Source organism: Xanthobacter lutulentifluminis, assembly GCF_043194675.2.
Taxonomy (GTDB): domain Bacteria; phylum Pseudomonadota; class Alphaproteobacteria; order Rhizobiales; family Xanthobacteraceae; genus Xanthobacter.
This window is the reverse complement of record NZ_CM195525.1, coordinates 3,746,911-3,967,641: the sequence shown is the minus strand read 5'-3', so window position 1 is coordinate 3,967,641 and position 220,731 is coordinate 3,746,911. Positions and strand designations below refer to the sequence as shown.

At 68.1% G+C, this 220,731-nt stretch carries 225 protein-coding genes and 2 tRNA genes (1 of these 227 only partly in view); 98 read left to right on the top strand and 129 right to left on the bottom strand.

All coding sequences use genetic code 11. From position 1 onward, the window contains the following. Positions 1-56: 56 nt before the first annotated feature. From V5F49_RS18355 to V5F49_RS18235, 25 genes are all read right to left on the bottom strand, one after another. The gene (locus tag V5F49_RS18355) at positions 57-761 is read right to left on the bottom strand and encodes a DUF2612 domain-containing protein (RefSeq protein WP_394118314.1); all 705 of its coding nucleotides are present in this window, start codon (positions 759-761) and stop codon (positions 57-59) included. After that, complete coding sequence (locus tag V5F49_RS18350; RefSeq protein ID WP_394118313.1) at positions 761-1,927, bottom strand: baseplate J/gp47 family protein; 1,167 nt, start codon at positions 1,925-1,927, stop codon at positions 761-763. Before V5F49_RS18350 ends, V5F49_RS18355 begins: the two co-directional genes overlap by 1 nt. Next, entirely contained in the window at positions 1,927-2,397 is a 471-nt protein-coding gene (locus tag V5F49_RS18345) for a contractile injection system sheath initiator (protein WP_394118312.1), read from the bottom strand. The genes V5F49_RS18350 and V5F49_RS18345 overlap by 1 nt, the downstream gene beginning before the upstream one ends. 3 nt (positions 2,398-2,400) lie before the next feature. Continuing rightward, entirely contained in the window at positions 2,401-3,039 is a 639-nt protein-coding gene (locus V5F49_RS18340) for a hypothetical protein (protein ID WP_394118311.1), read from the bottom strand. Further along, positions 3,032-3,607: a Gp138 family membrane-puncturing spike protein gene (locus tag V5F49_RS18335; RefSeq protein WP_394118310.1), complete on the bottom strand. Its 576-nt coding sequence runs from the start codon at positions 3,605-3,607 to the stop codon at positions 3,032-3,034. Before V5F49_RS18335 ends, V5F49_RS18340 begins: the two co-directional genes overlap by 8 nt. A 1-nt stretch (position 3,608) precedes the next feature. Further along, on the bottom strand, positions 3,609-4,577 hold the full coding sequence (locus tag V5F49_RS18330) for a phage protein (protein ID WP_394118309.1): 969 nt from the start codon (positions 4,575-4,577) through the stop codon (positions 3,609-3,611). Next, entirely contained in the window at positions 4,574-4,957 is a 384-nt protein-coding gene (locus tag V5F49_RS18325) for a phage baseplate plug family protein (RefSeq protein WP_394118308.1), read from the bottom strand. Before V5F49_RS18325 ends, V5F49_RS18330 begins: the two co-directional genes overlap by 4 nt. 89 nt (positions 4,958-5,046) lie before the next feature. Further along, positions 5,047-5,739 (bottom strand): phage antirepressor KilAC domain-containing protein, encoded by a 693-nt coding sequence (locus V5F49_RS18320; protein ID WP_394118307.1) that lies wholly within the window; start codon positions 5,737-5,739, stop codon positions 5,047-5,049. A gap of 312 nt (positions 5,740-6,051) precedes the next feature. Beyond that, positions 6,052-6,693, bottom strand: coding sequence for a hypothetical protein (locus tag V5F49_RS18315; RefSeq protein ID WP_394118306.1), 642 nt, complete (start codon positions 6,691-6,693; stop codon positions 6,052-6,054). Continuing rightward, positions 6,693-6,878 carry a hypothetical protein gene (locus V5F49_RS18310; RefSeq protein ID WP_394118305.1) on the bottom strand — a complete coding sequence of 62 codons (186 nt, stop codon included), beginning with the start codon at positions 6,876-6,878 and terminating at the stop codon, positions 6,693-6,695. The genes V5F49_RS18315 and V5F49_RS18310 overlap by 1 nt, the downstream gene beginning before the upstream one ends. A gap of 863 nt (positions 6,879-7,741) precedes the next feature. Continuing rightward, positions 7,742-8,299 (bottom strand): phage baseplate protein, encoded by a 558-nt coding sequence (locus V5F49_RS18305; protein WP_394118304.1) that lies wholly within the window; start codon positions 8,297-8,299, stop codon positions 7,742-7,744. Beyond that, positions 8,299-10,230: a hypothetical protein gene (locus V5F49_RS18300; RefSeq protein ID WP_394118303.1), complete on the bottom strand. Its 1,932-nt coding sequence runs from the start codon at positions 10,228-10,230 to the stop codon at positions 8,299-8,301. Before V5F49_RS18300 ends, V5F49_RS18305 begins: the two co-directional genes overlap by 1 nt. Further along, entirely contained in the window at positions 10,230-12,026 is a 1,797-nt protein-coding gene (locus tag V5F49_RS18295; RefSeq protein ID WP_394118302.1) for a M15 family metallopeptidase, read from the bottom strand. Before V5F49_RS18295 ends, V5F49_RS18300 begins: the two co-directional genes overlap by 1 nt. 1 nt (position 12,027) lies before the next feature. Further along, on the bottom strand, positions 12,028-12,174 hold the full coding sequence (locus tag V5F49_RS18290) for a DUF6889 family protein (RefSeq protein WP_394118301.1): 147 nt from the start codon (positions 12,172-12,174) through the stop codon (positions 12,028-12,030). A 35-nt stretch (positions 12,175-12,209) separates the two neighbouring features. Then, on the bottom strand, positions 12,210-12,680 hold the full coding sequence (locus V5F49_RS18285; protein ID WP_394118300.1) for a phage tail assembly chaperone: 471 nt from the start codon (positions 12,678-12,680) through the stop codon (positions 12,210-12,212). A 5-nt stretch (positions 12,681-12,685) separates the two neighbouring features. Then, complete coding sequence (locus V5F49_RS18280; protein WP_394118299.1) at positions 12,686-13,126, bottom strand: phage structural protein; 441 nt, start codon at positions 13,124-13,126, stop codon at positions 12,686-12,688. Between the two features lie 14 nt (positions 13,127-13,140). Beyond that, positions 13,141-14,616 (bottom strand): DUF3383 domain-containing protein, encoded by a 1,476-nt coding sequence (locus V5F49_RS18275; RefSeq protein ID WP_394118298.1) that lies wholly within the window; start codon positions 14,614-14,616, stop codon positions 13,141-13,143. Beyond that, positions 14,616-15,197, bottom strand: a complete 582-nt coding sequence (locus V5F49_RS18270) for a phage neck terminator protein (RefSeq protein ID WP_394118297.1) — start codon at positions 15,195-15,197, stop codon at positions 14,616-14,618. Before V5F49_RS18270 ends, V5F49_RS18275 begins: the two co-directional genes overlap by 1 nt. Further along, a complete protein-coding gene (locus V5F49_RS18265) occupies positions 15,194-15,568 on the bottom strand; it encodes a hypothetical protein (RefSeq protein WP_394118296.1) in 375 nt (124 codons plus the stop codon). The genes V5F49_RS18270 and V5F49_RS18265 overlap by 4 nt, the downstream gene beginning before the upstream one ends. Then, the gene (locus V5F49_RS18260) at positions 15,568-16,089 is read right to left on the bottom strand and encodes a hypothetical protein (RefSeq protein ID WP_394118295.1); all 522 of its coding nucleotides are present in this window, start codon (positions 16,087-16,089) and stop codon (positions 15,568-15,570) included. Before V5F49_RS18260 ends, V5F49_RS18265 begins: the two co-directional genes overlap by 1 nt. Continuing rightward, the gene (locus tag V5F49_RS18255) at positions 16,089-16,478 is read right to left on the bottom strand and encodes a DUF4054 domain-containing protein (RefSeq protein WP_394118294.1); all 390 of its coding nucleotides are present in this window, start codon (positions 16,476-16,478) and stop codon (positions 16,089-16,091) included. The genes V5F49_RS18260 and V5F49_RS18255 overlap by 1 nt, the downstream gene beginning before the upstream one ends. Then, positions 16,475-16,831: a hypothetical protein gene (locus V5F49_RS18250; protein WP_394118293.1), complete on the bottom strand. Its 357-nt coding sequence runs from the start codon at positions 16,829-16,831 to the stop codon at positions 16,475-16,477. The genes V5F49_RS18255 and V5F49_RS18250 overlap by 4 nt, the downstream gene beginning before the upstream one ends. An 88-nt stretch (positions 16,832-16,919) precedes the next feature. Then, the gene (locus V5F49_RS18245; RefSeq protein ID WP_394118292.1) at positions 16,920-17,987 is read right to left on the bottom strand and encodes a DUF2184 domain-containing protein; all 1,068 of its coding nucleotides are present in this window, start codon (positions 17,985-17,987) and stop codon (positions 16,920-16,922) included. A gap of 71 nt (positions 17,988-18,058) precedes the next feature. After that, complete coding sequence (locus V5F49_RS18240) at positions 18,059-18,553, bottom strand: structural cement protein Gp24 (RefSeq protein ID WP_394118291.1); 495 nt, start codon at positions 18,551-18,553, stop codon at positions 18,059-18,061. Positions 18,554-18,586: 33 nt separating this feature from the next. Further along, positions 18,587-19,912 carry a DUF2213 domain-containing protein gene (locus tag V5F49_RS18235; protein ID WP_394118290.1) on the bottom strand — a complete coding sequence of 442 codons (1,326 nt, stop codon included), beginning with the start codon at positions 19,910-19,912 and terminating at the stop codon, positions 18,587-18,589. A 24-nt stretch (positions 19,913-19,936) separates the two neighbouring features. On the opposite strand from V5F49_RS18235, the gene V5F49_RS18230 reads away from it, so the two are divergent. Next, positions 19,937-20,140, top strand: coding sequence for a hypothetical protein (locus V5F49_RS18230; protein WP_394118289.1), 204 nt, complete (start codon positions 19,937-19,939; stop codon positions 20,138-20,140). A 306-nt stretch (positions 20,141-20,446) separates the two neighbouring features. Here V5F49_RS18230 and V5F49_RS18225 read toward each other — a convergent pair whose 3' ends face one another. From V5F49_RS18225 to V5F49_RS18120, 22 genes are all read right to left on the bottom strand, one after another. Beyond that, positions 20,447-21,208 carry a phage head morphogenesis protein gene (locus V5F49_RS18225; RefSeq protein ID WP_394118288.1) on the bottom strand — a complete coding sequence of 254 codons (762 nt, stop codon included), beginning with the start codon at positions 21,206-21,208 and terminating at the stop codon, positions 20,447-20,449. Then, complete coding sequence (locus tag V5F49_RS18220; RefSeq protein WP_394118287.1) at positions 21,205-22,605, bottom strand: DUF1073 domain-containing protein; 1,401 nt, start codon at positions 22,603-22,605, stop codon at positions 21,205-21,207. The genes V5F49_RS18225 and V5F49_RS18220 overlap by 4 nt, the downstream gene beginning before the upstream one ends. A 41-nt stretch (positions 22,606-22,646) precedes the next feature. Further along, positions 22,647-23,942, bottom strand: coding sequence for a phage terminase large subunit (locus V5F49_RS18215; protein WP_394118286.1), 1,296 nt, complete (start codon positions 23,940-23,942; stop codon positions 22,647-22,649). Beyond that, complete coding sequence (locus V5F49_RS18210) at positions 23,929-24,117, bottom strand: hypothetical protein (RefSeq protein WP_394118285.1); 189 nt, start codon at positions 24,115-24,117, stop codon at positions 23,929-23,931. Before V5F49_RS18210 ends, V5F49_RS18215 begins: the two co-directional genes overlap by 14 nt. A 109-nt stretch (positions 24,118-24,226) precedes the next feature. Next, complete coding sequence (locus tag V5F49_RS18205) at positions 24,227-24,445, bottom strand: hypothetical protein (protein ID WP_394118284.1); 219 nt, start codon at positions 24,443-24,445, stop codon at positions 24,227-24,229. 939 nt (positions 24,446-25,384) lie between these two features. Continuing rightward, a tRNA-Ile gene (locus V5F49_RS18200) sits at positions 25,385-25,460 on the bottom strand. 7 nt (positions 25,461-25,467) lie between these two features. Beyond that, a tRNA-Leu gene (locus V5F49_RS18195) sits at positions 25,468-25,552 on the bottom strand. 44 nt (positions 25,553-25,596) lie between these two features. Next, positions 25,597-26,169, bottom strand: a complete 573-nt coding sequence (locus V5F49_RS18190; RefSeq protein WP_394118283.1) for a hypothetical protein — start codon at positions 26,167-26,169, stop codon at positions 25,597-25,599. Positions 26,170-26,527: 358 nt separating this feature from the next. Then, on the bottom strand, positions 26,528-26,806 hold the full coding sequence (locus V5F49_RS18185; RefSeq protein ID WP_394118282.1) for a hypothetical protein: 279 nt from the start codon (positions 26,804-26,806) through the stop codon (positions 26,528-26,530). A gap of 13 nt (positions 26,807-26,819) precedes the next feature. After that, on the bottom strand, positions 26,820-27,335 hold the full coding sequence (gene ssb / locus V5F49_RS18180; protein ID WP_394118281.1) for a single-stranded DNA-binding protein: 516 nt from the start codon (positions 27,333-27,335) through the stop codon (positions 26,820-26,822). Between the two features lie 3 nt (positions 27,336-27,338). Further along, the gene (locus tag V5F49_RS18175; protein ID WP_394118280.1) at positions 27,339-27,731 is read right to left on the bottom strand and encodes a hypothetical protein; all 393 of its coding nucleotides are present in this window, start codon (positions 27,729-27,731) and stop codon (positions 27,339-27,341) included. A gap of 145 nt (positions 27,732-27,876) precedes the next feature. Further along, complete coding sequence (locus tag V5F49_RS18170) at positions 27,877-28,695, bottom strand: LvrA C-terminal domain-related protein (protein ID WP_394118279.1); 819 nt, start codon at positions 28,693-28,695, stop codon at positions 27,877-27,879. After that, complete coding sequence (locus V5F49_RS18165) at positions 28,695-30,041, bottom strand: DUF4942 domain-containing protein (protein WP_394118278.1); 1,347 nt, start codon at positions 30,039-30,041, stop codon at positions 28,695-28,697. The genes V5F49_RS18170 and V5F49_RS18165 overlap by 1 nt, the downstream gene beginning before the upstream one ends. Next, positions 30,038-30,223, bottom strand: coding sequence for a hypothetical protein (locus tag V5F49_RS18160; RefSeq protein WP_394118277.1), 186 nt, complete (start codon positions 30,221-30,223; stop codon positions 30,038-30,040). Before V5F49_RS18160 ends, V5F49_RS18165 begins: the two co-directional genes overlap by 4 nt. 100 nt (positions 30,224-30,323) lie before the next feature. After that, positions 30,324-30,635 carry an HNH endonuclease gene (locus V5F49_RS18155; protein ID WP_509210712.1) on the bottom strand — a complete coding sequence of 104 codons (312 nt, stop codon included), beginning with the start codon at positions 30,633-30,635 and terminating at the stop codon, positions 30,324-30,326. Between the two features lie 203 nt (positions 30,636-30,838). Next, positions 30,839-31,423, bottom strand: a complete 585-nt coding sequence (locus V5F49_RS18150) for a helix-turn-helix domain-containing protein (RefSeq protein WP_394118275.1) — start codon at positions 31,421-31,423, stop codon at positions 30,839-30,841. Then, entirely contained in the window at positions 31,420-31,806 is a 387-nt protein-coding gene (locus V5F49_RS18145) for a hypothetical protein (protein ID WP_394118274.1), read from the bottom strand. Before V5F49_RS18145 ends, V5F49_RS18150 begins: the two co-directional genes overlap by 4 nt. After that, positions 31,803-32,000, bottom strand: a complete 198-nt coding sequence (locus V5F49_RS18140; protein WP_394118273.1) for a hypothetical protein — start codon at positions 31,998-32,000, stop codon at positions 31,803-31,805. Before V5F49_RS18140 ends, V5F49_RS18145 begins: the two co-directional genes overlap by 4 nt. Beyond that, positions 31,997-32,413: a RusA family crossover junction endodeoxyribonuclease gene (locus V5F49_RS18135; protein ID WP_394118272.1), complete on the bottom strand. Its 417-nt coding sequence runs from the start codon at positions 32,411-32,413 to the stop codon at positions 31,997-31,999. Before V5F49_RS18135 ends, V5F49_RS18140 begins: the two co-directional genes overlap by 4 nt. A gap of 10 nt (positions 32,414-32,423) precedes the next feature. Next, positions 32,424-32,714 carry a DUF2312 domain-containing protein gene (locus tag V5F49_RS18130; RefSeq protein ID WP_394118271.1) on the bottom strand — a complete coding sequence of 97 codons (291 nt, stop codon included), beginning with the start codon at positions 32,712-32,714 and terminating at the stop codon, positions 32,424-32,426. Between the two features lie 26 nt (positions 32,715-32,740). Then, positions 32,741-33,376, bottom strand: a complete 636-nt coding sequence (locus tag V5F49_RS18125; protein WP_394118270.1) for a GIY-YIG nuclease family protein — start codon at positions 33,374-33,376, stop codon at positions 32,741-32,743. 51 nt (positions 33,377-33,427) lie between these two features. Next, on the bottom strand, positions 33,428-33,748 hold the full coding sequence (locus tag V5F49_RS18120) for a major capsid protein (protein ID WP_394118269.1): 321 nt from the start codon (positions 33,746-33,748) through the stop codon (positions 33,428-33,430). Positions 33,749-33,825: 77 nt separating this feature from the next. Between V5F49_RS18120 and V5F49_RS18115 the strand changes: the two genes are divergently transcribed. Next, on the top strand, positions 33,826-34,311 hold the full coding sequence (locus tag V5F49_RS18115; RefSeq protein ID WP_394118268.1) for a hypothetical protein: 486 nt from the start codon (positions 33,826-33,828) through the stop codon (positions 34,309-34,311). A gap of 6 nt (positions 34,312-34,317) precedes the next feature. Further along, entirely contained in the window at positions 34,318-34,527 is a 210-nt protein-coding gene (locus V5F49_RS18110) for a hypothetical protein (protein ID WP_394118267.1), read from the top strand. Between the two features lie 5 nt (positions 34,528-34,532). Here V5F49_RS18110 and V5F49_RS18105 read toward each other — a convergent pair whose 3' ends face one another. The 3 genes from V5F49_RS18105 to V5F49_RS18095 are packed head-to-tail and all read right to left on the bottom strand — an operon-like array spanning position 34,533 to position 36,015. Further along, positions 34,533-34,712, bottom strand: a complete 180-nt coding sequence (locus tag V5F49_RS18105) for a hypothetical protein (protein ID WP_394118266.1) — start codon at positions 34,710-34,712, stop codon at positions 34,533-34,535. Next, positions 34,712-35,770 carry a DNA cytosine methyltransferase gene (locus tag V5F49_RS18100; protein WP_394118265.1) on the bottom strand — a complete coding sequence of 353 codons (1,059 nt, stop codon included), beginning with the start codon at positions 35,768-35,770 and terminating at the stop codon, positions 34,712-34,714. The genes V5F49_RS18105 and V5F49_RS18100 overlap by 1 nt, the downstream gene beginning before the upstream one ends. Further along, positions 35,770-36,015, bottom strand: coding sequence for a helix-turn-helix domain-containing protein (locus tag V5F49_RS18095; RefSeq protein ID WP_394118264.1), 246 nt, complete (start codon positions 36,013-36,015; stop codon positions 35,770-35,772). The genes V5F49_RS18100 and V5F49_RS18095 overlap by 1 nt, the downstream gene beginning before the upstream one ends. 126 nt (positions 36,016-36,141) lie before the next feature. Between V5F49_RS18095 and V5F49_RS18090 the strand changes: the two genes are divergently transcribed. From V5F49_RS18090 to V5F49_RS18010, 17 genes are all read left to right on the top strand, one after another. Further along, a complete protein-coding gene (locus V5F49_RS18090; RefSeq protein WP_509210711.1) occupies positions 36,142-36,696 on the top strand; it encodes a helix-turn-helix domain-containing protein in 555 nt (184 codons plus the stop codon). Positions 36,697-36,707: 11 nt separating this feature from the next. Then, positions 36,708-37,073 (top strand): hypothetical protein, encoded by a 366-nt coding sequence (locus V5F49_RS18085; protein WP_394118262.1) that lies wholly within the window; start codon positions 36,708-36,710, stop codon positions 37,071-37,073. 481 nt (positions 37,074-37,554) lie between these two features. Next, complete coding sequence (locus tag V5F49_RS18080; RefSeq protein ID WP_394118261.1) at positions 37,555-37,800, top strand: hypothetical protein; 246 nt, start codon at positions 37,555-37,557, stop codon at positions 37,798-37,800. A 230-nt stretch (positions 37,801-38,030) separates the two neighbouring features. Next, on the top strand, positions 38,031-38,342 hold the full coding sequence (locus V5F49_RS18075) for an XkdD/Y8K6 family phage-associated protein (RefSeq protein ID WP_394118260.1): 312 nt from the start codon (positions 38,031-38,033) through the stop codon (positions 38,340-38,342). Between the two features lies 1 nt (position 38,343). Further along, positions 38,344-38,541, top strand: coding sequence for a hypothetical protein (locus tag V5F49_RS18070; RefSeq protein WP_394118259.1), 198 nt, complete (start codon positions 38,344-38,346; stop codon positions 38,539-38,541). A 1-nt stretch (position 38,542) separates the two neighbouring features. Further along, positions 38,543-38,833: a hypothetical protein gene (locus V5F49_RS18065; protein ID WP_394118258.1), complete on the top strand. Its 291-nt coding sequence runs from the start codon at positions 38,543-38,545 to the stop codon at positions 38,831-38,833. Continuing rightward, a complete protein-coding gene (locus V5F49_RS18060; protein ID WP_394118257.1) occupies positions 38,830-39,048 on the top strand; it encodes a hypothetical protein in 219 nt (72 codons plus the stop codon). The genes V5F49_RS18065 and V5F49_RS18060 overlap by 4 nt, the downstream gene beginning before the upstream one ends. Further along, entirely contained in the window at positions 39,045-39,557 is a 513-nt protein-coding gene (locus V5F49_RS18055) for a hypothetical protein (RefSeq protein WP_394118256.1), read from the top strand. Before V5F49_RS18060 ends, V5F49_RS18055 begins: the two co-directional genes overlap by 4 nt. Before the next feature lie 2 nt (positions 39,558-39,559). Next, positions 39,560-40,516 (top strand): radical SAM protein, encoded by a 957-nt coding sequence (locus tag V5F49_RS18050; RefSeq protein WP_394118255.1) that lies wholly within the window; start codon positions 39,560-39,562, stop codon positions 40,514-40,516. A 183-nt stretch (positions 40,517-40,699) separates the two neighbouring features. Further along, positions 40,700-40,894, top strand: a complete 195-nt coding sequence (locus V5F49_RS18045) for a hypothetical protein (protein WP_394118254.1) — start codon at positions 40,700-40,702, stop codon at positions 40,892-40,894. Between the two features lie 2 nt (positions 40,895-40,896). After that, complete coding sequence (locus V5F49_RS18040; RefSeq protein WP_394118253.1) at positions 40,897-41,196, top strand: hypothetical protein; 300 nt, start codon at positions 40,897-40,899, stop codon at positions 41,194-41,196. Further along, positions 41,183-41,440, top strand: a complete 258-nt coding sequence (locus V5F49_RS18035) for a hypothetical protein (protein WP_394118252.1) — start codon at positions 41,183-41,185, stop codon at positions 41,438-41,440. Before V5F49_RS18040 ends, V5F49_RS18035 begins: the two co-directional genes overlap by 14 nt. Continuing rightward, on the top strand, positions 41,437-42,180 hold the full coding sequence (locus tag V5F49_RS18030; RefSeq protein ID WP_394118251.1) for a PD-(D/E)XK nuclease family protein: 744 nt from the start codon (positions 41,437-41,439) through the stop codon (positions 42,178-42,180). The genes V5F49_RS18035 and V5F49_RS18030 overlap by 4 nt, the downstream gene beginning before the upstream one ends. A 1-nt stretch (position 42,181) precedes the next feature. Continuing rightward, positions 42,182-42,877, top strand: coding sequence for a Rad52/Rad22 family DNA repair protein (locus V5F49_RS18025; RefSeq protein WP_394118250.1), 696 nt, complete (start codon positions 42,182-42,184; stop codon positions 42,875-42,877). Beyond that, complete coding sequence (locus V5F49_RS18020) at positions 42,874-43,284, top strand: recombination protein NinB (RefSeq protein ID WP_394118249.1); 411 nt, start codon at positions 42,874-42,876, stop codon at positions 43,282-43,284. The genes V5F49_RS18025 and V5F49_RS18020 overlap by 4 nt, the downstream gene beginning before the upstream one ends. Continuing rightward, positions 43,281-43,631 carry a hypothetical protein gene (locus V5F49_RS18015; protein ID WP_394118248.1) on the top strand — a complete coding sequence of 117 codons (351 nt, stop codon included), beginning with the start codon at positions 43,281-43,283 and terminating at the stop codon, positions 43,629-43,631. Before V5F49_RS18020 ends, V5F49_RS18015 begins: the two co-directional genes overlap by 4 nt. Beyond that, the gene (locus V5F49_RS18010; RefSeq protein ID WP_394118247.1) at positions 43,615-43,983 is read left to right on the top strand and encodes an HNH endonuclease; all 369 of its coding nucleotides are present in this window, start codon (positions 43,615-43,617) and stop codon (positions 43,981-43,983) included. The genes V5F49_RS18015 and V5F49_RS18010 overlap by 17 nt, the downstream gene beginning before the upstream one ends. Position 43,984: 1 nt before the next feature. Here the strand turns inward: V5F49_RS18010 and V5F49_RS18005 are convergent, their stop codons facing one another. Then, a complete protein-coding gene (locus V5F49_RS18005) occupies positions 43,985-44,494 on the bottom strand; it encodes a GIY-YIG nuclease family protein (protein WP_394118246.1) in 510 nt (169 codons plus the stop codon). Further along, positions 44,495-44,698, bottom strand: coding sequence for a ribbon-helix-helix domain-containing protein (locus V5F49_RS18000; protein WP_394118245.1), 204 nt, complete (start codon positions 44,696-44,698; stop codon positions 44,495-44,497). Positions 44,699-44,785: 87 nt separating this feature from the next. On the opposite strand from V5F49_RS18000, the gene V5F49_RS17995 reads away from it, so the two are divergent. The 11 genes from V5F49_RS17995 to V5F49_RS17945 all read left to right on the top strand — a co-directional run bounded on the left by V5F49_RS17995 (position 44,786) and on the right by V5F49_RS17945 (position 51,433). Beyond that, on the top strand, positions 44,786-45,205 hold the full coding sequence (locus V5F49_RS17995) for a hypothetical protein (RefSeq protein WP_394118244.1): 420 nt from the start codon (positions 44,786-44,788) through the stop codon (positions 45,203-45,205). A 189-nt stretch (positions 45,206-45,394) separates the two neighbouring features. After that, entirely contained in the window at positions 45,395-45,622 is a 228-nt protein-coding gene (locus tag V5F49_RS17990) for a hypothetical protein (RefSeq protein ID WP_394118243.1), read from the top strand. Next, entirely contained in the window at positions 45,612-45,785 is a 174-nt protein-coding gene (locus V5F49_RS17985) for a hypothetical protein (protein ID WP_394118242.1), read from the top strand. Before V5F49_RS17990 ends, V5F49_RS17985 begins: the two co-directional genes overlap by 11 nt. Further along, positions 45,782-45,991 carry a hypothetical protein gene (locus V5F49_RS17980; RefSeq protein WP_394118241.1) on the top strand — a complete coding sequence of 70 codons (210 nt, stop codon included), beginning with the start codon at positions 45,782-45,784 and terminating at the stop codon, positions 45,989-45,991. Before V5F49_RS17985 ends, V5F49_RS17980 begins: the two co-directional genes overlap by 4 nt. Further along, positions 45,984-46,259, top strand: coding sequence for a hypothetical protein (locus V5F49_RS17975; RefSeq protein ID WP_394118240.1), 276 nt, complete (start codon positions 45,984-45,986; stop codon positions 46,257-46,259). The genes V5F49_RS17980 and V5F49_RS17975 overlap by 8 nt, the downstream gene beginning before the upstream one ends. Beyond that, entirely contained in the window at positions 46,252-46,989 is a 738-nt protein-coding gene (locus tag V5F49_RS17970) for a hypothetical protein (protein ID WP_394118239.1), read from the top strand. Before V5F49_RS17975 ends, V5F49_RS17970 begins: the two co-directional genes overlap by 8 nt. Further along, entirely contained in the window at positions 46,976-48,493 is a 1,518-nt protein-coding gene (locus tag V5F49_RS17965) for a hypothetical protein (RefSeq protein ID WP_394118238.1), read from the top strand. The genes V5F49_RS17970 and V5F49_RS17965 overlap by 14 nt, the downstream gene beginning before the upstream one ends. After that, the gene (locus tag V5F49_RS17960; RefSeq protein WP_394118237.1) at positions 48,493-48,720 is read left to right on the top strand and encodes a winged helix-turn-helix domain-containing protein; all 228 of its coding nucleotides are present in this window, start codon (positions 48,493-48,495) and stop codon (positions 48,718-48,720) included. The genes V5F49_RS17965 and V5F49_RS17960 overlap by 1 nt, the downstream gene beginning before the upstream one ends. A 516-nt stretch (positions 48,721-49,236) precedes the next feature. Then, a complete protein-coding gene (locus V5F49_RS17955; RefSeq protein ID WP_394118235.1) occupies positions 49,237-49,863 on the top strand; it encodes a hypothetical protein in 627 nt (208 codons plus the stop codon). Continuing rightward, a complete protein-coding gene (locus V5F49_RS17950; protein ID WP_394118234.1) occupies positions 49,856-50,155 on the top strand; it encodes a hypothetical protein in 300 nt (99 codons plus the stop codon). Before V5F49_RS17955 ends, V5F49_RS17950 begins: the two co-directional genes overlap by 8 nt. A gap of 261 nt (positions 50,156-50,416) precedes the next feature. Further along, positions 50,417-51,433: a site-specific integrase gene (locus tag V5F49_RS17945; RefSeq protein ID WP_394118233.1), complete on the top strand. Its 1,017-nt coding sequence runs from the start codon at positions 50,417-50,419 to the stop codon at positions 51,431-51,433. Positions 51,434-51,446: 13 nt separating this feature from the next. On the opposite strand, the gene V5F49_RS17940 is transcribed toward V5F49_RS17945, so the two are convergent. Next, positions 51,447-52,736 (bottom strand): DNA-packaging protein, encoded by a 1,290-nt coding sequence (locus V5F49_RS17940; RefSeq protein WP_394118232.1) that lies wholly within the window; start codon positions 52,734-52,736, stop codon positions 51,447-51,449. Further along, a complete protein-coding gene (locus V5F49_RS17935; RefSeq protein ID WP_394118231.1) occupies positions 52,639-53,196 on the bottom strand; it encodes a terminase gpP N-terminus-related DNA-binding protein in 558 nt (185 codons plus the stop codon). The genes V5F49_RS17940 and V5F49_RS17935 overlap by 98 nt, the downstream gene beginning before the upstream one ends. Positions 53,197-53,474: 278 nt before the next feature. On the opposite strand from V5F49_RS17935, the gene V5F49_RS17930 reads away from it, so the two are divergent. After that, positions 53,475-54,155 (top strand): hypothetical protein, encoded by a 681-nt coding sequence (locus V5F49_RS17930; protein WP_394118230.1) that lies wholly within the window; start codon positions 53,475-53,477, stop codon positions 54,153-54,155. Positions 54,156-55,509: 1,354 nt separating this feature from the next. Here V5F49_RS17930 and V5F49_RS17925 read toward each other — a convergent pair. Then, positions 55,510-57,792, bottom strand: coding sequence for an NADP-dependent malic enzyme (locus V5F49_RS17925; protein WP_394116900.1), 2,283 nt, complete (start codon positions 57,790-57,792; stop codon positions 55,510-55,512). Between the two features lie 150 nt (positions 57,793-57,942). On the opposite strand from V5F49_RS17925, the gene V5F49_RS17920 reads away from it, so the two are divergent. After that, positions 57,943-60,000, top strand: coding sequence for an aq_1923 C-terminal domain (locus V5F49_RS17920; RefSeq protein WP_394116899.1), 2,058 nt, complete (start codon positions 57,943-57,945; stop codon positions 59,998-60,000). A 60-nt stretch (positions 60,001-60,060) separates the two neighbouring features. On the opposite strand, the gene V5F49_RS17915 is transcribed toward V5F49_RS17920, so the two are convergent. Then, entirely contained in the window at positions 60,061-60,480 is a 420-nt protein-coding gene (locus tag V5F49_RS17915; protein WP_394116898.1) for a DUF2059 domain-containing protein, read from the bottom strand. Between the two features lie 75 nt (positions 60,481-60,555). Next, the gene (gene aspS / locus V5F49_RS17910) at positions 60,556-62,433 is read right to left on the bottom strand and encodes an aspartate--tRNA ligase (protein WP_394116897.1); all 1,878 of its coding nucleotides are present in this window, start codon (positions 62,431-62,433) and stop codon (positions 60,556-60,558) included. Positions 62,434-62,724: 291 nt separating this feature from the next. Between aspS and V5F49_RS17905 the strand changes: the two genes are divergently transcribed. Genes V5F49_RS17905 through V5F49_RS17895 form a run of 3 tightly spaced genes read left to right on the top strand, consistent with a single transcriptional unit; the run spans position 62,725 to position 66,686 of the window. Further along, complete coding sequence (locus V5F49_RS17905; protein ID WP_394116896.1) at positions 62,725-65,037, top strand: putative bifunctional diguanylate cyclase/phosphodiesterase; 2,313 nt, start codon at positions 62,725-62,727, stop codon at positions 65,035-65,037. A gap of 55 nt (positions 65,038-65,092) precedes the next feature. Further along, positions 65,093-66,241, top strand: a complete 1,149-nt coding sequence (gene rnd / locus V5F49_RS17900; RefSeq protein ID WP_394116895.1) for a ribonuclease D — start codon at positions 65,093-65,095, stop codon at positions 66,239-66,241. Positions 66,242-66,296: 55 nt separating this feature from the next. Next, positions 66,297-66,686, top strand: a complete 390-nt coding sequence (locus V5F49_RS17895; protein WP_394116894.1) for a GFA family protein — start codon at positions 66,297-66,299, stop codon at positions 66,684-66,686. Positions 66,687-66,755: 69 nt separating this feature from the next. On the opposite strand, the gene gmk is transcribed toward V5F49_RS17895, so the two are convergent. The 5 genes from gmk to V5F49_RS17870 all read right to left on the bottom strand — a co-directional run bounded on the left by gmk (position 66,756) and on the right by V5F49_RS17870 (position 72,028). After that, positions 66,756-67,451 (bottom strand): guanylate kinase, encoded by a 696-nt coding sequence (gene gmk / locus V5F49_RS17890; RefSeq protein ID WP_394116912.1) that lies wholly within the window; start codon positions 67,449-67,451, stop codon positions 66,756-66,758. An 11-nt stretch (positions 67,452-67,462) separates the two neighbouring features. Continuing rightward, on the bottom strand, positions 67,463-68,389 hold the full coding sequence (locus tag V5F49_RS17885) for a YicC/YloC family endoribonuclease (RefSeq protein ID WP_394116893.1): 927 nt from the start codon (positions 68,387-68,389) through the stop codon (positions 67,463-67,465). A 256-nt stretch (positions 68,390-68,645) separates the two neighbouring features. Beyond that, a complete protein-coding gene (gene mltG / locus V5F49_RS17880) occupies positions 68,646-70,145 on the bottom strand; it encodes an endolytic transglycosylase MltG (RefSeq protein ID WP_394116892.1) in 1,500 nt (499 codons plus the stop codon). 273 nt (positions 70,146-70,418) lie between these two features. Then, positions 70,419-71,681 (bottom strand): beta-ketoacyl-ACP synthase II, encoded by a 1,263-nt coding sequence (fabF, locus tag V5F49_RS17875; protein WP_394116891.1) that lies wholly within the window; start codon positions 71,679-71,681, stop codon positions 70,419-70,421. Between the two features lie 110 nt (positions 71,682-71,791). Then, positions 71,792-72,028 carry an acyl carrier protein gene (locus V5F49_RS17870; protein WP_393982473.1) on the bottom strand — a complete coding sequence of 79 codons (237 nt, stop codon included), beginning with the start codon at positions 72,026-72,028 and terminating at the stop codon, positions 71,792-71,794. Between the two features lie 277 nt (positions 72,029-72,305). On the opposite strand from V5F49_RS17870, the gene V5F49_RS17865 reads away from it, so the two are divergent. The 9 genes from V5F49_RS17865 (at position 72,306) to V5F49_RS17825 (ending at position 81,269) form a co-directional block, all read left to right on the top strand. Beyond that, positions 72,306-72,566 (top strand): hypothetical protein, encoded by a 261-nt coding sequence (locus tag V5F49_RS17865; RefSeq protein WP_394116890.1) that lies wholly within the window; start codon positions 72,306-72,308, stop codon positions 72,564-72,566. 67 nt (positions 72,567-72,633) lie between these two features. Further along, a complete protein-coding gene (murA, locus tag V5F49_RS17860) occupies positions 72,634-73,923 on the top strand; it encodes a UDP-N-acetylglucosamine 1-carboxyvinyltransferase (protein WP_394116889.1) in 1,290 nt (429 codons plus the stop codon). A 46-nt stretch (positions 73,924-73,969) separates the two neighbouring features. Beyond that, a complete protein-coding gene (locus V5F49_RS17855; RefSeq protein ID WP_394116888.1) occupies positions 73,970-74,500 on the top strand; it encodes a CDP-alcohol phosphatidyltransferase family protein in 531 nt (176 codons plus the stop codon). Between the two features lie 149 nt (positions 74,501-74,649). Continuing rightward, positions 74,650-75,741: an AI-2E family transporter gene (locus V5F49_RS17850; RefSeq protein ID WP_394116887.1), complete on the top strand. Its 1,092-nt coding sequence runs from the start codon at positions 74,650-74,652 to the stop codon at positions 75,739-75,741. Between the two features lie 3 nt (positions 75,742-75,744). Continuing rightward, positions 75,745-76,458 carry an HdaA/DnaA family protein gene (locus V5F49_RS17845; protein WP_394116886.1) on the top strand — a complete coding sequence of 238 codons (714 nt, stop codon included), beginning with the start codon at positions 75,745-75,747 and terminating at the stop codon, positions 76,456-76,458. Positions 76,459-76,527: 69 nt separating this feature from the next. Next, positions 76,528-78,714 carry an RNA degradosome polyphosphate kinase gene (locus tag V5F49_RS17840; protein ID WP_394116885.1) on the top strand — a complete coding sequence of 729 codons (2,187 nt, stop codon included), beginning with the start codon at positions 76,528-76,530 and terminating at the stop codon, positions 78,712-78,714. Further along, entirely contained in the window at positions 78,701-80,239 is a 1,539-nt protein-coding gene (gene ppx, locus V5F49_RS17835) for an exopolyphosphatase (RefSeq protein ID WP_394116884.1), read from the top strand. Before V5F49_RS17840 ends, ppx begins: the two co-directional genes overlap by 14 nt. A 177-nt stretch (positions 80,240-80,416) precedes the next feature. After that, positions 80,417-80,728, top strand: a complete 312-nt coding sequence (locus V5F49_RS17830; protein ID WP_394116883.1) for a hypothetical protein — start codon at positions 80,417-80,419, stop codon at positions 80,726-80,728. Between the two features lie 91 nt (positions 80,729-80,819). Further along, a complete protein-coding gene (locus tag V5F49_RS17825; protein WP_394116882.1) occupies positions 80,820-81,269 on the top strand; it encodes an ion channel in 450 nt (149 codons plus the stop codon). 246 nt (positions 81,270-81,515) lie between these two features. On the opposite strand, the gene guaB is transcribed toward V5F49_RS17825, so the two are convergent. Continuing rightward, on the bottom strand, positions 81,516-83,048 hold the full coding sequence (guaB, locus tag V5F49_RS17820) for an IMP dehydrogenase (protein ID WP_394116881.1): 1,533 nt from the start codon (positions 83,046-83,048) through the stop codon (positions 81,516-81,518). A 188-nt stretch (positions 83,049-83,236) separates the two neighbouring features. Beyond that, the gene (locus V5F49_RS17815; RefSeq protein WP_394116880.1) at positions 83,237-83,725 is read right to left on the bottom strand and encodes a L,D-transpeptidase; all 489 of its coding nucleotides are present in this window, start codon (positions 83,723-83,725) and stop codon (positions 83,237-83,239) included. 223 nt (positions 83,726-83,948) lie between these two features. Between V5F49_RS17815 and V5F49_RS17810 the strand changes: the two genes are divergently transcribed. The 4 genes from V5F49_RS17810 to V5F49_RS17795 all read left to right on the top strand — a co-directional run bounded on the left by V5F49_RS17810 (position 83,949) and on the right by V5F49_RS17795 (position 87,480). Beyond that, positions 83,949-84,515, top strand: a complete 567-nt coding sequence (locus tag V5F49_RS17810; protein WP_394116879.1) for an NnrU family protein — start codon at positions 83,949-83,951, stop codon at positions 84,513-84,515. 43 nt (positions 84,516-84,558) lie between these two features. Further along, positions 84,559-85,401, top strand: a complete 843-nt coding sequence (gene panB, locus V5F49_RS17805; protein ID WP_394116878.1) for a 3-methyl-2-oxobutanoate hydroxymethyltransferase — start codon at positions 84,559-84,561, stop codon at positions 85,399-85,401. Continuing rightward, positions 85,401-86,270: a penicillin-binding transpeptidase domain-containing protein gene (locus tag V5F49_RS17800; RefSeq protein ID WP_509210710.1), complete on the top strand. Its 870-nt coding sequence runs from the start codon at positions 85,401-85,403 to the stop codon at positions 86,268-86,270. Before panB ends, V5F49_RS17800 begins: the two co-directional genes overlap by 1 nt. 64 nt (positions 86,271-86,334) lie before the next feature. Then, entirely contained in the window at positions 86,335-87,480 is a 1,146-nt protein-coding gene (locus V5F49_RS17795; protein ID WP_394116911.1) for a benzoate/H(+) symporter BenE family transporter, read from the top strand. Between the two features lie 95 nt (positions 87,481-87,575). Here the strand turns inward: V5F49_RS17795 and V5F49_RS17790 are convergent, their stop codons facing one another. The 7 genes from V5F49_RS17790 to V5F49_RS17760 form a co-directional block, all read right to left on the bottom strand. After that, complete coding sequence (locus V5F49_RS17790; protein WP_394116876.1) at positions 87,576-88,568, bottom strand: branched-chain amino acid ABC transporter permease; 993 nt, start codon at positions 88,566-88,568, stop codon at positions 87,576-87,578. A 19-nt stretch (positions 88,569-88,587) separates the two neighbouring features. Then, complete coding sequence (locus tag V5F49_RS17785) at positions 88,588-89,469, bottom strand: branched-chain amino acid ABC transporter permease (RefSeq protein WP_394116875.1); 882 nt, start codon at positions 89,467-89,469, stop codon at positions 88,588-88,590. A 66-nt stretch (positions 89,470-89,535) separates the two neighbouring features. Continuing rightward, the gene (locus V5F49_RS17780) at positions 89,536-90,741 is read right to left on the bottom strand and encodes an ABC transporter substrate-binding protein (RefSeq protein ID WP_394116874.1); all 1,206 of its coding nucleotides are present in this window, start codon (positions 90,739-90,741) and stop codon (positions 89,536-89,538) included. Between the two features lie 52 nt (positions 90,742-90,793). Continuing rightward, positions 90,794-91,510 (bottom strand): ABC transporter ATP-binding protein, encoded by a 717-nt coding sequence (locus V5F49_RS17775; RefSeq protein WP_394116873.1) that lies wholly within the window; start codon positions 91,508-91,510, stop codon positions 90,794-90,796. 1 nt (position 91,511) lies between these two features. Beyond that, positions 91,512-92,285 (bottom strand): ABC transporter ATP-binding protein, encoded by a 774-nt coding sequence (locus tag V5F49_RS17770; RefSeq protein WP_394116872.1) that lies wholly within the window; start codon positions 92,283-92,285, stop codon positions 91,512-91,514. Positions 92,286-92,578: 293 nt separating this feature from the next. After that, positions 92,579-93,145 (bottom strand): hypothetical protein, encoded by a 567-nt coding sequence (locus V5F49_RS17765; RefSeq protein WP_394116871.1) that lies wholly within the window; start codon positions 93,143-93,145, stop codon positions 92,579-92,581. 88 nt (positions 93,146-93,233) lie between these two features. After that, entirely contained in the window at positions 93,234-93,833 is a 600-nt protein-coding gene (locus V5F49_RS17760) for a peroxidase-related enzyme (protein ID WP_394116910.1), read from the bottom strand. A gap of 305 nt (positions 93,834-94,138) precedes the next feature. Between V5F49_RS17760 and V5F49_RS17755 the strand changes: the two genes are divergently transcribed. Both V5F49_RS17755 and V5F49_RS17750 read left to right on the top strand, forming a co-directional pair. Continuing rightward, complete coding sequence (locus V5F49_RS17755) at positions 94,139-98,983, top strand: NAD-glutamate dehydrogenase (RefSeq protein WP_394116870.1); 4,845 nt, start codon at positions 94,139-94,141, stop codon at positions 98,981-98,983. Positions 98,984-99,233: 250 nt separating this feature from the next. Continuing rightward, complete coding sequence (locus V5F49_RS17750) at positions 99,234-99,983, top strand: YebC/PmpR family DNA-binding transcriptional regulator (protein ID WP_394116869.1); 750 nt, start codon at positions 99,234-99,236, stop codon at positions 99,981-99,983. A 99-nt stretch (positions 99,984-100,082) separates the two neighbouring features. Here the strand turns inward: V5F49_RS17750 and V5F49_RS17745 are convergent, their stop codons facing one another. Next, positions 100,083-100,517 carry a MerR family transcriptional regulator gene (locus V5F49_RS17745; protein WP_394116868.1) on the bottom strand — a complete coding sequence of 145 codons (435 nt, stop codon included), beginning with the start codon at positions 100,515-100,517 and terminating at the stop codon, positions 100,083-100,085. Between the two features lie 450 nt (positions 100,518-100,967). Between V5F49_RS17745 and V5F49_RS17740 the strand changes: the two genes are divergently transcribed. The 4 genes from V5F49_RS17740 to ruvA all read left to right on the top strand — a co-directional run bounded on the left by V5F49_RS17740 (position 100,968) and on the right by ruvA (position 105,323). Continuing rightward, complete coding sequence (locus tag V5F49_RS17740) at positions 100,968-103,439, top strand: hypothetical protein (RefSeq protein ID WP_394116867.1); 2,472 nt, start codon at positions 100,968-100,970, stop codon at positions 103,437-103,439. A 202-nt stretch (positions 103,440-103,641) separates the two neighbouring features. Beyond that, on the top strand, positions 103,642-104,151 hold the full coding sequence (ruvC, locus tag V5F49_RS17735; RefSeq protein ID WP_394116866.1) for a crossover junction endodeoxyribonuclease RuvC: 510 nt from the start codon (positions 103,642-103,644) through the stop codon (positions 104,149-104,151). Positions 104,152-104,248: 97 nt separating this feature from the next. Then, positions 104,249-104,680: an anthrone oxygenase family protein gene (locus V5F49_RS17730; RefSeq protein ID WP_394116865.1), complete on the top strand. Its 432-nt coding sequence runs from the start codon at positions 104,249-104,251 to the stop codon at positions 104,678-104,680. Between the two features lie 22 nt (positions 104,681-104,702). Then, a complete protein-coding gene (ruvA, locus tag V5F49_RS17725) occupies positions 104,703-105,323 on the top strand; it encodes a Holliday junction branch migration protein RuvA (protein ID WP_394116864.1) in 621 nt (206 codons plus the stop codon). Positions 105,324-105,332: 9 nt separating this feature from the next. Here the strand turns inward: ruvA and V5F49_RS17720 are convergent, their stop codons facing one another. Together V5F49_RS17720 and V5F49_RS17715 are read right to left on the bottom strand one after the other, a co-directional pair. Then, the gene (locus V5F49_RS17720; protein ID WP_394116863.1) at positions 105,333-106,127 is read right to left on the bottom strand and encodes a hypothetical protein; all 795 of its coding nucleotides are present in this window, start codon (positions 106,125-106,127) and stop codon (positions 105,333-105,335) included. Positions 106,128-106,239: 112 nt separating this feature from the next. Then, positions 106,240-106,770 (bottom strand): flavin reductase family protein, encoded by a 531-nt coding sequence (locus tag V5F49_RS17715; RefSeq protein ID WP_394116862.1) that lies wholly within the window; start codon positions 106,768-106,770, stop codon positions 106,240-106,242. Between the two features lie 197 nt (positions 106,771-106,967). On the opposite strand from V5F49_RS17715, the gene ruvB reads away from it, so the two are divergent. The 9 genes from ruvB to V5F49_RS17670 all read left to right on the top strand — a co-directional run bounded on the left by ruvB (position 106,968) and on the right by V5F49_RS17670 (position 114,952). Continuing rightward, positions 106,968-108,008, top strand: a complete 1,041-nt coding sequence (ruvB, locus tag V5F49_RS17710; protein ID WP_394116861.1) for a Holliday junction branch migration DNA helicase RuvB — start codon at positions 106,968-106,970, stop codon at positions 108,006-108,008. Positions 108,009-108,075: 67 nt separating this feature from the next. Further along, complete coding sequence (locus tag V5F49_RS17705; protein WP_394116860.1) at positions 108,076-108,708, top strand: TetR/AcrR family transcriptional regulator; 633 nt, start codon at positions 108,076-108,078, stop codon at positions 108,706-108,708. An 83-nt stretch (positions 108,709-108,791) separates the two neighbouring features. Then, positions 108,792-109,199: a DUF2852 domain-containing protein gene (locus V5F49_RS17700; protein WP_394116859.1), complete on the top strand. Its 408-nt coding sequence runs from the start codon at positions 108,792-108,794 to the stop codon at positions 109,197-109,199. Between the two features lie 221 nt (positions 109,200-109,420). Beyond that, on the top strand, positions 109,421-109,930 hold the full coding sequence (gene ybgC, locus V5F49_RS17695; RefSeq protein ID WP_394116858.1) for a tol-pal system-associated acyl-CoA thioesterase: 510 nt from the start codon (positions 109,421-109,423) through the stop codon (positions 109,928-109,930). Between the two features lie 352 nt (positions 109,931-110,282). Next, positions 110,283-111,029 carry a protein TolQ gene (gene tolQ / locus V5F49_RS17690; protein ID WP_394116909.1) on the top strand — a complete coding sequence of 249 codons (747 nt, stop codon included), beginning with the start codon at positions 110,283-110,285 and terminating at the stop codon, positions 111,027-111,029. Between the two features lie 3 nt (positions 111,030-111,032). Continuing rightward, positions 111,033-111,491 carry a protein TolR gene (gene tolR, locus V5F49_RS17685; RefSeq protein ID WP_394116857.1) on the top strand — a complete coding sequence of 153 codons (459 nt, stop codon included), beginning with the start codon at positions 111,033-111,035 and terminating at the stop codon, positions 111,489-111,491. A gap of 12 nt (positions 111,492-111,503) precedes the next feature. Next, the gene (gene tolA / locus V5F49_RS17680; RefSeq protein WP_394116856.1) at positions 111,504-112,457 is read left to right on the top strand and encodes a cell envelope integrity protein TolA; all 954 of its coding nucleotides are present in this window, start codon (positions 111,504-111,506) and stop codon (positions 112,455-112,457) included. Positions 112,458-112,536: 79 nt separating this feature from the next. Continuing rightward, positions 112,537-113,910, top strand: a complete 1,374-nt coding sequence (tolB, locus tag V5F49_RS17675; protein ID WP_394116855.1) for a Tol-Pal system beta propeller repeat protein TolB — start codon at positions 112,537-112,539, stop codon at positions 113,908-113,910. Positions 113,911-114,163: 253 nt separating this feature from the next. Then, the gene (locus tag V5F49_RS17670; RefSeq protein ID WP_394116854.1) at positions 114,164-114,952 is read left to right on the top strand and encodes an inositol monophosphatase family protein; all 789 of its coding nucleotides are present in this window, start codon (positions 114,164-114,166) and stop codon (positions 114,950-114,952) included. Positions 114,953-115,229: 277 nt separating this feature from the next. Here V5F49_RS17670 and mutL read toward each other — a convergent pair whose 3' ends face one another. Next, positions 115,230-117,137: a DNA mismatch repair endonuclease MutL gene (gene mutL, locus V5F49_RS17665; protein ID WP_394116853.1), complete on the bottom strand. Its 1,908-nt coding sequence runs from the start codon at positions 117,135-117,137 to the stop codon at positions 115,230-115,232. 196 nt (positions 117,138-117,333) lie between these two features. Here mutL and map point away from each other — a divergent pair, with 196 nt between their 5' ends. Continuing rightward, positions 117,334-118,161 carry a type I methionyl aminopeptidase gene (map, locus tag V5F49_RS17660; protein ID WP_394116852.1) on the top strand — a complete coding sequence of 276 codons (828 nt, stop codon included), beginning with the start codon at positions 117,334-117,336 and terminating at the stop codon, positions 118,159-118,161. 17 nt (positions 118,162-118,178) lie between these two features. Beyond that, positions 118,179-118,883: a RadC family protein gene (radC, locus tag V5F49_RS17655; protein WP_394116851.1), complete on the top strand. Its 705-nt coding sequence runs from the start codon at positions 118,179-118,181 to the stop codon at positions 118,881-118,883. A 132-nt stretch (positions 118,884-119,015) separates the two neighbouring features. Here radC and V5F49_RS17650 read toward each other — a convergent pair whose 3' ends face one another. Beyond that, entirely contained in the window at positions 119,016-119,753 is a 738-nt protein-coding gene (locus V5F49_RS17650) for a FadR/GntR family transcriptional regulator (protein WP_394116850.1), read from the bottom strand. 179 nt (positions 119,754-119,932) lie between these two features. On the opposite strand from V5F49_RS17650, the gene V5F49_RS17645 reads away from it, so the two are divergent. The 6 genes from V5F49_RS17645 (at position 119,933) to V5F49_RS17620 (ending at position 129,050) form a co-directional block, all read left to right on the top strand. Continuing rightward, positions 119,933-121,114 (top strand): acetyl-CoA C-acyltransferase family protein, encoded by a 1,182-nt coding sequence (locus V5F49_RS17645; RefSeq protein ID WP_394116849.1) that lies wholly within the window; start codon positions 119,933-119,935, stop codon positions 121,112-121,114. 90 nt (positions 121,115-121,204) lie between these two features. Further along, positions 121,205-122,851 (top strand): long-chain fatty acid--CoA ligase, encoded by a 1,647-nt coding sequence (locus tag V5F49_RS17640; protein WP_394116848.1) that lies wholly within the window; start codon positions 121,205-121,207, stop codon positions 122,849-122,851. Positions 122,852-122,963: 112 nt separating this feature from the next. Beyond that, positions 122,964-125,060, top strand: a complete 2,097-nt coding sequence (locus tag V5F49_RS17635) for a 3-hydroxyacyl-CoA dehydrogenase NAD-binding domain-containing protein (RefSeq protein ID WP_394116847.1) — start codon at positions 122,964-122,966, stop codon at positions 125,058-125,060. After that, positions 125,057-125,839 (top strand): SDR family oxidoreductase, encoded by a 783-nt coding sequence (locus V5F49_RS17630; protein ID WP_394116846.1) that lies wholly within the window; start codon positions 125,057-125,059, stop codon positions 125,837-125,839. The genes V5F49_RS17635 and V5F49_RS17630 overlap by 4 nt, the downstream gene beginning before the upstream one ends. A gap of 39 nt (positions 125,840-125,878) precedes the next feature. Continuing rightward, positions 125,879-127,699 carry an acyl-CoA dehydrogenase gene (locus V5F49_RS17625; RefSeq protein ID WP_394116845.1) on the top strand — a complete coding sequence of 607 codons (1,821 nt, stop codon included), beginning with the start codon at positions 125,879-125,881 and terminating at the stop codon, positions 127,697-127,699. A gap of 145 nt (positions 127,700-127,844) precedes the next feature. Then, on the top strand, positions 127,845-129,050 hold the full coding sequence (locus V5F49_RS17620; RefSeq protein ID WP_509210709.1) for an ABC transporter substrate-binding protein: 1,206 nt from the start codon (positions 127,845-127,847) through the stop codon (positions 129,048-129,050). A 143-nt stretch (positions 129,051-129,193) separates the two neighbouring features. On the opposite strand, the gene V5F49_RS17615 is transcribed toward V5F49_RS17620, so the two are convergent. From V5F49_RS17615 to petA, 4 genes are all read right to left on the bottom strand, one after another. Then, positions 129,194-129,730, bottom strand: coding sequence for an adenine phosphoribosyltransferase (locus V5F49_RS17615; RefSeq protein WP_394116843.1), 537 nt, complete (start codon positions 129,728-129,730; stop codon positions 129,194-129,196). A 221-nt stretch (positions 129,731-129,951) separates the two neighbouring features. Then, on the bottom strand, positions 129,952-130,800 hold the full coding sequence (locus V5F49_RS17610; protein ID WP_394116842.1) for a cytochrome c1: 849 nt from the start codon (positions 130,798-130,800) through the stop codon (positions 129,952-129,954). 20 nt (positions 130,801-130,820) lie between these two features. Then, the gene (locus tag V5F49_RS17605) at positions 130,821-132,095 is read right to left on the bottom strand and encodes a cytochrome b (RefSeq protein ID WP_394116841.1); all 1,275 of its coding nucleotides are present in this window, start codon (positions 132,093-132,095) and stop codon (positions 130,821-130,823) included. Positions 132,096-132,132: 37 nt separating this feature from the next. After that, a complete protein-coding gene (gene petA / locus V5F49_RS17600; protein WP_394116840.1) occupies positions 132,133-132,660 on the bottom strand; it encodes a ubiquinol-cytochrome c reductase iron-sulfur subunit in 528 nt (175 codons plus the stop codon). 253 nt (positions 132,661-132,913) lie between these two features. Between petA and V5F49_RS17595 the strand changes: the two genes are divergently transcribed. The 3 genes from V5F49_RS17595 to V5F49_RS17585 all read left to right on the top strand — a co-directional run bounded on the left by V5F49_RS17595 (position 132,914) and on the right by V5F49_RS17585 (position 134,668). Then, positions 132,914-133,402, top strand: coding sequence for a tRNA (cytidine(34)-2'-O)-methyltransferase (locus tag V5F49_RS17595; protein WP_394116839.1), 489 nt, complete (start codon positions 132,914-132,916; stop codon positions 133,400-133,402). A gap of 40 nt (positions 133,403-133,442) precedes the next feature. Beyond that, positions 133,443-134,372, top strand: coding sequence for an oxygen-dependent coproporphyrinogen oxidase (gene hemF, locus V5F49_RS17590; RefSeq protein ID WP_394116838.1), 930 nt, complete (start codon positions 133,443-133,445; stop codon positions 134,370-134,372). A 71-nt stretch (positions 134,373-134,443) separates the two neighbouring features. Continuing rightward, positions 134,444-134,668: a YodC family protein gene (locus V5F49_RS17585; RefSeq protein ID WP_394116837.1), complete on the top strand. Its 225-nt coding sequence runs from the start codon at positions 134,444-134,446 to the stop codon at positions 134,666-134,668. Between the two features lie 15 nt (positions 134,669-134,683). Here the strand turns inward: V5F49_RS17585 and V5F49_RS17580 are convergent, their stop codons facing one another. From V5F49_RS17580 to V5F49_RS17565, 4 genes are read right to left on the bottom strand one after another with little or no spacing between them, the layout of a single operon-like run. Then, on the bottom strand, positions 134,684-136,090 hold the full coding sequence (locus tag V5F49_RS17580; protein WP_394116836.1) for a CCA tRNA nucleotidyltransferase: 1,407 nt from the start codon (positions 136,088-136,090) through the stop codon (positions 134,684-134,686). After that, positions 136,087-136,347: a DUF6111 family protein gene (locus tag V5F49_RS17575; RefSeq protein ID WP_394116835.1), complete on the bottom strand. Its 261-nt coding sequence runs from the start codon at positions 136,345-136,347 to the stop codon at positions 136,087-136,089. Before V5F49_RS17575 ends, V5F49_RS17580 begins: the two co-directional genes overlap by 4 nt. Further along, positions 136,347-137,021 (bottom strand): CoA pyrophosphatase, encoded by a 675-nt coding sequence (locus V5F49_RS17570; protein ID WP_394116834.1) that lies wholly within the window; start codon positions 137,019-137,021, stop codon positions 136,347-136,349. Before V5F49_RS17570 ends, V5F49_RS17575 begins: the two co-directional genes overlap by 1 nt. After that, positions 137,018-137,647, bottom strand: coding sequence for a DUF1285 domain-containing protein (locus tag V5F49_RS17565; protein WP_394116833.1), 630 nt, complete (start codon positions 137,645-137,647; stop codon positions 137,018-137,020). The genes V5F49_RS17570 and V5F49_RS17565 overlap by 4 nt, the downstream gene beginning before the upstream one ends. Before the next feature lie 291 nt (positions 137,648-137,938). Here V5F49_RS17565 and V5F49_RS17560 point away from each other — a divergent pair, with 291 nt between their 5' ends. The 4 genes from V5F49_RS17560 (at position 137,939) to V5F49_RS17545 (ending at position 145,287) form a co-directional block, all read left to right on the top strand. Next, positions 137,939-138,940 (top strand): AAA family ATPase, encoded by a 1,002-nt coding sequence (locus tag V5F49_RS17560; RefSeq protein ID WP_394116832.1) that lies wholly within the window; start codon positions 137,939-137,941, stop codon positions 138,938-138,940. A gap of 14 nt (positions 138,941-138,954) precedes the next feature. Continuing rightward, a complete protein-coding gene (locus tag V5F49_RS17555) occupies positions 138,955-139,890 on the top strand; it encodes a DUF58 domain-containing protein (RefSeq protein ID WP_394116831.1) in 936 nt (311 codons plus the stop codon). Beyond that, on the top strand, positions 139,890-142,760 hold the full coding sequence (locus tag V5F49_RS17550; protein ID WP_394116830.1) for a DUF4159 domain-containing protein: 2,871 nt from the start codon (positions 139,890-139,892) through the stop codon (positions 142,758-142,760). Before V5F49_RS17555 ends, V5F49_RS17550 begins: the two co-directional genes overlap by 1 nt. Positions 142,761-143,220: 460 nt before the next feature. After that, on the top strand, positions 143,221-145,287 hold the full coding sequence (locus tag V5F49_RS17545; protein ID WP_394116829.1) for a hypothetical protein: 2,067 nt from the start codon (positions 143,221-143,223) through the stop codon (positions 145,285-145,287). 354 nt (positions 145,288-145,641) lie between these two features. On the opposite strand, the gene V5F49_RS17540 is transcribed toward V5F49_RS17545, so the two are convergent. From V5F49_RS17540 to V5F49_RS17520, 5 genes are all read right to left on the bottom strand, one after another. Further along, positions 145,642-147,579, bottom strand: coding sequence for an acyltransferase family protein (locus V5F49_RS17540; protein ID WP_394116828.1), 1,938 nt, complete (start codon positions 147,577-147,579; stop codon positions 145,642-145,644). A 311-nt stretch (positions 147,580-147,890) separates the two neighbouring features. Further along, positions 147,891-148,709: an ABC transporter permease gene (locus V5F49_RS17535; protein WP_394116827.1), complete on the bottom strand. Its 819-nt coding sequence runs from the start codon at positions 148,707-148,709 to the stop codon at positions 147,891-147,893. After that, on the bottom strand, positions 148,706-149,623 hold the full coding sequence (locus V5F49_RS17530) for an ABC transporter permease (RefSeq protein ID WP_394116826.1): 918 nt from the start codon (positions 149,621-149,623) through the stop codon (positions 148,706-148,708). Before V5F49_RS17530 ends, V5F49_RS17535 begins: the two co-directional genes overlap by 4 nt. Positions 149,624-149,633: 10 nt before the next feature. Next, positions 149,634-150,800 (bottom strand): ABC transporter ATP-binding protein, encoded by a 1,167-nt coding sequence (locus V5F49_RS17525; protein ID WP_394116825.1) that lies wholly within the window; start codon positions 150,798-150,800, stop codon positions 149,634-149,636. Between the two features lie 332 nt (positions 150,801-151,132). Next, a complete protein-coding gene (locus tag V5F49_RS17520) occupies positions 151,133-151,891 on the bottom strand; it encodes an SDR family oxidoreductase (protein ID WP_394116824.1) in 759 nt (252 codons plus the stop codon). Positions 151,892-152,580: 689 nt separating this feature from the next. Here V5F49_RS17520 and ppk2 point away from each other — a divergent pair. Together ppk2 and V5F49_RS17510 are read left to right on the top strand one after the other, a co-directional pair. Next, positions 152,581-153,495: a polyphosphate kinase 2 gene (gene ppk2, locus V5F49_RS17515; RefSeq protein WP_394116823.1), complete on the top strand. Its 915-nt coding sequence runs from the start codon at positions 152,581-152,583 to the stop codon at positions 153,493-153,495. Between the two features lie 155 nt (positions 153,496-153,650). After that, entirely contained in the window at positions 153,651-154,529 is an 879-nt protein-coding gene (locus V5F49_RS17510) for an alpha/beta fold hydrolase (protein WP_394116822.1), read from the top strand. 48 nt (positions 154,530-154,577) lie between these two features. Here V5F49_RS17510 and V5F49_RS17505 read toward each other — a convergent pair whose 3' ends face one another. The 18 genes from V5F49_RS17505 to V5F49_RS17420 all read right to left on the bottom strand — a co-directional run bounded on the left by V5F49_RS17505 (position 154,578) and on the right by V5F49_RS17420 (position 172,950). Continuing rightward, entirely contained in the window at positions 154,578-154,898 is a 321-nt protein-coding gene (locus tag V5F49_RS17505; RefSeq protein ID WP_394116821.1) for an NIPSNAP family protein, read from the bottom strand. Between the two features lie 81 nt (positions 154,899-154,979). After that, on the bottom strand, positions 154,980-156,197 hold the full coding sequence (locus tag V5F49_RS17500; protein ID WP_394116820.1) for an ABC transporter substrate-binding protein: 1,218 nt from the start codon (positions 156,195-156,197) through the stop codon (positions 154,980-154,982). Between the two features lie 72 nt (positions 156,198-156,269). Next, positions 156,270-157,523: a 3-hydroxybenzoate 6-monooxygenase gene (locus V5F49_RS17495; protein ID WP_394116819.1), complete on the bottom strand. Its 1,254-nt coding sequence runs from the start codon at positions 157,521-157,523 to the stop codon at positions 156,270-156,272. A gap of 54 nt (positions 157,524-157,577) precedes the next feature. Further along, a complete protein-coding gene (maiA, locus tag V5F49_RS17490; protein ID WP_394116818.1) occupies positions 157,578-158,219 on the bottom strand; it encodes a maleylacetoacetate isomerase in 642 nt (213 codons plus the stop codon). Further along, a complete protein-coding gene (locus V5F49_RS17485; protein ID WP_394116817.1) occupies positions 158,216-158,935 on the bottom strand; it encodes a fumarylacetoacetate hydrolase family protein in 720 nt (239 codons plus the stop codon). Before V5F49_RS17485 ends, maiA begins: the two co-directional genes overlap by 4 nt. 60 nt (positions 158,936-158,995) lie before the next feature. Next, complete coding sequence (locus V5F49_RS17480; RefSeq protein ID WP_394116816.1) at positions 158,996-159,769, bottom strand: maleylpyruvate isomerase family mycothiol-dependent enzyme; 774 nt, start codon at positions 159,767-159,769, stop codon at positions 158,996-158,998. Then, on the bottom strand, positions 159,766-160,869 hold the full coding sequence (locus V5F49_RS17475; protein WP_394116815.1) for a cupin domain-containing protein: 1,104 nt from the start codon (positions 160,867-160,869) through the stop codon (positions 159,766-159,768). Before V5F49_RS17475 ends, V5F49_RS17480 begins: the two co-directional genes overlap by 4 nt. Before the next feature lie 312 nt (positions 160,870-161,181). Then, positions 161,182-161,910, bottom strand: a complete 729-nt coding sequence (locus tag V5F49_RS17470) for an SDR family oxidoreductase (protein ID WP_394116814.1) — start codon at positions 161,908-161,910, stop codon at positions 161,182-161,184. 70 nt (positions 161,911-161,980) lie between these two features. Next, positions 161,981-163,174 carry an ABC transporter substrate-binding protein gene (locus V5F49_RS17465; RefSeq protein ID WP_394116813.1) on the bottom strand — a complete coding sequence of 398 codons (1,194 nt, stop codon included), beginning with the start codon at positions 163,172-163,174 and terminating at the stop codon, positions 161,981-161,983. A 70-nt stretch (positions 163,175-163,244) separates the two neighbouring features. Then, entirely contained in the window at positions 163,245-163,940 is a 696-nt protein-coding gene (locus V5F49_RS17460) for an ABC transporter ATP-binding protein (RefSeq protein WP_394116812.1), read from the bottom strand. Continuing rightward, positions 163,937-164,656, bottom strand: a complete 720-nt coding sequence (locus V5F49_RS17455; protein WP_394116811.1) for an ABC transporter ATP-binding protein — start codon at positions 164,654-164,656, stop codon at positions 163,937-163,939. The genes V5F49_RS17460 and V5F49_RS17455 overlap by 4 nt, the downstream gene beginning before the upstream one ends. Continuing rightward, positions 164,649-165,662, bottom strand: coding sequence for a branched-chain amino acid ABC transporter permease (locus V5F49_RS17450; RefSeq protein ID WP_394116810.1), 1,014 nt, complete (start codon positions 165,660-165,662; stop codon positions 164,649-164,651). Before V5F49_RS17450 ends, V5F49_RS17455 begins: the two co-directional genes overlap by 8 nt. A 3-nt stretch (positions 165,663-165,665) precedes the next feature. Further along, positions 165,666-166,508 carry a branched-chain amino acid ABC transporter permease gene (locus V5F49_RS17445; RefSeq protein WP_394116809.1) on the bottom strand — a complete coding sequence of 281 codons (843 nt, stop codon included), beginning with the start codon at positions 166,506-166,508 and terminating at the stop codon, positions 165,666-165,668. 76 nt (positions 166,509-166,584) lie between these two features. Then, the gene (locus tag V5F49_RS17440; protein ID WP_394116808.1) at positions 166,585-168,339 is read right to left on the bottom strand and encodes an FAD-dependent oxidoreductase; all 1,755 of its coding nucleotides are present in this window, start codon (positions 168,337-168,339) and stop codon (positions 166,585-166,587) included. A 35-nt stretch (positions 168,340-168,374) separates the two neighbouring features. Then, positions 168,375-169,787 (bottom strand): FAD-dependent oxidoreductase, encoded by a 1,413-nt coding sequence (locus tag V5F49_RS17435; RefSeq protein ID WP_394116807.1) that lies wholly within the window; start codon positions 169,785-169,787, stop codon positions 168,375-168,377. A gap of 70 nt (positions 169,788-169,857) precedes the next feature. Beyond that, positions 169,858-170,064 carry a hypothetical protein gene (locus tag V5F49_RS17430; protein WP_509210708.1) on the bottom strand — a complete coding sequence of 69 codons (207 nt, stop codon included), beginning with the start codon at positions 170,062-170,064 and terminating at the stop codon, positions 169,858-169,860. Between the two features lie 278 nt (positions 170,065-170,342). Next, the gene (locus tag V5F49_RS17425) at positions 170,343-171,839 is read right to left on the bottom strand and encodes an FAD-dependent oxidoreductase (protein ID WP_394116805.1); all 1,497 of its coding nucleotides are present in this window, start codon (positions 171,837-171,839) and stop codon (positions 170,343-170,345) included. Positions 171,840-172,161: 322 nt separating this feature from the next. Beyond that, entirely contained in the window at positions 172,162-172,950 is a 789-nt protein-coding gene (locus V5F49_RS17420) for an SDR family NAD(P)-dependent oxidoreductase (protein ID WP_394116804.1), read from the bottom strand. Between the two features lie 187 nt (positions 172,951-173,137). On the opposite strand from V5F49_RS17420, the gene V5F49_RS17415 reads away from it, so the two are divergent. From V5F49_RS17415 to V5F49_RS17390, 6 genes are all read left to right on the top strand, one after another. Then, on the top strand, positions 173,138-173,641 hold the full coding sequence (locus V5F49_RS17415; protein ID WP_394116803.1) for a MarR family winged helix-turn-helix transcriptional regulator: 504 nt from the start codon (positions 173,138-173,140) through the stop codon (positions 173,639-173,641). Between the two features lie 179 nt (positions 173,642-173,820). Further along, the gene (locus V5F49_RS17410; protein ID WP_394116802.1) at positions 173,821-174,516 is read left to right on the top strand and encodes a TetR/AcrR family transcriptional regulator; all 696 of its coding nucleotides are present in this window, start codon (positions 173,821-173,823) and stop codon (positions 174,514-174,516) included. Between the two features lie 198 nt (positions 174,517-174,714). Next, positions 174,715-175,992: an FAD binding domain-containing protein gene (locus V5F49_RS17405; RefSeq protein WP_394116801.1), complete on the top strand. Its 1,278-nt coding sequence runs from the start codon at positions 174,715-174,717 to the stop codon at positions 175,990-175,992. Continuing rightward, the gene (locus tag V5F49_RS17400) at positions 175,989-176,345 is read left to right on the top strand and encodes a DUF485 domain-containing protein (protein WP_394116800.1); all 357 of its coding nucleotides are present in this window, start codon (positions 175,989-175,991) and stop codon (positions 176,343-176,345) included. Before V5F49_RS17405 ends, V5F49_RS17400 begins: the two co-directional genes overlap by 4 nt. Beyond that, on the top strand, positions 176,342-178,024 hold the full coding sequence (gene actP / locus V5F49_RS17395) for a cation/acetate symporter ActP (protein ID WP_394116799.1): 1,683 nt from the start codon (positions 176,342-176,344) through the stop codon (positions 178,022-178,024). Before V5F49_RS17400 ends, actP begins: the two co-directional genes overlap by 4 nt. Positions 178,025-178,051: 27 nt before the next feature. Continuing rightward, positions 178,052-178,459 carry a cupin domain-containing protein gene (locus tag V5F49_RS17390; protein ID WP_394116798.1) on the top strand — a complete coding sequence of 136 codons (408 nt, stop codon included), beginning with the start codon at positions 178,052-178,054 and terminating at the stop codon, positions 178,457-178,459. Between the two features lie 65 nt (positions 178,460-178,524). Here V5F49_RS17390 and V5F49_RS17385 read toward each other — a convergent pair whose 3' ends face one another. Continuing rightward, the gene (locus V5F49_RS17385) at positions 178,525-179,856 is read right to left on the bottom strand and encodes an ATP-binding protein (protein WP_394116797.1); all 1,332 of its coding nucleotides are present in this window, start codon (positions 179,854-179,856) and stop codon (positions 178,525-178,527) included. Continuing rightward, the gene (locus V5F49_RS17380) at positions 179,853-180,518 is read right to left on the bottom strand and encodes a response regulator (RefSeq protein ID WP_394116796.1); all 666 of its coding nucleotides are present in this window, start codon (positions 180,516-180,518) and stop codon (positions 179,853-179,855) included. Before V5F49_RS17380 ends, V5F49_RS17385 begins: the two co-directional genes overlap by 4 nt. A 75-nt stretch (positions 180,519-180,593) precedes the next feature. On the opposite strand from V5F49_RS17380, the gene dsbD reads away from it, so the two are divergent. Genes dsbD through V5F49_RS17365 form a run of 3 tightly spaced genes read left to right on the top strand, consistent with a single transcriptional unit; the run spans position 180,594 to position 183,788 of the window. Continuing rightward, entirely contained in the window at positions 180,594-182,444 is a 1,851-nt protein-coding gene (gene dsbD, locus V5F49_RS17375; RefSeq protein ID WP_394116795.1) for a protein-disulfide reductase DsbD, read from the top strand. A gap of 22 nt (positions 182,445-182,466) precedes the next feature. Beyond that, entirely contained in the window at positions 182,467-183,099 is a 633-nt protein-coding gene (locus V5F49_RS17370) for a DsbA family protein (protein ID WP_394116794.1), read from the top strand. Continuing rightward, positions 183,099-183,788 (top strand): L,D-transpeptidase, encoded by a 690-nt coding sequence (locus tag V5F49_RS17365; protein ID WP_394116793.1) that lies wholly within the window; start codon positions 183,099-183,101, stop codon positions 183,786-183,788. The genes V5F49_RS17370 and V5F49_RS17365 overlap by 1 nt, the downstream gene beginning before the upstream one ends. 117 nt (positions 183,789-183,905) lie before the next feature. Here V5F49_RS17365 and V5F49_RS17360 read toward each other — a convergent pair whose 3' ends face one another. The 9 genes from V5F49_RS17360 to V5F49_RS17320 all read right to left on the bottom strand — a co-directional run bounded on the left by V5F49_RS17360 (position 183,906) and on the right by V5F49_RS17320 (position 197,518). Then, positions 183,906-185,996 (bottom strand): c-type cytochrome, encoded by a 2,091-nt coding sequence (locus V5F49_RS17360; RefSeq protein ID WP_394116792.1) that lies wholly within the window; start codon positions 185,994-185,996, stop codon positions 183,906-183,908. Positions 185,997-186,404: 408 nt separating this feature from the next. After that, a complete protein-coding gene (locus V5F49_RS17355; protein ID WP_509210707.1) occupies positions 186,405-186,824 on the bottom strand; it encodes a recombinase family protein in 420 nt (139 codons plus the stop codon). Positions 186,825-187,218: 394 nt separating this feature from the next. Further along, positions 187,219-188,445, bottom strand: a complete 1,227-nt coding sequence (locus V5F49_RS17350; protein ID WP_394116791.1) for an MFS transporter — start codon at positions 188,443-188,445, stop codon at positions 187,219-187,221. 214 nt (positions 188,446-188,659) lie between these two features. Beyond that, a complete protein-coding gene (locus V5F49_RS17345; RefSeq protein ID WP_394116790.1) occupies positions 188,660-190,165 on the bottom strand; it encodes a multicopper oxidase family protein in 1,506 nt (501 codons plus the stop codon). Between the two features lie 70 nt (positions 190,166-190,235). Beyond that, the gene (locus V5F49_RS17340; RefSeq protein WP_394116789.1) at positions 190,236-190,610 is read right to left on the bottom strand and encodes a hypothetical protein; all 375 of its coding nucleotides are present in this window, start codon (positions 190,608-190,610) and stop codon (positions 190,236-190,238) included. 11 nt (positions 190,611-190,621) lie between these two features. Continuing rightward, entirely contained in the window at positions 190,622-193,753 is a 3,132-nt protein-coding gene (locus V5F49_RS17335) for an efflux RND transporter permease subunit (protein WP_394116788.1), read from the bottom strand. Between the two features lie 10 nt (positions 193,754-193,763). Then, a complete protein-coding gene (locus V5F49_RS17330) occupies positions 193,764-195,407 on the bottom strand; it encodes an efflux RND transporter periplasmic adaptor subunit (protein ID WP_394116787.1) in 1,644 nt (547 codons plus the stop codon). A 78-nt stretch (positions 195,408-195,485) separates the two neighbouring features. Next, the gene (locus V5F49_RS17325) at positions 195,486-196,808 is read right to left on the bottom strand and encodes an ATP-binding protein (protein WP_394116786.1); all 1,323 of its coding nucleotides are present in this window, start codon (positions 196,806-196,808) and stop codon (positions 195,486-195,488) included. Next, entirely contained in the window at positions 196,805-197,518 is a 714-nt protein-coding gene (locus tag V5F49_RS17320; RefSeq protein ID WP_394116785.1) for a response regulator, read from the bottom strand. The genes V5F49_RS17325 and V5F49_RS17320 overlap by 4 nt, the downstream gene beginning before the upstream one ends. Before the next feature lie 172 nt (positions 197,519-197,690). Here V5F49_RS17320 and V5F49_RS17315 point away from each other — a divergent pair, with 172 nt between their 5' ends. From V5F49_RS17315 to chrA, 3 genes are all read left to right on the top strand, one after another. Beyond that, on the top strand, positions 197,691-198,743 hold the full coding sequence (locus V5F49_RS17315; RefSeq protein ID WP_394116784.1) for a DMT family transporter: 1,053 nt from the start codon (positions 197,691-197,693) through the stop codon (positions 198,741-198,743). Between the two features lie 135 nt (positions 198,744-198,878). Beyond that, positions 198,879-199,700 (top strand): chromate resistance protein ChrB domain-containing protein, encoded by an 822-nt coding sequence (locus V5F49_RS17310; protein WP_394116908.1) that lies wholly within the window; start codon positions 198,879-198,881, stop codon positions 199,698-199,700. A 9-nt stretch (positions 199,701-199,709) separates the two neighbouring features. Beyond that, positions 199,710-201,098 carry a chromate efflux transporter gene (chrA, locus tag V5F49_RS17305; RefSeq protein ID WP_394116783.1) on the top strand — a complete coding sequence of 463 codons (1,389 nt, stop codon included), beginning with the start codon at positions 199,710-199,712 and terminating at the stop codon, positions 201,096-201,098. Here the strand turns inward: chrA and V5F49_RS17300 are convergent, their stop codons facing one another. The 10 genes from V5F49_RS17300 to V5F49_RS17255 form a co-directional block, all read right to left on the bottom strand. Then, on the bottom strand, positions 201,099-201,530 hold the full coding sequence (locus V5F49_RS17300) for an Arm DNA-binding domain-containing protein (RefSeq protein WP_394116907.1): 432 nt from the start codon (positions 201,528-201,530) through the stop codon (positions 201,099-201,101). 329 nt (positions 201,531-201,859) lie between these two features. Then, a complete protein-coding gene (locus tag V5F49_RS17295) occupies positions 201,860-202,951 on the bottom strand; it encodes a DUF8606 domain-containing protein (RefSeq protein ID WP_394116782.1) in 1,092 nt (363 codons plus the stop codon). 11 nt (positions 202,952-202,962) lie between these two features. After that, positions 202,963-204,027, bottom strand: a complete 1,065-nt coding sequence (locus V5F49_RS17290) for a restriction endonuclease subunit S (RefSeq protein WP_394116781.1) — start codon at positions 204,025-204,027, stop codon at positions 202,963-202,965. A gap of 95 nt (positions 204,028-204,122) precedes the next feature. Then, the gene (locus V5F49_RS17285) at positions 204,123-205,748 is read right to left on the bottom strand and encodes an HsdM family class I SAM-dependent methyltransferase (RefSeq protein WP_394116780.1); all 1,626 of its coding nucleotides are present in this window, start codon (positions 205,746-205,748) and stop codon (positions 204,123-204,125) included. A gap of 9 nt (positions 205,749-205,757) precedes the next feature. Further along, positions 205,758-207,905: a DEAD/DEAH box helicase family protein gene (locus tag V5F49_RS17280; RefSeq protein ID WP_394116779.1), complete on the bottom strand. Its 2,148-nt coding sequence runs from the start codon at positions 207,903-207,905 to the stop codon at positions 205,758-205,760. 91 nt (positions 207,906-207,996) lie between these two features. Continuing rightward, positions 207,997-209,103 carry a tyrosine-type recombinase/integrase gene (locus V5F49_RS17275; RefSeq protein ID WP_394116778.1) on the bottom strand — a complete coding sequence of 369 codons (1,107 nt, stop codon included), beginning with the start codon at positions 209,101-209,103 and terminating at the stop codon, positions 207,997-207,999. Between the two features lie 4 nt (positions 209,104-209,107). Further along, entirely contained in the window at positions 209,108-209,590 is a 483-nt protein-coding gene (locus V5F49_RS17270) for a helix-turn-helix domain-containing protein (protein WP_394116906.1), read from the bottom strand. A gap of 5 nt (positions 209,591-209,595) precedes the next feature. Further along, complete coding sequence (locus V5F49_RS17265; RefSeq protein ID WP_394116777.1) at positions 209,596-209,808, bottom strand: helix-turn-helix transcriptional regulator; 213 nt, start codon at positions 209,806-209,808, stop codon at positions 209,596-209,598. A 132-nt stretch (positions 209,809-209,940) separates the two neighbouring features. Next, positions 209,941-210,636, bottom strand: a complete 696-nt coding sequence (locus tag V5F49_RS17260) for a hypothetical protein (protein WP_394116776.1) — start codon at positions 210,634-210,636, stop codon at positions 209,941-209,943. Positions 210,637-210,713: 77 nt separating this feature from the next. Continuing rightward, complete coding sequence (locus tag V5F49_RS17255) at positions 210,714-211,949, bottom strand: tyrosine-type recombinase/integrase (RefSeq protein WP_394116905.1); 1,236 nt, start codon at positions 211,947-211,949, stop codon at positions 210,714-210,716. A gap of 432 nt (positions 211,950-212,381) precedes the next feature. Here V5F49_RS17255 and V5F49_RS17250 point away from each other — a divergent pair, with 432 nt between their 5' ends. The 4 genes from V5F49_RS17250 to V5F49_RS17235 are packed head-to-tail and all read left to right on the top strand — an operon-like array spanning position 212,382 to position 219,046. After that, positions 212,382-214,124, top strand: coding sequence for an N-6 DNA methylase (locus tag V5F49_RS17250; RefSeq protein ID WP_509210706.1), 1,743 nt, complete (start codon positions 212,382-212,384; stop codon positions 214,122-214,124). Next, positions 214,121-214,507 carry a hypothetical protein gene (locus tag V5F49_RS17245; RefSeq protein WP_394116774.1) on the top strand — a complete coding sequence of 129 codons (387 nt, stop codon included), beginning with the start codon at positions 214,121-214,123 and terminating at the stop codon, positions 214,505-214,507. The genes V5F49_RS17250 and V5F49_RS17245 overlap by 4 nt, the downstream gene beginning before the upstream one ends. After that, the gene (locus V5F49_RS17240; protein ID WP_394116773.1) at positions 214,504-215,883 is read left to right on the top strand and encodes a restriction endonuclease subunit S; all 1,380 of its coding nucleotides are present in this window, start codon (positions 214,504-214,506) and stop codon (positions 215,881-215,883) included. Before V5F49_RS17245 ends, V5F49_RS17240 begins: the two co-directional genes overlap by 4 nt. A gap of 19 nt (positions 215,884-215,902) precedes the next feature. Continuing rightward, positions 215,903-219,046: a type I restriction endonuclease subunit R gene (locus V5F49_RS17235; protein ID WP_394116772.1), complete on the top strand. Its 3,144-nt coding sequence runs from the start codon at positions 215,903-215,905 to the stop codon at positions 219,044-219,046. A 293-nt stretch (positions 219,047-219,339) separates the two neighbouring features. Here the strand turns inward: V5F49_RS17235 and V5F49_RS17230 are convergent, their stop codons facing one another. Then, positions 219,340-220,125 (bottom strand): LEM-3-like GIY-YIG domain-containing protein, encoded by a 786-nt coding sequence (locus tag V5F49_RS17230; RefSeq protein ID WP_394116771.1) that lies wholly within the window; start codon positions 220,123-220,125, stop codon positions 219,340-219,342. 364 nt (positions 220,126-220,489) lie between these two features. On the opposite strand from V5F49_RS17230, the gene V5F49_RS17225 reads away from it, so the two are divergent. Then, positions 220,490-220,731, top strand: the 5' portion of a protein-coding gene (locus tag V5F49_RS17225) for a recombinase family protein (protein ID WP_394116770.1). It continues 334 nt past the right edge of the window; only the first 242 of its 576 coding nucleotides appear in the window; it begins with the start codon at positions 220,490-220,492; the stop codon falls past the right edge of the window.

Sequence of the window (220,731 nt, the reverse complement as noted above, 5' to 3'; positions counted from 1 at the left end):
GAAGCCTCCGCCCGCTTTCGCGTGCGCGTGATCTTCGATAGAATGTGGTGTGTCGGTTAGACCGAAAGCTCTTCGATCATCGCTTCTTCAGCGTCCCGGACCCATGAGCCAGACCCCCAGCCGGAGATGTACTCATTACTGACACCAAAGCCGAAGGCCGGTGTATTGGGCACAGATGGGACAACATTTTGAAGCCGCACGGCCGCCGGCTTGAACTCCACATACCGGCCGCCGAAGATGGCGAAGAGAAAGGACGGAGGACGGGCGCCGGAGATGCACACCGTCATGGTCATGTTCTGGTTGTCGAGGATGAAGGGGTAGCACCCCTCGGAAGCGTAGAAGGCTTCTATCGCTTCCGAAGCCGTCTCCCGAAGGCCATCCCAATTGTTGACCTTGATCTTCAGCCGGATCAGGCTCCGATAGGTGTCGTCGTCCAGTTCATAGATGCCGGTTTCCGGGTCGTATGGGCCTTTCCAGATGCCCTGCCCCCAGCCTCTCCCGGCGATGCCCCATGAGAACCAGACGTTGATGAGCGGGATGGAGATGACCCGCGAGATTCCAGCCCACGCGCCTACGGCATCAAGCTGGACACCGATGGCCGTATCGAGGTCGAACACCTCGGGAAGGTCGGCGAGAAACGCCTGTTCATCAGATACGGGCGTCGCAGTGACGGAGACCGTCTCGACAAAGCGCGCTTTGGCCCTGTGCTCCGACGTGATGAGCGACAGATAGTCATTCGGGGAGAATGGGGCTTCTGCCATCAGGTCACCGTGATCGCGATGTCATCCACCGAACAGGCCGGGGCCTCATGATAGGCGAACAACAGATTGGCAGATCCAAGCGAGCCGAGCCCCTTGGCAATCTGGAGATTGGTGATGTCGAAAGTCGCGCCATCCGACCCAGAGAGGTTGGCCGGGCTGAACAGTCGCGTCAGATACACTTCATCGCCGACGTTCAAGGCGTTGATGTAATCTACCACGGCGGACTTGATCTTGGCGCCGATGTTGGTGGTATAGCCGGTCAGGGCCTTCAGTGTGATCGCGACCTTCACGGACACATTCGTCGGCCGCATGAAGCGGATCGTGTGGGGGACGCCGTAGCTGTCCACAACGACTTCAGAGGTCGTGCCGAACGTGCCCGCCCCCGGCCCCTTCTTCACATAGACCGTCTGGGCAATGGTCTGCGCGTCTCCCCCCTCAATCACGAGGGAGAAGCTATGACCGGGTATGCCGTTTTCGTCCGTGGCATCCCCGTCATTGTCAACGCCGCCGAAGCGCGTCACGCCGGGGATTGCAGCAACAGCCCCCACGAGCCCCTCAAAGAGGGTCTGGGAGGGAATTTCAGTGGAGACCGCCTGACGCCTGCGAAGCGCCACATCCGTCTCCACAGGATCGCCCTCGACCGCCGCGAGGATGTTGGTCACCGTCTGCCAGCCCCGCGTTGGGGTGCCGATGATCGAGATGGCGCCCGGCGCAGCGGAGACGGCGCCGGGCGTGGATGCGGTCGCCGTGACAGTGATCTGACCGGCCATGCCGATCACCACTTCCTCCGGCAGCATCCACTTGTTGCCCTCGCTGTCCGTCGCATACCCATTGGTGATGACGGTCCCGACCGTTCCGCCCAAGAGCAGGTCTGCCGTGGACTTGGACGCGATATGCCGGGCGATGCCGTTGATCTTGACCATCCGGGACAGGCCCTCGCCCTGCGCCGTGGCCGGAGAGAACGCGTTGTAGACGGAGACCGCCATGGCATTGCAGTCGTGGATGGCCGTCGCGAGGATGCCGATCCACTGCCCATCTTGGCTGTCCGGCTCCAAGTATACGTCGGTGCCGTAGATGGCCTGAAACTGCGTCACGAGCTGCGCGCGGATCTCCTCCAATGTCGGAGAGGAAATGCCATAGCGGTCAACAGTGCAGGTGTAGGCCATCAGGTGATAAGCCCCGACTGGTACGGGTTCGAGAAGTCGAGCTGCCCATAGACGGCATCGATCACGTTCTGAGCGATCTGCTGTTCAGCCGCTTGCTGGTCCGCCGTCTTTGGCGTCCCGCTGGTATAGGTCACGGACACAGGGCCATATGCGGTCGTCACAGTGGCCGAGACCGAGAAGAACCGCAGATTTGGATCGAAGGAGGAAGAGAAGGCATCAAGCGAGATGATGCCCTGCGTACCCTCGATCCGCTCCCGAATAGCCGCATCGCGGGTGTTCTGCGTGTGGGTGCCAAGGATTTCCGTGTCGTATGGGGTCCCGTCCGTCACGTCGAGAAACCACTCTCCCAACCGAAGGGCGAGGCGGGTCTTGACCGCCTGCGCTGGCGCCTCGGGAACGTCACGGTAATAGTCCGCCTGCCCCCGGCCGAACATCATGTCGCCGCTGGCATCGAGCTTCCGATAGCGCATGGCTCAGGTTCCGATTTTCAGGGAGCGCGTGACCCCCTGCACAAGGTTCTTTTGAGCCGACAGGAAGGTCGTGAACGTGCTGATCGTGTTGGTGAGCGTCGCGATCTGGTTGCGAAGGTCCGCCACCGTGTTGATGATGGGGTTTGCGCTGGTGATGCTCGCGACCTGGGCCTGCAAGTTGGTGATCTGCGCCGCGATTTCCGGCGTCGAGGGCAGGCTCTGAAGGTGCGCGATGTTGCCGTTCAACCCGTCCACGATGGAGATGATCGGGTTGGCCACGATGTGCGAGATGATCTGGTTGGCGATGCTCTGAAGCTGGCTTTCCAGAAGCGCACCGGCTGCGTCCGTAATCATGTCCAACGTCGGCGCGGTGAACTTGGAAAGCGTCTGGTTCAGGATCTTCTCCACGTAATCGTGGAGCTGGCCTTCGACGTTCGCCGCGACCTGATCGAGGCCGGCGGGCAACCCATTGAGGAGAGGCTGAACCGCCGAGACGGCAGGGATCGCGGTCTGCACGATTTCCCGGAACTGCGACGTTGCCTTGTGGAGGCCGGAGATCAGATGCTCCGCCTGCATCAGGCGCGCATTGATCCCCTGAAGCTGGCGGTTCAGTTCGCCCGGCACGTTCAGATTGTCAGGCAACGTAGGGGTCTCCCGACACCAGGAGCACGCTCGTTGCGGTCACCTTGACCTTCGTCCCCTCGGCGGTGACGGTCGTTCCAGTGAGCGGGTTGTGGTCTACGACATGGGTGGCAGCGTCATTTCGGATCTGGCCAGAAATGGTCGATACCGCAGGCAACGCTTTCGGGTCGGACTTGAAACCAGGGATGCAGAAGGCGTTCGACAGGTCGTGCAGCCGAGTATCAATAATCTGCTGGTCGCCCCCGCTTTGCTGCCACACATCAGGCGAGCGAGACGCCATCACGAGTAGCACCTCATCGCCTTCGACAAGCGGATGGGTGAATGTTACCCCACCGCCAGACGGGTAGTGGACTTTAACGTCCGGCACCTGGGGCATCTGCACCCACTCTTTTGTGCCGTCAGGCTTTCGGAGCAAGGCCTTGCTGGTCGGCTGCCCCACCATCGTTTGCTTCTGCGGGTCCCATGACGCGACGTTCGAATGTTCCGCAGTCCGAAGCTCGACCAATCGGGCCTCCACCACGGTTTCCATCGCTTCGCGAAAATCCTCGTACCGGGTGCGGTAGTCCATTTTAATTGCCTCCGCTCGTGTCTCCAAGGCCGCGCGCAGACGCAGCAATCGACACCCCATTGTTGTATGACGCGCACAGCATATCCGTGTAGAACTCAGTTCCTCGCGTGTCCCCAATGTGCGTAAGCTGCAACACTTTGTATATGCCGTCAGCGTCAATATTGCGGTCTAGCAATGACTTTTGAGTACTTTGCCCGCCAGCCGCTGCGGCCGCATTGTCAACCGTGATTTTCGACATTTGTATGCTTGCCTCATCGATTTTGATGAGGCCGTTCACTTTGATTTTTGGGTTTAGAAGACAGCGCGCCTCGACGCCCTCGATAGTCTGGGCGGGCATGCCGATCATGCCAGTATCTGAATTGATGACGATTACCCCCCCGGGAAGGGCGTCCTTATACTTTACGATGTTCAGCTTATTGCCATCGATGAAGCACGCGGCCCCGACAGACATGCAGATCGCCCGGAGATGATTGCGAGCCATGCCGAACATCGCCCGGCCGCGCGGCATCTTCACATTGCCTAGATCAGCGATATGACCAGCGACAACGCCGTACGGTTTGAGGGCTTCAAGGCAGGCATCCACCTGATCCTTAAACGTGTGCCCCTTGGCCAGCGTCTTATTCACAACCGCATAAGCATGCGCATCCGGAGAGGCCGCCGCTTGGATATTGAGGTAGGTGTCGGTCGGGTTCTCTCTCCCCGGCCCGCGCACCTGCACCACTTTCCCGCGGAAGATCTCTTCCGAGCCCCCATCCTCATAGCCAGCCTCAAGGTATACTTCCTCGTACTCCTTCTTGCGGATCTTGGTCGCCGTCGCATTCGACAAATTCGTGATTGTGATATCAGCCTGCCACGGGGTTTGGGTGTCTTGCGTCCGGACCATGAACCGGATGCGCAAATCCGACAGGTCGATACCCTGAGACCCGTTCCCGACGACAAGGCGGACCTTGCGAATCCACTGCCGCGTCATGCCGTGACCCAATAGAGGTGGGCGGTTTCGCCCAGGTTCAGAAAGCTCGGGGGCGTCTCGGGTTCGCCGTCCGTGACGACATAGAGGCCGCCGGGGATCTCAAGGTGCTTGAACGGGGCGAGGATGTCGCCGCCGGGGAGGAGCGGAACGCCGTTCACCATCTGGTTGCCGTCCGCGTCGGCGATATCGATGGTCCATCCTCCGTCCACAGCGTTCCGCCAAAAGAGGGATAAGCGGTAGATGGTCCCGCCAAGGTCAGTCGAGAACGTCTGGTTGCCGCCGCCGGGCGTGACGGGGATTTCATAGATTGTCGGCAAATCGTGCCCCAACGAAAAAGGCCGCCCCGATGGAGCGGCCTGTGCGAAGACACCGACAAGCATGGCGGCAAACGCCCACCATGAATTTCGGAACATTTATAACTTGCCGGGGCGCCGCCGTCTAGCGGCGCCCTCTTTTTCTACAGCGTTTTCTAATGCGGCTTCTCGTTGAGAAGCGCAGAGAGCTTCACAAGCCCCTTGCCGGTCACCTTCACCTGCGTGGAAACGCGCTCGCGCCCTTCCTTGTCAATGTAGAGGTGATCGTCATGCTCCAGAAGTCCGCCCGCGATCTTGTCGTGGTAGCCGATCCAGCTGCGGTTCTGGGGGCGCTTGTAGATCCAGCGCCGGCTGTCCATGAAGCGGATGAGGTCGATGGGGCGCACCTTGAGCGTCTTCGCCGCGTCCGTCAGGCACATGGACCCGTCCGCGCCCTCGATGCGCTCCAGCGTCGCCACCTTGACGCTCTGTTCCTCGACGCGGGCTTCCAGCGCGAGCACCTTCTCGGAATAGGTGAGAAGCAGGCCGCGCATGGCCGCAGGGTCGTTGAGCACCTGCATGGGGTCAAGATGGTTGGCGACCACAGTCTCCAGCTCCATCCACCTGTCGATGATCCGGGCGCGCATCTCGACGCTATAGCCGGAGACGAGAATCAGCGTCTCGCGCTTGGGGAGGTGGTAGCACTTCGACCGGATCGAGGCGCCACCACTCGGATTGGGGCGCTCCACCGTCCCCTCAAAACTGAGGAGACGGTCTACCCCATGCAGTTCGGTCAGCATCGCCTTGGCATCGCGCATCACATTGTCATGGCGCTTGCCAGTCAGCTCGGCGATTTCGAGGCTGGACATGGTGAGCGTTTGGCCATTGCCTTCAGTGGCAAAAGGCACGATATCAGTTGCAATCATCTGGGCACTCCTAATGCCTTGGTGATGAGGGCACCGCGCAGAGAACGCGGTGGTCGAAATGACGGCGGGGCTGTTGGCCTAGAGAACCTTGCCCCGCCGTCGCCGGCTGCCAGAGCCGAACTTGGACGCCCTTACGTCCGTGGAAGTCCACAGTTGATGATGAATTCGCGGAATCAAGCAAGGGGCGGGGCGCCCCCATGCCCGGCATTCTCGTTATCCACAAATTGTCCACAGGGGACGCGGGGCGGGGGAAGATCAATGGGCCGGAACGACCTTTCGGGCCGCCGACAGGTTGACGTTCTCGACGCCCTTGATCCGATCCCAATTATAGTCGCCGAAATACTTGCCGCTGGGCTTCCCGCCGCTCGCCTTTGTCACGAGGTCGGCAAACACGCTTTCCAGCGCCTTGCCGAAATTCGGCTCCTGCCCCTCCTCTACCCGCAGGTTTGCGCTCATAACCGTGGTGTAGAGGTCGCGGAGGAAGTCCGATCCCGGCTGAAAATGGAGCGGCACAGATCCGGTCTTGGGGTTGGGCAGGGTCCGCCGATGCGGGCGCACCTTTACCGGCTTGCGCTGTTCGTCCAGATAGGCCCGGAACACCCGGACCATTTCCACCGTGATCTCCGCCGCCTTCGGGGTGTCCGATTTGGCGGTGATGAAGATGGCCTGTTCTTCGTTGAGGTAGAAGACCGTTGAAGGGCGCCCGCCCTTGGCGCCGGGTTTCCGTTGGATAACGGAAACCGTGCCAAACTGTTGCAGCGCCTCAATATGCCGCTTGATGAGCGTGCGGATCATGTGGATGTCGGAGAACCCGAGGGCTTTCGCCAGTCTCAGGTCTTCAACCCGCGCAACGCCATCGCGCACTTCCAGATCGGAAACCGTGATGAGGGCGCCCATCACGCGATTTCCTTCACCGCCTTGGCCGCGCCATCGGTGAGAACCGGCCGCCGGGGATCGGCCGTCACGAGCGCGGGCTCGTCGCCGGGACCGAGAATGGCGGCCTTCAGAAGCATGAGGGTAAGCGTCGCGGCGTCTTCGGCGCGCCGGGAAACTGTGATAACAGTACGGGTAGCCTTGGGCATGGCTGCATTCCTTGCCTGGGTTAGAGCCGGGCGGGAAGTTGCCGCTTCCCCTCGGCTCGACAGAAACCACGGTACCGCAGTTCTACACGCCATGCAAGAAACTTCGCATCCCAAAAAACGCCGAGGCCCCAAGCCCACAGGATGGGGCACGCCCGTGCAAGTTCGGCTGCACTCCGATGTTCTTTCTGCGTTGGACGCGTGGATCGCCGAGCAACCAGAGCCGAAACCTACCCGGCCTGCGGCCATCAGGGGGTTCGTAGAAGCCGGCCTGCACATTCCCAGCAAGGGGCGCGCGACATGAATAGAATGCGAAAGGTCGCCGCGCGCATGCTCTTGGCTGCCAGCGCTTTAATCCCCTGCCTTCCGGCTTTGGCTCAGTCCAGCCAGCAGCCTTCATGCCGAGGCGCGGACCTTGACGACTCTTCTGATCCAGTTTGCGGCAGGAAGGAAGCGAGCATCAACAATAATGTTGCATATTCTTATATTGAAAGTATGGACCAAGCCTCTAGGAATGAAGCCGAGTTATTCTATCTAGTTCAGGCTCAGAGATGTACAGCCAGAGCAATCTGGGTTGATTATCATGGCGTTTCAGGGGCAGAAGCGTTTTTCTCTGAAATATCTCAGAAACAGTGCGCCAATGAATTTATAAGATTCCTAAGGCTTTGCCTGTTTAACAACACCGGAAAAGTCCCGGTTAAAGGCCCGGCGTATATGAAAGAGTTCGAGATTTGCTGGAACCCATTTTTCCGTGGGTCTTGGGAGTTCGCGTCCGGCCGGTCTCCACTGCCGTCCGGCCCAGACGATATCAGATACTGGTATCGTAATGAGATGATATACGCCGGCCGGCCCCGGAACTGAACCCGTCAAGCCACAGTAGGCCCCGGCGCGTATCCCGTCTCAAGGTTCTTCGGCACCGGCTGGCGCTGCCCTCCGTCAGTGGTCCCACCCGTCCGTGCAGGGTCCGCCCGCGTGCCGGCGGATGATCCCGTCGATACAGTGCTGGTGCTGACGATAATCACCTCCCTCAGCAACACGCGCACGAACAGCGCATATTCCGTCGCGGCTGAGGTGGTGATCTCTATGCCGGCAATGAGCATGTTCCTGTAGGTGCGCTTGCCGGTGGTGACCGTGAACGGCTGGCGCTTGGACTGAAGCGACTGGAGCGCCGAATAGATCGCGCGGGAATACCCCTGATAGTTCCCGCTGTCCGACCATGCGCACCGCATCTCGCACTCGGCGGGAAGCTTGAACGCATGATCCGAGATGGCGGCACCCTTCTCCACCGGATGGTTGGTGATGAAGAGGCTATCGCGCGCCGTCTCTTCAACCACCACCTGGGGGCGGATGCCGCCGATGGAACGGCCCGAGCCCACGAGGATCTGGGACACGGTGCCGGTGACGGCTTCCACGATATCGACCATTACGCCACCTTGGATGCCTGAGCGACAAAATCCGTGTTCACGCGGGACTGCGCCGCGCCGACCTCAGAGGCCGTGCGCACGGGGTCCGGGTCGCCATGGACGACAATCTCCGTCTCCTGATCTGCGGACAGGGATGCGCGCTGATCCGACCCGCCGAGGGGTGGAGCATCAAAGAACTGGTTCGGGTCCACGTTGAAGTTGGCGCTTCCATCCCATGCAGGCGGAGCCGCCCGGTCCTTCTTGTCCAACTCCATCATGCGACGCGCCCACGCAGAGTCAGGACCTTCGATGCCGAAACGCTCGCCGCCATAGGCCGCCGTCTGCGGCCCTCCAGCGAACATGACGTCCTCCGAGGCGTTGCCCGTAGCGTATCCCGAGATGTTCGACCCTTCTATGGCCGCCCGGAACAGATCCTGGTACTTCCCCAACACCCGCTTGTCGTTCTGGTACCGCCGGGCTTTCTGGTGCGTTCCATTGGGGAAGTACGGTCCATCCAGTGTTTCACGCAGGCTCTTCCCCCGTGCCGCAGCCCGGTTGAAGATGGATTCGACGAAAGCCTGCTGCGCCTTGGCGCCCTGCCCTCCGACCTCCGCCTCGACATAGGCCGCGAACCGGGCCGCAACCTCCGGGTCTTCAAGCTCCTTCTTGAACCGCTCGCGAGCACCCGCAAGGGCAGAGGAGTTCTCGGAAGATGGAGCGGGGACAGCCCCCTCCCACTTCCCGCTCCCACGCGAGCCGCCGGACCCACCGGAACCACCGCCCGATCCACCCGCCCCGGCCCCGCCGGCCGCACGAGACCGTCCGCCGCCGAAGAGGCCCCCGAACCAAGAGCCGGATGCACCACGGGAGGAGGAGCCCCACGAGCCAGAGGCCCCGTGTGACCCGCCAGCGCCGCCGCCCGGCGCCTGACCGGATGGCTTCGCTTCGCCCGCCTGCGCCTTGCTGGGTGTGAGCATGGCGACCAGCGCCACTATCCCAGCGATGACGACGCCGAGCGGCCCAACGACCCCCGCCACAGCCCCCGCAACCGACAGGGCGACGAAGGCTTCTACCGCGCGGATGATGCCGTTCGACCCGGCCGCCCATTCGATGAAGTCCAACAGGCCATCGTCCGAGCCGAACAATATCCGGGCGAGCGCCCCGAGCCATTCCACCAGCTTGGCGCCGGCCGCGACCACGGCCTCGCACGCCGAAACGATCCCGTCCTGATGGCGTTGGAGCCATGCTCCGATCTCGCCCAAGAGAGGGGTAATGGACGGGCCGATGGAAACGGCAATCTTCGCAAGCATCGCGTCCAGCGTCATCAACGCTTCGCGCCACGCAATCCCAAGCAGGGCAGAGTTTTGCCCCGCTTGATTGGCATCGATCCCGAACCGGGCGAAAATGTCCTTCTGTTCCTGCGCCAGCCGGTCGATATTGTCCACGTTCTTCCGCAGGACGTTGTAGTCGTCCTCGGAGATGCCCAGCGCTTCAGCGAACCGCGCCGCCAGCGGGTAGCTCAGCTTGTTGAGCGCCTGAATGGTCTCGCGGAACACGACGGTCTGGTCGCGCGCCTGCCCGTTCCGCGTGGCCTGCACCCCGAGGCCGGACAGGAGCGAAGCCATCGCAGGGAAGCGCCGGAGACGCTCGGCGAAGCTGCCGATGACATCTTCTGCGCGCCGCCCGCCAAGGCCCACCTGCTGCATCGCGTAGGTGAGCGCCCGAAGCTCATCAACCGATGTGCCCGCGCGCTGTGCCGCGAAATTCAGCCGCTCCAGATCATCCGTCGCAGAGGCGAACAGAGCCTTCGCCTTGCGCTCGAACTGGTCGAGTGCCACGCCGAGCTTGGCGACCCACCCGTCAACCTTCTTGAGCGTGGTTTCCCAGGATGCAACCTCGTTCTCGCGAACCGAGTACCCGATGGAGACCAAGAACTCTTCGATGGTCGCCATTAGACAAACGCCGATTGAGCATTCCGAATAAGATCAGAGGCAAGGCGGTTCTGAGCACCCGAGAGGTTGGCCCCGGTGCCGGCCGGATCGGACGACCCATAGATGGTGATGTTCGTCCGGTTGGAGAGCGACGCCATGCGGGTGCCGCCAGCCCCCAATGGGGTGCCGCCGAACAACTCGGACTGCTTGTCCTTCAGGCGTTCGCGCTGCTCTTCCTGGAGCGCCTTTAGCTTATCGGGGTCCATAAGCCCCCCGCCCTCCCCAGGGCGCAGCGAAAAGTGGCCCCAGTCCTTGCGAGAGGACCAATTCCCCCCCCATCCGAGCCCCCACTTCTTGGCTAGCTCGGCAGTTTCAGGAATCATTGGCCGCGTGACATCGAAGGGGTTCGACGGGGCCGGATTGATATCAATGGCACCCTCTCGCCCATGGGCTGACTTCACCCCGGGCATTCCCCGGATATCCCGGTCATTGAAGCCCTGCAAGTCGTCGATATTGCCCCCGGCGGCCTCATAGTCATTCAGGAATCCCTGGAACTGCGCGGCCCCAGCGGTTGGGACCCACGCGGTTTTCCCGGATTTTGTCGTGACCTTTGTCAGGCCCGGAGGTGGTGCCGATCCCGATCCACCACCACCACCTCCTCCAGACGCGCGCGGCTGGCCTTTGTTATCCACCTCAGGCATGCCGAAGGTGCGGCGAACGGCATTCTGGCTCCGCGTCCACCAATTGTCCGGGTCGCTTGCCTTGCCGTTTATGGCATCGTTCACCTTGCCGCCAATTTCCAACTTCTCCTGATCCGTCGCGAAGAACATATCCCAACCCATAGCGGTGAGAACCGCGATGAGCGGGGCGTACTTCGCGAGCATCCCGAAAAAGATGGCCCACTTCGCAACGAACGCCGCAAGGGCACCGGCCGTGACAACAAGAAGGGCGGCTTCAAGCCCATTCTTCCCTGTCAACGCCTCGACCATCTCGACAAACTTCTCGACGACCGGCTGAAGAGCCCGGCCAAGCGCGATGATATCCGACACCAGCCCCTGAACCGCCGCGAGGATCTGGTCCAGGATGCGGACGATCTGGTCCTGATGGCGCTGAAACCAGTCGCCGATGTCCTTCAGGATCTGCGTGAGCTGCGGCTGAAGCGCGACGACGATCTTGGTCAGGAGCGCGTCCACGTTCGCCATAAGGCCCCGGAACGCGGTCATCAGCTCGTTCGAGCTTTTCGCTGCCCTGTCGGGGTCTACGCCGAACTTGCGCTGGGTCTCCTCATACTCCTTGACGAACTTCTTGACCTGATCCCACTGCTGAGAGGCCTTATTGAAGGTGTCTTCGGAGATGCCGGCAAGCTGCGCAAACTGCGCCCCGATATAATACGGTTTCTTCTTGAACTGCTCAAAGATGTCGCCGAGGACTTCCTCGGTCTTGCGCCCCTCGGTCGCGATGCCCTGTGAATTGAGCCACTTCCCGATGCCGGGATTGGTCCGCATCGCCTTCGCCAGCCCCTCAAGGGCGGACTGCGCCTCATTGCCCGACGAACCGATTTGCCCGAATGCATAGGACAGGGCCTTGATGCCGGCGACCGTAGAACCCGTCCGCTGGGCAGCAAAATACAGGTTGTCGAAGCTCTTCGAAACCGCGACGACCGTTGCCTGAATAGCCGTAGCAGCGGCCGCAAGCCCGGCCGCCATGGCAGTCAGGGTCTTGCTGAGGTTGTTCAGCGAGGAGTTGAAGCGCTGCTCTTGGGCCTTGTCAACATGAAGCCCAAGCTTGACGAGGTAGTCGCCTATGGTTTCTGCCATATCACTGCCTCTTCATCGCGTCCTGAATGCGCCGTGTATTCAGGTCGCGCACAGCAATGGCCTCGTTCATCAATGCGATGTCCCAGAGATCGAGCGTCCCATCCTTCAGGCTTTCGTATTTGCAGAGCCCCTGCATGACCGGCTGCATGAGCCAGTCCAGACCATCGGGGAGGCTGACCAGCTCTACGTCTGGAAGAGCCCCGCTCCCACGGTCGAGCCGGAGAGAAGGGCGCCGGTAAAATTTCCCAGATCTTTCTTGACCACATGCACCACCAGCGTGAGCATGGTCATGAGGTCCATGTCGAACATGGGTCGTCCCGCATCCACAGACCAGACGTTCGCCCACGACGTGCCGGCGGGACTGACGGACCCGCGCTGCACATGGGCGAGGCACCGGGCGATCAGCGCGTTGGTGTCCTCTTCCGGCAGGCTGGCGATGCCCTGTGCGAGCGGGGCGAGCTGCGCTACGTCGAGCGACATGATCGCCGTTGCGACCGTTCCGCCGCTCTGCACCTGCCGGGCCGCAGCCTGAATCAGGGGCACGAAGGTCCCCACAATGGGGGTCAGCTTCCGGGCGACAAAAAGCTGGTCCATCGCCGCCATCTTGCGGGCGCGGTACTTCACGCCGTCAAGATCAAATTCCTCGAATTCCATGCGCCTCACCCGTTGCCGAGATTGGAGTCGATGACGCCCACGTCGAACACCCATTCCATGACGCCGCCGGTCTTGGAAAAGGCATTGTCCGGCAGCTTGCGGAAAGCCGCGCTGGAGCCGACGATGATGTCGCCCCGCACGCTGTCCACGATGCGGATCACGTTCTTCCCGTGGTTCGCCGGGCTGGAGGTCTGGAACCGGTACGCATCATTGAGCTGCTTGTTCACCGGGCTGGTCTTGAGCAGACGAACAGTGATGGTGCCGGAGCGGCCGGCGTGCATGGAGTGCATCACACCCCCATCCGCGCCGACCGTCATGGTGTTCTTGTCCTCGGTCATGGCAACCGAAATGCCCTCTTCTGCATTGTCCGAGCCATAGCCCAGATAGAATGCAGCGCCCGGCCCCGTGATCGAGGCCGAGACATTCACAAACGAGTAAGTGCCCACGGATATCTCCTAGATCACCGGTTGACGTTCACGTCGATGCGCACAGAGTGGACCGCACCAGCGAGCTTCACGGCGATCTGGAAGGACACGGACTTGCGCGCCTCGCGATCAGCCTGCGACTGGAGGGAAATGTCGGGGTGGTAGACGTAGTATCCACGCTCCAGATAATCGCCGTTCTCCAGCGTGCCGAAGCCGTCAGCGTTCCACTGCCCCGGCGCGATCAGGCCATTGATGACGCCCTGTTCGATGCAGCCCACGATCTTGTTTGCGATCAGGTCCATGCCGGCATTGGTCTGCGGCACCTTGGTCTTGCTGGTGTAGAGCAGGTTCCACACCTCGGTCTGGATGTAGTTTTCCAGCCAGTCGAGACCATGCACCTCATCAAAGAAGTAGCCATTGGACATGACTCCTTCCTGGATGATCGCCGTCGAATTGTCGTAGTTTACGAAGACGTTGCAGTTCTTCGTCTTGAGCGTGGTCGCCTGCGTCTCCGTCAGGGTTTCAGCCACAACCCCCGGCTCGGTCTTGAACTTCATCGTCAGCGTGGTCTTGCTGCCCGTGAAATCCACCGTGGACGCCCGGCCAAAGAAAGAGGCGATGGCGTAGCTGGACGCCGAATACTGAAGGAAGGTCCGCTTCAGATTGTTGGCCTTGCAGACCGAGGCGAGGTCCGTGGTGACCGTATTGTCCAGCACCGTGGACGACGTGAGCGTGGTCCCGATGATGCGCTTTTTGCCGAGGGCTTCCACATACTGAGACGCCGCCAGCATCACGTCATTCGCAACGGTCGGTAGCACGACTGCGGCATACCAGTCGCCGGAGGTGTCCACAAAGGCCTGCACAGCCTGCGTCAGCGTCTCCGCCGCGATGCCCGGCACAGGGGTGCCAGCGAGGCCCGTGGTGAGCTTCAACTGAGCCGAGATGTCGGTTCCCGAGACGGGGGCGACGGCATAGGCCACCGTGGACGATGTGCCCGTGCTGTCCGACTTGACGACAAAGCGCCCGGAATTGGCATCCCAAGCCACAGACGCGCCAGTCAGCCCCGCATCGATGATCGCGGCCACGGCCGGAAGGTTGGCCGCCGTCGAGAAATTGAGGCCGGACACCGACTTGGTGGTGCCGTCAATGTCGATCCGGAAGGCGCCAGCGGTGATACCAGTCCATGCGGACATGAGCTGCTGTGCGGCCGTCAGCACGCCACCCCGAAGGGTGCCATGGGTCGCAGTCTGCGCCCAGCGGCCAATGTAGAGCAAGGCCGGCTGCGGCGACTGAGAGAAGAAGCGGGTAGCCGCGATATACTCGGGATCGGTCGTCCCGAAATCACCCCCGACGCCAGTCATGTTCGAATAGGCGCGGATGCGTTCCCCCACATCGATCACATCGGTTGAACCGATGAGAAGGCCGGCGCCAAAATTGCGGGTGGCGGCGGCAATCGGGGAGATGCTGACGGTGACGTTGACAACATCACTTACGGCAAGTCCTTGGGCCATTAGGTGTTCTCCGTATCCCAATTGTTGGTGTCGCCGTTTTCAGCGGTGATGGAGCCTTCGGCCGACAGGAGGTTGCGGATCTGATAGGTGCGCGAGGTCGCGCGGCGCAGGCGGACAATGGTGTCCTGACGCTGCACCCATTGATTATTCACGTATTCGGGGGCCGCCCGCGTGGCGCTGGTCTCAAGAAAGCGGATGCCCTGAGCCTGAAGCGCTTCCATGTTCTGAGGGATCAACATCCCATCACGAAGCACGGCAGCATAAGCACTGGCGTTCGGCCCGTAGAAGCTCACCAGAGCCTCAATCGTCTCGTGGCGGATCAGTTCGTCGGTCCCCTGCCCTTCCGGGTGGTGGACGATGGCGCCTGTCCAATTTGGCGTGATCGACGCGACACGATAGGCGCACCAATCAACGGTGAGGTCTTCCTTGGGCGGCGGATTGGGCTGCCACGCGGGGCGGACCATCTTGCCCTGAAGGCCGGTGATGCCGACGATTGCCGCCTGGATCTGATCTTCTAGGGATGTATCCTGTGCAACGACGCCGGACGGGGCGAGATACCCGCCCGTTGAGCTATCCGTCATGGGGGAGACATGCCCTTGAGCGACGCCGACGCCTCAACGAACCCAGCCCCATATCGGGAGCAATCGCCAACGGCCACGACCACATATCGCTTGCCGTTCCACAGGATCTCATCGGCGTCATAGCCATCCGTGGAAGAGGTCAACCGAAACTGCGTGATGACGGTGATCGTCTCGGATGCGTTCGAGCCCTCGGCCGCGCGCTGAAGCGTGGACCACATGTCCGGGGTGATGACCGCGACGACATTGGGGAACGTCGTCTGCGTGCGCACCGCGCGGCCTTGGTCGGAAAGGCTTTCGGCCTGACGATAGACGGTGATGGTGTCTGCGAAATCTGGGTCCAAGAGAATGTCCGACACGTCAAGCAAAGGCATCAGTCTTCACCCTTCGGACGGACCACATAGGTTTGCGCGTTTCGATAAGCGCCGGTGTCTATGAGCGGCTTGGTCCCTGTCCTGCCTCGCGCCTTACGCTTGGCGATGGTCATAGGCGCGAGCGGCACAAATGGCCCCTCGGTGATCTTATTGCGCACCGCGTTCTGCCCGATCAGCCCAGCGGTGTGCAGCGCCTTGTCGGCCGCGTCCTTGTCGCCCTGAAGAGTGCCCCTCACGCCGCGCCCCAGCGCCTTCGCCAGATTATCCCGAGCATCTTCGATGCCGGGGATCAGATGAGGACGCGGGGGAATGGCGAATGCCTGCCCATTCGGCCCTTCGATGGTCGAGCCGAACTCCTGCACGTAGCCGATCTCGGCATTGTTCAGGGGGCGCTCTTCCCCCGGCTCGGGTTCGCGTCCGGCATTCTCCGCCGGCACTCCGACCAGCACCTCGTTGCGGGTCAATCCTCGCAACGCAACCATCATGTCGGGGTTAGGCTTCTTGCGGATTTCGACTGGCATCAGAGCTGAACGCCGCCAGCCCCGATCATGCTCGCGAGCTGGATGTACCGGGTGCCGTAGGTGGTGAGGTTCCACTGCCCCGCCCCCGCAATCGTCACGGCGCCCGTGTCGTAGGATGCGGACACCTTGTCCACGGCCTTGGCGGAGAGAAGGCCTGAAGCCGAGCCCCCTACCCCTCCGACCGAAGCTGCCTTGGCATCGCGCGCTGCAATGGACAGGTTGTGAGCCATGAACAGCTCGACGCCATAATCCAGAAGGTCGCCCCACCTGTCCGCCGAGTGCAGCTTCCCCGCCAGCCCAAGCCAGAACGCAACCTGCGTATCGGGATAGGTGACGAGGCTTGCGAACTCGGGGAAGTCCGCTCGGAACGACGATACTGTGACCGTCATCCGGCGACCTTGGCGATTTCCGCCTTCAGACGGGCGACGCCCCACCGGCCATCGACGTTGATGCCGAGCGCCTCAGCCTGAGCGACGAGCGCGTCATGCTCGGACACGTCATCGTCCGGCCCTGTGGCGTCAGGGTCAGGCTCGGCCGCCGGGGGCTCAGGGGCCGGTTCCGGGTCAGGGATGGGTTCCGGGGCCGGCTCCACGATCGCCTCTTCCACGCGCTCGCCATTGGCGGCAAGATACGGGTGGTCCGCGAGGTCATCGGGCACGTCCTGCGCCCCCTTCTGGAACCGAATACGGGTTCCATCGTCCAGAAGGAGATAGAAGCCGCAGTTGAAATTGAAGGTCGCCATGATCGCCCTCTGAAAAAAGAAAGGGCGGCGCAGATCAGATCGCGCCGCCCTTCATTCCTACATATCAACTAAAGCATCAGTTGATATTTTACGCTAGTCCGTCCCGATAACCTACCGTCTCGGGATAGACGATCTCGACCACGCCGAGCTTGCCGTAGTACGGAACGCGCACCCAGATGCCCTCGTACTGCGTGGTCGCGGGGACCAGGGGCACGAAGGGGAAGCGCACGTACTCGGACTGCTGCGAGTAGGCGACCATGCGGTCATAGGTGGCGCCGGAGCGGTTGGCCTTGTCGAGCCACTTCACCGACACGATGTCGAGCGGGATGCCCTTCTCCGCCGTCAGGATGTTGTTCTCCTTCAGGAAGGTCAGGATCGTGGCATTCGCCGCGCTCGACGCGATGGTGGTCGAGATGTAGCCGAAGGTGGTCGGCGACAGGGCGAGCTTGGTCGGAGGCGCCACGTAGCCCGAGGACGCCCACACGGAGATGAGCAGCTCGTTCACGTCCTTGCGGATCTCATCGGCGGTCTTGGAGGCCCAAGCCATCGAGGTGGAGGCGCCGGCCGCGACGTTGGACACGTTGGTCACGCTGGCAGAGTTGAGCAGGCCAGTGGTGCCGATGGTGGTGTCACCGATATAGACCACCTGATCGGTGTCCATCTGGTGCTTGCGGTTGAGCGCGGAGAGCATCTGCGTGTCGATGGGGCGACCGGTCAGGCGGGCGCTCTCAAGCTCCGGCAGGGTGTACGCCACGTCCTGAGACCACAGGGCGAGGGGCGACACGATCTTGCCGATGTCGAGCACGGAGCGGGGCCGCGCGGTTGCCTCAAGGGAGGCCCACGAGATGCCGGTGGGGGTCACGCCGCCGGCAGCGCCGAAGGTCGAGACCGTGTAGGACGAAGAGGTGTCGCCCATGGTCACGTCGGTACGCAGATCGATGTCACGGGTCCACGTGGTCGCGATGAGCGGCTCGTGGATCATCGGGTCGAGCCGCTCAAGCTCGCCGATCAGGAACGCGCCAGCGCTGTCGTAGGTGGCGCGGTCATAGCTGACGAAGCCATCCCGCAGGTAGCGACGACGGACGGCGCCAAGGGGGGTGGCGGGAGCCGGGACGCGCGTCACCGGCCCCGCGATTTCACGCGAGAGAAAAGACATGGATTGAAGTCCCTCTGAGGGCTGGGCGCGAGGCGCCGAATGGTGGTGAGCGGGGACTAGCCCCGCCCGGATCAGATGTTGAAGGCCACTTCCACGACGCCGTTCGCGTCGGCCGGACCCATGAAGAAGGCGCCAGTCACGGCAACGCCGGTGCCGCCGCCAGCGGGCGAAGTCGAGGTGACGATATCGCCCACGACGACGGAGCCGCCGGCCGTGGTCACGACGTAGACCTGACCGTTCTTGGCAGCGGTGCCGACGACCAGCTTCACGTTGAGGTAGCCGCGCTTCATCACGGTCACGACACCAGAAGTGGGCGGCGTCGCCGCAGTGCCCAGACCGTTGGTCGAGGACTGGTGCGGGTAGGGGTTGACCAGCAGTCCGTAGGTGACCGAGCCAGCGTCGCCGGAGGCCACGGGCTGCACCTTACCGGAGACCAGCTTGACCACGGAGCCGAACGCGGTCGGCGGGGTGGAGCTGTCCACGATTTCGGGCTGGGTGGTGATCGAGTCAAAGCGGGAGACCTGGCCGACGAAACCCGCCGGCACCCGCGTCACATAAGCAACCATGGGTTATTCCTTTTTGGTGCTGGTGGGAGGGGCTCAGTTGCCCCGGCGGGGCTTGATGAACCGGTCGGAGTACTTCGCCGCCGTCATTGCTCCACCGATCTGAAGGGGGGCGGCGGTATCGCCACCTCGGGTGTTCGCGACCTTGGCAAGCTCGGACGCGCCCCGGAAAACAAGGGCCGCCTGATCGCAGGTCATCTTCTTGAAGTCCGGCTTCGCGCCGGCAATGGCGGCCACATGCGGGCGCATGGACTCGTTGTCGAATGCAGTCGAGAGCGCCTTCACGCGAAGCTGGCACATGGCATCCACCATGAGCCGGGGAGACTTCGCGTCGAACTTGGGCAGAGACAGGCCGGGGGCAAGGATCTCGGCGCGGGAAATGGTGTCGCGGAACTGCTCATTGAGCGCGGCCGCATCCATGACCGGCTTCTTCTCTTCCTCCTCCTCCGGCTTTTCGTCCTTCACCTCGGACTTTTCCTCTTCCTCCTTTTCAGGGGCGGGGTCTTCGTCCTTGATGGGCTCTTCAGCCCCGGCGCGCTGCATCTTGGCGACCTGCTCGGCGATGGCCGCAATGGCGGCCTCCATCCGGGTCTTCCAGTCGTCAGGCTCGGCCGTCTCGGCTTCGTCCTTCTTCGGCTCTTCGGCTTCGGGCTGGCCATTGACATGCACATGAATGTGCTGGCCTTCGTTCTCGCCCTTGGCGGCTTCAAGCTCCTCCTGGAATGCGGCTTCGTCGTTGGCCTTGAAAGCCGTCACGAGCCGATCCCATACGGTGCGCTTGGCTTCCTTTGCCATCGCTGTGTCCTCATCCAGAATTGCACATGAAGGGCCACACCGGCCCCGGTCCACGAGGGCAACGTGATTGCCCACGATCTTCGTCACGCGGCCAAGGCCGGGAGAGACGGTCTCCGCCTCTGTGTCGTAGCCGCAGGAGACCTCCCGCTTGCCGGCGCGCACGTCGGCGATGCAGCTTGCGTCCGTGACTAAAAGGTCCGCCACGAGGTGCTCACTGTCGGCGCCCTCGCCCCTGCGGACGTTCAGCACCACACCGCCCGACACATCCCGCCACGTGTCAGGCCCGACCAGCTCGCTTGGGTGGTCGTTGGTGACAGGCTTCCCGACGAACGACGCAATGGTTTCGGGAGCGAACAAGACATCCGCATCCCGCAGGAGAGTGACCATCGCCCCGTTCGGGTTCGGCTCGATCTCCGGCACCTCTTCCGGGCGGTAAAGCATCGGCCCCGTGCGGGCGATCCTGACCCCCTCGCATAGAAGGAACCCGTCCGGGGTCACAGACTGGGAGCGCCCGATCTGTTCTGCAACCAGCGTGACAGGCGCGCGGTCGAGCGTGTACCGTGTCATTCTGCCCCTCGGTCGCGAGTGCTCATGAAACTGCCCCGCTTGACGCCGGAACAACTGGTTGAAGAATTGCGTGAGAAAGCGCGCGATGAGGCGGAAGATCTCAACATGGAAATCTCCGTAACCGCGCTGAAGATCGGCGCCGCCAAGCTATGGGCGCCAGAACACATGCTTGAATGGGAAGCCGCTGATATGATCGAGGACTTAGTCAAGAAACTCCGCGGGAAATAAGAGCGCGTCTCTTGGTCTTGGCCTTTTTCGCGGTTTAGGCATCCGCAACTTTCTGACTTCGCCCCGCGAAGTGCAGCGCACAAGACCTCCCTATGGACCCCGCATTCACAGACGCAGGGGGCCACGCGCCGGGGCTTTCCTGAAGTTGGAACAGACCGTGATGGGCCAACTACAGTCCACCGCCCGAACCTATCGCCAACCTGGATATCGCCATGTAAGATGTGCGCAGCCATTTCGATCCTCATATGATCGGTTGGTTAGAGCCGCCGCAGGTGTTACCAGCACCTCGGCGGCTCGCTTATTCTATCAGCTATTGTCCAACGCTACATCGCAAAAGCATCGACAGTTGGGCAGTTGCCCCGCATGGCCCGTCATCCCGTCCAGTGTCGGCGGGTCGTTCCAAGCGATGAACTTGCCGTTCATCTTCCGGTGGGACTCTCGCACATCGGAATCCCCTGCCGTGCGCCACCAATAGCCGGGCGACCCCACATGCTCGGCACGGGCGCGGGTTAGCTCAGTCGCTGTCCGGCTCGTCTCGGTTCGGGCAATCAGGATGGCGCGGGATTCCGTCACCTCTCCCGTGCGCATGATCTCCTTGGCAAGCTCAGCCGGGCGCGTCCCCTGAACTATCGCCTCATTGGCAAGAGACCGAACCCGCTGTGCCGCCTCACGGGGGAGAGAGGTGATGAGCCTCACCTGATCTGCAAGGCGCTCGCGCATGATAGTCCCGGTCGGTGCCGTCGCGATCTCCTTGCGCAGCGCCCGGCCCATCTTGCGGGACACATCGAACCACGTCGCCTCATCGCGGGCGGCCACCTCAGCGATCATGCGGGAGGCAACAGCCTTGGACCACGGCTCAATCACGTCAGCATAGCGGTTCAGCGCCGCGTCGATTGCCGTCGCCACCTCAGGGGTGACAGACCCATCAGGGCTGATCGATGCCACGATATCGCCGATGTGTCGGGCAACCCGACGCAGGGATGCCGTGTACTGGCGCTCGACCTTCCGAGAAGATTTGTAAGCGCGCCTCGGGCTCTCCTTGTCGAAGAGCTTCAGAACAGCGCTCATACGGGGCGCGGCTCCGGCTCGACCGGAGGGGCGTATTTCTGCTCTTCCGGAGCGGGGATCTCAGGCACCGGGGGCGGCTCATTCACGGCCGCCTCGATCTCCTCATCCGTCACGTTGGACCACACACCGGTCACGTCCGAGGACTGGCGGAGTTCCTTCAGCGCAGCCGGGCGGCTCACAAGGCCGCTGCCCTCCGCCGTCACAACGGCATTCGTGATGTTCGCGGCGATGGTGGCCTTGTCCGCTTCCGACATGCGCCAGAGCGGGTTGAACGTGAACGACAGATCGTCGGGCGGGTCGCCCCCCACATCCGAGCGGTAGACGACCTGAACCAGCTTCTCCACCCCCGCGCGCAGCTTGGCTTCCTGCTGCTGTGCGATCAGGTCATAATAGGTCCGAATGTCGCTTTCGCCTGTTGCGTTCAGGCCAGCCGGGGACTGCCCGAACAGACGCACCAGCGGGATTTGCAAGGCGCCAGAAAGCTGCTGCGAAAACTGCAACAGAACATCCGACAGGCCAGAGAACGTGTAGGTGTGCGTATTGAAGTCGTCTTCGGCGTCAATGAGGGTAAGGCCCTCGCTCGACTGAAAACGCCGGATCATCTCCATTTGTTTCAGAAGAGCGTCTTCCACCGCCCCGCCCGAGGCAAGGATGCGGCGCAGGTCTTTCACCTTCATCGTCCGGAGGTGAGCCTTGAAGACGAGCTGCGCCGCGCCCTGCGTCGTGCTATCGAAGGCGAGCAGCCTGTCGTAAAGGCGCTCCACAACGGACAGGCCCCACCCCTGTTCTGAAAGCCTTTGCCAGTACGGGAGGGAGATGCCCTCCGCCCGAATGATCCGGCTATGGTGGATCGACTGACGACCAAGCGCCGGAGCGTCTACCGTGACCGTGTATCGGCTGGGCTGGCCAAGCTCAGGCCCCAACTCCTGCACCGGGTTCCCATAGTCCGGCATGACGCACCAGCGATCCAAGGGGTAGAGGCCCTTGAACTGCCCCCGGCCGATGGTCTCGACCCGAAGCGGCGTGTCGAGCTTCTGCCCCTCGATCATGATGACCGCGAGCGCCCCACCATAGAGGCGGGACCACTTGATGGTGTCGTTAAGCGCCTGCCACACCTTGTGGCGCTCAAAGCCAGCCTGCACCGTGTCGATATCATCGGGGGCGATATCCGATGTGATATCGATACCCTCGCGGGTCATGTCCTCGGCGACGCAATCGACTGCCTGCCCGACAATCCATGACCCCCGGTACATGAACTCAAGCTGCTGGCGGGACCGCGTGACCGGGTTGAACCCATAAGCCGCGCCGGACGACTGGTTATCCGTCCCAATCCCGAGGCGCGCCTCTACATTCTGATAGCTGTCAAGCTTCGGCGCTTTCGGGGCGGCATCCTGCATGGGCGACCCCGCCCGCATCTGTGCCCTGCGCGCCTTGCGATTCATCCGAAAGCCTTGATCCATTGTCCGGGGTCAAACCCGTCCGGGTCGAGCATCAGCTCAGTCAACGCCCATACCAGCGCGTCGCCGCGATCCGGGGATCGGCTACCGACGTATCCGGATGTCGAGAAATTCGTGAGCTGGTCTTCCATCTCCGGGAACCGCCCCGCATGGCAGACCCTGCCTTGTTCATAGAGCGCCGCGACAGGCTCCGCCCGGACATGCTTGCCACGCGATGCAGTGATGACCTGCACAGGGATGTTCTTGTCCGCCGTCAGGATCACGAACTCAACCATCGCCCCGCCATAGTTCCGCTCGGCGATGACCTTGTCCGCACCCCACTTCCGGAACAGTCTCGCGACCAATCCACCCCAGCCGGAAGGTCCATCCCGGACAGTCGCATCCTCAAGCACAACAGCCGTGCCATCGTCCAACTTGCCGGCGACGACGACGCCGATTTCATCAGACCGCTCGTCTTCCTTCGCCGAGGCCCCCGATGGGTCAACCGCGATGACGATGCGGCCCAAGCGGGCGTCGCCCGGCTGGATCGGCTCCATGCGGCAACGCTCAATCAGGTCAAGCGTCCACAGCGCCCCGTCAATCTCGGCGACGTAGCGGCCCTCAAGGAACCGGCGACGCTGCTTTTCAGGCAACGCCTCAAGGCTCTTCAGGAACTCTTCAGACAGGTTCGCGGCGTTGTCCCCCGGATTGAGGAACATGTGCTCGAACTCTTCAGGGCTAGACAGCGGCGCCCCACTGATCGGGTCGCGCCCTTCGATGAACTCACGGTACGTCCAGTGCCCCGTCCCGGACGGGTTCAGATCATAGAAGGCCCGTTGCTTCAACCCCGGCACCACCTGCGCCAAGCGGGTGCGGGCCACCAGGATCGAGCTATACGGGATCTGCGAGCACTCGTTGAAATACAAACTGCAATATTCTTGACCGAGGATCTTCTCAACGCGCTCCTTGTCGTCGAGACCACCAAGCCAGATCTGCGAGCCGTTCGGAAGCTCAAAGAACCCGTCCTGCCTGTGCTCCACCAGCTTCAGGCCAGGGAAGCAGGACCGCACCACCTTTGGCAACGTGTCCAACGCAATCGAGGACCGCACCGCGTTCGCCCGAAACCTCAGGACCGCGTGCCGGCTCCCCGCCCCCCTCAGAGCCCGCGTCACAACAGACCGGGTGATGAGGAAGGTCTTCCCAGACCGCGCCCCGCCAGCCAACAGCGTATGCCTCTGCGGCCCGCCCATCAGCCGCAGGCCATCCATCTGGCGCGGCGTCAGGTCAAACGGCTTCATCCTCGGCGTAGATGACGAGTTTGAGAGGCCCATCATCCGAACCCGTCACCTGTAGGGGCAGCACCTTCCCAAGCAAGGTCGAGAACGCCTTCACGTCCTCTTTCGCCACGCGGCGCAGATAGCCGACCAGGCCGGAAGCCCCAAGCCCGTCCTCTCCGACCTGCTCAGCGGCCAAGAGGATGGCCTCCTTGAGCGCAGTCGTCGTTTTGTTTGGGGTGCCTTTCTTTCGTCCAGTCTTGGACCTATCAAGGCCTACCTTAGGCGCCTCAGTCATCACCCTTTACCTAATGAGTCATCTCGAACCGGCCCACCTCTACAGTGGACAGGCGGCCATCAGACCACTCGACCATCACGACAACCGCATCATCTGCGCTGTCTACGTCTTCACCGTCTGCGTCGAACCATTCGGTGATCTTGCCGGGGACCCCATCGGAGCGGAGCATTACGCCCTCGCTCATGCTCGCCCAGATGATGTCGAGATGGGCGCCTTCAGATTCAGGCATTGAAGAGCTTGTGGTAGGCCAGCCAACAGAAGCCGGAGAGAATAGCGACAAGGCCAATCCACGGGAGGATGCAGAGCATTACTCGGATTTCCTGAACCGGCCGCGCTCGTCACGGGGCTGGGGGGGCTTGATACCCCAAGATGCAGCCGCAGCACCGCAGGCGTACCCGATCAGGAACACGCAGAGGATGCAGATGGCTGCTTGTAGATCGGTCACCGGGCACCAGCCGCACGAAGCATCTTGTGGGCGAGGGCGATGATGGAGGACCAGAACATGTTCTTCATGGCTGTCACTTCCTCATGTCCTTCGCCTCGGCGAGGCGCCAATGCATCTTGCTGGCCGGGCGCTACACCGGGGCAGGGCTGGCCGACATCGAAGGCCACATGGCGGGTTCACTTCCCGCACCACAGCAAGATCAGAAGACCGCGCCGTACCGAAGCAGAGGACGCGGCCATACTGAATGGAGCGGAGAGCGGGGATCGAACCCGCCTTGGAGGCTTGGAAGGCCCTTAGGTCGCCGAGACCACCCCCGCGAAGTTGGAGCGCTAGACTGGATTTACACCAGCCAGAGAGGTTCACCCTGATCCGTTGCAGACCGGTGTCAGGCTCCCACCCTTCTAGGGTCGCGCATAGCGCCGGAGATCATCCCGGCGGCCGTGGCGGACCACGGGCTTCAAGCCCGACTAGCGGGTGACATGCTTTCGAGAGCCTCGGCGGACCCGGCCGGGATACCCAAACCATCGGCGAGGCGCAGGCTTACGCGCCCCATTAACCGCCTATCCATGGCAGCGCAGAGCATGGACCGCCCTGTTATGCTGCCCTTCCCTCGAAATGCTTCGGCGCTGCCCGTCAGCCTGGTTTCCCTCGGCTGCTCCATGGCCTTTCGGCTTTAGGCGTCCACCCGGCAGCGCCAAACTCATGTGCGCCGTAGCGCAGAACTGGTTGCAGGGGTCGGGATCGAACCGACGCATAATCCGGTTATGAGCCGGAGGCCTTACCACTTGGCTACCCTGCGTCCAACTTGGTGCCCGAGGCAGGACACGATCCTGCACTCCCGAAGGAAGCCGGTTTTGAGGCGGCCGCGTCTTCCAATTCCGCCACTCGGGCTAAACTCTTAGCCGGCGCTATGCGCCCAGCATCTATTTCGGAACTTACACGCGGGGCCGACCTTCGTCAACAGGCTCAGCCGGAATTTTGAAGAAATCCGCCAGCGCATCCAAGCCGAGCCGCAGGTTATCCACATCCACAACGCTCAGATCCTCTACGCATACCTGTCGCACCAAGATCTGAGCCCGCCTGCCCGCGTCCGACAAGGCCGTCATCATCTTCATGTATTCCTCCGTCCGGCGCCGCACCCGATCTGCGTCAATCTCCGCCTGAATAGACAGGCCCCGCACAGCGCCATAATCCATGCTGGCAGGGAACGGAGACGGGAGGCCCATCATCCGTTGCCAGTCTCCCACAATGCTGGCAAAGTCGAATCCGGCGCGATGCTGGCGGGCTGTGACGCGGCCCTTGAGGAACATCCTGCCCAGCTCGTAGCCCGCCTCGTTGCGCTTGGCGTTGTCCACCCCCACAACCCGTGCCCGGTGCGCGATTGCCGTGGCCATGGCCTGAACCTCCGTTTCCCCGCGCGGCTGGCGGGCGCTGGGCTTGATCTTCCCGCAGGGGTAGCGGGGGACGGTGAGATTGGACGGGCGGCCCTTGCGCTTGCGGTTCCTCATTCATCTGCCCCTGTGATGGTGTGGGTGCTCCCGAGGGTGTCGCGGTCCTCGGGCGTTAGGCGTTACGACCTGTGATCGACAGTTACGCTGATCGTCGCGTCGTGGTCCGTTTCGATTAGATCCAAAATCCTCTCACCCCACCGGGAAGCTTCCCGAGCCTTCGCGCAATCAGCAGCCCATCGGCCGGCCGAACAGCAAAGCACAACACCGAAGAGCGACATCCAATACGCCCCGATTGCGCCGCAGATGTACGCCCACTGGACGCCAGCCACGCACATGATGGCCGGTCCCCAACCATCACCATCCATCGCATAAGCCCATAGCGCGCTGAGCTTTTCTCGAAACGATGAGAGAAGAGTCATGCCACCTCTCCCTCTTCACCAGCCGCCACACGACGGCGCCATTCGTCCGTGATCTTGCCCTTCGCTTCTGCCCTCCACCTGTCTCGGGAGGCAGTCATGCAGGACAGAGCGTTCTGTAGCTCCTGGTTCTGCTTGCGGAGACCATCAGCTTCGGCCGCTGGCACATAGGCGTGCCCCTTGATCGTCCATCGTCCGGCCGGCATCTCGCCGCGCGCGATTGCTGCGGCCTCGTGAGCGGCTTCCATGATCTTGCTCTGTTCGGTGGCGTCGGTCATGCCATGTCCTCGGTCAGAAGGGGATCGAATCTGAAAGGTCGTCATCCAGCGGCGGGCTCGCCCTCGTACCCGCCCGCCCCTGATCGCCTGCGGAAGCCCGTGACGGGCGTTCTGCGCCTCCGCCATACGACCCCGCAAAACCCCCATCATCGCCCGCCTGTGACGCTCCCTCACGATCTGACGGGCCGTCGAGCAAGGTCAACTCCCCGCGATAGGGGCGCAGCACGATCTCCGTCGTGAACGCCTCCCGGCCGTCCTTCTCGTACTTCCGCGTCTCCAACTGGCCTTCGATGTAGACTTTCGATCCCTTCTTGAGGAACCGTTCGGCTACACCCACAAGGTTCTCATTGAAGATTACCACGCGGTTCCACTCTGTGCGCTCCCGCCGATCACCTGTACCCTTGTCTTTCCACACCTCTGATGTGGCGACGGACAGATTACAAACCCGGCCGCCGTTCTGGAACGACTTGATCTCGGGATCACGACCGAGATTGCCGATCAGGATCACCTTGCAGACACTACCGGCCATGACTCACTCTCCCTTGACGTTGAAATAGTACGGCGCAGAATGGTCCACGCCTGACGGATTTCCGGGATGACGGCGGCGGACGCGCTCGCCCTCCTTGGGCGCGAACATCTCGACCAACGCAGCCATCGATCTCAGCGATACCCTCGGCTCCAGCGGGGCGATCTCAGCCACCTTCGGCCCGGCGACCTGGGCAGCGCGCACCTCTCGCGCCCGCCACTCGTAGTACCGAAGCCGGCCCGTCTCCCGATCCAGCCACTCCCGCACCTCCTGCACCGTGGGCGGGAACTTCACCTCGGACGGCAACCCGACCATCGGATCGATACACAGGCGGCACAGCGTCCGAGGGAAATGCTGGAACACGGTCGCCAGAGAAGCCGCGAACGTCTCCGCATCCACGAAGTCCCTCGCCCGGTACTGCCCCATCAGCCCACGAGCAAACTCCACCGATTGCGTAGGCGTCGCCAAGCGGTCACGAGCGACCGCTCGAACGACCTCAATGGCGTGCTCCAGGCTTTCCGCCGGGAAGCAGGCCGCAGCGTCCTCATGTGGGCCGCCAACCCTCAGTGCCGCCAGCGTCTTCCATGCGTCGCGCATGGTCGGCGAGCCGGTCGAAGGCTGCGGCAAGGTCGTGCTGGGCAGGCTGTCCGGCGCTTCGGTGCAGTGCTGGGGTGCTCGGTTCATCGTCCCACCGTCCTTGGTTCAGCCACGTTGCGGGGTTGCACCACTGGCGGTCAGGCGGTTTGCTGGCGATGTAGGCGTCCAGCCCGGACATGAGCTTGTCGAAGCTCACCCGGCGGGATTTGCGGATGCGGTCCAGCTTGGCGAGGGCATCGCTCTTGCCGACACGATGCGGATAGACCGACCAGAACCGCTCCCGGTAGTCCTTCGGCCATCCGTCATCGGCTGGCATCGCGAACGCGCTCGCGTCAGATGCGTCAGCATCTGAGTTCCTAGGTACTAGGTCCATGGTCCTAGGTCCTAGGTCAGGCGCGAGGCTTCGCGAGGGCTCGCGAGGTTTCGCGAATTCCTCTGAAAACGGAGGGAGGCGAGAGGCCGATTTGTGGTCAACCTTTTGATGTTTCGACCAATTCGGAATATCGAGGTATGTTGTGCCTTCAACCTCATATCGGCGAATGCATCCCTCGCGCTCCAACTCTTCCAGCCACCCATCAATGAGCATCGGGGCATCATCATCATAGGGGAAAAGAAGGCTCGCGAGCATTCGCGAGGCCGCGCGAGACCGCCCGTCATCATCCGCAAGGGTCCATAGCTCGATGAAAAGCAGCCGCGCGTCGCGAGACAGCTTTCCGATGGTTTCCGATTGAGGGAATTCGGGCTTAATGGTGCGGATGCGGGCCATTATTCGCCATTCCTGATCGTCAGCACGGTCGTATTGATGTTCGTACCGCTCTCGGAGAACGAGCCCACCGGAAGGTCGCACCAAGAGCCATCAAGCAGCCCGTGGTCGTAGCGGGCGGTTGCCGGCAGGATGGCCGTCAGATGGCCGCCCGGGCGCAGGAATCGGGCCGCGTGCTCGACGTGCTTGGCGTAGTGCCGCCCATAGAAGGGTGGGTTCATCACCACGTGGTCGAAGTCGGCGGTTGGCTCGGTCTCCAGGAAATTGGCCGTCAGGACGCTGTGCCCCCGCGCCCGGCATTGCGCTGCCCGGCCGGGATCAACCTCGATCCCGAACACCCGCGCGCCGCGGGCGCGTAGCGCATCCATGAACCGGCCGCATCCACAGGACGGCTCCAGCACGCGGGCGCCGGCGTCGATGCGCAGGTCTTGCAGCACCATGTCCACCACACGCGCCGGCGTCGGGTAATACTGCAGGTCCTTGGCCACTGCGGTGCCAGCGCGCGGGGCCGCCGGCCGCGCCTCCGCCGCATCCGGCAGTACGTCGCCGTAGAACTCCGCCAGCGCGCGGTTCACGTCGCGCAGGGCCTCGGGGCCGAAGAACAGGTGGCCGCGACCGTTCTTGAAGCGCTTCAGCCAGATGCCGCGACCGACGACGTCGATGGTCTTGTTGTCGTACCGACCATTGAAGGGGCTGGGGAATGTCCCACCGGAATTCAGGGCGTCGCCGTCCTTTTCCAGCAATGCCAGTTCCGGCCAGGTGAGGAGCGGCTTGCCCTGATAGGCCGCCAGCGCGTTGACGATGTCGCGTGTCCGCTCCATCCCGTAGCACGACGAATAGCTGTTGAAGCCGTGCAAGATGACCCGCTTCGGCAGGCCCTTGACCCCGATCTTCACCTTCTCGTGGGACTTGAACGCAGGGTCCAGGTCCGCAAACTGCTCGGCGAGCCCACGCAGGATCGAGCCCCATGGGTCCATGATGTAGGTGCCGAACCGCTCCCGGATGTTCTCGACGGTGAACGGCGGCGGGTCCGCGAACATCTGCTCGATGCGCTTCTTCTCCGCGGCGGAGGCGAAATTCTCCAGCGCGTAGAGCTGATAGGTGTGCCGCCATGCCGAACTCAGCAGGGCCGCCAACATGTCGCGTTCGCCCAGCCGGCCGGTTTCGAGCGTGCGGTTGCCCCACGTCCCGCCGATTGACGACGCCATTTTCACCGCATCCCGCGCCGCCTCGAACTCAGCCAGCGCCGCCGGCACGCCGGCCACCTTCATCTCGTATTCGGCCACGAGGTCTGAGGGCTTGCGCCGGCCGGTGGTGACTTCACCGCCGGTAAGGATGTGCATCGTCATCCAGCAACCCTCCCCCGCTCTCGCATCACCCGCGCCCCGTCAAAGAGACGATTGGCCCCGCGACGCACCTTGGCCTCGTCGTATTGCGCTGATGACTTCGTGGCCCTCTGGTTTAGAGCTAGGTCAAGCACACGGAGGATCGCGGCAGCTTCTGCTTCCATCTCGTCGGGCTTGTAGGTCATTGCCCGCCTCCAATGATTTTCAGCAGGCTTTGCACTTCCCGTTCGATCTCTGGGTCGTCCTCACGCAAGTTGGTGATCTTGCGCTCCGCGTGGCGCACACTCATGCCGACCTCCCAAATTCGCCGAAATACTCCCGGCATGCCATGGCATATTTGGCATGCGCTTCTTCTGCCGTATGGAAATATCCAAGGAACACGACACGCCCGTTAGCTTTAATCTGAGAACGCCACTTCTTCCCTCGGCGGCACTCGTGATAAAATGCCCCCTTCAATCCTGACCTGTTGTTTGCCTGTACCCGTTTGTTCATTTTTTGTTGTGTAGAGGTGGCAAGGCGCAGGTTAGAAATGCGATTGTTCGATGGGTCGCCATCGATATGATCTACCTCTAGGCCGGTAGGTATGCCGCCAAACATGTAGACCCACGCCAGCCGGTGCGCCCCAATTTGGGGATATCCCCTAGCTTTGATAAAAATGTACCCCGAAGATCGTCGCGTTCCCGCTTCCTCCCCGAGAAGAGGCCTGCACGCGCGGGGCTCTTTGCGCCAACGAAATACGCCAATGTCAGGGTCGTATACCAACCACTCCCGGAGGAGTTCCTGAGGGGGTATATTGTTCATCACGCCGCGCCCCCGAAAATCGCGATCAACGCCTTGATTTCATCGGCGGCATCGTCTCCCTCCTCAATGAGGCGGGAAACCTTTTTCACTGCATGGTGGATCGTTGAATGGTCGCGCCCGCCAAAGCGTCGACCGATCTCCGGCAAAGAACGTGAGGTGAGGGTCTTTGCCAGATACATCGCAATGTGCCGCGCCCGCACCACAGGGGCGGTGCGGCGGGGCGAAATCAGTTCAACGGCAGGCACTCGATAAAACGCGCAGACTGCCTTGATGATCTCGGCGACCGTGACACGCGGGTTTAGCCCCTCGTGAAGCAGGACCAGATACAGCCTGTATGCGTCGACATGCGCATCCAACTGCCGCCCGATCTTAACGCGAATGGGGTCTTTCTGCTTGGCCTCGCCGATCTTCAACTCTCTGAATTTAGAGAGAATAAAGTCGCCGAAATGTGCCGAGTAATCTTCAATCCCAATCGACGCGACCGGGGGGACGCGCCCCCTCATCAGCCGCTCGCGACGGAGCTTCGCAGCGTTGTTCTGGCGACGAAGCTCTTCCGCGTTGATCAAAGCATGCGCGGACATCATGGGACCATATATCCAGTAGAGGAGTAGAGTGGAGCCGGCTGGCTGCGGAGCGGGACCATGCGGGATGGAATTGTCACCTTGCGCAGCGGCGTCTCACGATCATGGTGGTGCTCACGCATGGCCGCGCAAAACGCTTCATCCGCAGTGACATTACAGATGACGCGCTCCCGAGCCGGGTCTTCAGGCTCCGCCGCAACAGCCTTCTCCATCGCGTTCTTGACCCGCCGAAACAGCCGGAGGTAGGACCGCCGATCTCGGATGGAATGAGCCGACCGCTTCACGCCAAGCTCGGAAAAACGCTCAGCGATTTCCAGGTCGGTAAGACCCTCATCGAACGCTTCGATAATCATCGCATCGTCCGTGGTGCTATACATGCGGCTCATGACCTCTTCCCCTCCTTGATCTGCCGTTCCCGCCAGCGAGTGATGATGTGGTGGCACCACGCCTCGCTAAAGCCGACCACGCGACTGATCTCTTCCGTGTCCATGGCGTTCTCCGTCCACAACCGGATCACGTCGTCCTTGACGCGCTCTAGACTTTCCGCAGTTAAGGGCTGGCGGATGTCGATGCTGTTCATTCGACCCCGACCTCCTTCACTGTGATGATCAACGCCGGCTTCTCGTGGTAGACTTTCCGGACGGCAGCCTCGACAATCTGCCGATCATCGTTGAACACCACATGATTAAGTGCGTCCCAGGTCTTTACGATGTTATCGATGTCCGGCTTTGTCGTCGGGCGCACTTCTCCGCTCAGTGCAGATTGGCGCTTCTTCTGTGACCACGACGCCGGTACAGGCACCCGCGCCTCGATATTCACGACCACGGGGCCTTCAATCGGCCGGCGCGCCCCCATCGCATCCATCGCCGCGATGCGCAGCGCAGCCTCGTAGTGCTGGGTCTTCGCATCCATGTAGGAACGGCCATTGCCAAAGCGAGGACGCCCTTTGCCGCGGGGCTCGCCCGCGAGAATGATGGTGATGGGAGCGCTCATGCCGGGGGCCTCAGAAGATCATCCCGAGGGCCTGCATGTAGATATCGACGATGGCCTCATGCTCCTTGAGGTCGTCGGCATCCGCTTTGCGCCGCTTGAGGATCTCCTTCAGCGCGGCCACGTCGAAGCCGTTGGCCTTGGCTTCCGAGAACACATCCTTGATGTCCTCGGCGATTGCCTTCTTCTCTTCCTCCAGACGTTCCACCCTCTCAACAAAGGACTTCAACTGCTCCTTCGCAAAGCCGGCCGGGGCGTCGGAAACCTGATCGGGAGCGGACTCGTAGTGGGTGTCGGCGAACATGGTCGTCTCCTGTTGAAAATAAACAGTCAGGCGTCGCGCTCTGTGACTAAAAGCCCTCCTGGCGCCTGATGGCCGGAGCTAATCGTGGGCGCCTTAAGACGCTGTTGGTCGGAAAGCTTGGACTGCTCAATAGCAAAACGAGCGTCGTATACGTCCTTGATAAGGATGTACTCTGCGGCGGTAATGGCCTTCGCCTCTAGCCCCCAAATACCTCGCATGCGGCGAAGGCCCAACCCGGTGCGAGATGCAGCCCGCTCCAGAATGTCATAAACCTTGTCTCCCGCGCGAAGAGGCTCCGCGATGCGGCCAATGTAGAATTTCGCCCGGTGTTTCACCTCCTCATCAGTCGGGAGGCGGGGGGCGAGTTCAATTTCTTCAGCGCGAAATGTTTCGGGGACAACAAGGTTCCCCTCTCGCTTCACCCGCTCAATGAAGTCCATAAGCTCGGGGTCTGGCCGGAACCACTCTCCCGATACGCGAAGATTGGAAAACTTGCGGTGACACCATGCTTCTGCGTCTGGCGTCGAAAGGAACGAAGCCAATAGCGTTACGCCTCCGGGAACGGCATAGAATAGCTGGCCCATGCGTTTCGCCACATCGGTGCTGAAGCCAATCTTGATGTCTCCGGTGGACATGGCCGCGAAATAGACTTCACCCTTCATCAGTCATTCCTCCCCATCCACTCGGAAAACGATATCCAGCGATCTCCGCACCTATTGGCCCGGCGCCGCACAAGCTGTCGCCATTTCGATGGCAAGCTGTTCCTCAAGGCGCGCAAGACGCTGCCGCAGCTCAGCGATTTCCACATTGATGGCCTCTTGTTCTTTTGCCTGAAGGAGCCGCCGCACGCGGTCCATTTCATCCGCGCGAACCCGCGCGCGCCCATACCAGCACTCATAGGCGCGGCTATACGACAGGCCAGCACGGCGGGCGGCCCGGCCGATCAGACCCTTGATGCTCTCGCCCGCGCTCACCGGCTCGGCGAGGCGCCGAAGTCCAGTGCTCATCTCGGCAGAGACAGTCAGCGTCGTCATTTCGCGCTCACATGATTTATGTGACATCTCACAACGGCTCCCGAGTACCTTGCGGATGTCGAGAGGGAGTTATGAGAATGCTGGCTCGCGCGGAAATCCTGGCAGATCACGCCGCGCTGGCTCGTGGTGGAGCGACCGGCATTGGCGTGCCGGACGTGGAGACGTGGACCCCAATTGGCGCCTTGGCGGGCGCAATCGTTGATCGACTGAGGATGCGAATGCAGAACAATCGCGCGCTGGTGGCCTTCCTCGCTGGGATGGCAATGGGAGACGCCTACCGGGAGCTGCTGCGTATCGCGGCAGTGGATCGGCCAGGGCTGAAAGACATGGCGCAGGAAATCGAAGAGGACGCGTTGGCGCGTGTCGCTTCGTTCGCTGCCCTGCCGCTGGAAGGCGCGGCGGAAATCGATGGCATCATGGATAGCGTGCGGGAACTCGCCCGTGCGCACTGGCAAGGCTCGGCGCGCACTGTCGCCCCTCGCGCGGTCGAGCCCAGTCCCGGCGGCGCGCTCAACGTGCCTCAGTCGCGCCGCCGGGGCCGTCCACCCATGGCTGCGGAGTGATCCATCATGCCGACCATCGGAGAGACGCATTTCTTCGCAACCGTCCTCGCGGCAATTGCGCGGGATCGAAAGGACAGGGGTGAGCCCATCCTGCAATTCGTCGAGGCCGAAGCCGGATACCTGCGCGAGTGCTGGCCCGGCACAGCAGACGCCATGCGCACCGCGTGCAATGACGCGCGCCGCATGCGTGGACGGGTGAGGGATGCCGCCGAATAGAAGGGTCATGATCCCTCCCATCCGTCTAGGATGGACAGGCGCGGGAGCGTGATGCGCACACGGATGCGCGAGCCCTGCCCATCCTTGATGTCGGTCGGGATGGAGACGGACATCGTGTCCGGACGGAACTCACGGGCCGGCTTGGGCGCGGTCTTCCGAGGCGCGATGGTGCAGGCGTCATCCATCACGCCACCTCTTCCGGGATGGGAGAGGACTCACAGTCAAGGAATGCAGCTATGACTTCTGCAGCGACTTGCGGGACGATCGCGTTCCCGTACCCGCGCAAGCGTCCCACGCGGCCGGGTAGCCCATCAGCCAGCGGGAATGTGCCGGGTTCAACTGGCCGCCACTTTCCATCCCGGCAGAACAGCCAGTCAGCATCTGACCAGAGGCCGTTCGTCGGGCTGGTCCCGCCAACTGCACCGCATCGTCCAAGTTCCGCTTGCCCTGCGCGAAGCGCTTCATGGCAGTCTGAGGTGTTGCTGTTCTCCCGTTCGTGTCGCCGTCCCTCGCTTGACAGGTCGGCCACCCAGCCAAGTTCGCCTGTCGCGGAAGCTGATCGAAGCGCTCTTTCCCCGTGTCCGGGCGCGGAGCCAGATCGGTCCCCGTGTCCTTCCAATCGCGAGCTGAGGCCGTGGACCAGCCTGCCAGAGGCGCGGTTTCCGATAGTCCCATCGCACCGGGTCGTGGGCTCACATTGCCCTGCTTCAAGGCGTCGGTTGCTGTGCACGTCGGCCAGCCGTTTTCCGACCCACCACTGCCGCTGTCGGATATGGGGCGCGCCGATGCCCGCAGCGCAGAGATCAGCCGCCCCGCAGGCGTAGCCCGATCCTTCCAGGTCAGCTTGTACAAGGTCGAGCCAGCCAAGGCCGTCCTTGCTCGCAACTTGCTCGCCAAAGACGACTGGAGGGCTGCACTCGCGGATGAGATGGAACCAAGACGGCCATAGGTGCCGCTCGTCAGCAAACCCGCCTCCTTTGCCTGCCGTGCTGAAAGGTTGGCAGGGGCAGGAGCCGGTCCAGACGGGGCGGTCATCGGGCCAGCCGGCAAGGCGCAAGGCGAATGACCATCCGCCAATGCCGGCGAAGAAGTGACACTGGGTGTAGCCGGCGACGTCAGAAGGTCGAACATCGACAATTGAACGTTCATCAACGTCACCGTCTGCGATATGCCCAGCCGAGATGAGATTTCGGAGCCATTGAGCCGCGAATGGATCGATTTCGTTGTAATAGGCTCGCCCCATCACGCGCATCCTCCCATATCGGGGGCGGGCGCTGCTTCCTGCTTGTGGTCGGGGGCGGGTTGGGGGAAGAAATCTTCGGCCGCGACCGCGCCATTGGTGGCAGCGGCAATGCGCGCCACGAGATCAATGCCCGGCTTGCGCTCGCCCCGGATCAGCCGCGTGATGGTGGAGACTGGGACGCCGATCTCGCCAGCGAGCCGGGATGCCGTCGTCTGCTTTTCGGTGATGTATTCGGCGAGCTTCATGCTCCTTATTTGCCATATGGCAAACGCTGCTGCAACACCTTTTTGCCAATAGGCTCTGGCCTGAAGTTTGCCGCATGGCAAAACAGAGGTATGAACGGCGACCTACTCCGATCCCTACGGACCGCTTTGAACCTGACGCTTGAGCAGGTTGCCGAGCGCGTCGATCTATCTGTTTCGCAGATCCAACGGTTTGAGACGGAGAATAGGGAACCCCGCCAGAGCGAGCTGCTCCGGCTCGCCAAGCTCTACAAGGTGCCGATTGAAACGCTCTTTGGAGAGGAGCCAGGCGGCGGGCTTGTGCGCCAAGTCCCGCGCCTATCTTGGGTGAGCGCCGGCGACTGGTGGCTTCCCGAACAGGTGGTGGAAGGCGACGACCTCCCCACTATGACCGTCTCAGGCCTGCCGGATGGCGACTGGGCTGCGCTTACGGTGGATGGGTCGTCAATGGATCGGATTTCCCCGCCCGGCTCCATCATCATCCTCAATCGTCGGGACAAGACGTTAGCGCCCAACGCCTGCTACGTCATCGCCGATGAGGAGGGCCGGGCCACCTACAAGCGGTATAGGCCCAGCCCGCCACGATTCGAACCCGTGACCTTCACCGAGGGGCACGAAACGATTTTCCCAAAGGGGCCGGTCAATGTGATCGGCCGTGTCCGCCGGTCCATCATTGATATGTGAGGGGGGCGCCCATGCGGCAAGACGACAGGCACAACGGCGCGATGCTACCGAACATCGCTCGTGAATTGGATCGCATCGCTCGCGACGTAGCCAACCTGACGGCATCCGTAAATCGCCTGTCCGGACGCATTACGCCTTTCGATGACGAAAGAACTCACACGCCCACCTATATCCCACTTAACGTACCGAGAAAGCCGCAGCCGGAGCCGACGATAAAAACTGTGCTTGAGGCGGTTCGGGCACTTTCAAGGCGCATGGACGCGCCCATAAGGGAACTTCAGTTTATTGCAGCCAGAATCGATCAGATATCGAATGATGCGTGGTCTCGGGATGATCTGAAGCAATATCTTGATCTAGATCGTCCTCGTAAGAAATAGGCTCCCACGACCAACGGGAGCCAGCTATTCGTTCGTATAGGTGCTTCATCATCCGCATCTGGATGAACAGGCAGATCGCGTTCCCGGCAAGCGCCGCACCTGCGACCGCAGCAATTCCCCACCACATAAGCCACCTCTGCATTATTTGAAACTGGCATACCGCGGCCGGGGTTGTGCGTGCCGCTACTTGGCTCCACCATCATTGATGGGCGGATCAAAAATACCCATGTCATCAATCCAGGCGCTCCGCTCACGAATGGCATGATCCGTCAAGCGCTGCCCAATCGAAGAGCGCCAGAACCACCGGCATAGAGCTTTCCACATCCTGCGTCTCCGGCCCGGCCCAGCGCCGGGCTTTTTCATGCGCCCACCTAGAGCCCGAGAACAAGATAGCAGGATTTTTTGCCAAACGGCAATTTCCTGTTGACGGCAGTTTTGCCAAATGGCAATGTCTCCCCATCAGAACGACGGGGACGACGACATGACCACCAAGACCCACACTTACAGCGACGGCAGCGTGATCGAGCAGGGCGCGGACAAGGGCAAAGGCTGGCTCGCCAAGCTGACGACCAAGGACGAGGCGCAAAAGCAGTCGAGCTGCGAGTTTAGCGAATACATCGTCAACATGCACTTCGAGATGTTCGAAATGCAGCACCCACCCCGCAAGCGCCAGATCATCGGCCGCAAGGCGATCCGGGTGGGTGCAGTAGATGGGAAGGGGTTCTAGGCGATGCCTGCCCAGACTTTTCCCAAATCCACCCCTCAGCGCCGCTGGGTTTGTCCGAAGTGCAGGGCCAGCGGATGGAATATCCGGGGCGAAATAGTTCCGCATCAACACTTTAGCCGATTTGGGTTTGAATGCAACGGACGCTCAATCCGCAAATATGCAAAAGGCGAATGACGGACTCTACTATAACATTACTACCCGCCCTTCTCTCCAATAGGGGGAACAAGATCATGTCCGAGACGAAGTTCGCGCCGGGGCCATATCGCGTCGTTCATGGCCATCCGCTCAATGCGTGCCTTTACCTGCACGACAGTGACGGCCACGAAGTTGCGGTTCTGTACGGTGGACAAGACAGCGGCGCCGAAGCGGATGAAGACGGGCGCTGGTCCGATCAACCGATCCGCGATGCGACGGCGCATCTTCTATCGGCATCTGCTGATCTGGTAGAAGCGCTCCAATACTGTGTCGAGCGCGATCCCGGCCTCAAGGCGCACGCGAACGTCATGGCCGCCCTCTCCAAAGCATCCGGCAAGGGAGAGTGACATGTCCGAACCTGAGAAGCTGCACCTCATCGTCATCACTCGCGACATGAAGACTGGCGCGGTGACTTCGCGGAAGACCATCGACCACAACGACAAGGAAGATCGCGTGTGGCTCGGCAGGCATTGCTTCTGGGCTTTTCGCAATGGCCATTCGGTCGAGACGTTTAACCGCTCCGACCTGCCTTCCAAGGAGGCGTGACATGCTCGACATCACCCGCTCCAACGACCGCGAACGCTTTGCCGACCCGCATGCCGCCGCCCGCGCCAAGGAACGCGCCGAGCACCTGCGCGGTGTCCTCGCCCGGATCGAGGACTTCAAGGGCCGCACCATCGCCGAGGGCCAGCGCCTGTTTGAGGACGCGCACTACTCCGGCGCCGACTTCGGCCCGCTTGGGTACGCCCACGCGATGCGGGACTTCCGCGTCGCAATCGAGGACGCGCTTTCCGGAGTGATCCCGGCTGCGCGCCTGAGCGTGGAGGACGACCGGTGAGCACGAACCCGTTCTTCAGCATGCATGTCCATGGGACGGTCCATCTGGCCAGCGTCGCCGCCGAGGCCCTGGTTCTCGACATCGGGCGCGCCAACGGCCCCGACATTCTGATCTTCACGGGGGATCGTGAGCTTTCGCAGAAGCTCGCCGCCGCGATCAATGCGACGCTCGCCGCGCACCGCGCGCCCATCAGCATTCAGGAGGCGGCGGAATGAAGACCGTCACCTGCAACGGATGCGCCTTCGACGGTGCCTGTGGCGTCCAGAAAGACCGGCGCAAGACGCTGCGCGGCATGGGCATTACCGCCGTCAGGTTCATCTGCCGCGACCGGGCCGATGTGTTCCAGCCCGGACAGGCTGTGATCTTCACGACGTTCATCGCGGACGAAGATGAGGGGTATCGCGGCGGCGTGGTCCAAGTCAGCTATGCCGGATATGCCATCAAGCAGATGGGGACCAAGCTGTTCGGCTACATCAAACCGGACGCAGAAGATGTTGCGGGCGAAGGCATTCCGTTTGAAGCCCGCAGCGGCGGCTTTGTGAAGATGCCGATCAAGCGCGTGAAGGCTGACAACAGCCGCCCTTCCGTAGACCTCTCACTTTGCCGGTACTGCGGCGGATACGTCAATTTCGGGCAATGCCTCAAAGACCCAACATGGCCCCCGCCACCCGGCTCATGTGCGGCTGAGAACGCAAAGTCTAGCATTCAGGAGGCGGCGGAGTAGTCATGAACACGTTCTGGAATAACATTCGTCGGGTCGATGATGAAGCCGAGCGCGTCGCGAAATTCGTCTTCACGAAGGGCGATGCCGTCGCCGAAGCGGTGCTCTACCGCTACCCCGATTATCAGACGCGCACCGTCATCTGTTGCTCGACGCAATCCGGGTGCCCGATGGGATGCCGGTTCTGCGGGGCCGGAGATCACTTCGTACGGAACCTCACGGCGGAAGAGATCGTGAGCCAAGTGGCGCACTGCCTCGATCAGGTGGACTGTAATCCGCAGGACATCGGCCGGCTCCAGATCATGTTCATGTCGATGGGTGAACCGTTGCTCAATCTCGCGGCGCTCATCCCGGCCCTTCGCGCGCTGCATGGGACATGGCCGAAAGCCGCCCTACTGATCAGCACGTCCGGGCCGCGCGTCGATATGGCGCCGGTCATCAGCATCAGCCGTGAGATCCCGACTATCGGGCTCCAGTTCTCGGTGCATGAAACCTCCGACGCCGCGCGGGATCAGCTTGTGCCCTTCCGGGCTAAGATGGGGCTGCATGACATGGCTCTTGCGGGGAACCTCTGGTTTCAGGAGGTCGGGCGCAATCCGTTCTTCAACTACTGCGCCCACGACCGCAACACCTCGGATGACGACGCGGACTTTCTCCGCCGCTGGTTCGTGCCGGAAGTCTTCGAGGCCACGGTGTCTGTCGTCTGCGAGCGCAGCGATGGCCTTCCCGCGACGAACGATCATCAGCGCGCGCTCGCCGTCGATTTCTCCAGCAAGCTGCTCCAGCGCGGCTTCAACGTCCGGGTGTTTGACCCGGCCGGGCAAGACACCATCGGCGGCGGGTGCGGGCAGCTCTGGTTCGTTCAGGACTGGATGACCCAGCACCCCGACATGGCAAAGCCGTCCATCGGCTGCGGCAAACCGGAAGTTCACGCGCCTGTTCCGGTGACGGCCGATGCCTGACATTCTCCCCTTCCCATCCCGACGCGCCGCACCCCCAGCGGCGCCAGAACAGCCGGCCGGCATGTCGTCCCCCAAGACTGTCGTGCCGGCTGTTCACCCCAACAACGTGGTGAGCCTGGATGAGAGGCGGCCAAAGGCTTCTCCCATCTTCCCGATCTATCCGTTCTTTCCGTGGGGTTTCTGATGACCAGCGCAGAACAGACCGAAGCCATCAAGAAGACCATGCAGGACGAGAAGTGTGGGAAGGATGAAGTGATCCGCGAGTTGGTGGATGCTCTGAACGATTGCGCAGGCTGGATTCGTCGATACCACTTTGAGGACCGTCCAGATCTTCTCGTGAATGCTGGCGCCGCCCTCCGCAAAGCAGGAGCACTCTGACCATGGCTCTCGACATCCTCACTGCCGCAGCCTTGTTCTCCAGCGCTGCCGCGGGCTCTCTGGTGACTGGCGCCATCATGTCCCGCCGTACGTCCGAACTGTCCTACCGCGTCGCGTGCCTGCGTGGGACGCTCGCTCTTGTCCTGTCTGGCCTCAAGAACAAAGAGGCCCGATGGCACCTTGAGCGAACCATTGAGCATGTGTTGGAGCTGACAGACGAAGACGAGGCTGTCGGCGACTTCACTGTCCCTCCGGTAATGCCGGTGCATGTTGTGGGAGATGCGAACAATGCATCACGCTGAAATGATGCTATCTCGGATCACCGACCGCATCCACGGGAAGTGTTCAACTCTCGCGATCGATGCACGACCTCTTTCCGAATACGCGCGAAAGGCATCGAAAGATCAGTTCAAGACCGTGCAGGAATACGACCTTGAGCGCGCCTTGGCTGCTCTGGATCGAGCGCGCGCCGACATCAACGAAGCACTGGCGGAACTGCGTTCACATCGTGTGGAGCGCGCCGCTCATCTGGAGGCTGCGGAATGAGCGCGTTTGAAAAGCATGGCATCCGCCACCTGTCCGCGTCCTCTCTTGGGCTGTGGCGCGAAAACCCCGGCCTGTGGTCGTTGAAGTACCTCGGCGGCATGAAGGACGATGCCGGCCCGGCGGCGTGGCGCGGCTCTGCGGTCGAAGGCGGAATGCTCGCGCTCCTGCATGGCCGGGAGCTTGCCGAAGCCAAGGAAAAGGCTCTGTCGGCGTTCGATGCCACCTGCCAAGGCGAGCTGTCCGATGAGATCGCCGCCGAGCGCGCGCTGATCAGCCCTATGCTGGACGTGATCGCCACGATGCCCAAACAGCCGTCGCCCCTGGTGGCCTCTCAGATCAAGGTCGAATGCTGGCTGGACGAAGTGGATGCGCCGCTCATCGGCTACATCGATTTCGTCTTCGAGGATGGCACGGTTCTGGACCTGAAGACGACGAAGGCGTGCCCATCCTCAGCCAAGGCCCCGCATGTGCGTCAGGTGTCGGCCTACATGCTGGCGCGACGCACCGACCTTGGCGGCTTGGTCTACGTCACCGGCAAGAAGTTTGCCAACTACGGCATCACGCCGGAAGAGCGGGATTTCGCCATCAAGGATCTCACGCGGGACGCCCTGTCTCTACAGCGGTTCCTTGAGCGGTTCGATACGCCCATGCAGGCCATGGACGTGCTGCCCATGAACACCGACGACTTTCGGTGGTCCGACGCGGCGACGGAATTCCTCATGAAGCTGGAGGCGGCCTGACATGAGCAACGACCTCTTCGTCGCCCTCGCGGCGCCATTCCATCCAGAGCGTGTGTCGTGGCGCGTCGGCTCCACAACCGGCGACAAAAAGAAGGGCATGGCACTGGCCTACATCGATGCCCGCGACGTGATGGACCGGCTGGATTCCGTCGTCGGACCGGCCAACTGGCGCCGCGTCCACCCGCACGCCAATGGGCGCACCCTGTGCTCGCTGGAGATCAAGATCGGCGGCGAGTGGGTGGCGAAAGAAGACGGCGCCGGCGACACCGATGTGGAGGCTGAGAAGGGCGCACTGTCCGACGCCTTCAAGCGCGCGGCCGTGAATTGGGGCATCGGCCGATATCTCTACGATCTGCCGTCTCCGTGGGTGGAGATCGAACAGGCCGGGAAGTCCTATCGGATCGCCGAGAAGGAGCACGAGAAACTAGAGGCTATTCTGAAGCGCGATGCGCGCGAGTTTGTTCCCGCCGCTGCGTCCGCCCCGAAGTCTCAGGAGAAAGCACCGCCGGCCGACCCGCCTCCGAATGTGGACGCGCTCCTGCACAGCGTCAGCCTGATGGAGACGCTGGACGAATTGAAGGCGTGGGCGGCAGATAACAAGGCTGGAATTGATGCCTTGGATGACATCACCAAGGCCCGAGTGCGCGGCGCCTATGGAGAACGGCAGAAGGCTCTTGCCGGAGGTGCCGCAGCATGAGCCGTGTCCTCCTCATTCTCCGCAGCAAAATGGACCGCGAACTCGCCGCTTCATGGGTGAAGAATGCCCCCTACGGCACGCGCCTGGAATTCAAGGAAGCAAAGAGAACCGTACCGCAGAACGACCGCATGTGGGCGCTTCTGACGGATGTCGCCCGGCAGGTGGACTACCACGGACTGCGCCTGTCTCCGGCCGACTGGAAGCTGATCTTCCTCGACGCGCTGAAGCGTGAAGTGCGGATGGTGCCGAACCTCGACGGAAATGGCTTCGTGAGCCTCGGCCGGTCATCGTCCGATCTGTCGAAAAGTGAAATGTCCGATTTGATGGCGCTGATCGAAGAATTCGCAGCGCGGAATGGTGTGGTGTTCACGGACGATGGTGCCGTGGGTAAGGGAGCGGCAGCATGAGCGGCAACGATCCCCACGACATCATCCGCACCATGACCCCGGAAGAGGCGGATATGTTCCGCGAGCGCCTTGCGAATGCACTTCTCGACAGGCTGGCAACTGCCGAGGAAAAGGTGCCAGTTCTGGAGGTGGAGTTGGCGCACACGCGCTCATATCTCGCCGAGGCCCGCGCCGAGAATTACCGCCTGACGGCTTCCATGGGTGACGACGCCATCCCTGTAATCGCACTCGCCATGTCCGAGCGGAGGAAGGTGCTCATCGCCCAACCCATGTCTCAGATCTGGCGACCCCTTGCCGAGGAAGCTGTCCGGGTAATCAGGGAGAGGGCCTATGGCAAGAACCGTTGAGGAATGGGTCGGGCCAAATCCTGACAGCTCCATCCCGCCTCGGGTACGCCTACGCGTATTCGAGCGAGCCGGAGGCCGATGCGAGGAATGCACCCGCAAGCTCGGTCCCGGAGACGCATGGCAGGCGGACCACATCGTCGCCCTAGTGAACGGAGGCGAGAACCGCGAGCGAAACCTGCGCTGCCTGTGCTCATGGTGTCACGCAAAGAAAACCGCAGGCGACGTTGCGGAAAAGGCAAGGGTCGCTGCTGTTCGCAAGAAGCATGTCGGGATCAAGCCCCCGTCACGCTGGCCCACGGCTCGAAACGGGAAATACAAGCAAAAGATCGGAGGCAAGGTCGAGTTGCGCTGACCTATTCCGGCCTGTCCGGCTTCTGGCGCTCACGGCGTTTCAGTTCGGCCTCGACAGCGGCGCGCATGAAGTCGGACTGAGTTTCGCCATTCGCAATTACGGACTTGATCCGAATGAGCGTGCCAGCGGCAAAGTTCGTCCGCGCCCACTCTTTGTGGCCGAGGTTTTTGTCTCTCCCGGTAACAGGCGGGATCATGGAGAATTCATCATGAGCCTTAAGCGCACCGGGCGAGAGAGCCTGACGAACGGCGGCTTCGGCCTCCTCCTGCGTGACGTTGAACCATTCCTTTTGAAGGTGCTTGTCTCGCAGAATCCAATGAACGTATCGCTCGGCGGCTTGAACAATCGCCGCGCCGGCAGGCCATTTCCCAACCATGAATATAGCGGCGTGCCCGTCTCGGACGTGGTCTTTCATCCGCTTGTCGGGATTGTACGCATAGCCAATTTTAAATGGACCGCCCTCGTATCCGCATACGTAAAGGTAGGCGTTAAGCTTGCTAAGGTCGGTCATTTACTTGACCCCCTTGGCGTAGTTTTCAACCATGATCCGGATCGCCTCAGACCGGGTGGGGATCTTCGGCTGAAGCCTGCGCCACTCGTCCACAAGATCGATCCACGAGTCGGGCACCATGACCTGCACTCGCTTGGTTTCAGACCCGGCCTTCAGCTTCGGAGGCATCGGCTTGCCCATGTTCGATTTCGCCTTCGCGTTCATAGCAGCCCCTTGCGATCGACACCATTATGAGTAAGATACTCATCAAGCGCGTTATGCGCAAGACGCAGGCGCGAAGGGAGCGCAGACATGCCGAAAATCACGATCCGCAGCACCAAGGAAATCGAGGCCGCCTATCTTCTGGTGGAGGCCGGCGTCCGCTACTGGGGCGATGCTGAGATCAATGGCGAGTTGGACACGGAGGACGGCGACCGCATGCCGTTCAATGTCCACGGGACTTGGAATCCCTTGATTGACCTCTCTGCCGGCAAAATCGAAGGGTGGCCGGGAGGCACGACCGCCAGCGTCCACTACAAGGTGTGCGACAATGGCGTTTATACGCTGCTGAACGCCCAGCGCGAGGAAATCGCCAAGATTAGCGGATACGTTCCGAAGATCATGTGCCCCGCAGGACGGGGCTATGGTGATTACATCATCATGGAAATCGGCCCGGATGGCACAATCAAGGATTTTGATTGTGACCTCGCTGCATTTGAGGAGGCCGCATGACCACCCCCGAACACCGCGCCCCTGAGGGCGGAAATGTGTGTTTGCAGTGCGGTGGCGATATCGGGCGCGGCATCCCGGATCGCGCTCCGCGCTACTGTTCCGCGGCCTGCGAGCGAAGGAGGCGCCCTTACGCTGAGCGGAATAAGCATCAGTGCGACAAGCACGAACGTTCTACCAGCGAGAAGACCGATGACTGACACCACTTCCCCTAAGGGCGGCAGGCCCGTGAGCGAGATGCAGACTTTCCAAACATACACGGAAGGCGGCGGCATCATTTACTTCATGATGCCGCGCGAGATGACCGAGAACGACCTGAGCGACCTTGAGGCTTATTTCGCGATCATTCTCCGGATGAAGCGCCGCATGGTCAAGGACGCCGAAATCTCCATCGCCGAAGGGGGCAAGGATGGCGACTGAACAGAGAGCATTCGCGGCGGTGAGCCCGGAAGGGAAGATCGCCATCCAGACAATTCGATCCACCCCCGATCAGGCCGCCGTTGCTAGCAATTTCTGGCGCGTCGTAGCCGCCGGCTGGCGCATCCGCCCCATCATCATCCGCCTTGAGGAGCAGGACAAATGACCTCTAAGACCAACAAGGAACTGCTGCTGCGGGTGGCGGCCCCGAACACGCTCTGCCCGTTCTGCGGCGCCTATTCTCCCCGCTCCTGCGAGATGGAAGAAGAGATGTGCTCCTGCCCATGGGAGGACAGCGAGCCAGACCCCGACATTCTCCGCGATGACACCCACGAGCGCGCGCGTCTGGCGAAGGAATTTTCCGATGAATGAATTCGAGCCTTCCGTTCATGCTGTCAAGCAGCCGATCCGAGAAGTAATCGTTACCTATGACGATTATCAGAACCACGTCATGGGCCTCGCCTATTGCGTCGGCATGGACGGCGTGACGCGCATCGAGCCATGCCTGAAATCCGGCGAGTACAGCAATATTCCATACCTCCGAATTTGGTCCGGAGACAGATGTATCGCGGAGTTCTGCCAGCACAAGGTAGCGGCTGTCCATTTCGCCAAAGATGAAGCGGAGTTGGCTGATGTCTAATGTCGCGCTCATCGCAGAACTGGACCGCCTGCATCACCGGGCCACCGACCTTCGCGCCCGCGAGGCCCAGCTTGCCGATGCTGGCGAGAACGACCCGGCGTCCGACACATGGAAGACTGCGGCGATCGTCGCGGCATCTGCCGAGTGCGAGTTCCACGCCGCCCTAGTCGCCGCATGGCCCACCATCTCCCGCGTCCTGCGCGAGGCGGCGGAGGGGTGTGCTCCGAAACAGGACACCAAGAGCTATTGGGGCTGGTGGGCAGGGTCCAGCGAAGAATATTGCACAGTCGGCCCGTGCGAAACTCGCGACGAAGTTATTGCCAATGCCACCGATGAGGTCTTAGGCGAATTTGAGGATGACAACGGCGTCTGGAAACTCGGCTTCCACATCTGCGAAGCCGAACAACGCCCGTTGCGTCTTGCCGAATATATTGAGGCGGACCGCTTCCTTGAGCGCGCGGAAGAAGCCTTATCCGACAGCGACCGTGTGGGCTGCGAAGGAGACGATGGCCCTTGGTTCGAAGCGACCGCCGAACAGGAAGCTGACCTGCGGCGCCGGATCGAGGCCGCCTGCGACGCGTGGCAGAAGGCGCACGGGCTCGTCTTCACCTGCAAGACGTTCAGCGACAGCCGGAACCACGAGCACGTGGTTGTCCCGCATCCGCTGCCTGAGGTTACGCCTCCGGCCCGCATCGAAGACGCAGAGGAGCCCAGCCATGACCGCCGCTGATCGAGACCGGGAAGCCTTCGAGGCGTGGTGCGCCGACACTTTCGGGCCCAATTGGGCTACCCATATCTGGCCCCCCGAACGCGACATGTGCCGCAAGACGTGGCAAGCCGCCCTCACCCACGCCCGCGCGCAAGCCGGCGAGCCGGTGGCTGGGCGAAAAGTGCCCGACGGGCAAACCCCGTTGGATGCGAACCTGAAACACCGATACCTCGACGTCATCAAAGAAGGCGAGATGGCCCGTGAAAGTGGGACCGGAAGCCCCTACCATGGGCACTCCTTGGAGCATTGCCTACACGCCGTCGGTTGGGTCCACCGCGATCTGCGAATTGCTCTAGATCAGGCCAAGTCCCACCCCGCCCCCGCGCAGGAGCCGGTGGCGGTGCCGGCGGGGTGGAAGCTGGTGCCGGAGACGCCGACCGAGGAGATGCAGCGAGCCGGCTGGATCGACAAAGAAGATGTAACCCCGGCGGACATCTATGGGGCGATGCTTGCCGCCGCCCCCGTCCCCCCACCCGCCGAGAGCGGGGAGGACAATGGTCGTCTCTACGCCGGTATCCTGAAGCGCGGGGCGGCCTGCGCCGTGACCGATGGTGTGAAAGAAGCCCTCGCCAGCGTCGCCGCCCCGCAGTTTACGCCGGTTGTTCATGTCAACTTCACTTGCCAAGACGGTCCAGTAACCGGCCTCGCTTCCGCCCCCGTGAAATCTGTGACAGTCAATGACGATGGTAGCTTGCGGGTGGACCTTGATTATTGGCCAGCCTCGCAGCCGGCCGATCACCGCCGCGTGCAGGACGCCGCTCCGGCCCGCCCCGAGATGGACGCGCTGATTGCCGAGGCGAAGGCGCAGGCCCCGCAGCCGGGCGGGGCGGTGAAGGTCAAAGCGCTGGAGTGGGAAAAGTATTGGGCTGGCGGAGATGACCAAGGCTCGAAGAGCTGGATGGCATGGCGCCCCACCAACGCTATCACCGGCAGCGCTGCGCTCACCATCTACATGGATGGAGATAGTTGGACTGAGGGAACATGCGAGAGCGGTAAATTCCCCGATCTCGATACGGCAAAGCAGGCCCGACAGGACGACTACGAGCGCCGCATCCTCTCCGCCCTCGAACCAACCCCCACCTCCGACTGGAACGCGGGGACGGAGGTAGAAGTCCCACCTTCGGCCCTCGACCAGCCCCGCGCATGGTGGGCAGAGACCGGCACGGCCGGCGCGGGAGAGGGGTGCAACAAGCCCTTCTGGCTGCGGCACGAGGCCATCGATTACGTCCGCCAGCACGGCGGCCATGTCGCCCCGCTGTTCCGCCGCTACGAAGCCCCGCCTCAGGACAGGATGATCCTGATGCCGACCAACGCGACCGAGGAAATGCTGGCCGCGACGCATGATGCAAGCGGGCATATGCGCCTGCTCGAATTCACCATGCCGGAGGAGCGGTCGAAGCCCTTCCTGATCATGCGCGCCTGCTATCGAGCGATGGTGGATCACGTTCGTAAGGGAGGAGCGTGATGCCGTCACCTGGCTACAAGATCGGCGCAGACAATCGCGCAGCCGTGCGTGCGCTGCTCGCCTCGCATCTCGGGATCAGTCGCCGCGAGATTTCCGAGCGACTCGGGCTCAGCCCAATGGCTGTCACGCGTCACGTCGCAGCGATCCGCGCCGAATGGGGTGCGAAGCCTTTGCCGACGCGAGCCGGCCGCGCCCTTCCCCTCCCCACGCCGGCAGGGGAGGGCTGATGATGGCGACTGTTTTTCTAGACGGCCCAAACAACAGCACGCTGTTCACCACATGCTGTGAGGTGGCCATTCTGGACCACCAGAACTTATGCCCTCGATGCCATCAAGATGTTGTCCCATCAGGTGGGCCCGCCCGTTGGAATGCGGCCTACGGGCCGATCCGCCGCAAGCAGCGGTGGTACGGGAATTGGTTCCCGAACCACGGGAAGGGGCGCGGCTATTACGAAAGCCAGCAGGCGAAGAAACCCCGCCCCGCCACCCCATCTCACCCCGAAGGCAGGGAGGGCGCGTGAATGGCGAAGCTGACGAGCGCGCGGCGCCAAGCCCTTGCCAAGATGTCTAAATTTGGAGATGCCGGCTGCGAGATAAAAGACGCCCTTACCTCCCGAAACCAGATGCCGACCCTTGTATTTGCAGGATGGGCTGAGCACTGCGGATGGGCCGACACTCGTGGAAATGTCCCGCTCTTTCGCATCACCCCCGCCGGCCGCGCAGCCCTATCCCAGGAGGACGACCATGCCGGGAAGTGACGATCTGGTGGCGCGGCTCCACAATGCCGAGCGCCACGAGTTTCAGGCAACCGCCTTGCAGCGCGTGCCGGTGCATCGATCGGACGCTCGCAAGCTCTTCATCGAAGCAGCTTCCGCCCTCGCCTCACGAGACAAGGAGATCGAGAGGCTGCGCGACCTATTCCGCGTGGACGGCGAACAGCATGCTGCGCACGTCAAGGGGCTGACAGAGCGGCACGAGGCTCGGATCACGAAATACGCTGACGCTGTAGCTGAACAGCGCGCCCTCGCCGCCACAGCGACCCGCGACCGGGACGAGGCTATCCGCGAGATGTCCGAATGGGCGAAGAAGGCCGGCGAGGCCGAAGGGCGTCTCAAGGCATCGGAGTGGCCCGACGTGGTCGAAGGATGGAGGGAGCGCGCCGAGACAGCAGAGCGCGAGCGGGACGAAGCGCGGGCCGAGGTGGAGCGGCTGCGGAATGCGCTGGAGCCGTTCGCACGGGCCGATCGCGCCATCGGCAATGAGCCTGGACCGTTCCGCTTTGAAACCGGCACGGGATATCGGCTGATAGAGCGCCACGATCTGCGCCAAGCCAGCGCCGCCCTCCACCACGAAGGAGGCGAGCATGGCTAGTGAGCCGCGTGTGAAATCTCCGGCGGAACAGTTCAGAGACACCTTCCGCGCCGGGCGTCTGGCAGGGCTGCGGGAGGCGGTGGAGTATCACGAGGCCGAAGCCGCGAAAGTGCAACCGGCATGGCCCCCGCTTGCATCGGTCGCTGTTCCTGAGGCCGAAGCGCTGGCAATCCGGCGAGACATCAGCGGGCACAACCGATGGAGCGCCATGGTGTTCCGCGCCCGCATCGCGGAGCTGGAAGAGGAGGCGGGACTCGCCCCACCCAAGCGCGAGGAGGCGCCGGAAGGATGAGCCTGACTTCACCGCCCGCCTACCTGAGCAGGGCGACCCTCGCCGCGCAGCTCGATATGTCGGAAAGCACCGTAGACGAGATGGTCCGTCGCGGCGTTCTGCCGAGGCCGCTGCGCCTGTCCAACGGGTGCGTCCGCTGGTCGTGGGCGTCCGTGGAAGCCGCCCTTGCCTCTTTGGCGCCGACTGGCGAGCATAAGGCCCCCGAAGATCCGTTCATAGCCGGAGCACGCCGTGCCGCGCAAATCGCGAAAGAAGGGCGCCGTGGAACTGCCTAAGCACGTGCACCGGGTCGTCTCCCGAGCGCGGGAGTACTTCTATTACCAAGTCGGGCGCGGCACCGCGAACGAAGGGCCCCGCACGCGCCTGCCGGATGACCCGCATGACCCGGCGTTCTGGATCGCAGTCCGCGAGGCGCAGGGCACCGTAGAAGCGGACCCGGTGATGACGTTTGGCGACGTGTGCGATCTGTACGAGACGTCACCGCATTTTGCCAAGCTCGGCGATGGAACCAAGGACCAATACCGGCGTGGGCTGAAGCACGCTCGGAACGCATGGGCCAAGCTGGCGGCCGACCAGCTTCGGCCGGTCTACGTCCGAACGCTCCTTGATGAGCTGGCCGACACGCCAGGGACAGCGAACACCGTATTGGGCGTCCTCCGTGCTCTGTCCGCGTGGGGGTGCGCTCGGGATCACTTCCCGCACTCCATCACGCACGGGGTCAAGCCCTACGCCAAGGATGGCGGCCACAAGCCCTGGACCGACGCGCAGCTCGCCTCCGCCGAGGAGCACCTGACGGGAATGGCCCGGCGGGGGTTTTTCCTCGCGCGCTACACGGGGCAGCGAGGCTCGGATGTGGTCCGGCTTGGCGAGACGTTCATTGACGAAGGCGGGTTCCATTTGGTGCAGCAGAAGACGCGCGCCGAGGTGTGGTGCCCTATTGAGCCCGAACTGGCCGCGGAAATGGCGAAATGGGACAGGGCGCCCGGCCCGTACCTTCGGCAGGATAGCGGCAAGCCATATTCCCGGAAGCTCCTAGACCGGCATTTCGCCGAGCAACGGGACAAGATCCCAGCGCTGGCCGGCGTAACCTTGCACGGCCTGCGGTCCACCCGCGTTGTGGAATTGAAGCGCAGAGGCAGCACCACGAGCCAGATCGAAGCGCAGGTTGGGATGAGCCTCGCGATGATCGATCGCTACAGCCGGTTTGCCGACAAGAAGGCTGACGGGAAGGCGGCAGTGGTAAGCTTGGAGGAACGCCGCAAGAACAAGCCGGTGTAAAATTTTGCAAAACCTATGGACTGAAACAAGCATCTGCGCTAGAAAAGACTAAATCACACATCTCGTCCTCCAACGCCGGGAAGGCACCGGCGTGGCGCACCCGCCCCTGCTCGTAGAGCGCGGCCACGGGCTCGGCCCGCAGGTATTTTCCCCGGGTGGCGCGCACCGCCTCCACCGGAACCTGCGGGTCCACCTCGGCGATCACGGCGCGCACCATCTCGCCGCCCTGGTTCACCTCGGCGACGATCACGTCGGCCTCCAGCCTTGCGAACAGCGCCACCGCCCGCGCCGCCCATTGGGCCGGGCGCAGGCCGCGCGCGCTTTCATCCGCCAGCACATGCACCACGCCCGCCGCATCGATGCCCGCCGCCACCAGCCCGCAGGCGTCGGCGCCGGCGCGGGAGGAGGCGGGCGGGTCCACCGCCACCACGACGCGGGCGAGCGGCGGGGCCGCCGCCTCCCGCAGCGCCTCCAGCGCCGGGCGGGAGAACAGGGCGTCGGGCCGGTCCTCGATCAATTCGCCGTTGAGCTCCTGCCGGCCGAGGCGCGTGCCGCCATAGCGGCTCAGCACCTGGCCGAGGAAGCCGGGGGCGAGATGGAAGGCATTGTCCGCCGTGCGCGCCCGCGTCACCGCCGTGGCCGGGTCCGCCAGCAGGCGACGGATGAGGGCGCCGGGGCGCGGCGTCGTGGTCACCATCTGGCGCGGCCGCGCGCCCAGCCTCAGCCCGAACTGCAGCATGTCGAAGGTCGCCTCGGCGCGCTTCCACTTGGCGAGCTCGTCCAGCCAGGCGGCGGCGAACTGCGGGCCGCGCAGACTTTCCGGGTCCTCTGCCGAAAACCCCTGCGCCACCGCGCCATTGGGCCATTCGAGGCGGCGGCGGGTGGGCTCCCAGCGCGGCCGCTCGGCGCGCGGATGCACGGCAAGCAGGCCGGAGACGCCCTCCACCATCACCTCGCGCAGGTCGGCCATGGTCTCCGCCACCAGCGCGATGCGCGTCACCGGCTCGCTGGCGAAGGGCGGGCGGCCGAGCGCCAGCCCGCGCACCCATTCGGCGCCGGCGCGGGTCTTGCCGGCGCCCCGCCCGCCCAGCACCAGCCAGGTGGTCCAGGGCGCGCCGCCCTGCGCGGCATCCGGCGGCAGCTGGTCGTCGCGGGCCCACAATTCCCAGTCGGCGAGCAGGAGCGCGGCCTCGGCCTCGGGCAGGTCACGCAGCAGGGTCTGCGCCGTCCCCGCCCGCGCGCAGGCGGTCAAGGCGGCGCGCAAGCTCGCGGCGGAAGGTGTCGAGGTCGCGGACGGCGTCATCTTCCTGCTTCACCTTGCGCGATTTGGCGTGCTCGCTCTCCAGCGCGGAGAGCTCCCTGAGGGTGCGGGCGAGGACCGCGAGGGCGCGGGCGTCCTTCTCGGCGTCGGCGGCGGGCCGGGGCCGGGCGGCGTCGGGGTCCGCCTCGGCGGCGATGGCGGCGGCGAGGCGCTGCTCGATCTCGTCGAGCTGGCGCTCGGCGGCGCGCCACAGCCGCGCCAGGAGATGGCCGCGGGCCGGCGCGGCAGCGCGGGTGCCCGGCGCCAGCGTCACCCGCCGGGTGACGGGACGCAGCGTCACCGTGCCGTCGGCGGCGATGTCGCGGTCGATCCAGTAGTACACCTGCGACGGCTTCAGCCCGGTCCGCCGGGCGATCTCCGCGAGCGGCGCGCCGGCCTCGTAGAGCTGACGCGCGAGCGGCGCCATGGCCGGCGCCTTGCGGGGCGGCAACGGTTTGCGCATGGGATGTGTCCGGAAAGGCGGCGCCCGAGCGGCGCCAGAGGGCCGCGGCCCGATCCATCAGGCGGCTTGCGGCCGGGGCGAAGCGAGCGGCGCCCGTCGGGCACACGTCTCGAACATGGCGAAACACTAGCGGGGCAGCGTGACGCTGTCAAGGATATTATTCCTGTAACAGGACCATTTTCCGCAAAGCCGGCCACCGCGACCGGTTCGGCTTGGCGCAAGGCGCGGGGCTGCGCTATGGATGGGGGTCGGCTGAGCCGGCCTCTGCCCAAGGCGTGATGGACGTGATGCTGCTGTTCCCGGCCGTGCTGCCGCTGATGTTTCTGGCCTGCCTGCTGGCGCCCGCCCGGGCGCTGGAGCCGGCCGGGCCGGGCTTCGCCTGGCCGGACACGCCCGCCACCCGCCGCGCCGCGCAGGACCAGCTGGAGACGCTGAACCGCGAGCTGCTCTCCCACCCCAGCGCCACCGCCACGCTGGAGCGCTGGTGCGGCAGCCATGGCATCGGCGCGCCGGCGCTGGTGCGGGCGGAACGGGTGCGCGAGGCCGACGCCACGGTGCCGGACGAGGTGCGCGCCCTGCTCGGCGCCGGGCCCGACACGCCGGTGCGCCACCGCCGGGTGCGGCTGGTGTGCGGCGCCGTGGTGCTCTCGGACGCGGACAATTACTACCTGCCCGGCCGGCTGACGGCGGAGATGAACACCGCGCTCGACACCACCGACACGCCGTTCGGCAAGGCGGTGCGGGCGTTGGATTTCCGCCGCCGCACGCTGGAGGCGCGCCTGCTGTGGACCCCGGCGGAGACGCTCGGCGCCAGCGTCACGCCCGCCGCGGCGACACTCGAGATGCCGGCGTTCGTGCTGATGCACCGGGCGGTGCTGACCCTGCCGGACGGCACCCCGTTCAGCGCGCTGATCGAGCGCTACACCTCCGGCGTCCTCGCCTTCCCCGCCCCGCGCTGAAGCTCGGACGACCGGCGCGCCCCGCCCCCGCGGTCCGGCGGCATGAAAGGCGCTCCCTGCAAGACCGGACGAGGCTCGGGCTCGGCCGCCGGTTCGGCCCGCCTCGGCCCGGTACGGCGGTGGAGCGGCTGCCGGGAGGGCGGCTGGAGGAGCGGGCCGCGATGCGCGCCCGGCGAGGCCGCGACCGAGCCCGCCGCCGCGCGGCAGCACCCGTCGCCGCGGGCCGATCGGCAGCCGTGGCCCATGGAAAGCCGGAGGGTCGGTCCGCTTGGGACGAACGCCCGGCCGAGACGGATGCCCGGCCAAGATACGGCGCTGGCAGGTGGGCGGCGGGGGCCGAAGCCGCTCCCCGGCGCCGCCCCGCCCCGGGAGTGGCGGCAACGCGATGAACCGGGTCGCCGGGCGGGCGAACAGCGAATGACCTTCGCGAGACCGGCACGCCCGTCCGCCCCGCGGAGGTCCGCCCAGAATTAACGCCAGACAAGTGCCCGGCCGGCGGCGGGGGCCGAAGCCGCTCCCCGGCGCGCCCCGCCCCGGGAGTGGCGGCAACGCGATGAACCGGGTCGCCGGGCGGGCGAACAGCGAATGACCTTCGCGAGACCGGCACGCCCGTCCGCCCCGCGGAGGTCCGCCCAGAATTAACGCCAGACAAGTGCCCGGCCGGCGGCGGGGGCCGAAGCCGCTCCCCGGCGCCGCCCCGCCCCGGGAGTGGCGGCAACGCGATGAACCGGGTCGCCGGGCGGGAGAACAGCGAATGACCTTCGCGAGACCAGCAGGCCGGTCCGCCCCGAGGAGGTCCGCCCAGAATTGACGCCAGACAAGTGCCCGGCCGGCGGCGGGGCCGAAGCCGCTCCCCGGCGCCACCCCGCCCCGGGAGTGGCAGCAACGCGACGAACCGGGTCGCCGGGCGGGAGAACAGCGAATGATCGCAGCAAAACCGGCGCGCCGGTCCGCCGGGAATCGACGCCGGGCACGGCCCCTCCGGGCCGGCGGCCGGATCGGCGACGCGGGGGCCCATCTGTCGGCTTGAGTGCCGCTCGTTCAGCGCCGGCGGTGCCGGCCGGGGCAGGCCGGTGTCAGCCGTGCACCAGAAGCGCCGGAGGGAGAGAAGAGCCGGCAGGGAAGGGGTCGCATCCATCGGCAGACCGGGACGGGCCGAGGCGGCGCCGCCGGCACCCATCGGAGATCCGACGCCCTGCCCCCGAGGCGCTCGGGCATCCATCGGCGGGGCGCCCATCGGAATCCCGTCCGCCGGGCGCGCCGCGCGCTCCAGCGGAGCGGGCACGATTGGGGGGCGCGGCCCCGCATCCGGAGGGAAACCGGCGCCCGCCGTGAAGCGCGCGCCGGGTCAGGATCAGTCGACGGTCTGGGCCTCGGCCACGGCCACGGCGGTCATGTTGACCACGCCGCGGGTGGTGACGGTGGGGCCGAGGATGTGCGCCGGCTTGGCCGTGCCCATCAGGATCGGGCCCACCGGCAGCGCGTCGCCCAGCACCTTGATCATGTTGAAGGCGATGTCGGCGGCGTCGAGGTCGGGCATCACCAGCACGTTGGCCACGCCGGTGAGGGTGGAGTTGGGGAACGAGCGGCGGCGGATGTCCTCCATCAGAGCCGCGTCCGCCTGCATCTCGCCGTCCACCACGAGGCTCGGCTCGCGCTCGCGGATGATGGAGAGGGCGGAGCGCACCCGCTTGGCGGAGAGCGTCTCGTGGCTGCCGAAGTTGGAGTGCGACAGCAGCGCGATGCGCGGCTCCAGCCCGAACCGGCGCACGTGGGCGGCGGCCAGCACGGTCATCTCCGCGAGGTCGGCGGCGGTGGGCTCGGTCTGGATCTGCGTGTCGCAGATGAAGAAGTTGCCCTTGGAGGTGATGAGCAGCGACAGGGCCGCCAGCTCCTTCACGCCCGGCGCGAGGCCGATGATGTCGCGCACCTGCCGCAGGTGGCGGGTGAAGCGACCCTCGATGCCGCACAGCATGGCATCCGCCTCGCCGCGCTGCACGGCGAGCGCCGCGATCACGGTGGGATGGGTGCGCACCAGGGTGCGGGCGGCGTCCGGCGTCACGCCGCGGCGGCCGGCCACCTCCACATAGGTGCGCACGTAGTCGCGGTAGCGCGGATCATCCTCGGGATTGATGAGGTCGAAATCCTTGCCGGGGCGGATCGACAGGCCGAACCGCTTGAGGCGGGATTCCAGCACGTTGGGGCGCGCCACGATGATGGGATGGGCGATGCCCTCCTCCAGCACCGCCTGCACGGCGCGCAGCACGCGCTCGTCCTCGCCCTCGGCATAGATGACCCGCTTCACCTCCCGCTTCGCCCGGGCGAACAGCGGCCGCATGATGAAGCCGGAGCGGAACACGAAATGGTCCAGCTGCTCGATGTAGGCGTCCATGTCGGCGATGGGCCGGGTGGCGATGCCGGTGTCCATGGCCGCCTTCGCCACCGCCGGCGCGATGCGCAGGATGAGGCGCGGGTCGAACGGCGAGGGAATGAGCGAATCGGCGCCGAACGAGCGGGTCTCGCCGCCATAGGCGCGCGCCACCACGTCGGAGGGGGTCTCGCGGGCGAGCGCCGCGAGGGCCTCCACCGCCGCCATCTTCATCTCGGCGTTGATGTCGGTCGCCCCGACATCCAGCGCCCCGCGGAAGATGTAGGGGAAGCACAGGACGTTGTTGACCTGGTTGGGGAAGTCCGAGCGTCCGGTGCAGATCATGGCGTCCGGCCGGGCCTCGCGGGCCTCCTCGGGCATGATCTCGGGCATGGGGTTGGCGAGGGCGAGGATGAGCGGGTGGTCCGCCATCTTCTTCACCATCTCCGGCTTCAGCACCCCGCCCGCGGACAGGCCGAGGAAGATGTGCGCGCCGTCGATCACCTCGTCCAGGGTGCGCTTGTCGGTCTTCTGGGCATAGATCTCCTTGTAGGGATCCATGAGGGTGTTGCGGCCGTCATAGACCACGCCCTCGATGTCCGTGACCCAGATGTTCTCCTTCCGCGCGCCGAGCGTGACGAGCAGGTTGAGGCAGGCGAGCGCGGCCGCGCCGGCGCCGGACGTGACGATCTTCACGTCCTCGATCTTGCGGTTGCCCACCTCGAGCGCGTTGCGCACCGCCGCGCCGACGATGATGGCCGTGCCGTGCTGGTCGTCGTGGAAGACCGGGATCTTCATGCGCGCGCGCAGCTGGGCTTCCACCTCGAAGCACTCGGGGGCCTTGATGTCCTCGAGGTTGATGCCGCCGAAGGTGGGCTCCAGCGCGCTCACCACGTCGACCATGCGCTCGACGGTCATGGCGTCGATCTCGATGTCGAACACGTCGATGCCGGCGAACTTCTTGAACAGGACCGCCTTGCCTTCCATCACCGGCTTGCCGGCGAGCGGGCCGATGTTGCCGAGGCCGAGGACGGCGGTGCCGTTGGAGACGACGGCGACCAGATTGGCGCGGATGGTCAGGTCGGCCGCCTGCAGCGGATCAGCGGCGATGGCCTCGCAGGCCGCCGCGACGCCGGGCGAATAGGCGTGGGCGAGATCGCGCTGGTTGCCCAGCGGTTTGGTCGCCTGGATCTCCAGCTTCCCGGGCTTCGGGTTGCGGTGATAGTACAGCGCGCCCGAGCGCAGATCCTCGGAAATATTGGACGCCATACCCGAACCCCCTCCTGGAAACGGTCACCTCGGTCAAACGGGGCTGCAAACTAGCCGCGCAGCCTTTCCATGTCACGGGCGGGGATGAAAATTGCGCTATGTTGCGTCCGCATGGCTTAGCTGCGGTGCAGGATGACCGGGGAGACAGGCATGAACGGGAAAAACGTGGCGCGGATCGCCGGCGGCGTCGCGGTGGTGGCGGCGCTGGGGGCGGCCGGCTGGTTCGGCTTCCTGGAATGGTCCCGCACCCGCGTCCGCGCCGAGGTGGACGCAGCGTTCGCGGGCATTCGCCAGACCGGCGCGCGCGCGGCCTTCGCCGATGCCACCTTCAACCCGCGCGAGATGGGAATCACCGTCACCGGCATCTCGGTCATCTCGCCCGACGGCGGCGCGCGGGTGAAGGTGGACCGCCTCTCCGCCCGCGGCGGCGAGCGGCCGGTGGATCGCCGGGTGACGCTGGAGGCGCTCGACCTCGATGGGGTGGAGATCACCGTCACTGGTGATTCGGCCGCCGGCGGCACCATCACCTATTCCCTGCCGCAGGTGATGATCGACCGCTACAACGGCCCCATGACGCTGATCGCCGCCGGCGAGGGCGACGGCCCCTATGGCGCGCTCAGGGTGGCGCTGCGGCAGCTGGCCGCCACCACCGCCGCCAAGGTGACCGTTCCCGAGGCGCGGGTGCAGATCGCCCCGGCCGGCGCTCCCCAGGCCGAGCTGGCCTATCGCAACTTCGCGGCGGAAGGCGTGAATGCCGGTGCCATCCGCAGCATGGTGGTGGACCGCGTGACCTACGCCTTCACCCCGCCCGCGACCGGCGCGGACCAGCCCGCGGGCACCGGCGCGGCGCAGGGGGATGCCGCGAAGCCGGCCGCGCCGGGCCGCGTCACCGGGCAGGTGGACGGGCTGGTCGCCGCGCAGGTGGACACCGCGCCCCTGCTCCTGATGACCCAGCCGGGCGGGCCCGCGGGCAAGGCGGCGGAGGCCTATGGCCGGCTCTACGGCAAGCTCGTCACCGGTCCCTATTCGGTGAAGCAGGAGAACGGCCCGTCCCACGGGGCGGCGGCGCTCCTGGTGGAGAACCTCGCCATCCGGCCCGCGGCGTTCGACGTCTCCCGCCTCGCGGCGCTGGACGCCCTCGGCCGCAAGGCGCCCAACCTCTCGCCGGAGGACAACCGCCGCCTGACCGAGCTGTCGCGCGATCTCGTCAACGGGATCGCCTTCGGCACCATCGCCATCACCCGCGCCACCTCGGAATTCCAGGGCGAGACCGGGCGCATCGCCTCGCTGCGGCTCGAGGGGCTGACCGGAGGAGTGCTGGACGGCTTCACCCTCGAGGGGGTGGAAGGTGTCACGCCCGGCGCCGGCACCGGCAAGATGGCGCGCTTCGCCGTCCGCCAGCTGGACTTCAACCAGCTGGCGCGGCTGTCCGCCGAGGCCGACTCTCCGTCGCCCCTGACGGCCCTGCTGGTGTTCAAGGCGTTCTCGGGCATCGAGATGAAGGGGCTGGAAGTGCCCCACGGCGAGGGTCCAGCACCCACCGAGACCGTGAAGGTGGGCACCTTCGCCCTGTCGTGGGGCGGCTCGCTGGGGGCGCTGCCGTCCTATCTCGACTTCACGCTGGACGGCGTCTCCGGCCCGATCCGTCCCGAGGACGGCGAGCCGTTCAACACCCTCGCCGCCGCCGGCTTCTCGCGCGCCACCGTCTCCATGGCGCTGAAAGCGCATTACGACATCAACGACCGCCGCCTCACCCTCGCCCCGGTCTCCACCGAGGTGAAGGACGCCTTCCGCGTGAACCTGGAGAGCACGCTGGAGGATGTGCCCGACACGGTGTTCGCCGATCCCTCGGGCATTCTCACGGCGCTGCCGGGGGTGGCGGCCGGGCCGGTGAAGCTGACCATCACCGATCTCGGCATGACGCGCCTCGTCCTGTCCCAGCTCGCCGCCGCGGACGGCGTGAGCGTGGACGCCTATCGGGAAGAGCTGGTGTCGCTGGCCGAGGGCATCGCCGCCGAGCTGTCCACGGCCTCGCCGGAAATCGCGCCGGTGGGCAGCGCTGTCGTGGCCTTCCTGCGCGATCCCGGCACGCTCACCATCACCGCCACGCCGAAGGGGCGCGTGCCGGCGCTGGCGCTGGCGCTGTCGAGCGATCCCTCGGTGCTGCTGGAGGCCTTCACCCTGTCGGCGACCGCCACCAAGCCCTGACGCTTCCGGCCCTGACGCATCCGGCCCGGACGGCAGCCAGCGCCGCCCGGGCCGTGCCGGTCAGCGGGCGGCGTTGGCGGCCGCCACCATCTTCATGATCTGCTGCTGGATGGCCGTGTTCACCTCGGCCGGCTTGTTCTCTTCCACCTGCACCAGCTTCTTGCCCACCGGGCTCTCGAAGAAGGCGACGATGGCCTTCAGCTCGTCGGCGGTGAAGGAGCGCGCGTAATAGCTGGAGAAGACGCTGACCAGATCCTCGCGGATGCCCACGGATGCCTTGGTCAGGTCGGCGCGCGCCTGCGCCTGCTTGTCGGCGGGCAGCTTGGCGACGGCCTCGCCGATCATCCGGCTGATGCGGCCGTCGAGGCCGGGAGCGACGGAAAGGGTCACCGCCTTCTGGGCGAGGCCGGCATCCTGCGCGAGCGCCGGGACCGGCGAGAGAAGCGCCGCGACAACCAGCCAGGTAGAGACATTCCGCATGGGGGCATTCCTCCGGGGAGGGCCGGCCGCGTCGTGCGCGCGGCGCTCGCGTCTCCCCGGAGCGAACACTACACCTTATTTCGGCTGCGGCGCCGGGCGAATGTGAAGCTCGCGCAGCTGCTTCGGGCTCGCCTCGTTGGGCGCGCCCATGAGCAGGTCGAGGGCCTGCTGGTTCATGGGGAAGATCGAGATCTCGCGCAGGTTGGTGGTGCCGCACAGGAGCATGACGATGCGGTCCACGCCCGCCGCCATGCCGCCATGGGGCGGGGCGCCGTACTGGAACGCGCGATACATGCCACCGAAACGCTCCACAACGGTCGCCTCGTCATAGCCGGCGAGCTCGAACGCCTTCACCATGGCCTCGGGGCGATGGTTGCGGATGCCGCCGGAGGCGATCTCGTAGCCGTTGCAGGCGATGTCGTACTGGAACGCCTTGATGGTGAGCGGGTCCTGCGTGTTCAGCGCCTCAAGACCGCCCTGCGGCATGGAGAAGGGGTTGTGGGAGAAGTCCACCTTCTTCTCCTCCTCCGAATACTCGTAGAAGGGGAAGTCGACGATCCAGGCCAGCTCGAAGCGGTCCTTGTCGATGAGGTTCAGCTCTTCGCCCACCCTGGTGCGGGCAAGGCCGGCGAACTTCACGAACTTGTCCGGGTCGCCGGCGACGAAGAAGGCGGCATCGCCGGCCTTGAGGCCCAGCTGGGCGCGGATCGCCTCGGTGCGCTCGGGGCCGATGTTGTTGGCGAGCGGGCCGGCGCCCACGACCTGAGTCGTGGGAATCCAAGCTGCCTCGCCCGGCTTCAAATGCTGTGTGTTTTGCGCGAGGGCACGGCCATCCTCCCCCTTGCCCATCGCCTCAGCCGAAGTTCCTTCCTGCCGCCACATGATGTAGCCAAGGCCCGGCTGGCCCTCGCCCTGCGCCCAGGAGTTCATGCGGTCGCAGAAGGCGCGCGAGCCGCCGCCGGGGGCGGGAATGGCCCACACCTGGTTCTTCTCCACCTCCAGCATGCGGGCGAACACCTTGAAGCCGGAGCCGCGGAAGTGGTCGGAGACGTTCTGCATGACGAGCGGGTTGCGCAGGTCCGGCTTGTCGGTGCCGTACTTGCGCAGCGACTCGGCATAGGGGATGCGCGGCCAGTTCTGCGTCACCGGCTTGCCGCCGGCGAACTCCTCGAACACGCCGGTGATCACCGGCTCCATGGCGGCGAACACGTCTTCCTGCTCGACGAAGCTCATCTCCAGGTCGAGCTGGTAGAACTCGCCCGGCAGGCGGTCGGCGCGCGGGTCCTCGTCGCGGAAGCAGGGCGCGATCTGGAAGTAGCGGTCGAAGCCGCTCATCATGATGAGCTGCTTGTACTGCTGCGGCGCCTGCGGCAGCGCATAGAACTTGCCGGGGTGCAGGCGGCTCGGCACCAGGAAGTCGCGCGCGCCCTCCGGCGAGGAGGCGGTGAGGATCGGCGTCTGGAACTCGAAGAAGCCCTGGTCCTTCATGCGCCGGCGCATGGCGTCGATGATGGCGCCGCGGGTCATGATGTTGCGGTGGAGCTTCTCGCGGCGAAGATCCAGGAAGCGGTACTTGAGCCGCGTCTCCTCCGGGTATTCCACATCGCCGAACACCGGCAGGGGCAGCTCGGCCGCCGGGCCCAGCACCTCGAGGTCGGTGGCGTAGACCTCGATGGCGCCGGTGGTCAGGTCCGGATTCTCGGTGCCCTCGGGGCGCAGGCGGACCTTGCCGTCGATGCGGATGACCCACTCGGAGCGCGCCTTCTCGGCGCCCTTGAAGGCCGGGCTGTCGGGGTCCACCACCACCTGGGTGAGGCCGTAATGGTCGCGCAGGTCGATGAACAGCACGCCGCCATGGTCGCGGATGCGGTGGCACCAGCCGGACAGGCGCACGATCTCGCCCACCTCGGCGGTCGAAAGCGCGCCGCAAGTATGGGAGCGGTAACGGTGCATGGCTCGCCCTTTCAAGGCAGAAGAGAGGCGACGCGGGGCGGCGGGCCCGGTGCCCGGACATCGAGCGCGCTGCCGCTACGGCGCGCGCCGGACGCCCTGGGCCCCGATCCGTCCCGGGCGCGACAAGGCGCGCGCCGCGGCACGGGCATCCGCGTCTGAGGCGGGGGCGAAGGTGCATGCGCCCCGCCCCTTGTCAAGCACGCACTCCTGTTCAGGGTGCGAACGAACATGCTAGCATGGCCAAGGCCAAGCCCTGCAGCTGCTGCGCAGGCGTGGCGGAACGAGGGTGCCATGGACAGGCCAGACCGACCGGAGCGGGCGCCCCGCAGCGCGCGTGAGCGAGGTCCGTCGGGCAGCGCCTGGGCCTATGCGGTGGCCGGCGCGCTCATCCTCGGCATCATCGCCTTCACCGCCGGCTTCGTGAGCCACGCCCGGCAGGACGGCATCGACGACCGCCGCCGCGAGCTCGCCAATCTCGCCCAGACCCTCGCCGAGCACAGCGCCCGCGTGTTCGAGAGCCTCGACCTGATCGAGGACGGGCTGATCGACCAGCTGGAGGAGGAAGGGGTCGACCGCCCCTCGCAGCTGCGCACCGTCATGGGCACGCAGACCATGCACGTGGTGATGCGCGAGAAGATCATCCCCTTTCCCCACGTGGATGCCATCGGCATCGTCGACACCGACGGGCGCCTGCTGAACAGCTCCCGCGACTGGCCCCCGCCCCAGGTCAACCTGGCGGACCGCGGCTATTTCCGGGCGCTCGCGAGCATGAAAGGCCCGCCGTCCTTCATCAGCGAGCCCATGCGCAGCCGCACCACCGATGCGGTCATCATCTACCTCGCGCGGCGCATCGCCACCCGTGAGGGGCGCTTCCTCGGCGTCACGCTGGGTGCCCTGGAGCAATCCGTGTTCGAGCGGTTCTACGCCGCCGTGAAGCTCGGCAGCGACGGCATGATCGCCCTGGTGCGGGACGATGGCGCGCTGCTCGCCCGCGCGCCGGCCAGCGCCGGACCGCAGGTGCCCGACCCCGCCATGCGCGCGCGCCTCGCGGCCGCGGTCTTCTCGCCCTCCGAGAGCGGCAACCTGCCGGCCGGCGCCCTCGACGAGAAGCCGCGCCTCGCCGCGGTCCAGAAGGTGGCCCGGCTGCCGCTGGCGGTGGTGGCGAGCGACAGCTGGTCGGCGGTGGACACGCTGCTGATGCAGCGGGCCATGCCGCAGATGCTCGCCGCCGCCCTGCTGTGCTGCGCCATCGCCGTCATCGGCTACGGCGTCGCCCAGCACCTCGCGCGCGAGCACGCGTTCGCCGCCGCCCAGCACGCCATGGCGCGGCTCGACCCGCTGACCGGCCTGCCGAACCGCCTCGCCTTCACCGAGACGCTGGAGGCGCGGCTGAAAGCCCCCATGCCGGAGCCGCTGGCGCTGCTGTTCCTCGACCTCGACGGCTTCAAGGCCGTCAACGACACCCTCGGCCATGACGCCGGCGACGCGATGCTGGTGGAGATGTCCGCCCGCATCAGCGCCTGCCTTGGACCGCGGGACATGGTGGCGCGGTTCGGCGGCGACGAGTTCGCGGTGGTGCGCACGCAGCCCCGGGACGCCAGCCCCGACAATGTCGCCGCGCTGGCCTTCGCCGATGGCCTGCTGGCCGCCCTGCATGCGCCGTTCGAGCTCGGCCACCACCGCATCGTCGGCGGCGGCAGCGCCGGCGTCGCCCTCGCCCCGCGCGACGGCGCCAGCCTCGTCCAGCTGATGAAGAACGCTGATCTCGCCCTCTACCGGGCCAAGAGCGAGGGGCGCGGCGTCGCCCGGCTCTTCGAGGAAGCGATGGAGCGGCGCGCACGGCAGCGCCGCCAGCTGGAGCTCGACCTGCTGCAGGCCTGGCGGGCGGCGCAGTTCTTCCTCGTCTACCAGCCCATCTTCGAGGCGACCTCGGGCCGCCTCGCCGGCTTCGAGGCGCTGGCGCGGTGGCAGCACCCCGAGCGCGGCCTGATCCACCCCGACGCCTTCATTCCCCTGGCGGAGGAGACCGGCCTCATCGTGCCGCTCGGCGCCTGGGTGCTCGCCGAGGCGTGCCGGGCCGCCGCCACCTGGCCCGACGACCTGTTCATCTCGGTGAACCTGTCCCCCGTGCAGTTCCGCAACGGCCAGGCGCCGGCGCAGGTGAAGGCGGCGCTGGAGGCCTCCGGCCTGCCGCCGCACCGGCTGGAGGTGGAGATCACCGAATCGATCCTGCTCAGCCCGGAGGCCACCGTGCGCGGGGCGCTGGAGCGGTTCCAGGCGGAGGGAATCACCGTCTCGCTGGACGATTTCGGCACCGGCTATTCCTCGCTCGCCTATCTGCGCACCCTCAGCATCGGCCGCATCAAGATCGCCCAGTCGTTCGTCGAGGAGGTGGAGCGCTCCCCCCAGAGCGTCGCCATCGTGCGCGCCATCGTCAGCCTCGCCCGCACCCTCGGCCTCGGCTGCACCGCCGAGGGAATCGAGACCGAGGGCCAGCGCCGCATCATGGTGGCGGAGGGGTGCACCCACCTGCAGGGCTTCCTGCTGGGCCGTCCGGCGCCGCCCGAGGTGGCCCTCCGGCTCGCCCGCACCGCAGCCGCGTGACAAAATCGCGCCACATTCCCTTTTCCCGGCGGCACAGCATGGCTATTGTCCGGCCATGGATCCGATCACCTCGACCGAGGCGCTGGCCGCGGCCTGCGAGCGCCTCGCCCGCCATCCCTTCGTCACCGTCGACACGGAATTCCTGAGGGAAACCACCTTCTGGCCGAAGCTCTGCGTGGTGCAGGTGGCCTCGCCCGACGAGGCCATCCTCATCGACGCGCTGGCCGAGGGGCTCGACCTTGCGCCGTTCTATCGCCTGATGGCGAACAACCGGGTGATGAAGGTGTTCCACGCCGGCCGGCAGGACATCGAGATCATCTGGCATCAGGCCCGCCTCATCCCGCATCCGGTGTTCGACACCCAGGTGGCGGCCATGGTGCTGGGCTACGGCGACAGCATCTCCTACGACCAGCTGGTCCAGCGCATCACCGGCCACAGCCTCGACAAGTCGTCGCGCTTCACGGACTGGTCGCGCCGCCCGCTCAGCGCCCCGCAGGTGACCTACGCCATCGCCGACGTCACCCACCTGCGGGACATCTACATCAAGCTTACGTCCGACCTCGAGGCGCGCGGGCGCGCCGAGTGGGTGGGCGAGGAGATGCACGTCCTCACCTCCCCCGCCACCTACGAGCAGAGCCCCGACACCGCCTGGGAGCGGCTGAAGTCCCGCGTGCGCAAGCCGCGCGAGCTTGCCGTGCTGGTGGAGGTCGCTGCCTGGCGCGAGCGCGAGGCGCAGACCCGCGACCTGCCGCGCGGCCGCGTCATCAAGGACGAGGTGATCGGCGAGATCGCCCTGCAGCAGCCGCAGACCCCGGAACGGCTCGCCGAGCTGCGCTCGGTGCCCAAGGGGTTCGAACGCTCGCGCTACGGCGAGGCGGTGGTGGAGGCGGTGAAGCGCGGCCTCGCGCGCGATCCCAAGTCCCTGCCCCGCATCGAGCGCGACAAGGCGCTGCCCAACGGCGCCAGCGCCACGGTGGAACTGCTCAAGGTGCTGCTGCGCATGACCGCGGAGCAGAATGCGGTGGCCGCCAAGGTGATCGCCACCACCGAGGACCTGGAGCGCATCGCCGTGAGCGACGAGGCCGACGTGCCGGCGCTGAAGGGCTGGCGGCGGGAGCTGTTCGGCGACCGGGCGCTGGCGCTGAAGGCCGGTCGCCTCGCCCTTGCCGTGGACCGGGGCCGCGTCATCGCGGTGGAGAAGTAGGCCGCGCGACGGCAGGCATGCCGGCCTGCGGCCTCAAGACCGGCACGGAGGGAACATGGCGATGCGCCAGGGTGGCTGCCTCTGCGGCGGCGTGCGGTACTCGATTGCGGGCGAGATGACACCGGTGCTCGCCTGCCACTGCTCCCAGTGTGCCCGCACCAGCGGCAACTTCGCCGCCATGACCAGCTGCCGGCACGAGGACCTCGTCCTGACGGCAGACGATACTCTCGGCTGGTTCGCCTCGTCGCCGGGCACCGAGCGGGGCTTCTGCACGCGCTGCGGCGGCAATCTTTTCTGGAAGCGGGCCGGGGACGCAGAGGTCTTCGTCACCGCCGGCACGCTCGACCGGCCGACCGGGGTCCGCCTCGCCGAGCATATCTTCGTGGCGTCCAAGTCCGACTACTACGAGATCACGGACGGACTGCCGCAGAAGCCGGAATGGTAGCGTCACCCGAGCAGGCGACGATCCGACCGCATCGAGAGCAGATCGGTTCTCGCGTTCTCCATCTTCCCGCTAGAGCGCGTCGCGCAGGCCCTTCACGAAGCTGGACAGGCCGGTGAGCCGGCGGCGCTTCAGCCGCTCCGCCTGCAGGATGGCGGTGAGCTTGGCGAGGCTGTCGTCCACGTCGTGGTTGATGATGATGTAGTCGTATTCGGTGTAGTGGCTGATCTCGTCCGAGGCCTTGGCCATGCGCTGGCGCACCACCTCCTCGCTGTCCTGGGCCCGCGAGCGCAGGCGCTGCTCCAGGTCGGCGGCGGTGGGCGGCAGGATGAAGACCTTCACCAGATCCTGCTGCGCGCTCTCGCCCAGCTGCTGGGTGCCCTGCCAGTCGATGTCGAACAGCACGTCGCGCCCGGCGGACAGCGCCGCCTCCACCGCGCCGCGGGGGGTGCCGTAGAGGTTTTCGAAAACGGTGGCGTGCTCCAGCAGCTCGCCTTCCTCGCGCATGCGATGGAAGGTGGGCACGTCCACGAAGAAATAGTCCTTGCCGTCCTCCTCGCCCGGCCGCGGGGCGCGGGTGGTGACGGAGACCGACATGGTGATGCGCTCGTCGCTGGCCAGCAGCCGCCGCGACAGGGTGGTCTTGCCCGCCCCCGACGGCGAGGACAGCACCAGCATCAGCCCGCGCCGTGCCAGCACGCCCGCGCCGGGCTTCCAGCCCGGCAGCGCGAAGTGCGACGACACGGTGGACGAGGTGGAGTTGGGCATCGGGCGGGCGCTCACTCGAGGTTCTGGATCTGCTCGCGGAACTGGTCCACCAGCAGCTTCAGGTCAAGCCCGATCTGCGTCAGCGCCACGGAATTGGACTTTGAGCACAGGGTGTTCGCCTCGCGGTTGAACTCCTGGGCCAGGAAATCCAGCCGCCGGCCGGCCGGGCCGCCGGTGGCCAGCAGCTCGCGGGCGGCGGCGAGATGGGCGGTGAGGCGGTCCAGCTCCTCGCGCACGTCGGCGCGGGTGACGGCGAGCACCGCCTCCTGGTGCAGCCGCTCCGGATCGAGGGCGGCGGCCTCCATCAGCACGCGCACCTGCTCGGCGATGCGGGCCTTCACCGCCTCGACGCCACGCTCGGGCAGGCGCTCGGCGCGGCCGACGAGGGTGGCGATGGCATCCAGCCGCTCGGTGAGGATGACGTTGAGCGCCTCGCCTTCGCGGGCGCGCATCCCGCCGAGCTCGGACAGCGCGCGGTCGAAGCCCGCGAGCACGGCGGACATGAGGGCGCGGTGCTCCTCCTCGCTGTCCTCGGCCTCGGCGATCTCCACCATGCCCTTCACGCCAAGCAGCCCGTCCAGGGTGGGCGCGGGAGCGCCGAGGCGCGCCGCGCTCTCGGTCAGGGCGCGGTAGAGCGCCTCCAGCGCCGGCTGGTTGACGCGCACGGTGCTGGTGTCGCCCTCGCGGGTGGCGGTGAGGGTGGCGGAGACCGAGCCGCGGGTGAGCACCTGCCCGGTGCGGGTGCGCACGTCCGCCTCCAGCGCCTCGAAGCCGGGCGGCAGGCGCAGCCGAAGGTCCAGCCCCTTGCCGTTCACCGAGCGCACCTCCCAGCCGAAGCGCCACGGCCCGTGCGAGCCGGGGACGCGGGCAAAGCCCGTCATGCTGGCGAGAGGGGCATGGACCGGCAGTCGGTCCCGGGAAACGGCGGCACGCTTCATGGTCACTCCCGCGGGCGGCCCGCGCTTGGGATGCTGGGGCATTGTCGCGCGACAATGCCGGGACGGAAAGCGCCTTCCGTTGCGCCGCCGGGATGGCGGGCGGAAGGCGGGGGCCGGAAAGGCGGCTGGCCGGCGGGAAAGCTGCGCTCCGCGCCCGCGCGGAGCCGGGCCGTCCACCTCTAGCAGCGCCGCCGACGGCTGTCGCGGCCGGCCGGCATCCGGCCGCCACCGGCCAGATGAGGCGGTCTCTCCCGGCCTAGTTGGCGGTGCCCTGCCCGGCCGGCGCCACCGGGGGCGGCACCGACTGCGCACCAGGCGAGGCCGGGGCAGCATTGCCCTGCTCGATGGCGCGCCAGCGGGCGACATTCTTGTTGTGGTCGTTCAGCGTCTCGGCGAAGGCGTGGCCGCCGGTGCCGTCCGCAACGAAGAACAGATCCTTGGTGCGGGGCGGGTTGGCCACCGCCATCAGGGCATCGCGGCCGGGATTGCAGATGGGGCCGGGGGGCAGCCCGTCCACCGCATAGGTGTTGTAGGCGGTCGGGGTGGAGATGTCGGTGCGGGTGATGGGCCGGCCCAGCGAGCCACGCCCGCCGACGATGCCATAGATGATGGTCGGGTCCGACTGCAGCCGCATCTTCTTGTTGAGGCGGTTGACGAACACGGCGGCCACCTTCGGCCGCTCCTCGGCAAGGCCGGTCTCCTTCTCGACGATGGAGGCGAGCACCACCAGCTCCTGCGGCGTGCGCACCGGCAGGTCGCTGGCGCGCTTGGCCCAGATGGTGGCGAGCAGCTTGCGCTGGGCCTCGGCCATCTGCTGCAGCACCTCCTCCCGCGGCTGGCCGCGGCGGATGCGGTAGGTCTCGGGCAGGAGCGTGCCCTCGGGCGGGACCGCCGGCGTGCCGGTGAGCAGGTCGTTGTCCATCAGGCGCTTCACCACCTGCTGGCTGGTGAGCCCCTCGGGAATGGTCACCTGATGCTGCACCACCTTGCCGGAGGCGATGGTGTCGATGACGCTCGCGGCCGACTGGCCGGGCTTGAACACGTATTCGCCGGCCTGGAGCTTCGCATCCTCGCGCGTCAGGCGCTGGCCCACCACGAACAGCAGCCAATTGCTGATCACCCCCTCGCGCTCGAGGATGTCGCCCATGTCGCGCACGCCCGCGCCGCGCGGGATGTTCACCACCTTTTCCGCGGTGAGCGGACCGGGATCGTAGAAGGCGCGCTCCGCGTACCAGACCGCGAGACCGCCGCCGACGCCGAGGAACAGAAGGAAGGTGAACAGGCCGCTGAGGATGGTGACGGCCGGATGCCGCGCGCTGCGCGAGGGGCGGAGCGCCTTCGCGGCCTCGGCCTCCGCCTTGCGCGCGGCGCGGCCGGCGGGCTTCGCCGTGGCTTTGCCCGCAGGTTTGGCGGCTGGCTGGGCGGCAGATGCCGGGGCATCCGTGGCCGGCGCGCCGGCAGGGTTGGCGGCAGCCTGGGGCGGCACGGCGGGGGCGGCGCCGGCCGCTGGCTTTGCCTGCGGCAGCAGCGGCGAATGGATTTCCGGCGCGGGCTTTGCCGCGGGGGCGTCATCGGCCGTCGGCACGCGGGGCGTGGGCGCCGCCGAGGCCGCGTCTCCAGCGCCCGGCACCTTCACCTCGGGGGCCTTTACCTCGGGGGCGGCCGCGGGGGGCGCATCGGGACGGGGCGCGGCCGCATGCGGGTCCACGCCGTCCGGCATTGCGGATTTCGGTGATCCGTCGTTGGACTCGGCCATACCGGGTTCCCCTGTCATCGGCGCAGGCTGGCGCCGGGTCATCGCGCCGCAGTTCCGCCGCCCGGATCGCTAGCTAGCGGCACATTCAGGCGCAACGGCGGCACGTTCCCGCAGGTCACGACGAGCGATCGATGACGTGCGCGACATGGTCAACGGGTCATGATCCGGACCGCGGGTCCGCACCGGAGACAGGCGCCGGAGCGGCCGGCCCCGATCCGGGGCCGGGTGCGCGTGGGATCCGGCCCCGAAAGGCGCGGCCGGATCCGTCTGTCGTCACGCGTCGTGGCGGCGGAAGACGAGCGAGGCGTTGGTGCCGCCGAACCCGAAGGAGTTGGAGAGCACCGCATCGATCTTGCGGGGCTTCGCCTTCAGCGGCACCAGATCGATCGGCGTCTCCACCGACGGGTTGTCGAGGTTGAGCGTGCCCGGCGCCATCTGGTCGCGGATGGCGAGGATGGAGAAGATGGCCTCCACCGCGCCCGCGGCACCCAGAAGGTGGCCGATGGACGACTTGGTGGACGACATGGCCGTCTTGCCCGCCGCGTTGCCCAGCACCCGCTCCACCGCCTTGAGCTCGATCTCGTCGGCCATGGTGGAGGTGCCATGGGCGTTGATGTAGTCGATCTCGTCGGGGGTGATGCCGGCCCGCTTCAGCGCCGCCGACATGCAGCGGAAGGCGCCGTCGCCATCCATGGAGGGCGCGGTGATGTGGTAGGCGTCGCCGCTGAGGCCGTAGCCCACCAGCTCGGCATAGATCTTGGCGCCGCGCGCCTTGGCGTGCTCCAGCTCCTCGAGCACCACCACGCCGGCGCCCTCGCCCATGACGAAGCCGTCGCGGTCCTTGTCATAGGGGCGCGAGGCGCGGGTGGGGTCGTCGTTGAAGGAGGTGCAGAGCGCCTTGCAGGCGGCGAAGCCGGCAATGGACAGGCGGTTCACCGGCGATTCGGTGCCGCCGGCCACCATCACGTCCGCATCGCCGAGCGCGATCAGCCGGCCGGCGTCGCCGATGGCGTGGGCGCCGGTGGAGCAGGCCGTGACCACCGCGTGGTTCGGGCCCTTCAGCCCGTGGGCGATGGAGACGTAGCCGCCGGCGAGGTTGATGAGCCGGCCGGGGATGAAGAAGGGGGAGATGCGGCGGGGGCCGCGATCCTTCAGCAGCAGGGCCGCGTCGGCGATGCCCTCGATGCCGCCGATGCCGGAGCCGATGAGGACGCCGGTGTTGATCTGGTCCTCGTAGGTGGAGGGATGCCATCCGGCATCATCCAGCGCCTGGGTCGCAGCGGCCATGGCGAAGACGATGAACTCGTCGACCTTGCGCTGCTCCTTGGGCTCCATCCACTGGTCGGCATTGTAGGTGCCGTCGGTCCCGTCGCCGCGGGGAATGTTCGCCGCGATCTTGCAGGCGAGATCCGACACATCGAAATGCTCGACCGCCTTCACGCCGCTCTCGCCGGCGATGAGCCGCCGCCAGGTCGGCTCGACGCCGCAGCCGAGCGGCGTCACCATGCCGAGGCCGGTGACGACAACACGTCTCATGGGGAAAACTCCGGAAGGCGGGCCGACGCCGCGCGGGGCGCCCGGCCCGGTGCAACAACGGCCGCGGGCGCCATGCGCCGCGCGACCGTCGAATTAGACACGCGTGAGGATCAAGCGGCGTTCTTTTCCAGGAACTTGATCGCGTCACCCACGGTCAGGATGGTCTCGGCGGCATCGTCCGGGATCTCGCAGTTGAAGGCCTCCTCGAAGGCCATCACGAGTTCCACGGTGTCGAGGCTGTCGGCGCCGAGATCGTCGATGAAGGAAGCGCTTTCCGTGACCTTCTCGGCCTCGACCCCCAGATGCTCCGCGACGATCTTCTTCACCCGCTCGGCGATGTCACTCATCGATGCAACCCTCGTTGTTCGGATAAACCCGTTGCCGTTCGGCGGCTGGAGGAGGGCATAATGCCTTTTTTCCGCCGTGCCCAGCCCCTCCATCGCAAGAGAGGAGCGAATTTCGGCCGGATTTTCCCCACCCGGAACGCCGTCGCCGGGGGCTTTCGGACGCGCCCTGCCCCAGCCCGGCAATGCGGCTCGTTAGCACACTCCCCGCGGCAAGGCCAGCAAGGCCGCTCCAGCCGCCGTCTTGCGCCGCCTCCGCCGCGCCGTTACTGCACCTGTCATGTCCGGGACCAACGACCGATCGGATCGCCTCGCCGCCGCGCTCAGGGCCAACCTGCAGCGTCGCAAGACCCAGGCGCGCGCGCGCCGCGCCGGCGAGCCTGCCGGGGGCAACGCGCGGAACGATCCCGCCGCAACCGGCGCCGCGACGCCGCCCGCGACAGCCCCGGCAGCGAAAAGCGGTGAAAACGAGCCGGCGGACGGTAGCGCGGCGCCGTCAGTCCCTGACGCCAAGATTGTGCCGGACGGCGAGGCGGGCTAGAGCTTCTCCCTTAAATCCGCGCTCGGCCGGCTTGGGGGGCACGCGCCGACAGGAGGGACAGGCAGGCATGGACAAGATTCGCATCGTCGGCGGGCACGAGCTCAAGGGCACCATTCCCATTTCCGGTGCCAAGAACGCCGCCCTGCCGCTGATGATCGCCAGCCTGCTCACCGAGGAGAAGCTGATTCTCGAGAACGTGCCGCGCCTCGCGGACGTGGCGCTGCTGCAGCGCATTCTCGGCAATCACGGCGTGGACATCACCACCAACGGCAAGCGCAACGGCGACGATCCGTTCGCCGGCCAGACGCTGGAGATCGACGCGCGCGTCATCGTCGACACCGTGGCGCCCTACGATCTGGTCTCGCGCATGCGCGCGTCGTTCTGGGTGCTTGGCCCGCTGGTGGCGCGCATGGGCGAGGCGCGGGTCTCGCTGCCCGGCGGCTGCGCCATCGGCACCCGGCCGGTGGATTTCCACCTCGATGCCCTGCGCGCGCTCGGCGCCGACATCGAGATCGACGCCGGCTACGTCATCGCCAAGGCCCACAAGGGCCTGACCGGCGCTCGCATCAGCTTCCCCAAGGTCTCGGTGGGCGCCACCCACACCGCGCTCATGGCCGCCGCCCTCGCCCGCGGCGAGAGCGTGATCGAGAACGCCGCCCGCGAGCCCGAGATCGTCGATCTGGCCGACTGCCTCATCAAGATGGGCGCGCGGATCGAGGGGGCAGGCTCGCCCACCATCTATGTGGAAGGCGTGCCGCGCCTGCGCGCCGCCCGCCATTCCGTGCTGCCGGACCGGATCGAGACCGGCACCTACGCCATGGCCGCCGCCATGGCCGGCGGCGACGTGATGCTCGCCGGCGCCCGGCCGGACCTGCTGGAGGACGCGCTCCACGTGCTGCGGCACGCCGGGGCGGAGATCGACGCCACCAACGAGGGCATCCGCGTGCGCCGCAACGGCGCCGGCATCCAGCCGGTGGACGTGACCACCGCCCCCTTCCCCGGCTTCCCCACCGACCTGCAGGCCCAGTTCATGGCCCTGATGACCCGGGCCAAGGGCCGCGCGCGCATCACCGAGACCATCTTCGAGAACCGCTTCATGCACGTGCAGGAGCTGGCCCGGCTCGGCGCCCGCATCCATCTGGACGGCGACACCGCCACCGTGGAGGGCGTGGAGCGCCTGACCGGCGCGCCGGTGATGGCCACCGACCTTAGGGCCTCGGTCTCCCTCGTCATCGCCGGCCTCGCCGCCGAGGGCGAGACGATGGTCCAGCGCGTCTACCACCTGGACCGCGGCTTCGAGAAGCTGGAGGAGAAGCTCTCGCGCTGCGGCGCGGAGATCGAGCGCATCAGCGCCTGACCCGGCCGGACGGACCGGTCGGCGGACGACGGCACGGAGGCCTCAGGTGAGCCTGCCGAACATTCTGACACTGCTGCGCATCCTGCTGGTTCCGGCGGTGGTGTGGGCGATCGCCTCCGGCGAGTACGCCCTCGCCTTCTGGCTGTTCCTGGCGGCCGGCGTCTCGGACGCGCTCGACGGCTTCATCGCCAAGCGCTTCAACATGCAGACCGAGCTCGGCGCCTATCTGGACCCGGTGGCCGACAAGGCGCTGCTCGTCTCCATCTACGTCTCGCTGGCGGTGGCGGAGATGATTCCGCGCTGGGTCGCCATCGCCGTGGTCTCGCGCGACGTGATGATCGTCGGCGCGGTGGTGCTGTCGCTGGTGATGGCGAAGCCGGTGACCATCAGCCCGCTGCTCATCTCCAAGGTGAACACCGCGGTGCAGATCGCCTTCGCCGCCTTCGTGCTGGCCTCCTCCGGCTTCGGGATCGCGGTGCCGGGCCTCACCGGGCTGGGGCAGGTGATGGTCGGCCTCTTGACGGGCCTTTCCGCCGCTGCCTATCTCGCCGCATGGACGCGCCACATGGCCAAGTGACCCGCGGTGAAGCAACCCGCGGCGAAGTGATCGACGGCGAGCGCTCCGGCGAACGTGACCCCCGGCGCCTTCGGGCGGCGGAGGGATCCGCACCGGGCGCGGGCGCGCGGCCGCCCGCCCGCCCGGAACCCGAAGACCGGGGAGATGCCATGCCGGTCCAGTTCCAGATCCGCTTCTGGATCGGCGCCCTGGTGCTGACGGCAGCGTCCCTGTGGCTGCTGAGCGGCATCCTGCTGCCATTCGTGGCCGGCATCGTGCTGGCCTATTTCCTCAATCCCGTGGTGGCGCGCCTCGAGCGCATCGGCATCGCCCGCACCCTTTCCGCCCTGGTGGTGGTGGGGATCATGCTGCTGGTGGTGATGCTGTTCTTCCTCTTGGCGCTGCCCATCCTGTCCTCGCAGCTGTTCGAGTTCATCCAGCGCCTGCCCTCCTACGTGGCGCGCCTGCAGGGTCTGCTGACGGAAGAGAACCGCGAGTGGCTGAGCGGCATCGTCGGCGACCGCCTGCCCGACATGCAGCGCTCCATCTCCGACCTGATGACCCAGGGCGTCACCCACCTGCTGGGGCTGCTCTCCTCGGTGTGGTCCGGCGGGCAGGCGCTCATCTCGCTGTTCGCGCTGCTGGTGGTTACACCCGTGGTTGTGTTCTACATCCTGTGCGACTGGAACGGCATGGTGTCGTTCGTGGACAGCCTGGTGCCGGTGCCGCACCGCCCGGTGGTGCGCGACCTCGCCCGCTCCATGGACATGGCGGTGGCCGGCTTCGTGCGCGGGCAGGCCATGGTGTGCCTGCTGCTCGGCACCTTCTATGCCGTGGCGCTGACCATGGCCGGGCTGAATTTCGGCCTGCTCATCGGCATCGTCTCCGGCGTCATCACCTTCATTCCCTATGTGGGCTCGCTCACAGGCTTCGTGCTGGCCATGGGCGTCGCCATCGTCCAGTTCTTCCCGGACTGGGGGATGATCGGCACCGTGCTGGCCATCTTCATCGCCGGCCAGACCATCGAAGGCTACGTGCTCTCGCCCAAGCTGGTGGGTGACAGCATCGGCGTGCATCCGGTGTGGCTGATGTTCGCCCTGTTCGCCTTCGGCTACCTGTTCGGCTTCGTCGGGCTCCTGCTGGCGGTGCCGCTGACGGCGGTGGGCGGGGTGCTCGTGCGCTTCGCCATCACCCGCTACATGCAGTCTTCCCTCTACCAGGGCGGGGACGATGCCGCCCTGCCCCCGTCCGGGACGCCCTGACCCATGGCGGAGAAAGACGGACGCCCGCGCCAGCTGCCGCTGGAGCTGCCGGCGGCGCTGCCGGCGCTCAGGCGCGAGGATTTCCTCGCCGCCCCCGGCAATGCGGCCGCGCTCGCGCTGGTGGACGCCTTTCCCGACTGGCCGGCCCGCGTGGTCTGCCTCGTCGGGCCGGAGGGCGCGGGCAAGAGCCATCTCGCCGCCATCTTCGCCGAGCGTGCGGGCGCGCCGGTGCTGCCCGCGCGCGCCCTCACGCGCGAGGGAGTGCCCGCCACCCTCGCCTCCGGCGCGCTGGTTCTGGAGGACCTGGAGGGCGGCTCCTTCGACGAGGCGGCCCTGTTCCACCTCCTCAACCTCGCGCGCGAGCAGCAGGCGTTCCTGCTGATGACCGCGCGCACGCCCCCCTCCGGCTTCGCGCTGGCCACCGCCGACCTCGCCTCGCGCCTGCGCGCCATCCCGGTGTTCGAGATCGCCCCGGCCGACGATGCGCTGCTCGCGGCGGTGCTGGTGAAGCTGTTCGCCGATCGCCAGCTGAGCGTGGACGAGGCGACCGTCCAGTACCTCCTCTTGCGCATGCAGCGGACCGTGGCCGGGGCCAAGAAAGTGGTGGATGCCCTCGACGCCGCCGCGCTCGCGGCGCACCGTCCGGTGACGCGGAGCCTTGCGGCGCAGGTGCTGCGCGAGCAGCTTCAGCCGGGCGCCCACGAGGAAGAGGATTGACGCCAAGGAAGCGTCATAGAGTAGTCATGTAACGCGGCCATGGTCCGGCCGAAACGCGGGGGACCGAGTATGGGTGTGAACGAGGCTGTCGCTCTGTCCGAGGCCGAGATCCCGGCCGACGTCGCGGATGCGATTGCGCTGGCGCAATCTCCGGCCCGGTTCATCAACCGCGAGATTTCCTGGCTGCACTTCAACCGGCGGGTGATGGAAGAGGCGGCCAACCGCAACCATCCGCTGCTGGAACAGCTGCGCTTCCTCTCCATCTCGGCCAACAACCTCGACGAGTTCTTCATGGTCCGCGTCGCCGGCCTGAAGGAGCAGGTGCGCGAGGGTGTGCAGACGCCGAGCCCGGACGGGCTCACCCCCTCCGAGCAGCTCGTCACCATCCTCGCCAGCGCCGCCCGGCTGATCTTCGACCAGCAGTCCCGCTGGCGCGAGCTGCGGCGCGAGCTGGCCGGCGCCGGCATCGTGCTGGTGGACGGAGCCGAGGCGACCACCGAGGACCTCGCGGCGCTGGAGCGGCACTTCCTCAACTACGTGTTCCCGGTGCTGACCCCGCTGGCCATCGACCCGGCCCACCCGTTCCCCTTCATTCCCAACCTCGGCTTCTCGCTCGCCCTGCAGCTGGTGCGGCAGACGGACGGGCGGGGCATGAACGCGCTGATCCGCATTCCGGCCAAGGTGGACCGCTTCATCCGCCTGCCCGACACCGCCCCCGGCCTCCTGCGCTTCATCACCCTCGAGCAGATGATCGGCCTGTTCATCTCGCGCCTGTTCCCGGGCTATGCGGTGAAGGGCCAGGGCGTGTTCCGCGTCATCCGCGACAGCGACCTTGAAATCGAGGAGGAGGCGGAAGACCTCGTCCGCCTGTTCGAGACCGCACTGAAGCAGCGCCGCTACGGCGAGGTGATCCGCATGGAGGCCGACGCCGCCATGCCGGAGGAGCTGCGGCTGTTCGTGGCCCGCGAGCTGGGCGTGAACGACGACGAGATCTTCGTGGTGGAGGGCGTGCTCGCCCTCAACGAATTCTCGCAGTTGGTCTCGGTGGACCGGCCGGACCTGAAGTTCCAGGCCTACAACGCGCGATTTCCCGAGCGCATCCGCGACCATGGCGGCGACTGCTTTCTGGCCATTCGCGAGAAGGACATTCTGGTTCACCACCCTTATGAATCCTTTGACGTGGTGGTTCAGTTCCTTCGCCAGGCCGCCCGCGACCCCAACGTCGTCGCCATCAAGCAGACCCTCTACCGCACCTCCTCCGACAGCCCCATCGTGAAGGCGCTGGCCGAGGCGGCGGAGGCCGGCAAGTCGGTGACCGCGCTGGTGGAGCTCAAAGCCCGCTTCGACGAGGAAGCCAACATCCGCTGGGCCCGCGACCTGGAGCGCGCCGGCGTGCAGGTGGTGTTCGGCTTCATCGAGCTGAAGACCCACGGCAAGCTGTCCATGGCGGTGCGGCGCGAGGGCTCGCAGCTCGCCACCTACGTCCATGTGGGCACCGGCAACTACCACCCCATCACCGCGCGCATCTACACCGACCTGTCCTTCTTCACGGCCGACCCGGTGATCGCGCAGGACGTGGCGCGCATCTTCAACTTCATCACCGGCTATGCCACCCCCGGCGAGCTGGACGCCATGGCGGTCTCGCCCACCGGCCTCAAGCCGCGGCTGCTGAAGCACATCGCCGACGAGATCGAGTTCGCCCGCGCCGGCCGCCCGGCCGCCATCTGGCTGAAGTGCAACTCGCTGGTGGACCCCGAGATCATCGACGCCCTGTACGAGGCGAGCGCCGCCGGCGTGCAGGTGGACTGCGTCATCCGCGGCATCTGCTGCCTGAGGCCCGGCATCCCCGGCCTCAGCGAGAACATCCGGGTGAAGTCCATCGTCGGGCGCTTCCTGGAGCACTCCCGCATCTATTGCTTCGGCGCCGGCCATGGCCTGCCGAGCCCGAGCGCGGTGGTCTACATCTCCTCCGCCGACCTGATGCCGCGCAACCTCGACCGCCGGGTCGAGACGCTCTGCCCCATCACCAATCCGACGGTGCACGAGCAGGTGCTCGACCAGATCATGGTCGCCAACCTTATCGACAACCAGCAGAGCTGGCGGGTGTTGCCGGATGGCGCGTCCGAACGCATAGTCCCGGCCGCGGGCGAGGAACCGTTCAACGCCCATCAGTATTTCATGACGAACCCGAGCTTGTCTGGACGTGGAAAGTCTCTCAAAGATTCTTCGCCGCGCAGCCTCTTTGTCCGGCGCTGAGCACGGCGAGGGGCGGGAGCGCGCGCCGGGCCGGCTCGCGTCGACCGCGCCCATCGCCGTCATCGACATCGGCTCCAACTCGGTCCGCCTCGTGGTCTACGAGGCGCTTGACCGGGCGCTGACGCCCATCTTCAACGAAAAGGCCCTGTGCGGGCTCGGCCGGGAGGTGCTCTCCACCGGCCGGCTCGCGCAGGATGCAGTGGACCGGGCGCTGGCGGCGCTGCGGCGCTTTCGCGCGCTGTGCGACGCCATGGAGGTGGGGCAGGTCCATGCCCTCGCCACCGCCGCCGCGCGCGATGCGGAGAACGGCCCCGCCTTCATCGCCGAGTGCGAGGCGATCTGCGGCACGCCCATCGAGCTGCTCACCGGGCGGCGCGAGGCCGAGCTTGCGGCCTGCGGCGTGGTGGCCGGCGTCCATGCGCCGGACGGCATCGTCGGCGACCTCGGCGGCGGCTCGCTGGAGCTGGTGGACGTGAAGGGCCGGGCGATCGGCACCGGCGTCACCCTGCCCCTCGGCGGCCTCGCACTTCAGGACCGCTCGTCCCGCTCGACCCGCAAGGCCGAGAAGATCGTGCGCGATACCATCCCCGAAGCGGAGGTGCTGGGCAGCCTTGCCGGCCGCACCTTCTACGCGGTGGGCGGCACCTGGCGCGCGCTGGCGCGGCTGCACATGTTCACCAAGGGCTATCCGCTGCACGTGATGCACGGCTACGTGATCCCCGCCCGCGAGGCGCTGGACTTCACGCGCATCGTGCACCGGGCCGACGCCGACGCCCTCGCCCATATCGACGTGATCTCCGACGCCCGCCGGCCGTTGCTGGCTTATGGCGCGCTGGTGCTGGAGAACATCGTGCGGCAGGGCAAGCCGGCGGAGGTGGTCATCTCCGCCCTCGGCGTGCGCGAGGGCCTGCTCTATTCGCTGCTCGGCGAGGCCGAGCGCGCGCGGGACCCGCTGCTGGTGGCGGCGGCCGAGATGAACGTGCTGCGCTCCCGCTCGCCGCGCCACGGCGAGGATCTGGTGGGCTGGACGGACGCCTTCTTCGCCTCCGCCCCGGTGCTGGAGGAAGCGGACGACGAGCGGCGCCTGCGCCGCGCCGCCTGCCTGCTGGCCGACGTGAGCTGGCGCGCCCATCCCGACTACCGCGGCGAGCAGAGCCTGAACATGATCGCCCACGCGGCGCTCAGCGGCATCGACCACCCGGGCCGGGCCTATGTGGCGCTGTCGGTCTATTTCCGGCACATGGGCCTCGGGGCGGATGAATCCGAAACGCGCATCCTCGAGCTGCTGACCACCGGCATGCTCGACCGCGCCCGCATCCTCGGGGCGGCCATGCGCGTCGCCTACGTGCTCTCCGCGGCCATGCCGGGCATCCTGCCGCGCATGCCGCTGGCGGTGCGCGAGGACCAGCTGGTGCTGGGCGTGCCGCGCGACCTCGCGGCGCTGGTGAACGACCGGGTGCAGAACCGGCTGCGCCAGCTCGCCCGCCTCATCGGCCGCGAGCCCCTGCTGGAGCACTGCGACTGACCGGCCCTTCGGAACGCGTGCCCTTCTGCACGCGTGCTCGTCTCCGCGCGGGCGCCATGCGGGCGATGGCATCCGCGAACGCGCCCGGGCCACGGCCCGGAGGCCGCTCATGACTCTGCGGAAAGCGCCGGTGCGCTCGGTCGCAAGTCTGCCCCAATCCATCGGCACGCTGGTGCCATGAGACAGCTTCTGAACCTTTTCGGCGGTGTCGCCGGCCTTGCGGTGGCGTGCCTCGCGGGCTTCGCCCTGTTCACGCTCGTGGGCGGGCTGATCCTGATCGCCGGCATCGTCATCACCGCCCTCGTCATCGGCGGCGGCGTCTATGCGCTCATCACCGGCAAGGCGCCGGGCATGGGGCGCGGCGGCTTCGGTGGCGTGCGGGTGTTCGAGATCCGTACCGGCCGCCCCTATGCCGCGCCGGCCGAGAGCGAGATGATCGACGTCACCCCGCCCAAGCCCCCGCGCCGCGACGGCTCCTTCCGGCCGTAAGGGCCGGAGGCGGGCGGAAGCGCCCCCGCCCCTACTTCCGCCGCCTGGGACCCGATAGGCTCGCGCCACGCGCGAGAAGGGGATTCGGGACATGGACCAGGGGCCAAGCCAGGGCATCTATCTGACGCTCGTGGCCGCATGCGTGCTGCCTGTGATGCTGACGGTGATGGTCCATGCGATGGGGCTCGGCATCATCCGGCGACGGCTGACCCACCGCATCGGCGGCCGGGCCTATGACGATCACATGTTCCGCGAGGCGGTCATCATCAGCACCACGGTGGTGAGCCTGAGCCTCGTCCATCTCACCGAGATCCTGGTCTGGGGCATCACCTATACCGCGCTCGACGCCATCGGGAACCTGCCGGACGCGCTCTATTATTCCATGGCCACCTACACCACGGTGGGCGCCGACGGCGTCTCCATCAAGGCGGCCTATCGCGTCGTGGCGGGCTTCGAATCCCTCATCGGCCCCATGATGGTGGCGTGGTCCACGGCCTTCCTGGTGGAATTCGTGGTGCGGATGCGCGGCAAGACCGCATGACCGGCCGCCAAGGCAGGCAGGACCGGCTCGCGGGCAGGAGCATATTGCTCGGGCGGGCCGGCCCGCCGTAGCTCGGGGCAGGCGCGGACTTGCAGGCATGGATTTGCAGGCGCGGACTTGATCGCGTGCAGGGGCGATCTTCGCCCTCCGCCTGCGCCGGTCCGATCGCGCCGCGACCGGGCCGGATGATTGCCCCGGCGCGTGCATCGCGGTTCCCGCCCGGCGGACCGGGCGGGAACGGAGCCATCAGACGCTGGTCGGGTAGTTCGGGCTCTCGCGGGTGATGGTCACGTCGTGGACGTGGCTTTCGCGCAGGCCGGCCGAGGAGATGCGCACGAACTCCGCCTTCTCGCGGAATTCCTTGAGCGTGCGGCCACCCACATAGCCCATGGCGGCGCGCAGGCCGCCGGCGAGCTGGTGCAGCACCGCGCCCACCGGCCCCTTGTAGGCCACCTGCCCCTCGATGCCTTCCGGCACCAGCTTCAGCGTGTCGCGCACTTCCGCCTGGAAGTAGCGGTCGGCCGAGCCGCGGGCCATGGCGCCCACCGAGCCCATGCCGCGATAGGCCTTGTAGGAGCGCCCCTGATAGAGGAACACCTCGCCCGGGCTCTCGTCGGTGCCGGCGAGCAGCGAGCCCACCATGGCGGCGGACGCGCCGGCCGCCAGCGCCTTGGCGAGATCGCCGGAATACTTGATGCCGCCATCGGCGATCACCGGCGTGCCGGTGGCGAGCGCCGCCTCCACCGCGTCCATGACGGCGGTGAGCTGGGGCACGCCCACGCCCGCGACGATGCGGGTGGTGCAGATGGAGCCGGGGCCGATGCCCACCTTCACGGCATCCGCGCCGGCGTCGATCAGCGCGCGGGCGCCCTCGACGGTGGCGATGTTGCCGGCGAGGATCTGGGTGCGGTTGGAGAGCTTCTTGATGCGCTCCACCTGGTCCAGCACCTTGCGGGAATGGCCGTGGGCGGTATCCACCACCACGAGATCCACGCCCGCGTCGATCAGGCGCTCGGTGCGCTCGAAGCCATCCGCGCCCACCGTGGTCGCGGCGGCGACGCGCAGGCGGCCCTGCTCGTCCTTGGCGGCGTGGGGATAGGCCACCGCCTTCTCGATGTCCTTCACCGTGATGAGGCCGACGCAGCGGCCCTCGCCATCCACCACCAGCAGCTTCTCGATGCGGTACTGGTGCAGCAGGCGCTTGGCCTCCTCCTGGTTCACCTGCCCCTCGCGGACGGTGATCAGGCGGTCCTTGGTCATCAGCTCGGCGACGCGCTGCTGCGGATTGTGGGCGAAGCGCACGTCGCGGTTGGTGAGGATGCCCACCAGCGGGCCGGCGATGCCGCCGGTGCCGCGCTCCACCACCGGGATGCCGGAGATGCCGTAGCGCTTCATCAGCGCCAGCGCGTCGGAGAGGGTCTCGTCGGGGTGGATGGTGACCGGGTTCACCACCATGCCCGATTCGTACTTCTTCACCTGCCGCACATGCTCGGCCTGCAGCTCGGGCGTGAGGTTGCGGTGGATCACGCCGATGCCGCCGGCCTGCGCCATGGCGATGGCGAGCCGCGATTCCGTCACCGTGTCCATGGCGGCGGAGATGATCGGCAGGTTGAGGGAGATGGACTTGGTGAGCTGCGTGCCGATCTCCACCTCGCCGGGCATCACCTCGGAGGCGCCGGGCTTCAGCAGAACGTCGTCGAACGTCAGGGCTTCACGGAAGGGGGCGCGGCCGGTGGCGGCTTCCACGAAGGGGGGCACGTTCGCATTCGGGGTCGTCATGGCCAACTCCTTGAGGCGGCACGGTGGCGTGTCGCTGGATCGGGGCCGGAACGGGATGCGTCTTGGCACCCCGTTGCGAGTTGGCAGTGGCCGATACCATGAGTGGACGACGATTAGAAGACCCGTTGCGCCGCTTTCACCGCAACGCTCCCATGCACGACCGGGCGGCGCCCGCCCCCGAGCGTCGCTCAGCGCGTGATGACGATGGCCGTGTTGCCCGGCCCGTAGGTCTGCACCAGCGAATAGAGGGTGGCCGCATTACCCGGATGCAGGCGGATGCAGCCGTGCGAGGCCGGCGCGCCAAGCTGGTTCACCGCATAGCTGCCGTGGATGGCATAGCCGCCGCGGAAGAAGATCGAATAGGGCATGGGCGAGTTGTAATACTTGCGTGAGAAGTACGAACGGTACATGCGCTGGGGCCGGTACACGCCGGTCGGCGTCACATAGCCCCGGCGGGCGGTGGACACCGGCCAGGAATATTGCGGGAAGCCGTTCACCGACACCGTCATGCGCTGGGTGGAGAGGTCGATCCGCGCCACCACGGCGGCCGCCTGGGCCCGGCCGGCGAGCGCGGGCGCGGCGACGAGCGCCACCAGCAGCGCCACCATGGCCGCGACGGCGCGCCACGCGCCGCGCGCTCCGGGACGCGACGGGACACCGGTTCCGGACCTCGACATCGCCCGCATCCTTCTTCCCCCTGCCGCCGCTTCTCCCGGGGCCGTCCCCCGAGCCTGTCTTCCCCTTGGTCATACTGCCACGGTGCAGGTGGCGCGCAAGAGCGGGCCTGCACAACCCCGCCGGTACGTGACAAGCCGCGCCCGCTCGCACTAGTGTCCCGGCACCGGTCGCGGACGCCGGCCGCCCCGAGCGGACGCGCGCGCCGGCATTGGAGATCCGTCCATGGTGATGATGCTGCTGGGCCTGTTCGTCTTCCTCGGCATCCACGTGGTGGCGAGCCTGCGCGGCCTGCGCGGCCGGCTCATCTCCCAATTGGGGGAAGGCCCCTACCGCGGCTTCTTCTCCCTGCTGGCCACCAGCGGCCTGCTGCTCACCGCCTACGGCTATGTGCTGTGGCGGGCCAACGGCGCCGTGGACCTCTGGGTGCCGCCCATATGGGCGCGCCACCTCACCCTGCTGCTGATGCTGTTCGCCTGCATCAGCGCGGTGGCCGCCTATGTGCCGAGCCACATCCGCGCCGTGCTGAAGCATCCGCTGCTGGTGGCGGTGAAGACGTGGGCGGTGGCGCACCTTCTGGCCAATTCCGACCCGGCCTCGCTGGTGCTGTTCGGCTCGGTGCTGGCCTGGGCGGTGTACGACCGGATCGCGCTGAAGCGCCGGGGCGGACCGCTGCCGGTGGCGCCTTCAAATTATGCAGGCGATGCCCTCGTTGTAGGCGGGGGGCTGGTGCTCTATGCCGCGCTCGCCTACCTATTTCATCCATACGTGATCGGCGTGCCCGTCATCTGACGCAAAAGCGCCCGCCGCCCGCCGCCACAACGAGAGGAACGCCATGTCCAGTCAGGCCGATGCGCGCCGCATCACTGCGCCGCAGATCCAGGCGCGCAAGGGGGGCGAGCCCATCGTGTCCCTCACCTCCTACCATGCCCACACGGCGCGCCTGCTGGATCGCTATGTGGACGTGATCCTCGTGGGCGACAGCCTGGGCATGGTCATGCACGGGCTGGAAACCACCGTGCCCGTGACGGTGGAGATGATGATCGTCCACGGCCGGGCCGTGGTGCGCGGCACCAAGCGCGCCCTGATCGTGGTGGACCTGCCCTTCGGCAGCTATGAGGCGAGCCCCACCGAGGCGTTCCACACCGCCGCCCGCGTGCTGAAGGAGACCGGCGCAGGCGCGGTGAAGCTCGAGGGCGGCCGCCGCATGGCCGAGACCGTCCGCTTCCTCGTGGATCGCGGCGTGCCGGTGATGGGCCATGTGGGCCTCACCCCCCAAGCCATCAACACGCTCGGCTCGTTCAAGGCCCGCGGCCGCGACGACGCCGAGGCGAGCCTCATCCTCGACGATGCCCGCGCCATCGCCGAGGCCGGCGCCTTCTCCATCGTGCTGGAAGCCATCGCCGAGCCCCTCGCCCGCCACATCACCGAGGAGGTGGCGCCGCCCACCATCGGCATCGGCGGCTCGCCGGCCTGCGACGGGCAGATCCTGGTGCTGGAGGACATGCTCGGCCTCGGCGACCGGGTGCCGAAGTTCGTGAAGAAGTACGCCAACCTCGGCCCCGACATCGAAAAGGCGGTGGCGAGCTATGCCGACGAGGTGCGTGCGCGCACCTTCCCGGCCCCGGAGCACACCTACGCGCCGCGCCTGGTGGACAAGCCGGCGAAAGCCTCCTGATGGCGCGCGGGCGGATGGCCCCGGCGCGCCGGGGCGCTTCCCGCGCACCCGGGCGCGTCGCGGCGCTGGCCCTCGGGCTCCTCGCCCTCGCCGGAGCGGGCGGCTTCGCGCGGCCGGCGCTGGCGGCGGAGGACTGCTTCATCGCCACCGAGCTGGAAACCGGCAAGGTGCTGGCGAAGCAGGGCCTGTGCGCTACCCGCCATCCCCCGCAGTCCACCTTCAAGGTGCCCCTCGCCCTGATGGGCTACGACGCCGGCATCCTGAAGAGCGCTGACGAGCCCGTCTTCACCCCGCCCGCGGACGCCGACACCGAGCGCCCGCAGACCCGCGGCCCCCAGACGCCGGCCAGCTGGATGAAATATTCCGTCGTCTGGTACTCGCAGGTGCTCACGCGCCAGCTCGGGGCCGAACGCATCGCCGGCTACCTGAAGGGCTTCGCCTACGGCAACGAGAACGCGGGCGGCGTGAAGGGCGACGCGGAGCCGCTCACGCGGTTCTGGCTCTCCTCCTCGCTGCGCATCTCCCCGCGCGAGCAGATCGACTTCCTGCGCCGGATGCTGAAGGGCGAGCTGCCGGTTTCCCCCGACGCCGTGCGCGAAACCATGCGCCTCATGGCGCAGGAGGAGCAGCCGGCCGGCTGGCTCCTGTTCGGCAAGACCGGGAGCGGCTTCGTGCGTACGCAGGACGGCGCCATCGACCGCTCGCGTCCGTTCGGCTGGTTTATGGGCTTTGCCCAGAAGGACGGGCACTGCGTGGTGTTCGTGCGCTTCACCAGCCTCGATGTGGCCTCGCCCGAATCCCTCGGCCTGGTCGCGCGCCGGCAGGTAATCGCGGCGCTGCCGCCTGTGCTCGCTGCCGTCCTGCCCTGAACCGCGGGGCGGCCGCGCGGCGGGGCCGGTCCGCGCGCCGTCCCGCCTGCCCGAGGTCGCCATGGTGCGCACATCCGTTGTCGTCTCCGCCTTCGTCGCGGCGCTGGTGGGATTCGGCGGGACCCTGCCGCTGATTCTGGCGGCCGCCGCCGCCGTCGGGGCGAGCCCGGCCGAGGCCTCCTCCTGGGTTGCCGCCATCTGCCTCGCCATCGCCGGCACCAGCGCCTTCCTCTCGCTGCGCCACCGCATGCCCATCATCACCGCCTGGTCCACGCCGGGCGCGGCGCTGGTGGCCGGCTTCGGCGCCGGCGTGGGGATGGCCTCCGCCACCGGAGCGTTCCTCGTCGCCGGCCTGCTGGTGGTGCTGTGCGCCGCCATCCGCCCGCTCGGCACGCTGGTGGGGCGCATCCCGGTCGCGGTGGCAGCGGCCATGCTGGCGGGCGTCCTCGCGCGCTTCGTCATGGCGCTGGCCGAGCACGCGGCCGCGACACCCGGGCTGGTGCTGCCTGCCATCGTCGCCTTTTTCCTCGCCCGGCGCTTCTGGCCCACGTGGGCGGTGCCGCTGGCGCTGGTCGCGGCGGTCGCCTCGGCGCTGGCCCTCGGCCGGGTGGGCCCGATGCCGGCGCCGGTGCTGTCCGCCCTGGTCTGGACCACCCCCAGCCTCGATGCGGGCGTGGTGGTGGGCCTCGGCCTGCCGCTGTTCCTCGTCACCATGGCCTCGCAGAACCTGCCCGGCTTTGCCGTGCTGCGCGCGAGCGGCTACGAGCCGCCGGTCCGCTCCATCCTGGCAGCGACCGGCCTCGCCTCCATGGTGACGGCCCCGTTCGGCGCCCACGCCACCAATCTCGCCGCCATCACCGCCGCGCTCTGCACCGGGCCGGACACCCATCCCGACCCGCGGGCGCGGTGGATGGCCGGACCGGTCTACGGCGCGTTCTACCTGCTGCTGGCGGCGGCCGGCGCCTCGCTGGTGGCGGTGTTCGCCGCGCTGCCGGCGGCGCTCATCGCCACCATCGCCGGGCTGGCGCTGCTGTCGCCCTTCACCGGCGCGCTGACCGCGGCGCTGGCGGAGGAGCGGCACCGGCTGGCGGCGGCCGCCACCTTTGCCACCACCGCATCGGGCGTGTCCGCCCTCGGCCTCGGCGCGCCGGTGTGGGGGCTGGTCGCCGGACTTGCCATTCTCGGCGTGGACCACCTGCGGAGCCGCTGACGCCGGGCCCCATAAGCAAAAATCCCGCGGAGCCTGAGCCCCGCGGGATCGTTTCACCGCGAACACAGCGCGGTCCGGGACCACGCGCGCAGCGATCAGTTGTTCGCCTTCTTCGCCTTCATCTGCTGGGCGATGGCGATGACCTCGCCCACGAAGCCGCGGCGGAACAGGGAGACGGCGAGGACGAAGATCACGCCCTGGATCACCAGCACCCACTCGCCGAGGCCGGCGAGGTAGTTCTGCATGGTGACGATCACCGCCGCGCCCACCACCGGGCCGAGGATGGTGCCCATGCCGCCCACCAGCGTCATCAGCACGACCTCGCCGGACATCTGCCAGGCGACGTCGGTGAGCGAGGCCAGCTGGAACACCAGCACCTTGGTGGAGCCGGCGAGACCCGCCAGCGCCGCCGAGAGCACGAAGGCGAGCAGCTTGTACTGGTTCGCCCGGTAGCCCAGCGAGATGGCGCGGGGCTCGTTCTCGCGGATCGCCTTCAGCACCTGCCCAAAGGGCGAGTGGATGGTGCGGTAGATGACCAGGAAGCCGAACAGGAAGATCGCCAGCACCAGGTAGTACAGGTGGATGTCCTGGGAGATGTCGATCACCCCGAACAGCGGCCGGCGCGGCACGCCCTGCAGGCCGTCCTCGCCGCCGGTGAACTTCGCCTGCAGGCAGAAGAAGAAGAACATCTGCGCCAGCGCCAGGGTCACCATGGCGAAGTAGATGCCCTGCCGCTTGATGGCCAGCAGGCCGGCGACGAAGCCGAGCACGGCCGCGAACAGCACCCCGGCCAGCAGGCCGAGCTCCGGCGAGAAGCCCAGCACCTTGATGGTGTGGGCGCAGATATAGGCCGACCCGCCGAAGAACATGGCATGGCCGAACGACAGCAGGCCGGTGTAGCCGAGAAGCAGGTTGAAGGCGCACGCGAACAGCGCGAAGCACATCACCTTCATCAGGAACACGGGATAGATGCCGAACGGCGCCACCAGCAGCGCGGCGACGGCGATGACGCCGAAGATCAGCCCGAAGCCGGTGGACGTTCCGGCGGGGGCCGGCGCGGCGGCGGTGGGAGTGGAGGTGGTGCTCATCGCGCCCTCTGGTCTTTCTTCACTTTGCGGTGCCGAACAGGCCGGCGGGCTTCACCATGAGCACGATGGCCATGATGACGAAGATCACGGTGGAGGAGGCCTCGGGGTAGAACACCTTGGTGAGGCCTTCCACGATGCCGAGGCCGAAACCGGTGACGATGGCGCCCATGATGGAGCCCATGCCGCCGATGACCACCACCGCGAACACCACGATGATGAGGTTGGAGCCCATGGTGGGGCTCACCTGGTAGGCCGGGGCGGCGAGCACGCCGGCGAGCGCGGCAAGGCCGACGCCGAAGCCGTAGGTGAGCGTGATCATGCGCGGCACGTCGATGCCGAACGCCTGCACCAGGTCCGGGCGCTCGGTGGCGGCGCGCAGGTACGAGCCGAGCTTGGTGCGCTCGATCACGAACCAGGTGGCGATGCACACCACCAGCGAGGCCACCACCACGAAGGCGCGGTAGTTGGGCAGGAACATGAAGCCGAGGTTGGTGCCGCCCGGCAGCGGGTTGTTGTATGGCAGGCCCGAGGAGCCGTACTGCCGGCGGAACAGGCCCTCGATGATGAGGGCGAGGCCGAAGGTGAGCAGCAGCCCGTACAGGTGGTCGAGGTGGTAGAGCCGCTTGAGCAGCGTGCGCTCGATCACCATGCCGATCGCCGCGACGATGATCGGCGAGAGCACCAGCGCGCCCCAGAAGGGGATGCCGGCATAATTGAGCAGCATCCACGCCCCGAACGCGCCCATCATGTACTGGGCGCCGTGGGTGAAGTTGATCACGTTGAGCAGGCCGAAGATCACCGCGAGCCCGAGGCTCAGCATGGCGTAGAACGCGCCGTTGATCAGGCCCAGGAGCAGCTGCCCGAAAAGGGCCTGCGGGGCTATGCCGAGAAGCTCGAACATCGAAGATCCGTCTCGTCAGGAGGAAGCAGGCCGGCCCTTAAGGTCCGGCCCGCCGTCTATGGAGGGTCAGCCCTTCTTGACGAGGGGGCAGTCGCTCTCGCTCAGGGGCCGGAAGGCCTCGTTCGCGGGAATGGTGGCCTTCAGGGTGTAGTAGTCCCAGGGGCCCTTCGACTCCGACGGCTTCTTCACCTCGAACAGGAACATCGGGTGAATGTGACGCCCGTCGGCCCGCACCTCGCCCTTGCCGAACAGCGGGTCGTCGGTGGGGATCTTCTTCATCTCGGCCACCACGGCGGAGCCGTCCTTGGCGGACTTCAGCGCCTCGACCGCCTTCAGATAGTGCAGCACGCCGGAATAGACACCGGCCTGCACCATGGTCGGACGGCGGCCGCCGTTGGCCGCGGCGAAGGCGTCGGCGAACTTGCGGTTGGCGTCGGTCTGGTCCCAGTACCACGCCTCGGTGAGGGTCAGGCCCTGAGCCACCTTCAACCCGAGCGAGTTCACGTCGGTGAGGAAGATGAGGAGGCCGGCGAGCTTCTGCCCGCCCTCGACGATGCCGTACTCGGCCGCCTGCTTGATGGAGTTGATGGTGTCGCCGCCGGCGTTGGCGAGGCCGACGATCTTGGCCTTGGAGGCCTGCGCCTGCAGCAGGAAGGAGGAGAAGTCGGCGTTGTTGAGCGGCACCTTCACGGAGCCGACCACCTTGCCGCCGTTGGCCTTCACCACCTCGGACGTGTCGCGCTCGAGCGCGTGGCCGAAGGCGTAGTCGGCGGTGAGGAAGAACCAGGTGTCGCCACCGTTCTTCACCACGGCCTTGCCGGTGCCGTTGGCGAGCGCCCAGGTGTCGTAGGTCCAGTGCACGGTGTTGGGCGTGCAGGCCTTGCCGGTGAGGTCGGAGGTGGCGGCGCCGGAGTTGATGAAGACCTTGTTCTTCTCCTTGGTCACGCCGCTCACCGCGAGCGCCACGCCGGAGTTCGGGGTGTCGACGATGACGTCCACGCCGTCCACGTCATACCACTGGCGGGCCACCGAGGTGCCCACGTCGGCCTTGTTCTGGTGATCGGCGAAGATCACGTCGACCTTCAGGCCCTTGGCGGCGGCGCCGAAATCCTCGACCGCCTTCTTGGCGGCCCAGACCGAGCCCTGGCCGCCGAGGTCGGCGTAAAGGCCGGACTGATCGTTCAGCACGCCGATCTTGACGGGCACCTGGGCATGGGCGGCGCTGACGCCGGCAAGGCAGCTCGCGGCCAGAAAGAATGCTGCAAGACGCATGTGTTCTCCTCCCACCGGCTTCAGCCGGATATCTCTGTCTGGAACCCGGCCTTCAGACGCCGAGGAACGCTTCGAGACGCGCCGCGTTTTCCGCGATCTTGTCGTTTTCCACCATGTCCACCACGCGGCCGTGCTCCACCACGTAATGGCGGTCGGCGACAGTGGAGGCGAAGTGGAAGTTCTGCTCCACGAGCAGCACCGTGAACCCCTTCTTCTTGAGGTTCCGGATGATCTCGCCGATGTGCTGCACGATCACCGGCGCGAGGCCCTCGGAGGGCTCGTCCAGCAGCAGGAGCTTGGCCCCCGTGCGCAGGATGCGGGCGATGGCGAGCATCTGCTGCTCGCCGCCGGAGAGCTTGGTGCCCTGGCTGTTGCGGCGCTCCTCGAGCCGCGGAAACAGCTCGTGCACCTCGTCCACGCTGAGGCCGCCGGGCAGGACCACGGGCGGCAGCAGCAGGTTCTCGCGCACCGACAGCGAGGAGAAGATGCCGCGTTCTTCCGGGCAGATGGCGATGCCGAGCCGGGCGATCTTGTTGGGGGCGAGCCCCACCGTCTCCGTGCCCTCGTAGCGGATCGAGCCGGCCCGCTTGCGCAGCAGGCCCATGATCGCGCGCATGGTGGTGGTCTTGCCGGCGCCGTTGCGGCCGAGCAGGGTCACCACCTCGCCGGGGTGGACGTCGAAGGTCATGCCGTGCAGCACGTGGCTTTCGCCGTAGTGGCCGTGCAGGTCCTTCACCTGGAGAAGCGGGGTTCCGTTCGCGGTGGCCATGTCAGTGCGCTCCGTGTCCGGTGCCCATGTAGGCCTCGACGACCTGCGGGTTCTTCGACACTTCCGAATAGGGGCCCTCGGTGAGGATCTCGCCGCGCGCCAGCACGGTGATCCGGTCCGAGAGGTTCGCCACCACGGAGAGGTTGTGCTCCACCATCAGGATGGTGCGGTTGTCCGACACGCGCTTGATGAGGTCCGCGGTGCGGGCGATGTCCTCGCGGCCCATGCCGGAGGTGGGCTCGTCCAGCAGCAGCATCTCGGGCTCGAGCGCCAGGGTGGTGGCGATCTCCAGCGCGCGCTTGCGGCCGTAGGGCAGCTCCACCGCCAGATGCCTGGCGTAGTGGGTCAGATCCACGTCGGCGAGCAGCTGCATGGCGCGGTCGTTGAGCGCGCCGAGGCTCTTCTCCGACTGCCAGAAGTGGAACGAGTTGCCGATGGGCCGCTGCAACGCGATCCGCACGTTCTCCAGCACGGTGAGGTGCGGGAAGGTCGCCGAGATCTGGAACGAGCGGACCATGCCGAGCCGCGCCACGTCCGCCGGCGGCGTGCGCGTGATGTCGCGGCCGTTCAGCTTGATGGTGCCGCGGGTCGGCTCCAGGAACTTCGTGATGAGGTTGAAGCAGGTGGTCTTGCCCGCCCCGTTCGGCCCGATGAGGGCGTGAATCGTGTGGCGGCGGATCCTGAGGTCAACGTTCTTGACCGCAGCAAATCCTTTGAATTCCTTGGTGAGACCAGACGCTTCAACGATGTAGGGCACGTCTGAGACGGTGTCCATGATCGTAATGTGCCCTCGCATTGTCGGCACTGTCCGGCGTTGCTCGGACAGATGGCCTGTTTCCTCCGGGTCGGCACCTTTGGCGGCGCACTTGATCTTGCGACGCAACGTAGCATGGTGCGCCGTGGAGGCGTCAATAGACCGGCCTCGCAACAAATGTCCAGATGGATCTTGCGGTGCGATTATGCTTCTCGCCTACCGCTGCGACATGTCCGGGCCAGAAGGTATTATCAGAGTTGAAAACGCGGCCGCGAAAAGCTGCATCTGGCACCGAGATACCGTCGTAAAGAATTTCACCGGCCCGGCGGGGAGATGTTGTCCACATCTTCGATGGTAAGTCCGATGAGGCGCCCCGCCCCGGCGTCCCGCGCATCGGTGATCTCGAGCAGCGCTTCCCCCGCGGGGAGCCGGAAGCGCAGGCTCTTGCGCACGCCGGGACAGGCGCGCACGCCGGTGAAAGCCTCGGGCGCCAGCGGGCGGCCACCGACGAACAGGTCGACCCACGCCGGTGCCGATATCGTGACCTGCCAGAGCCGCGCGGGGCCGGGCACAGAGAGCCGGAGCACGCCCGCCAGCGGCTCGCCGGGCGGCCGGGTCGGCGCATGGGGCAAGGCGGCGTCGGCGAGCGGCACCAGCCGGAGGGCGACGGCCCCGGCGCGGGGCAGGTGCAGGCTGGCGCCGCTGTCGAGCTCCGGCACGCCGGGCGCGGCCAGCGCGGCGCGGGCGGCGTCGAGGGGCCAGGCGGCGCGCGCGCAATCGTCCGCCGGCTGCGCGCCGGCCTCCGGCGCCAGGGCGAGCGCAATCATCGCCGCGGCCGCGATCACCCCCGCCCGGCCCCGCCGGCTGCTGTCCACGCCCATGCCTGCCTCCCCTGGCCTTGCCGGAAAGATATATCGACAAGGATATATCTTTCCGGATGCGCGGCGAAGCCCGGGGCCGGGCCGGCGCTCACTCCCGCAGGGTGCGGGCCTGGGCGTGGTAGGCCTCGTTGGGCCGCATGTCGGTGGCGCCGGCGATGCGGTTGGACATGTTGAAGAAACCCACCACGGCCGACACGTCCCAGATGTCCCGGTCGCTCAGGCCCACGCGGCGCAGCCCCTCGCGGTCCGCCTCCTCCACCTCCCACGGCCGCTCGGTGAGCTTGGCGGCGAAGTCCAGCATGGCGCGGCGGCGCGGATCGAGACGGGCGGCGCGATAGTTCATCACCATCTGCTCGCCGAGGATCGGATCGCCGGAGAGCTGGCGGACGGCGGCACCGTGCGCCGTGAGGCAGTAATAGCAACGGTTCACGCTGGAAACGACCACCGCGATCATCTCCCGCTCCAGCTTCGAGAGGCCGGAGGGGGCGAGCATGAGGTCGTTGTACATGGCAGCGAAGGCCGACAGCTTCGGCACATCGAACGCATAGGCCTGCAGAACGTTGGGCACGAAGCCGATCTTCTCCAGGCACTTGTCGAAATACGCCCGGTTGGCGGCATCGAGCTCCGCGGGCGGCAGGACCAGCGCGATGGCGGGCAGGTCGTCCCGCTCCCGCGCGGCAGCCGGCACCGGCGCGGCGGGCACCGTCGCGACCCTGGCGGCCTTGCCCGCCTTGGGGGCCCCGGACGCCTTCGCGACGACCGCGGCGGGCTTCTTCGCCGCCGCGGGCTTGGCCGGCGCCTTTTTCGCAGGCGTGCCCTTAATTTCGGCGGGCACGCTTTTGCCCTTTTCCGCGCCCACGCCTGCCTTCACTTTCGTTGCCATAGCGTCGCCTCGTCATTTTCGCGTCGCCGCCCGGGGGCCAGAACGGGTCCGTTGCCGAAAACCGGCGCGGAAGAGACCGGCAGGCCGGCACGCAGCAGTGAGGAAAGGCCATGAACGTCATGGGATTTCAAGCCAGCGCGGAAGCGGGCGACGGCCTGCCGGACATGGCGGAGCTGAGGACGGCGCTCGCCGCCCGGTTGCGGGATGACGCCACCGGCGTGCCGGAGGCTTTCGTCGCCATCTTCCTCGCCGCCGTGGCGCCCGAGGATCTGGCCCACCTGACGCAGGCCGACCTCGGTCTGCTCCTCGCCGCCGCCTGGACCCATGTGGCGGGCCGCCCCAAGGGCCAGCCCAGCGTGCGGGTATTCACCCCACCGCTCGCGGCGGGGGCCGTGACCGTGGTCGAGGCGGTCAACGACGACATGGCCTTCCTGTTTGATTCGGTGGCGGGCGAGCTGGCGGAGCGCGGGCTCGACCTCAGGCTCGCCGCCCATCCGATCCTGCATGTGGAGCGCGGCCCCGACGGGGCGGTGATCGGCCTCGAGCAGGTGTCCGGCCGCGGCGGCCTCTCCGAGGAGAACCGCGAGAGCCTGATCCACATCCATGTCGCCGCCATCGGCGAGGCCGAGCAGGCCCAGCTGCGCGCCGCGCTGGAGCAGACCCTGGCGGACGTGCGCGCGGCCAACGAGGACTTCTCGGCCATGCGCAAGCAGGTCAAGAGCCTCAGCAAGGGCTATCGCCGGGAGAAGCGCCCCTACGAGGCCGACGCCCAGGAGGAGGCGGCCGACCTGCTCGAATGGCTCACCGAGGACAACTTCATCTTCCTCGGCCTGCGCCAGTACGAGCTGACGCCCGACGGCCTGAAGGCGGAGGCCAACAGCGGCCTCGGCATCCTGCGCGACCCCTGCGTGCACGAGCTGCGGCTCGGCGACCAGCCGGTGGTGACCACGCCCGAGATCCGCGCCTTCCTGGAAGGGCCCACCGCCCTGCTCTTCACCAAGGCCAGCCTGCGCGCCCGCGTCCACCGCCGCGACGTGATGGACTACGTGGGCATCAAGACCCACGACGAGAAAGGCCGCCTGACGGGGGAGGTGCGCCTCATCGGCTTGTTCGCCTCCACCGCCTACACCCATTCGGTGCGTGAGATCCCCTACCTGCGCCTGAAGGTGGCCTCGGTCATCAAGGGCGCGGGGCTCGAGCCGGACAGCCACTCGGCCCGCGCGCTCCAGACCGTGCTGGAGACCTACCCGCGCGACGACCTGTTCCAGATCGACGCCCAGACCCTGCTCGGCCACGCGCGGGAGATCCTCTCCCTCTACGACCGGCCGCGCCTGAAGCTGCTGGCGCGCACCGACCGTTTCGACCGCTTCGTCTCCATCCTCGCCTTCCTGCCGCGCGAGCGGTTCGACGCGCAGGTGCGCGACCGCATCGGCGCCATCCTGTGCCGGGCCTATGACGGCGAGGTCTCCTCCCTCGACCAGGCGTTCGTCGCCGGCCTGCCGCTGACGCGGGTGCAGTACATCATCGGCCGCAGCGAGGGCCGCACCCCGCAGGTGGACCGAGCCGCGCTGGAGCGGGAAGCGGCGGACGCCATCCTCTCCTGGGGCGACCGGCTGTGCGCCGCCATCGCCGCCGGCCCCGGCGCGGGCGCGGAAAACGTGGCGGATCTCCAGCGCCGCTATGCCGGCGCGTTCGATCCCGGCTATGTGGCGGCCTACGACGTGGACACGGCCCTCGCCGACATCGACCGGCTGGAGCGCCTGTCGGTGGAGCGGCCGGTGGCCCTCGACTTCTACCGCAGGGCCGGCGACGACGCCGCGCGCATCACCCTGCGCCTGCTCTCCTACGGCGCGCCCCTGCCCCTCGCCACCCGCGTGCCCATGCTGGAGAACATGGGGCTGAAGGCGATCAACGAGCGAACCTACCGCATCGCCCCGGCCGGGGCTGCGGAGCGCAGCTGGCTGCACGACATGACGCTGGAGCGCGCCGACGGCCGCGCCATCGCGGTGGAGGGCTCGGCCGAGCGGCTGGAGGACTGCCTGAACGCGGTGCTGCGCGGCGCGGCGGAGAATGACGGCTACAACGCCCTGGTGCTGGATGCCGGCCTCACCTTCCGCGAGGCGGCGCTGGTGCGGGCGCTGGGCCGCTACCTGCGGCAGGCGGGCATCCCCTTCTCGCAGGACTACATCTGGCAGACCATGACCGCCCACGGCGGCCTCGCGGCGCAGGTGGTGGCGCTGTTCCACGCCCGCTTCGACCCCGCGCTCGATGGCGCGCCCGAGGCCCGCGCTGCGCGGGAGGAGCCGGTGCGCGCGGCCATCGCGGAGGGGCTGGCGGCGGTCTCCAGCCTCGACGAGGACCGCATCCTGCGCCGCTTCGTCAACCTCGTGGATGCGGCGCTGCGCACCACCTATTACCAGCGCGACGCGCAGGACCGGCCGAAGGACGCCATCTCCATCAAGTTCGAGAGCGCGAAGGTGGAGGGCCTGCCCCTGCCCCGCCCGCTGTTCGAGGTGTTCGTCTATGCCCCGCGGGTGGAGGGCGTGCACCTGCGCTTCGGCAAGGTGGCGCGCGGCGGCCTGCGCTGGTCGGACCGGCCGCAGGACTTCCGCACCGAGATCCTCGGCCTGGTGAAGGCGCAGCAGGTGAAGAACGCCGTCATCGTGCCGGTGGGCGCCAAGGGCGGCTTCGTGCCCAAGCGCCTGCCCGCCGGCGGCACCCGCGAGGAGGTGATGGCCGAGGGCACCGCCGCTTACGAGATGTTCGTCTCGGCGCTGCTCGACCTCACCGACAACCTGAAGGCCGGCGCCGTGGTCCATCCGGCCGACACGGTGCGCCTCGACGCGGACGACCCGTATCTCGTCGTCGCCGCCGACAAGGGCACCGCCACCTTCTCGGACACCGCCAACGCCATTTCCGCCCGCCATGGGTTCTGGCTGGACGACGCGTTCGCGTCTGGGGGCTCCGTCGGCTACGACCACAAGGCCATGGGCATCACCGCCCGCGGCGCCTGGGAGGCGGTGAAGCGGCATTTCCGCGAGCTGGACATCGACATCCAGACCACCCCCGTCACCGTGGCCGGCGTCGGCGACATGTCCGGCGACGTGTTCGGCAACGGCATGCTGCTGTCGCCTGCCCTGAAGCTGGTGGCGGCGTTCGACCACCGCCACATCTTCCTCGACCCCGAGCCGGATCCGGCGGTGGGCTTCGTGGAGCGGCGGCGGCTGTTCGCCCTGCCGCGCTCCTCCTGGGCGGATTATGATGCCGGCCTCATCTCGAAGGGCGGCGGCGTGTTCCCGCGCTCGGCGAAAAGCATCGAGCTGTCGGAAGAAGTGCGCGCGCTGCTGCGCTTCCCCAAGCCTCACGCCACCCCGGCCGAGCTCATCAGCGCCATCCTGAAGGCGCCGGTGGACCTCCTGTTCTTCGGCGGCATCGGCACCTATGTGCGCGCCTCCGCCGAGACCGACGCGCAGGTGGGCGACCGGGCGAACGACGCCATCCGCATCCCCGCCGCCGATCTGAACGCGCGGGTGATCGGCGAGGGCGCGAACCTCGGCATGACCCAGCGCGGGCGCATCGAGGCGGCGCGCCGGGGCGTGCGGCTCAACACCGACGCCATCGACAATTCCGCCGGCGTGAACACCTCCGACGTGGAGGTGAACATCAAGATCGCCCTCGCCTCCCCGCTCGAGCGCGGCGAGCTTGCCCCCGACGCCCGCGCCGCCCTGCTGCGCGAGATGACCGGGGAGGTGGCAGTCCTGGTCCTGCGCAACAATTACGAGCAGACCCTCGCCCTCTCCCTCGCCGACCGGCGCGGCGCGGACGACCTCGCCTTCCAGCAGCGCCTGATGCAGATGCTGGAAATGCGCGGCGAGCTCGACCGCGCGGTGGAGTTCCTGCCTTCCGACCTGGAGATCGCCGACCGTCGCTCGCGCGGGGAGCACCTCACCCGACCGGAGCTGGCGGTGCTGCTCGCCTATGCGAAGCTCGCGCTCAACGCCGACCTCGTGGCCTCCAGCGTGCCGGACGACGCCTATCTCTCGGGCGAGCTGGTCGGCTACTTCCCGCGGGAGATCAAGGAGCGCTACCCCCACGCGATCGAGACCCACCGGCTGCACCGGGAGATCATCGCGACCGGGCTTGCCAACGCCATCGTCAACCAGGGCGGGCCGTCCTGCCTCGCCCGCATCGGCGACCAGACCGGCGCCGATGCCCCCACCCTCGCCCGCGCCTTCGCCGCCGTGCGCGACAGCTACCGCCTGCCGGAGCTGAACGCCGCCATCGACGCCCTCGACAACAAGGTGCCGGGCGCCGTGCAGCTGGCGCTCTATTCCGCCGTGCAGGACCTGATGGTGGGGCGCACCATCTGGTTCCTCGGCAATGTCTCCTTCGCCGACGGCATCGCCGGGGTGGTGGAGCGCTATCGCACCGGCATCTCGGCGGTGGCCGCCGTGCTGGAGGAGAGCCTGCCCGCCGCCTGGCGCGCCGAGTGGGAGGGCCGGGCCGCCGAGATGGCGACGCACGGCGTGCCGGACGACCTCGCCCGGCGCATCGCCTTCATGCCGGCCATGGCGGCGGCTTCCGACATCGCCCTCATCGCCGAATCGACCGGTCGCGCCATTCCCACCGCGGCTTCGACCTTCTTCGCGGCGGGGCGGTATTTCGCCATCGACGACCTGATCGTGCAGGGCCGCAGCATCGCCGCGCCGGACTATTACGACCGGCTCGCGCTGGACCGCTCCCTGTCGCAGATCGAGACCTTCCTGCGCCGCATCACCGTCGACATGCTGGCGGGCGAGGGATCGGGCGAGGCGGCGGTGGAGGCCTATGTGGCGGCGCGCCGCGAGGAGGTGGAGCGCATGCGCCGCACCGTCCGCGACATCGCCGCCTCCGGCCTCAGCCTGTCGAAGATGACGCTGGCGGCGAGCCTGCTCGGCGACCTGCTGCGGAGCTGACGCACCCGGCGCCGCGGCCACCCCGGGCGGGAGCCGCGGCGCCCATGCCCCTTGGTCACCGAGCGCCGTCGGCACCGGCCCCATGGTGCGCAAAGCCACGAGCCGGCGAAAAGCCGGCGCTGGCGCATGCCCGCTTCCTTGCTCTTTTCCCCGGCTCCGACCTATAAGGCCGGCTCAGTCAACAAGAAGGGTCCGGGCGGCGCCGCGGCGGCGGGGCGCGGGACCCAAGCCTCGAGGAATGGTGGGCGGCATGGCCGGGCATTCACAATTCAAGAACATCATGCACCGCAAGGGGCGGCAGGACGCGATGCGCTCCAAGCTGTTCTCCAAGCTGGCGCGCGAGATCACGGTGTCCGCCAAGATGGGCATGCCGGATCCCAACATGAACCCGCGCCTGCGCGCCGCCATCCTCGCGGCCCGCGCCGAGAACATGCCCAAGGACAACATCGAGCGCGCCATCAAGAAGGCGGCCGGCGGCGACTCGGAGAATTATGACGAGATCCGCTACGAGGGCTACGGCCCCGGTGGCGTCGCCGTCATCGTCGAGGCGCTGACCGACAACCGCAACCGCACCGCCTCGGAAGTGCGCTCCTATTTCACCAAGTCCGGCGGCAACCTCGCCGAGACCGGCGCGGTGTCCTTCATGTTCGACCGCGTGGGCGTCATCGAGTTCGCCGCCGAGAAGGCGGACGCCGACGCCATGATGGATGCCGCCATCGACGCGGGCGCGGACGACGTGTCGTCCTCGGAAGCCGGCCATGAGGTGGTCTGCGCCGCCGAGAGCCTCGCCGAGGTGCAGCGCGCGCTGGAAGCCAAGTTCGGCGAGCCGCGCAAGGCAGCCCTGGTGTGGCGGCCCCAGAATACCATCGCCGTGGACGACGAGACCGGCGAGAAGCTCCTGCGCCTCGTGGAGACGCTGGAGGACAACGACGACGTGCAGACCGTGACGGCCAATTTCGAGCTGTCCGAAGCCCTCATGGCCAAGCTCAGCGCCGAGTGAGGGACCGTGTGGTGCCCGGGGGCCGGGCACCCGCCGCGCAAGGCAAAAGAAAAGGGGAGCGCGGCCGGGCCGTGCTCCCCTTTTTCGTTGGGTCCGCGCTCAGGCCGCGAGGGCGGCGGCGATGGACTTGAGCTCGTCGATGGCCGCGTCGATCTCGGCGCGCTGGCGCTCCAGCTGGGAGAGCTGGGCGAGGCAGCGCTCGCGGGAGAGCGAGAGGCCGGCTTCCTCGCCGTCATGCGCCGCCACCAGGGCGCGGATCTCGGCCAGGGTGAAGCCGAGGTGCTTGCCCTTGAGGATCACCGCCAGGCGGCGGCGGTCGGCCTCGGAATACAGGCGGGTCATGCCGTCGCGGCGCGGCGAGAGCAGGCCCTTGTCCTCATAGAAGCGCAGGGCGCGCAGGGTGATGCCGAACTCCCGTGCCAGATCGCCGATGGTGAACAACGCGCCATCGCGGGCGGCGTCGGCCACGGCGGCGGCCGTGACGGGGTGGAAGGCCGGGTTCGCAATCCCCTGCTCGAACGTCTTGGCGTCCATAACTGATATCCCCTTCGCAAGTCCCCCCGCGCGGACCGCACGGCGGAAGACCCCCCTCGCCCATGTTTGTGAATCAGGTTTCGGCCACGGCGCCTGCCGTTGCGCCACCATGCCTATCGAACCACGCCCGGCAGCGGGAGGGTTTGCGGGCTACCGTTGGGGAAAGTAACAGTTACAAGCGTTCAATATCATACACTTATGTCTGCCATCGCCCCCGGCGTGTGTCGTCCGCCCGCCACCGTTCAGATGCCCGAGATACCGCCGCACACGTCCCAGGCCCCTCCCGACACGTCCCCTCGCCCACCCGCGAGGTGCCGAGCCGGCCGTCCCCAAGGGCAAGGGCGAGGCATCGGTTAACCGGCCATTTACCAAGATCCGAAACTCTTCCGTCAGAGATCGAGAACGAATCGCCGCGGTATCGGGAAACCCGATCCGCGCGGGGAGGCCGGAATGGAGCGGATGGAACGCACGGCCCGGATGCAGGCAACGGCCCGCCCCGCCCAGATGCGGGTACATGGGCACCCCTACCCCAGCGCGGAAGCCGAGCCCGACGTGCCGGCCTGGGACGTGCTGGAGGTGCCCTCTGCAACCATCGAGAAGCTGCGGAGCGAGGTGGCGGCCCTGCGCGAGCGCCTCGCCACCGCCGCGCCTAAGCGGGCCGTGGTGGAGATGGACAAGGCCATCACCCTTCTGTGCCGTCGCGTCGACGACATCCGCGAGGCCGGCGCCGCCCGCGACGCGCAGGACGGCACGGTGTCCGCCGAGCTCGCGGCCATCCGCGCCGGGCTCGACGAGATGCGCCGCCGCGACCGCTCCGGCGCCATCGAGGGCGCGCTCGACACGCTCGCCCGCAAGATCGACCTGATCGGCGCCCGCGCCGTGGACCCGGTGGAAGTGGCGCGGCTGCAGACCCAGATCGAGGAGCTGGGCGCGCTGGTGACCCGCGCGGTGGCCGGCATTGACGGCAATGGCGCCTTGCAGCGCCTCGCCGAGCGCCTCGCCGCCTGCGCCGTGAACGTCGCCGAGGCCGGCGAGGATGCGGCCCGCCGCGTCGCCGAGGCCACCGGCGTGTTCGAGCGCAAGGCCGAGGCCCTGCTCAGCCGCGTGATGGAGATGGAAGCCCGCGCCCGGGCCGGCGACGATGCCGCCGCCGAAGACCTGCGCCGCTCCCTGCTGGGCGCGCTGGAGGGCGTGCATCATCGTCTCGACGAGATGGCTTCGCTGTTCTCCGGCCAGCTCTCCGCCCTGTCGCCGGCCATCGGCGCCGAGGTGGGCCAGCGCCTCGCCGACCTCACCGCCCGCGTCGCCGCCGCCGAGGCGGCCGGTCACGAGGCCGTCGCGCCGCTGGCCGACGTGGTGGAACGCCACCTGCTCGCCCTCTCGGCCCGCTTCGCCGACACCCACGCCCGCCTCGACCGGCTGGACGACATGGAGCTGTCGCTCCAGCGGCTGGTGGAGGAAATGCGGCAGGTGCGCGAGACCACCCATGCAGCAACGGCCGAAGCCGTCGCGGCTGTGGCGGCCAAGGTGTCGGATGATCCCGCCGGCGCCGCCGTCATCGGGCTGAAGCGCGGCCTTGCCGCCCTCGAGGCGCGGCAGGACCAAATCGAGCGTCGCGCCGGCGAGATGCTCGCCGCCGAGCTGGAAATGGAGCTGGACGGCATCTCGGTGGCGCTGTCGCGCGACGAGGATGGCTCCTACGCCCCCCGGACCGCCGCCCCGCGCCCCGAACGGCCCCGCCCCGCCCCTGCGGCCGGGACCGAAGACGCCGCGCCCGAAGACGCCGCGCCCGCCTCCGCCGCCACGGACACCGCAACCGCGGGCCCGGCATCACCTGCGGCCCCTTCCGCCCCGCCCCGCGGCGAGGGCGCCACCCGCAACGTCCACATTCCCTGGCCCGAGGGCACCCGCCCCGGCGAGCGCCCGGCGGGTGACAACCGCCCCCGCATGGAGCGTCGCAGCCGGGCCAAGCGGCCGGACAAGGCCCGCGCGCCCGGACTGATGGGCCGGCTGTTCCCGCGCGAGATGCTGGCCCGCAAGCGCCACATGGCCATGGTCGCGCTCATCGCCGGCGCCACCACCGTCTTCGCCGGCACGCTGGCCGGCATCGCCTGGCGCAACGGGCCGGACATCCTCTCCGGCGTCACCGGCGCGCTGCGCCGCCTCACCGCGCCTGCCGTGGCCGGCGTCACCGGGGCCGGCCTGCCCGCGCCCATCGGCCCGGCCGCGCTCCAGGCGGCGGCGAGCGGCGGCGATGCGGCCGCCGCCTTCCTGGTCGCCCAGCGCTATGCGGAAGGTCGTGGCGTGGAGGCCGATCCCGAAGCCGCCGTGAAGTGGCTGGCCTTCGCCATGCAGAAGGGTTCCGCCCCGGCCGCGCACCGGCTCGGCGCCATGTATGAGGCGGCCGGCCGCGAGCTGGGCGAGGCCCGGCGCTTCTACGAATGGTCGGCGGAGCACGGCAACGTGCGCGCCATGCACGCCCTCGCCATGCTGCTCTCGGACGGCACCGCGGCTGTCACCGGCGGCAAGCCCGACTGGGCCGGCGCGCTGCGCTGGTTCCGTGCCGCGGCCGAGCTCGGCTACCGCGACAGCCAGTACAATCTGGGCGTGGTCTATGCGCGAGGCCTCGGCGTCGCCGCGGATCTGGGCGAGGCCTACAAGTGGCTCGCCCTCGCCGCCGCGCAGGGCGACGAGGACAGCGCCCGCAAGCGCGACATCGTGGCGGCCGATGCCGATCCGGCGACGCTGGCGCGCGCGCGGCAGGCCGTGTCGGCCTTCAGCCCCGGCACGCCCATCGCGGCCGCCAACACCGTCACCGTCGCGCCCGAATGGAACGACGCCGCCGGCGAGGCGGCCAGCTCCAGCGCCGCACGGGCGAAGAAGCCCACCCGCGTCGCCAGCGCCGCCACGCCGGCGCTCTGACCCGACGCGCCGGATCTGGTGCGCTGGGTCTGGTGGCTGACTTGAACGGCTGACTTGGCCGGCTGACTTGGCCGCCTGACTTGGCCGCCTGACTTGGCCGCCTGACCTGGCGCGCTCACCCGGCGCCCTCTCCCGGCGCGGTGACCGGCGGGCGGGTCCGGCGCCCTTGCCCTCCTCCTCCCGCCTGACGCACGGTGCCGCCATGGAACCGCACGCGATTCGCATCGTCGGCCTCGATCCCGGCCTGAGGCGCACCGGCTGGGGGGTGATCGACGTGGTCGGCTCCCGCCTGAGCTTCGTCGCCTGCGGCACCGTCCTGCCGCCCGAGGGGGCGCCCATGGGCGAGCGCCTCGCCATCCTTCACCGCGAGCTTGCCGCCATTCTGGCTCGCCACGCCCCCGACGAGGCGGCTGTGGAAGAGACGTTCGTGAACATGAACCCCGCCTCCACCCTCAAGCTCGGTCAGGCCCGCGGCGTGGTGATGCTCGCCCCCGCCCAGCTGGGGCTGCCGGTGGCCGAATACGCCCCGCTGCTGGTGAAGAAGAGCGTGGTGGGTGCCGGGCGCGCCGAGAAGGGTCAGGTGCGGATGATGATCTCCATCCTCCTGCCGCAGGCGACCCCCGAGACCGAGGATGCCGCCGACGCCCTCGCGGTCGCGGTGACGCATGCCCACCATCGCGGCGCGGCTGCGCGCGCCCGCGCCGCGCTGTAATGTCCGCGCATATGGGATGTCGGCCGGGGGCCGGATGGCGGAAAGCGTCCCGGCCGGACGCAGGCCGCGCCGGCACGGCCGCCGGGGAGAGCGGGACATGATCGTCGGTCATCTGGCGCTGGTGGTGGCGGCCCTGTTCACGGGCGCCGCCTTCTATATCAATGCGGTGGAGCAACCGGCGCGGCTGGCGCTGGCCGATGGCGCGGCGCTGACGCAATGGAAGCCGGCCTACCGGCGCGGCTTCGCCATGCAGGCGTCGCTGGCGGTGATCGGGGCGGTGCTGGGCGCCCTCGCCTTCTCCCGCGACGGGGACTGGCACTGGCTCGCCGGCGGCGTGCTGATGCTCGCCAACTGGCCCTACACCCTCATCGGCATCATGCCCACCAACCGCGCCCTCCTCGCCACCGAGCCCGGCGCGGCCGATGCCGAGACGCGCCGGCTCATCACCAACTGGGGCCAGCTGCACATGGTGCGCACCGGCCTCGGCGCGCTCGCCACCTTCGTCTTCCTCTGGGCGGCGCTCACCTGAGCCGCCCGCCGAAAGGCCCGTCATGATCGGCAAGCTCAAGGGCGTCGTGGACACCATCGAGGAGGATCACGTCATCCTCGACGTGCACGGGGTCGGCTATCTCGTCCACTGCTCCGGGCGCACCCTGTCCGCCTTGCCGCGCGCGGGCGAGGCGGCGTCCCTCTTCATCGAGACCCATGTCCGCGAGGATCAGATCCGCCTGTTCGGCTTCAGCTCGGCCGGCGAGCGGGACTGGTTCCGTCTGCTGCAGGGGGTGCAGGGCATCGGCACCAAGACCGCGCTGGCCGTGCTTTCCACCCTGAGCGCCACCGAGCTGGCGCAGGCCATCGCCCTCGGCGACAAGACCACCGTCGCGCGCGCGCCGGGCGTGGGCCCCCGTGTCGCCACGCGCATCATCACCGAGCTGAAGGACAAGATGCCCGGCTTCACCGCCTCCGAGCCGCTGGCGGCGCAGCTGGGCATCGCCCCGGCCGGAGCCGAGGCCGCCGGCGGGGCTGCTGCCGACGCGGTCTCCGCCCTCGTCAACCTCGGCTATGGCGCGCCGCAGGCCACCGCCGCCGTGGCCGCCGCCCTGCGCGCCGCCGGCGAGGATGCGCCCACCGAGAAGCTGATCCGCCTCGGCCTGAAGGAGCTGGCGAGGTAGGGGCCGCCCCTATTTCGCATTGAGCCAGATGGCATTGATCAGCCGCGCGTCCACCGGCGCGATATCCTGCCAGCACGGCTCCGTGGTGCACCGCTCCACCTGCTCCATCTTGGTCCACTGGGCCAAGCCGCCACCGGTCGGAATTCGGATGTTGATCTTGCGGTCCTCATCCCAGAGGAGGATGTAGTCGGACGTGAAGCGGCGCTCCTGGAACAGACGGACCGGTGAATCCGAATTACGATAATATTCGACCCACACCCTTCGGTCGTCCACCTTGCGGGTGATGGAACTCTCCCGCAAATCATACGCTTCTATGTTTTCGATCAGCCGTGCCGCTTCCAACCGGGGCGCGGCGCTGATCTTCCTCGGCCAGCCGAAGAAAATACAGGAAATCAGGGCGGCGCTGATGAAGACCAGCACCGCGGAGGCGAACCAGCTCAGCACGCGGGATTGCCATTGCGTGTTGATGTCGTCTTTTTCGAAGCAGAAGAGGACGAAGATCAACAACAGGGCGAACACTGTCGCGATCCCCACGAGGGCGAGGTTCGCAAGATTGAGGCTCGCGATGACCCCCATCACGGCAGAGACGAAGCCGACGGCCGCAACCGCCCATTTGTAGACGCCGGGAGCTTGGCTGGGGAAATCCTTCAGCATGTCGCCGCCGGGCGCGGCCGGGCTGGCGTCCTGGCGCGCCGCGGCCCCTGCATCGCCCGGCTTGGTGGCACCCGGTGCATTTCCGCCCGCCGGCGCATCGACAGGATCGGGCGCGGGTTGAGCCGCGACAGGCGGATTGACTTCGTCCAAGGCCATGAGCTCCCCCCACCGCAGCCCAGATATGCTCCTTTAGGTATATCATTTTTATATCTACAACCAACTGAAAACGGAACCGTGACGTTGCTCCGCCTTGGACACCCCCTCAGGGCATGCGCGACGCGATCTTCAGCACCTCCCCGTCCACGGCGAAGGCGCCGTAGCCGCGGTGGTGGATGGTGCGCGGGTTCTTCTGCGCCGGATCGCGCCACGCCTTCACCGCTTCCAGCACGAACAGGTTGAAGCGGTTGACGAGCCGCGTCTCGATCACCCGGCATTCCAGATTGGCGAAGCATTCGGCGATCAGCGGCGCGCCGACCTCGGCGGCCGGGCGCGGCGTGAGGCCGATGGTGGCGAACTTGTCCGTGTCGCGGCCGGAGCAATTGCCCACCGCCACCACCTTCTCCGCCAGATCCACGGCGGGAATGGCGATGACGCATTCGCGGGTGGCGCGCAGGGCGGTGAAGCTGAAGTCCGCGCCCGAGACGATGCAGGCGATCAGCGGCGGGGTGAACTCCACCATCATGTGCCAGGACATGGCCATGACATTGGCCCGCCCCTTGTGGGCGGTGGCGAGCAGCACCACAGGGCCGGGCTCGATGAGCCGGTAGACCTCGGCAAGCGGCAGATCCTTCATGGCCATCCCTCCGCGCCCGGTGAAGCGGGCGCACGATCCTGCCACAGGCGAGGTGCGGCGCGCGCGGGGCGGGATCAATCCCGGCGGCGGCTGCGCGTTCCCCTTCCGTACCCGCCGCCGGCGCTCTAAAGTCGCCGCGACTCGACCATTGCGGCGCCCGGCGCGCCGGCATGCGTCCGCCACGGAGAAGGCCATTCATGAACCCCCGCCTCCTCTCGGGCGAGAAGCGCAGCGAGGATGCCGACGCGACGCTGCGCCCCCAGCTCCTGAAGGAGTTCGTGGGGCAGGCGCAGGCGCGGGCCAATCTGGAAGTGTTCATCAAGGCCGCCCGCGCGCGGGGCGAGGCGCTGGACCACGTGCTGTTCGTGGGCCCGCCAGGCCTCGGCAAGACCACGCTGGCGCAGATCATGTCGCGCGAGATGGGGGTGGGCTTCCGCTCCACCTCCGGCCCGGTGATCGCCAAGGCCGGGGACCTCGCCGCCATCCTCACCAATCTGGAGGAGCGCGACGTCCTGTTCATCGACGAGATCCACCGCCTCTCCCCGGCGGTGGAGGAGATCCTCTATCCCGCCATGGAGGATTATGAGCTCGACCTGATGATCGGCGAGGGGCCGGCGGCGCGCTCGGTGAAGATCTCCCTGCCGAAATTCACGCTGGTGGGCGCCACCACGCGCTCGGGCCTGCTGACCACGCCGCTGCGCGACCGCTTCGGCATTCCCGTGCGGCTCCAGTTCTACACGGTGGAGGAATTGGAGAAGATCGTCGTGCGCGGGGCGAAGGTGCTGGGCATCGCCATCGCCCCCGACGGCGCCACCGAGATCGCCCGCCGGGCGCGGGGCACGCCGCGCATCGCCGGCCGGCTGCTGCGGCGGGTGCGCGACTTCGCGCTGGTGGCCGAGGCCGAGCGCATCGACCGCAGGATCGCCGACCGGGCGCTCTCCGCCCTGGAGGTGGACGCCGCCGGGCTCGACGCCATGGACCGGCGCTACCTCACCGTCATCGCCGAATTCTACGGCGGCGGGCCGGTGGGGGTGGATACGCTGGCCGCCGCCCTCTCCGAACCGCGCGACGCCATCGAGGAGATCGTCGAGCCGTTCCTGGTGCAGCAGGGCTTCATCCAGCGCACCCCGCGCGGACGGCTGCTCACCGCCGCCGCCTTCCGTCATCTCGGCCTGCCCGAGCCGGCGCCGGTGCGGCAGATGCCCCTGTTCGAGGCGGGCGACGAGGCCCTCGACTGATCCCGCCGCCGCCGGGCCGGCCCAAGGCCATCGACGGCGCCTCTCCCATCATGTAAGCCCCCTTCACATGAGCTGGTCCCGAAACGGCGAGACGCGCGGCTATCATCACGGCAACCTGCGGGAAGCCCTGATGCGGGCGGCGCTCGACCTGATCGGCGAGAAGGGCATCGCCGGCGTCACCTTCGCCGAGGCAGCGCGGCGGGCGGGGGTGAGCGCGGCCGCGCCCTACCGCCACTTCCGCGATCGCGACGAGATGCTGGCCGCGGTGGCCGCCGTCGGGTTCGAGCGCCTCGCGCAGGCGCTGGAGGCGGCATGGCAGAGCGGACGCCCGGCACCGGCCGTGGCCTATGAGCGGGTCGGGCGGGCCTATCTGGACTTCGCCCGCCGCAACCCGGCCGAATATGCCGCCATGTTCGAATCCGGCCTGCCGCCCGAGGGGCATGAGGGGCTGAAGCAGGCCGGCGACCGCGCCTTCGGCGTGCTGCGCGAGGCGGCGGAGGCGCTGGTGGCGCAGATCCCCGGCCCCGGCCGCCCCCCCGCGCTGATGGTGGCGCTGCACACCTGGTCGCTGGCGCACGGCGTCGCCTCCTTGTTCGGCCGCGCGGATTCCGCCCGGCGCAAGCTGCCCATGGGCCCGGAAGACCTGCTGGAGGCCGCCTTCCTCGTCTATCTCAAGGGCCTCGGCGCCCCTTCCGCCTGATCCCGCAAGCCTTCCGGCATTGACAAGGCCGGCAGGCGCGCCCATATATGTGAATGTTATTAACATTCACCAGGACGGACGCCATGGAGCTCGCTTACAAGCTCGACAGTTACGGCAAGCCGGCGTGGATCGCGCTCACGGTGCTGGGCTTCATGGCCTGGTGGCCGCTGGGCCTCGCCATCCTCGCCTTCGCCATCGGCAGCGGCCGCTTCGGCTGCAGGCGCGGCGTCAGCCGCTGGCAGGAACAGGGAGCGGAGACGATGCGCAACGGGTTCGGCTGCTGGACGCGTTCTGCCCCTTCCAGCGGCAATCGCGCCTTCGACGAGTACCGGCAGGACACCCTGCGCCGGCTGGAAGAGGAGCAGAAGGAGTTCAAGGACTTCCTCGAGCGCCTGCGGCAGGCCAAGGACAAGGCCGAGTTCGACCAGTTCATGGCCGACCGCCGCCGCCGCGACGACGAGGGCGGCAGCGAGCCGGCCGCCGGCAACTGACCCCAAGCCCGCCGGCCCGGATCACCAGCCGCTGCCGGCGGCTTTCCGACCGCGCCCAGGCCGCGTCCCGTCGATCCGGGGCGCGGCCGTTTCCTTGGGCGGGCGGCAGTTTTCTTTGGCGGGCAACCGGCTTGCGCCGCGCGTTTTGTCGCTGACCAGCCGGCATGCTTCCCCCGCCCTGCGAGGTTCACTTGCGCGCCGGCCTCGGTTATGAGGGCCCCATGATCGAGCGCCCGACCCCCTCCCCGTCCGATCCGCACCTGAGCCTCGCCGGCCGCCTCATCCCCGGCGGGCACAGCCTGATGCTGCGCGTCTATTACGAGGACACGGACTTCTCCGGCATCGTCTACCATGCCAACTACCTGAAGTTCATGGAGCGCGGCCGCTCGGACTACATGCGCCTGCTCGGCGTGGCGCAGGGCGAGTTGTTCGCCCAGGCGGCGGAAGAGGCACCCGGCTTCCATTTCGTCGTCCGCTCCATGCAGATCGACTTCCTCAAGCCCGCGCGCATCGACGACGTGCTGGAGGTGGTCACCCTCTCGAAGGATGTGGCCGGCGCCTCCATCACCTTGCTGCAGCAGGTGAAACGCGGCGAGGAGCTGCTGATTTCCGCGCTCGTGCGCGTCGCCTTCGTGTCGCAGGGCCGCGCCAAGCGCATCCCCGATGCCCTGCGCCAGGCGACGCTCGCCGACGCGCGCGAGGCCGAGGCCACCGGCCAGACCAGCCGCTGAGGCCGCCCATTCCGCTTCAACGGGCCCGGCGCTAACGCCGCATTAAGCGTGATCGTGCAGATCTTGTCGCGTGCGGCGCGGTCTTGCACCGCAGCACGGACGCCGCGCCCGTCAAAGTTTGGACAGACTCACTCGTTCAAAGAGCCGCCGAACACTGAACGGGCATCCGGCCGATCAGCCCCGGCGCGGCATGGCGCCGCTGCGGGGACCGGAGGCTCGGGCCGGGCGTCAGCCTGCCCCGGGCGAAAGTGCGCCGCCCCGCCGGGCGGCAGCGGAGCCGAGAATGACTGACCTGACACGCCGTTCCGGCATCGTGTCCCGCCGCCTCTCCCGCGCGCTTCTCGCCGCCGTGATGACGGCCGGCCTCGCGCTGCTGCCGGCCGCGGGCTTCGCGCAGGATGTGGCGCAGGCCCCCGTCGCCGCGCCGGCCACCGACATTTCCTTCCTCGGCCTGTTCCTGCAGGCCCATTTCGTCGTCAAGCTGGTGATGCTGGGCCTGATCGTGTCGTCGGTCTGGGTCTGGGCCATCATCATCGACAAATGGATGCTGTTCTCCCGCAACAAGCGCGAGATGGACCGGTTCGAGCAGGTGTTCTGGTCCGGCCAGAGCCTGGAGGACCTCTACCGCACCATCGCCGGGCGCACCAACCACGGCATGGCCGCCATCTTCGTCGCCGCCATGCGCGAGTGGAAGCGCACCTACGAGGGCGGCGCCCGCTCCTTCACCGGGCTCAACCAGCGCCTCGACAAGGTGATGAACGTGACCATCGCCCGCGAGGTGGAGCGGCTCGAATCACGCCTGCTGGTGCTCGCCACCGTGGGCTCGGCCGGCCCCTTCATCGGCCTGTTCGGCACGGTCTGGGGCATCATGACCTCGTTCCAGTCCATCGCCGCCTCCAAGAACACCTCGCTGGCGGTGGTGGCTCCGGGCATCGCGGAAGCCCTGTTCGCGACCGCGATGGGCCTCATTGCCGCCATTCCGGCGACCATTTTCTACAACAAGTTCATCTCCCAGGTCGGGCGCCAGGCCCAGCGGCTGGAAGGGTTCGCGGACGAGTTCTCCGCCATCCTCTCGCGCCAGATCGACGAGCGGGGCTGATCCATGGGCATGTCGGGAGGAGGCGCGTCAGGGTGGCAGAGCCGGCGCTCGCGCCGCAAGTCCGCGCCCGTGATGGCCGAGATCAACGTGACGCCCATGGTGGACGTCATGCTGGTGCTGCTCATCATCTTCATGGTGGCGGCGCCGCTGCTGACGGTGGGTGTGCCCATCGACCTGCCGCAGACGCAGGCGAACGCCATCAACCAGGACAACAAGGAGCCGATCACCCTCTCGGTCCGCCAGAACGGGCAGATCTACCTGGGTGACAGCGAGATCAAGTACGACGATCTGGTCTCGAAGTTGCAAGCGGTGACCCAGGCGCGCGGCGGCTTCGAGGAGCGCATCTTCGTGCGCGGCGACAAGGCGGCCAACTACGGCCAGATCATGCGGGTCATGGGCCGGCTCTCCGGGGCCGGGTTCAAGAAGGTGGCGCTCGTCACCGAGGTGGAACAGGGAGGCTGATCGAAGGGTCACATGCAGCTCGGGCTTGCCACATCATCGGCGCTCCACGTGGGCGTCCTGGTCCTCACCCTGGTGTCGTTCTCCGGGGCGAAGCCGTTCGAGCCCATGACCGAGAGCCTGCCCGTCGACGTCATCTCCATCTCCGATTTCACCAAGCTCACCAAGGGCGCGAAGAACGGGCAGAAGACCGAGAAGCCCAAGCAGGTGGCCGAGAAGGTGGGCGACCCGACCCCGGTCGAGGACGCCAAGATCAAGGCCAGCGACAAGGCGCCGGTGGAGGCCACCGCCCCGCCGCCCCCGCCCCCGCCGCCGACCCCGAAGGTGGAGCCGCCGAAGGATCCCGCGCCGGCCAAGGCCGAGCCCACCCCGCCCAAGGAACAGGCGGAGCTGGCGCCGAAGCCCGAGCAGAAGCCGCAGGACCAGCCGCCGAAGGACCAGCCCAAGCAGGAGCAGGCCTCCGCCCCCATGCCGCCGAGGAAGCCCGCGCCCCCGCGCGAGCAGCCCAAGCCGGTGGAGGCGAACACGCCCCCGCGCGAGTTCAACACCGACCAGATCAAGCAGCTGATCGACAAGCGCACCCCCAACCGCCAGCTGGCGAGCGCGGAGCAGGTCTCCACCACCTCCTCCATCGGCGCGCCGCGCGGCGACGGGCAGACCCTGACCGCCAGCGAGATCGACGCCTTCCGGCGGCGGGTGCTGGAATGCTGGTCGAGCGACGGCGGCTTCCTCGACCGCAGCCTGAACATCCAGGTGGACATCCACTTCAACCGCGACGGCACCCTCGCCGGCGCGCCGCAGATCGTTTCCGGGCAGCCGGGTGCGGGGCAGCCCGCGTTCCAGGCGTTCGCCTCCAACGGCATCCGCGCCATCATGGCCTGCCAGCCGTACAAGATGTTCCGGCAGGAAACCTACGCCGACTGGAAGTCCCTTCCGGTCACCCTCAACGACAATCTGTTCCGGCGGTGATCGCCGGCGCAGCCGCGGCCGCCCGCCATCGCGCGGGCGCCCGGCGCGCGGCACCGCCCAGGGAGAACGAGGAACCGACATGAACGGGATGGATCGGCCGGCCGGGCCCGGAATGGGCCGCCGGGCCTTCATCAGGAGCGGTATCGCCACGGCGGGGCTCACCGGCCTGTCCATGGCGGGCGGGTTCGGCGCGGGCCTGATCGGTGGCACCGGTGGCGCCGCCGCCGCGCCGCGCATCGACCTCACCCCCGGCTCGTTCAAGCCGATCCCCATCGCCATCACCGATCTGGTGGGCGAGACCGAGATGGGCCGGCAGATCTCCGGCGTCATCACCGCGGACCTGCGCCGCTCCGGCCTGTTCGCCCCCATCGATCCCAAGGCGTTCGTGGAGCAGATCACCAATCCCGATACGCCCCGCTTCCAGGACTGGCGCGTCATCAACGCCCAGGCGCTCATGACCGGGCGCGTGGCGCGGCAGGGCGACGGGCGCTTCCAGGTGGTGTTCCGCCTGTGGGACGTGCTGGCCGGCCAGCAGCTCGCCGCCCAGCAGTTCGTGGCGCAGGCGGAGAACTGGCGCCGCATCGCCCACATCATCGCCGACGTCATCTATGAGAAGATGACCGGCGAGAAGGGCTATTTCGACACCCGCGTCGTGTTCGTGGACGAAAGCGGCCAGAAGGAGCGGCGCGTGAAGCGCCTTGCCATCATGGACCAGGACGGCGCCAACGTGAGCTACCTCACCCGCGGCGACAGCCTCGTCCTCACCCCGCGCTTCTCGCCCACCAGCCAGGAAATCACCTACATGTCCTACACCCAGGGCGAGCCCCGGGTGTTCCTGCTCAACATCGAGACCGGGCAGCGCGAGATCGTCGGCAACTTCCCGGGCATGAGCTTCGCGCCCCGGTTCGCGCCGGACGGGCAGCGGGTCATCATGAGCCTGCAGCAGGGCGGCAATTCCAACATCTTCGTCATGGACCTGCGCTCGCGCGCCACCACGCGCCTCACCGACACCGCCGCCATCGACACCGCCCCCTGCTATTCGCCGGACGGCCGGCAGATCTGCTTCGAGAGCGATCGCGGCGGCACCTCGCAGATCTATGTGATGAACGCCGACGGCACCGGCGCGCGGCGCATCTCCTTCGGCAATGCCCGCTACTCGACCCCGGTGTGGTCGCCCAAGGGCGACTGGATCGCCTTCACCCGGCAGGCGGAAGGCCGCTTCGCCATCGGCGTCATGCGCACCGACGGCTCGGGCGAGCGCGTGCTGACCGAGGGCTACCATAACGAAGGGCCGACCTTCGCGCCCAACGGCCGCGTCATCATGTTCTTCCGTGATCCGGGCGGCGCCTCCGGCCCCTCGCTCTATACGGTGGACGTGACCGGCTACAACGAGCAGCGCCAGCCGACCCCCAGCTACGCCTCCGACCCCGCCTGGTCGCCGCTGCGGTCCTGACCGGCGGTCGTGCGCCTTCCCGGTTCCGAGCAGCCATCCGGAGATGCCCGCGCGGCGGGTATCGTCCCACCGGGAGCTGCGTCGGCCCGGCGCGAAAGCCTCTGCCGCGCAGGCCCGGCGCATGGCACCCCCGCCCGGCCCGTGGCTTGACGGCCACGCCAAGGGCGGGCACACGCTGCCCCCAGCATTTCCCATTCCGGCCGCCGGCCGGGCTCCGCGCCCGGCGTTCGCGCGCCCAAGCCCAGGTTCCTTCATGATCCGCTCGCCGCTCATCACCGTCATGGTCCAGGCCGTCCGCAAGGCCGGCCGCGCCCTCGCCCGCGACTTCGGCGAGGTGGAGCAGCTGCAGGTCTCCATGAAGGGGCCGGGCGATTTCGTCTCCGCCGCCGACCGCAAGTCCGAGGACACCCTTTACGCCGAGCTGTCGCGCGCCCGCCCCGCCTACGGCTTCCTCATGGAGGAGCGCGGCGCGGTGGAAGGCACCGATCCGGCCAACACCTGGGTGGTGGACCCGCTCGACGGCACCACCAACTTCCTCCACGGCATCCCGCTGTTCTCCATCTCGCTGGCGCTGGTGCGCAACGGCGTGCCGGTGGCGGGCGTGGTGTTCAATCCGGTGACGGACGAGCTCTACGTCGCCGAGAGCGGCCAGGGCGCCTATCTCAACGACCGCCGCATCCGCGTCGCCGCCCGCCGCAAGCTGGCCGACAGCGTGGTGTGCTGCGGCCTGCCGCACATGGGCCGGGGCGACCACGCGCAGTTCATCCGCGAGCTGGAGAAGGTGCAGCCCCAGGTCTCCGGCCTGCGCCGCACCGGCTCGGCCGCCATCGACCTCGCCTGGGTGGCCGCCGGCCGCTTCGACGCCTTCTGGGAGCGCAACCTCTCGCCCTGGGACATGGCGGCGGGCGTCATCCTCGTGCGCGAGGCGGGCGGCTACGTCTCGGACATGGACGACCGCGACCGCATGCTCGAGTCCGGGCATATCATCGCCGGCAACGAGCTGATCCGCCGCGACCTGCAGAAGCTGCTGAAGGCCGCCTGAACGGCTTTCCCCCTGACGCACCAAGCGGACCCACGCCGTGCGGATGGGCGGCGCCCCCTCAGGGGTGCGGACACGGCTGTTCGCCTCCGCCGCGCTCCTGCCCGGATGCAATGCGGGCCCTGCCGCAATGAAGCAGCGCCTTGCGGGCGCCTGCAACGTCCTGCCTGCCTGAACGGGCCCCCTGGGCGGGTCCAGCGCAGCGCCACGTCCGCGGCCAGCACGAAGACCGGGGTGGCAGAAACGATGCGCGGACCCGGAGCGACGGAGCCCCCCGCCCCTAACGCCGGGCGAACAGCTTCTCCACGTCCTTCAGGGAGAGGGTGACGAAGGTCGGCCGGCCGTGGTTGCACTCGCCGGCGTTCGGCGTCTCCTCCATCTCCCGCAGCAGCGCGTTCATCTCCTCCACCCGCAGCCGCCGGCCCGCGCGCACCGAACCGTGGCACGCCATGGTGGCGGCCACGTGCAGGAGGCGCCGTTCCAGCGGCAAGGCGTCGTCCCATTCGGCCGCATGCTCGGCGAGATCGGTGACGAGGCGGGTGACGTCCGCATCCTTGAGCAACGCCGGCACCTCGCGCACCAGCACTGCGCCGTGGCCGAAGGCCTCCAGCGCGAGGCCCAGCGCCGCCAGATCCTCCGCGCGCTCGGCGAGCCGGTCCGCCTCCGCCGGGTCGAGCTCCACCACGACCGGGATCAGCAGCCCCTGCCGCCCCACCCCGTCGCGGGAGAGCGCCGCCTTCAGCTTCTCGTAGACGAGGCGCTCATGGGCGGCGTGCTGGTCCACCAGCACCAGCCCCTCGCGGGTCTGGGCGACGATATAGGTCTCGTGCAGCTGCGCCCGCGCCGCGCCGAGCGGGCGGTCGAGGTCGGCGGCGGCGATGGGCGATGCATCGGCCCGCGCGTCTGCGGACGGGGGGGCAATATCGAGCCGCGCCTGCTCCCCCTCGCCAAGGCCGAACCCCGCTTCCGCCGGCCGGGATGCGGACGTGCGCCAGTCATAATCGAGCGGCGCCGCTGGCCGGAAACCGGCGAAGGCACCCGATGCCGGCGAACCGCCGGCAAACCCGCCCGATGCCAGCGGCCCGCCGGCAAATCCGCCCGAAGCCGGCAGAGACCGCACGGCGCCTCCCTCCAGCTCCGGAGTGCGGGCAAGCGCCACCAGCCGGTCGGCCATGGTCGCGGCGGTGGAGGGCAGGCGCGATCCCAGCGCATCGGTGAGCGTGCGCACGATGAGCGCGCGCACGTTGCCGCCGTCGCGGAAGCGCACCTCGGTCTTGGCGGGGTGGACATTCACGTCCACGTCGCGCGGATCGATGTCGATGAACAGGGCCAGCACCGGAAAGCGCTCCGACGGCAGAAGGTCCGCATAGGCGGCGCGCACCGCGCCCATCAGCAGCTTGTCGCGCACCGGGCGGCCGTTCACGAACAGGAACTGGCTGAGCGAGTTGGCCTTGGAGAAGGTGGGCAGGCCCACCAGCCCCTCCAGCACCACGTCGTTCCTCTGGCCGAACACCGGCACCACATTGCGCCCGGCATCCGCCCCCAGCACGTCGGCGAGGCGCGCGGCGCGGCCCTCGGCATCAAGCGGGCGGGCGGGGAAGGTTGAGGGCGCGCGGTCGTCCAGCACCAGGGTGAAGGCGACGTCCGGCCGCGCCAGCGCGAGGCGGCGCACCACATCGGCCGCCGCCGCGCCCTCCGCCCGATCGGATTTCAGGAACTTCAGCCGCGCCGGCGTCGCATAGAACAGGTCGCGCACCTCGACGCGGCTGCCCCCGCCCAGCGCGGCAGGCCGCGGCGGGGTGACGATGCCGCCGTCCACCCGCACCTCGAAGGCGTGATCGGCCCCCGGCGGCCGGCTGGCGATGGAAAGGTGGGCCACCGCTCCGATGGAGGGCAGCGCCTCGCCCCGGAAGCCGAGGGTGGAGATGGCGAGCAGGTCCTCCCCCTGAAGCTTGGAGGTGGCATGGCGTTCCACGCACAGGGCGAGATCGTCCGGCCCCATGCCCGAGCCGTCGTCGGCGACGCGCACGAGGCGCCGGCCGCCGGCCTGGATCACCACCTCGATGGCGCGGGCGCCGGCATCGAGCGCGTTTTCCACCAGCTCCTTCACCACGGCAGCCGGCCGCTCCACCACCTCGCCGGCGGCGATGCGGTCGATGAGGACGGGGGGCAGGCGACGGATGGCCATGGGCGCTCGGGCACGATTCGGAGCCTGCGATCTTAGGCCCGCGCGCGCCCGCGACGAAGCGCCCTCCGGGCCTGTCCCCCGCCCTGTGCAGGGCCGGCAGGCATTGCGGCGCTTGCTTTGCGGGCGGCTTGGCCTAAATCTGTGGGCAGAAATCCTGCATGCTGGGGCGCGCCGTTCGCTGCCCGAAGGGTACCCTATGACTTATGTTGAGGCGGCAACCGCGCCGCTGCGCAAGACCGGCCACATCAAGCTCTACGGCCCCGAGGGCTTCGCGGGCATGCGCCGGGCCGGCGCCCTCACCGCCCAGGCGCTCGACGCCGTGGCCGAGCTGGTGGTCCCCGGCGTCACCACCGCCGCCATCGACAAGCTGATCTACGAGTTCGCGCTCGATAACGGCGCCTATCCGGCGACGCTGATGTACCGCGGCTATCGCTATTCGGTGTGCACCTCCGTGAACCACGTGGTGTGCCACGGCATGCCCAACGCCCGCCCACTGCGGGAAGGCGACATCGTGAACGTGGACGTGACGCTGGTGCTCGACGGCTGGTACGGCGATTCCAGCCGCATGTATCCCGTGGGCGTCATCCCCCGCCGCGCCGAGCGGCTGCTGGAGGTGACCTACGAATCGATGATGCGCGGCATCGACGCCATCCGCCCCGGCGCCCACGTGGGCGACATCGGCGCCGCGATCCAGGAATTCGTGGAGCCGCAGCACATGAGCGTGGTGCGCGACTTCTGCGGCCACGGCGTAGGGCAGGTGTTCCACGACGAGCCCAACATCGTGCATGTGGGCCGCCGCGGCGAGGGGCCGAAGCTCATGCCCGGCATGATCTTCACGGTGGAGCCCATGATCAACCTGGGCCGTCCGCACGTGAAGGTGCTCTCCGACGGCTGGACCGCCGTCACCCGCGACCGCTCCCTCTCCGCCCAGTTCGAGCACGCCGTGGGCGTGACCGAGACCGGGGTCGAGATCTTCACGCTGAGCCCGAAGGGCTACGACAAGCCGCCCTACGTCACCGCCTGAGGACGCCGGACACCCGCATGGCCGAAGCGCCGGACGACGGCCTGAACGAAGCGCCCCACTTCCACGGGCATCGCGACCGGCTGCGCGCCCGCTTCCGCACCGCCGGCGCCCAGGCGCTGGCCGATTACGAGCTCCTGGAGCTGGTGTTGTTCCGCGCGGTGCCGCGGCGCGACGTGAAGCCCCTCGCCAAGGCGCTGGTGGACCGCTTCGGCTCGTTCGCCGAGGTGGTGGCCGCGCCGCCTGCCCTGCTGGCCGAGGTGCCGGGGGTGAAGGACGCCATCATCACCGAGCTGAAGGTGGTGGAGGCCGCCGCCCAACGCCTCGCGCGCGGGCAGGTGAAGCGCCGCCCGGCCCTCTCCTCCTGGAGCGCGGTGATCGACTATTGCCGCACCGCCATGGCCTATGCGGAGCGCGAGCAGGTGCGCGTGCTGTTCCTCGACAAGCGCAACCAGCTCATCGCCGACGAGGTGCTGCAGACCGGCACCGTCGACCACGCCCCGGTCTATCCCCGCGAGGTGGTGAAGCGGGCGCTGGAGGTGTCGGCCTCTGCCCTCATCCTGTGCCACAACCACCCCTCGGGCGACCCGACGCCCTCGCGCGCCGACATCGACATGACGCGGCGGATCATCGACGTGGCCAAGCCGCTGGGCATCGAGGTGCACGACCACATCATCGTCGGCAAGGACGGCCACGCCAGCCTGAAGGGGCTGAAACTGATCTGACGCGCCGCCGATGGCGCCATGGGCGCCCGTCGGGCCGGTGCGCAAGCCGTGCCCCGGCGGGAACGGAGGCCACGGCCAAGCGTGCTCCCGAGGCACCCGCCGCGGGCCTGATGCGCGGCGTCGCCTCCGGCCTCAGCCGCCCTCGAACGCGATCGCATCCTTCAGGTCGAAGCTGCACAGCTCGTAGCCGCGGCGGAAGTCGACCATGTGGCGCCGCATCCACAGCTCGGCCTCATGGCTGTCGCGCGCCTTGAGCGCATCGATGATGTGCCGGTGCGCCTGCACGAGGCGGCGCGGTCCGGTCTCGCAATTCAGCGGATGGGCGAACAGCTTGGCCAGCGCGGGATAGAACAGCTGGGAGATGGGCTCGCGGGCGAGCAGCAGCGCCTTGTTGCCGGCGATCTCCGCGACGAGGGTGTGAAACGCCACGTCGAGCTCAATGATCGACCGCCCGGCGGCGCGGGCTTCCTCCATCTCGCGGTAATTGCTCTCCAGCGCCTCGATCTGCGCCGCGTCCACATGCCCTGCGGCCCGCGCCGCGGCGCTCGGCTCCAGCGACATGGAGACTTCCCACAGCTCCTCGAACGTCACGCGCTGCATGATGAGCGCGCGGGAGGCGCGGGGGGCGAGGTCGGAATAGTGCGGCGCCTTGACGAACAGGCGCCGCCCGGCCTCGCGGCCGACCAGTCCGCTCTCCTCCAGGATCCGCAGACCCTCGCGCACCGTGTGCCGGGCAAGCCCGAACTGCTCGGCGAGCTCCGTCTCCGTCGGCAACGGATCCCCGGCCTCCAGATGGCCGGACATGATCTGCTTCTCGATGGCATCGCACACGGTGCGATAGGCGGGAACAGGCTCAATGCGTTGAAACATGACGACATCTCGTTCGAGGCCCCTTGGACCTACCACCCGCCGCCCCGTTGTGCAAATGTTCCCTTGTCCAACAATTCAACATGACGTAAGACGGTCCCGGAATGCAGCACGCCGGACCGCGGGGAACACCCTCGCGCCACGCCGAGACAAGGCGGCCGGCGGGATCAGGAAGGGCGGAAATGACACGCGAGATCGTAGTCGTCGGCGCGGCGCGCACGGCCATCGGCACCTTCGGCGGAACCCTGAAGGACGTTCCCCTGTCCCAGCTCGCCACCACCGCGGTGAAGGCCGCGCTGGAGCGCAGCGGCGTCGAGCCCGGCGCGGTGGGCCACGTCGCCCTGGGCAACGTCATCCCCACCGAGCCCAGGGACGCATACCTGAGCCGCGTCGCGGCCCTGAACGCGGGGCTCCCCGAGGCGGTGCCGGCCTTCAACGTGAACCGCCTGTGCGGCTCGGGCCTGCAGGCCATCATCTCGGCGGCGCAGACCATCGCGCTGGGCGACACCGACATCGCCATCGGCGGCGGCGCCGAATCCATGAGCCGCGGGCCGTACATCTCCTCCGGCATGCGCTGGGGCCAGCGCATGGGCGATGCGCGCATGGTGGACTACATGCTCGCCGCGCTGCACGACCCGTTCCAGGACATCCACATGGGCATCACCGCGGAGAACGTGGCCGCCCGCCGGCAGGTGAGCCGGGACGACCAGGACGCGCTCGCGGCCGAGAGTCACCGCCGCGCCGCCCACGCCATCGCCGAGGGGCGCTTCCGCGAGCAGATCGTGCCGGTGGAGATCGTCACCCGCAAAGGCACGCAGGTCTTTGACACGGACGAGCACGTGCGCGTGGACACCACGGTGGATGTCCTCTCCAAGATGAAGCCGGTGTTCAAGGCGGGCGGCACGGTGACGGCCGGCAACGCCTCGGGCATCAACGATGCCGCTGCCGCCGTGGTGCTGGTCGAGGCCGGCGTCGCGGAGCGCAAGGGGCTGAAGCCGCTGGCGCGCCTCGTGGGCTACGCCCATGCCGGTGTGGCGCCCGACGAGATGGGCATCGGCCCCATCCCGGCGACGCGCAAGGTGCTGGAGCGGACCGGGCTCTCCGTCGCCGACCTGGATGTGATCGAATCCAACGAGGCGTTCGCGGCGCAGGCCTGCGCCGTGACGCGGGAGCTCGGGTTCGATCCGGCGAGGGTCAACCCCAACGGCTCGGGCATCTCCCTCGGCCATCCGGTGGGGGCGACCGGCACCATCATCACCGTGAAAGCCATCTACGAGCTGCACCGCACCGGCGGGCGCTACGCGCTCGTGACCATGTGCATCGGCGGCGGCCAGGGCATCGCCGCCATCTTCGAGCGGGTGTGAGGGCGGGCTCGCCCAGCCTCACGGAAAACCGCCCCACCAGAGGGCGGCGCCGTTCAAAGCAAGCAACAAGGGTGCGAGGGAGAAGCAGCCATGAAGGGCCTGATGCAGCGCCGTGACCTGAACGTGTCGGACATCATCCGTTTCGCGGCCAGGTATCATACCCACGCCACCGTCACGACGCGCCGCGCCGACGGCAGCCGCATCGTCCATTCCTATCCCGGGATCGAGCGCCGGGCGGCCCAGCTTGCCCATGCGCTGAAGCGGCGCGGCATCGCCCCGGGAACGCGCATCGGGACGCTGGCGTGGAACGACCACCGGCACCTTGAGCTCTATTATGGCGTCGCCGGCGTGGGCGCCATCTGCCACACAATCAATCCACGCCTGTTCAGGGAGCAGATCGCCTACATCATCGCCGACGCCGCCGACGCGATGCTGTTCGTCGACCCGCTCGAGATGCCGGTGCTGGACGCGCTGGGTCCGCAGCTGAAGCGTGCGGGGGTGGCCACGCTGGTGGTGCTGGGCGACGATCACGACGTGCCCGAGACGGCCCTCACGGCGCATCTCGAGGTCATCTCCTACGAGACGCTGATCGCCGGCGAGCCCGAGACCATCGACTGGCCGCGCTTCGACGAGAACGACGCGGTCAGCCTCTGCTACACCTCGGGCACCACCGGCAGCCCCAAGGGCGTGCTCTATTCGCACCGCGCCGTGGTGCTGCACGGCTATTCCACCAACCTGCCCGACTTCTTCGGCCTGCGCTCGGTGGATGTGGCCATGCCGGTGGTGCCCATGTTCCATGTCAACGGCTGGGGGGTGCCCTACAGCGCCCCCATGGTGGGGGCGAGCCTGGTCCTGCCCGGCCCGCGGCCCCAGGCGGCCGACCTCTGCGACCTGATCGCGACGACGGGTGTGACATGGTCGGCCGCGGTGCCGACCGTCTGGCTCGGCGTGCTGGAACGCCTGCGCGCGACCCGCCCGGCCATCGCCCAGCCCCTGCGGATCACGGTGGGCGGCGCGGCCTGCCCGCCCCACATCGCCACCGCGTTCCACGACGAGTTCGGGATCACCGTCAACCACGCCTGGGGCATGACGGAGACGAGCCCGTGCGGCCTGTTCAACCAGCGCAAGGTGGAGAACAAGGACATGCCGCTTGAGCAGTGGCTCGCCTCCCAGCGCCGCCAGGGCCGCCCGACCTTCGGGGTGGAGGTGGAGGTGGTGGACGATGCCGGCGCGCAGGTTCCCGCCGATGGGGTCGCCACCGGCGAGCTGCTGATCCGCGGGCCGTGGATCGCCTCCGCCTACTTCCAGCGCGAAACCCAGGACGGCGCCTTCACCGCGGATGGCTGGTTCCGCACCGGCGACGTGGTCACCCAGGATGCCTCGGGCTACTTCGAGATCGTCGACCGCACCAAGGACCTGATCAAGTCCGGCGGCGAGTGGATCAGCTCCATCGCGCTCGAGAACATCGCCGTCGCCCATCCGGCGGTGGAGGAGGCGGTGGTCATCGCCGCGCATCATCCGAAATGGGACGAGCGCCCCCTGCTGCTGGTGGTGCTGAAGCCGGGACGGACGGCGGAAAAAGGCGAGATCCTCGACTGGTACAGCGGCAAGGTCGCCAAGTGGTGGATTCCCGATGACGTGGTCTTCGTCAAGGAGCTGCCCCACACCGCCACGGGAAAGCTTCTGAAAGCCGAAATACGCCATCAGTTCTCGAACTACATCGTCGGCAGGCCGTAGCAACAGCCTGCCTCAGCCCAAGATCATCTCAACCATTCAGCCGAAGCCGAAGCCGTTCTGCCCCGCAGTGTCCCGCGGGCCAGGCCGGGCGCGGCGCGCGGAGGGGAGCATCGTGCCGGTCACAGCGCATATCGAGGACGGGGTCGGGATCATCGTCTTCTCCAATCCGCCGCTCAATCCCATTTCGGCCACCGCCGGCATTCCCCAGGCCATCGAGGCGGCGTTGCTCACGCTCGATGCGGACCCGCAGGTGAAGGCGATCGTGCTCGCCGCCGAGGGGCGGATGTTCTCCGCCGGCGCCGACATCGCCGAGTTCGACAAGGATCCGCAGGCCATCGCCGGGCCGGCCCGCCGGCTGGACGACGTGCTCGACGGGCTGGCGAAGCCGGTGGTGAGCGCCATCCAGGGCGGCGCCCTCGGCGGCGGGCTGGAGCTGGCGCTGGCCACGGACTACCGGATCGCCACCTCCGGCGCGAAGCTCGGCCTGCCCGAGGTCACCCTCGGCATCATTCCCGGCGCGGGCGGAACCCAGCGCCTCGCCCGCCTGACCGGGGCCGCGCCGGCCGCGCAGCTGATCTCCTCCGGCAAGACCATCGACGCCGTCGAGGCCCACTGCATCGGCCTCCTGGACGGCCTTGCGGAAGACGATGTGCGGTCCGAGGCCATCGCCTTCGCCCGCTCGGTTGCCGCCGCCGGCCGCCGCAGGAGCCGCGACCGGGACATCGCGGGCGATGGCGGCGCGGAGGCCATCGCCGAGGCCCGCCGCAAGGCGCCCCCGGGCGCGACCGGGGACGCGGTGCGCGGCGCGCTCGAGGCCATCGAAACCGGCATGCGCCAGGGCTTCGACGCGGGTCTCGCCGCCGAATACGCCATCTTCGACCGCCTGCTGGTCAGCGAGCCGGCCCGCGGCCTGCGGCACGCTTTTCTCTCCGAGCGGGCGGTCGCGCGGGTGCCGGGGCTTGATCCCGGGCTGAAGGTCGATCCGGTGCGCGCGGTGGCGATCATCGGGTCTGGCACCATGGGCACCGGCATCGCGCTGGCCGTGGCCCAGGCGGGGCTTCCCGTCACCGTCATCGACGCCAATGCCGCGGCGCTGGAGCGCTCCCGGTCCTCGGTGGACGGCACGATCGCGCGCGCCGTCGAGCGGGGCCGGCTCAGCGCAGCTCAAGGCGCGGCGCAGCGCGGACGCATCGGCTTCTCCCTCGACATGGAAGCCGTGCGCGGCGCCGATTTCGTCATCGAGGCCGTGTTCGAGGACCTGTCGGTCAAGCAGCAGGTGTTCGAGGCGCTGGACCGGCTCGCCGACGCGGGCGCGGTGCTCGCGTCCAACACCTCGACGCTGGATCTGGACCGGATCGCCGCCTTCACCAGCCGGCCGCAGTCCGTGGTCGGCACCCATTTCTTCAGCCCGGCCAACATCATGCGCCTGCTCGAGGTGGTGCGCGGGGCAAAGACCGACCCCGCAACGCTGGCGCGGGCGATGGCCTTCGCCAGGCAGATCCGCAAGGTGGGCGTGGTCTCGGGCGTCTGCGACGGCTTCATCGGCAACCGCATGTTCGAGGAGTACCTGCGCCAGGCCTATTTCCTGCTGGAGGAAGGCGCCCTGCCCCAGCAGGTGGATGCCGCCATGGAGGCGTGGGGCATGGCGATGGGGCCGCTGCGCACCATGGACCTCGCCGGCCAGGACATCGGCTGGAGCATCCGCAAGCGGCGGGCGGTGGAGCAGCCCGACCGGCCATACTCGGTCATCCCTGATCTCATCTGCGCGATGGGCCGCTACGGCCAGAAGACCGGCGCCGGCTACTATCTCTATCCCAGGGGTGGCAAGCCGGAGGTGGACCCCGCCATCGACGCGCTGGTGGTGGAGGAATCGCGCCGCCTCGGCATCGCGCGGCGCCCCATCAGCGATGAAGAGATCGTCGAGCGCTGCGTCTACGCGCTGGTGAACGAGGGCGCCCGCGCCCTTGAGGAGGGCATCGCCGCGCGCCCCCTCGACATCGATACCGTGTGGGTCTGCGGCTACGGCTTCCCGCGGTTCCGGGGCGGACCCATGTTCTACGCCGACCGCGTGGGCCTGCCGCACGTGCTGTCCCGCATCAAGGACTTCGCCGGCGCCTACCAGGGCTGGGCCTGGACGCCCGCCGATCTGCTGCGCCGCGCCGCCGAGGCCGGCACGGGCTTCGCCCCCCTCAACGGAGAGGTCGCATGACCAACGATCTGCATCGCCTGTTCGACCTCTCCGGCCGGGTCGCCATCGTCACCGGCGGCTCGCGCGGCATCGGCCTGCAGATGGCGGAGGCGCTCGGCGAGTTCGGCGCGCACGTCGTCATCACCGCGCGCAAGGCCGACGAGCTGGCGGAGGCGCGGCGCCATCTGGAGGGGCTGGGCTTCGCCTGCACCGCCCTGGCGTCGGACCTCTCGGACCCTGCCGCGATCGCGCCGATGGTGGAGGCGGCGGCGGCGGTGACGGGCCGCATCGACATCCTCGTCAACAACGCCGGCGCCACCTGGGGCGCCCCTGCCGAGGCCTATCCGCCGCACGGCTGGGCCAAGGTGATGGACCTCAACCTCAACCGTCTCTTCGACCTCACCCGCGAGGTGGCGGCGCGGGCGATGCTGCCGCAGGGCTACGGACGCATCGTCAACATCGCCTCCATCGCCGGCCTGACGGGCAACCTGCCCGGCATGGAGGGCACGGCCGCCTACAACGCCTCGAAAGGCGGCGTGATCAGCCTGACGCGCGCGCTCGCCTCCGAATGGGGCGCGCGCGGCATCACGGTGAACGCGCTGGCACCGGGCTATTTCCCCTCGAAGATGACCGCCGGCACCCTCGACCGGCACGGCGAGAAGCTCCTGTCCGTGACCCCGCGCGGCAGGCTCGGCGGCGAGGGCGACCTCAAGGGGCCGGTGCTGCTCCTCGCCTCCGATGCCGGCGCCCACATCACCGGCCAGACCCTCGCCGTTGACGGCGGCATGACCGCGCTCTGAGCGCGGCCGCCGCCCGGCTCTGACCCACGAGGACACCCTATGACTTCCGCTTCGCTCATCCGCCGCGCCGACATGGATTTCCTTCTGCTCGACTGGCTCGGGGCGGACCGGCTGGCGGAGATCCCCCGCTTTTCCGACCTGAGCCGCGAGACGCTGAGCGCGCTCCTCGACCTGAGCGAGACCGTGGCGTCCCGCCATTTTCTGCCCCACTACAAGACGGCGGACATCCGGGAGCCGAGCCTCGACGAGCACGGGGTCCACATCCTGCCCGAGATCGGCGCGGCGCTCTCCGCCTATGCCGAGGCGGGCCTGTTCGGCCAGAGCTTCTCCTACGAGCACGGCGGCATGCAGCTGCCGCTGACGGTGGCGGCCGCCTCCTTTGCCCATGCCCTTGCCGCCAACATCGCCACCGCCGCCTATCCCATGCTGACGGTGGCCAATGCCCGCCTCCTCACCACCTTCGGCAACGAGGCGCTGGTCGACGCCCTCGCCCGGCCGCAGATCGAGGGCCGCTATTTCGGCACCATGTGCCTGTCCGAGCCGCAGGCCGGCTCTTCGCTGGCCGACATCACCACGCGCGCGGTCGCGGACGGGGAGGACGGCCTCGGCCGGCGTTTCCGGCTGTCCGGCAACAAGATGTGGATCTCCGGCGGCGATCAGGACGCCTCGGAGAACATCTGCCACCTGGTGCTGGCGAAGATCCCCGGAGATGGGGGAAAGCTCGTGCCCGGCACGGGCGGCATCTCGCTGTTCGCCGTGCCGAGGACCCTCGTCGCGCCCGGCGCGTTCGCCGGCGAGCGCAACGATGTCGTGGTGGCCGGCCTCAACCACAAGATGGGCTATCGCGGCACCGCCAACTGCCTGCTCAATTTCGGCGAGGGCCAGCGCTACCGCCCGGGCGGCGCGGCGGGAGCCGTGGGCTATCTGGTGGGCGCGCCGGGACAGGGGCTCGCCATCATGTTCATGATGATGAACGAGGCGCGCCTGCAGGTGGGGCTCGGCGCCGCCATGCTGGCCTATCGCAGCCACCGCCTCAGCGTCGGCTATGCGTGCGAGCGGGCCCAGGGACGCCCCCGCGGCGCGGCCGCCGACACCCGCCCGGTGCCGCTCATCGCCCATGCCGACGTGAAGCGCATGCTGCTGGCCCAGAAGTCCTATGCCGAGGGCGCGCTGGCCCTGGTGCTCTATTGCTTCCACCTCGCCGACCGCGCCGAGGCGGCCGACGACGCCGAGGCGCGGCGCCTGCTCGACCTGCTCACCCCGGTGGCGAAGACCTGGAGCTCGGAGTGGGGCCTCGCCGCCAGCGACATCGCGATCCAGATCCACGGCGGCTACGGCTACACCCGCGATTTCGACGTGGAGCAGCTCTATCGCGACAACCGGCTGAACCCCATCCACGAGGGCACGACCGGCATCCAGGCCATCGACTTCGTCGGCCGCAAGCTCATCCGCGACAAGGGCGATGCCTTCGCCCTTCTGGCCTCCCGGATCGATGCGACGACCGCCAAGGCCGCAGCCTCCGCCGCCCTCGCGGAGACCGGACGGATGCTGGCCATGGCGCGGACGGCCGTGGCGGAACAGGTGCGCGAGCTGATCGCCGACCCCTCTGGCACCGGCGCCATGGACAACGCCACCGCCGTGCTCTCCGCCGTCGGCCACCTCGTCGCCGGCTGGCTGTGGCTGGACCAGGCGCTTGCAGCGGAGACGGCGCGGGACCGGCTGGGCGACGCCTTCGTCGACGGCAAGGTGACAACCGCCCGCTTCTTCGCCGCCTATGAACTGGTCAAGATCCCCGGCTGGCTCTCGCCGCTGCGCGCCGCCCCCGGCCTGTTGTCCGGCGCGGCAGCCGAGCTGTTCTGAAGAACACGCCGCTCATTCCATCGCAATCACAAGAAATTCCGAACCACAACGACTTCGGAAGCCAAGGGAGGAATTCATGATCTCAAGCGGAGGTGCAAGGGCTGGTGGATCGATCAGGGCGAGGCTGGGCGCCGCTCTCCTGTCCATGGCGATGGGGGCCGGGGCGATCGGTGCCGGGGCGATTGCGGACGCGGTCGCGGCGGAGCCGTCGAACGGCGTCGTGCGCATCGGCGTGCTGAACGATCAGGCCGGGCCCTATTCCGATCCCCAGGGTCCCGGCTCGGTGGCTTCGGCGCAGCTCGCCATCAAGGATTTCGGCGGCAAGGTGCTGGGCAAGCCCATCGAGCTGGTGGTCGGAGATCACCAGAACAAGGCTGACCTCGGTGCCAGCATCGCCCGCAAGTGGATCGACGTGGACGGGGTGGACGCCCTCGTCGACTTCGGCAATTCGGCGGTCTCGCTCGCGGTGCAGGAGCTTGCGAAGAACAAGGCGGTGATCCTCAACGTCAGCTCCGTCACCGACAAGCTGTTCGGCGAGGCCTGCTCGCCGACCGGGTTCGTGTGGAACTACGATTCCTCCACCATCGCCAACGCCATGGGCCGCGCGACGGTGAAATCCGGCGGCGACACCTGGTTCCTCATCGTTGCCGACTATTCGTTCGGCCATTCCCTGCAGCAGCAGATCGAGCGCGTGGTGGTGCCGGCGGGCGGCAAGATCCTGGGCGTCGCGCGCCACCCGGTGACGACCACCGACTTCAGCGCCTACCTCCTGCAGGCGCAGGCGTCGAAGGCCAAGGTCATCGCCCTTCTCAACGCCGCCGACAACACCATCAACTCCATCAAGCAGGCCGGTGAATTCGGCATCGTGGAAGGCGGCCAGAAGCTCGCCGCCACCGCCTTCTACCTCACCAACGTGCACGCCCTCGGGCTAAAGACGGCGCAGGGGCTCCAGTTCGTGGCCCCCTTCTACTGGGACCAGGACGACGCCTCGCGCGAGTTCACCCGGCGCTGGCGGGCGGAGCGCGGAACCACCAATGCCCCGACGCATCTCCAGGCCGGCGTCTACAGCGCTGTCCTCGCCTACCTGAGAGCGGTGGAAGCGGCCGGCACCGACGATCCGGTCAAGGTATCGGAGAAGATCCGCGAGCTGCCCGTCAACGACTTCTTCGCCAAGGGCGCGAAAGTGCGCGCCGATGGCCGCCTCATGAAGGGCATGACCCTTTACGAGGTGAAGTCGCCGGCCGAATCGAAGGGGCCGTGGGACTACCTCAAGGCCATTCGCGAGATGCCGGCCGAGGAGATCATCCGTCCCCTCAGCGAAAGCAATTGTCCGTACGCGCCTGCCAAGTGAAACACGGCGGAGGTGGAGGCGCGAGCGTCCACCTCCTTGCCGCGCCCGACCAAGCGCCCCGACATCGAGGGGGACGCGCAGATCATCCCCTGCAAGGGCCGGCGGACGATCCCAAGGAAACGGACCCGGACCCGTATGCGGCCTCAGTGCCCCGGGAAGGCGACCAGCGTTCGCACGGCGACCCCGGCCTGCCGCAGCCGGTCCGCGCCGCCGAGGTCCGGCAGGTCCACCACGAAGCAGGCCGCCTCCACCACCGCGCCGCAGGTCTGGAGCAGCTTCACCGCGCCCGTGGCCGTGCCGCCGGTGGCGATCAGGTCATCCACCAGCAGCACCCGCTCGCCGGCCTGAATGGCGTCCACATGCATCTCGATCTCGTCCTCGCCATACTCGAGAGCATAGGCCATGCGCACGGTCTGGTGCGGCAGCTTGCCCTTCTTGCGGATCGGCACGAAGCCGGCGGAGAGCTGGTGCGCCACCGCCCCGCCAAGGATGAAGCCGCGCGCCTCGATGCCGGCCACCTTGTCGATCTTCGCGCCCGCCCACGGCTGCACCAGCTCGTCCACCGCGCGGCGGAAGGCGCGGGCGTCACCCAGCAGCGTGGTGATGTCGCGGAAGAGGATGCCGGGCTTGGGATAATCGGAAATGGTGCGGATCGAAGCGGCGAAATCGGCGGGGGTCATGCATGGCTCCGGAACAGGGCACAGCTTCCTTAGGCAAGGAGCCGCGCGAGGGAAAGCGCTCACATGCCGCCCGCCGATCACGGGCCGGCGAGGCGGGCGCTGACCCGGACGGCGCATGGGCCGCCGGAACGTCAGCCCTTCCGGTGCACCCGCCAAATGAAAAGGGCCCCGCTTGGGGCCCTTGTTCGTCTTGCGCGTCTGTCGCCGGCAGGCCGGACCGATCAGTGCGACACGTTCTGCCAGATCTTCTTCTTGGTGAAGTAGAGCAGGCCCGACAGGACGATGAGGAAGATCATCACCTGGAAGCCGATGCGCTTGCGCTGGTCGAGGTGGGGCTCGGCCATCCACATCATGAAGGCGGAGACGTCGCTCGCATACTGATCCACGGTCTGCGGCGCGCCGTCGGAGTACTCCACCTGGCCGTCGCTGATGGGCTTCGGCATGGCGATCTGGTTGCCCGGGAAATACTTGTTGTAGTGCAGGCCGGGCTGCACATGCGCGTCCGCCGGCGGGTCCACATAGCCCATGAGCAGCGCGTGGATGTAGTCCACCCCGTGCTCCTGGTACTGGATGAAGGCGTCGGTGATGAAGCCCGGGAAGCCCACGTGGTAGGAGCGGGCCTTGGCCAGCACCGAGAAGTCCGGCGGCAGCGCGCCGCCGTTGGCGGCACGGGCGGCGTTGTCGTTCGGGAACGGCGCCGGCCAGTGGTCCGACAGGCGGCCGGGGCGCTGGAACATGTCGCCCGAATCGTTCGGCCCGTCGGTGATCTGGTACTCGCTCGCCACCTGCTTGGCCTGCGCCTCGGTGAAACCGGGGCCGCCGGGCTGGGCGAGGTTGCGGAACGAGAAGAAGTTCGCGGAGTGGCAGGCGCTGCACACTTCCTTGAACACCTTGAAGCCGCGCTGGAGCTGGGCCTGGTCGTACATGCCGAACGGGCCGGCGAACGACCAGGAGAGGCGGGCCGGACGGTTGTCATGGCCACCGCCCTCGGCGGCCGCCACGCCCGTGGCGCCCGAGGCGAGGAGAAGGGCGGCCGCGACCGCGCCGAAGAGACTGCTGCGAATGGTCATTGCATTTCTCTCCGCGCGGCTCACTTGGTCTCGGGTCCGGCCGCGCCGGCGACCACCGTGGCGGCACCCTTGCCCTTGGCGAGCACCGCGTCGGCGATCGAGGCCGGCATCGGCGCCGGACGCTCGAACAGGCCGAGCAGCGGCAGGATGACCAGGAAGTGGATGAAGTAATAGGCGGTGAAGATGCGCGACACGATCACGTACCCGCCCTCGGCCGGCTGCGAGCCGAGATAGCCGAGGCCGACCGCCACCACCAGGAACACCCAGAAGAACTGGCGGTAGAGGGGACGGTACTTGGCCGAGCGCACCTTCGAGGTGTCGAGCCAGGGCAGGAACGCCAGCACCGCGATGGCCGCGAACATGGCCAGCACGCCGCCGAGCTTGTCCGGGATCGAGCGCAGGATCGCGTAGAAGGGCAGGAAGTACCACTCGGGCACGATGTGCGCCGGGGTGGAGAGCGGGTTGGCCGGGATGTAGTTGTCCGAGTGGCCGAGGTAGTTCGGGATGTAGAAGATGAACCAGGAGAAGAAGATCAGGAACACCACCATCGCGAACGTGTCCTTGATCGTCGCGTAGGGGGTGAACGGGACCGAGTCCTTCGCCACGTTCTTGATGTTGATGCCGTCCGGGTCGTTCTGGCCCACGTGGTGCAGCGCCCAGATGTGCAGGCCGACCACGCCGGCGATCATGAACGGCAGCAGATAGTGCAGCGAGAAGAAGCGGTTGAGGGTGGGGTCGCCCACCGAGTAGCCGCCCCACAGCCACTGCACGATCGTCTCGCCGACCCACGGGATGGCCGAGAACAGGTTGGTGATGACGGTGGCGCCCCAGAAGGACATCTGGCCCCAGGGGAGCACGTAGCCCATGAAGGCGGTGGCCATCATCAGCAGGTAGATGATGACGCCAAGGATCCAGAGCACCTCGCGCGGGGCCTTGTAGGACCCGTAGTAGAGGCCGCGGAAGATGTGGATGTACACCGCCACGAAGAACATCGACGCGCCGTTGGCGTGGATGTAGCGGATCAGCCAGCCGTAGTTCACGTCGCGCATGATGTGCTCGACGCGGGCGAACGAGACCGGCGCGTAGGCCACGTAGTGCATGGCCAGCACCACGCCCGACACGATCTGGCAGACCAGCATGAAGGTCAGGATCGCGCCGAAGGTCCACATGTAGTTGAGGTTCTTCGGCACCGGATAGGCGATGGCCGAGGAATGCATCAGCCCGACGATCGGCAAGCGGCTCTCAAACCACTGCGCGATCTTCCCCTTGGGCTGGTAGGTGGAATGTCCTTCCATGGGTCCAACCTTTTTGAAAGCGGCGACGAAGCGCGCGTCAGCCGATCACGATCTTGGTGTCCGAGGTAAACGCGTAGGGCGGGACCGCGAGATTGAGCGGCGCCGGTCCCTGGCGGATGCGTCCGGAGGTGTCGTAGACCGAGCCGTGGCACGGGCAGAACCAGCCGTTGTACTGGCCCTGATGGCCGAGCGGCACGCAGCCGAGGTGGGTGCAGATGCCGATGACCACGAGCCACTGGTCCTTGCCGGGCTTCACGCGGTCCTGGTCGGGCTGCGGATCCTTCAGGTCGGACAGGGGGGTGTCCTGGGCCGTCTTGATCTCCTGCGCGGTGCGGTGGGAGATGAAGATCGGCTTGCCGCGCCACTGCACCGTGACGATCTGGCCGTCGGCGATGGGGGAGAGATCCACCTCGGTGGTGGAGAGCGCGAGCACCGAGGCATCGGGCTGCAGCTGGGAGATGAACGGCCACGCCATGGCCGCCGCCCCGACGGCGCCGACGGCGCCCGTCGCGATGTAGAGGAAGTCCCGACGCGTCGTCGTCCCCGACGTCTCCGTATGTGCCACGGCGCAGTCCCCGATCTGTTGTCGTCTCGACGTGCGCGCCAGCACCCTGTGGATGTAGGCCCGCACGCAGGCGCGGCGGCCGCCGCTGTCACGGGACCGCCACCTTCGAGGGCCTCTAATTGCACCCTCAACCCATCTTGTCCAGATCATGGCCGTGCGGCACGGGGTCCTGCCATAATGCTTTCGACGGGGCGGCATCGCACGGCCCCGCCCGAGCCGGCCCCTCGGCCGGACGCGAAACGGCCTCTTCCGCATGATTCTCGCCCTGTATTGCCCGGATATCGCCCAGAATGCCGGCACTTGCCTGCGCACCGGGGCATGCCTCGGCGTCGAGGTCCATCTCATCGAGCCGGCGGGGTTTCCCGTGGGAGATGCGTCATTCCGCCGGGCCGGCATGGACTACATCGATTCTGTCGCCTGGCGCCGGCATGCTTCGTTCGCGGCGTTCGATGCCCACCGGAAGGCGGAGGGGCGGCGCCTCGTGCTGTTCACCACCCGCGCCGCCGAGCCGCTGAACGACTTCGCCTTCCGCCCGGACGACGTGCTGCTGTTCGGCCGGGAATCAGCCGGTGTGCCGGAGGCGGTCCATGCCACCGCCGATGCGCGGGTGCGCATTCCCATGCGGCAGGGGCTGCGGTCGCTGAATGTGGCGGTCAGCGCCGGCATCGCGGTCGCAGAGGCGCTGCGCCAGACCGGCGGCCTCGCGGCGCTGGCGCTTTCGCAGGACACCGCGCCGGGGTAAAAGCGCGGCTCTTGATCGGGTGCAACCGCGGAGCCGCTCCATGTCCTCGTTCCCTGCCGGTTCCAGCCTTCCCGGACACGAGACTCTGGATCAGCGGCGCGCCACCGCCCGCGCCTGGTTCGAGGAGTTGCAGGGGCGCATCATCGCCGCCTTCGAGGCGCTGGAGGATGCCGCCGCACCCGCGCTCTACGACGGCGCGCCCGGCCGCTTCGCCCGCACCCCCTGGTCCCGCACCGACCACACCGGCGCGCCGGGCGGCGGCGGCACCATGGCGCTGATGCGCGGCCGCCTGTTCGAGAAGGTGGGGGTCCATACCTCCACCGTGTTCGGCGAGTTCGCGCCGGAATTCCGCGGGCAGATCCCCGGCGCGGCGGACGACCCGCGCTTCTGGGCGTCGGGCATCTCGCTCATCGCCCACATGGCCAACCCGCACGTGCCCGCGGTGCATATGAACACGCGGTTCGTGGTCACCACCCGCGCCTGGTTCGGCGGCGGGGCGGACCTGACCCCGGTGCTGGCGCGCCGGCGCACGCAGGAGGACCCGGACACGCGCGCCTTCCATGCCGCCATGGCGGGGGCGTGCGCCGCCCACAAGGTGGCGGACTACGAGCGCTACAAGGCGTGGTGCGACGACTATTTCTTCCTCAAGCACCGGGGCGAGATGCGCGGCATCGGCGGCATTTTCTACGACTATCTCGACAGCGCCTGCGCGGGCACCGGCACGTGGGAGGACGACCTCGCCTTCACCCGCGACGTGGGCCTCGCCTTCCTCGATGTCTATCCCCGGCTGGTGCGCGCCAACATGGACACCCCCTGGACCGCCGAGGACCGGGAGGAGCAGCTGGTGCGGCGCGGGCGTTATGTGGAATTCAACCTGCTCTACGACCGCGGCACCATCTTCGGCCTGAAGACCGGGGGCAACGTGGATTCCATCCTCTCCTCCATGCCGCCGGTGGTGAAGTGGCCGTGATGGGGCCGTCATGAAGGCCGGCTAAGCCATTCCCGCGGCGTCGCGCATCGACGACAGCGGGAGACACAGCCATGGCGTTTGCGCCCGGAGACATCGTTCAGCTCAAGTCGGGCAGCCCGGCCCTCACGGTGGTGACGGCCTCCGATGCCGACGTCTCGGTGGTCTGGTACGCCGAGGAGGACGGGGAGTTCCGCACCCACACGCTTCCGGCCCTCGCCCTCGAGAAGCTCGAGATCGCCGATTTCGACGACGAGGATGAAGAGGACGAGGACGAGGAAGAGTCCGACGAGGACTGACCCGGTCCATTTGGCTCAGCCCTCCGCCACCGCCCGCGCCACAAGGTTGGCGATGGTGGAGGGGTCGTCGGGAAAATCAGCGGCGATCCAGGCCGCCTCCGCCCGCGCCAGCGCCTGCCCCAGGGCGCGGCCCGGCTTCAGCCCCAGCGCCATGAGATCGGCGGCGGCGAAAGGTGGACGCGGCGGCATCCATGCGGCGGCGAGCCGCGCCACCGTTTCGAGCCCATGCCAGCCATGCACGGCGGCGAGCAACGCAAGATCCAGCCCCGCTTCGCCGCCTTCGGCATAAAGGAAGGCCCGCGCCGCCCGCGCATCCCCCGATGCCGGCAGAAGCGGGAACGCCCGCCACCCCGCCGGCATCAGGCCGGAGAAGCCCGCGCCTGCCGAACCCGCGCCTGCGGAAATTGAAGCCCCCGGCCGCGCAGCGCGCGCCGTGCGTTGGCCGGAAGGGCCTGCCCCTTCGGCATATGACGCTGCACCCCCGGCGATCCGCGCCGCCAGCGCTGAACCGCCGCTCCCCCCGAGCGCCCGCGCCATGCCGGCGAGGCGGCGGCCTTCCGCATTGGAGAGCCGGAGCCGTTCGCGCAGCCGCTCGGCATCGTCCGGCACCCTGAGCGCCAACGCGCCGAGGCGGCGGACCGGATCGGGCGACAGGCCACAGCCGGCCTCCAGCGCCGCCATCTTTTCCAGCGCCGCCACGTCGGCGATGCCGGCGAGAAGCGGCTGCAGCAGCCCGGCGTCGCTCATCACCGCGAGCGTGGCGGCGGCGCCCGGCGCCACCAGCAGCTTCAGCATCTCCGCCCGCACCCGCTCCCGGGACAGGGCCGGCAGGCCGGCGCGGCGACGCACGGTGGCGGTGAAGGCAGCCGCGTCCACCGGCCCCGCGCCATAGGCGGCATGGAAGCGGTAGAGCCGCAGGATGCGCAGGTAGTCTTCCCGGATGCGCGCGTCCGCATCGCCGATGAAGCGGATGCGCCGCGCCGCGAGGTCCGGCAGGCCGCCCACCAGATCCACCACCGCGCCGCCAGGGGTGGCGTAAAGCGCGTTCAGGGTGAAGTCGCGCCGCTCCGCATCGTGCTGCCAACTGCGGCCGAAGCGCACCACGGCGCGCCGCCCGTCGGTCTGCGTATCCTCCCGCAGGGTGGTGACCTCGAAGGCATGGTGGTCGGCGACGACGGTGACGGTGCCATGCTCGATCCCCGTGGGCACCGGCTTGAGACCTGCGGCGCGGGCCCGCTCGACCACCACTTCGGGCAGGGCGGTGGTGGCGATGTCCACGTCGGTCACCGGCAGGCCGAGCAGGGTGTTGCGCACCGCGCCGCCCACCACCCGCGCCTCCTCGCCCCCGGCGTTCAGGGCGGCCAGCACGGCGGAAAGGCCCGGCGTGGCCCAGAATGACGCTCCCGCGACCGACGCGCTCATTCGAAACGCCCCGGCACGAACACGCCGTCGCGTGTCTCTGCCGGCACGTAGCGGCTGCCGGGCGCGGCCACCCGCCCGTGCTCGAACACGAACAGGCCGATCACCACCAGCGCCACCGCGCAGGCGGCGGTGATCGCGAGCGCCCGCGCCGACCAGTGCTCCGGCACCACCGAGCCCCGGCTGACCAGCAGCAGCAGCCCGTAGACCACGAACGGCGCGAGGAACAGGGCCAGCTCGATGAGGACGCTGCGCACCATCAGGCATAGACCCTTTCGTAGAGACTGCGGAGCATGCCCGCCGTGGCGCCCCAGATGTGCCGCCCCTCGTAGGGCATCACATAGAAATGCCGCAGCGTGCCCTGCCATTCGCGCGACTGGCGCTCGTGGTTGCGCGGGCTCATGAGGAAGCCGAGCGGCACCTCGAACGCCTCCGCGACCTCGGCGGGGTTGAGGGTGAGGCGATAGGCCGGGTCCACCAGCCCCACCACCGGAACGATCCAGAAACCGGTGCCGGAAAGGTAGCCGTCGAGATAGCCGAGCGGCTTCACCAGACGGGAATCGAGGCCCACCTCCTCGCGCGCCTCACGCAGCGCCGCGTCGAGATCGTCCTTGTCCTCCGGGTCCACCCGACCGCCGGGAAAGGCCACCTGCCCGGCGTGATGTGAAAGGTCCGGCGCGCGCAGGGTCAGGAGGACGGTAGGCTCGGGCCGCGCCACCACCGGCACCAGCACCGCCGCATGGCGCGGCCGCGTGCGCGGCTTCAGGCTCGCCATCTCGGGCTGGAGCGCATGGTCGCCGTTGAGGCCGGTGTAGGCATCATCCGAATAGAAGGGCGGCGGCTCGGGGGAGAGGCGGGCGGTCGCCCGCGCCAGGAAATCCGCCAGCGCATCGCCGGTCGCCGCGCCGGAGGCGCCTTCATAAACATGCGTCATGCGCCAAGATCCAGATCGGCCGCCGGCAGGATGGGAAAGAAGACGCCGGACGACGCCACGCCGAACATGGGGATGCCGTCCGCCTCGCGCACCTCCCCGAGCTCCATCAGGTCGAGATGGGCGGCCCGCGTGAGGCGCGCCTCCAGGCCCCGGCGCACATGCAGATAGGGCACGACCTCGCCGGCCGCCGCGCCGCGGGCGAAGCGCAGGGCGTGGCCGGGACCGCAGCGCACCAGCTCGTCCATGTTGGTGCGGAACACCAGGGTGCGCGCACCGGCGGCATCCGCCTCCACCGCCATCTCCACGGCCAGGAACGGGGCATCCTCCACCGTGATGCCGATCTTCTCCACCGGCGTCTTCAGGACGAAACGCGTGCCCTCCCGGTCCAGCACGGAGGCGAACAGCCGCACCAGCGCCGGGCGGCCGATTGGCGTGCCCATGTAGAGCCAGCTGCCGTCGGCGCGGATGGTCATGTCCATGTCGCCGCAGTCGGGCGGGTTCCATTTGTCCACCGGCGCGGGTCCGCGTCCGCCCGTGGCCCGCACGGCCTGCATCAACGCATCGAGGCGTCCGGGCGCGGCGGCATCCGGGGTTGCGGGCGGGGCGACGGGAGCGGGTCCCGGCATGGCGATCTCCTTCCCTGGGGCAGCGGGGCTCGCGACGACGTGAGCACCCCGTGGTGGACGGGCGCGGCACGGGGCTCGACGCGGACGCATCTTATCGTAAGCTCTGTGTCCGGGTGGCGCGAGGTTTGCAAGACGGCTGCAGGAGAGTTTGCGGTCGCCGGCCATGCGAGAGCGGCGACCGGCCATGCCTTCGGGCGGGCGCGGGGACTTAAGGTGGCCTGCGGGGCGTTTTATTGCCGCTTTTGGCGGCAAGCCTGTCCGGCGGGCGCGTGGTGTTCAGGAGATGCTCAGATGTCGGCTGCCGGCGAGACCTTCGACCTCGACCAGATGATCATCGGCAACGCGGAGGCTGCGGCCGCCCACGTGAAGGCGGCGCGCGCCGCCATCGGCTCGGTCATCTTCGGCCAGGAGGCGGTGATCGAGCGGGCTCTGGTCACCATCCTCGCCGGCGGTCACGCGCTGCTGGTGGGCGTGCCGGGCCTTGCCAAGACCAAGCTGGTGGAGACCATGGGCACGGTGCTGGGCCTCGACGCCCGCCGCGTCCAGTTCACGCCGGACCTCATGCCGTCCGACATCCTGGGCTCCGAGGTGCTGGAGGAGGCGCCCGGCGGACGGCGCGCCTTCCGCTTCATCAAGGGGCCCATCTTCGCCCAGCTGCTGATGGCCGACGAGATCAACCGCGCCTCGCCCCGCACCCAGTCGGCGCTGCTGCAGGCCATGCAGGAATATCACGTCACGGTGGCCGGCGAACGGCACGACCTGCCCCGCCCGTTCCACGTGCTCGCCACCCAGAACCCGCTGGAGCAGGAGGGCACCTATCCCCTGCCCGAGGCCCAGCTCGACCGCTTCCTGATGGAAATCGACGTGGATTATCCGGACCGCGACGCGGAGCGGAAGATTCTGTTCGAGACCACCTCCGCCGAGGAGCAGAAGCCCCGCGCCGCCATGAGCGTGGACGATCTTCTCGCCGCGCAGCGCCTCGTTCGGCGCCTGCCTGTGGGCGAATCGGTGGTGGAAGCCATCCTCACCCTGGTGCGCTCCGCCCGTCCGGGCGCGGAAGGCCCGGAGCAGCGCTACATCGCCTGGGGCCCCGGCCCGCGCGCCAGCCAGGCGCTGATGCTGGCGGTGCGCGCCCGCGCCCTTCTGGACGGGCGCTATGCCCCCTCCCTCGATGACGTGGTGGCCCTCGCCGAGCCGGTGCTGAAGCACCGCATGGCGCTTACCTTCGCCGCCCGCGCCGAAGGCGAGAGCGTCGCCCACATCGTCCGCCGCCTCACCGAGCGCCTCGGGTGAAGGTGGGGCCGACCGTGGCAGACGACGCACAGCACTCCGTCGAACAGGCCGCCCTCGCCGCGGCGGGGCTGGCGGCCGCCATGCCGCGGCTGGTGCTGGAGGCCCGGCGCATCGCCATGAGCGTGCAGCACGGCCTGCACGGCCGCCGGCGCGCCGGATCGGGCGAGAACTTCTGGCAATACCGCCGCTTCGCGGATGGCGAGCCCGCCCACCGCGTGGACTGGCGCCGCTCCGCCCGCGACGACCATCTCTATGTGCGCGAGCGCGAGTGGGAGGCCGCCCACACCGTGTGGATCTGGCCGGACCTCTCTGCCTCCATGGCCTATGCCTCGCGTGGGCAGGCACCGAAGCGCGAGCGCGCGCTCATCCTCGCCTTCGCTTTGGCCGAGCTTCTGGTGAAGGGCGGCGAGCGCGTCGGCATGCCCGAGCTGATGCGCCCCTCCGCCAACCGCCGCATCGTCGAGCGCATGGCCGAGGCGGTGGTGCTCGCGCCCGCCTTGCCGGCCAGCCTGCCCCCCGCGTTCGGCCCCTCGCCTTTGTCCGAGATCGTGCTCATGGGCGATTTCTGGAGCCCGGCGGAGGAGATCGCCGCGCGCCTCAAGACGCTGGCGGCAAGCGGCGCCCATGGCCACCTGATCCAGATCGTCGACCCCTCCGAGGAGACCTTCCCCTTCTCCGGCCGCATCGAGTTCCGCGAGCCCGAACGCGGCGAGCGCCTCACCGTCGGGCGCGCCGAGAGCTGGCGGGCGGATTATGATCTCAAGCTGGTGGAGCACCGCGCCCGCATCCGCATGGCGGCGGAGCGGCTCGGCTGGAGCTTCGCCGTGCATCGCACCGACCGGCCGGCCAGCGAGATCCTGCTCGCCTTGCACGCCCGCATGGGCGCGGGCGGCGGCGGGGCGCTGACGCCCAAGGGCGGCGGCCATGCCTTCGTGGGGGAGCGCACCTGATGCTGCCGCTCGCCTTCACGACGCCGCTGCTGCTCACCGCCTTCATCGCCCTGCCGGTGCTGTGGTTCCTGCTGCGCGTGGTGCCGCCGCGCCCGCGTGAGGTGGCGTTCCCGCCCCTGCGGCTGCTGCTCGGCATCACCCCCAAGGAGGAGAGCGCCTCCCGCACCCCGTGGTGGCTCACCCTGCTGCGCCTGCTGCTGGCGGCGCTGGTGATCCTCGCCGCCGCCGGGCCGGTCTGGAACCCGCCGGCCGCGGCCCCATCGGGCTCCGGGCCGCTGGTGCTGGTGATCGATCAGGGCTGGCCCGCCGCCGCCAGCTGGGAAGCGCGCCGCTCGGCCGCCGCCGCCCTCATCGACGAGGCGGAGACGGGCGGGCGCGGCGTCGCCTTCATTCCCACCGGCGACGTGCCGCGCGAGGCGACGCTGCTGACCCCCGCCGCCGCCCGCGACCGCCTGCGCTCGCTGGAACCGGTGCCCTACGCCCCGGCCCGGAGCGAGGCGCTGGCCGTGGCCGGCCGTGTGCTCGCCGCAGAGCCTGAGGCGGGCGTGGTCTTCCTCTCCGACGGCGTGGACATGGGCGCCGATCCCGACCTTGCCCGCGCGTTCGCCGACCTCGGCCCCGCCGGCCGCCTGCTGGTGGTGGGAGGCGGGGTGGCCGCGCCGCTCGCCCTTGCGGGAGCGGAGAACGGGGTCGAGGCGCTCACAGTCAACGTGCTGCGCCCTGCCGCCGCGCCGCCGCGCGCCGGTCGCGTCATCGCCCGTGACATGCGCGGCCTGACCCTCGGCGAGGCCGCCTTCACCGTGCCCGAAGGCGCCAGCGAGACTGAGGCGCGGCTCGACATGCCGGTGGAGATCCGCAACGAGGTGGCGCGGCTGGAAATCGCCGGCGAGGCCTCGGCCGGGGCGGTGCAGCTTCTGGACAAGCGCTGGCGGCGGCGGGCCGTGGGGGTCGTCTCCGGCACCAGCACGGACACCGGGCAGCCGCTGCTGGCGCCCACCTATTATCTCTCGCGCGCCCTCGGCCCGTTCGCCGACCTGCGCGTGGCCGAGACCGGATCGGCCACCGAGAACATCAACCGCTTCCTGGAACAGCGCCTGCCCGTGCTGGTGCTGACGGATGTGGGCGCCATCCCCCCCGCCACCCGCGCCCGGCTCGCCCGGTTCGTCGAGGACGGCGGCGTGCTGGTGCGCTTCGCCGGGCCGCGCCTCGCCAATGCGCAGGACGATCTTCTGCCCGTGAAGCTCCGGCGCGGCGGGCGCGTGCTCGGCGGCTCGCTGTCGTGGGAGACGCCGCAGAGCCTTGGCGCGCTCACCCCGGAAGGCCCGTTCCGCGACCTGCGCCCGCCGAACGACGTGACCGTGACCCGGCAGGTGCTGGCCGAGCCCGAGGGCACGCTCGGCGACCGCACCTGGGCGACGCTGGCCGACGGCACCCCTCTCGTCACCGGCATGCGCCGAGGCAAGGGCGCGCTGGTGCTGTTCCACGTGACGGGCGACACCTCCTGGTCCAACCTGCCCCTCTCCGGCACCTTCGTGGAGATGCTGCGCCGCGTGATCGCCCTGTCCGACGCCCCGCCCCCGGCCGAGACCGCGCCGGCCGACGCCGCCCACACTGCCGGCCGGCCGGATGTCGCCGCCTTGCCCCCCGCACGGCTGCTCGACGGCTTCGGCGCGTTCCGCCCGGCCGGCCCCACGGTACGGGCGCTGCCCTCCGACTATGCCGGCCGCGCCACCGCCGACCATCCGCCCGGTTTCTATGGCCCGCCGGACGGGCTGGTGGCCGTGAACACGCTTCTGCCCGCCGACCGGCCAAGGGCGCTGGATCTCTCCGCCCTCGGCGGACGGGTGGAACCGCTGCAGGAGAGCGCGCCGCGCGACCTGCGGGGGCCGGTGCTGCTCGCCGCCGTGCTGCTGCTGCTGCTCGACGCGCTGGCCGTGCTGTTCCTCGCCGGCGGCATCGCGCGCCTCGGCGGCCGCGGCACCCGGCGCGGGGCGGCTGCGGTGCTGGCGCTCGCCGTGGTGGCAGGCGCCGCAGGCCTCGCCGCCCTGCCCTCTCCCGCCGTGGCCCAAGGCAGCGTGCAGGCGCGCCCGCAGGCACCGGAGCGGGCGCAGCCCAATGACGATTTCGCCCTGAAGGCCACCCTGCAGACCCGCCTCGCCTATGTGGTCACCGGCGACACGGAGGTGGACGACATTTCCCGCGCCGGGCTCGACGGCCTCGCCACCTTCCTCGGCCAGCGCACCGCGCTGCAGGCGGGCGATGCCATGGGCGTGGACATCTCCCGCGACGAGCTCGCCTTCTTCCCCCTGCTCTATTGGCCGATCCTCGCCGACACGCCGATGCCGCCGCCCGCCGTGCTGGCGCGCATCGACGCCTACATGAAACAGGGCGGCACGGTGATCTTCGACACCCGCGACGCGATCGAATCCACCGGTGCCCCCGGCGCCCCCCTCTCGCCCGCGGGGGCGCGGCTGAAGGAGATTCTCTCCCGTCTCGACATTCCCGAGCTGGAGCCGGTGCCGCGTGATCACGTGCTGACCAAGGCGTTCTATCTGCTGAAGGATTTCCCCGGCCGCTTCACCGGCGGCACCACATGGGTGGAGGCGCTGCCCACGGCCGGCGCCGACGAGGACCGCCCCGCCCGCGCCGGCGATGGCGTCTCGCCCGTCATCATCACCGCCAACGATCTCGCCGGCGCCTGGGCGGTGTCGCGCAACGGCGAGCCGATGCTGCCCCTCACCCCGGGCGAGCCCCGGCAGCGGGAAATCGCCTTCCGTGCCGGCGCCAACATGGTGATGTATGTGCTGACCGGAAACTACAAGGCGGACCAGGTGCATGTGCCGGCCCTGCTGGAACGGCTGGGGCAATGATGCGCCGATCCCTTCTCCCGTTCCCGCCCTGCGCCGGCCTCCTCGCCTCGCCCCTCCCCGGAGAGCGGACGGAGGCGCGGGAAGGGCTGTCCCGCAGCGTCTACTCCCTGCCTTCGACCTCCACGGCCAGTGCAGGCAGCGGGCGACCCCTTCACCGCAGACGATTCCGGGCAGCGGAGCGGCGGAGCCTTGCGGCTGCGGCCATGACCGACCCCGCGGAGCTGCGCCCTCGCGCCAGTGCGGCGCGCTCCGCTGACCCCGGCTCTCCCGCGCCGGCTGCCCGCCCGGCAGTGTTCTGCCATCCCGCTGCCAGCTGGCCGCACGAGCAGCGCCGGCCCTGCAGCGCGACCGCCGCCCGCGTCGGCGGCAGGCACGGCGCCACGCACCGCCCGGGCGCGGAAAGCCGGCCCGCCCCGAACGGCCGCCGCGCGGCCACGACGCCGCGCGCGAGTGAGCGCCCATGAGCTACGGCCTCGCCTTCTCCCCCCTCGTCTCGCTGCCCCTGCTGATCGCCATCGCGGTGGCGGCGCTGGTGCTGGCGGGGCTGCTGCTGGCCTCCCGCACACGCGGCGCCGTGTTCCGCGCGCTGGCGCTGGCGGTGGGGCTGCTCGCCCTCGCCAACCCCTCCTTCACCCGCGAGGAGCGCGAGCCGCTGACCTCCGTGGTGGCGGTGGTGGTGGACAAGAGCGCCAGCCAGTCCTTCGGTGATCGCACGCGCCAGACCGAGGCCGCCCGCGCCGCCTTGGCCGAGCGGCTTGGCAAGCTCTCCGGCGTCGAGGTGCGCACCATCGAGGCCGACGCCGGCGACGGCTCGGCCGATGGCACGCGCCTGTTCTCCGCCCTGTCCGCCGGCCTCGCCGACGTGCCGCCGGAGCGCGTGGCCGGCGCCATCCTCATCACCGACGGGCGGGTGCATGACGCACCGGACAATCCGCAGGCGCTGGGCTTTTCCGCGCCGGTCCACGCGCTCATCTCCGGCCAGCCGGGCGAGCGCGATCGCCGGGTGGCGCTCGAGAAGACACCGCGCTTCGGCATCGTCGGCCAGAAGCAGACGGTGACCTTCAAGGTGACCGACGAGGGCGCCCCCGCCGGGGCGCGCGTGCCCGTCACCATCCGTCGCGACGGCGAGGTGATCGCCCGGCCCACCGTCACCGCCGGCCGCAGCGCCAGCATCGACGTGGACATCACCCATGCCGGCCCGAACATCGTGGAGTTCGAGGTGCCCCCGCTGGAGGGCGAGCTGACGCCGGTGAACAACCGCACCGCCGTCGCCATCGACGGCGTGCGCGACAAGCTGCGGGTGCTGCTCGTTTCCGGCGAGCCCAACGTGGGCGAGCGCACCTGGCGCAACCTGCTGAAAAGCGATGCCAACGTGGACCTCGTCCACTTCACCATCCTGCGTCCGCCTGAGAAACAAGACGGCACGCCCATCAACGAGCTCTCGCTCATCGCCTTCCCGACGCGCGAGCTGTTCCAGACCAAGATCAAGGATTTCGACCTCATCATCTTCGATCGCTACGCCCAGCAGGGCGTGCTGCCGCAGGTCTATTTCGACAATATCGTCCGCTACGTGCGCCAGGGCGGCGCGGTGCTCGTGGCGGCGGGAACGGACTTCCTCGACGTCGGCTCGCTCTACAACACGCCGCTCGAGGAGATCCTCCCCGGCATCCCGCGCGGCGAAGCCACGGATGCGCCCTACCACGCCCGTCTCACCGATCCCGGCAAGCGTCACCCGGTGACCCGCGACCTGCCGGGATCGCAGAGCGAGCCGCCCCAGTGGAGCCGCTTCTTCCGCGTGATCGACGCACAGGCCCGCTCCGGCACCAGCCTCATGTCGGCGCCCGGAGACAAGCCGGTGCTGCTGGTGGACCGCGTGGGCGAGGGGCGCGTGGCGCTGCTGCTATCCGACCACATCTGGCTGTGGGCGCGCGGCTATGAGGGCGGCGGCCCGCACATCGACCTGCTCCGGCGCCTGTCCCACTGGCTCATGAAGGAGCCGGATCTGGAGGAGGAGCGCCTCAAGCTCACCGTCTCCGGCCGCGATCTCGTGGTGGAGCGCCAGACCATGTCCGGCGAGGTGCCGCCCGCCACAGTCACCACGCCGTCCGGCGCCCTGCGCACCCTCACGCTCCGGGAGGCCTCGCCGGGCCTGTGGCGAGCGACCACGCCGGCGGACGAGCTCGGCCTGTGGCGGGCCACCAACGGCACCCTGACGGCGCTGGCCAACATCGGCCCGCTGAACCCGAAGGAGTTCGCCGAGGTCACCTCCACCCGCGACGTGGTGGCGCCTGTCGCGGCGGCAACCGGCGGCGGCGTGTGGCGGTTGTCGGATCTCGGCGGGACGGTGCCGCGACTGGTGCAGGTTTCAGCCTCCGACCGGCTCGCCGGCGAGGACTGGATGGGCCTGCGCACCCGCGACGTCTCGGTGGTGCGCGGCATCGGCCTGTTCCCGGTGTTCGCAGGCCTCTCCGGCCTCCTGCTCATGCTCGGCGTGCTGGCCGCCGCCTGGGTGCGCGAGGGCCGCTGAGCCGCCCGGCTCGGTTGGCGGCGGCCGCGAGGACGCTGGAGCACGCGCCGATCTGATTGCACGACAATCAGATCGGGTAACGCGTTCGATCTCGTGGAGTTGGGGCGCGGCGCCCCAACGTGCCGGACGCGGTGCCCCGCATTCGCCGTTTCCAGCTCTGGCCGGGTCCCTGCGGAGACCGCTTCGGGGCATGACCCCGGCACCCCCGCCGTGACGGCGCCGGTCCGTGGGCGCCGGTCCGCGGGCGCTCGGTTGGCGGATCGTGCGCCGGGCGTCAGTGCTTCACCGGTCCGGCCCCGCGGCGACCGAGGGATGCACGTCCGCAGCGACTGTGCCGCAATGACGCCTGTGCGCTCAGTTGCCGGCGGCGCTCATCAGGCCGAGCGCGGCGAAGGCGGCGCGGAAGTCGCCCGTCAGCGCCCGCGATCCGGCGAAGCTGAGATGGCCGCTGTCGACCAGCGCGATGGCGCCGTCGATGGCGGCGCGGCACAGGTCCGGCCCGCACTGGGTGGGACGAACGGAGACGAGCCGCACCCGCGTCGCGCCCTGCGCCATCGCCGTCAGCGCCCCCTCCACCGTCGCGGCCGCGGGACTGGGCGCGGCAGGGACCGCGCAGCCGTCGTCCGGCAGGCCGACGAAGCGCCGGCGCATCACGCAGCGCCCCCCGCCGTTGGCGAAGATGACCGGCGGTGTCACCAGCACCACCGCGCGCCCGGAGGCCAGGATGCGCTCCACCGCCGCCTTCACGCCCGGCATGGCGCCGGCGGGGTCCGCCATCTGCACCCAGTTGCCCGCCATCACCACCGCGCGAATGGAGGGATCGGCAAGGATGGAGTCCAGCGCCGCCGCGCGGAAGCGGTTGCAGGCCCGCGCCTCGGCTGTTGCGAGCGCGCGTGGCGGCTCGGGCACGCCGGGCGCGCAGCCGGCCTTGGTGAGCTGGACGAGGCCGAGGCCGGCCTCCTTCGCCACCGCATCCAGCGTCACCATGTGATGGTTGGCGAAGGAATCGCCGAACAGTGCCACCGCCGGCGCGCCAGATGCCGTATCGCCGAAGCGGCAGCCGGACACGGGCTCGAAGCGGTTGGGGCCGAGCAGGCAGCGCGGACCGCCGGCCCAGCGCTGCTTCAGCGCCGCCTCGGCGGCGAGCGCCTCGGGGCTGGCGCGACCCGGCAGGCCGTGGAGCGCGGCGAGCGCGCTGCCGGCGCCGAAGAGAAGCACGAGGGCGGCGACGCCCGCGGCCACCGTCCGCGCCTCCTCGCCCTTCGTGGACGGCCGGGTGCGGCGGAACGGCGCCTCCACATAGCGCCATGAGGCGGCGGAGAGGGCATAGATGCCCGCCGTCACCAGCACGAGCTGGACGGGACCGGGGTCCGCATCCACGAACAGCCGGTAGAGCGAGAACACCGGCCAGTGCCACAGGTAGAGCGAGTAGGAGATGAGGCCGGTGAAGGCCAATGGCGGCAGGGACAGGAGCCGCCCGGCGAAGGTGCGCCGCCCCTCCTCCCCCGCCACCAGCACCAGCGCCGCGCCGAGCGTGGGCACCAGAGCGGTAGCGCCGGGGAAGATGGTCTGCTCCGTGAACAGGAGGCAGGCCACTAGGATCAGCGCCACGCCGAGGCCGGCGCACATTTCCGCCGCCCTTTGCGAGGAGATGCGCGGGGCATGGCCCAGCGCCAGCATGGCGCCGATGAGCAGCTCGAACGCCCGGCCGGAGAAATTGTAGAAGGCGCGCTCGGGACGATCGATGGCGTTCTTCGTCGCGAGCCAGAGCGAGACCAGCGCCAGCGCCAGCAGCACGAAGCCACGCGCCTTCGCCAGCCGCGGATGGAACAGCGCCACCAGCAGCAGCGGCCAGAACAGATAGAACTGCTCCTCAATGGCCAGCGACCAGGTGTGCAGCAGCAGGTGCTCGTACGGGCTCGGCGCGAAATAAACGGTGGTGGCGAGGAAATGCCGGTTGGCGAGAAAGGTGGAGGCAGCCGAGAGCGAGCGCCCGTAGGCCTCCAGCATCCCCGGCGGATAGAGCACCAGCGCCGCGACAAGGGTCGCCAGCGCCACCAGCACATAGGCGGGCAGGATGCGCCGCACCCGCCGGTCATAGAAGCGCAGCAGGCTGAAGTGGCCGGATCTCATCTCCTCGGCGATGACCGAGGTGATGAGGTAGCCGGAGATGACGAAGAAGACGTCCACGCCCACATAGCCGCCGGGCATGAGGCGCGGGTCGGCATGGAACAGCACGACGGGAACGACCGCCAGCGCCCGCAGGCCGCTGATGTCCGAGCGGTACTTCATGCCCTCCAGCCTGTCGGAAGTGCGGCGATTGTGCCGACGCTGCGGGAAGCCGCGCGCGGCGCCCCTGCTCTAGAGCATTTCAGCGCGTTCCGGAAACACGGATTTGGCGGCAAGGGGCCGCCCGCCCGCGCTGGCAGTTGCCACGCCGGCCGCCGGGGCCGGCCGGCGATACGGCGACCGGGCAGCGGAGCGCCTGTCCTATCCACACCGCGCCGTGCGGCGCGAGCCAGCGCTCGCTGCCGTCATCCTGCGCCGTCGCCCCCGCCGGCTGCCCGCTGAAGCCTCACAGCTGCCGGCTCACCCCTGCCGGCTCACCCCTGCATGGCCGCCCGCTCCTCCGCCTCGCGCATGCTTTCCGCCCGCTTGGTGAGGATGGAGGCGATGATGACCACCACGGTCACGATGGCGATGAGGATGGTGCAGACCGCGTTGATCTCCGGCGTCACGCCGAGGCGCACCTGGGAATAGATGCGCATCGGCAAGGTGGTGGCGCCGGGTCCGGTGGTGAAGCTGGCGATGACGAGATCGTCCAGCGACAGGGTGAAGGCCAGCATGAAGCCGGAAATCACCGCCGGCAGGATCAGCGGCAGGGTGATCTTGAAGAAGGTCTGCAACGGCGGGCACCCGAGGTCGAGCGCCGCCTCCTCCAGCGTGCGGTCGAAGGTGACGAGGCGCGATTGCACCACCACCGCCACGAAGCACATGGTGAAGGTGATGTGCGCCAGCAGCACGGTCCAGAAGCCGCGATCGAAGTTCACCGCCACGAACAGCAGCAGCAGCGACAGGCCGGTGATCACCTCCGGCATGACGAGGGGCGCGTAGATCATGCCGGAGAACACGGTGCGCCCGGCGAACCGTCCGTAGCGGGTCAGCGCCAGCGCCGCCATGGTGCCGAGCACGGTGGCCACCAGGGCGGAGCAGAAGGCGATGCGCAGCGTCACCCAGGCGGCATCGAGCAGTTGCTCGTTCTCAAGCAGCGACCAGTACCACTGGGTGGAGAAGCCGGCCCACACCGTCACCAGCCGGGACGCGTTGAACGAGTAGATCACCAGCAGCAGGATGGGGATGTAGAGGAAGGCGAACCCCAGCGCGATGGAGGTGACGTTGAACCAGGTGAGCCCCTTCCTCATCTGCCGGCCTCCAGCTCGCGCTGCTGGATGTTCTGGTAGATGACGATGGGCACCACCAGCACCAGCAGCAGCAGCACCGCCACCGCGGAGGACACGCTCCACGACCGGTTGACGGTGAATTCCGTCCACAGCGACTTGCCGATCATCATGGTGTCGGAGCCGCCGAGCAGGTCGGGGATCACGAACTCGCCCACCGCCGGGATGAAGCACAGGAGCGCGCCGGCGGCGACGCCGGGCAGCGAGAGCGGGAAGGTGATCTTCCAGAACGCCTTGGTGGGCGGGCAGCCGAGGTCGGCCGCGGCCTCGAGCAGCGTCAGATCGAGCTTCTCCAGCGCCGAGTAGAGCGGCAGCACCATGAACGGCAGGTAGGAATAGACGATGCCGATATAGACCGCGAGGTTGGTGTTGAGGATCTCCAGCGGCTCGTTGATCACCCCCAAAGCCATCAGCCCCTGGTTCAGCAGGCCCTCGGGCGAGAGGATGCCGATCCACGCATAGACGCGGATGAGGAAGGAGGTCCAGAACGGCAGGATCACCAGCATCAGCAGCGTCGGCTGCAGGGAGCGCGGCGCGCGGGCCATGCCGTAGGCGATGGGGTAGCCGACCAGCAGCAGCAGGATCGTGGAGATGGAGGCGATGACCAGGCTGGAGCCGTACGCCTGGATGAATTCGTTAGAAAAATCCAGAACATAGGCGTAGTTGGAGAAGGACAGGCGGGACACGAAGTCCACGAATCCGGACCAGCCCTGCGACAGGTCGAGCTGCGGCTCGTACGGCGGCTGGGCCACCACGTCCTGCGACAGAGAGATCTTGAACACGATGAGGAAGGGCGCCAGGAACAGCGCCAGCAACCACAGATAGGGAACCGCGATCACCAGCCAGCGGCCCCGTCCTTTTTCCCCGGCCATGGGCATTGGCGCCTCCTCAGCGGGTCAGGAGGACGCCGGCGTGGGGCGCGAACGTCACCCACACCTTGTCCTCCCAGCTGATGGGCCGCTCCACGAGGCGCGACAGGTTCGGCTGCGAGACCTTCACCCGCGTGCCGCAGGCGAGCTCCACATGGTAGATGGAGAGGTCGCCGAGATAGCCGATGTCCCAGATGGTGCCCTCGAGGCAGTTCTGCGCCATCTCCGGCGGCGCATCGAGCGAGATTCGCAGCTTCTCGGGGCGGATGGCGAGGCAGGCGGTGTCGCCCGGCTTGGCCTCGGTGCCCTGCGCAACCACCAGCGGATGCGGGGTGATGGTGGAGGACAGGCGGGTCTCCTCGTGGGAGGCGGCGGTCACGGTGCCTTCCAGCAGGTTCACCTCGCCGATGAAGTCGGCGATGTAGCGGGTGGCCGGCTGCTCGTAGATGACGGCCGGCGGGGCCACCTGCACCAGCACGCCGTGGTTCATGACGGCGATGCGGTCGGCCACCGTCATGGCCTCCTCCTGGTCGTGGGTCACGATCAGGAAGGTCATGCCGAGGCTCATCTGCAGGTCCATGAGCTCGAACTGCGTCTCCTCGCGCAGCTTCTTGTCGAGCGCGCCCAGCGGCTCGTCCAGCAGCAGCACCTTGGGCCGCTTGGCCAGCGAGCGGGCGAGCGCGACGCGCTGGCGCTGGCCGCCGGAGAGCTGGTGCGGCTTGCGCTTGGCGAACTTCTCCAGCTTCACCAGCTCCAGCATCTCGGCCACGCGGGCGTCGATGTCGCCCTTGGACATCTTGTCCTGCTTGAGGCCGAAGGCGATGTTGTCGGCCACGCTCATGTGCGGGAACAGGGCGTAGGACTGGAACATCATGTTCACCGGCCGCCGGTAGGGCGGCACGCCGGCGAGGTCATGCCCGGCCAGGGTGACGCGCCCCTCGGTCGGCTCCTCGAATCCGGCGAGCATGCGCATCAGCGTGGTCTTGCCGCAGCCGGACGGACCCAGCAGGGCGAAGAACTCGCGCTCGTAGATGTCGAGGCTGACATTGTTCACGGCGGTGAAGTCGCCGAAGCGCTTGACCACGTTCTCGAACCGGATCAGCGGCGTCTGCGTGGGATCGGCCCAGGGCGCGAAGGTACGCCGCACGGCGCCGATGGTTTCTTTCCGCGCCTTCTCCGCAGCCATACTGTCCCCCGTGCAGGCCTTGCGGAACGGAGGCTAGCCCTCCCGACGGAAACGCTCAAGATGTGAGCACGCGCAAAATTGCGTCGTGCACCGCACACGCACCGGGCAATCCGGCTGCGGCGCGGGCTCCCGCCGCCCGATCAACCCCCGTCCCCCCCTCGGCCTCCGCCGACAGCCCGCGCGGGCCTCCGCCTCCCGAACGGGACGACCCCGCCGCCACCGGAGTGCCGGCGGCGACGATGCCCGTCCGGGAGCGCGGAGGACATTCTCCCGCGAAAGCATTGCCTTACGCGCCGCCGGCTGCGCCTGAGCCGCCGGCTCCGGGCTTGCGGTCAGACCGGGATCGGCTCGGCCACGAGCTGCGCGTTGAAGCCGTTGACCAGCGCGTGCTCGCCGCTGCCGGGGTTGTCGCGCAGGGCCGACACCTCCTCGACCACCACCTCTTCCGCATCGGTCGCGAGGCCAGCCATGGTCTTGGCAATGAAGGCGTCCAGCGGCATGGCGCGGGGATCGCCGCTCTTGCGGATGAGGTCGGTGTCCACCCACGGCGGGGCGATCTCCTGCACCCGCACATTGGTGTCGCGCAGCTGGAAGCGCTGGGACAGGGCATAGGAATGCAGCGCCGCCTTGCTGGCGGAATAGACCGCGGTGGAGGCCAGCGGCACATAGGCCAGGATCGAGGTGTTGTGGACGATGGTGGCGCGCGGCTGGGCCCGCAGATGGGCGATCAGCGCCGAGGTCAGGCGGATCGGCCCGAGCAGGTTGGTGTCGATGATGCGGCGGGTCACGGCGTCGTCGATGGTGGAACCCGCATCGTCGAACGGCATGATGCCGGCATTGTTGATGAGCACGTTCAGGTCCGGATAGGCGGTAATCAGATGCTGTGCGACGCGCCCGATATCGGCAGGATCGGCGATATCGAGTTCGACGCCGTCGATGCCGGGATTGGCGGCGGCCACCTCGTCCAGCAGCGCCCTGCGGCGGCCGGCGACGATGACCTTGTTGCCCCGCCGGTGGAACGCCTCGGCGAGGCCCTGGCCGATGCCGGAGGTGCCGCCGGTGATGAAGATGGTGTTGCCCGTGATCTGCATGTGCCCGCTCCTGGTGCGTCCGCGCCCGCGGCCGCTCCGGCGCCCTGGGTACGGCGCCGTGCTTCGATGGGCGGATCATGCCGGCAGCTGGGCTTGGCTCAAATGACACTGACCCGTCATTTCCGGACACGCCTGCCCAGCCCCTCCCGCCGTCGGCGCCTGGTCGCGGCCGGCGGGATACGAGCCCGCGGGCGCCGCAGGCCGGCCCTCGCCGGACGGACGGACCCGCGCGCCTGCGGGGAACGGCATCGGTGGCATCGCAGGCGAGGGCGGCCCCGCGGCCGACCCGCGCGCGGTGGAATGGAGCAGAGCGCGGATGACCCCAGCGTTGCCGGCCCGCCCGCGCGCGCCCATCCCGGTAACGCCCCGCGCCCTGTAGCAATGCGGACATACGGCTCTGCTAGCGTTTGCCGAGAGCCGTGCGCCAACCCATGCGGAAACGCAGGAGCAGGCCCGTTCCCCGCGCCCCGGGGGCACGGGCCGGCACGGGCGCGCGCTCCGGCCGGTCCTGGCGGACGTGTCGGGCAGGCCGCGAACCAGAGGGACGCTCCGGTGAGGGAACGCACGACACCCAGGCGCCCCGGCGGGCGACGCACCGGCTCCCCCGGCGCGGGGGCGTCGCGCGCGGCCGGCGCGGCCGTCCACCCGGACCAGTCTCCCCCCGACGCGGGCGGATCAGGAGCCAGCACATGACCGACCACAGCAACGACCCGTTCGACCGGATCCGGGCCGAGATCGCCGACAGCTACGACGAGGAGCTGGAGACCCAGCTGGACGAGGACTATCTGGATGAGCTGGTCGCGGCCGGAATGGGCGAGCCCGGCACGCCCACGATCGAGCGCCGGGTCTATTTCCGCGAGCTGTTCCGCCTGCAGCACGAGCTGATCCGCCTGCAGGACTGGGTGCAGCACAAGAAGCTCAAGGTCGCCGTGCTGTTCGAGGGGCGCGATTCCGCCGGCAAGGGCGGCGCCATCAAGCGGGTGACGCAGCGGCTCAATCCGCGGGTCTGCCGCGTCGTCGCCCTGCCCGCGCCCACCGAGCGCGAGCGCAGCCAGTGGTACTTCCAGCGCTACGTGCCGCACCTGCCGGCCGGCGGCGAGATCGTGCTGTTCGACCGCAGCTGGTACAATCGCGCCGGCGTGGAGCGCGTCATGGGCTTCTGCACGCCGGACGAGCTGGAGGAATTCTTCCGTTCTGTGCCGGATTTCGAGCGGATGCTGGTGCGCTCGGGCATCATCCTCATCAAATACTGGTTCTCGATCACCGACGAGGAGCAGGAGTTCCGCTTCAACATGCGCATCCAGGACCCGATGAAGCAGTGGAAGCTCTCGCCCATGGACCTGCAGAGCCGGGTCCACTGGGAGGAGTACACCAAGGCCAAGGAGGACATGCTGGAGCGCACCCACACGCCGGACGCGCCCTGGTGGGTGGTGCAGGCGGTGGACAAGAAGCGCGCCCGGCTCAACTGCATCGCGCACCTGCTCGGCCAGATCCCCTACGAGACCGTGCCGCGCCCCGACATCGTGCTGCCGGAGCGGGTCCGCAACCCGGACTATTACCGCCAGCCGGTCCCGCCCGAGATGTACGTGCCGGAGGCCTACTGATCCGCCCCGGCGGCGGCGCCCGTCGGGAGGCCGTCGCGCGGTGCCCCTCCGCGGGCCGGCGCGTCATGCGTGCCGGCTGGCCTGCGGGGCGGTTTTCCGGTTAAGTCGCACAGGGATGGAGACAAGCCGGACGATCCGGGCGACCCGGGGACAGCATGATCAAGAACAGGTTTCAGACACAGGACGGCGCCAGCCTCGCCTACTCGGACAGCGGCGCCGGCGCGCCGCTGCTGGCGCTTGCCGGCTTCACCCGCAACGGGCGCGACTTCGACTATATGGCCCGGCACCTGAAGGAGGTGCGGCTCATCCGGCTCGACAGCCGCGGCCGGGGCGAATCCGACTGGACCGGGGCCGACACCTACACCGCCGTGCAGGAGTGCAGGGACGCCCTCGCCCTGCTCGATCACCTGGGCATCCAGCGGGCCGCGATCATCGGCTCCTCGCGCGGCGGCATCCTCGGCATGCTCATGGCGATGACCGCCCACGAGCGGGTGGCGGGTCTCTGCCTCAACGACGTGGGCCCGGTGATGGAACGCGCCGGGCTGGAGCGCATCGGCGCCTATATCGGCATCCTGCCGGCGGTGGACACGCTGGAGGAGATCGCCGACCGCATGGAGCAGGCCATGCCGGGCTTCCACAACGTGCCGGAGCTGCGCTGGGAGGAGGACACCATCCGCCGCTATGTCCAGACCGAGCACGGCGTGACGCTGCCTTATGATCCCGAGCTGCGCACCGCCTTCCAGAAGGCGCTGGCGGCTCCGGCCACGGATGCCTGGCCGCTGTTCGATGCCTGCGCCGGCATTCCGCTGGCGCTGATCCGCGGCGCCAACTCCGACGTGCTGGGCAAGGCGGCCGCCGACGCCATGGCGGCGCGGCGCCCCGACATGATCCGCGCCGAGGTGGCGGACCGGGGCCACACCCCGTTCCTCGACGAGCCGGAGGCGCTCGCCGCCATCCACGCCTGGCTGGAGCGCTGCGACTGGACCGGCGACGCCGCCCCCGCCGCGCCGCCGCGGAGCGCGGCGACGGCCTGAGGCGGCGACCGGCGGCGGGCCCTCGCTCCGCTCCGGCGCCCCGGCGGCTCAGTTGCCGAGGGGCGAGAAGGCGGTGGGGATCAGGATCCGGTTCTCCATGGTCATGATCATGGGGCGGATCTTCTTCAGGCAGCCCTGCCATCCGGGATGCGCCGCGAGCGTCTCGCGCCGCTTGCGGCGGTCCTCCAGATCGCTGTAGCCCCACAGGTGCACCAGCTGGTTGAGGGTGCCGATCTCGCTGGTGAAGTAACCGAGGAAGCCGCCGAGGATCTCGATCTGCGCCGGCAGCCCCTCGGTCGAATAGATCTCAAGATATTCCTTCACGTTGACATGGGTGTGGAGGACGTAGATGCGCTCCTCGACGATCATGCGCCGATACTCCTGCTCAGGGGCCGCGATGGGGGCGCGCCGGCAGCGGCGCCCGGAGGGGCGGCCGCCGGCGGCGCCGGGTCAGTTCTGGGTGGCGAGGTTGCAGCCGCCGTCCGCCAGCGGCTTGAAGGCCTGCTCGCCGGGGGTCTCGGCGACCTTCTCGTACAGGTCCCACGGCCCCTTCGACTGGGCCGGCGCCTTCACGCGGAACAGGTACATGGGATGGATCTTGCGCCCGTCGACGCGCACATAGCCCTTGCCATAGGCGAGATCCTCCGTCGGCAGCTCCTTCATCTTGGCGACGACGGCGCGCCCGTCGCTGTCGCCGTTCACCGCCGCCACCGCCTTGAGATAGTGCAGCACGCTGGAATAGACGCCGGCCTGATAGGCGGTGGGCATGGCCCCGCCCCGGCGCTCGGCGAACTTCTTCGCGAAGGCGCGGGTATTGTCGTTCAGGTCCCAGTAGAACGGCTCGCTGAGATAGAGCCCCTGCCCCGCCTGGAGGCCGAGCGAGCGCACGTCGGTGAGATACACCGCGAGGCCGGCGAGGCTCTTGCCGCTCTGGGTGATGCCGAACTCCGCCGCCTGCTTCACCGAGCTGGTGAAATCGCTGCCGGCGTTGGCGAGGGCGATCACCGTCGCGCCCGAGCCCTGCGCCTGCACCAGGAACGAGGACAGGTCCGCGGTGTTCAGCGGATGGCGCACCTGCCCCAGCACGGTGCCGCCGGCCGCCTTCACGATCTGCCCGGCCTCGCGCTCCATGTCGTGGCCGAAGGCGTAGTCGGCGGTGATGAAGAACCACGTCTTGCCGCCGGATTTCACCACCGCCGAGCCGGTGCTCTTGGCGAGGCTGTAATTGTCCAGCGTCCACTGCACGTGGTTCGGCGAGCAGGCATCGCCGGTGAGGCGGTTGCTGTTGGACGACGAGATCATCGCCACCTTGTTCTTGTCCTTCACCAGGCTCGCGACCGCGAGGGCGATGGACGAGTTGGTGAGATCCGCGATCATGTCGACGCCGCCCACGTCGAGCCACTGGCGGGCGATGTTGAGGCCCACGTCCGGCTTGTTCTGGTGGTCGCCGAACACCACCTCCACCGGCACGCCGCCGACCTTTCCGCCGAACTCCTCGACGGCGATCCGCGCCGCCTCCACCGAGCCCGGCCCGGCCATGTCCGCATAGATGCCCGACTGGTCGTTGAGGACGCCGATGCGCACCACCCCGCCGGTGAACTCGGCATGGGCCGGCACGGCCGCGAGCACCGCGCAGCCGGCCAGAAGGGCCTTCAGTTTCTTGAGCATGTCTTTCCTCCCGGTTGCGGCATGTGTGTCCATGCCTTCTTCTGATCGTCGATGCGTGCTCGCCCCGGCCGCTCAGGCCACCGCCGGCGCCAGCGGCGCGGAGGCGACCGCAGGCGGGGTGCCCTTGCCCTCGGCGCCGAACGAGGCCGCGATGCCGGAGCCGCCGTACAGCCATTCCACCGAGCGGTACCAGTCCTCCGGCGACTTGGAGCGGATCACGGCGTTGCGCAGGTCGGCATGGCCGTCGGCCGGATGGTAGATGTGCTCGCCGATCCAGCGCGACTGGAGCTGCACCCGCGCGGTGCGCAGGCGCCGCTGGTCCTGGTAGGTGCGGAAGGCGGCCTCGATGTCGCTGGTGGCGGCGCAGGCGTTGGCGAGGCCCACCGCATCCTCCATGGCCATGCAGGCCCCTTGCGCGAAATACTGCAGCATGGGGTGGGCGGCATCGCCCAGCAGCACCACGCGGCCATCCTGCCAGTTGGTCACCGGCTCGCGGTCGCACAGCACCCACAGCTTCCAGTCGCGGCCGTGGTCGATGATCCGGCGCGCCCGCTCGTTCACGTGCTCGAAGCCGCGCCGCACCTCGTCCGCCGTCACCGGCTGGCCGGCGACCGGCTCGGGCGCGTCGTTGTGGTAGGTGACGACGAGGTTGAACACCTTCCAGCCCGACAGCGGGTAATGGACGATGTGGCACTTGGGACCGGCCCACAGGGTCGCCGCGTTCCAGCGCAGGTCTTCCGGCATCAGCTCGGTGGGGATCACGGAGCGATAGGTGGTGTGGCCGGAGACGCGCGGCTTGCCGTCGCCCACCACCTTCTTGCGCACGTTGGACCACAGCCCGTCGGCGCCCACCAGCGCCGTGCCGCGCACGCGCTCGCCGTTGGAGAGCATGGCGGTGACGCTGGTGCCGTCCTGCTCGTAGTCCACCACCTCGGCGCTGGTGCGCAGCTCCACCAGGGGATGCGCCCGCGCCGCCGCCAGCAGCACGCCGTGCAGGTCGCCGCGGTGGATCACGCCGTAGGGGTTGCGGAACCGGGCGCGGAAGGCATCATCCAGCGGGATGCGCGTCAGCTCCTCGCCGCTCATGGCATCCATGAGGCGCAGGCTGTCGATGTAGACCGCCATGGCGCGGGCCTGGTCGCCCACGCCGAGCCAGTCGAAGCAGTGGAAGGCGTTCGGCCCCAGCTGGATGCCGGCGCCGATCTCGCCCAGCACCGGCGCCCGTTCGAGCACCGTGACGCGAAGCCCGTGCTTGGCGAGGCCGAGCGCGGCGGCAAGGCCGCCGATGCCGCCGCCGGCGACGAGGATGGAATGGGTGTCGGACATGAGGCTCCCTTTCGGCATGGGCTGTCTTGGTGGCGTGCGGCAGCGGCGGCTTCTTCAGGCCGCCTCGGCGTCCGGCTGGCGCGCGGGATGGGCATCGGCGAAGGCCGGCAGCGCCTCGCAGGCGGCGCGCAGGGCGCGCAGGCGGGGCAGGCCGGACACGTCCACGCCGAACCGGTCGGCGGAGAACATCTGCGGGATCAGGCAGATCTCGGCGAGGCCGGGCCGCTCGCCGAAGGCGAAGGGCGCCGCTGGCTCGCGGGCGAGCAGCGCCTCGCAGGCGGCGAGCCCGTCGCCGATCCAGCGCCGGCACCAGGCGTCGAGCGCCGCCTGATCGGCGCCGAACGTGGATTTCAGATAGGCGAGCACGCGCAGGTTCTGCAGCGGGTGGATGTCGCAGCAGATGGCGAGGGCGAACGCCCGCGCCCGCGCCCGGGCGGCGGCGCCCGCCGGCAGCAGCGGCGGCTCGGGATGGGTCTCGTCCAGCCACTCGATGATGGCGAGCGACTGGGTGAGCGCGCCCTCCTGCGTCTCCAGCGCCGGCACCAGCCCCTGCGGATTGAGCGCCAGATAGGCGTCCGCGCGCTGCTCGCCGCGCCGCAGGTGCACCGGCACGAGCGGCGGCGCGATGCCCTTCAGGTTGAAGGCGATGCGGCAGCGATAGGCGGCCGAGGAGCGGAAATAGCCGTGGAAGGTCATTGCGCCGCCCCGATGGTCAATTCGACCGGGGCGAGCCCGTCGATGGCGCCGAGGATCGCGTCGCCGGCCACCACTGGGCCGACGCCGGCGGGGGTGCCGGTGTAGATGAGGTCGCCGGGCGCGAGGTGGTAGAAGCGCGAGAGGTGGCTGACGAGCTCCGGCACCGACCAGATGAGGTCGGACAGCCGCCCGTTCTGCTTCTCCGCGCCGTTCACGCTCAGGCGGATCTGCTGGTCGGCGATGGCGAAGTCCGCCGCCGGGGTGATGGGCGCGATCACCGCCGACTGCTCGAAGTCCTTGCCGAGATCCCACGGCCGCTGCTTGGCGCGGGCCGCGAGCTGCAGGTCGCGGCGGGTCATGTCGAGGCCGGCGGCATAGCCGAAGACGGCGCGCGGCGCGTCGGCGACGCTCACCTGGAAGGCGGGCGCGCCGATGGCGACCACCAGCTCCATCTCATAGTGATAATTCTCGGTGCCGGGCGGATAGGGAAGGCTTGCGCCCGTATGCACCAGCGTCAGCGGCGACTTGGTGAAGTAGAACGGCGCCTCGCGATCCACCTCGACGCCCATTTCCTTGGCGTGGTCCGCATAATTGCGGCCGACGCAGAAGATGCGGTGCACGGGATACTCCCCGCGCTGGCCGCGCACCGGCACGGCCGGCAGCTCGGCGCGGGGAAAGATCAGGGTAGAGGGCTCGAGGGTGGCAAGGTCGGTCAAGGTCGTCCTCCGAGGTGCGGAGCGGAAGTGTCGGGTCGGTTCGGGACGGGGCGGGGCGGCCTAGCCCTCGTCCCGGGGAAGCGGCATCGCGGGCAGGTCGCCGGACAGGCGCCCGGCGCCCCGGCCGGCGAGCCAGCGCACGAGATCGGCGGCGCGTCCGGACACGGTGGCGCCCGGCGCGGAAACGGCGGCAGCAGGCGGGTCGGCGGCCCGGTCGGTCGCCACCGGCGCGAGCGGGAGGCCGGCCTCGGCCGCAAGCTCCGCCAGCAGCCGGTCGAGCAGCTCCGGCGGGAAGTCCCGCACCGAGCCGCCGCCATCGAGATCGACCGCATGCAGCCACACCTCGCGCGCCCGCAGCCAGGGGGTGGCGCGCACGGCGAGCGGCGCGCCATTGCGGCCGCGGCCCGCGCCGTCCCATCCGGCGTCGGACAGGTCGCGCCACTCCACGTCGAGATGCACCGCCGCATGGCGGAACAGGTTGCGCAGCGCGCGCGGCGGCAGGCTGGCGCCGAGATCGAGCTCGGCGGCGCGGGCCGCCTCGCTCTCGTACATGGGCAGGTCGGCGCCGGTGCGCACGCTCTCCACCACCCGGGCGAGCGCCCGCGCGCCGTAGCCGACGTGGGCGATGACGCGGGCCCGCGTCCAGCCCGGCAGGCGGGAGGGCGCGGCGAACGCCTCGTCGGGCAATCCGTTCAGCACCCGGGCGAAATAGGCCGTGCCGCGGCGCGCGAGGGCGAGCTCGCACGCGGGGGCCAGGGGCGCATCGTAACGCGCGCCCGGCCCCTGACGCGCGCGCAGCGCCGCGCGCGCCTCGGCCTCGGCCGCGCCGCTCACCTTTCCCCCTGATCGACGCTGGCGCGGGCGAAGTGCAGCCGCTCCATGATGGGCGCGTCGGAGAAGCGGAACAGGTCGAACTGGTCCTCGGCCCACAGCGACCACGGCACCCACGAGGGGATGACGAACAGGTCGCCCACCTCGAGCGCGTGCTCCTGCCCGCCGATCACCGCGCCGCCGCGGCCGGAGAACACCTGGAACACGGTGGAGCCCACCTCGCGGCGCGGCGGCGTGACGGTGCCGGCGCGCAGGCGGTGGAACTCGGCCCGCATGGTGGGCAGCACGTCGCCGCCGTTGGTGGGGTTCACGTAGCGCACGGCGGCATGGCCCTGCTCCACGGTGGCGGGCTGGCCCTCCTCCTCCAGCAGCAGCTGCTCGGTGAGGGCGCGGTCGGTGTGCTCCCAGCGATAGGCGCCGATGGGCGAGGAGACGGTCTCCTTCAGCCCGGAGAGCGGCCGCAGCCCGGGGTGCGCCCACAGCCGCTCACCGCGCGAGAAGCGGGGCGTCGCGTAATCGGTGACGCGCTCGGAGCCGAACTCGAAGAAGCCCACGTCGTTCTGGTGGGAGAACGGGATGTCGAGGCCGTCGATCCAGGCCATGGGCTGGTCGGTGTCGTTGTGGTGGCCGTGGAAGCACCAGCCGGGCGTGAGCAGGAAATCGCCCCGGCTCATGCGCACCGGATCGCCGTCCACCACCGTCCACACGCCCTCGCCCTCGATCACGAAGCGGAAGGCGTTCTGGGCGTGGCGATGCTCGGGCGCGGTCTCGCGCGGGCCGAGATACTGGATGGCGGCCCACAGGGTCGGGCTCACATAGGGCCGGCCGCCGAGGCCGGGATTGGCGAGGCCCAGCGCGCGCCGCTCGCCGCCGCGCCCGACCGGGACGAGCCGGCCGGATTCCTGCGCCAGCGGCAGCAGCGCCGACCACTTCCACACATGGGGCACCGCGCGCGGCGCGGGATGCATGGGCATCAGGTCGTCGAGCTGGGTCCACAGCGGCTTGATGTGCTCCGCATCGAAGCGCTCGTAGAGGGCACGCAGGGCGGGCGTGTCGTCCGGCTGCATGGCGTTGGCCACGTCTCCATGAGTCATCATCGACATCTGGCTGAACCTCCCTGTTCGGCGACGGTTGGGTGGCCGCGGTCCGGCCGGTTCCGTCGGTGCGTTTCGGCGTGGTGGTGCTGGACGGAGGCCGGGCCGGATCGCCGGCATCGGGATGGCCCCGGCGGACCCCCGGGGCCCGCAGCGTCTCACAACTCTTATTTAGAACGTATACTGTTTATCAGTATACGTGTCAATTAGCGAAGCCGGTTTCTTCAGATGAGCGACAAGGATTTTTCGCAGGTTCCGGCGCCGTTTCCGGCGCCTGTTCTTGGCGGCGCGCCCGCTTTGCCGCGGGCGCAGCCGCGAGCGTCAGTAGGAGGCGCGCCCGCCGGAGATGTCGAACGCGGCGCCGGTGGTGAAGCTGCACTCCGAGGAGCACAGCCAGGCCACCATGGCCGCCACCTCCTTCGGCTCGCCCACGCGGTTCACCGGGATCTTGCTGCGCGAGGCGGCGACCGCCTCCGGCGACATCTGCTTCAGGAGCTCGGTGCCGATCAGGCCCGGCGTGACGCAATTGACCAGGATGCCCGTCTCCGCCAGCTCCCGCCCGAGCGCCTTGGTGAGGCCGATCACGCCCGCCTTCGCCGCCGAATAGGCGGCCATGGTGGGGTTGGCCTCCTTGCCCGCCACCGAGGCGATGTTGACGATGCGCCCGTAGGCCCGCGCCCGCATGCCGGCGATGACCGCGCGGCTGCACAGGAACACGCTGTCGAGATTGACCGTGACCGTGCGCTTCCACGCCGCGTAGTCGTAGCGCTCCAGCAGCTCCGTCGGTCCGGTGATGCCGGCGTTGTTGACGAGGATGTCGATGCCGCCGAGCACCTCCTCGGCGCGGGCCGCGGCAGCCGCCACCGCCGCCTCGTCGATCACGTCCACCTGCTGGAACACGAAGCCGTCGCGCTCGCCCGCCGTGACGTTGAGATCCCAGATGCTGACGCGGCAGCCGGAAGCAAGCAGCCGCTCGGCGATGGCCCGGCCGATGCCGCCTGCCCCGCCCGTCACCACGGCAGTGCGCCCGTTGAGGTCGATTGAGTTCACGCAAATCTCCCGGGAAGGGCGGGCCGCCGCTGCTGCGCGGCGGCCCGGATGAGGGGATGGGGGCGCCGCGTCACATCTTGCAGTTGGCGTCGGGCGCGGGCATCGCCTCCGCGGCCGAGACCACCATGGTGATCACCGGCTTCGGCTGGCCGTTCACCTCCACCACGTCGCCGAAGAAGTTGGGCACCACCAGCTGGTGGTCCTCCTTGCGCATCAGCGCGGTGCCGAACACCGTGTCGAACGTGGCGCCCTCCACGGCGGCGCTCACGTCGGCCGGCTTCACGCTGCCGGCCTTCTTCACCGCCTGGAAGATGACCTGCATGCCGATGTAGGTCTCGCCCTCGAAGTTGGAGGGCGTCGTGCCCGGATACTTCTTCTCCCACGCCGCCACGAACGCCTTGTTCTGCGGCGACTCGAAGGTGGAGCTGTAGTTGATGACGCCGAGGATGCCCTTGGCGGTGTCGCCGAGGGTCTTCGCCGTATTGTCGGTGACGAAGCTGACGCCCGCCGTCGTCACCTTGCCGAGCAGGCCGAACTGCTTGGCCTGGGTGGCGAAGTTGATGGCGTCGCGGCCGGCGAGCGCCACCCACAGCCCCTGCGCGCCGGAATCGGCGATCTTCTGGATGTAGGGCGCGAAATCGTTGCTGCCGAGGCTGGCGAAGCCTTCCGTCACCACGCTCTTGCCGGTGGCCTCGGCGGCTTTGGTGAAGCTGGCGGCGGAGTTGCGGCCCCAGGCGGTGTCGGAGGCCATGATGGCCCACTTCCCCTCCTTGCGGGTGGCCAGCCACGGGCGCACCACGGCGGCGTCCGAATAGTCCGGATGGTTCACGCGGAACAGCCGGCGATTGCAGGATTTTCCGGTGATCTCGTCGGCCTTGTTGATGGTCGCCACATACATGGCGTCCCAGCGCTCCAGCTGCGGCGCGATGGCCAGCGCCTCGCCGGAGGCGATGGCGCCGGTGAGGATCCTGTAGCCGGAGAGCACCAGCTTCTCGGCCTGCTGGCGCGCGGCCTCGGCCTTGGCCTGGGTGTCGAGGAAGCGGACCTCCACCTTGCGGCCGTCCACGCCGCCGGCGGCGTTGGCCTCGTCCACCGCCAGCAGCACCGCGCGGCGCGCCTGCTCGCCGAGGTCCCCGTAGGGCCCGGTGAGCGCGGTGGGCACGCCGATCAGCAGCGGCTCCTTCTCGGCCGCGGTGGCGGGCCCGCCCAGGGCGAGCGCGGCGAAACCCGTGGCGGCCAGCAATACACGCCTGTTGACCAACATCGTTTCCTCCCGGTCCTGTTGTGCTTGTTTTGAACGGGTCCGCGCGCCCAAGCGGGCGCGTCCGCGCGGCTCACACCGCGACGTGCTTCTTCAGCGTTTCCATGGAGAGGCCGGAGAGCTGCCCCTCCTCCACCACCGCGCCCTTGGAGAGCACGTAGTATCGCTCGGCCACCGTGCGCACGAGGCCGAGGTTCTGCTCGATCAGCAGGATCGAGGTGCCGGCGCGGGCGAGCTTGGCGAGGGTCTCGCCCAGCTCGTCCACCACCACCGGGGCGAGGCCCTCGCTGGGCTCGTCCAGGATCAGGAGATCGGGATTGGCCATCAGCGCGCGGCCGATGGCGAGCATCTGCTGCTGGCCGCCGCTCATGGCGGTTCCCGGCGTGTCCGCCCGCTCGCGCAGGATCGGGAACATGGCGAACACCGCCTCAAGGTGCCACGGCCCCGGACGGCCGGGCGCGGCGCCGAGGATGAGGTTCTCGCGCACGGTCAGCGCCGGCACGATGCGCCGGCCCTGCGGCACGATGGCAAGTCCCGCCCGGGCGGCCGAGTAGGCGCGGATGTCCGACACCGCCCGGCCCTTGAAGGCCACCGTCCCGGAGCGCCGCGTGGCGACGCCGACGAGGGTGTTCACCACCGTGGTCTTGCCCACGCCGTTGCGGCCGAGGATGGCCACCCGCTCGCCCGCCGACACCTGCAGCGAGACGTCGTGCAGCACCCGCGCCGGGCCGTAGCCGGCGTCCACCTTCTGGAGATCGAGCAGGGTCATGCGGCGGCGCTCCCCAGATAGGCCTTCACCACGTCCGTGTTGGCGCGCACCTCGTTCGGCGTGCCGTCGGCCAGGATCTGGCCGAGGTGCAGCACGGTGACCCGGGCGCAGATGGAGAAGATGACTTCCATGTCGTGCTCGACGATGAGCACGGTGAGGCGCCAGCGCTCGGCGAGGTCGCGCAGCATGTGGGCGAGCGCGAGGGACTCGCCCATGGTCAGCCCCGCCGCCGGCTCGTCCAGCAGCAGCACCTTCGGCCGGCCCACCAGCGCCAGCGCGAGGTCCACCCGCCGCTGGTCGCCGTAGGAGATGTCGGCCGCGCGGCGCTCGGCATGGGGCAGGAGGTTGAGCTCGCGCAGCACGTCCTCGGTGTTGTCCACCTCGGCCTTGCGGGCGGCGAGCGCGATCTGCCGGCGCACGGTGAGCTCGGGGAAGATGTTGGTCTTCTGGAACGAGCGGGCGAGCCCGGCGTGGCGGCGGGCACGCTCGTTGAGGGCGCTGATGTCGCGCCCCTCCAGCAGCACCGTGCCGGAGGAGCCGGTGCCGCGCGCCCTGCCCGACAGCACGTCCATGCAGGTGGACTTGCCGGCGCCGTTGGAGCCGATGAGCCCGCGGATCTCCCCCCGGGCCAGCGATATGGACACGTCGCGCAGGGCGGTGAAGCCGCCGTACCGGCGGGTGAGGCCGCGCGCCTCGAGGCTCAGGGTCTCAGCCATGCCGGCCTCCCCGGATGCGATGGACGAGGAGGTGCAGGGCGCCGGAGACGCCGGTGGGCAGGGCCACGGTGACGGTGATGAGCACGATGCCGATCAGCGCCTGCCAGTGCTCGGTGTAGCTGCCGGCGGCATCGCGCAGGAAGAAGAACACCACCGCGCCCAGCGCCGGCCCCCACAGGGTGCGCGCGCCGCCGATGATGGCCATCACCAGCGCCTCGCCCGAGAGGCTCCAGTGCAGCACGTCCGGCGTGACGAAGCCGTTGTAGAGCGCGAACAGCACGCCCCCCATGGCCGCCATGCCCGCCGACAGGGCGAACACGATGGCGCGCGGCAGCAGCGTCTCGTAGCCGATGAAGCGCGCGCGCTCCTCATTGTCCTGGATGGCGAGGGAGAGCGTGCCGAGATGGCTGCGCGACAGCAGCCACAGCCCCGCGAGGATCACCATCAGCACGATCCAGCACACCACGAACATGGTCTCGGGCCGCTGGAAGGTGGAGACCGGCAGGCCGAACAGCGCGCTCGGCAGGCGCACCGGCAGGCCGTCCTCGCCGTTGGCGAGCTCGCGCCAGCGCATCATCAGCTCGTGCAGCGCCTCGGCCACCGCGAGGGTGAGCATGGAGAAGGCGACGCCCGACACCCGCAGCATCACGAAGGCGATGGCGAAGGCGATCACGGTGGGCACCAGCACGGCGGCGACGATCGCCGCTTCCGCCGAGACGATGCCGCTCTGGGCCGCCAGCGCCACGAGATAGGCGGCGCCGCCGAAGAACGCCGCGTGGCCGAAGCTCACCAGCCCGTTCTGGCGGATGAGGAAGCCGACCGATGTGGCCAGCACCGCGCCGATGGTGGCCTGGGTAAGCAGGGTGAGGAGCAGCGCCGAGCCGATGTGGCCGGGCACCAGCGCCCCCGCCACAGCGACCAGCGCCAGCACCACCGGGAAGGCGATGTCGCGCCGCGCCACCGGGGCCGCCACCAGCGGGGCGGAGAGGTTGGAGGTCTCGCTCATGGCTCAGGTCCTCACGATGCCGTTCGGGCGCCAGATCAGGACCGCGACCATGAGGATGAGCGGGATCATGGAGGCGATGTGCGGGAGGTAGACCACGCCGAGATTGTGCAGTTGCCCGATGATGAGCGCCGCCACGAAGGCGCCGGTGAAGGAGCCGAGGCCGCCCGTCACCACCACGATGAAGCTCTCGATCAGGATCGACGAGCCCATGGAGGGCGAGAGCGCCAGCAGCGGCGCGGCGATGACGCCCGACAGGCCTGCCAGCGCCGAGCCCAGCGCCACCACCAGCGCGCTCAGGCGCTCGGTGTCCACGCCCTGCATGCCGGTGGTGAGGGGATCGACGCTGGAGGCGCGGACATGGAGGCCGGCCCGGCTCGTCCTGAGCCAGAAGCTGAGCCCCGCCGCCACCAGCACCGCCACCCCCACCACCACCAGGCGGTAGACCGGGAAGCTCGCATCGCCCAGCGCCACGGTGCCCGAGAACGCTGAGGGCGTGGGAAAGCTCAGGAGGTCGCGGCCCCAGATGGTGCGCACCACGTCCTCCAGCACCAGGAGGATGCCGAAGGTCACGAGCACCGTGACCATGGGGTCTTCCTTCTGGAGCGGGCGGAACACGAAGCGGTCGAGCGCCACGCCCAGCACCGAGAGCACCAGCACGGAGGCCGCCACCGCGCCCCAGAAGCCGAGCACCATGTTGGCGGCGTAGCCCACATAGGCCCCCACCATGAACAGGGCGCCGTGCGCGAAGTTGACCACGCGCCGCAGTCCGAAGATCAGCACCAGGCCGACCGACAGGATGTAGAGCAGGCCGCCGTAGACGAGCCCGTTGAGGATCTGGATCAGCATCGGCCGCCCTCCTGCGGGCGCGCGTCATCGACGCCCGGATGGGCGTGCACACGCGAAGACATGGTCGTTTCCCTCGTTACTGGGCTGCGTCGAGCCCGTGGCGGGCCTCGCGTCCCGATGGCACCGGGATGGCCTTTCCGGCCGCACGCATGGCGGCGCGGTAGGCGAAGACGATGGCCGGCCCCAGCGTGGTGCCCGGCCCCGGATAGGTGCCGGCCATGATGGAGGCCATGTCGTTGCCGCAGGCATAGAGCCCGCCGATGGGCGCTCCGTCCTCGCCGATGACGCGGGCATCCGCATCGGTGGAGAGGCCGGTGCTGCAGGCGATCTCGGCCGGCCACACCTCCACCGCGCAGAACGGCCCCTTGACGATGGGCGCGAGGCACGGGTTGGGGGTGTTGGCGGCATCGCCGTTGAAGCGCGAGAGCTCGCGCGAGCCCTTGCCGAAGTCCGCGTCGATCCCGGTGGCGGCAAAGCCGTTGTGGCGCGCCACGGTGGACTTCAGCGTCGCCGCATCGACCCCGATGCGCCGCGCCAGCTCCTCCAGCGTCGGGGCCAGGGCGATGTAGCCGCTCTGCGCGAACGGCGCGAGGTTGGTAGTTCCCGGATGGATCGCGCCGAGGCCGTACTTGCGCACGAACTCCGCCTCGCAGACGAGATAGGCCGGGATGGCCGGGGTGGTCCGGTTCTCCTCGAACATGGCCTCGACGAAGTCGTGGTAGGAGGCGCCCTCGTCCACGAACCGCCGGCCGGCCTTGTTGACGGCGATCAGCCCCGGCTTCGCGCGGTCGAGCGAGAGATGGGGGAACAGGCCCTGGGTGCCGTCCTTGCGGCGCAGCCGGGAGACCGGTGTCCAGAACGCCCCGGTGCCGTGCTCGCCGGGGGCGATGCGTGCCCCGGCCCCCTGCCCCAGCGCGATGCCGTCGCCGGTGTCGCCGGACGCCGCCAGCGAATATTGCGGCACGGGCTTCGGCATGAAGGCGGCGCGGAAGGCGGGGTTGTGGGCATAGCCGCCGGTGGCCAGCACCACGCCCCTGCGCGCTGTCACCCGCACCAGCCGGCCGCCCTCCTCCTCCAGCACCGCGCCGGTCACGCCCTCCGGGCCGCGCAGCAGCTCCTTCACCGAGGCGCCGAACGAGATCGGCACCCCCGCCTTGCGCAGGCTGGAATAGAGCCGCGCCACCAGCGCATTGCCCATCACGACGCGGGTGCCGCGCGGATGGCGCAGCCGGTCGGCGAGGTAACGGAAGAACAGGCGCGCAGAATAGCTGAAGTTTCCGAGCGAGCGGAACCGGCCGATGAGGCGGGGAATGTCGTCCTTGCCCACCATCATGCCGCCGAACACCATGAATTCGGGGATGGGCGGGCGCACGCGGGCGAAATCCTTGCCGAGCAGGCGGCCGTCGAACATGCGCGGCACGATGGCCCGCCCGTACACCGCCGCGCCCGGAAGCTGGGACTGGTAGTCGGGATGCTTGCCGCAGGCGACGAACTGCACGTCTGTGCGCGCCATCAGATAGTCGATGGCATCCGGCCCGGTGGAGAGATACGCCTCCCGCAGCACCGGGTCGCCGGCATTGCCGGCGAGCGCCCGCATGTAGACGTCGGCCGCCTCGGCGCTGTCGTCGTAGCCGGCCTCCCGGCTCTGCCGGTTGCCGGGAATCCACAGCGTGCCGGCGGAGGTGGAGGCGGTGCCGCCCACCTGCTGCGACTTCTCGACGAGGAGGACATCGAGCCCCTCCAGCGCCGCGATCAGCGCCACCGTCATGCCGCCCGCGCCGGCGCCGGCGACGAGGAGATCGACCTCTCGGTCAGGGATGGGATTCGACACAGGATGATCCTCGCGTCTTTGTCGACCGGGCCCGGTCAGGCTGCCCTTGAGGCGAGCTGGTCCACCAGCGTCTCGCCGGCGATGAGGCCGAACACGCTGGACTTGGACAGGCCGCCCGAATAGCCGGAGCGGCTTCCGCCCTCCAGGCCGCCGGTGGTGGCGCCGGCCGCGAACAGGCCGGCGATGGGGGCGCCATCCTGCGACAGCACCCGCGCCTGCGCATCGGTGGCGATGCCGCCCATGGTGTAGGTGACGCCGGCGCAGACCGGCACCGCATGGAACGGCGCCTGCGCGATCGGCCAGGCCCGGTAGGGCGCGGTCGTGCGCGGCGGCATGCCGTCCGTGCCCTGCGTGCCGGCGTTGGTCGCCGCCGCGGTGCGGGCGAGGTCGTCGGCCGGAACGCCGATCTTGCCGGCCAGCGCCTCCAGCGTCGGCGCCGAGACCAGCGCGCCGCCGGCGCTCAGGAGATAGGGGTTGGCGGGCAGCAGCCAGTCGGTGCCCGGCCCGTTCCAGATCGCATCGTCGAACACGATCCAGGCCGACAGGGGATCGGCGAGGCGGGCGATGGCATTGGTGACGTGGACGCCGCCGAGCCCCTCGTCGCAGAAGCGCGCGCCCGCGCCGTCCACCACGATGCCCGCCGTGGCGAGGGAATCGAGCACCGGATAGGGCCAGAACCGCTCGTCCTCCATGGCCGCGCGGAACTGGATGTGGCCGTAGAAGCGATCCATGCCGGTGAGCTTCGCGCCCGCCGCCTCGGCCATGCGCACGCCCGAGCCGCGCCCGCTGCGGGCGTTGCGCATCAAGAGGCGCTCGGGCGCCGGCGAGATGAAGCGCCGCATCAGCTCCATGTCGGCCTGGAAGCCGCCGTCCGCCAGCACCACCGCGCGGGCGGCGAGGCGCACGTCCGCCCCGCCCTCGCGCGCCACGAGCCCGGCGCAGCGCCCGTTCTCCATCACCAGCTCGCGCGCCTCGACCCCGCGGGTGAGCACGCCGCCGCGCCGGCGCAGCGCATCGGCGAGCGTGCGCAGCATCACGTCGCCGGCCCGGCCCTGCCAGTGCAGCCCGGTCTGGCGCACGCCGGGCGGGGCGAGCGAGTTCTGCCGCAGCCCGTCCGGGCCGGCCTTGATGAAGCGGACGCCCTGCTGCTTGAGCCAGGCAAGGGTGCGGCGGGCGTTGGCGGCGAGCGTGGTGGCGAGCGCCTCGTCGGTCTCCCCGCCCATGGCGCGGCGGATGTTGTCGGCGACCCAGGCGGGATCGCCCGTCATGTCGTCCATGGCGATGTGGAACAGGCCGCCGGTGTAGCGGCTGTTGCACAGATAGGCCTCGTCCGCGCTCTGCTCGATGACGCGGACGCGCAGCCCGCCCTCCGCGGCGCGCAGGCCGGCGCACAGGCCGGCAAGCCCGGCACCGACCACAAGGACATCACAGGTCTCAGAGGCATTCATGCTGGTTCTGCCTTTCGGATCGTCGCGCCCGGGGCGCGCAAGGTTTCGGCTGCGCGGGCCCGCGCCGTGACTACTTCGGCATCAGGGTATCGGAGATCACCCGCAGGACTTCGATGTAGCTGACGAGCAGCGTCGCCAGCACCACGCTGGCCCCCGCCCCCACCGCGAGCACCCACACCGCCCAGCCCGACGCCACCAGCACGCCCGCCGCGACCAGCGGCAGGATGCCGAGGAGGATCGACAGAATAATTCCGTGGCGGACAAGAAATCCGACCACCGGATATGTGGGAATTTTGTATTCGTTTGAAGCCAACTTGTCCTCCGGTCCTCTCGAGGACGGGGGACGCGACGGATCGTCGAAGGCAGAGCCTGCCGCGCCTTGGGATGCGAGGCAGATTCCGCGAACTCCCCGTGCGTTCCTCGTGCCGCGCCATCGAGGGCGCTTATGATTGCTTGGGCGGACTGGCGTGGGTCCGCTCGGTTATTAGTAAGAATACGTAATTGACGTATGCTGTCAATATCGACGGCGTGTTTTCGACACGCCGTCCAACGTCCTCAGCGGTTCGCGCCCGCAGCATGGCGGCCGGCGAGGCGGCCGGAGGTGAACGCCCAGGCGAGATGGTGGCCGTGACCTTCCAGCAGCAGCCCGCCCTGCCCGGTGGAGCCCACCGCATAGAGGCCGGGAACGACGCTGCCGTCGCCGCGGATCACCTGGTGATCGCGGTTCACGGTCAGGCCGCCATCGGTGAGGATGATCCAGCTCTTCACCGGGCCGAGGGCATAGTACGGCCCCTTGCCCAGCTTCGGGCGGCCGCTCGCCGTCGCGTTGTAGCGCGCGATCTCGGCCGAAAGACGCGCGGCCGGCACGCCCATGGAGGCGGCGAGACCCTCGAGGGTGGAAGACTTGTGGAACAGGTCCGGCCGGCTGCGCTTGTAATCCTGCAGGTAGGCATAGGCGACGCCCGGTGCCGTGGAGATAAAGTAAGGCCACTTGCGGAATTTCCGCGCCACCTCGTCATCAAACACAATGTAGCCGATCTTGTCGGGCTGCTTCCCGAAGGCATAGTTCGGCTTGTCCAGCTCGTCGGCGAAGCGCTCGCCGTTCTTGTTCACCAGGATCGCCCCTTCCTTGAACAGGCTGGGCTCGGGGCTGAGATAGGTGGTCACGAACGACAGGATGAACGGCCGCAGCATGGCCGCCGGCAGGCGTTCCAGCGCGATCCGCATGGCCTTGGTGAGCAGCGGATGCGGCGGCAGGCTCAGCAGCAGGCTGGGCTTGGGCGGCGGCATGAAGCGCAGGTTCGGGCCATAGACCACCTCGCCGAACTTCACCTGCGCGCCCAGCTCCTCGCCGAAGCGGTGGCCGTCGCCCACGTTGGTGGTGTTGACGCCGTCCACGTCCGCCACGGCGGGGTTGAAGCGGCCCTTCCACTCGGGGCTGGAGGAATAATCCCCGGTGGCCAGGATGACGGCGCGGCGGGCGCGGATCTCCCGCTCCTCGCCGGCGATGGAGGCGACGACGCCGACCACCCGGCCGTTCTCCAGCACGAGGCGCTTCACCTGCGCGTTCACCCGCGCATCCACGCCGACCCGCTTCGCTTCCCTGGCGACGAAATAGATGTAGGCGCGGGAATTGGGAATGATGTTGTGCATGCGCGGCTGGCGATGCGGCGGCTCCGGCATCGGTCCGTAGAAGGTCACGCCCAGGCTCATCAGCCAGTCGACGCTCTCGGTGACGTTTTCCACCAGGATGCGCCGCAACTCTTCATTGTCGTTGACCGCGAGGTCTCCGGCGAACTTCGCCATGTCCTCGAAATGCGCCTCGGTGCTGTCCTTGATGCCGGCGCGCTTCTGGTGCCAGGTGCCGGTGGCGGTGATGGAGCCGATGGACAGGCCGGTGCTGCCGCGCAGCTCGGTGTGCTTCTCCAGCAGGATGACGCGCGCGCCCGCCTGCCGGGCGAAGATCGCCGCCGTGAGCCCCGATCCGCCGCCGCCGACCACGACGATGTCCGTTTCCTCTTTGCGCGCGCGAGCGCTGGTGCCGGGCGACATGGTCCCTCCCTTGGGCCCTGATGATGATGGAAGGCCGATCCGCTCCGGCCGGACCAGACGGCCGGCGGGAAGGCGGACCGGACGATCCGCGCGGCACCGCCCGCGGGGGGCGGAAGGCCCCCGGGCGCGATGCCTGGCGAAGGTGTGCGGCGCGTCCCCGAGCCCGCGAATCCCGCGGGCCTCATTTTTTTGACAGAATACAGATGGTAAGTATACGGATCATTTGATCAAGGTCAATGCGCAATGACCCCGGATCTGTGCGGGCGCCCGGTGTCGGGCGCCCCCGCGCCGGGGCAAAGGTCCCGCGCCCGGCGCCGCGGTCTCAGCCCTGCGGCAGCGCGATCCCGGCCTCGACGGAGATGCGCCGCGCGGCGCCGCCGGCCTTGAATCCGCCGTCCACGGCGATGTCCTCGCCGGTGATGAAGCTCGCCTCGTCGGAGGCGAGGAACAGCACCAGATTGGCGGCCTCCTCGATGGTGCCGTAGCGGCCGAGCGGCGTCGCCCGGCGCCACGGCTCCAGATGGGGGCCGCCGGCGTTGAGGCCGGTGACGATGATGCCGGGGCACACGGCGTTGACGCGGATGCCCCAGTCCACGAACTCCATCGCGGCGCAGCGGGTCAGGCCGAGAACGCCGGCCTTGGTGGCGCTGTAGGAGGGATCGTTGTGGCCCACATAGGCCGCGACCGAGGCGATGTTGACCACCGCCCCGCCGCCCGAATCGCGCATGGCCGGCGCCACCGCCTGGATGCCCAGCAGCGCGCCCGTGAGGTTCACGCCGACCACGCGGTTCCACGCCTCCAGCGAGGTGCCCATGATGCCGGTGCGGTTGAGGATGCCGGCGTTGTTGACCAGCGTCGTCAGGCGGCCCTGCCAGGCCATCACGCCGGCGACCACCTCGGCCCAGTTGGCGGGATCGGCCACGTCGAGGTGGAAGTAGCGGGCCTCGCCCCCCTCCGCGCAGATCTCGCGCGCGACCGCGGCGCCGGCCTCGTCCAGCACGTCGCAGAGGGCGACGGCGGCGCCTTCGCGCGCGAACATGCGCGCCTCGGTCTCGCCCTGTCCGCGGCTCGCGCCGGTGATGATCGCGACCTTGCCCTGAAGGCGGCCCATGGCCCTCTCCCTTGGATTATGATGCTTGTGTTTTGCTGGCCGGCAGGCTGGGAGGACCAGCCCCGGGCGCCCGGCGGAACGGCTGCGTTGCCTTGAACGCCAAGCTGGGTCAAAATCGCGATTGTTCAGCATTCTGTCAATCGCATTCGTCAGCCCTGCCTGCCGCGCCAAACGGAGTTGTGTTTCGATGTCCCTGAGCGATCTTTATGAAAAACCGGGCCATCTGATCCGCCGGGCGCACCAGATTTCCTGGGCGCTGTTCCTCGACGAATGCGCGGAGTTCAACATCACCCCGGTCCAGTATGCGGCCATGGTGGCGATCGAGGAGCGGCCCGGCGTCGATGCCACGCGGCTGTCGTCGCTGATCGCGTTCGACCGCTCCACCATCGGCAATGTCATCGAGCGGCTGGAGGCGCGCGGGCTCGTGGTGCGCAAGCCGAGCTCGGAGGACAAGCGCGTCAAGCTCCTGTTCCTGTCGTCGGAGGGCTCGGCCCTGCTGCGCAACGCGGAGGCGTCGGTGGAGCGGGTGCAGGAGCGCATGCTCGCCCCGCTCTCGCCCGCCGAGCGCAAGCAGTTCATGAAGCTGCTGACCCGCCTCGCCACCCTCAACAACGAGGCCACCAGCGCGCCCATCCGCACGGTGGAGGAGACCGAGGGCGCGGAGCGGCAGGCGCGCTCCCCGGCCCGCTGACCCCCGCCACCGGCGCCGCAGGCGCGCCCCCCACCGGCGCCGCAGGCGCGACCTGCCACCAGCGTCGCAGGCGCGAGCTGGCACCGGCTCCGCGCCCAAACGGGAGGGCCGGCATCTCGTCGCAGGGACGATCATCCGCGCGCGCGCCGTGCTAGAAATGATCGCCCGATAAAGACCGGATGGCCGCCTTGCCCGCACCCAGAGCCCCCGCGCCGCCCCGCCGCCGCCTCGCGCCCGCGGACCGCGAGCGGGACATCGTGGCCGGCGCGGTCGCCTTCTTCGCCGAGCACGGGTTCGACGGCGCCACGCGCGACCTGGCGCAGCGGCTCGGCATCACCCAGCCCCTGCTCTACCGCTATTTCCCCGGCAAGGAAGCGCTGCTCGACCGCGTCTACCAGGAGGTCTACCAGAGCCGCTGGCAGAGCGAATGGGAGGCGCAGATCACCGATCGCTCCATTCCCATCAAGGAGCGGCTGAAGCGCTTCTACCGGGCCTATGCCGCGGTCATCCAGACCTATGAATGGGTGCGCCTGTTCATGTTCGCCGGCCTCAAGGGGCTGGACTTCAACGCCCGCTACCTGGCCTTCCTGCGCGCCCGCCTGTTCGAGCCGATGGTGGTGGAGATCCGCGCCGCCAACGGGCTCGACGAGGCCGCGCCGATCACCGAGGCGGAGATCGAGCTCATCTGGTCGCTCCACGCCGGCATCTTCTACATCGGCGTGCGCAAGTTCATCTATGGCATGCCCATCCCCGCCGATCCCGCCGCCGACATCGACGTGAAGGTGAACGCCTTCCTGCACGGCGCCCCGGCCGCCTTCGCGGCCGTGCTGCCGCAGCCGAAGGCAGTCGGAAGGAAGCGCGCGCCGCGGAAATAAGCGATCGATAAATTAATTTGACGCAGGCATCCGTCCGCGCCACTATCTATCATCCGATAAATAATCGGGCAGGTCCCGCCACCACGGCATGGCCGTGCCGGCGGGCACCGGACGACGTCAACATCAACGGCCCGTCCGCTCCGGACCGGCGCGCGCATCGCGCACGCCCGGCCCCGGCGGCGCCGAGGGAGAACATCCATGCCAGGGGAAACCACCGGCGGCGGCATCAGCCGCGCGCCGCAGGAGAAACGCGCCACCAGCAGACGCGCCATCATCATCGGCGGCTCCATCTGCGGCCTGTTCACGGCGCTGCTGCTGCGCCGGGCCGGCTGGGACGTGTCCGTGCGCGAGCGCATCGGCAGCGAGCTCGCCGGCCGCGGCGCCGGCATCGTCACCCATCCCGAGCTGTTCGACGTCATCGCCCGCACCGGCCTCGACGTCACCGAAGCGCGGGTGGGGGTGGGCGTCAGCGGCCGCCGCGTGTTCGACCGCGACGGCCGGCTCGCCGGCCAGCTCGACCTGCCGCAGGTGCTCACCTCCTGGGGCCACCTCTACCGGCTGCTGCGCTCCGCCCTGCCCGACGCCGCCTATCGCCACGGTCGCAATCTGGTGGCGGTGGAGGACGACGCCTCCGGCGTGCGCGCGCATTTCGCCGACGGCGCGATCGAGGAGGCGGACCTCCTGGTGGGCGCGGACGGGCTGTTCTCGACGGTCCGCGCGGCCTTCCTGCCGCAGGCCAAGCCCACCTACGCGGGCTATGTGGCCTGGCGCGGACTGGTGGACGAGGCCGCCCTCTCGCCGCAGACGCGCGCCGCGCTGTGCGGCCACTTCTCCTTCAGCCTGCCCCCCGGCGAGCAGATGCTGGGCTATCCGGTCGCCGGCGCGGACGAGCAGCTCGACGAAGGCAGCCGGCGCTACAATTTCGTGTGGTACCGCCCCGCCGCCAGCGACGGCCAGCTCGGCGACCTTCTGACCGATGGGACGGGCACCCGGCACCCCCTGTCCATTCCCCCGCACCTCATCCGCCCCGAGGTGGTCGCCGCCATGCGGGCCGACGCGCGCCGCCTGCTTGCGCCGCAGTTCGCCGAGGTGGTGGAGCGCACGCCCCAGCCCTTCCTGCAGGCGATCCAGGATCTCGAGACGCCGCGCATGCGGCTGTCCTCCCGTGTGGTGATCCTCGGGGACGCCGCGTTCGTCGCCCGGCCCCACGTGGGCATGGGTGTGACCAAGGCGGCCGCCGATGCGGCGGCTCTGGTCGCGGCGCTCGCCGACGCAACCGACGTGGAGGCCGCGCTTGCGGCGTTCGAGGCGCGTCGCCTCGCCTTCGGCCGGGCCGTGGTGCAGCGGGCGCGGCACCTCGGCGCCTACATGCAGGCGCAGATCCTCGACGCCGAGGAGCGTGCCCGCGCCGAGCGGCACCGCCGTCCCGAAGCCGTCATGAGCGAAACTGCCGTCGCCACGGGGATTGCCGCATGAAACACGCCAGCGTCTGCCCCGCCCGCCCCGTCGCCCCGCCGCAGGATGTGGCGGCCCGCATCGAGGCCATCCGGCGCAACCCGAACTTCCGCCGCCTCGCCGCGGCCCGCGCCCGCCTCGGCCTGTCCATGGCCGCGCTGATGGCCGCGCTCTACTTCGCCTACATCCTCACCGTCGCGCTCAGGCCCTCGGCCCTCGGCACGCCGGTGCTGCCGGGCGCGGTCTCCACCTGGGGGATCGTGGCCGGCGTCGGGCTGCTCAGCCTCGGCTTCGTGCTGACCGCCATCTATGTCGCCGTCGCGAACCGGCATTTCGACCATCTCACCAAGAGCCTCGAGGAGGACCTGCGATGAGCGCCCGCCATACCCTCCCCAGCCTGCGTCGCGGCGCCGTCGCAACCCTGCCCGCGGCGCTCCTCGCGCTGGCGGCCGGGCCGGCGGCCGCAGCCGGCGCCATCGCCGAGGGCGGCGCCCGGCAGCCGCTGAACCCGGTGGCCATCGGCCTGTTCCTGCTGTTCGTGGTGGTCAGCCTGGGCGTGACCTGGTGGGCCGCCCGCAAGGGCACCGGCGGCGCGCAGGACTATTACGCCGCCGGCGGCGGCCTCAGCGGCTTCAAGAACGGCCTCGCCATCGCCGGCGACTACACCTCCGCCGCGACCTTCCTCGGCGTGACGGCGCTGGTCTACACCTCCGGCTACGACGGCATGATCTACGCCATCGGGTTCCTCGTGGGCTTCCCGATGATCCTGTTCCTCATCGCCGAGCCGCTGCGCAACCTCGGGCGCTACACCTTCGCCGACGTGGCGGCCTACCGGCTCTCGGAAGTGCCGGTGCGGGTGGTCGCGGCCACCAACACGCTGGTGATCGTGCTGCTCTACCTCATCGCCCAGATGGTGGGCGCCGGCAAGCTCATCGAGCTGCTGTTCGGCCTGCCCTACTGGGCGGCGGTGGGCATCGTCGGGCTGCTGATGATGGCCTATGTGACGTTCGGCGGCATGCTGGCGACCACCTGGGTGCAGATCATCAAGGCGGTGCTGCTGCTGACCGGATCGGTGGTGATGTCGGTGCTGATCCTGTCGCGCTTCGGCTTCAGCGCGGAGGCGCTGTTCGCCCATGCGGTGACGCTGCATCCCAAGGGCGCCGCCATCATGGCGCCGGGCGGGCTGGTGAAGGACCCGGTCTCCGCCATCTCGCTCGGCGTCGCGCTGGTGTTCGGGACGGCGGGGCTGCCGCACATCCTGATGCGCTTCTTCACCGTCGCCGATGCCCGGCAGGCGCGGTCCTCGGTGCTGGTGGCGACCGGCTTCATCAGCATCTTCTACACGCTGCTGTTCGTGCTCGGCTTCGGCGCCATCGCGCTGGTGCTGGCGGACCCGGCGTTCAAGGATGCCACCGGCGCGGTGCTCGGCGGCACCAACATGGTGGCGCTCCATCTCGCCAACGCGCTCGGCGGATCGGTGCTGCTCGGCTTCATCTCGGCGGTGGCCTTCGCCACCATCCTGGCCGTGGTCTCGGGGCTCACCATCGCCGGCGCCTCGGCCGCGAGCCACGACCTCTACGCCCGGGTGATCCGCCGCGGCAAGGCGACGGAACAGCAGGAGGTGCGCGTCTCCAAGGCCGCGGCGGTGCTCATCAGCCTCCTCGCCATGGGGCTGGGGCTGCTGTTCGAGAACCAGAACATCGCCTTCATGGTGGGCCTCGTCTTCGCCATCGCGGCGAGCGCGAATTTCCCCGTGATCGTGCTGTCGGTCGCGTGGCCGGGACTGACCACCCGCGGCGCGGTGACGGGATCGGTGACGGGGCTCGTCACCGCGCTCGTGCTCGTGGCGCTCAGCCCGAGCGTGTGGACCACGACGCTGAAGCTCGGCCCGGCGCCGTTCCCCTATGACAACCCGGCGCTGTTCTCCGTGCCGCTCGCCTTCCTCGTGTCGATCGCGGTCTCGCTGGCCGATCGCAGCGCGGCGGGGCAGCGGGTGCGGGCGGCCTTCGCCGCGCAGCATGTGAAGGCACAGACCGGCTTCGCCCTCGACTGAGGCGCCGGCACTTTCGGGAGACGCACCATGACCCAGACCACCTACGCCACCGTGGAGGCGCCGGCCGCGTGGCCGGACGCCCTGCGCGCCGACCTCCACGCCAGCCGCGGCAACGGCCGCGTCGGCAGCCGCCTCGTCTCGCAGAGCGAGCGGGTGCGGGTGTGGCACCTCAGCCTCCGGCCGGGCGAGCGCATCGGCTTCCACACCCATGTGCTCGACTATTTCTGGACCGCGGTGACCGGCGGGCGCGCCCGCTCCGTCTATTCCGACGGACGGGTGGCGGAGGTCACCTACGCCACCGGCGACACCCGGCACCACAGGTTCGGCGACGGCGAGTTCATGATGCATGACCTCACCAATACCGGCGAGACCGAGCTGGTCTTCACCACCGTCGAGTTCCTCGACAGCGCCAACCGGCCGCTGGAGATCGGCTAGGCCCCCCCCCGTGGCCCGGAAGGGAGCGCGTCAGCGGCCCCTTCCGGCTTCGGGACGGGGCGCCGTCAGGGGGCTGCGTCGCGGGGCCAGACGATGCTGGCGCGCAGCCCGCTGCGGTCGTCCCGGTTCTCGAGCGCCAGCCGCGCGCCGGCACGGGCCGCGGCCATGCTGGCGATGGTGAGGCCGAGCCCGCTGCCGGAGGCGCTGCGGCTGCGGCCACGGTAGAACCGGCGGGCGACCAGCGGCAGCTCCGCCTCCGGAATGCCCGGCCCCTCGTCCTCCACGCACAGGCCGTCGGCGCAACGCCGCCAGACGATGGCGCCGCCGCCCGCCATGTGCTCCACGGCGTTCTCATGCAGGTTGCGCAGCACCAGATGCAGCGCCTCGCGATCACCGCGCAGCGACAGGGTGTCGAGCTCGGCGGCGACCTCCACGCGGGCGCCGCCGGGGCTCGCCGTCTGCCGCACGATATCGCGCAGGAACGGCCCCGCTTCCACCTCACACGCCGCGCCGGCAGCCGGAGCTGGGGCGGTGCCCTCCAGCTTGGCGAGGGCCAGCAGCTGCCGCACCAGGCGGGTGGTGCGATCCACCGAGACGAGGATCTGCCGCAGCGCGCCCTCCCGCGTCGGCGCATCGGGCGCCGCCAGCGCGATCTGCGCCTGCGTCTTCAGCCCGGCGAGCGGGGTGCGCAGCTCATGGGCGGCGAAGGCGGTGACGTCGCGCTCCTGCCGCCGCGCCGCCTCCACCTTGGCGAACAGGCCGTTGATGGCCTCAAGCAGCGGACGCACCTCGTCGGGAGCCGCGGCCGGCGCGAGCGGGCGCATGTCCTCGCCGTCGCGGGCGGCGATGTCGCCGGCCACCACGTTCAGCGGCTTCAGCCCCTCGCCGAGGCTGACCCAGATCAGCATCCCGAGCAGCGGCACGATCAGGATGACGGGCGCCAGCAGGCCCGCCACCAGGTCGCGCACCAGCCGGTCGCGCAGGCCGATGCGGTCGCCCACCATCACCCGCACGCCCTTGTCGGTGTCGAGGATGGTGTAGACCCGCCACGGCTCGCCGTTGACGATGCGGTCGGAATAGCCTTCCGCCGGGCCGGCCAGCGCCTCCTCCGGCGCGCCGCCGGAGCGTGCCACGAGACGGCCGTCGAGCGACCAGATCTGGCACGAGAGCTGCCGCTCGTAGGCGCCGGGCGCAGGCTCGGCCGTCTGGACCGCCGCCGCGATGTTGCCGCCGGCCACCAGCGAATGGACCATGCGCGCCGCTTCCTGCAGGCGGGTATCGAGCACGTGCTCCAGCTCGCTGCGGCTCGACAGATAGATCCAGGCGGTGGCGCACAGCCAGATGGCGCCGGTGGCGGCGAGCAGGATGACGAACAGCCGGCGCTTGAGCGAGCTCATGCCTCCGCCCCCCGGACCCGGTAGCCGAGGCCGCGCACGGTCTCGATCAGCGCGCGCCCCACCTTGCCGCGCAGGTTGTGGACGTGGACCTCCACCGTGTTGCTCTCCACCTCCTCCTGCCAGCCGTAGAGCCGCGCCTCGATCTCCGCCTTGGAGCGGATCACGCCCGGCCGCTCCATGAGGGCGGCGAGCACCGCGAACTCCCGGCGCGAGAGCGGCACCGGCTGGCCCTCCAGCGTGGCGGAGAGGGTGGCGGGATCGAGCACCAGACCGCCCGCCTTCAGCAGCGGGCCCGCGCGGCCATGGCCCCGGCGGGCGATGGCCCGCACCCGAGCGTTCAATTCGTCGAGATCGAACGGCTTGCCCAGATAGTCGTCGGCGCCGCTGTCGAGCCCGCGCACCCGGTCGGGCGGCTCGTCCAGGGCGGTGAGCAGCAGCACGGGGGTGGCATCGCCGCCGGCGCGCAGGGCCGCGAGCACGTCGAGGCCCGAGCCGTCCGGCAGCATGACGTCCAGCACCACCGCGTCGAACCGGCTGGCGGCGAGGGCGGCGCGCGCGTCGGCGCAGGTGGACACATGGTCCACCGTCGCCCCGGCAAGGCCGAGGCCCACCTTGAGCCCGTCCATCAGGATCGGATCGTCCTCGACGACCAGTACGCGCATGCTGCCCCTCTCGTTCGCCCTCTCTTCTACCCCGAGCTTAAGGCCCGCTTAAGGTAGGCATCCGAGAGGGCGGCCATGGACGCAATACCGCTCCCCTCCCCTGCCCCGGCGGCCCGCGCCACGGGTGTCCGCCGCGTGCTGGCCGCGCTGGCCCTGCTGCTCCCGGTGCTGCTCGGCGCCGCGCCCGTTGCGGCGCAGGGCCGGCCGCTGAAGGCCGACGAGGCGTTCCGCCTCTCGGCCACCCGGGACGCCGACGGCGCGCTGGCGCTGCGCTGGAACATCGCTCCCGGCACCTATCTCTACCGCGAGAGCCTCACCGCACGGCGGGACGGCGCCGTCGTTCCGCTCGCCCTCCCGCCGGGGGAGGAGAAGGACGATCCCAATTTCGGGCTGGTGGAGATCTATCACCAGTCGGCCGAGGCGCAGGTGAGCGGCCTGCCGGCGGCGGGGGCGCTCGACGTCTCGTTCCAGGGCTGCGCCGAGCAGGGCATCTGCTATCCCGCCGTCACCCGGCAGGTGGACCTGACCACGCTCGCCGTCACCGCCGCGCGTCCGAAGCCTGAGCCCGCCGCACCGGCCATCGCAGAGCCCACCCCGGACCTGCAGGCTGCGGAAAAGGCGCTCGCGACGGAGACCGCGCCAGCGCAGGACGAGCCCCCCGGCGTGGTGGAGGCGCTGCTGAAGGGCGCGCCCGGACCGCTGCTCGCCGCCTTCTTCGGCCTCGGACTGCTGCTCGCCTTCACCCCTTGCGTCTTCCCCATGCTGCCGATCCTCGCCGGCATCCTCGGCGGCGGGGCGGCGCGGCCCACGCCGGCGCGCGGCCTCGCCCTCTCCGGCGCCTACGGGCTTGCCATGGCGGCCGCCTATGGCGTGCTCGGCATGGCCGCCGCATGGACCGGCGCGAACCTGCAGGCGGCGCTCCAGGCGCCGTGGGCCATCGGCCTCATGGCGGCACTGTTCGCCGTGCTGGCGGCGGCCATGCTCGGGCTGTTCGACCTCGCCCTGCCCGCCGGCCTCGCAGCGCGGCTGCCCGCCGGCAATCGCGGCACCATCGCCGGCGCCGCCGGCCTCGGCTTCGCCTCGGCGCTGGTGGTGGGCCCGTGCGTGACCCCGCCGCTCGCCGCCGCCATGCTCTACGCGGCACAGACGGGCGATGCCGTGCGCGGCGCATCGGCCCTGTTCATGCTGGGGCTCGGCATGGCCGCGCCGCTGGTGGCGGTCGGCGCGTTCGGCGCGCAGGTCCTGCCGCGCTCCGGCGCGTGGCTGGTGCGGGTGAAGCAGGGCTGCGGCGTGCTGTTCCTCGGCGTCGCCGCGTGGATGGCGGCCCGCGTGCTGCCCGACGCCGCCGGCCTCGCCCTGTACGGGCTTCTCGCCATCGGCCTCGGCGTGTTCGCCGGCGGCTTCGACACCCTCTCCGCCGACAGCGGGCCAAGCCGCCGGATGGGCAAGACCGCCGGCATCGCCGCCGTCGCCTGCGGCCTGCTGCTGATCGTCGGCGCGGCGGGCGGGGCGAGCGATCCCCTGCGCCCGCTCGGCTTCCTCGCCCCGGCCCAGACCGCGGCGGCGCCGCCCCGCGAGGTGCGTGTCGCCTCGCCCGACGCCTTCGCCCGCGCGCTCGCCGCAGCCAGCGCCGGCCGTCCGCGGCTGGTCTCCTTCACCGCCGCATGGTGCACGGTGTGCAAGTCCAACGAGGCGGTGATGGCTGAGCCTGCCGTGGAGACGCGCCTCTCCGGGCTCGAGCGCATCGCCGTGGACGTGACCGCCTATGGCGACGGGGCGCGCGCCCTCATGAGCCGGTTCGACGTGATCGGCCCGCCAACCCTGTTCCTGCTGGATGCGCACGGGCGCGAAGTGCCCGGCTCGCGCCACGTCGGCGCGCTCACCCGCGCCGATTTCGACCGCCTCGCCCGCACGGCGGGCCTCTGACCCCACAGCCGAAGGACGTTTCATGCGACGCAGGGACCTCATCCGCATCGCCGCGCTTGCCCTCCTGTCACCCGCCGTCAGCCTCGGTGAGACCGGCGCCGCCGCGGCGGAAGGCGTGGACGTGGAGGCCATCCTGCATGACCCCGGCGCGCCCACCGGCGGCAATGCGCAGGGCGACGTCACCATCGTCGCCTTCGTCGACTACAACTGCCCCTACTGCAAGAAATCCGCGCCCGACCTCGCCCGCGCGGTGAAGGAGGACGGGCGCATCCGCCTCGTCTACAAGGACTGGCCGGTGCTCACGGAGGCCTCGGTCTACGGCGCGCAGCTGGCGCTGGCGGCGGCCTATCAGGGCCGCTACGAGACCGTCCACGACGCGTTGATGGCCATCCCCGGCCGCCGCATCGACGAGCAGCGCATGCTGGAGGCGGTGGCCGCCTCGGGCGTGGATCTCGACCGGCTGATGGCCGACCTGAAGGCGCACCTGCCGGAGATCTCCGCGCTGCTGAAGCGCACATACGCGCAGGCCGAATCCCTCGGGCTGCGGGGCACGCCCACCTATCTCGTCGGCCCGCTGGTCACCTCCACCCTCGACTACGCCGGCTTCACGCGCGCGGTGGCCGAGGCCCGGCGCCGCCAGGCCGCGGGGAACTGATGCGGCACGCCCCGCTCCCGCCCGAAGCGCGCCCGCTGTCGCGGCGGGCGCTGTGCGCCACCCTGCTGCTGCCGCTGGCGCTCGGCGCCTGCACGACCACGCAGACCACCGCGCCGGCGAAGGCGCCGCCGCGGGTCGCCCCCTCTGATGCCGCGCGCTACGGCGCCCTCAGCGACGGCGGCTTCGCCATTCCCGGCGTCGATCCGGACGACCTCAAGCCGCGCAACGTGCGCCAGCTGGTCGCCGATCCCACCGGGCAGACGCCCGGCACGCTGGTGGTCGATCCGAAGAACCGCTTCCTCTACCTGGTGCAGGAGAACGGCAAGGCCCTGCGCTATGGCGTCGGCGTCGGCCGCGAGGGGCTGGAATTCTCCGGCAAGGCGGACGTGGGCTACAAGCGCGAGTGGCCGGGCTGGCGGCCCACCGACGCCATGATCGCGCGTGAGCCGGCCCGCTATCGCCCATGGGCCGGCGGCATGGCCGGGGGCGCGGACAACCCGCTCGGCGCCCGCGCGCTCTACCTGTTCAAGGACGGCAAGGACACGCTCTACCGCATCCACGGCACCAACGAGCCGTGGACCATCGGCGAGGCCGTCTCCTCCGGCTGCATCCGCATGATGAACCAGGACGTCATCGACCTTTATCGCCGCGTCCCGGACGGGGCGAAGGTGGTGGTGCTGCCGGCCTGACGCCGGGCACGCGACATCCCGTTCCGAGTTCCCGGCCCGTCATCGTCCCGCGACGGGCGGGAGAGGCGGACGCCCGGGCCCTGACCGGCCCGGGCGTCCGCGACTGTCATGGCCGCCTCAGTAGCGCGCGTCGGCCGGCTTCTTGTCCTTCGGCCAGTCGTTGACCTTGGGCGCGAAGTCGGGGCGCGGCATGTGGGTGAAGTATTCGGCCACGTCCACCGCCTCCTGGTCGGAGAGCCCGCCCTGGCCCAGCGGAAAGCCGCCGTGGAAGCCGATGGGCATGTTGCGCTTCACGAAGGCGGCCGCGGTGTAGGTGCGCGCCATGCCGGCACCGATGTTGAACGAGAGATCGCCCCACAGCGGCGGATAGACGAACGCGCCCTTCGCATCCTTGATGCCCTCGCCATTGGCGCCGTGGCAGACCGCGCACTGGGCGGCGTAGATCTTCTGCCCATTCTCCGGATCCGGCTTGATGGCCATGCTGACCTTGCCGACGCCGCGGCCTTCCACCTTGTCCTCCGGTCGGGTCTCGCGCTTCATCCAGTCGAAATAGGCGACCATGGCCTTCATGTCGTCGCCGTCCCTGGCGAGCGGCTTGCCGTTCATGGAGCGCAGGAAGCAGCCGTTGATGCGGTCCTCCAGCGTGATCTCCCGGCCGGCACGCGGCGCGTAGCTGGGGAAGAAGGCCGAGACCCCCACATAGGGCGAGCCATCGGCCACCGTGCCGGCGTTGAGGTGGCAGCTGGAGCAGTTCAGCACGTTGCCCACGTTCTTCGGCAGCAGGGTGTGCGTCTCGGTGTTGAGCCGCATGCCGCGCACCAGCTGGGTGGCGTTGGGCTCGCCCAGCACGTCGGCGATGCGCGGCGTGACGAACCGCGAGGCATCCACCTTCGGGTCGAGCGCGGCGCGGGCCGCCTTCACCTGGTCGGGCGTCACCGGCCCCGCCTTGCCACCCCAGCTGGCGCGGACGAACGTGAGGATCTCGGAGAGCTCCCGGTCGTCCAGCCGGGCGAAGCCGGGCATGGTGAAGACGCGCGGGTGAGCCTGCGTCTGCGCCGTGCTCCACCCGGTCAGGGTGATGTGGACCAGCGTGGACGGGTCCTGCGCCGCCACGGTCGGATTGCCGGCCAGCGGCGGGAACACCTGCGGCACGCCGGCGCCGTCGAGGCGGTGGCAGTCGGCGCAGAACTGCGCATAGGCCAGCCCGCCGCGGGTGGTGAACATGGCCGCCGGCACCGCGTCATCCCCCTTTGGCGGCAACGCCCCGGCGGGGTGGTCGGACGGCAGCGACTTCAGATAGGTGGCGATGGCCAGGAGGTCGGTGTCGGTGAAGTTCTGCGTGGAATTGTGGATCACCTCGGTCATGGAGCCGGACACGGTCGCGAACCGGTTCTGCCCGGTCTTCAGCAGCTCGACCGTATCGGCGACGGTCCACAGGTCGCGCAGGTTGATGGCGTTCCATTCCTCCACCCGGGCGCCGGAGACGAACCGGTCGCCGTCGCGCCCCTTCTCCGACATGGCGACTTCCTGGAAGCCGATGCCGCGCGGGGTGTGGCAGGCGCCGCAATGGCCGAGGCCCTGCACCAGATAGGCGCCGCGGTTCCACAAGGCATCGCGGGTGGCGTCGGCGACGAACGGGCGCGCGTCGAGGAACGCCGCATTCCAGAACGCCAGCGACCAGCGCAGGTTGAAGGGGAAGGCGATCTCGGACGGCTTGTTGGGGCTCGCCGCCGGGCTCACGCCCTGCATGAGATAGGCGTAGAGCGCGTACATGTCGTCCGCCGACATCTTGGCGTAGGACGGATACGGCATGGCCGGATACATGTGGGTGCCGTCGGCGGCCACGCCCTTGCGCATGGCGCGGTCGAAGGCGCCGAAGCTGTAGCCGCCGATGCCGGTGGCGCGGTCCGGCGTGATGTTGGTGGAATAGAGCACGCCGAACGGCGTCTCGAGCGGCCGACCGCCGGCCATGGGGTGTCCTCCCGGCCGGGTGTGGCAGGCGATGCAGTCGCCAAGCTCGGCGATGTACTTGCCGCGCGCCACCAGCTCGGCATCCGCCGCCTGCGGAAGGGTACGCCCGGCATCATCGATACGCGGCGGGGTGACCACCCACCAGAACACGGCCGCTCCCGCCACCGCGGCCATCGCCGCGAGGGCGCCCACCTTCCTCAACACCGGCTTGCGCCGGATCGACCCGTCGTCGCTCATGAAACGACCTCCAGTCGGGGCAGGTTGCCGGATGCGCGCGATCCATCGCCGACCGGTGCTTTCGCATCCGGACCCGGTGTGTCGCGGCAGCCGGCAGCTGCCTCCATGGTCGTCCCGCGCCGACACCCTACCCGGGCGCCGCCGCACGACATTGACATGCCGCAACTGTGGAAATCGACGGAGGGTGATCGACGGAGGGTGAAGGCGCCCGCATCCAGCGCTCCGATTGCGCCGGTCACGGCCAGGCCACGAGCGGACAGGCCGCAAGCCTATCGTCGCCGCTTCGGCGTGGCCAGAGATAGCGTCGAGCCGTGATGGCTTGAAGGAGAAACGCACGCCCCTCTCGAGCGCCAATGCCACCACGCCTCCAGCGCCGACTTTTTCAACGGAATCGGCGCATGGTCGCCGCTAGCCGGCTGGCGGGATCCGGCTGATGGTCGCTTTGCTCACGCCCATGACGCGGGCGATCTGGCGCACGCCTTCGCCCTCGGCGCGCAGCTTGGCGACGTAGGCGCGCTGATCCGCGGTGAGGGCACTCTTGCGGCCGAACTTGACGCCGTTGGCCTTGGTCCGCGCGCGCCCCTCCCCTGTGCGGGTCTTGATCAGCTCGCGCTCGAACTCGGCCAGGCCGCCGAGCACGGTCAGCATGAGGCGGCCGTGGGGCGTCGTTGTATCCGCCCAGGCGTCCGACAACGAGCGGAAGGCGGCTTGCCTGTCTGCGGCTTCGGCCAGCACATTCAGGAGATCGTGGGTCGAGCGGGCGAGGCGATCAAGCCGCACGACGACAAGAACGTCGTCGGCCTTGAGAGAGGCGATACAGCGGCGCAACTCGCGACGATCTGTCTTCGCGCCGCTCGCAGTTTCAGCGTAGATCTTCGTGCAGCCCGCGGATTTGAGGAGTTAGATTTGGCTATTCAGGGTTTCACCATCTGTCGAAACACGCGCGCAGCCAATAATAATGCGTGAATTATGAGACTATATTTCGAGACGTTCAAATATTTGATATCTCACACGTCGCTCGACGTCTCAAATATTTTAAATTTTGAGACAATGTACGTTGAGAATGGCAACTGTCGGCGACCACGCGCCAAGAGCGGTCTTGCGCCGGCCCGCCATTGCCAGACATTCCTCTTGGTCTGCAAAAGCAAATTAAGACCGCGCCATTCCCCCCGGTGCGGTGCGAAGCACCCCAATCGCCGCCATGATCGCCGCACATGGCGCCTCAGGGCTGCCGGCGGCCGGCCGAGGCGATGACGAGGACCGATGCCAAGAAAGCGAAGACCGCGCCGGCGATGAAGGTCGCCTGGGCGCCACCGACGTCCCACAGCAGCCCGGCGGCGAGGCTCGCCGCGAGCGTCGCAAGGCCGGTGGCGAGGTTGAACAGGCCGAAGGCGGACCCGCGTAGCGCAGCGGGCGCGTGCTCGGCCACGAGCTTGGCCAGCAGCCCCTGGGTCATCGCCATGTGGCCGCCCCACAGGGCAATGCCAAGGAAGGCGCCGGGCAGGCCCGGCACGAAGGCGAGGACGACATCGGCCGCGATCAGCAGCGCGAGGCCGCCGACCAGCAGCCGCGCCGGCGGCGCCCGGTCCGACCACGCGCCGGCGGGATAGGCCCCGAGCGAATAGACCACGTTCATGGCCACCAGCACGAGGGGAGCAAGGACCAGCGGCAGCCCCTCGTCATGGGCTTTCAGGACGAGAAAGGCCTCGCTGAAGCGCGCGAGGGTGAAGACCACGCCGACGGCAACGACGCCCCAGAACGGGCGGCCGAGATGCCTGAGGTCCTTGAAGCGCACGGGCGGCGGGCGGCCGCCCTCCGCGACGCCGGCGGCCCTGTCCTCGACGCCCGCCACCACGCAGAGCACGGCCAGGATGCCGGGCACGAGGGCAATCCAGAACACCGTCCGCATATCGTCGGCGAACAACGCCATGAACGCGATGGCGAGCAGCGGCCCGACGAAGGCACCGACCGTGTCGAGGGCTTGGCGCAGGCCATAGGCGCGCCCGCGAATCTCGGACGGCGTCACGTCGGCGACCAGCGCGTCGCGGGGCGCCCCCCGCATGCCCTTGCCGACGCGGTCGGCGAAGCGCGCGGCGAGCACCATCCCCGGCGCGCCCGCGAGGGCAAAGAACGGCTTGGAGGCGGCGCCGAGGCCATATCCTAGCAGAATCAACGGCTTGCGGCGGCCGAAACGGTCCGACAGGTAGCCGGAGAAGACCTTCGTCACCTGCGCGGTGGATTCCCCGATGCCCTCGATCAGGCCCACCATGGCGACGCTCGCCCCGAGGGTGCCGGTGAGGAACAGCGGGAGCAGCGCGTGGATCATCTCGGACGAGATGTCCATGAACATGCTGACGAGGCCGAGGGCCCAGACGGTGCGCGGGATGGCGGGTCGAGCCATCGGCGTGCCGGCATGGCGTTCCCGTCCCGGCGGCTGCACCTCGTTCATGGCCACGCGCCTCCTGCCGCACCCTGTCGGCGCTCGACTCTCCCACTCGGGCGGAGCGATGCGACGGATCTGCCCCTCAGCGTCCTAGATACTTGATGAGCGCGGCGATGCCGAGCACGACAAGCGCCAGGATGAGAAGACCGAAGAGCCACATCCCCCACATGCCGCCGCCCATCATCTGATCGTAGTGCATGACGGTCTCTCCGCTGTGGGATCAGGCAATCTTCACCACCGCCATCATGCCGGTGGCCATGTGGTAGAGGTGATGGCAGTGCAGGAACCACTCGCCCTTCGGCCCGGCGTCGAAGGCAACGGTGACGGGCATGTGCGGGGGCACCATCACCGTATCGCGGACCGCGCCAGAGAAACGGCGCCCGCCAATGCCGACCACCTGGAAGTGGTGGCCGTGCAGATGCATGGGGTGGCTCATGCCGGTGGGGTTCATGAAGGTCATCTCCACCCGCTCTCCGGGGCTAACCACGAAGGGCGCGGCCTCGGCATGGGTTCGCCCGTTGATGGTCCAGCGGTAGCCGGCCTCCTCTCCGAGCATGATCGGGAAGACCCGGTCGGCCTTGCCCGGTGCCAACGGTTTCGCTGCCGCGAGGCGCGCCTCGAAAGTGAGATCGACAAGCCCCTCTGGCCGGTCTGCGATCTCGGCGATACGCGCGACCGACGCTCCGGCAGTCGCCAGGACAAGGCCGGTGCGGCGAGGCGAGGCCTCCACCTGGGCCAGCACGGGGAAAGCGCCGCCGCCCGCGGGAATATCCACCAAAAGGTCGATCCGCTGGCCCTGTGCCATGGGAAAGGCATCCGCCTCGACAGGGGCGCAGGGCGAGCCATCCACTGCGATGCATCTGGGCTTGAGGCCGGGCACGCTGATGAAGAAGGCGGTGGCGGTGCCGCCGTTGATGATGCGCAACCGCACCCGTCCACCCTTCTCCACCCGCACCACTTCGGGATCGCCGAGGGTGCGGCGGTTGGCGAGGAAGGCGTCGTAGTCCACATCATTGGCGTGGGTCATCATCCCGCCGCCCATGACGTGGCCCGTCTGGCCGGCCGCAGGAGACGCCGGCAGTCCCCCGCCCATGGCTCCCATGCCACCCATCCCATGCCCGGAGTGGCTCATACCCGGCATGGCCATCCCCGGCATGCCCTGCATGGTCCCGCCCATGCCGTGGCTGCCATGGGCGCTGCTCCCGCCGAGCCCGGCGAGGATCTCTTCCGGGCTCCTGAAGGAGAAGTCGTGCAGCATCACCACCACGTCCTGCACGTCGCCGGCATCCGTCTCGCGGGTGACGAGGGGCGCGGCGAGCAGCTGCTGTTCGCTGAGCGTGTGGGAATGCATCCAGTGGGTGCCGGGCGTGAGCAGGAAGTCCACCTGGTCGGCCCCGCCGGGCGCGAGCTCGCCGCCGTCGGGGCGCGCGCGGTCCTGGTCCGGCGGGGCGAAGATCTGGCCGTGCCAGTGCATCACTGCCGGGGTGTCGGAGGCGTTGAGCACGGCGCCGGAGAGGCGGTCGCCCTCTTTGGCGAAGATGCCCTCGCCGGCCGGGCCCTTCACCGCGAAAACCTTGGCGGCCTTGCCGTTCACGTCGAGGGTGAGGCTCTCGACGGTGAGGAGTTGGGCGGCGAAGGCGCGGTTCCACCCGCCAGAGACAGCGAGCGCGCCCGCGGCGGCGGCGCCCGCGAGGAAGGCACGGCGGGAGAGGCTGGGAATCGGCATTGGTCGGGTCATGGTCGGCCTCTCGAAGGCATCGCCGGGCAGACGAGGCGAGGCGGGCATCATGGGGATGTCAGTATTTGGCCTGGGCGGAGGAGCCGTCCGGAGCCGTGATCTGGACGGCGCCCTTCACCCCCTTGGGAACGGCCACGGCGGCGGTGCCGGACAGCCGGTTTCCGCCGGCGGGAGCGAGCGGAATGCGCTGGGCCTTGCCGTCCACCACGAGGATTGCGTTGGCCTTGAAGCCGTCGGCCGCGACAGGCTTGTCGGACCCGTCGCTGAGATAGAGCGCGACGGCGGCGGTGCCGTCGGCCACCAGTTCGGCATGATAGTGGCCGGCATCCACCCGCACCCCGCCATTGGCGCCGACGCCGGGCTCGTGCGCGAACACAGGGGTCGCGAGCAGGGGAACAGCGAGGAAGGCAGGAACGAGACGACGAAAGATCATGGGAGGCTCCGTCAGAAGGCGTCCGCGCGAGCGGGCGCCGTGATGGGGGAAGCCTCGCCCGCATCCGCCACGAGCCGTTCGAGCGGGCGGCGGCCGTATCGCAGGACGAGGACGGGAGTGAGAGCGGCATCGAGCAGCGTGGCACTGACGAGGCCGCCGAAGATGGTGATGGCGACGGGGTGAAGGATCTCCTTGCCCGGCACCTCGGCCCCGCTCATGAGCGGCAGCAGGGCGATGCCGGCGGACGTGGCGGTCATCAGCACCGGGGTCAGCCGCTCGAGGCTCCCGCGCATGACGAGGGCCGGGCCGAACGGCAGGCCCTCGGATATGGCGAGATTGATGATGTGGCTGATCTTCAGGATGCCGTTGCGCGCGGCTATCCCGGTGAGCGTGACGAAGCCGATCATGCTCGCCACCGAGAGCGGCTGCCCGGCGAGCCACAGCGCCGCCACGGCGCCGATGAGCGCCAGCGGCACGCTGCCCATGATGACGAGCGCGAACAGCGCAGAACGATAGCGGCTGTAGAGGATGGCGAAGACGAGCAACAGCGACAGCGCGGCGAGGCCGCCGATGGTGCGCATGGACTCTTCCTGCGCCGCGAAGGTGCCCTCAAGGCTCGCCGACATGCCGGCCGGCATGTCTGTCGCGGCGATGACGCGGCGCATGTCGGCGATGATGGCCGCCGTATCGCGGCCGCCGGCGGTGTTGGCCAGCACCACGATGCGCCGGCGCCCGCCCTCGCGCAGGATCTGGTTCGGCCCGTCCGTCTCCTTCACGTCCGCCACCTGCGAGAGGGGGACCGGGCCGGTGGGCGTTTCGATGAGGAGGCGGGCCAGTCCCTCGGCGCTCCGCGTCGCGTCGGGGAGGCGGACGATCAGGTCGAACCGGCGGTTGCCGTCCACGAGTGTCGAGACCACGCGGCCATTCGAGAGCCGCGCCAACGCGTCCGTCACCTGGGCGGGCTGGAGGCCGTAGAGAGCAGTGCGGCCATAATCCACCTGCACGGTGACTTCGGGCACGCGCACTTGCCGCTCCACCTGCAGGTCGACGAGCCCCGGAATGGCGCCGAGGCGCTGGCGCAGGCTTTCCGCCGTGGCGCGCAGGGCGTCGAGGTCGTCGCCGAACAGCTTCAGGGCGATCTCGGCCCGGACCCCGGAGAGCATATGGTCCAGCCGGTGGGAGATGGGCTGGCCCACGTTGAAGGAGGCCGGCAGAACGGAGAGGCGATCGCGGATGTCGGCGGTGATCTCCGCGCGGCCGCGGGCGGAGGGCTGCAGGTCGACCTCGATCTCGGAGGCGTGCACGCCCTCCGCATGCTCGTCCAGCTCGGCCCGGCCGGTGCGCCGGCCGACCGCCTTCACCTCCGGCACCTCAAGGATGATCCTTTCGGCCACGAGCCCCATGCGATGGCTCTCGGCCAGCGAAAGGCCGGGCCGGAACGACATGGAGATGGTCAGCGAACCCTCGTTGAACGGCGGCAGGAATGCGCGCGGCAGGCCGGCGGCAGCAGCGAGGGCGGCGACGAAGAACAAGGTCGTCGTTCCCATCACGAGGCGCTGGTGGCGGAAGGCGGCGGATAGCAGCGCCGCGTAGCCGCGCTTCAGCAGGCGGACGAGCCCGCCGTCCCGCTCCGCATGGCGGCTGAGCGCGGGCAGCAGATAGAAGGCGAGCACCGGCGTGAGCGTGATGGAGGTCGCAAGGCTCGCGAGGATGGAGACGATATAGGCCTGCCCCAGCGGCGCGAACAGTCGTCCCTCGATGCCGGGCAGCGCAAACAGGGGCACGAACACCAGCACGATGATGAGCGTGGCGTAGACGATACCGGAGCGCACCTCCCGGCTCGCCGCAACCACCACGTCGAACACGGGACGGGGCGCGGCAGCGGAGGCATTTTCGCGCAAGCGCCGGAAGATGTTCTCCACGTCCACCACGGCATCGTCCACCAGCTCGCCGATGGCGATGGCGAGGCCGCCCAGCGTCATGGTGTTGATGGAAAGGCCGAAGGCGTGGAAGACGATGGCGGTGCTGAGGATCGACACCGGAATGGCGGTGAGCGAGATCAGCGTGGTGCGCCAGTTGAGCAGGAAGGCGAACAACACCACCGCCACCACCGCCATGGCTTCCATCAGCACCTTCTCGACGTTGCCGATGGAGGCGGCGATGAAATCGGCCTGCCGGAACACGGGCGGGGAGATGCGGATGCCGTCGGGCAGCGTGCGGTTGAGATCGCCCACCGCCTCCTCCACCGCGCGGGTCAGGGCGAGGGTGTCGGCCTCCGGCTGTTTCTCCACGGAGAGGATCACCGCCGGGCGCCCCATATAGCCGGCATCGCCGCGCTTCAGCCGCGCGGCGTAGTCCACCTGCGCGATCTGGCGGAGGAAGACGTTGCCTCCCGCGGGGCGGGACAGCACGAGGGTCTTCAGGTCATCGAGGCTGAGCGTGTGCGCGATGTTCCGGATCAGGAACTCACGCCCGCTTTGGTCGGCGAAACCGCCTCCCGAATTGGTGCCGAACTGCTGAAGCGCCTTATCCAGGGCATCAAGGGTGATGCCATGGGCGCGCATGGCGGCAAGGTCCGGCGCGACGCGGAACTGCCGCACCTCGCCGCCCATGGGAATGACCTGAGCGATGCCGGGAATGGCGAGGAGCCGGGGCCTGATGACGAAATCCGCGGCTTCGCGCACCGCCATGGGGGCGGCCGTGTCGCTGGTCACGGCGAACATCAGGATCTGCCCCATGATGGAGCTGATTGGCCCCATCTGCGGCGAGACGTTCGCCGGCAGGCGGTCCCGTACCAGCGCAAGGCGTTCGGCGATCTGCTGGCGGTCGCGGAAAATGTCGGTCCCGAAGTCGAATTCCACATAAAGCACAGACAGGCCGACGCCGGACACGGAGCGCAGGCGGATGAGGCCCGGCAGGCCGTTCATCGCCGTCTCCAGCGGGAAGGTGACGAGCTGTTCCACCTCCGACGGAGCAAGGCCCTCTGCTTCGGTCATGATGGTGACTGTCGGTCGGTTGAGGTCGGGCAGCACGTCCACCGGCAGCCGCGTCACCGCATAGGCGCCGTAGACCACCAGCACGGCTGCGAGCGCCAGCACCAGCAGGCGGTTGCGGAGGGACTGGGTGACGAGGACTGTGAACATCGGCCGGCCCTCAGCGGATCTGGTCGATAAGTTCGGCGCCGTCGGTGACGACGCGCTGCCCGGGTGCGAGGCCCGCCACCACCAGCACGCGGGCCGCATCGAGGGGCTCGGTCTTCACGTCGATCGAGACGAAGCGCTCAGCGCTGACGTGCGAGTAGACGATGGATTGGCCGTTCGCCCCGCGCACCACCGCAGAACGGGGGATCGCGATGCCAGTGCGCGGGGCGCCGGCCTCGGCGAATACCGTCAGAAACTGGCCGGGGCGCAGCTCCCCGGTATCCGAGGCGACCGAGAACAGGAGGGGGAGCGCCTGGGCGCGATCAGATACTCCCGCCCCCAGAAAGGTGAGGTCCACGGTGCGCCCGTTCGGCAGGCGGCCGGTGGCGCCTGATCGGCCCGCGTCCGGTGAGAAGCCGAGGGCCTCCACCCATAGCCGGTCAGGATCGACGATGCGGAACACCACGGTGTTGGGGTCCGCCATCTGCCCCGCCACGGCATCGGCGGCAGCGATGATCCCGGCGACTGGCGCGCGGAGGGCTTCCGGCTCGCGCTGCACCCGCTCCAGCTTGGCGCGGCGCGTCTTGAGGCCGTTCAGCTCGATTTCCGCCTCCTCCACCTCGCGGCGTGTGACCGCGTTTGGGATGGCCGAGAGCCGCTCGTAACGGCGCTTCACGAGGGCGATCTGCTGGTCCAGTTCGTAGCCCTGCTGCTCCAGGTCCTTGAGGTCTGAGGCGCCGATGGGCGGATGCACGTAGGCGAGGATTTCGCCCGCCGCGACCTTGGTTCCGAGCGGCTTGAAGCCGCCCTCTGGCGGGGCGAGGCGGCCGCCCACCGCGGTCTGCACGAGGCCGCTCGCATTCGCATCCGGCACCAGGCGGCCGGGCAACTCCACCGTGCCAGCGAAGGCGCCCGAGGCAGTGACGAGCGTGCGCACGCCGAGGAGGCGCTGGGTTGGCTTGGGCACGATCACCGAACCGTCGGGGAGGCGCTGGGCCGCATCGCGCGGAGCCGGCTTCGGCGCCTCCGCCCGGGCGTCGCGAACTCCGGCAAGGGCGAGGCAGGCCGCCCCAAGAACGAGGAGGGCCCGCGCACGCCGCCGCGATACGACAAGTGCCCCGGCTAGGAAGCCGATGAGCAGGCCCACCACAACGCCCGCGAGCGCGCCGGACGGCGCTCCGCCGATCAGCGCCAGCGTCGCCGGTGCAGACTGTCTTGCGTCGGATGAAGCTGGGACCGGAGCGATGGCCAAGGTGCCGGCGAGCACGTCCACCGCGTCACCTGCCGTGACGGTGAAGGCGAGGTCGTGCGTGCCCGGCGTCGCCGCGAATGGCGCGGGCAGGACGTAGGAGCCCGGCCCCGAGGGTTTGGCGGCTTGCGAGCCTTGGGGCGTGTCCACCTCGACGGTGGCGCCCTCCACCGGAGCATTGTCGGCGAAGCGGTCGAGATAGATCGTGAGCATGCCGTCGCGCAGCACCGCCACCAGCTCGAAACCGGCGGAGAGGGCTTCGACTCGGGGGGCGAGGGTCGTTACCTGAGGGGGCGGCGGCGCCCCATGGTCGTGGCCTTCGTGGGCCGAGGCACCGGCCGCCAAAGCGAGGGAGGCCAGAAGGCCGCACAGCCCAAGGCTCAGTCTTTGCCAAAAACGCCGCGCCATGCCTCGATCCGTCCGCTCGGAACACCGGTACGGGAGGCACATAGCGTGCGGCGCGTCACGCCGCGTATCGCTTCTGTATCAGTTTGTTTCAGCCTGGACCTTGGGCAGGCGCACCGTCGCGATCAGGCCGCCATCGGGAGCGTTGGCGAGGGTCAGAGTGCCGCCGTGCGCCTCGGCCACGGTAAGCGCGATGGTGAGGCCCAGACCGACGCCGCCGGTGGCGCGGCTGCGCGAAGCCTCGAGCCGCACGAACGGCTCGATCACGGCGGCCAGTTGGTCCCCGGGAATGCCGGGGCCGTGGTCGCGCACCGCCAGCATGGCCGCGGCGCCCTCGTCGGCGAGCGTCACATGGGCGGAGCCGCCGTAGGTGAGGGCATTCTCGACGAGGTTGGACACCATCCGCTTCAGGCTGACGAGCCGTCCCGCCACCACAAGGCGCGGCGGGGCGGCAAGATCGGCACAAAGGCCCCGGTCCCGCGCATCGTCCACGATGGTCTCCACCAGCGCCACCAGATCGAGCGGCCGCACCGGCTCGTCGCTGGCCTCGCCGCGCAGGTAGGAGAGTGTGGCATCCACCATCTGCTCCATTTCCGCGATGTCCTCGGCCATGGCGCGGCGCAGCGTCGGATCGTTCACATCCTCCAGGCGGAAGCGCAGCCGCGTCATCGGCGTGCGCAGATCATGGGAGAGAGCGGCCAGGGCCTGCGTGCGCCGCTCCACCAGCCCGGCGATGCGCGCCTGCATGCCGTTGAACGCATGGGCCAGCTCGCGAACCTCCTTGGGGCCGGTCTCGGGGAGCCGCACGAGGGGGGCCGCGGGCGGCAGGGCCGCAACCGTACGCGCCATGGCCCGGAGCGGGCGGGTGAGCCATGCGGCGATCGCGAGCGAGAGCAGCAGCACGCCAGCCGCCATGAGCGTGGTGGAGAGCAGGGATCCGTGCGCGCCCGGCGCCTGCGGCGCGGAGGCGAACAGGCGGGCGTTCAACCAGCTGCCGTCCGGCAGGCGCACCGCCACGAGACTGAGATGCGGATCGGCCCCGGCACTCACCAGCACGTCACTGGCCTGAAGGTCGGGCGCCAGGGTGCGCACCTCCTCGGCGAGGCGCTGTGCGGCATCGGTGGCGCGGGGGCCGGCCGCAGCCATGGCCTCCCGGCTCCAATGGGCGTCGATGGCGCCGCCCGACAGGTCGTGGGCAACATCCTCGCGGCTTTCCGGTGCCACGGCAGCGAGCGACCGGCGCAGCGAGACCAACTGGTCGGCGAGGCGCACCGCGTGGGCGGCATGGCGCTGGCGCTCCATGGCGTGCTCGTAGGTCCACAGGCTGAGCACATGCACCACGACGATGCCCACCACCGCCACCACGGCGGTGCGCATGGCGAGACTGTCGAGGGCACGGATCACGAGCGCTCCACCTCCGGGGCGAAGAAATAGCCCGCGCCGCGCACTGTCTTCACCATCTCGGGGCTGCCGTGGGACTCGAGCTTCTTGCGCAGCCGGCTCACCTGGATGTCGATGGCGCGATCGAAGCCGGTGGCGACGCGGTTCTTGGCGGCATCCATCAGCTGGTCGCGGTTCAGCACGCGCTGGGGGTGCTCGAGGAAGGTCAGCAGCAAGTCGTATTCCCCGGTGGAAAGGTCCACCACCGCGCCTTCTGGATTGGTCAATTCCCGCCGCCGCGTGTCGAGCGTCCAGCCGGAGAACTTCAGGCTCGATCCGCCGGCGGCGGGGAGGGCGTCCGAGGGCCGGGTCCGCCGCAGGACGGCGTGGATGCGCGCGAGCAGCTCGCGCGGGTTGAAGGGCTTCGCGAGGTAATCATCGGCGCCCAGCTCCAGCCCGACGATCCGGTCCACGTCGCTCCCGCGCGCGGTGAGCATGATGATGGGGACGTTGGAGCTGCGGCGCAGGTCGCGGCACAGATCGAGGCCGCTCACGCCCGGCAGCATGATGTCGAGGATGACGAGGTCCACGGGGCCCGCGGCGATGGCCTCCCGCATCTCGCGGGCATCCTGCGCCGACGTCACCTTGTGCCCGTGCTCGCGCAGGAACTTGCCGGCAAGCCGACGGATCTCGGCGTCATCGTCGACGATGAGGATGTGGCCTTCAGGGGACACGATGTCTCGCACTCCTCGGCGGCGGAGCCCGGCAACGCGGCGTCGGGCGCACCCTTTCTACCGGAGCCCCACGGCATCGCAATGCGGGTTCCGCAGGACTGAGCGCAAGCAGGCTGGCGCCGCGGTTCCGTCTTCGACCTCGGACAGATAAAAGGTTCATGGAGGAGCGCCCATGAACACCGGAATCGTCTTCGGCCTGCTTTCCGCGGGTCTCTTTGGAGCGAGCACCCCATTCGCGAAGCTGCTTCTCGGCGCCGTCGACCCGTGGATGATGGCCGGCCTGCTCTATCTTGGAGCCGGAGCTGGCCTCGCCGCCATCCACCTCTTCCGGGCAGCCCTCCGGCTGCCGGCGGTCGAGGCGCCGCTGCGGCGGACCGATGTGCCGTGGCTCGCGCTCGTGATCCTCGCCGGCGGCGTCCTCGGCCCGCTGCTGCTCATGTTCGGCCTTGCCCGCACCGATGGCGCGAGCGCATCCCTTCTGCTCAATCTGGAAGGTGTGGCGACCATGGCCATCGCCTGGATCGCCTTCCGCGAGAATGTGGACAGGCGCCTCCTTCTGGGCGCGCTCGCCATCCTCGCCGGCGCGGCGCTGCTGTCATGGCAGGGCCGGGCGATGCTCGACCTCGGCGCCGCGCTGATCGCCGGCGCCTGCCTGTGCTGGGGCATCGACAACAACCTCACCCGGAAGCTCTCCTCGGCCGATCCGGTGCAGATCGCCATGCTGAAGGGCCTGATCGCCGGAACCATCAACCTCGTGATCGCTCTCGGCCACGGGGCGGCCTTCCCTTCGGGCGGGGCCGTCGCCGCGGCTGCCGTGGTCGGCTTCTTCGGCTATGGCGTCAGCCTCGCCCTGTTCGTGCTCGCGCTGCGTCATCTCGGCACCGCACGCACCGGTGCCTATTTCTCGCTCGCGCCGTTCGTGGGGGCCATCCTGTCCATCGCCCTGCTCGGCGAGGCCATTACGCCCCAGCTCCTGATCGCGGGCCTCCTGATGGCGCTCGGCCTCTGGCTGCATCTCTCAGAGCAGCATGAGCACGAGCATGCACATGAGGCGCTAGAGCACGAGCACCGCCATCGCCACGACGTGCACCACCAGCACGCCCACGATGCGCACATACCGGCCGGAGAGCCGCACAGCCACTGGCACCGGCACACGCCGATGGTGCATCGGCACCCGCATTACCCGGACATCCACCACCGCCACGGGCACGGGCACGGCGCGTGAGACCTTCTCCTTCGTCAGGGTTGCGCGCGGATCGCCGGTCCGTCTAATCTGACTTCAAGGGGCTCCCGCGATTGCCCCGTGAGGCGCCAGCCTGAAATCGCGTCCTTTCTCCCCTTTGCCCAGGGATGGACGCTCGTGCCTTCAAACACCGAAATCACAGCGGCGCAGCTCGGCCGCCTCGTTGGCCTGCCGGCCGCCCCCATCATCGTCGACGTGCGCACCGACGCCGACTTCGGCGCCGACAGGCGCCTGCTGCCGGCCGCCCGCCGGCATTCCCACGCCGACGTCGCGGCCTGGGGCCCCGCGCTGGCGGGCCGATCCGTCGCCGTGGTCTGCCAGAGCGGCCACAAGCTCAGCCAGGGCGTGGCCGCATGGCTGCGGATCCAGGGTGCTCAGGCGGAAACGCTGGAAGGCGGCTTCGAGGCGTGGCGGGACAGCGGCGGCGTGCTCTGCTCCGAGGCCGCCTTGCCGCCGCGCGATGCCGCGGGGCGAACGGTTTGGGTCACGCGTGCGCGCCCGAAGGTGGACCGCATCGCCTGCCCCTGGCTGATCCGTCGTTTCATCGATCCCGACGCGACTTTCCTCTATGTCGGCGCATCCGAGGTGGAAAGCGTGGCATCGACCTTCGGCGCCGCGCCGTTCGACATCGACGGCGCGTTCTGGAGCCACCGCGGCGATGGCTGCACCTTCGACACCATGATCGAGGAGTTCGGGCTCAGGTCTCCCGCTCTCGACCGCCTCGCGACCATCGTTCGCGCCGCCGATACGGCGCGGCTTGACCTGTCTCCCCAGGCGGCAGGCTTTCTCGCAGCCTCCCTCGGCCTCTCCCGCATGTATCGGGACGACCTGCAGCAGCTCGACGCCGGCATGCTGCTCTACGACGCCTTCTATCGCTGGTGCCGGGACGCTGTGGAAGAAACCCACAACTGGCCCGCGGGCCAGCAGAGGCAGGGGTGAGGGCGCGCCATGACCATCGCACTCGACACGCGCGGCTCCGCCGCCTCCCCCGCGCGCCCGACCTTTCGCGAGGCCGTGAAGGTCTGGGCGAAGATCGGCTGCCTCAGCTTTGGCGGGCCCGCCGGGCAGATTGCCCTGATGCACCGGGAACTCGTGGAGGAGCGCCGCTGGATCGGCGAGCAGCGGTTCCTGCATGCCCTGAACTATTGCATGCTCCTGCCCGGCCCCGAGGCGCAGCAGCTCGCCACCTATATCGGCTGGCTCATGCACCGTACCGCGGGCGGGCTGGTGGCAGGCCTGCTGTTCGTCCTGCCGGGCGCCGTCGTGATGCTGGCCCTCAGCATCCTCTATGCCCTCTATCGCCACGTGCCGCTCATCGACGCGGCATTCCTCGGCGTGAAGGCGGCCGTGCTGGCGGTGGTAGTGGAGGCGCTCTTGCGGATCAGCCGGCGCGCGCTGAAGAACCGCCTCATGGTGGCGATTGCCGGGCTCGCCTTCCTGGCCATCTACGTGCTGCACATCCCGTTCCCGCTGATCATTCTCGCCGCCGGTCTCGCCGGATGGGCGGGCAGCCGCGCCGCCCCGGAGCTGTTCCAGAGCGCTGGCCACGCAGGAGCGAAGGCAGACACCCATGGCGTGGTGGACCAGATGTTCGAGCAGGGGGAACTGGCCCATGCCGAACCGTCATTGCGGCGCGCGGCCGGCATCATCGCAGTCTGGCTGCCTCTGTGGCTCGGCCCGGTCGCGGTGCTGTGGGCCGCCTTCGGCATCGGGAGCGTGTGGACGCAGATCGGCTCCTTCTTCAGCCTGATGGCGGTCGTCACCTTCGGCGGCGCATATGCGGTGCTCGCCTATGTGGCGCAGGCCGCGGTGGACGGCTTCGGCTGGCTCGCGCCTGGTGAGATGCTGGATGGTCTCGGCTTGGCCGAAACGACGCCCGGCCCCCTCGTCATGGTGCTGCAGTTTGTCGGCTTCCTCGCCGCCTACCGTTCGCCCGGCATCCTCAACCCGATGCTGGCGGGATGCCTCGGCTCCCTGCTGACGCTCTGGGTAACGTTCGCCCCCTGCTTCTTCTGGATCTTCCTCGGCGCGCCCTACGTGGAAGCCCTGCGAGGCAACCGCGCCCTGGGCGCAGCGCTTTCCGCCATCACCGCAGCGGTGGTGGGCGTGATCCTGAACCTCGCCTTGTGGTTCGCGGTCCACGTCGTCTTCCAGCAGGTGGTGAGCGTGGACTGGCACGGCATCGGGCCCGATCTGCCCGTGCTCTCCTCAGTCGACTGGCGTGCGGCCGCGCTATCTGCAATGGCCATGCTCGCCATGTTCCGGTTCAAGCTCGGAATGCTCCACACGCTCGGAGTTTGTGGTTTGGCGGGTGTGGCGCTCTCGGCATTCGGCTGATCACGCACCGATGGCGCGACCGAGCGCCTCCGCAGCCCTCCTGCCGATATCACGGGAGAGGCAACGGCACGCTTCGCAGGGGTAGGCGCGTGACCTGCTCCCATGACTTCGTGCCCAGGATAAGTCGGGTCCTTCGATCAGGAGAAGGACGGTGCGGCGCGGTTCGCGACGGTGATGCGCGTCATCGATGATTACGGCTACGGTCGAAAACGTGTTGGCGGAAGACACGCTGGCCGCAACTTTCTCCAGCTTCCTGATCGCGGACGGATCCTCACCGGCGAGGAGCCGCCTTTTGGCCTCTTCCCGCTTTTGGCGCGCCTCGACCAAGGGAACGGTGGGGTATGGGCCAAACGGGAGCTGCTTCGGCTTGCCCGCGAATCGATAGGCTAGGCGCCAGATGCGACTGCCGTTCGGATTGACGAGAAGATGCAGACCTTCGCCGTCAAAGAGCTCGTACAGTTTGTCTTTTTGGCTGGGCGTTGCGCAACGCCAGATCCGTGAGATGCCTACGCGCGCGCGAGATTCAATCGGACCACCACGGACCTTGACGGACCACCAAACGAGGCTAACCGATTGCTCTACCGTCAGAATTGGACGCTGCTAGACGTCTCTGGACGGTAAAATGGTGCCAGGAGAGGCAACTAAAAAACACATCAACTATCTGATATAAAACAAAATAATCTTTTGACGAATTTTTGATACCCCCAAATGTACCCCCAATTGCTCAGGCTACCCCCTCCGCAGCCCGTCGCGCGGGCCAATCATACCCCCTTGTCCCATCCCGGAAACAGCTCCTTGAGCCGCTCCAGCGTGTGGCGCCATTTCGGGGTGCGGGGGGCGCAGACGGTGTTCTGGTTGCCGAACATGCCGGTCTCGTTCACCGCTTGAGACAAGGGCCGGGTCGCCAGCCATTCCATGGGCACGAAATATTCGCACCGCTCCGGGTCGTCGGCGACAGAGCGGTAATGGCCCTTCATCACCTCCAGCGCCGGGCGCTCGATGCCGGTCTCGTCTGTCACGGTGAAGTCGGAGGCCGGGACGGAACTGCCGCGTGCGCGCCCGACGCCGACGAAGCCGTAGCCGGGCGCCTTCACCCACACCAAATCGCCATCCTTGAGCAGCTTGAGCGTGCCCGTATACCATGAGCCGCCGCCCGCACTGATGAAGCCGTAGCGGCGGGCGTCTTCCCAATCGCGTTCGCCATCGTGGCCGAAGCTGGCATAGAACTCGCCGTTCCATGGCTCCTTTTCACCGGAGGCGCTGCTGCTCGATGCGGCCACCTGCGTCTCGACGGGATCGAGCAGCCAGGCGCGGCTCAGCAATTGGCCGGCATCGGTCTCGAACACCTGAAAGCAGAGCACGTTGATGGGAACGTCGCGGCGGTTGAGATAGCCGACGATGCGCTCGCTGGCGGCATCCAGCTCGGATGCCACGATGACGATCTGGTGGTTCTGGTTCAGATTGTCGGGATCTAGCTTCTGACCGAACCTTGCCGCGAAGGCGTCGTCAAGGCTGCCGCCCTTGGAGAAGCGGGCATAGATGCGATTGAGGTCCTGCGCCTCCAACCCTTCGGCCCAGGTGGCATAATCCAGCGCCTGCGCCACCACTTCGCGCGGGGTCTTGCCGCGCTTCAGCTCGATCAGGATCAGCGTGCCGTCTGGAGCGAGGGCGAGGAGGTCGATGCGGCCGGAAAAGCCGGTGTCCTCCTGCTGGCCGATCATCATCCACTGCCGGGAAAGGATTTCCGGCGCGGCGACGATCATCTCCTCCAGCAGCGCCTCACTCGGCAGGCTCGCCTCGCGGAGCGGCTCCGGCTTGGAGCCGACACGCCAGAGACTGTGATGGATGGGCATGCGGCCTCCTCTCAGCGGAAAATCTCGTGGGAGAGCGCCGCCGCCATGGCCTCGGCCTTCGCCGCGGCGGCATCGAGCGCACGCGCGGTGGACTCGATGCGCCGTGCCTGTTCGGCGAAGCCGGTTTGCAGGGGAAGAGGGGGGAGGCCTAGACGGAAGGCGCGCAATTCTTTGCCATTTATATTGGCCTGACCTATCGCGCCGCGGGCCGCGGCAAAGAGCGTCTGCTTCATGTGCGAGGTGTTGAAGAAGGCCCAAATGTACATTGGGTCAACCCTCTCAGGATCGACCCTCATGCGAATGAAGTAGGACGCGGCGACTGCGTTGAAACGCCCATCCCACAGACCTGTCTTTCCAACCAACTCTTTGCTGTTGGTCCGGTTGAATATGAGGTCGCCCGGAAGAAGCTCGACTCTCTCGCGCTCCGCAGCCGGCAACTCAACAAATTTCAGATCATCGGTATTCAGTCGGCCATCGGTTGTGACGTTGCCCATGCGGATCACAGGAATTCCAGCGCCGTGACTGTCGGCTTTTTGGCTCGTCCCGTATGACGCCTGCCTTAGCACATCTGCAACCGACACCACCGCCCACCCCTTCGGATTGGTCCCCGGGTCGCCGAACATGTCGAGGAAGAGGGCGGGGACGATGGCGCGGGCCTTGGCGCGGGCGGCGTCGGCGCGGCGCCGGATGTCTGCCGCACGGTCCAGCAGGCTGACGATCCGCCGCTGCTCGTCGAGCGGCGGGAGGGAAATCGGCATGTCGAGTAGAACGGACATATCCGCCCGCGGCATACGCGCACCGGTGTTTTTCGCCATCAATGTGTCGATGACGGTCTGTCGCCGGACCCAGTGAAACAGATAGCGCCGGTCGAGCCGGCGCGAGTCCGGCAAGAGCGGGATCAACTCCATCGAGGCGCATCCCGCCTGTCGAGGAAGGGCGATTTTGCGAAGGTATGGCCGCAATTTACCGAACAGAACATGACGATCATCGAACAGAAAAGCTTGTCCTTTGCCTTCTCCGGTTCGGGAGCCTTGACCGAGCAAGATTCGCCCGGTTTCAGGATCGACATGCTCCATGCCGACGAATTCAAGCCCTCGGACAATCGCCTCCGAAGCGGCGGTCGCGCGCCGATCCATACGACAAACGCTACCAAGCTCGACAGCCCCCGTACTCACACCACCCGCTCCCGCATCTCCGCCGCCAGCGCCTCGATGTCGGCGAGGAGCGCCGTCACATCCTCCTGCAATTCCTCCAGCAGTTCGCGCGGGTCGCGATGCTCGGCTGCGGCGCGGGTTTCCGGGCGATAGCGGGAGGCGGAGAGGTTCCAGCTTTCCGCAGCGATGGCGGCAGCATCGGCAAACCACCAGTTTTCGCTCCAGGGCTGCGCCGTGTCGCGCGCCTGCCAGTCCTCCCACAAATCTTCGCGGCTGTTGAAGGCGGCGATCAGGCCCGGCAGGTCGTCTGCCTCGATAGGCTGGTCGTGGTTGGCGTCCAGCTTGAAGCCGTCATTGCTGGCGTGCAGGAACATGACACGCTCGGTGCGCCCGCCCTGCGCAAACACCAGCACCGAGGTCTTCACCCCCGAATAGGGCTGAAACACCCCGCCCGGCAAGGAGAGTACCGCCTCCACCCGGTTGTTCTCCAGGAGGATGCGGCGCAATTCCTTGTGCGCGCCAGTGGAGCCGAACAGCACCCCCTCCGGCACGATGACGCCGCAGCGCCCGCCCTTCTTGAGATTGTCGATCATGTATTTGACGAACAGAAGCTCGGTGGCCGTGCTGGTGCCGATCTTCACGTCATCGACGATGCGGTCGCGATCGATGCGGCCGGAGAAGGGCGGGTTGGCCAGCACCACGTCATAGCCGTCGAGCGGCAGGTCGCGCTCCGCCTTCTCCTGCCGGCCGAAGCTGGTGGTGAGCACGTTGCGCTTCAGGATGCGCACATTTGGCAGCCCGCGCAGCGCCAGATTCATGCTGGCGAGACTGACCATCTTCGGGTCCACGTCATTGCCGTAAAAGGTCTCGTTGTGAAGCTTTGCGACTTGCTGCGCCTTTAATTTGTCGCCGAAACCGCGCTCGAACGTCTTGCCGTCGAATTCCGCCACCGTGCGCCCATTGGCCGAGGAATTGGCGAGGCGGATATGCTCATAGGCCGCCACCAGAAAGCCGGCGGTGCCCGCGGCCGGGTCATAGACGGTTTCGCCGATCTTCGGGTCCACCAGATCGACGATGGCGCGGATGACGTGGCGCGGCGTGCGGAACTGGCCCAGCTCGCCCGCCTGCTTGATCTGCCGCAGCACATGCTCGAACAGGTCGCCCTTGGTGTCCGGGTCCGCCTCCTCCAGCTTGAGCGCATTCACCAGAGAGACCACCTGCGTCAGCACAGTCGGCTCGTCCACCACCAGGCGCGCCTGCGCCATGAAGCTGAGGCCGGTGTCGTCACCAATGGACGCGAAGAAGGGAAACACCTCGTCCCGCACGAACGTCACCAGCGGCTCGGCAGACAGGCTGATGGCCCAGCTCGACCACTTCATCCGCTCGCGTGGAATGTGCGTCACGCCCTTGGCCGGCGCATTGCGCGGGTTCTTCAGCTCCCACTCGCCTTTGAAGAGGGACGTATAGCCCTGCCCAGTGGCGCGCGACTGGCGGACGTTCGCCGCGTCGATGCCCTCGATCATATAGAAGAAAAAGAGAAAGCTCAGTTGTTCGGCATTGGACAGCGGGTCCGGATAGCCGCCGCCATAGAGGTAATCACGAATCTGATCGACCTTGCGGCGCATGTCGGGCGTGAACGGCATGGATAACCTTCAGTGTGTCGGCTTGTCGGGACGCGGCGCATCGGCTTCGGCGCCGCCCTCATGATCCGGGGAAAAGACGGCGGCATTCATGGCGGCGAGCACGCGCTCCAGCTCGGCCTCGCCGCCGAACACCGCGCAGGCGCGGGCGAACCCGCCATTCATGGACAAGGGCAGCGTATCGAAGCGCCAGCTCTCGAACTGCGCCCACTCGTTCGCATTGGCCTTGATCTGCTCTTTCACCAGATGCAGGAGGCGAAGCTGGTCGGCATTGAACGCGCCGGCCTCCAGCCAGGCCTCGAACGCCGCACCGACAGCTTCGGCACGGGCCTCCTCCACATCGAGGAAGGCATTGCCGGCCTCGTCCACCGTCACCCACTCGCGCGTCGCCGGGTCGATCTCGTCATGCACGTCGAGGGTGAGCATGCGGCGCGGTCGCCCCTGCGGACGTTCGGCCGGGCGGATCACCACCACACCGCCCTCCCCCGGCGCCTCGTCGTCGCCATGGCGGAGCGTGACGCCGGTGAAATCCCACATGGTGAAGCGATCCTTGCCCGGCGCGAGCCGCGTGCCACGGCCGCGCATCTGCTGATAGAGGATAGTGGAATGGGTGAAGCGCGCCATGACCAGATTGCGGACCTCAGGGCAATCAAAGCCGGTGTCGAGCATGTTGACGCTGACCAGGATCTGCGGAAACGGCTCCTTCTTGAACCTCTTGATCTTGGCCGCACCGTCCACCGTGTCATCCGGCCCGAGGTTGGACACGACGAAATCGGCATAGCGCGTGGTCGGAGTCGGCTTCTTGTCGGCGAAGGCGTCATCGAACATGCGGGCGAGCGTCTCGGCATGGCGCTTGGTCACGGCGAACACAATCGTCTTCCCCCACTCCGGCGCGCGGCGCACGCCGTTGAGGCCGGTATAGCCGTGTTCGAGCACGTTGCGGAATTCCCGCACCATGGCGCGGTTGCGCTCCGGGATCGTGAACCTGCGCTCCAACGCCGTCGGGTCCACGTTGATCGTGTCATCGCCGCCGAACAGGGCGTCCAGCTCCATCCGGGACGTCTCGTCCAAGGCGTTCCAGTCGATCTCGGTGCGCGCCACCTCGAAGCCGTCCGCCGCCGCCGTGCGCACCGTCAGCGCCCGGTAAATCTCATAGGGCACCAGATGCCCGTCGGCGATGGCCTCGGCCATGGAATAGCTGTAGGTGGGGCGATCGACCTCAAAGAAGCGCAGCGTGTCCCGCACCGCCGTCCGGTCTTCCTCGTCAACGTCGGGCGCGTCCTGCATCACGCATGGCGTCGCGGTCAGGCCGATCTTGATCCCATCGAAATGATCGAGCGCCTGGCGCCAATGGCCGTAGATGCTGCGGTGGCATTCGTCGATGACGATGACGTCGAAATAGCCGGATGAATATTTCTCGTATTCGTTCACCAACGTCTGCAACGTGACGATCGTCACCCGCTTTTCATCCTGAAAGCGCCGGCCGGACCTCGGCACGCGATAGCAGGGCAAATGCGGAAGATGCTCGGCAAAGGCATCCTCCGCCTGAATGGCGAGTGTGTTGCGATCGACGACGAAAAGCGCCCGCGTTGCCCAACTCGCATCAAACAGCCGCTTGAGGAGCGCGGCGGCGGTGCGGGTCTTTCCGGTCCCGGTGGCCATCTCCACCAGCATCTTCCGGCGACCCGACACCATGGCCCGGCAAATCGCCTCGATGCAGGCCGATTGATGCACGCGCCCGCCCCCACCGGCGATGCGGGTATCGATGGGAATGTCGAGGGGGCTCTTGCGCACGCCGCGCGCCGCTTTCCTGCGGGCGAGGTCATCCTGCGTGAACAGGGTTTCGACGCGCCGGAAATGGGCGTCCTGATCGCGATCCCGGAACCAGACCTCTTCGCCATTGGACAGGAAGATGAATGGCACGTCGAGCAATTCGGCATAGCGGCGCCCCTGCGCCTCTCCGCTGCTCAGGCTAACGCTGGTGCTCTTGGCTTCAAGCACGGCAAGGGCACGGCCGAGGCGATCAAACAGAACGTAGTCCGCCTTGCCGCCGTCTTCGAGCGGATACTCGTAACGCACGCTGCGGCCGTCCGTCAGGCTCCAGGCAGTATCTTTCAGCAACTGGTCGATCCTGACCCGCGCGAATGCCTCGTTCGCCACCTTCTGCGCCCCCCGCCGAGGATTTTCCTCCGCTGCAATCCCTGCGGGAAGGATAAGAGCCAAAATACCCTCGGATGGCAACGCTTGCGACTCACCTGAACGCAGGCTGACCCTGCCGCGCCAAGAGTGCGCCGATCTGCGCCAGCACGTCGCCAGCCTCGGCATCAGCCTCCCGCCCCATCCGCCCCATCACCTCGCCCTGCCGGTGGGGGTCGATTCGCCCGTAGGAGGTGAGCGTGGTGGCGATGTTTTCGTGGCCGAGGTTCTGGCTCCAGGCCTTCAGCTCCTCCGGGGTCCGGCACATGGTCTGTGCCAGATGGCCGAGGGTGTGACGGAAGGAATGGGGTGGGAAATAGGGCAGGCCCGCGCGCTCGAAGGCCTTGCGGAAAATCTCCCGCACCGGCGAGGCATTGCTCCAGTGTTCCCGCTCGATGCCCACCGGAGCGAAGCCGCCGTCGTCGCCAAGGCCCATGCGCGTGCGGGGGAAGAGCGGATCGGCCGGGCCGAACAGGTGGACCGTGCGCAATTCCTCGATCCAGGCGAGCGCGATATCGGCGAGGTCGTCGCCCACCGGAAAGAAATAGGTGACGATGGCCTTGGCGAACTTGGTCTCGACGCTGTTGGGATCCTGCGCCACCACCGGGGTCTTGCCGGACGTGTCCACATGGCCGAGGGAGAGCGACACCAGCGCACGGTCGCGGATGCCGGTCAGGAGCGTGAAGGCGACCAGGGCGCGGTTGCGCCGGTCAATGACGGTCTCCCCCAGCATGGCGGCAACAGTGGCGCGCACCTGTTCGAGGCTGGGGAAGGCCCGCAGCTTCGCCGCCTTGGCCCGCGCCGCATCCTTGTTGGAGGGCGACAGATAGTCGATATCCGCCATGTGGACCTTGGACTTGAAGCCGGGTTGCCACGACAGCCAAGTGAAGAAGTCCTTCAGCGCGGTGAGCGTGCTGGCCTGCGTGGATGCGCTCAGGCCCTCGCCGGTGCGCACACCCTCGGTCTCGGCCAACCGGGTCTTGAAGCCAATGGCTTGTTCCCGCCGGAAGGTCTTGAAGTCCTTTGCGGCCGTGTATGCCTCATAGCGGGCGAGGGCCTTGCGGACGCCATCGAGCGTTGCCTCGCTCTTGCCCTTGGCTTCCTTCAGATAGCGGATATAGTCCCTCTTCAGGCGCTCATTGGACGGGTTCAGTCTCGTCATCGCGTCACACCTTCTCGAAAGCACGGTTTGCACTGGGGTCGGAACAACCATTCATTCGTTCCGGCGCCAGCGTGTGCAGATCGATCAGGGTGCCGAGGGCAGGCAGGTCGGCCCGCCGCACCGTCCGGTGCATGGGGGTTCCGCAGGAGGCGCAGAGGGCCACAAGGCGCGCGACCTTCTCATTGCGGAATGACAGGTCCGCGGTCCCGCCCCACGGCGCGCGTGGCACCCGACAGCGGAAGCAATAGAACTCGCCGGGGCGGCAGGTGTGGCGCCGGCTCTCCCGCCGCTTGGCAAGGAAAGCCTTGAGGGCAGAGCCGTGAATCAGAAGGGGGCGCCGGTCATCGATCGCACCCAGCCCCTCCTTGAGCCACCGCCGCACCGTGTTGCGGTGGATGCCGAGGAGCTTGGCAACTTCGGCCACTTCATAGGTGGTGCCCTGTTTCACCTTCTGCGGCGAGCACCGGCGCGGCTTGCGGGCGCGCATCGTCTTCACCCCCGCCGTCCCGTGGCGATGCGGTCAGCAATCCAGCCGTCAATCTCCGCCTCGATCCAGGCGACGCACCGCTCGGTCAGGGCCACCGGCTGGGGGAAACGTCCTTCCCGCATATAGGCATAGATGGTGCTGCGGCTGAGGCAGGTGCGGGCCTTCACGGCCTCTAGGCGCAGGAGAGAGGGGCGGGTCGTCGTATCGTTAATGCTCATTGGCTCCATCCGAGTCCGAGTGGACATGGACGGAAGGATGAACGCGACGCGGACGGTAAAATAGCTAGGCGAATTTGAAAAAACTACGCCTTCTCAAGGTACTGACAGAGCCCTAGCCCGACCCAAAGTTACCTAAAAGGGGATGTCATCATCCAGGTCAGAATCAAAGGAACCCGCCCCCTCGCTTGTCGAAAGAGGGGGGACTGTTTTTCCGAACCCCTCCCCGTCTTCACGGCGATCCTTCGGGGTGGTTGGGGCTCCCCCTGCTGGTTTCCAGTTCGCCACCTTGGCGATTTCCTCGATCCCGGTGGCATTTGGCGTTCCGTCTTTGTTCAGCAGCCCGTAGCGGGCCGCGTTCTCTTTCAACCAAACCTCGATCGCCTTTTTGGGGGAGCGTCCCCGAAGCCACGTCTTATCCGACGTAACGGCCTTCCAGGCATCGTTCGCCGCCGCGAGCTTCGGCGCGTAGTAGGGACTGAAGAAGTCACCCGGCCCATCGTCCTCTTCTTCGACGGGCACAAAGAAGCCATCCTTGAAATCCGCAGCTTCCAACCATGAGCGAATATCGTCGACACGGATCAGGCTGCGATCTAGATCAAGATATTCGTCATGCTCACCAGATCTAGATTCCTTTGCCAAAGTTATTGTCCCATCCTCACACGCACTCCGAAGCGCGTGAATAACAGCAGCTGTCTCATTTTTTACATCTGAATGCCATTGATGAGGAAATCTATCCTCGAAATTTGCAGGATTATAGCCCTCGATAAGCAGCGCAGCTTGATGGATCGTAAGCGACTTCGCGAGCCGCCATCTGGATCGGCTGGTCATAGTGCACCTGCGGACTGATTCGTTATTTTTATTGTCGAATCAATTAGCCCGCAGTCCAGCGCCGTCCGAGGATTTCCTCAGCCCGTGCACAATGGGCGAGCGGGCGCCTCTTCACTTATCCGCAGCGCATCCAGATGATCCGCCCACCACGCCATCATCCGCACCCGCTCCTCCCAATGCTCGCCCCGCAGATAGGCGCGGCGTACCTCATTGTTCTCCGCATGGGCGAGTTGGCGCTCGATGGCGTCGGGATTCCACCGCCCGCTCTCGTTCAGGAGCGTCGAGGCGGTGGCGCGGAAGCCGTGGGCGGTGGCGATATCCGGGCCGAAGCCGAGACGGCGCAGGGCGAAGTTCAGGGTGTTCTCGCTGATCGGCTTCTTCGCCGCGCCGATGCAGGGAAAGGCGAAATCCTCCTCCGCCGTCACAGCATGAAGCTCGCGCAGGATGGCCACCGCCTGCGGGGGAAGCGGGATGCGGTGGGGTCGGCGCATCTTCATGCGTTCGGCCGGGATGGACCAAACCGCCTTGTCGAGGTCGAATTCGGTCCACCGCGCGGCGCGCAGCTCGCCGGGGCGGGGAAACAGCAGCGGCATGAGCCGCAGCGCGGCGCGCGTTGCGGGCTGGCCTCGATATCCGTCGATGGCCTTGAGGAGCTTGCCCAGCTCGGTCGCGGTGGTGACAGCGGATCGGTGCTGAACCTTCGGCGTGGTCAGGGCGCCGCGCAGGGCAAAGGTGGGGTCGTTCTCGATTCGCGCGGTGGCGATAGCGTAGCGGAAAACCGAGCCGATGACGGACCGCATCCGCCGCGCCGTCTCGTGGTGGCCCTTGGCCTCGATCTCCCGGAGCGCCACCAGCACGTCGGCCGAGCTGACACCGCCGATATCCCGGTCCCCGAAATGGGGGTATGCGAACCCAAGCAGCCAACGCCGCTTTCCCAGCGTGATATCGGCAAGCCCCTCGCGCTCCAGCTTGGCAAGGTGTTCCTCGGCCACCGCGCGGAAGGTGTTGGCGGGCGCCGCCTTCGCCTCCTCCCGTGACTGCTTCTTGAGGGCGGAGGGATCGGCGCCGTCTATGATCGCCTTCTTGGCGTCGTCGCGCCGCTCCCGCGCCTTCGCGAGCGTCACATCGGGATAGGGGCCTATGGCGAGGAGCTTCTCCTTGCCCTCGATCCGGTACTTCAACCGCCAAAGGCGGGAGCCGGTCGGGTTCACCAGGAGATAGAGACCGCCACCGTCCGCCAGCTTATAGGGCTTGTCGCCGGCCTTGGCCGCGCGGATGGCCGTTCGGTCAGGGGCATTGGGGGGCGCCCTCAATGGGGGTACGTTTCCGATACCCCCAAAAATACCCCCAAATTTGCCGGCTGCCAACGGATACCCCCAGACACTCCCGGAACCTGCTGGACCGGTGAATTGCGCGTTTGTAAGGGTTTTCGGAGCTTTTGGGACCTACCCGGAAGGGTAAATGGTGCCCAGGAGAGGATTGGCCCTGATCTGGCCGCATACCATTGATTTTACTGCGTTTTCAGGCGCCGCAAGGAAGCCGGTGTGTACCAGTGCGGTGGCCACGGCGCAAGCTGCATGAGTTCGAGTCCTGACAGCGTACTCGAACCTCCATACCCTCGTCGTCTCGGCCAAGCTCGGCTGCAATAGGCAGCTGCCCACAAGGGTTGATCGATGCCCGGCAGGGATACCCTTGCCAAGGCCCCCGTCGCCGATTCACTCTCCGGTTGTCAGGGGGACGGGAAATTGAACCAACAGGCATTGTCGGCTTTCATCTGGTCCGTGGCGGACCTGCTCCGGGGCGACTACAAGCAGGCGGATTACGGCAAGGTCATCCTGCCCTTCACGGTGCTGCGGCGGCTCGATTGCGTGCTGGAGCCCACCAAGGCGGCGGTGGTGGCAGAGTTTGCGGCCAAGACGGCGGCGGGGATCAACCCTGATCCGTTCCTGCTGCGCAAGGCGGGGCAGAGCTTCTACAACACGTCGGACCTCGACCTGAGGAAGCTCCTCGGCGATCCCGACCACATCCGGCAGAACCTCTACAGCTACCTCTCTTCATTCTCGGAGCATGTCCGCGACGTTTTCGACCGCTTCGAGTTTGCCGCCCAGGTGGAGAAGCTGGCCAAGGCGGGGCTGCTCTATCAGGTGGCGGAGAAGTTTGCCCGCGTGGACCTCCATCCCAACCGGGTGGACAACCACCAGATGGGCCTTGTCTTCGAGGAGCTGATTCGCAAGTTCGCGGAGCTGTCGAACGAGACGGCGGGAGAGCACTTCACCCCGCGCGAGGTCATCCGCCTGATGGTCAATCTCATCTTCGTTGAGGATGATGCGGCGCTGTCGGTGCCCGGCGTGGTGCGGTCCATTTATGATCCCACAGCCGGAACAGGCGGGATGCTCTCCGTCGCCGAGGAGTATCTGACGGAGCACAATCCCCGCGCCCGGCTCACGGTGGCGGGGCAGGAGCTGAACCCGGAGTCCTACGCCATCTGCAAGGCGGACATGCTCATCAAGGGGCAGGATGTCCGCAACATCGCCTTTGGCAACACCCTGTCGGACGATGGGCACCCTACCACCAAGTTCGACTACATGCTCTCCAATCCGCCGTTCGGCGTGGAGTGGAAGAAGGTCGAGAAGGAGGTGCGCAAGGAATATGAGCGGGAAGGCTTCAACGGGCGCTTCGGCCCCGGCCTGCCGCGCGTGTCGGACGGTTCCATGCTGTTCCTGCTGCACCTCATCTCCAAGATGCGCTCGGCCAAGGATGGGGGCTGCCGCTTCGCCATCGTGCTGAACGGGTCGCCCCTATTCACGGGCGGGGCGGGATCGGGGGAGAGCGAAATCCGCCGCTACGTGCTGGAGAACGACCTTTTGGAGGCCATCATCGGCCTGCCCACGGACATGTTCTACAACACCGGCATCTCCACCTATGTGTGGGTGGTGACCAACCGCAAGCCGGACCACCGCAAGGGCAAGGTGCAGCTCATCGATGCATCTAGCATGTGGCAGAAGATGCGCCGCAGCCTTGGATCGAAGCGCAAGGAGCTGTCGGACGCCCATATCGAGGAGATCACCCGACTGTTCGGCGCCTTCGAGGAGGCGGACCGGGATGGCAAGCCCATCTCGCGCATCTTCGACAATGCGGACTTCGGCTATCGCACCATCACGGTGGAGCGGCCGGAGCGGGATGAGGGTGGCCGCGTCGTGGTTGGCCTCAAGGGCAAGCTGAAGGGCAAGCCCGTGGCCGACACCAAGCTGCGCGACACCGAGAATGTGCCGCTGAAGGAGGATGTGGAAGCCTATTTCCGGCGCGAGGTGCTGCCCCATGTGCCCGATGCCTGGATCGACCACGACAAGACCAAGGTCGGCTATGAAATCCCCTTCAACCGCCACTTCTATGTCTTCGAGCCCCCGCGTCCGCTGGCGGTGATCGACGCCGAGCTGAAGGCGGTCACGGACCGGATCAAGGTGATGATCGAGGGGCTGGACGCATGAGCACGATTGACGCCTTGCGGGAAGGCATCCGCGCCATGCTGAAATCGCACCCTGCCTTGGAGAAGCTTGATGATGGCGTTCGCAAGGCGGACACCATCTATGTCGAGCGCTACGCCAAGGGGCGGGAAACCGGGATCGGACATGAGCCGGGGCGCAGCACGCAGCAGAACCTTTGGGTTGCGCTTGAGGCCATCCAGCTGAGCGAGCTGGAGGACATCCGCCACAACACCAAGCCGGGCTATGCGGAGGGAGAAAAACCCGGCCGGAACAGCAATCTGGAGCAGATCCCCGGCTTCCGGAGGGCTGCGCTTGTGTGCTTCAAGCCGAAGACGATTGAAGAAGCTCGCCGTGTGATCGAGGCTGTTGCGGGGCGAAGCCGATGAGCCGGAAGCCGTACCCCAGCAACAAGGACAGCGGGATCGAATGGCTCGGGCACGCGCCCGCGCATTGGCCTTTGACGCGCTTGCGATTTGTCGCGCGACTGAATCCATCCCGATCAGAGCTCGCAGGGCTTGACCGCAACCTGGAGGTCAGCTTCTTGCCGATGGAGGCGATCGGCGAAGACGGCACGCTCTCTCTGGAGCGGACACGGCCCATCGGCGAAGTCGAGACCGGCTATTCCTATATGCGCGAGGGGGACGTGGTCCTCGCAAAGATCACCCCCTGTTTCGAGAATGGAAAGGGCGCCATCGCCTCAAGCCTCCATAACGGCATCGCGTTTGGAACGACAGAGCTGATCGTGGCTCGACCCCGCCCGGATGTCTGCCTTGGCCGCTTCCTGCATTGGCTGTTTGTCTCGCCCGCCTTCCGGAAACTCGGGGAAGCCTCGATGTACGGAGCAGGCGGGCAGAAGCGCGTGCCGGATGATTTCGTTCGCGACTTCCGAGTGGCTTTCCCCCCTCTCCCTGAACAGCTGGCCATCGCCGCCTTTCTCGACCGCGAGACCGCCAAGATCGATGCGCTGGTGACCGAGCAGGAGCGGTTGATTGCGCTGCTGGCCGAGAAGCGCCGCGCCGTCATCTCTCACGCCGTCACAAAGGGGCTCGACCCCAATGCCCCGATGAAGGATAGCGGCATCGAGTGGCTAGGCGAGGTTCCGGCGCATTGGGAGGTGAAGCGGTTGAAGCACTTATTTGCTTCTTTCGAACAAGGCTGGAGCCCACAATGTGAGGCCTACCCAGCACAGGGCGAAGATGAACTCGGTATACTAAAGGTCGGCTGCGTCAATGGCGGCACTTTTGATCCAAGTGAAAACAAACGACTACCATTAGAACTTGAGCCAGTCGCAAATTTTAGGCTCCAACGCGGAGATTTGCTGATATCGCGGGCCAATACTAGGGACCTGGTGGGAGGATCGGCATGGGTCGAGCGTGACCATCCAAATTTGTTCATCTGCGACAAGCTCTACCGGGCTCGAATGATCTCCGGCGAGGCAGTTCCTTCATTCGTGTCGATGTACCTAGGCTCGGGCGCGGTTCGTAACCAGATTGAGCTTGTAGCGACTGGCGCAAGTAGTTCGATGTTGAATATCGGGCAGTCCGTCATTCTTGATATGCCGATGGCACGTCCTCCAGTTGAAGAACAGGCGGCTATTGCCCTTCATGTGTCCCGCGCGACAGCCAAGCTCGGTACCCTTACCACCGAAGCCGAACGCGCCATCGCCCTCCTCAGGGAGCGCCGGGCGGCGCTGATTTCCGCTGCCGTCACCGGCAAGATCGATGTGCGTGATGCGGGCGAGACGGAAGAGGTCGCGGCATGAACGCGAAGGGGCCCCGGCCATGAACCTGCACCGGGAAATCGCCTTCGAGGTGGGTATCTGCGAGGCCCTTGCCGCGCGGGGCTGGCTCTATTCCGAGGGTGATGCGGAGGGCTATGACCGGGCGCGGGCGCTGTTCCCGGCCGATGTGCTGGCATGGGTTCAAGACACCCAGCCCAAGGCGTGGGAGGCGCTGACCAAAAGCCACGGCACCGCCGCGCCCACCGTGCTGCTCGACCGTCTGCGCCACCAGATGGACCAGCGCGGCACGCTGGATGTGCTGCGCCACGGGATCGAGGTGGTGGGCCTGCGCCAGCCCGTGAGCCTCGCCCAGTTCCGCCCAGCCCTCGCCATGAACGCCGAGCTTCAGGCCCGCTATCAGGCCAACCGCCTGCGGGTGGTGCGGCAGGTGCGCTATTCGGCCGCCAGCCAGAACGCCCTCGACCTCGTGCTCTTCCTCAACGGGCTCCCCGTGGCCACCGCCGAGCTGAAGAGCGACTACACCCAGCGTGTGGAAGACGCCGTCGATCAGTATCGGTTCGACCGCGACCCCAGGCCCAAGGGGCAGCCCTTCCCGGAACCGCTGCTGGAATTCCCCCGTGGCGCCCTCGTCCACTTCGCGGTGAGCAATTCGCTGGTGCGCATGACCACCCGCCTTGAGGGCGCGGCCACCCGCTTCCTGCCCTTCGACAAAGGGAACCACGGCGCGGCAGGCAACCCCGTGAACCCCGCTGGCGCCCCCACCGCCTATCTCTGGGAAGAGGTGTGGGAGCGCGAGAGCTGGCTGGAAATCCTCGGCCGCTACATCGTCGCCAAGCGCGATGCGAAGAAGCAGGTCACTTCTCTCATCTTCCCGCGCTATCACCAGCTCGACGCCACCCGTCGCCTCGTGAGCACGGTGCTCGCCGAGGGACCGGGGAATAAATACCTGATCCAGCACTCGGCAGGCTCGGGCAAGACCAATTCCATCGCCTGGACGGCACACTTCCTCGCCGACCTGCATGACGCGGCCAACGCCAAGGTGTTCGATACGGTGCTGGTGGTGAGCGACCGCACGGTGCTCGACAGCCAGCTTCAGGAAGCCATCTTCGATTTCGAGCGGACCACCGGCGTGGTCGCAACCATCAAGGGCGAGAGCGGGGCCAAAAGCAGCCAGTTGGCGGAAGCCCTCTCCGGCGGCAAGAAGATCGTAGTCTGCACCATCCAGACTTTCCCCTTCGCCCTGAAGGCGGTTCAGGAGCTGGCAGCGACGCAGGGCAAGCGGTTCGCCGTGATCGCGGATGAAGCCCACTCTTCCCAGACGGGCGAGGCTGCCTCCAAGCTGAAGCAGGTGCTGTCCGCCGAGGAGATGGCTGAAGTGGCCGATGGCGGAGAGGTGGGGATGGAAGACCTCCTTGCCCTCCAGATGGCCGCCCGCGCGAACGACAACGGCATCACCTACATCGCCTTCACCGCCACTCCGAAGGCCAAGACCCTTGAGCTGTTCGGCAGGCGGCCCGAGCCCAATGAGCCCGCCAGCGACACCAACAAGCCGCAGGCCTTCCACGTCTATTCCATGCGGCAGGCGATCGAGGAGGGTTTCATCCTCGACGTGCTGAAGAACTACACCCCGTACAAGCTCGCCTTCCGCCTCGTGCATGACGGGGAGGAGATGACCGAGGAGACGGTAGAACGCAGCACCGCCGTCAAGGGCATCATGCAGTGGGTGCGCCTCCACCCCTACAACATCGCCCAGAAGGTGCAGGTCGTGGTCGAGCACTTCCGCGCCAACGTCGCGCCGCTGCTTGAGGGCAAAGCGAAGGCCATGGTGGTCGTCGCAAGCCGCAAGGAGGCCGTGCGCTGGCAACTCGCCATCGATCAGTACATCAAGCGCAACGGCTACCGCATCGGGACTCTGGTGGCCTTCTCCGGTGAGGTGGACGACCCGGAGAGCGGAGACGAGCCGTTCACCGAGGTGAGCCGTTCGCTCAATCCGGGGCTGAAGGGGCGGGACATCCGAGAGGCGTTCGCCACCGAGGAGTATCAGATCCTTCTCGTCGCCAACAAGTTCCAGACCGGCTTCGACCAGCCGCTGCTGTGCGGCATGTATGTGGACCGTCGCCTTGCGGGCATACAGGCGGTGCAGACGCTGTCACGGCTCAACCGCGCCCATCCGGGGAAGGACACCACCTACATCCTCGACTTCGTGAACGAGCCGGATGAAATCCTGAAGGCCTTCAAGACCTATTACGAGACGGCCGAACTGGCAGGCGTCACCGACCCGCACATCGTGCTGAACCTCAAGGCCAAGCTGGATGCCTCCGGGCACTATGACGACAACGAGGTTGACCGCGTCGTCAATGTGGAGATGGACCCGAGGGCGACACAGGGCCAGCTCGACGCGGCTCTCCTCCCCGTCGCAGACCGGCTGCTGCGGTCATTCAGAGACCTTCAGATGGACCGCGAGGCAGCCCGCGCCCGAGGTGATGCCCAGGCCGAGCGGGATGCGAAGGATGCCCAGGAGGCCCTGCTTCTCTTCAAGACCGACATGGCGACCTACCTGCGGGTCTACGCCTTCCTCTCCCAGATGTTCGACTATGGGTCCACGGCGGTGGAGAAGCGGGCCATCTTCTTCAAGCGGCTGCTGCCTCTCCTTGACTTCGGGCGCGAACGGGAGGGCGTGGACCTCAGCCGCGTGAAGCTCACCCACCACCGCCTCAACGATCAGGGCAGGCGAACCCTCGCACTTGGTGGCGGACAGGGCGAGCAACTGGCCCCCATGACCGAGACGGGTGCCGGAGCCGTTCAGGAGAAGCAGCGGGCATTGCTCACGGAGATTATCGAGCGGGTCAACGACCTGTTCGTGGGCGAACTGACGGAGGACGACAAGCTCGTCTACGTGAACAACGTGCTGAAGGGGAAGCTACTGGAGTCCGACCTTCTGGTGGAGCAGGCCAGCAACAACACCAAGGAGCAGTTCGCGAACTCGCCTGACCTCGCCACCGAGTTGCTGAACGCCATCATGGATGCCCTCGCCGCACACACCACCATGAGCAAGCAGGCGCTGGACTCAGAGAACATCCGGGCTGGGCTGAAGGACACCCTGCTTGGACCGGGACAGCTCTATGAGGCGCTTCGGGCGAAGGCCCGTTTGGGTGCTGAGGACATGGTCGCTCCACCGAGTTGAAATCCGTGCTCCGATTTACGGACACATATTCCCTCCGTGCAGACGAAACGCTCCCCCCATACCCCCCGACTTGAATGATCGGCGAGAGGGCATTGAGATGTCATAGCGCGATGCGGCAGCAAGATCCAAGCAAAGGGAGCCGCGACCCCTATGATTGGCTTTGTTGGCAGAGCGGACAACCAACGGCAGTGATGAAGACACGCAACGCCCAAACGCGCGCTCAATCCATTTGGAGCGGATTGGTAGATTAAGAGGCCTTCGCTAGCGCCTTAGATTACACTTCGTCGGCGACGTCAGCAGTTAATGTACCGGCAGGACTGGCGGGCGGGCGGTAGGTCGCTGGGATTAATGCGTTTGCCATGCTCGCCCACGTAGAACTCCCAGACATCCTTAGGGGCACGCTCACCCTGGAATGCCAGCCGATGTGGCTCGTCAACCAAGTCGCGAATGTCGGGAAAGTCTGAAGCGCGGGCTGGAGCCCAGCTCAGGGGCTTGAAGACACCGACGACCACTCCGCGGTCGACTGCCAGCACATAATCCACGGTCTCGGCACGCTTCCGACTGAGCGGCCAGCAGTAGCGTATCAGATCGAAAATAACCTCCTGATCGCGCCGACCACGTAGCTTGTTGATAGTGATCGCCAATAACTTCTCTCCGCTCCTGACTTCAAGCGGCGGCAGATTGTATCGCCCAAGAATTTCTTCAACAGTTGCTACGCCGTATATTGAGGCATTATGCCCTCTGATTGAATTCCGCAGCTCCGGGTTAATATCAACATAGGCATCAATAAGGGCTGCTTCAACTTGAAAGGCCGTGTCATCATCCATGCCGTGACGGTGTATGACGTACTTAACCTCATGCCCTGAACGTTGAATTTCCCGGATGTGATTTAGTTTCAACCCCATGATATCGGTCTCTTGTCCCTCAGCGACGTTGGCTTCAATAGCGTGCTGAAAAACGCGGTTACCTCTTCCCTTTCCAACATAGAATGTCTTTTCATCGCGGGGATCGATTAAGCGATAAACGTAAGCCCGCAACTGCTCTGCCACTTCGTAAGAGAAGAATTTATTGACCATCATCGCCCTCGATCTGCAAGCGCCCTACGCTTTAATATTTTAGCCACCGATCGCGTCAATAGCCTGCGCACCGCTCATCTTTCCCCAATAGCGCAAATACACAGGTTTTCAGATGGATGTGCAGAAGATTTCCACCCTCACACTCCCTTTTGCCCCCGGCTCCGCTCACCCTATGCACCACTGAGACGTCAACAGCATATGCGACTCGCCCGGCGACCGTCATCACTCGCCGCCCAATAGACCCTGCCCATGCGGACGCGTCCGGTGACGCGCGCGGTTGCGTCCAATAGAATGGGGTTGACATTCTGGACGGTACCGACTCTCATCTCTAGATCTTTTGGACACTCAAGGTCGGGAGACAGGGCACATGGGGATGTTGGTCGGTTACGCACGGACCTCCACCACCGAGCAGGAGGCCGGGCTTGAAGCCCAGCGACGCGACCTCGACGCGGCGGGCTGCGGCAAGGTGTTTGCCGAGCATGTGTCCTCGGTCGGCGAACGGGACAGGCTGAAGCAGGCACTGGAGTTCGTGCGGGAAGGCGACACCCTCGTCATCACCAAGATCGACAGGCTTGCCCGCTCCACCATCCACCTGTGGGAGATCGTCCG

What these genes read in the sequence shown, in the direction of transcription:
- V5F49_RS18355 (WP_394118314.1), bottom strand. Translation starts at nt 761, where the DNA reads ATGGCAGAAGCCCCATTCTCCCCGAATGACTATCTGTCGCTCATCACG.
- V5F49_RS18350 (WP_394118313.1), bottom strand. Translation starts at nt 1,927, where the DNA reads ATGGCCTACACCTGCACTGTTGACCGCTATGGCATTTCCTCTCCGACA.
- V5F49_RS18345 (WP_394118312.1), bottom strand. Translation starts at nt 2,397, where the DNA reads ATGCGCTATCGGAAGCTCGATGCCAGCGGCGACATGATGTTCGGCCGG.
- V5F49_RS18335 (WP_394118310.1), bottom strand. Translation starts at nt 3,607, where the DNA reads ATGGACTACCGCACCCGGTACGAGGATTTTCGCGAAGCGATGGAAACC.
- V5F49_RS18330 (WP_394118309.1), bottom strand. Translation starts at nt 4,577, where the DNA reads ATGACGCGGCAGTGGATTCGCAAGGTCCGCCTTGTCGTCGGGAACGGG.
- V5F49_RS18325 (WP_394118308.1), bottom strand. Translation starts at nt 4,957, where the DNA reads ATGCTTGTCGGTGTCTTCGCACAGGCCGCTCCATCGGGGCGGCCTTTT.
- V5F49_RS18320 (WP_394118307.1), bottom strand. Translation starts at nt 5,739, where the DNA reads ATGTCCAGCCTCGAAATCGCCGAGCTGACTGGCAAGCGCCATGACAAT.
- V5F49_RS18315 (WP_394118306.1), bottom strand. Translation starts at nt 6,693, where the DNA reads ATGGGCGCCCTCATCACGGTTTCCGATCTGGAAGTGCGCGATGGCGTT.
- V5F49_RS18310 (WP_394118305.1), bottom strand. Translation starts at nt 6,878, where the DNA reads ATGCCCAAGGCTACCCGTACTGTTATCACAGTTTCCCGGCGCGCCGAA.
- V5F49_RS18305 (WP_394118304.1), bottom strand. Translation starts at nt 8,299, where the DNA reads ATGGTCGATATCGTGGAAGCCGTCACCGGCACCGTGTCCCAGATCCTC.
- V5F49_RS18300 (WP_394118303.1), bottom strand. Translation starts at nt 10,230, where the DNA reads ATGGCGACCATCGAAGAGTTCTTGGTCTCCATCGGGTACTCGGTTCGC.
- V5F49_RS18295 (WP_394118302.1), bottom strand. Translation starts at nt 12,026, where the DNA reads ATGGCAGAAACCATAGGCGACTACCTCGTCAAGCTTGGGCTTCATGTT.
- V5F49_RS18290 (WP_394118301.1), bottom strand. Translation starts at nt 12,174, where the DNA reads ATGCAGCCGGTCATGCAGGGGCTCTGCAAATACGAAAGCCTGAAGGAT.
- V5F49_RS18285 (WP_394118300.1), bottom strand. Translation starts at nt 12,680, where the DNA reads ATGGAATTCGAGGAATTTGATCTTGACGGCGTGAAGTACCGCGCCCGC.
- V5F49_RS18275 (WP_394118298.1), bottom strand. Translation starts at nt 14,616, where the DNA reads ATGGCCCAAGGACTTGCCGTAAGTGATGTTGTCAACGTCACCGTCAGC.
- V5F49_RS18270 (WP_394118297.1), bottom strand. Translation starts at nt 15,197, where the DNA reads ATGACGGATAGCTCAACGGGCGGGTATCTCGCCCCGTCCGGCGTCGTT.
- V5F49_RS18265 (WP_394118296.1), bottom strand. Translation starts at nt 15,568, where the DNA reads ATGCCTTTGCTTGACGTGTCGGACATTCTCTTGGACCCAGATTTCGCA.
- V5F49_RS18260 (WP_394118295.1), bottom strand. Translation starts at nt 16,089, where the DNA reads ATGCCAGTCGAAATCCGCAAGAAGCCTAACCCCGACATGATGGTTGCG.
- V5F49_RS18255 (WP_394118294.1), bottom strand. Translation starts at nt 16,478, where the DNA reads ATGACGGTCACAGTATCGTCGTTCCGAGCGGACTTCCCCGAGTTCGCA.
- V5F49_RS18250 (WP_394118293.1), bottom strand. Translation starts at nt 16,831, where the DNA reads ATGGCGACCTTCAATTTCAACTGCGGCTTCTATCTCCTTCTGGACGAT.
- V5F49_RS18245 (WP_394118292.1), bottom strand. Translation starts at nt 17,987, where the DNA reads ATGTCTTTTCTCTCGCGTGAAATCGCGGGGCCGGTGACGCGCGTCCCG.
- V5F49_RS18240 (WP_394118291.1), bottom strand. Translation starts at nt 18,553, where the DNA reads ATGGTTGCTTATGTGACGCGGGTGCCGGCGGGTTTCGTCGGCCAGGTC.
- V5F49_RS18235 (WP_394118290.1), bottom strand. Translation starts at nt 19,912, where the DNA reads ATGACACGGTACACGCTCGACCGCGCGCCTGTCACGCTGGTTGCAGAA.
- V5F49_RS18230 (WP_394118289.1), top strand. Translation starts at nt 19,937, where the DNA reads ATGAAACTGCCCCGCTTGACGCCGGAACAACTGGTTGAAGAATTGCGT.
- V5F49_RS18225 (WP_394118288.1), bottom strand. Translation starts at nt 21,208, where the DNA reads ATGAGCGCTGTTCTGAAGCTCTTCGACAAGGAGAGCCCGAGGCGCGCT.
- V5F49_RS18220 (WP_394118287.1), bottom strand. Translation starts at nt 22,605, where the DNA reads ATGCAGGATGCCGCCCCGAAAGCGCCGAAGCTTGACAGCTATCAGAAT.
- V5F49_RS18215 (WP_394118286.1), bottom strand. Translation starts at nt 23,942, where the DNA reads ATGAAGCCGTTTGACCTGACGCCGCGCCAGATGGATGGCCTGCGGCTG.
- V5F49_RS18205 (WP_394118284.1), bottom strand. Translation starts at nt 24,445, where the DNA reads ATGCCTGAATCTGAAGGCGCCCATCTCGACATCATCTGGGCGAGCATG.
- V5F49_RS18190 (WP_394118283.1), bottom strand. Translation starts at nt 26,169, where the DNA reads ATGAGGAACCGCAAGCGCAAGGGCCGCCCGTCCAATCTCACCGTCCCC.
- V5F49_RS18185 (WP_394118282.1), bottom strand. Translation starts at nt 26,806, where the DNA reads ATGACCGACGCCACCGAACAGAGCAAGATCATGGAAGCCGCTCACGAG.
- ssb (WP_394118281.1), bottom strand. Translation starts at nt 27,335, where the DNA reads ATGGCCGGTAGTGTCTGCAAGGTGATCCTGATCGGCAATCTCGGTCGT.
- V5F49_RS18170 (WP_394118279.1), bottom strand. Translation starts at nt 28,695, where the DNA reads ATGGCCCGCATCCGCACCATTAAGCCCGAATTCCCTCAATCGGAAACC.
- V5F49_RS18165 (WP_394118278.1), bottom strand. Translation starts at nt 30,041, where the DNA reads ATGACGATGCACATCCTTACCGGCGGTGAAGTCACCACCGGCCGGCGC.
- V5F49_RS18160 (WP_394118277.1), bottom strand. Translation starts at nt 30,223, where the DNA reads ATGACCTACAAGCCCGACGAGATGGAAGCAGAAGCTGCCGCGATCCTC.
- V5F49_RS18155 (WP_509210712.1), bottom strand. Translation starts at nt 30,635, where the DNA reads ATGTTTGGCGGCATACCTACCGGCCTAGAGGTAGATCATATCGATGGC.
- V5F49_RS18150 (WP_394118275.1), bottom strand. Translation starts at nt 31,423, where the DNA reads ATGATGTCCGCGCATGCTTTGATCAACGCGGAAGAGCTTCGTCGCCAG.
- V5F49_RS18145 (WP_394118274.1), bottom strand. Translation starts at nt 31,806, where the DNA reads ATGAGCCGCATGTATAGCACCACGGACGATGCGATGATTATCGAAGCG.
- V5F49_RS18140 (WP_394118273.1), bottom strand. Translation starts at nt 32,000, where the DNA reads ATGAACAGCATCGACATCCGCCAGCCCTTAACTGCGGAAAGTCTAGAG.
- V5F49_RS18135 (WP_394118272.1), bottom strand. Translation starts at nt 32,413, where the DNA reads ATGAGCGCTCCCATCACCATCATTCTCGCGGGCGAGCCCCGCGGCAAA.
- V5F49_RS18130 (WP_394118271.1), bottom strand. Translation starts at nt 32,714, where the DNA reads ATGTTCGCCGACACCCACTACGAGTCCGCTCCCGATCAGGTTTCCGAC.
- V5F49_RS18125 (WP_394118270.1), bottom strand. Translation starts at nt 33,376, where the DNA reads ATGAAGGGTGAAGTCTATTTCGCGGCCATGTCCACCGGAGACATCAAG.
- V5F49_RS18120 (WP_394118269.1), bottom strand. Translation starts at nt 33,748, where the DNA reads ATGACGACGCTGACTGTCTCTGCCGAGATGAGCACTGGACTTCGGCGC.
- V5F49_RS18115 (WP_394118268.1), top strand. Translation starts at nt 33,826, where the DNA reads ATGCTGGCTCGCGCGGAAATCCTGGCAGATCACGCCGCGCTGGCTCGT.
- V5F49_RS18110 (WP_394118267.1), top strand. Translation starts at nt 34,318, where the DNA reads ATGCCGACCATCGGAGAGACGCATTTCTTCGCAACCGTCCTCGCGGCA.
- V5F49_RS18105 (WP_394118266.1), bottom strand. Translation starts at nt 34,712, where the DNA reads ATGGATGACGCCTGCACCATCGCGCCTCGGAAGACCGCGCCCAAGCCG.
- V5F49_RS18100 (WP_394118265.1), bottom strand. Translation starts at nt 35,770, where the DNA reads ATGGGGCGAGCCTATTACAACGAAATCGATCCATTCGCGGCTCAATGG.
- V5F49_RS18095 (WP_394118264.1), bottom strand. Translation starts at nt 36,015, where the DNA reads ATGAAGCTCGCCGAATACATCACCGAAAAGCAGACGACGGCATCCCGG.
- V5F49_RS18085 (WP_394118262.1), top strand. Translation starts at nt 36,708, where the DNA reads ATGCGGCAAGACGACAGGCACAACGGCGCGATGCTACCGAACATCGCT.
- V5F49_RS18080 (WP_394118261.1), top strand. Translation starts at nt 37,555, where the DNA reads ATGACCACCAAGACCCACACTTACAGCGACGGCAGCGTGATCGAGCAG.
- V5F49_RS18075 (WP_394118260.1), top strand. Translation starts at nt 38,031, where the DNA reads ATGTCCGAGACGAAGTTCGCGCCGGGGCCATATCGCGTCGTTCATGGC.
- V5F49_RS18070 (WP_394118259.1), top strand. Translation starts at nt 38,344, where the DNA reads ATGTCCGAACCTGAGAAGCTGCACCTCATCGTCATCACTCGCGACATG.
- V5F49_RS18065 (WP_394118258.1), top strand. Translation starts at nt 38,543, where the DNA reads ATGCTCGACATCACCCGCTCCAACGACCGCGAACGCTTTGCCGACCCG.
- V5F49_RS18055 (WP_394118256.1), top strand. Translation starts at nt 39,045, where the DNA reads ATGAAGACCGTCACCTGCAACGGATGCGCCTTCGACGGTGCCTGTGGC.
- V5F49_RS18050 (WP_394118255.1), top strand. Translation starts at nt 39,560, where the DNA reads ATGAACACGTTCTGGAATAACATTCGTCGGGTCGATGATGAAGCCGAG.
- V5F49_RS18045 (WP_394118254.1), top strand. Translation starts at nt 40,700, where the DNA reads ATGACCAGCGCAGAACAGACCGAAGCCATCAAGAAGACCATGCAGGAC.
- V5F49_RS18040 (WP_394118253.1), top strand. Translation starts at nt 40,897, where the DNA reads ATGGCTCTCGACATCCTCACTGCCGCAGCCTTGTTCTCCAGCGCTGCC.
- V5F49_RS18035 (WP_394118252.1), top strand. Translation starts at nt 41,183, where the DNA reads ATGCATCACGCTGAAATGATGCTATCTCGGATCACCGACCGCATCCAC.
- V5F49_RS18030 (WP_394118251.1), top strand. Translation starts at nt 41,437, where the DNA reads ATGAGCGCGTTTGAAAAGCATGGCATCCGCCACCTGTCCGCGTCCTCT.
- V5F49_RS18025 (WP_394118250.1), top strand. Translation starts at nt 42,182, where the DNA reads ATGAGCAACGACCTCTTCGTCGCCCTCGCGGCGCCATTCCATCCAGAG.
- V5F49_RS18020 (WP_394118249.1), top strand. Translation starts at nt 42,874, where the DNA reads ATGAGCCGTGTCCTCCTCATTCTCCGCAGCAAAATGGACCGCGAACTC.
- V5F49_RS18015 (WP_394118248.1), top strand. Translation starts at nt 43,281, where the DNA reads ATGAGCGGCAACGATCCCCACGACATCATCCGCACCATGACCCCGGAA.
- V5F49_RS18010 (WP_394118247.1), top strand. Translation starts at nt 43,615, where the DNA reads ATGGCAAGAACCGTTGAGGAATGGGTCGGGCCAAATCCTGACAGCTCC.
- V5F49_RS18005 (WP_394118246.1), bottom strand. Translation starts at nt 44,494, where the DNA reads ATGACCGACCTTAGCAAGCTTAACGCCTACCTTTACGTATGCGGATAC.
- V5F49_RS18000 (WP_394118245.1), bottom strand. Translation starts at nt 44,698, where the DNA reads ATGAACGCGAAGGCGAAATCGAACATGGGCAAGCCGATGCCTCCGAAG.
- V5F49_RS17995 (WP_394118244.1), top strand. Translation starts at nt 44,786, where the DNA reads ATGCCGAAAATCACGATCCGCAGCACCAAGGAAATCGAGGCCGCCTAT.
- V5F49_RS17990 (WP_394118243.1), top strand. Translation starts at nt 45,395, where the DNA reads ATGACTGACACCACTTCCCCTAAGGGCGGCAGGCCCGTGAGCGAGATG.
- V5F49_RS17985 (WP_394118242.1), top strand. Translation starts at nt 45,612, where the DNA reads ATGGCGACTGAACAGAGAGCATTCGCGGCGGTGAGCCCGGAAGGGAAG.
- V5F49_RS17980 (WP_394118241.1), top strand. Translation starts at nt 45,782, where the DNA reads ATGACCTCTAAGACCAACAAGGAACTGCTGCTGCGGGTGGCGGCCCCG.
- V5F49_RS17975 (WP_394118240.1), top strand. Translation starts at nt 45,984, where the DNA reads ATGAATGAATTCGAGCCTTCCGTTCATGCTGTCAAGCAGCCGATCCGA.
- V5F49_RS17970 (WP_394118239.1), top strand. Translation starts at nt 46,252, where the DNA reads ATGTCTAATGTCGCGCTCATCGCAGAACTGGACCGCCTGCATCACCGG.
- V5F49_RS17965 (WP_394118238.1), top strand. Translation starts at nt 46,976, where the DNA reads ATGACCGCCGCTGATCGAGACCGGGAAGCCTTCGAGGCGTGGTGCGCC.
- V5F49_RS17960 (WP_394118237.1), top strand. Translation starts at nt 48,493, where the DNA reads ATGCCGTCACCTGGCTACAAGATCGGCGCAGACAATCGCGCAGCCGTG.
- V5F49_RS17955 (WP_394118235.1), top strand. Translation starts at nt 49,237, where the DNA reads ATGCCGGGAAGTGACGATCTGGTGGCGCGGCTCCACAATGCCGAGCGC.
- V5F49_RS17950 (WP_394118234.1), top strand. Translation starts at nt 49,856, where the DNA reads ATGGCTAGTGAGCCGCGTGTGAAATCTCCGGCGGAACAGTTCAGAGAC.
- V5F49_RS17940 (WP_394118232.1), bottom strand. Translation starts at nt 52,736, where the DNA reads ATGACGCCGTCCGCGACCTCGACACCTTCCGCCGCGAGCTTGCGCGCC.
- V5F49_RS17935 (WP_394118231.1), bottom strand. Translation starts at nt 53,196, where the DNA reads ATGCGCAAACCGTTGCCGCCCCGCAAGGCGCCGGCCATGGCGCCGCTC.
- V5F49_RS17930 (WP_394118230.1), top strand. Translation starts at nt 53,475, where the DNA reads ATGGACGTGATGCTGCTGTTCCCGGCCGTGCTGCCGCTGATGTTTCTG.
- V5F49_RS17925 (WP_394116900.1), bottom strand. Translation starts at nt 57,792, where the DNA reads ATGGCGTCCAATATTTCCGAGGATCTGCGCTCGGGCGCGCTGTACTAT.
- V5F49_RS17920 (WP_394116899.1), top strand. Translation starts at nt 57,943, where the DNA reads ATGAACGGGAAAAACGTGGCGCGGATCGCCGGCGGCGTCGCGGTGGTG.
- V5F49_RS17915 (WP_394116898.1), bottom strand. Translation starts at nt 60,480, where the DNA reads ATGCGGAATGTCTCTACCTGGCTGGTTGTCGCGGCGCTTCTCTCGCCG.
- aspS (WP_394116897.1), bottom strand. Translation starts at nt 62,433, where the DNA reads ATGCACCGTTACCGCTCCCATACTTGCGGCGCGCTTTCGACCGCCGAG.
- V5F49_RS17905 (WP_394116896.1), top strand. Translation starts at nt 62,725, where the DNA reads ATGGACAGGCCAGACCGACCGGAGCGGGCGCCCCGCAGCGCGCGTGAG.
- rnd (WP_394116895.1), top strand. Translation starts at nt 65,093, where the DNA reads ATGGATCCGATCACCTCGACCGAGGCGCTGGCCGCGGCCTGCGAGCGC.
- V5F49_RS17895 (WP_394116894.1), top strand. Translation starts at nt 66,297, where the DNA reads ATGGCGATGCGCCAGGGTGGCTGCCTCTGCGGCGGCGTGCGGTACTCG.
- gmk (WP_394116912.1), bottom strand. Translation starts at nt 67,451, where the DNA reads ATGCCCAACTCCACCTCGTCCACCGTGTCGTCGCACTTCGCGCTGCCG.
- V5F49_RS17885 (WP_394116893.1), bottom strand. Translation starts at nt 68,389, where the DNA reads ATGAAGCGTGCCGCCGTTTCCCGGGACCGACTGCCGGTCCATGCCCCT.
- mltG (WP_394116892.1), bottom strand. Translation starts at nt 70,145, where the DNA reads ATGGCCGAGTCCAACGACGGATCACCGAAATCCGCAATGCCGGACGGC.
- fabF (WP_394116891.1), bottom strand. Translation starts at nt 71,681, where the DNA reads ATGAGACGTGTTGTCGTCACCGGCCTCGGCATGGTGACGCCGCTCGGC.
- V5F49_RS17870 (WP_393982473.1), bottom strand. Translation starts at nt 72,028, where the DNA reads ATGAGTGACATCGCCGAGCGGGTGAAGAAGATCGTCGCGGAGCATCTG.
- V5F49_RS17865 (WP_394116890.1), top strand. Translation starts at nt 72,306, where the DNA reads ATGTCCGGGACCAACGACCGATCGGATCGCCTCGCCGCCGCGCTCAGG.
- murA (WP_394116889.1), top strand. Translation starts at nt 72,634, where the DNA reads ATGGACAAGATTCGCATCGTCGGCGGGCACGAGCTCAAGGGCACCATT.
- V5F49_RS17850 (WP_394116887.1), top strand. Translation starts at nt 74,650, where the DNA reads ATGCCGGTCCAGTTCCAGATCCGCTTCTGGATCGGCGCCCTGGTGCTG.
- V5F49_RS17845 (WP_394116886.1), top strand. Translation starts at nt 75,745, where the DNA reads ATGGCGGAGAAAGACGGACGCCCGCGCCAGCTGCCGCTGGAGCTGCCG.
- V5F49_RS17840 (WP_394116885.1), top strand. Translation starts at nt 76,528, where the DNA reads ATGGGTGTGAACGAGGCTGTCGCTCTGTCCGAGGCCGAGATCCCGGCC.
- V5F49_RS17830 (WP_394116883.1), top strand. Translation starts at nt 80,417, where the DNA reads ATGAGACAGCTTCTGAACCTTTTCGGCGGTGTCGCCGGCCTTGCGGTG.
- V5F49_RS17825 (WP_394116882.1), top strand. Translation starts at nt 80,820, where the DNA reads ATGGACCAGGGGCCAAGCCAGGGCATCTATCTGACGCTCGTGGCCGCA.
- guaB (WP_394116881.1), bottom strand. Translation starts at nt 83,048, where the DNA reads ATGACGACCCCGAATGCGAACGTGCCCCCCTTCGTGGAAGCCGCCACC.
- V5F49_RS17815 (WP_394116880.1), bottom strand. Translation starts at nt 83,725, where the DNA reads ATGTCGAGGTCCGGAACCGGTGTCCCGTCGCGTCCCGGAGCGCGCGGC.
- V5F49_RS17810 (WP_394116879.1), top strand. Translation starts at nt 83,949, where the DNA reads ATGGTGATGATGCTGCTGGGCCTGTTCGTCTTCCTCGGCATCCACGTG.
- panB (WP_394116878.1), top strand. Translation starts at nt 84,559, where the DNA reads ATGTCCAGTCAGGCCGATGCGCGCCGCATCACTGCGCCGCAGATCCAG.
- V5F49_RS17800 (WP_509210710.1), top strand. Translation starts at nt 85,401, where the DNA reads ATGGCGCGCGGGCGGATGGCCCCGGCGCGCCGGGGCGCTTCCCGCGCA.
- V5F49_RS17790 (WP_394116876.1), bottom strand. Translation starts at nt 88,568, where the DNA reads ATGAGCACCACCTCCACTCCCACCGCCGCCGCGCCGGCCCCCGCCGGA.
- V5F49_RS17785 (WP_394116875.1), bottom strand. Translation starts at nt 89,469, where the DNA reads ATGTTCGAGCTTCTCGGCATAGCCCCGCAGGCCCTTTTCGGGCAGCTG.
- V5F49_RS17780 (WP_394116874.1), bottom strand. Translation starts at nt 90,741, where the DNA reads ATGCGTCTTGCAGCATTCTTTCTGGCCGCGAGCTGCCTTGCCGGCGTC.
- V5F49_RS17775 (WP_394116873.1), bottom strand. Translation starts at nt 91,510, where the DNA reads ATGGCCACCGCGAACGGAACCCCGCTTCTCCAGGTGAAGGACCTGCAC.
- V5F49_RS17770 (WP_394116872.1), bottom strand. Translation starts at nt 92,285, where the DNA reads ATGGACACCGTCTCAGACGTGCCCTACATCGTTGAAGCGTCTGGTCTC.
- V5F49_RS17765 (WP_394116871.1), bottom strand. Translation starts at nt 93,145, where the DNA reads ATGGGCGTGGACAGCAGCCGGCGGGGCCGGGCGGGGGTGATCGCGGCC.
- V5F49_RS17755 (WP_394116870.1), top strand. Translation starts at nt 94,139, where the DNA reads ATGAACGTCATGGGATTTCAAGCCAGCGCGGAAGCGGGCGACGGCCTG.
- V5F49_RS17750 (WP_394116869.1), top strand. Translation starts at nt 99,234, where the DNA reads ATGGCCGGGCATTCACAATTCAAGAACATCATGCACCGCAAGGGGCGG.
- V5F49_RS17745 (WP_394116868.1), bottom strand. Translation starts at nt 100,517, where the DNA reads ATGGACGCCAAGACGTTCGAGCAGGGGATTGCGAACCCGGCCTTCCAC.
- V5F49_RS17740 (WP_394116867.1), top strand. Translation starts at nt 100,968, where the DNA reads ATGGAGCGGATGGAACGCACGGCCCGGATGCAGGCAACGGCCCGCCCC.
- ruvC (WP_394116866.1), top strand. Translation starts at nt 103,642, where the DNA reads ATGGAACCGCACGCGATTCGCATCGTCGGCCTCGATCCCGGCCTGAGG.
- V5F49_RS17730 (WP_394116865.1), top strand. Translation starts at nt 104,249, where the DNA reads ATGATCGTCGGTCATCTGGCGCTGGTGGTGGCGGCCCTGTTCACGGGC.
- ruvA (WP_394116864.1), top strand. Translation starts at nt 104,703, where the DNA reads ATGATCGGCAAGCTCAAGGGCGTCGTGGACACCATCGAGGAGGATCAC.
- V5F49_RS17715 (WP_394116862.1), bottom strand. Translation starts at nt 106,770, where the DNA reads ATGAAGGATCTGCCGCTTGCCGAGGTCTACCGGCTCATCGAGCCCGGC.
- ruvB (WP_394116861.1), top strand. Translation starts at nt 106,968, where the DNA reads ATGAACCCCCGCCTCCTCTCGGGCGAGAAGCGCAGCGAGGATGCCGAC.
- V5F49_RS17705 (WP_394116860.1), top strand. Translation starts at nt 108,076, where the DNA reads ATGAGCTGGTCCCGAAACGGCGAGACGCGCGGCTATCATCACGGCAAC.
- V5F49_RS17700 (WP_394116859.1), top strand. Translation starts at nt 108,792, where the DNA reads ATGGAGCTCGCTTACAAGCTCGACAGTTACGGCAAGCCGGCGTGGATC.
- ybgC (WP_394116858.1), top strand. Translation starts at nt 109,421, where the DNA reads ATGATCGAGCGCCCGACCCCCTCCCCGTCCGATCCGCACCTGAGCCTC.
- tolQ (WP_394116909.1), top strand. Translation starts at nt 110,283, where the DNA reads ATGACGGCCGGCCTCGCGCTGCTGCCGGCCGCGGGCTTCGCGCAGGAT.
- tolR (WP_394116857.1), top strand. Translation starts at nt 111,033, where the DNA reads ATGGGCATGTCGGGAGGAGGCGCGTCAGGGTGGCAGAGCCGGCGCTCG.
- tolA (WP_394116856.1), top strand. Translation starts at nt 111,504, where the DNA reads ATGCAGCTCGGGCTTGCCACATCATCGGCGCTCCACGTGGGCGTCCTG.
- tolB (WP_394116855.1), top strand. Translation starts at nt 112,537, where the DNA reads ATGAACGGGATGGATCGGCCGGCCGGGCCCGGAATGGGCCGCCGGGCC.
- V5F49_RS17670 (WP_394116854.1), top strand. Translation starts at nt 114,164, where the DNA reads ATGATCCGCTCGCCGCTCATCACCGTCATGGTCCAGGCCGTCCGCAAG.
- mutL (WP_394116853.1), bottom strand. Translation starts at nt 117,137, where the DNA reads ATGGCCATCCGTCGCCTGCCCCCCGTCCTCATCGACCGCATCGCCGCC.
- map (WP_394116852.1), top strand. Translation starts at nt 117,334, where the DNA reads ATGACTTATGTTGAGGCGGCAACCGCGCCGCTGCGCAAGACCGGCCAC.
- radC (WP_394116851.1), top strand. Translation starts at nt 118,179, where the DNA reads ATGGCCGAAGCGCCGGACGACGGCCTGAACGAAGCGCCCCACTTCCAC.
- V5F49_RS17650 (WP_394116850.1), bottom strand. Translation starts at nt 119,753, where the DNA reads ATGTTTCAACGCATTGAGCCTGTTCCCGCCTATCGCACCGTGTGCGAT.
- V5F49_RS17645 (WP_394116849.1), top strand. Translation starts at nt 119,933, where the DNA reads ATGACACGCGAGATCGTAGTCGTCGGCGCGGCGCGCACGGCCATCGGC.
- V5F49_RS17640 (WP_394116848.1), top strand. Translation starts at nt 121,205, where the DNA reads ATGAAGGGCCTGATGCAGCGCCGTGACCTGAACGTGTCGGACATCATC.
- V5F49_RS17630 (WP_394116846.1), top strand. Translation starts at nt 125,057, where the DNA reads ATGACCAACGATCTGCATCGCCTGTTCGACCTCTCCGGCCGGGTCGCC.
- V5F49_RS17625 (WP_394116845.1), top strand. Translation starts at nt 125,879, where the DNA reads ATGACTTCCGCTTCGCTCATCCGCCGCGCCGACATGGATTTCCTTCTG.
- V5F49_RS17620 (WP_509210709.1), top strand. Translation starts at nt 127,845, where the DNA reads ATGGCGATGGGGGCCGGGGCGATCGGTGCCGGGGCGATTGCGGACGCG.
- V5F49_RS17615 (WP_394116843.1), bottom strand. Translation starts at nt 129,730, where the DNA reads ATGACCCCCGCCGATTTCGCCGCTTCGATCCGCACCATTTCCGATTAT.
- V5F49_RS17610 (WP_394116842.1), bottom strand. Translation starts at nt 130,800, where the DNA reads ATGACCATTCGCAGCAGTCTCTTCGGCGCGGTCGCGGCCGCCCTTCTC.
- V5F49_RS17605 (WP_394116841.1), bottom strand. Translation starts at nt 132,095, where the DNA reads ATGGAAGGACATTCCACCTACCAGCCCAAGGGGAAGATCGCGCAGTGG.
- V5F49_RS17595 (WP_394116839.1), top strand. Translation starts at nt 132,914, where the DNA reads ATGATTCTCGCCCTGTATTGCCCGGATATCGCCCAGAATGCCGGCACT.
- hemF (WP_394116838.1), top strand. Translation starts at nt 133,443, where the DNA reads ATGTCCTCGTTCCCTGCCGGTTCCAGCCTTCCCGGACACGAGACTCTG.
- V5F49_RS17585 (WP_394116837.1), top strand. Translation starts at nt 134,444, where the DNA reads ATGGCGTTTGCGCCCGGAGACATCGTTCAGCTCAAGTCGGGCAGCCCG.
- V5F49_RS17580 (WP_394116836.1), bottom strand. Translation starts at nt 136,090, where the DNA reads ATGAGCGCGTCGGTCGCGGGAGCGTCATTCTGGGCCACGCCGGGCCTT.
- V5F49_RS17575 (WP_394116835.1), bottom strand. Translation starts at nt 136,347, where the DNA reads ATGGTGCGCAGCGTCCTCATCGAGCTGGCCCTGTTCCTCGCGCCGTTC.
- V5F49_RS17570 (WP_394116834.1), bottom strand. Translation starts at nt 137,021, where the DNA reads ATGACGCATGTTTATGAAGGCGCCTCCGGCGCGGCGACCGGCGATGCG.
- V5F49_RS17565 (WP_394116833.1), bottom strand. Translation starts at nt 137,647, where the DNA reads ATGCCGGGACCCGCTCCCGTCGCCCCGCCCGCAACCCCGGATGCCGCC.
- V5F49_RS17560 (WP_394116832.1), top strand. Translation starts at nt 137,939, where the DNA reads ATGTCGGCTGCCGGCGAGACCTTCGACCTCGACCAGATGATCATCGGC.
- V5F49_RS17550 (WP_394116830.1), top strand. Translation starts at nt 139,890, where the DNA reads ATGCTGCCGCTCGCCTTCACGACGCCGCTGCTGCTCACCGCCTTCATC.
- V5F49_RS17545 (WP_394116829.1), top strand. Translation starts at nt 143,221, where the DNA reads ATGAGCTACGGCCTCGCCTTCTCCCCCCTCGTCTCGCTGCCCCTGCTG.
- V5F49_RS17540 (WP_394116828.1), bottom strand. Translation starts at nt 147,579, where the DNA reads ATGAAGTACCGCTCGGACATCAGCGGCCTGCGGGCGCTGGCGGTCGTT.
- V5F49_RS17535 (WP_394116827.1), bottom strand. Translation starts at nt 148,709, where the DNA reads ATGAGGAAGGGGCTCACCTGGTTCAACGTCACCTCCATCGCGCTGGGG.
- V5F49_RS17530 (WP_394116826.1), bottom strand. Translation starts at nt 149,623, where the DNA reads ATGCCCATGGCCGGGGAAAAAGGACGGGGCCGCTGGCTGGTGATCGCG.
- V5F49_RS17525 (WP_394116825.1), bottom strand. Translation starts at nt 150,800, where the DNA reads ATGGCTGCGGAGAAGGCGCGGAAAGAAACCATCGGCGCCGTGCGGCGT.
- V5F49_RS17520 (WP_394116824.1), bottom strand. Translation starts at nt 151,891, where the DNA reads ATGCAGATCACGGGCAACACCATCTTCATCACCGGCGGCACCTCCGGC.
- ppk2 (WP_394116823.1), top strand. Translation starts at nt 152,581, where the DNA reads ATGACCGACCACAGCAACGACCCGTTCGACCGGATCCGGGCCGAGATC.
- V5F49_RS17510 (WP_394116822.1), top strand. Translation starts at nt 153,651, where the DNA reads ATGATCAAGAACAGGTTTCAGACACAGGACGGCGCCAGCCTCGCCTAC.
- V5F49_RS17505 (WP_394116821.1), bottom strand. Translation starts at nt 154,898, where the DNA reads ATGATCGTCGAGGAGCGCATCTACGTCCTCCACACCCATGTCAACGTG.
- V5F49_RS17500 (WP_394116820.1), bottom strand. Translation starts at nt 156,197, where the DNA reads ATGCTCAAGAAACTGAAGGCCCTTCTGGCCGGCTGCGCGGTGCTCGCG.
- V5F49_RS17495 (WP_394116819.1), bottom strand. Translation starts at nt 157,523, where the DNA reads ATGTCCGACACCCATTCCATCCTCGTCGCCGGCGGCGGCATCGGCGGC.
- maiA (WP_394116818.1), bottom strand. Translation starts at nt 158,219, where the DNA reads ATGACCTTCCACGGCTATTTCCGCTCCTCGGCCGCCTATCGCTGCCGC.
- V5F49_RS17475 (WP_394116815.1), bottom strand. Translation starts at nt 160,869, where the DNA reads ATGTCGATGATGACTCATGGAGACGTGGCCAACGCCATGCAGCCGGAC.
- V5F49_RS17465 (WP_394116813.1), bottom strand. Translation starts at nt 163,174, where the DNA reads ATGTTGGTCAACAGGCGTGTATTGCTGGCCGCCACGGGTTTCGCCGCG.
- V5F49_RS17460 (WP_394116812.1), bottom strand. Translation starts at nt 163,940, where the DNA reads ATGACCCTGCTCGATCTCCAGAAGGTGGACGCCGGCTACGGCCCGGCG.
- V5F49_RS17455 (WP_394116811.1), bottom strand. Translation starts at nt 164,656, where the DNA reads ATGGCTGAGACCCTGAGCCTCGAGGCGCGCGGCCTCACCCGCCGGTAC.
- V5F49_RS17450 (WP_394116810.1), bottom strand. Translation starts at nt 165,662, where the DNA reads ATGAGCGAGACCTCCAACCTCTCCGCCCCGCTGGTGGCGGCCCCGGTG.
- V5F49_RS17445 (WP_394116809.1), bottom strand. Translation starts at nt 166,508, where the DNA reads ATGCTGATCCAGATCCTCAACGGGCTCGTCTACGGCGGCCTGCTCTAC.
- V5F49_RS17435 (WP_394116807.1), bottom strand. Translation starts at nt 169,787, where the DNA reads ATGAATGCCTCTGAGACCTGTGATGTCCTTGTGGTCGGTGCCGGGCTT.
- V5F49_RS17425 (WP_394116805.1), bottom strand. Translation starts at nt 171,839, where the DNA reads ATGTCGCCCGGCACCAGCGCTCGCGCGCGCAAAGAGGAAACGGACATC.
- V5F49_RS17420 (WP_394116804.1), bottom strand. Translation starts at nt 172,950, where the DNA reads ATGGGCCGCCTTCAGGGCAAGGTCGCGATCATCACCGGCGCGAGCCGC.
- V5F49_RS17415 (WP_394116803.1), top strand. Translation starts at nt 173,138, where the DNA reads ATGTCCCTGAGCGATCTTTATGAAAAACCGGGCCATCTGATCCGCCGG.
- V5F49_RS17410 (WP_394116802.1), top strand. Translation starts at nt 173,821, where the DNA reads ATGGCCGCCTTGCCCGCACCCAGAGCCCCCGCGCCGCCCCGCCGCCGC.
- V5F49_RS17405 (WP_394116801.1), top strand. Translation starts at nt 174,715, where the DNA reads ATGCCAGGGGAAACCACCGGCGGCGGCATCAGCCGCGCGCCGCAGGAG.
- V5F49_RS17400 (WP_394116800.1), top strand. Translation starts at nt 175,989, where the DNA reads ATGAAACACGCCAGCGTCTGCCCCGCCCGCCCCGTCGCCCCGCCGCAG.
- actP (WP_394116799.1), top strand. Translation starts at nt 176,342, where the DNA reads ATGAGCGCCCGCCATACCCTCCCCAGCCTGCGTCGCGGCGCCGTCGCA.
- V5F49_RS17390 (WP_394116798.1), top strand. Translation starts at nt 178,052, where the DNA reads ATGACCCAGACCACCTACGCCACCGTGGAGGCGCCGGCCGCGTGGCCG.
- V5F49_RS17385 (WP_394116797.1), bottom strand. Translation starts at nt 179,856, where the DNA reads ATGAGCTCGCTCAAGCGCCGGCTGTTCGTCATCCTGCTCGCCGCCACC.
- V5F49_RS17380 (WP_394116796.1), bottom strand. Translation starts at nt 180,518, where the DNA reads ATGCGCGTACTGGTCGTCGAGGACGATCCGATCCTGATGGACGGGCTC.
- dsbD (WP_394116795.1), top strand. Translation starts at nt 180,594, where the DNA reads ATGGACGCAATACCGCTCCCCTCCCCTGCCCCGGCGGCCCGCGCCACG.
- V5F49_RS17370 (WP_394116794.1), top strand. Translation starts at nt 182,467, where the DNA reads ATGCGACGCAGGGACCTCATCCGCATCGCCGCGCTTGCCCTCCTGTCA.
- V5F49_RS17365 (WP_394116793.1), top strand. Translation starts at nt 183,099, where the DNA reads ATGCGGCACGCCCCGCTCCCGCCCGAAGCGCGCCCGCTGTCGCGGCGG.
- V5F49_RS17360 (WP_394116792.1), bottom strand. Translation starts at nt 185,996, where the DNA reads ATGAGCGACGACGGGTCGATCCGGCGCAAGCCGGTGTTGAGGAAGGTG.
- V5F49_RS17350 (WP_394116791.1), bottom strand. Translation starts at nt 188,445, where the DNA reads ATGAACGAGGTGCAGCCGCCGGGACGGGAACGCCATGCCGGCACGCCG.
- V5F49_RS17345 (WP_394116790.1), bottom strand. Translation starts at nt 190,165, where the DNA reads ATGCCGATTCCCAGCCTCTCCCGCCGTGCCTTCCTCGCGGGCGCCGCC.
- V5F49_RS17340 (WP_394116789.1), bottom strand. Translation starts at nt 190,610, where the DNA reads ATGATCTTTCGTCGTCTCGTTCCTGCCTTCCTCGCTGTTCCCCTGCTC.
- V5F49_RS17335 (WP_394116788.1), bottom strand. Translation starts at nt 193,753, where the DNA reads ATGTTCACAGTCCTCGTCACCCAGTCCCTCCGCAACCGCCTGCTGGTG.
- V5F49_RS17330 (WP_394116787.1), bottom strand. Translation starts at nt 195,407, where the DNA reads ATGGCGCGGCGTTTTTGGCAAAGACTGAGCCTTGGGCTGTGCGGCCTT.
- V5F49_RS17315 (WP_394116784.1), top strand. Translation starts at nt 197,691, where the DNA reads ATGAACACCGGAATCGTCTTCGGCCTGCTTTCCGCGGGTCTCTTTGGA.
- chrA (WP_394116783.1), top strand. Translation starts at nt 199,710, where the DNA reads ATGACCATCGCACTCGACACGCGCGGCTCCGCCGCCTCCCCCGCGCGC.
- V5F49_RS17295 (WP_394116782.1), bottom strand. Translation starts at nt 202,951, where the DNA reads ATGCCCATCCATCACAGTCTCTGGCGTGTCGGCTCCAAGCCGGAGCCG.
- V5F49_RS17290 (WP_394116781.1), bottom strand. Translation starts at nt 204,027, where the DNA reads ATGGAGCATGTCGATCCTGAAACCGGGCGAATCTTGCTCGGTCAAGGC.
- V5F49_RS17285 (WP_394116780.1), bottom strand. Translation starts at nt 205,748, where the DNA reads ATGCCGTTCACGCCCGACATGCGCCGCAAGGTCGATCAGATTCGTGAT.
- V5F49_RS17275 (WP_394116778.1), bottom strand. Translation starts at nt 209,103, where the DNA reads ATGACGAGACTGAACCCGTCCAATGAGCGCCTGAAGAGGGACTATATC.
- V5F49_RS17270 (WP_394116906.1), bottom strand. Translation starts at nt 209,590, where the DNA reads ATGCGCGCCCGCAAGCCGCGCCGGTGCTCGCCGCAGAAGGTGAAACAG.
- V5F49_RS17265 (WP_394116777.1), bottom strand. Translation starts at nt 209,808, where the DNA reads ATGAGCATTAACGATACGACGACCCGCCCCTCTCTCCTGCGCCTAGAG.
- V5F49_RS17260 (WP_394116776.1), bottom strand. Translation starts at nt 210,636, where the DNA reads ATGACCAGCCGATCCAGATGGCGGCTCGCGAAGTCGCTTACGATCCAT.
- V5F49_RS17245 (WP_394116774.1), top strand. Translation starts at nt 214,121, where the DNA reads ATGAGCACGATTGACGCCTTGCGGGAAGGCATCCGCGCCATGCTGAAA.
- V5F49_RS17240 (WP_394116773.1), top strand. Translation starts at nt 214,504, where the DNA reads ATGAGCCGGAAGCCGTACCCCAGCAACAAGGACAGCGGGATCGAATGG.
- V5F49_RS17235 (WP_394116772.1), top strand. Translation starts at nt 215,903, where the DNA reads ATGAACCTGCACCGGGAAATCGCCTTCGAGGTGGGTATCTGCGAGGCC.
- V5F49_RS17230 (WP_394116771.1), bottom strand. Translation starts at nt 220,125, where the DNA reads ATGATGGTCAATAAATTCTTCTCTTACGAAGTGGCAGAGCAGTTGCGG.